General features: G+C 70.1%; 221 protein-coding genes, 1 tRNA gene and 1 pseudogene (2 of these 223 cut by a window edge). 93 read left to right on the top strand and 130 right to left on the bottom strand.

Annotated features, from left to right (window positions below):
• The 6 genes in view from JNB50_RS01360 to JNB50_RS01335 are tightly spaced (at most 60 nt apart) and all read left to right on the top strand, a layout consistent with a single transcriptional unit that may run on beyond the window.
• Positions 1–456, top strand: the 3' portion of a protein-coding gene (locus JNB50_RS01360) for a YgcG family protein (protein ID WP_208038307.1). The gene continues 153 nt to the left of window position 1, outside the view; the window shows 456 of its 609 coding nt (coding positions 154–609); its start codon lies off the left edge, out of view; the stop codon is at positions 454–456.
• A gap of 34 nt (positions 457–490) precedes the next feature.
• Positions 491–1,348, top strand: a complete 858-nt coding sequence (locus JNB50_RS01355) for an arginase family protein (RefSeq protein ID WP_208038306.1) — start codon at positions 491–493, stop codon at positions 1,346–1,348.
• A 19-nt stretch (positions 1,349–1,367) separates the two neighbouring features.
• Entirely contained in the window at positions 1,368–2,153 is a 786-nt protein-coding gene (locus JNB50_RS01350; RefSeq protein ID WP_208038305.1) for a crotonase/enoyl-CoA hydratase family protein, read from the top strand.
• A gap of 60 nt (positions 2,154–2,213) precedes the next feature.
• A complete protein-coding gene (locus tag JNB50_RS01345; protein WP_208038304.1) occupies positions 2,214–3,662 on the top strand; it encodes an NAD(P)/FAD-dependent oxidoreductase in 1,449 nt (482 codons plus the stop codon).
• The gene (locus JNB50_RS01340) at positions 3,659–4,048 is read left to right on the top strand and encodes a Fe-S oxidoreductase (RefSeq protein ID WP_208038303.1); all 390 of its coding nucleotides are present in this window, start codon (positions 3,659–3,661) and stop codon (positions 4,046–4,048) included. Before JNB50_RS01345 ends, JNB50_RS01340 begins: the two co-directional genes overlap by 4 nt.
• On the top strand, positions 4,045–4,887 hold the full coding sequence (locus JNB50_RS01335) for an SDR family NAD(P)-dependent oxidoreductase (protein WP_208038302.1): 843 nt from the start codon (positions 4,045–4,047) through the stop codon (positions 4,885–4,887). The genes JNB50_RS01340 and JNB50_RS01335 overlap by 4 nt, the downstream gene beginning before the upstream one ends.
• On the opposite strand, the gene JNB50_RS01330 is transcribed toward JNB50_RS01335, so the two are convergent.
• Complete coding sequence (locus JNB50_RS01330) at positions 4,862–5,311, bottom strand: SIP domain-containing protein (protein WP_208038301.1); 450 nt, start codon at positions 5,309–5,311, stop codon at positions 4,862–4,864. The genes JNB50_RS01335 and JNB50_RS01330 overlap by 26 nt on opposite strands.
• A 117-nt stretch (positions 5,312–5,428) precedes the next feature.
• On the opposite strand from JNB50_RS01330, the gene JNB50_RS01325 reads away from it, so the two are divergent.
• On the top strand, positions 5,429–6,499 hold the full coding sequence (locus JNB50_RS01325) for an ATP-dependent DNA ligase (protein ID WP_208038300.1): 1,071 nt from the start codon (positions 5,429–5,431) through the stop codon (positions 6,497–6,499).
• Positions 6,500–6,585: 86 nt separating this feature from the next.
• On the opposite strand, the gene ligD is transcribed toward JNB50_RS01325, so the two are convergent.
• Positions 6,586–7,608, bottom strand: a complete 1,023-nt coding sequence (gene ligD, locus JNB50_RS01320) for a non-homologous end-joining DNA ligase (RefSeq protein ID WP_208038299.1) — start codon at positions 7,606–7,608, stop codon at positions 6,586–6,588.
• 143 nt (positions 7,609–7,751) lie between these two features.
• On the opposite strand from ligD, the gene JNB50_RS01315 reads away from it, so the two are divergent.
• Together JNB50_RS01315 and JNB50_RS01310 are read left to right on the top strand one after the other, a co-directional pair.
• Positions 7,752–8,429, top strand: a complete 678-nt coding sequence (locus JNB50_RS01315; protein WP_208038298.1) for an endonuclease/exonuclease/phosphatase family protein — start codon at positions 7,752–7,754, stop codon at positions 8,427–8,429.
• Between the two features lie 76 nt (positions 8,430–8,505).
• Positions 8,506–9,945 (top strand): lipase maturation factor family protein, encoded by a 1,440-nt coding sequence (locus JNB50_RS01310; protein WP_208038297.1) that lies wholly within the window; start codon positions 8,506–8,508, stop codon positions 9,943–9,945.
• On the opposite strand, the gene JNB50_RS01305 is transcribed toward JNB50_RS01310, so the two are convergent.
• From JNB50_RS01305 to JNB50_RS01295, 3 genes are all read right to left on the bottom strand, one after another.
• A complete protein-coding gene (locus JNB50_RS01305; RefSeq protein ID WP_208038296.1) occupies positions 9,946–10,593 on the bottom strand; it encodes a hypothetical protein in 648 nt (215 codons plus the stop codon).
• Between the two features lie 13 nt (positions 10,594–10,606).
• Entirely contained in the window at positions 10,607–11,233 is a 627-nt protein-coding gene (locus JNB50_RS01300; RefSeq protein ID WP_208038295.1) for a hypothetical protein, read from the bottom strand.
• 69 nt (positions 11,234–11,302) lie between these two features.
• Positions 11,303–11,701 carry a hypothetical protein gene (locus tag JNB50_RS01295; protein WP_208038294.1) on the bottom strand — a complete coding sequence of 133 codons (399 nt, stop codon included), beginning with the start codon at positions 11,699–11,701 and terminating at the stop codon, positions 11,303–11,305.
• 106 nt (positions 11,702–11,807) lie between these two features.
• On the opposite strand from JNB50_RS01295, the gene JNB50_RS01290 reads away from it, so the two are divergent.
• Complete coding sequence (locus JNB50_RS01290; protein ID WP_208038293.1) at positions 11,808–12,110, top strand: DUF1905 domain-containing protein; 303 nt, start codon at positions 11,808–11,810, stop codon at positions 12,108–12,110.
• 23 nt (positions 12,111–12,133) lie between these two features.
• Here the strand turns inward: JNB50_RS01290 and JNB50_RS01285 are convergent, their stop codons facing one another.
• The 4 genes and pseudogenes from JNB50_RS01285 to JNB50_RS01275 all read right to left on the bottom strand — a co-directional run bounded on the left by JNB50_RS01285 (position 12,134) and on the right by JNB50_RS01275 (position 15,558).
• A complete protein-coding gene (locus tag JNB50_RS01285; protein ID WP_279553306.1) occupies positions 12,134–12,877 on the bottom strand; it encodes an MBL fold metallo-hydrolase in 744 nt (247 codons plus the stop codon).
• Positions 12,768–13,007: pseudogene (locus JNB50_RS25385) on the bottom strand (MBL fold metallo-hydrolase); the annotation flags it as partial. The gene JNB50_RS01285 and the pseudogene JNB50_RS25385, both read right to left, overlap by 110 nt.
• Before the next feature lie 135 nt (positions 13,008–13,142).
• The gene (gene gap, locus JNB50_RS01280) at positions 13,143–14,138 is read right to left on the bottom strand and encodes a type I glyceraldehyde-3-phosphate dehydrogenase (protein ID WP_208038292.1); all 996 of its coding nucleotides are present in this window, start codon (positions 14,136–14,138) and stop codon (positions 13,143–13,145) included.
• Positions 14,139–14,601: 463 nt separating this feature from the next.
• Positions 14,602–15,558, bottom strand: coding sequence for a helix-turn-helix domain-containing protein (locus tag JNB50_RS01275; protein ID WP_307794555.1), 957 nt, complete (start codon positions 15,556–15,558; stop codon positions 14,602–14,604).
• A gap of 366 nt (positions 15,559–15,924) precedes the next feature.
• Here JNB50_RS01275 and JNB50_RS01270 point away from each other — a divergent pair, with 366 nt between their 5' ends.
• Entirely contained in the window at positions 15,925–17,049 is a 1,125-nt protein-coding gene (locus JNB50_RS01270; RefSeq protein ID WP_208038291.1) for a hypothetical protein, read from the top strand.
• Between the two features lie 7 nt (positions 17,050–17,056).
• Here JNB50_RS01270 and JNB50_RS01265 read toward each other — a convergent pair whose 3' ends face one another.
• The gene (locus tag JNB50_RS01265) at positions 17,057–17,599 is read right to left on the bottom strand and encodes a cysteine hydrolase family protein (RefSeq protein ID WP_208038290.1); all 543 of its coding nucleotides are present in this window, start codon (positions 17,597–17,599) and stop codon (positions 17,057–17,059) included.
• A gap of 39 nt (positions 17,600–17,638) precedes the next feature.
• Between JNB50_RS01265 and JNB50_RS01260 the strand changes: the two genes are divergently transcribed.
• From JNB50_RS01260 to JNB50_RS01245, 4 genes are all read left to right on the top strand, one after another.
• Positions 17,639–18,106, top strand: a complete 468-nt coding sequence (locus JNB50_RS01260) for a (deoxy)nucleoside triphosphate pyrophosphohydrolase (RefSeq protein WP_208038289.1) — start codon at positions 17,639–17,641, stop codon at positions 18,104–18,106.
• Complete coding sequence (locus tag JNB50_RS01255) at positions 18,103–19,131, top strand: alcohol dehydrogenase catalytic domain-containing protein (protein WP_208038288.1); 1,029 nt, start codon at positions 18,103–18,105, stop codon at positions 19,129–19,131. Before JNB50_RS01260 ends, JNB50_RS01255 begins: the two co-directional genes overlap by 4 nt.
• 109 nt (positions 19,132–19,240) lie before the next feature.
• Positions 19,241–19,846: a cyanamide hydratase gene (locus JNB50_RS01250; RefSeq protein WP_208038287.1), complete on the top strand. Its 606-nt coding sequence runs from the start codon at positions 19,241–19,243 to the stop codon at positions 19,844–19,846.
• 68 nt (positions 19,847–19,914) lie between these two features.
• Positions 19,915–20,787 carry a 3-methyladenine DNA glycosylase gene (locus JNB50_RS01245; protein ID WP_374222232.1) on the top strand — a complete coding sequence of 291 codons (873 nt, stop codon included), beginning with the start codon at positions 19,915–19,917 and terminating at the stop codon, positions 20,785–20,787.
• Here the strand turns inward: JNB50_RS01245 and JNB50_RS01240 are convergent.
• Both JNB50_RS01240 and JNB50_RS01235 read right to left on the bottom strand, forming a co-directional pair.
• On the bottom strand, positions 20,784–23,342 hold the full coding sequence (locus tag JNB50_RS01240) for a transglycosylase domain-containing protein (RefSeq protein WP_208038286.1): 2,559 nt from the start codon (positions 23,340–23,342) through the stop codon (positions 20,784–20,786). The two genes, JNB50_RS01245 and JNB50_RS01240, sit on opposite strands and share 4 nt — an antisense overlap.
• A 156-nt stretch (positions 23,343–23,498) precedes the next feature.
• Entirely contained in the window at positions 23,499–26,051 is a 2,553-nt protein-coding gene (locus JNB50_RS01235) for an ATP-dependent Clp protease ATP-binding subunit (RefSeq protein ID WP_307794554.1), read from the bottom strand.
• A 115-nt stretch (positions 26,052–26,166) separates the two neighbouring features.
• On the opposite strand from JNB50_RS01235, the gene JNB50_RS01230 reads away from it, so the two are divergent.
• The 4 genes from JNB50_RS01230 to JNB50_RS01215 all read left to right on the top strand — a co-directional run bounded on the left by JNB50_RS01230 (position 26,167) and on the right by JNB50_RS01215 (position 30,781).
• A complete protein-coding gene (locus JNB50_RS01230) occupies positions 26,167–27,228 on the top strand; it encodes an FAD-binding oxidoreductase (RefSeq protein ID WP_208038285.1) in 1,062 nt (353 codons plus the stop codon).
• A 132-nt stretch (positions 27,229–27,360) separates the two neighbouring features.
• Positions 27,361–28,932 carry a glycosyltransferase family 39 protein gene (locus tag JNB50_RS01225; protein WP_208038284.1) on the top strand — a complete coding sequence of 524 codons (1,572 nt, stop codon included), beginning with the start codon at positions 27,361–27,363 and terminating at the stop codon, positions 28,930–28,932.
• A complete protein-coding gene (locus JNB50_RS01220) occupies positions 28,929–29,591 on the top strand; it encodes a DedA family protein (protein WP_208038283.1) in 663 nt (220 codons plus the stop codon). The genes JNB50_RS01225 and JNB50_RS01220 overlap by 4 nt, the downstream gene beginning before the upstream one ends.
• 98 nt (positions 29,592–29,689) lie before the next feature.
• Entirely contained in the window at positions 29,690–30,781 is a 1,092-nt protein-coding gene (locus tag JNB50_RS01215) for a DNA glycosylase AlkZ-like family protein (RefSeq protein ID WP_208038282.1), read from the top strand.
• A gap of 80 nt (positions 30,782–30,861) precedes the next feature.
• Here the strand turns inward: JNB50_RS01215 and JNB50_RS01210 are convergent, their stop codons facing one another.
• Complete coding sequence (locus tag JNB50_RS01210; RefSeq protein ID WP_208038281.1) at positions 30,862–31,638, bottom strand: SDR family oxidoreductase; 777 nt, start codon at positions 31,636–31,638, stop codon at positions 30,862–30,864.
• A 102-nt stretch (positions 31,639–31,740) separates the two neighbouring features.
• On the opposite strand from JNB50_RS01210, the gene JNB50_RS01205 reads away from it, so the two are divergent.
• Positions 31,741–32,577, top strand: a complete 837-nt coding sequence (locus JNB50_RS01205) for a helix-turn-helix transcriptional regulator (RefSeq protein WP_208038280.1) — start codon at positions 31,741–31,743, stop codon at positions 32,575–32,577.
• A gap of 28 nt (positions 32,578–32,605) precedes the next feature.
• A complete protein-coding gene (locus tag JNB50_RS01200) occupies positions 32,606–33,520 on the top strand; it encodes a hypothetical protein (RefSeq protein ID WP_307794553.1) in 915 nt (304 codons plus the stop codon).
• Here JNB50_RS01200 and JNB50_RS01195 read toward each other — a convergent pair.
• The 3 genes from JNB50_RS01195 to JNB50_RS01185 form a co-directional block, all read right to left on the bottom strand.
• Positions 33,517–34,095, bottom strand: a complete 579-nt coding sequence (locus JNB50_RS01195) for an NUDIX hydrolase (RefSeq protein WP_208038278.1) — start codon at positions 34,093–34,095, stop codon at positions 33,517–33,519. The two genes, JNB50_RS01200 and JNB50_RS01195, sit on opposite strands and share 4 nt — an antisense overlap.
• Before the next feature lie 72 nt (positions 34,096–34,167).
• Positions 34,168–34,524: a helix-turn-helix transcriptional regulator gene (locus JNB50_RS01190; RefSeq protein ID WP_208038277.1), complete on the bottom strand. Its 357-nt coding sequence runs from the start codon at positions 34,522–34,524 to the stop codon at positions 34,168–34,170.
• Entirely contained in the window at positions 34,521–34,994 is a 474-nt protein-coding gene (locus tag JNB50_RS01185) for an SRPBCC domain-containing protein (protein ID WP_208038276.1), read from the bottom strand. The genes JNB50_RS01190 and JNB50_RS01185 overlap by 4 nt, the downstream gene beginning before the upstream one ends.
• A 225-nt stretch (positions 34,995–35,219) precedes the next feature.
• On the opposite strand from JNB50_RS01185, the gene JNB50_RS01180 reads away from it, so the two are divergent.
• Positions 35,220–36,356, top strand: coding sequence for a hypothetical protein (locus tag JNB50_RS01180; protein WP_208038275.1), 1,137 nt, complete (start codon positions 35,220–35,222; stop codon positions 36,354–36,356).
• A 103-nt stretch (positions 36,357–36,459) separates the two neighbouring features.
• On the opposite strand, the gene JNB50_RS01175 is transcribed toward JNB50_RS01180, so the two are convergent.
• Genes JNB50_RS01175 through JNB50_RS01160 form a run of 4 tightly spaced genes read right to left on the bottom strand, consistent with a single transcriptional unit; the run spans position 36,460 to position 39,716 of the window.
• Positions 36,460–37,215 (bottom strand): sugar isomerase domain-containing protein, encoded by a 756-nt coding sequence (locus tag JNB50_RS01175; protein ID WP_208038274.1) that lies wholly within the window; start codon positions 37,213–37,215, stop codon positions 36,460–36,462.
• A complete protein-coding gene (locus JNB50_RS01170) occupies positions 37,212–37,958 on the bottom strand; it encodes a sugar isomerase domain-containing protein (protein ID WP_208038273.1) in 747 nt (248 codons plus the stop codon). The genes JNB50_RS01175 and JNB50_RS01170 overlap by 4 nt, the downstream gene beginning before the upstream one ends.
• Positions 37,955–38,683, bottom strand: coding sequence for an N-acetylmannosamine-6-phosphate 2-epimerase (locus JNB50_RS01165; RefSeq protein WP_208038272.1), 729 nt, complete (start codon positions 38,681–38,683; stop codon positions 37,955–37,957). Before JNB50_RS01165 ends, JNB50_RS01170 begins: the two co-directional genes overlap by 4 nt.
• Position 38,684: 1 nt before the next feature.
• Positions 38,685–39,716, bottom strand: a complete 1,032-nt coding sequence (locus JNB50_RS01160; RefSeq protein ID WP_208038271.1) for an N-acetylglucosamine kinase — start codon at positions 39,714–39,716, stop codon at positions 38,685–38,687.
• A 177-nt stretch (positions 39,717–39,893) separates the two neighbouring features.
• Here JNB50_RS01160 and JNB50_RS01155 point away from each other — a divergent pair, with 177 nt between their 5' ends.
• The 5 genes from JNB50_RS01155 to JNB50_RS01135 all read left to right on the top strand — a co-directional run bounded on the left by JNB50_RS01155 (position 39,894) and on the right by JNB50_RS01135 (position 44,951).
• The gene (locus JNB50_RS01155; protein WP_243767886.1) at positions 39,894–40,658 is read left to right on the top strand and encodes a GntR family transcriptional regulator; all 765 of its coding nucleotides are present in this window, start codon (positions 39,894–39,896) and stop codon (positions 40,656–40,658) included.
• A gap of 228 nt (positions 40,659–40,886) precedes the next feature.
• Positions 40,887–42,218 carry an ABC transporter substrate-binding protein gene (locus JNB50_RS01150; RefSeq protein WP_208038269.1) on the top strand — a complete coding sequence of 444 codons (1,332 nt, stop codon included), beginning with the start codon at positions 40,887–40,889 and terminating at the stop codon, positions 42,216–42,218.
• A complete protein-coding gene (locus JNB50_RS01145) occupies positions 42,215–43,180 on the top strand; it encodes a sugar ABC transporter permease (protein ID WP_307794552.1) in 966 nt (321 codons plus the stop codon). Before JNB50_RS01150 ends, JNB50_RS01145 begins: the two co-directional genes overlap by 4 nt.
• Positions 43,177–44,076, top strand: coding sequence for a carbohydrate ABC transporter permease (locus JNB50_RS01140; protein WP_307794551.1), 900 nt, complete (start codon positions 43,177–43,179; stop codon positions 44,074–44,076). The genes JNB50_RS01145 and JNB50_RS01140 overlap by 4 nt, the downstream gene beginning before the upstream one ends.
• Entirely contained in the window at positions 44,073–44,951 is an 879-nt protein-coding gene (locus JNB50_RS01135) for an acyltransferase domain-containing protein (RefSeq protein WP_208038268.1), read from the top strand. Before JNB50_RS01140 ends, JNB50_RS01135 begins: the two co-directional genes overlap by 4 nt.
• 10 nt (positions 44,952–44,961) lie before the next feature.
• Here the strand turns inward: JNB50_RS01135 and JNB50_RS01130 are convergent, their stop codons facing one another.
• Together JNB50_RS01130 and JNB50_RS01125 are read right to left on the bottom strand one after the other, a co-directional pair.
• Positions 44,962–46,563, bottom strand: coding sequence for a SulP family inorganic anion transporter (locus JNB50_RS01130; protein ID WP_208038267.1), 1,602 nt, complete (start codon positions 46,561–46,563; stop codon positions 44,962–44,964).
• Between the two features lie 4 nt (positions 46,564–46,567).
• Entirely contained in the window at positions 46,568–48,913 is a 2,346-nt protein-coding gene (locus JNB50_RS01125; RefSeq protein WP_208038266.1) for an arylsulfatase, read from the bottom strand.
• A 173-nt stretch (positions 48,914–49,086) separates the two neighbouring features.
• Here JNB50_RS01125 and JNB50_RS01120 point away from each other — a divergent pair, with 173 nt between their 5' ends.
• The 5 genes from JNB50_RS01120 to JNB50_RS01100 all read left to right on the top strand — a co-directional run bounded on the left by JNB50_RS01120 (position 49,087) and on the right by JNB50_RS01100 (position 55,780).
• Positions 49,087–49,560 (top strand): SHOCT domain-containing protein, encoded by a 474-nt coding sequence (locus JNB50_RS01120; RefSeq protein WP_208038265.1) that lies wholly within the window; start codon positions 49,087–49,089, stop codon positions 49,558–49,560.
• A gap of 13 nt (positions 49,561–49,573) precedes the next feature.
• Entirely contained in the window at positions 49,574–51,304 is a 1,731-nt protein-coding gene (locus JNB50_RS01115) for a SulP family inorganic anion transporter (RefSeq protein WP_307794550.1), read from the top strand.
• Positions 51,291–52,541 (top strand): AI-2E family transporter, encoded by a 1,251-nt coding sequence (locus tag JNB50_RS01110; protein WP_208038264.1) that lies wholly within the window; start codon positions 51,291–51,293, stop codon positions 52,539–52,541. Before JNB50_RS01115 ends, JNB50_RS01110 begins: the two co-directional genes overlap by 14 nt.
• Positions 52,542–52,551: 10 nt before the next feature.
• Positions 52,552–53,223, top strand: a complete 672-nt coding sequence (locus JNB50_RS01105) for a GAP family protein (protein WP_208038263.1) — start codon at positions 52,552–52,554, stop codon at positions 53,221–53,223.
• A 181-nt stretch (positions 53,224–53,404) separates the two neighbouring features.
• Positions 53,405–55,780 carry an arylsulfatase gene (locus tag JNB50_RS01100; protein ID WP_208038262.1) on the top strand — a complete coding sequence of 792 codons (2,376 nt, stop codon included), beginning with the start codon at positions 53,405–53,407 and terminating at the stop codon, positions 55,778–55,780.
• Positions 55,781–55,821: 41 nt separating this feature from the next.
• Here the strand turns inward: JNB50_RS01100 and JNB50_RS01095 are convergent, their stop codons facing one another.
• The 6 genes from JNB50_RS01095 to JNB50_RS01070 all read right to left on the bottom strand — a co-directional run bounded on the left by JNB50_RS01095 (position 55,822) and on the right by JNB50_RS01070 (position 62,356).
• Positions 55,822–56,382, bottom strand: a complete 561-nt coding sequence (locus JNB50_RS01095; protein WP_208038261.1) for a hypothetical protein — start codon at positions 56,380–56,382, stop codon at positions 55,822–55,824.
• Between the two features lie 32 nt (positions 56,383–56,414).
• Positions 56,415–57,287: an MIP/aquaporin family protein gene (locus JNB50_RS01090; RefSeq protein WP_243767856.1), complete on the bottom strand. Its 873-nt coding sequence runs from the start codon at positions 57,285–57,287 to the stop codon at positions 56,415–56,417.
• A gap of 15 nt (positions 57,288–57,302) precedes the next feature.
• Complete coding sequence (locus tag JNB50_RS01085; protein ID WP_208038260.1) at positions 57,303–58,403, bottom strand: ATP-binding protein; 1,101 nt, start codon at positions 58,401–58,403, stop codon at positions 57,303–57,305.
• Positions 58,400–60,232, bottom strand: coding sequence for a glycoside hydrolase family 15 protein (locus JNB50_RS01080; RefSeq protein ID WP_208038259.1), 1,833 nt, complete (start codon positions 60,230–60,232; stop codon positions 58,400–58,402). The genes JNB50_RS01085 and JNB50_RS01080 overlap by 4 nt, the downstream gene beginning before the upstream one ends.
• 94 nt (positions 60,233–60,326) lie before the next feature.
• Positions 60,327–61,931: an MFS transporter gene (locus JNB50_RS01075; protein ID WP_208038258.1), complete on the bottom strand. Its 1,605-nt coding sequence runs from the start codon at positions 61,929–61,931 to the stop codon at positions 60,327–60,329.
• A gap of 74 nt (positions 61,932–62,005) precedes the next feature.
• Positions 62,006–62,356, bottom strand: a complete 351-nt coding sequence (locus JNB50_RS01070; protein ID WP_208038257.1) for a hypothetical protein — start codon at positions 62,354–62,356, stop codon at positions 62,006–62,008.
• Positions 62,357–62,453: 97 nt separating this feature from the next.
• Between JNB50_RS01070 and JNB50_RS01065 the strand changes: the two genes are divergently transcribed.
• Positions 62,454–63,812, top strand: coding sequence for a DUF2252 domain-containing protein (locus tag JNB50_RS01065; RefSeq protein WP_208038256.1), 1,359 nt, complete (start codon positions 62,454–62,456; stop codon positions 63,810–63,812).
• A gap of 107 nt (positions 63,813–63,919) precedes the next feature.
• Here the strand turns inward: JNB50_RS01065 and JNB50_RS01060 are convergent, their stop codons facing one another.
• Positions 63,920–64,696, bottom strand: coding sequence for an alpha/beta fold hydrolase (locus tag JNB50_RS01060; protein ID WP_307794549.1), 777 nt, complete (start codon positions 64,694–64,696; stop codon positions 63,920–63,922).
• A gap of 42 nt (positions 64,697–64,738) precedes the next feature.
• Between JNB50_RS01060 and JNB50_RS01055 the strand changes: the two genes are divergently transcribed.
• A complete protein-coding gene (locus tag JNB50_RS01055) occupies positions 64,739–65,209 on the top strand; it encodes a GNAT family N-acetyltransferase (RefSeq protein ID WP_208038255.1) in 471 nt (156 codons plus the stop codon).
• 22 nt (positions 65,210–65,231) lie between these two features.
• Here the strand turns inward: JNB50_RS01055 and JNB50_RS01050 are convergent, their stop codons facing one another.
• A complete protein-coding gene (locus tag JNB50_RS01050; protein WP_208038254.1) occupies positions 65,232–66,032 on the bottom strand; it encodes an ABC transporter ATP-binding protein in 801 nt (266 codons plus the stop codon).
• 97 nt (positions 66,033–66,129) lie between these two features.
• On the opposite strand from JNB50_RS01050, the gene JNB50_RS01045 reads away from it, so the two are divergent.
• From JNB50_RS01045 to JNB50_RS01030, 4 genes are read left to right on the top strand one after another with little or no spacing between them, the layout of a single operon-like run.
• Positions 66,130–66,822 carry a hypothetical protein gene (locus tag JNB50_RS01045; RefSeq protein ID WP_208038253.1) on the top strand — a complete coding sequence of 231 codons (693 nt, stop codon included), beginning with the start codon at positions 66,130–66,132 and terminating at the stop codon, positions 66,820–66,822.
• Complete coding sequence (locus tag JNB50_RS01040) at positions 66,809–67,162, top strand: hypothetical protein (protein WP_208038252.1); 354 nt, start codon at positions 66,809–66,811, stop codon at positions 67,160–67,162. The genes JNB50_RS01045 and JNB50_RS01040 overlap by 14 nt, the downstream gene beginning before the upstream one ends.
• Before the next feature lie 10 nt (positions 67,163–67,172).
• Entirely contained in the window at positions 67,173–68,141 is a 969-nt protein-coding gene (locus JNB50_RS01035; protein WP_243767855.1) for a hypothetical protein, read from the top strand.
• Positions 68,142–68,176: 35 nt separating this feature from the next.
• Positions 68,177–69,364 carry an OmpA family protein gene (locus JNB50_RS01030; protein ID WP_307794548.1) on the top strand — a complete coding sequence of 396 codons (1,188 nt, stop codon included), beginning with the start codon at positions 68,177–68,179 and terminating at the stop codon, positions 69,362–69,364.
• A 69-nt stretch (positions 69,365–69,433) separates the two neighbouring features.
• On the opposite strand, the gene JNB50_RS01025 is transcribed toward JNB50_RS01030, so the two are convergent.
• The 6 genes from JNB50_RS01025 to JNB50_RS01000 all read right to left on the bottom strand — a co-directional run bounded on the left by JNB50_RS01025 (position 69,434) and on the right by JNB50_RS01000 (position 75,402).
• Positions 69,434–70,048, bottom strand: a complete 615-nt coding sequence (locus JNB50_RS01025; protein WP_208038251.1) for a DUF5666 domain-containing protein — start codon at positions 70,046–70,048, stop codon at positions 69,434–69,436.
• Between the two features lie 23 nt (positions 70,049–70,071).
• Complete coding sequence (locus JNB50_RS01020; protein ID WP_208038250.1) at positions 70,072–71,442, bottom strand: HAMP domain-containing sensor histidine kinase; 1,371 nt, start codon at positions 71,440–71,442, stop codon at positions 70,072–70,074.
• The gene (locus JNB50_RS01015; protein ID WP_307794547.1) at positions 71,439–72,125 is read right to left on the bottom strand and encodes a response regulator transcription factor; all 687 of its coding nucleotides are present in this window, start codon (positions 72,123–72,125) and stop codon (positions 71,439–71,441) included. Before JNB50_RS01015 ends, JNB50_RS01020 begins: the two co-directional genes overlap by 4 nt.
• A 106-nt stretch (positions 72,126–72,231) precedes the next feature.
• Complete coding sequence (locus JNB50_RS01010) at positions 72,232–74,103, bottom strand: alkyl/aryl-sulfatase (protein ID WP_208038249.1); 1,872 nt, start codon at positions 74,101–74,103, stop codon at positions 72,232–72,234.
• Positions 74,104–74,180: 77 nt separating this feature from the next.
• Positions 74,181–74,801: a GNAT family N-acetyltransferase gene (locus tag JNB50_RS01005; protein WP_208038248.1), complete on the bottom strand. Its 621-nt coding sequence runs from the start codon at positions 74,799–74,801 to the stop codon at positions 74,181–74,183.
• Between the two features lie 34 nt (positions 74,802–74,835).
• Positions 74,836–75,402: an isochorismatase family protein gene (locus JNB50_RS01000; protein WP_208038247.1), complete on the bottom strand. Its 567-nt coding sequence runs from the start codon at positions 75,400–75,402 to the stop codon at positions 74,836–74,838.
• Between the two features lie 93 nt (positions 75,403–75,495).
• On the opposite strand from JNB50_RS01000, the gene JNB50_RS00995 reads away from it, so the two are divergent.
• Positions 75,496–75,960, top strand: coding sequence for a MarR family winged helix-turn-helix transcriptional regulator (locus JNB50_RS00995; RefSeq protein ID WP_208038246.1), 465 nt, complete (start codon positions 75,496–75,498; stop codon positions 75,958–75,960).
• Here JNB50_RS00995 and JNB50_RS00990 read toward each other — a convergent pair.
• The gene (locus JNB50_RS00990) at positions 75,936–76,793 is read right to left on the bottom strand and encodes an SDR family NAD(P)-dependent oxidoreductase (protein ID WP_208038245.1); all 858 of its coding nucleotides are present in this window, start codon (positions 76,791–76,793) and stop codon (positions 75,936–75,938) included. The genes JNB50_RS00995 and JNB50_RS00990 overlap by 25 nt on opposite strands.
• A gap of 60 nt (positions 76,794–76,853) precedes the next feature.
• On the opposite strand from JNB50_RS00990, the gene JNB50_RS00985 reads away from it, so the two are divergent.
• The gene (locus JNB50_RS00985) at positions 76,854–77,552 is read left to right on the top strand and encodes a TetR/AcrR family transcriptional regulator (RefSeq protein ID WP_208038244.1); all 699 of its coding nucleotides are present in this window, start codon (positions 76,854–76,856) and stop codon (positions 77,550–77,552) included.
• A gap of 114 nt (positions 77,553–77,666) precedes the next feature.
• Here the strand turns inward: JNB50_RS00985 and JNB50_RS00980 are convergent, their stop codons facing one another.
• Both JNB50_RS00980 and JNB50_RS00975 read right to left on the bottom strand, forming a co-directional pair.
• Positions 77,667–78,248 carry a YdeI family protein gene (locus JNB50_RS00980; protein WP_208038243.1) on the bottom strand — a complete coding sequence of 194 codons (582 nt, stop codon included), beginning with the start codon at positions 78,246–78,248 and terminating at the stop codon, positions 77,667–77,669.
• A 43-nt stretch (positions 78,249–78,291) separates the two neighbouring features.
• Complete coding sequence (locus tag JNB50_RS00975; RefSeq protein ID WP_208038242.1) at positions 78,292–78,492, bottom strand: hypothetical protein; 201 nt, start codon at positions 78,490–78,492, stop codon at positions 78,292–78,294.
• Positions 78,493–78,621: 129 nt separating this feature from the next.
• Between JNB50_RS00975 and JNB50_RS00970 the strand changes: the two genes are divergently transcribed.
• From JNB50_RS00970 to JNB50_RS00960, 3 genes are all read left to right on the top strand, one after another.
• Positions 78,622–79,554, top strand: coding sequence for an NAD(P)-dependent oxidoreductase (locus JNB50_RS00970; RefSeq protein ID WP_208038241.1), 933 nt, complete (start codon positions 78,622–78,624; stop codon positions 79,552–79,554).
• On the top strand, positions 79,551–80,519 hold the full coding sequence (locus JNB50_RS00965) for an RNA polymerase sigma-70 factor (protein ID WP_208038240.1): 969 nt from the start codon (positions 79,551–79,553) through the stop codon (positions 80,517–80,519). Before JNB50_RS00970 ends, JNB50_RS00965 begins: the two co-directional genes overlap by 4 nt.
• 73 nt (positions 80,520–80,592) lie before the next feature.
• Positions 80,593–81,435 carry a hypothetical protein gene (locus JNB50_RS00960; protein ID WP_208038239.1) on the top strand — a complete coding sequence of 281 codons (843 nt, stop codon included), beginning with the start codon at positions 80,593–80,595 and terminating at the stop codon, positions 81,433–81,435.
• Positions 81,436–81,528: 93 nt separating this feature from the next.
• Here JNB50_RS00960 and JNB50_RS00955 read toward each other — a convergent pair whose 3' ends face one another.
• The 9 genes from JNB50_RS00955 to JNB50_RS00915 all read right to left on the bottom strand — a co-directional run bounded on the left by JNB50_RS00955 (position 81,529) and on the right by JNB50_RS00915 (position 94,461).
• The gene (locus JNB50_RS00955) at positions 81,529–82,488 is read right to left on the bottom strand and encodes a PrsW family intramembrane metalloprotease (RefSeq protein ID WP_208038238.1); all 960 of its coding nucleotides are present in this window, start codon (positions 82,486–82,488) and stop codon (positions 81,529–81,531) included.
• A 25-nt stretch (positions 82,489–82,513) separates the two neighbouring features.
• Positions 82,514–84,448 carry a triacylglycerol lipase gene (locus JNB50_RS00950; RefSeq protein ID WP_208038237.1) on the bottom strand — a complete coding sequence of 645 codons (1,935 nt, stop codon included), beginning with the start codon at positions 84,446–84,448 and terminating at the stop codon, positions 82,514–82,516.
• A 124-nt stretch (positions 84,449–84,572) separates the two neighbouring features.
• Positions 84,573–85,940 carry an NAD-dependent succinate-semialdehyde dehydrogenase gene (locus JNB50_RS00945; protein WP_208038236.1) on the bottom strand — a complete coding sequence of 456 codons (1,368 nt, stop codon included), beginning with the start codon at positions 85,938–85,940 and terminating at the stop codon, positions 84,573–84,575.
• A gap of 120 nt (positions 85,941–86,060) precedes the next feature.
• Positions 86,061–87,482, bottom strand: a complete 1,422-nt coding sequence (locus JNB50_RS00940; protein ID WP_208038235.1) for an FAD-binding oxidoreductase — start codon at positions 87,480–87,482, stop codon at positions 86,061–86,063.
• Between the two features lie 82 nt (positions 87,483–87,564).
• Positions 87,565–89,229, bottom strand: a complete 1,665-nt coding sequence (locus JNB50_RS00935) for an ABC transporter ATP-binding protein (protein WP_208038234.1) — start codon at positions 89,227–89,229, stop codon at positions 87,565–87,567.
• Positions 89,226–90,092 (bottom strand): ABC transporter permease, encoded by an 867-nt coding sequence (locus tag JNB50_RS00930; RefSeq protein WP_208038233.1) that lies wholly within the window; start codon positions 90,090–90,092, stop codon positions 89,226–89,228. The genes JNB50_RS00935 and JNB50_RS00930 overlap by 4 nt, the downstream gene beginning before the upstream one ends.
• On the bottom strand, positions 90,089–91,057 hold the full coding sequence (locus JNB50_RS00925) for an ABC transporter permease (protein ID WP_208038232.1): 969 nt from the start codon (positions 91,055–91,057) through the stop codon (positions 90,089–90,091). Before JNB50_RS00925 ends, JNB50_RS00930 begins: the two co-directional genes overlap by 4 nt.
• The gene (locus JNB50_RS00920) at positions 91,044–92,693 is read right to left on the bottom strand and encodes an ABC transporter substrate-binding protein (RefSeq protein WP_208038231.1); all 1,650 of its coding nucleotides are present in this window, start codon (positions 92,691–92,693) and stop codon (positions 91,044–91,046) included. Before JNB50_RS00920 ends, JNB50_RS00925 begins: the two co-directional genes overlap by 14 nt.
• Positions 92,694–92,760: 67 nt before the next feature.
• Positions 92,761–94,461, bottom strand: coding sequence for an amidohydrolase (locus JNB50_RS00915; protein WP_208038230.1), 1,701 nt, complete (start codon positions 94,459–94,461; stop codon positions 92,761–92,763).
• 107 nt (positions 94,462–94,568) lie between these two features.
• On the opposite strand from JNB50_RS00915, the gene JNB50_RS00910 reads away from it, so the two are divergent.
• On the top strand, positions 94,569–95,252 hold the full coding sequence (locus JNB50_RS00910; protein WP_307794546.1) for a TetR/AcrR family transcriptional regulator C-terminal domain-containing protein: 684 nt from the start codon (positions 94,569–94,571) through the stop codon (positions 95,250–95,252).
• Between the two features lie 151 nt (positions 95,253–95,403).
• Here the strand turns inward: JNB50_RS00910 and JNB50_RS00905 are convergent, their stop codons facing one another.
• On the bottom strand, positions 95,404–95,799 hold the full coding sequence (locus tag JNB50_RS00905; RefSeq protein ID WP_243767853.1) for an SHOCT domain-containing protein: 396 nt from the start codon (positions 95,797–95,799) through the stop codon (positions 95,404–95,406).
• A gap of 160 nt (positions 95,800–95,959) precedes the next feature.
• Between JNB50_RS00905 and JNB50_RS00900 the strand changes: the two genes are divergently transcribed.
• From JNB50_RS00900 to JNB50_RS00885, 4 genes are read left to right on the top strand one after another with little or no spacing between them, the layout of a single operon-like run.
• Positions 95,960–97,435, top strand: coding sequence for an anaerobic C4-dicarboxylate transporter family protein (locus tag JNB50_RS00900; protein ID WP_208038229.1), 1,476 nt, complete (start codon positions 95,960–95,962; stop codon positions 97,433–97,435).
• A gap of 31 nt (positions 97,436–97,466) precedes the next feature.
• Positions 97,467–98,840, top strand: coding sequence for a M20/M25/M40 family metallo-hydrolase (locus JNB50_RS00895; protein WP_208038228.1), 1,374 nt, complete (start codon positions 97,467–97,469; stop codon positions 98,838–98,840).
• A 15-nt stretch (positions 98,841–98,855) separates the two neighbouring features.
• Positions 98,856–99,068 (top strand): hypothetical protein, encoded by a 213-nt coding sequence (locus JNB50_RS00890; RefSeq protein WP_208038227.1) that lies wholly within the window; start codon positions 98,856–98,858, stop codon positions 99,066–99,068.
• 24 nt (positions 99,069–99,092) lie between these two features.
• Positions 99,093–99,386, top strand: coding sequence for a hypothetical protein (locus JNB50_RS00885; RefSeq protein ID WP_208038226.1), 294 nt, complete (start codon positions 99,093–99,095; stop codon positions 99,384–99,386).
• Between the two features lie 19 nt (positions 99,387–99,405).
• Here the strand turns inward: JNB50_RS00885 and JNB50_RS00880 are convergent, their stop codons facing one another.
• From JNB50_RS00880 to JNB50_RS00865, 4 genes are all read right to left on the bottom strand, one after another.
• The gene (locus JNB50_RS00880) at positions 99,406–99,696 is read right to left on the bottom strand and encodes a hypothetical protein (protein ID WP_243767852.1); all 291 of its coding nucleotides are present in this window, start codon (positions 99,694–99,696) and stop codon (positions 99,406–99,408) included.
• A gap of 198 nt (positions 99,697–99,894) precedes the next feature.
• A complete protein-coding gene (locus tag JNB50_RS00875) occupies positions 99,895–101,565 on the bottom strand; it encodes an MDR family MFS transporter (protein ID WP_243767851.1) in 1,671 nt (556 codons plus the stop codon).
• A 46-nt stretch (positions 101,566–101,611) separates the two neighbouring features.
• Positions 101,612–102,226 carry a TetR/AcrR family transcriptional regulator gene (locus JNB50_RS00870; RefSeq protein ID WP_208038225.1) on the bottom strand — a complete coding sequence of 205 codons (615 nt, stop codon included), beginning with the start codon at positions 102,224–102,226 and terminating at the stop codon, positions 101,612–101,614.
• Between the two features lie 132 nt (positions 102,227–102,358).
• The gene (locus JNB50_RS00865) at positions 102,359–104,719 is read right to left on the bottom strand and encodes a glycoside hydrolase family 5 protein (protein WP_208038224.1); all 2,361 of its coding nucleotides are present in this window, start codon (positions 104,717–104,719) and stop codon (positions 102,359–102,361) included.
• 107 nt (positions 104,720–104,826) lie between these two features.
• Between JNB50_RS00865 and JNB50_RS00860 the strand changes: the two genes are divergently transcribed.
• Positions 104,827–105,666, top strand: coding sequence for an SDR family oxidoreductase (locus tag JNB50_RS00860; RefSeq protein ID WP_208038223.1), 840 nt, complete (start codon positions 104,827–104,829; stop codon positions 105,664–105,666).
• A 10-nt stretch (positions 105,667–105,676) separates the two neighbouring features.
• Here the strand turns inward: JNB50_RS00860 and JNB50_RS00855 are convergent, their stop codons facing one another.
• Both JNB50_RS00855 and JNB50_RS00850 read right to left on the bottom strand, forming a co-directional pair.
• The gene (locus tag JNB50_RS00855; protein WP_208038222.1) at positions 105,677–107,398 is read right to left on the bottom strand and encodes an AarF/ABC1/UbiB kinase family protein; all 1,722 of its coding nucleotides are present in this window, start codon (positions 107,396–107,398) and stop codon (positions 105,677–105,679) included.
• Between the two features lie 4 nt (positions 107,399–107,402).
• Positions 107,403–107,984, bottom strand: a complete 582-nt coding sequence (locus JNB50_RS00850; protein ID WP_208038221.1) for a PadR family transcriptional regulator — start codon at positions 107,982–107,984, stop codon at positions 107,403–107,405.
• 202 nt (positions 107,985–108,186) lie between these two features.
• Between JNB50_RS00850 and JNB50_RS00845 the strand changes: the two genes are divergently transcribed.
• Positions 108,187–108,621: a DUF2510 domain-containing protein gene (locus JNB50_RS00845; RefSeq protein ID WP_208038220.1), complete on the top strand. Its 435-nt coding sequence runs from the start codon at positions 108,187–108,189 to the stop codon at positions 108,619–108,621.
• A gap of 12 nt (positions 108,622–108,633) precedes the next feature.
• Here the strand turns inward: JNB50_RS00845 and JNB50_RS00840 are convergent, their stop codons facing one another.
• Together JNB50_RS00840 and JNB50_RS00835 are read right to left on the bottom strand one after the other, a co-directional pair.
• On the bottom strand, positions 108,634–109,554 hold the full coding sequence (locus JNB50_RS00840; protein ID WP_208038219.1) for a hypothetical protein: 921 nt from the start codon (positions 109,552–109,554) through the stop codon (positions 108,634–108,636).
• A 106-nt stretch (positions 109,555–109,660) separates the two neighbouring features.
• Complete coding sequence (locus tag JNB50_RS00835) at positions 109,661–109,894, bottom strand: PLDc N-terminal domain-containing protein (protein ID WP_208038218.1); 234 nt, start codon at positions 109,892–109,894, stop codon at positions 109,661–109,663.
• An 80-nt stretch (positions 109,895–109,974) separates the two neighbouring features.
• On the opposite strand from JNB50_RS00835, the gene JNB50_RS00830 reads away from it, so the two are divergent.
• Positions 109,975–110,547 carry an NTP transferase domain-containing protein gene (locus tag JNB50_RS00830; RefSeq protein ID WP_208038217.1) on the top strand — a complete coding sequence of 191 codons (573 nt, stop codon included), beginning with the start codon at positions 109,975–109,977 and terminating at the stop codon, positions 110,545–110,547.
• On the top strand, positions 110,544–110,801 hold the full coding sequence (locus JNB50_RS00825; protein WP_208038216.1) for a DUF6457 domain-containing protein: 258 nt from the start codon (positions 110,544–110,546) through the stop codon (positions 110,799–110,801). The genes JNB50_RS00830 and JNB50_RS00825 overlap by 4 nt, the downstream gene beginning before the upstream one ends.
• Positions 110,802–110,852: 51 nt before the next feature.
• Here JNB50_RS00825 and JNB50_RS00820 read toward each other — a convergent pair whose 3' ends face one another.
• On the bottom strand, positions 110,853–111,371 hold the full coding sequence (locus tag JNB50_RS00820) for a hypothetical protein (RefSeq protein ID WP_208038215.1): 519 nt from the start codon (positions 111,369–111,371) through the stop codon (positions 110,853–110,855).
• Entirely contained in the window at positions 111,371–113,368 is a 1,998-nt protein-coding gene (locus JNB50_RS00815) for a primary-amine oxidase (RefSeq protein ID WP_208038214.1), read from the bottom strand. The genes JNB50_RS00820 and JNB50_RS00815 overlap by 1 nt, the downstream gene beginning before the upstream one ends.
• 96 nt (positions 113,369–113,464) lie before the next feature.
• On the opposite strand from JNB50_RS00815, the gene JNB50_RS00810 reads away from it, so the two are divergent.
• Complete coding sequence (locus JNB50_RS00810) at positions 113,465–114,097, top strand: TetR/AcrR family transcriptional regulator (protein WP_208038213.1); 633 nt, start codon at positions 113,465–113,467, stop codon at positions 114,095–114,097.
• 72 nt (positions 114,098–114,169) lie between these two features.
• Here JNB50_RS00810 and JNB50_RS00805 read toward each other — a convergent pair whose 3' ends face one another.
• From JNB50_RS00805 to JNB50_RS00790, 4 genes are read right to left on the bottom strand one after another with little or no spacing between them, the layout of a single operon-like run.
• Entirely contained in the window at positions 114,170–115,327 is a 1,158-nt protein-coding gene (locus JNB50_RS00805) for a M20 family metallopeptidase (RefSeq protein WP_208038212.1), read from the bottom strand.
• The gene (locus tag JNB50_RS00800) at positions 115,320–115,991 is read right to left on the bottom strand and encodes a DUF1028 domain-containing protein (RefSeq protein ID WP_208038211.1); all 672 of its coding nucleotides are present in this window, start codon (positions 115,989–115,991) and stop codon (positions 115,320–115,322) included. The genes JNB50_RS00805 and JNB50_RS00800 overlap by 8 nt, the downstream gene beginning before the upstream one ends.
• A complete protein-coding gene (locus tag JNB50_RS00795) occupies positions 115,988–116,419 on the bottom strand; it encodes a RidA family protein (protein WP_208038210.1) in 432 nt (143 codons plus the stop codon). Before JNB50_RS00795 ends, JNB50_RS00800 begins: the two co-directional genes overlap by 4 nt.
• The gene (locus JNB50_RS00790) at positions 116,419–117,699 is read right to left on the bottom strand and encodes an NAD(P)/FAD-dependent oxidoreductase (protein ID WP_208038209.1); all 1,281 of its coding nucleotides are present in this window, start codon (positions 117,697–117,699) and stop codon (positions 116,419–116,421) included. Before JNB50_RS00790 ends, JNB50_RS00795 begins: the two co-directional genes overlap by 1 nt.
• 240 nt (positions 117,700–117,939) lie before the next feature.
• Here JNB50_RS00790 and JNB50_RS00785 point away from each other — a divergent pair, with 240 nt between their 5' ends.
• The gene (locus JNB50_RS00785) at positions 117,940–119,403 is read left to right on the top strand and encodes an aldehyde dehydrogenase family protein (protein ID WP_208038208.1); all 1,464 of its coding nucleotides are present in this window, start codon (positions 117,940–117,942) and stop codon (positions 119,401–119,403) included.
• A gap of 103 nt (positions 119,404–119,506) precedes the next feature.
• A complete protein-coding gene (locus tag JNB50_RS00780; protein WP_208038207.1) occupies positions 119,507–121,030 on the top strand; it encodes an APC family permease in 1,524 nt (507 codons plus the stop codon).
• Between the two features lie 16 nt (positions 121,031–121,046).
• On the opposite strand, the gene JNB50_RS00775 is transcribed toward JNB50_RS00780, so the two are convergent.
• The 7 genes from JNB50_RS00775 to JNB50_RS00745 all read right to left on the bottom strand — a co-directional run bounded on the left by JNB50_RS00775 (position 121,047) and on the right by JNB50_RS00745 (position 127,859).
• Positions 121,047–122,132, bottom strand: coding sequence for a hypothetical protein (locus tag JNB50_RS00775; RefSeq protein ID WP_208038206.1), 1,086 nt, complete (start codon positions 122,130–122,132; stop codon positions 121,047–121,049).
• A complete protein-coding gene (locus JNB50_RS00770) occupies positions 122,129–122,755 on the bottom strand; it encodes an ATP-binding cassette domain-containing protein (protein WP_208038205.1) in 627 nt (208 codons plus the stop codon). Before JNB50_RS00770 ends, JNB50_RS00775 begins: the two co-directional genes overlap by 4 nt.
• A complete protein-coding gene (locus tag JNB50_RS00765; protein ID WP_208038204.1) occupies positions 122,743–123,741 on the bottom strand; it encodes a peptidoglycan-binding protein in 999 nt (332 codons plus the stop codon). Before JNB50_RS00765 ends, JNB50_RS00770 begins: the two co-directional genes overlap by 13 nt.
• Positions 123,742–123,830: 89 nt before the next feature.
• On the bottom strand, positions 123,831–124,187 hold the full coding sequence (locus JNB50_RS00760; RefSeq protein WP_208038203.1) for a hypothetical protein: 357 nt from the start codon (positions 124,185–124,187) through the stop codon (positions 123,831–123,833).
• Between the two features lie 259 nt (positions 124,188–124,446).
• Positions 124,447–124,740, bottom strand: a complete 294-nt coding sequence (locus JNB50_RS00755; RefSeq protein WP_208038202.1) for a hypothetical protein — start codon at positions 124,738–124,740, stop codon at positions 124,447–124,449.
• A gap of 108 nt (positions 124,741–124,848) precedes the next feature.
• Positions 124,849–126,417 (bottom strand): GMC family oxidoreductase, encoded by a 1,569-nt coding sequence (locus tag JNB50_RS00750; protein ID WP_208038201.1) that lies wholly within the window; start codon positions 126,415–126,417, stop codon positions 124,849–124,851.
• Positions 126,414–127,859, bottom strand: a complete 1,446-nt coding sequence (locus tag JNB50_RS00745; protein WP_208038200.1) for a cytosine permease — start codon at positions 127,857–127,859, stop codon at positions 126,414–126,416. The genes JNB50_RS00750 and JNB50_RS00745 overlap by 4 nt, the downstream gene beginning before the upstream one ends.
• 148 nt (positions 127,860–128,007) lie before the next feature.
• Between JNB50_RS00745 and JNB50_RS00740 the strand changes: the two genes are divergently transcribed.
• From JNB50_RS00740 to JNB50_RS00730, 3 genes are all read left to right on the top strand, one after another.
• Positions 128,008–128,943, top strand: coding sequence for a LysR family transcriptional regulator (locus JNB50_RS00740; protein WP_208038199.1), 936 nt, complete (start codon positions 128,008–128,010; stop codon positions 128,941–128,943).
• 96 nt (positions 128,944–129,039) lie between these two features.
• A complete protein-coding gene (locus tag JNB50_RS00735; protein ID WP_208038198.1) occupies positions 129,040–130,686 on the top strand; it encodes an amidohydrolase in 1,647 nt (548 codons plus the stop codon).
• A gap of 74 nt (positions 130,687–130,760) precedes the next feature.
• Positions 130,761–131,363, top strand: a complete 603-nt coding sequence (locus JNB50_RS00730) for a DUF1349 domain-containing protein (RefSeq protein ID WP_208038197.1) — start codon at positions 130,761–130,763, stop codon at positions 131,361–131,363.
• A 38-nt stretch (positions 131,364–131,401) separates the two neighbouring features.
• Here JNB50_RS00730 and JNB50_RS00725 read toward each other — a convergent pair whose 3' ends face one another.
• Positions 131,402–132,469, bottom strand: a complete 1,068-nt coding sequence (locus JNB50_RS00725) for a PrsW family glutamic-type intramembrane protease (protein ID WP_307794545.1) — start codon at positions 132,467–132,469, stop codon at positions 131,402–131,404.
• A gap of 210 nt (positions 132,470–132,679) precedes the next feature.
• Between JNB50_RS00725 and JNB50_RS00720 the strand changes: the two genes are divergently transcribed.
• Positions 132,680–132,874: a hypothetical protein gene (locus JNB50_RS00720; protein WP_208038196.1), complete on the top strand. Its 195-nt coding sequence runs from the start codon at positions 132,680–132,682 to the stop codon at positions 132,872–132,874.
• Between the two features lie 16 nt (positions 132,875–132,890).
• Here JNB50_RS00720 and JNB50_RS00715 read toward each other — a convergent pair whose 3' ends face one another.
• Together JNB50_RS00715 and JNB50_RS00710 are read right to left on the bottom strand one after the other, a co-directional pair.
• On the bottom strand, positions 132,891–133,643 hold the full coding sequence (locus JNB50_RS00715) for a DUF11 domain-containing protein (RefSeq protein ID WP_208038195.1): 753 nt from the start codon (positions 133,641–133,643) through the stop codon (positions 132,891–132,893).
• A 122-nt stretch (positions 133,644–133,765) separates the two neighbouring features.
• The gene (locus JNB50_RS00710; RefSeq protein WP_208038194.1) at positions 133,766–134,128 is read right to left on the bottom strand and encodes a PLD nuclease N-terminal domain-containing protein; all 363 of its coding nucleotides are present in this window, start codon (positions 134,126–134,128) and stop codon (positions 133,766–133,768) included.
• Positions 134,129–134,369: 241 nt separating this feature from the next.
• On the opposite strand from JNB50_RS00710, the gene JNB50_RS00705 reads away from it, so the two are divergent.
• The 4 genes from JNB50_RS00705 (at position 134,370) to JNB50_RS00690 (ending at position 138,007) form a co-directional block, all read left to right on the top strand.
• Positions 134,370–135,614, top strand: a complete 1,245-nt coding sequence (locus JNB50_RS00705) for an IS256 family transposase (protein ID WP_208038193.1) — start codon at positions 134,370–134,372, stop codon at positions 135,612–135,614.
• Between the two features lie 163 nt (positions 135,615–135,777).
• Positions 135,778–136,899 (top strand): sensor histidine kinase, encoded by a 1,122-nt coding sequence (locus JNB50_RS00700; protein WP_243767849.1) that lies wholly within the window; start codon positions 135,778–135,780, stop codon positions 136,897–136,899.
• Positions 136,896–137,507 (top strand): response regulator transcription factor, encoded by a 612-nt coding sequence (locus JNB50_RS25695; protein ID WP_307794544.1) that lies wholly within the window; start codon positions 136,896–136,898, stop codon positions 137,505–137,507. Before JNB50_RS00700 ends, JNB50_RS25695 begins: the two co-directional genes overlap by 4 nt.
• Positions 137,508–137,512: 5 nt before the next feature.
• Entirely contained in the window at positions 137,513–138,007 is a 495-nt protein-coding gene (locus JNB50_RS00690; RefSeq protein ID WP_208038192.1) for a hypothetical protein, read from the top strand.
• 5 nt (positions 138,008–138,012) lie between these two features.
• Here the strand turns inward: JNB50_RS00690 and JNB50_RS00685 are convergent, their stop codons facing one another.
• Complete coding sequence (locus tag JNB50_RS00685; protein WP_208038191.1) at positions 138,013–138,372, bottom strand: PRC-barrel domain-containing protein; 360 nt, start codon at positions 138,370–138,372, stop codon at positions 138,013–138,015.
• 66 nt (positions 138,373–138,438) lie between these two features.
• On the opposite strand from JNB50_RS00685, the gene JNB50_RS00680 reads away from it, so the two are divergent.
• Positions 138,439–138,888 (top strand): DUF1801 domain-containing protein, encoded by a 450-nt coding sequence (locus tag JNB50_RS00680; RefSeq protein ID WP_208038190.1) that lies wholly within the window; start codon positions 138,439–138,441, stop codon positions 138,886–138,888.
• Here the strand turns inward: JNB50_RS00680 and JNB50_RS00675 are convergent, their stop codons facing one another.
• Positions 138,889–140,547, bottom strand: a complete 1,659-nt coding sequence (locus JNB50_RS00675) for a DUF4091 domain-containing protein (RefSeq protein ID WP_208038189.1) — start codon at positions 140,545–140,547, stop codon at positions 138,889–138,891. It lies immediately after the preceding gene.
• Positions 140,547–141,587, bottom strand: coding sequence for a LacI family DNA-binding transcriptional regulator (locus tag JNB50_RS00670; RefSeq protein WP_208038188.1), 1,041 nt, complete (start codon positions 141,585–141,587; stop codon positions 140,547–140,549). Before JNB50_RS00670 ends, JNB50_RS00675 begins: the two co-directional genes overlap by 1 nt.
• A gap of 139 nt (positions 141,588–141,726) precedes the next feature.
• On the opposite strand from JNB50_RS00670, the gene JNB50_RS00665 reads away from it, so the two are divergent.
• The 4 genes from JNB50_RS00665 to JNB50_RS00650 are packed head-to-tail and all read left to right on the top strand — an operon-like array spanning position 141,727 to position 146,601.
• Complete coding sequence (locus JNB50_RS00665) at positions 141,727–143,028, top strand: ABC transporter substrate-binding protein (RefSeq protein ID WP_208038187.1); 1,302 nt, start codon at positions 141,727–141,729, stop codon at positions 143,026–143,028.
• Between the two features lie 59 nt (positions 143,029–143,087).
• Positions 143,088–144,059 (top strand): carbohydrate ABC transporter permease, encoded by a 972-nt coding sequence (locus tag JNB50_RS00660; protein ID WP_208038186.1) that lies wholly within the window; start codon positions 143,088–143,090, stop codon positions 144,057–144,059.
• Positions 144,059–144,895 carry a carbohydrate ABC transporter permease gene (locus JNB50_RS00655; RefSeq protein ID WP_243767848.1) on the top strand — a complete coding sequence of 279 codons (837 nt, stop codon included), beginning with the start codon at positions 144,059–144,061 and terminating at the stop codon, positions 144,893–144,895. Before JNB50_RS00660 ends, JNB50_RS00655 begins: the two co-directional genes overlap by 1 nt.
• Positions 144,896–144,903: 8 nt before the next feature.
• The gene (locus JNB50_RS00650) at positions 144,904–146,601 is read left to right on the top strand and encodes a beta-galactosidase (protein ID WP_208038185.1); all 1,698 of its coding nucleotides are present in this window, start codon (positions 144,904–144,906) and stop codon (positions 146,599–146,601) included.
• Between the two features lie 79 nt (positions 146,602–146,680).
• Here the strand turns inward: JNB50_RS00650 and JNB50_RS00645 are convergent, their stop codons facing one another.
• Complete coding sequence (locus JNB50_RS00645) at positions 146,681–146,947, bottom strand: hypothetical protein (protein WP_208038184.1); 267 nt, start codon at positions 146,945–146,947, stop codon at positions 146,681–146,683.
• 70 nt (positions 146,948–147,017) lie between these two features.
• Complete coding sequence (locus JNB50_RS00640) at positions 147,018–147,644, bottom strand: TetR/AcrR family transcriptional regulator (RefSeq protein WP_208038183.1); 627 nt, start codon at positions 147,642–147,644, stop codon at positions 147,018–147,020.
• A 108-nt stretch (positions 147,645–147,752) separates the two neighbouring features.
• Here JNB50_RS00640 and JNB50_RS00635 point away from each other — a divergent pair, with 108 nt between their 5' ends.
• Positions 147,753–148,772 carry an aldo/keto reductase gene (locus JNB50_RS00635; protein WP_208038182.1) on the top strand — a complete coding sequence of 340 codons (1,020 nt, stop codon included), beginning with the start codon at positions 147,753–147,755 and terminating at the stop codon, positions 148,770–148,772.
• Between the two features lie 337 nt (positions 148,773–149,109).
• Here the strand turns inward: JNB50_RS00635 and JNB50_RS00630 are convergent, their stop codons facing one another.
• The gene (locus JNB50_RS00630) at positions 149,110–149,802 is read right to left on the bottom strand and encodes a M23 family metallopeptidase (RefSeq protein WP_208038181.1); all 693 of its coding nucleotides are present in this window, start codon (positions 149,800–149,802) and stop codon (positions 149,110–149,112) included.
• 840 nt (positions 149,803–150,642) lie between these two features.
• Between JNB50_RS00630 and JNB50_RS00625 the strand changes: the two genes are divergently transcribed.
• The 4 genes from JNB50_RS00625 to JNB50_RS00610 are packed head-to-tail and all read left to right on the top strand — an operon-like array spanning position 150,643 to position 152,458.
• Positions 150,643–150,810 carry a hypothetical protein gene (locus JNB50_RS00625; RefSeq protein ID WP_208038180.1) on the top strand — a complete coding sequence of 56 codons (168 nt, stop codon included), beginning with the start codon at positions 150,643–150,645 and terminating at the stop codon, positions 150,808–150,810.
• Positions 150,811–150,831: 21 nt separating this feature from the next.
• The gene (locus JNB50_RS00620) at positions 150,832–151,473 is read left to right on the top strand and encodes a hypothetical protein (RefSeq protein WP_208038179.1); all 642 of its coding nucleotides are present in this window, start codon (positions 150,832–150,834) and stop codon (positions 151,471–151,473) included.
• Between the two features lie 11 nt (positions 151,474–151,484).
• On the top strand, positions 151,485–152,132 hold the full coding sequence (locus tag JNB50_RS00615) for a hypothetical protein (RefSeq protein ID WP_208038178.1): 648 nt from the start codon (positions 151,485–151,487) through the stop codon (positions 152,130–152,132).
• A 14-nt stretch (positions 152,133–152,146) separates the two neighbouring features.
• Positions 152,147–152,458 (top strand): hypothetical protein, encoded by a 312-nt coding sequence (locus JNB50_RS00610; RefSeq protein WP_208038177.1) that lies wholly within the window; start codon positions 152,147–152,149, stop codon positions 152,456–152,458.
• 744 nt (positions 152,459–153,202) lie between these two features.
• On the opposite strand, the gene JNB50_RS00605 is transcribed toward JNB50_RS00610, so the two are convergent.
• The 12 genes from JNB50_RS00605 to JNB50_RS00550 all read right to left on the bottom strand — a co-directional run bounded on the left by JNB50_RS00605 (position 153,203) and on the right by JNB50_RS00550 (position 166,997).
• Positions 153,203–154,837 (bottom strand): PQQ-binding-like beta-propeller repeat protein, encoded by a 1,635-nt coding sequence (locus JNB50_RS00605; protein ID WP_208038176.1) that lies wholly within the window; start codon positions 154,835–154,837, stop codon positions 153,203–153,205.
• Positions 154,834–155,439 (bottom strand): RNA polymerase sigma factor, encoded by a 606-nt coding sequence (locus tag JNB50_RS00600; protein WP_208038175.1) that lies wholly within the window; start codon positions 155,437–155,439, stop codon positions 154,834–154,836. The genes JNB50_RS00605 and JNB50_RS00600 overlap by 4 nt, the downstream gene beginning before the upstream one ends.
• A gap of 547 nt (positions 155,440–155,986) precedes the next feature.
• A tRNA-Pro gene (locus JNB50_RS00595) sits at positions 155,987–156,063 on the bottom strand.
• 236 nt (positions 156,064–156,299) lie between these two features.
• Positions 156,300–157,940: a chitinase gene (locus JNB50_RS00590; protein ID WP_208038174.1), complete on the bottom strand. Its 1,641-nt coding sequence runs from the start codon at positions 157,938–157,940 to the stop codon at positions 156,300–156,302.
• Positions 157,940–160,267 (bottom strand): glycosyltransferase family 2 protein, encoded by a 2,328-nt coding sequence (locus tag JNB50_RS00585; RefSeq protein ID WP_208038173.1) that lies wholly within the window; start codon positions 160,265–160,267, stop codon positions 157,940–157,942. Before JNB50_RS00585 ends, JNB50_RS00590 begins: the two co-directional genes overlap by 1 nt.
• 207 nt (positions 160,268–160,474) lie before the next feature.
• Positions 160,475–161,980: a ribosome biogenesis GTPase Der gene (gene der / locus JNB50_RS00580; RefSeq protein ID WP_208038172.1), complete on the bottom strand. Its 1,506-nt coding sequence runs from the start codon at positions 161,978–161,980 to the stop codon at positions 160,475–160,477.
• The gene (gene cmk / locus JNB50_RS00575) at positions 161,973–162,665 is read right to left on the bottom strand and encodes a (d)CMP kinase (RefSeq protein ID WP_208038171.1); all 693 of its coding nucleotides are present in this window, start codon (positions 162,663–162,665) and stop codon (positions 161,973–161,975) included. Before cmk ends, der begins: the two co-directional genes overlap by 8 nt.
• Positions 162,662–163,750 carry a prephenate dehydrogenase gene (locus JNB50_RS00570; protein WP_208038170.1) on the bottom strand — a complete coding sequence of 363 codons (1,089 nt, stop codon included), beginning with the start codon at positions 163,748–163,750 and terminating at the stop codon, positions 162,662–162,664. Before JNB50_RS00570 ends, cmk begins: the two co-directional genes overlap by 4 nt.
• A 121-nt stretch (positions 163,751–163,871) precedes the next feature.
• A complete protein-coding gene (locus JNB50_RS00565; RefSeq protein WP_208038169.1) occupies positions 163,872–164,633 on the bottom strand; it encodes a pseudouridine synthase in 762 nt (253 codons plus the stop codon).
• A complete protein-coding gene (scpB, locus tag JNB50_RS00560; RefSeq protein ID WP_208038168.1) occupies positions 164,623–165,237 on the bottom strand; it encodes an SMC-Scp complex subunit ScpB in 615 nt (204 codons plus the stop codon). Before scpB ends, JNB50_RS00565 begins: the two co-directional genes overlap by 11 nt.
• Positions 165,227–166,027 carry a ScpA family protein gene (locus JNB50_RS00555; protein ID WP_208038328.1) on the bottom strand — a complete coding sequence of 267 codons (801 nt, stop codon included), beginning with the start codon at positions 166,025–166,027 and terminating at the stop codon, positions 165,227–165,229. The genes scpB and JNB50_RS00555 overlap by 11 nt, the downstream gene beginning before the upstream one ends.
• A gap of 70 nt (positions 166,028–166,097) precedes the next feature.
• Positions 166,098–166,997, bottom strand: a complete 900-nt coding sequence (locus JNB50_RS00550; RefSeq protein ID WP_208038167.1) for a ParA family protein — start codon at positions 166,995–166,997, stop codon at positions 166,098–166,100.
• A 136-nt stretch (positions 166,998–167,133) separates the two neighbouring features.
• Between JNB50_RS00550 and JNB50_RS00545 the strand changes: the two genes are divergently transcribed.
• Positions 167,134–167,664, top strand: a complete 531-nt coding sequence (locus tag JNB50_RS00545; protein WP_243767870.1) for a GNAT family N-acetyltransferase — start codon at positions 167,134–167,136, stop codon at positions 167,662–167,664.
• Here the strand turns inward: JNB50_RS00545 and JNB50_RS00540 are convergent.
• The 9 genes from JNB50_RS00540 to JNB50_RS00500 all read right to left on the bottom strand — a co-directional run bounded on the left by JNB50_RS00540 (position 167,628) and on the right by JNB50_RS00500 (position 178,958).
• Positions 167,628–170,411, bottom strand: a complete 2,784-nt coding sequence (locus JNB50_RS00540) for an AAA domain-containing protein (protein ID WP_208038165.1) — start codon at positions 170,409–170,411, stop codon at positions 167,628–167,630. The genes JNB50_RS00545 and JNB50_RS00540 overlap by 37 nt on opposite strands.
• Positions 170,412–170,472: 61 nt before the next feature.
• Positions 170,473–171,378 (bottom strand): site-specific tyrosine recombinase XerD, encoded by a 906-nt coding sequence (gene xerD / locus JNB50_RS00535; RefSeq protein WP_208038164.1) that lies wholly within the window; start codon positions 171,376–171,378, stop codon positions 170,473–170,475.
• Between the two features lie 43 nt (positions 171,379–171,421).
• Positions 171,422–172,090 (bottom strand): NUDIX hydrolase, encoded by a 669-nt coding sequence (locus JNB50_RS00530; RefSeq protein WP_208038163.1) that lies wholly within the window; start codon positions 172,088–172,090, stop codon positions 171,422–171,424.
• Complete coding sequence (locus JNB50_RS00525) at positions 172,090–173,829, bottom strand: CTP synthase (RefSeq protein ID WP_208038162.1); 1,740 nt, start codon at positions 173,827–173,829, stop codon at positions 172,090–172,092. Before JNB50_RS00525 ends, JNB50_RS00530 begins: the two co-directional genes overlap by 1 nt.
• A 67-nt stretch (positions 173,830–173,896) precedes the next feature.
• Complete coding sequence (gene recN / locus JNB50_RS00520; RefSeq protein WP_208038161.1) at positions 173,897–175,621, bottom strand: DNA repair protein RecN; 1,725 nt, start codon at positions 175,619–175,621, stop codon at positions 173,897–173,899.
• Positions 175,614–176,540: an NAD kinase gene (locus JNB50_RS00515; protein ID WP_208038160.1), complete on the bottom strand. Its 927-nt coding sequence runs from the start codon at positions 176,538–176,540 to the stop codon at positions 175,614–175,616. The genes recN and JNB50_RS00515 overlap by 8 nt, the downstream gene beginning before the upstream one ends.
• 107 nt (positions 176,541–176,647) lie before the next feature.
• Positions 176,648–177,439, bottom strand: coding sequence for a TlyA family RNA methyltransferase (locus JNB50_RS00510; RefSeq protein WP_208038159.1), 792 nt, complete (start codon positions 177,437–177,439; stop codon positions 176,648–176,650).
• Positions 177,432–177,599, bottom strand: a complete 168-nt coding sequence (locus JNB50_RS00505; protein ID WP_208038158.1) for a hypothetical protein — start codon at positions 177,597–177,599, stop codon at positions 177,432–177,434. Before JNB50_RS00505 ends, JNB50_RS00510 begins: the two co-directional genes overlap by 8 nt.
• A 9-nt stretch (positions 177,600–177,608) precedes the next feature.
• The gene (locus JNB50_RS00500; protein ID WP_208038157.1) at positions 177,609–178,958 is read right to left on the bottom strand and encodes a polysaccharide biosynthesis C-terminal domain-containing protein; all 1,350 of its coding nucleotides are present in this window, start codon (positions 178,956–178,958) and stop codon (positions 177,609–177,611) included.
• 111 nt (positions 178,959–179,069) lie between these two features.
• Here JNB50_RS00500 and JNB50_RS00495 point away from each other — a divergent pair, with 111 nt between their 5' ends.
• Genes JNB50_RS00495 through JNB50_RS00480 form a run of 4 tightly spaced genes read left to right on the top strand, consistent with a single transcriptional unit; the run spans position 179,070 to position 182,975 of the window.
• Positions 179,070–180,119, top strand: coding sequence for a glycosyltransferase family 2 protein (locus JNB50_RS00495; RefSeq protein ID WP_208038156.1), 1,050 nt, complete (start codon positions 179,070–179,072; stop codon positions 180,117–180,119).
• Positions 180,116–181,180 (top strand): hypothetical protein, encoded by a 1,065-nt coding sequence (locus JNB50_RS00490; protein WP_208038155.1) that lies wholly within the window; start codon positions 180,116–180,118, stop codon positions 181,178–181,180. The genes JNB50_RS00495 and JNB50_RS00490 overlap by 4 nt, the downstream gene beginning before the upstream one ends.
• Entirely contained in the window at positions 181,177–182,064 is an 888-nt protein-coding gene (locus tag JNB50_RS00485; protein WP_208038154.1) for a glycosyltransferase family 2 protein, read from the top strand. Before JNB50_RS00490 ends, JNB50_RS00485 begins: the two co-directional genes overlap by 4 nt.
• A 35-nt stretch (positions 182,065–182,099) precedes the next feature.
• On the top strand, positions 182,100–182,975 hold the full coding sequence (locus JNB50_RS00480; protein ID WP_208038153.1) for a beta-1,6-N-acetylglucosaminyltransferase: 876 nt from the start codon (positions 182,100–182,102) through the stop codon (positions 182,973–182,975).
• Positions 182,976–183,000: 25 nt separating this feature from the next.
• On the opposite strand, the gene tyrS (JNB50_RS00475) is transcribed toward JNB50_RS00480, so the two are convergent.
• A complete protein-coding gene (tyrS, locus tag JNB50_RS00475; RefSeq protein WP_208038152.1) occupies positions 183,001–184,332 on the bottom strand; it encodes a tyrosine--tRNA ligase in 1,332 nt (443 codons plus the stop codon).
• Positions 184,333–184,462: 130 nt separating this feature from the next.
• Between tyrS (JNB50_RS00475) and JNB50_RS00470 the strand changes: the two genes are divergently transcribed.
• Both JNB50_RS00470 and JNB50_RS00465 read left to right on the top strand, forming a co-directional pair.
• Positions 184,463–185,077, top strand: a complete 615-nt coding sequence (locus tag JNB50_RS00470; RefSeq protein ID WP_208038151.1) for a DNA-binding protein — start codon at positions 184,463–184,465, stop codon at positions 185,075–185,077.
• A 55-nt stretch (positions 185,078–185,132) separates the two neighbouring features.
• Positions 185,133–185,732, top strand: a complete 600-nt coding sequence (locus JNB50_RS00465; RefSeq protein ID WP_208038150.1) for a hypothetical protein — start codon at positions 185,133–185,135, stop codon at positions 185,730–185,732.
• Between the two features lie 98 nt (positions 185,733–185,830).
• On the opposite strand, the gene JNB50_RS00460 is transcribed toward JNB50_RS00465, so the two are convergent.
• The 16 genes from JNB50_RS00460 to infC all read right to left on the bottom strand — a co-directional run bounded on the left by JNB50_RS00460 (position 185,831) and on the right by infC (position 202,079).
• On the bottom strand, positions 185,831–186,460 hold the full coding sequence (locus JNB50_RS00460) for a DNA-3-methyladenine glycosylase (protein ID WP_208038149.1): 630 nt from the start codon (positions 186,458–186,460) through the stop codon (positions 185,831–185,833).
• A gap of 13 nt (positions 186,461–186,473) precedes the next feature.
• Entirely contained in the window at positions 186,474–186,596 is a 123-nt protein-coding gene (locus JNB50_RS25370; RefSeq protein ID WP_279553243.1) for a hypothetical protein, read from the bottom strand.
• Positions 186,596–188,044, bottom strand: coding sequence for an argininosuccinate lyase (argH, locus tag JNB50_RS00455; protein WP_208038148.1), 1,449 nt, complete (start codon positions 188,042–188,044; stop codon positions 186,596–186,598). The genes JNB50_RS25370 and argH overlap by 1 nt, the downstream gene beginning before the upstream one ends.
• The gene (gene argF / locus JNB50_RS00450; RefSeq protein WP_208038147.1) at positions 188,041–188,976 is read right to left on the bottom strand and encodes an ornithine carbamoyltransferase; all 936 of its coding nucleotides are present in this window, start codon (positions 188,974–188,976) and stop codon (positions 188,041–188,043) included. Before argF ends, argH begins: the two co-directional genes overlap by 4 nt.
• 46 nt (positions 188,977–189,022) lie before the next feature.
• The gene (locus JNB50_RS00445; RefSeq protein ID WP_208038146.1) at positions 189,023–190,243 is read right to left on the bottom strand and encodes an acetylornithine transaminase; all 1,221 of its coding nucleotides are present in this window, start codon (positions 190,241–190,243) and stop codon (positions 189,023–189,025) included.
• Entirely contained in the window at positions 190,240–191,160 is a 921-nt protein-coding gene (gene argB, locus JNB50_RS00440; protein WP_208038145.1) for an acetylglutamate kinase, read from the bottom strand. Before argB ends, JNB50_RS00445 begins: the two co-directional genes overlap by 4 nt.
• 1 nt (position 191,161) lies before the next feature.
• Positions 191,162–192,316, bottom strand: coding sequence for a bifunctional glutamate N-acetyltransferase/amino-acid acetyltransferase ArgJ (gene argJ / locus JNB50_RS00435; RefSeq protein ID WP_208038144.1), 1,155 nt, complete (start codon positions 192,314–192,316; stop codon positions 191,162–191,164).
• Positions 192,313–193,362: an N-acetyl-gamma-glutamyl-phosphate reductase gene (argC, locus tag JNB50_RS00430; protein WP_208038143.1), complete on the bottom strand. Its 1,050-nt coding sequence runs from the start codon at positions 193,360–193,362 to the stop codon at positions 192,313–192,315. Before argC ends, argJ begins: the two co-directional genes overlap by 4 nt.
• A gap of 1,168 nt (positions 193,363–194,530) precedes the next feature.
• Positions 194,531–197,074, bottom strand: coding sequence for a phenylalanine--tRNA ligase subunit beta (pheT, locus tag JNB50_RS00425; RefSeq protein WP_208038142.1), 2,544 nt, complete (start codon positions 197,072–197,074; stop codon positions 194,531–194,533).
• Positions 197,074–198,114: a phenylalanine--tRNA ligase subunit alpha gene (pheS, locus tag JNB50_RS00420; RefSeq protein WP_208038141.1), complete on the bottom strand. Its 1,041-nt coding sequence runs from the start codon at positions 198,112–198,114 to the stop codon at positions 197,074–197,076. Before pheS ends, pheT begins: the two co-directional genes overlap by 1 nt.
• Positions 198,115–198,235: 121 nt before the next feature.
• Positions 198,236–199,276 carry an SRPBCC domain-containing protein gene (locus JNB50_RS00415; RefSeq protein ID WP_208038140.1) on the bottom strand — a complete coding sequence of 347 codons (1,041 nt, stop codon included), beginning with the start codon at positions 199,274–199,276 and terminating at the stop codon, positions 198,236–198,238.
• On the bottom strand, positions 199,273–199,728 hold the full coding sequence (locus JNB50_RS00410) for a helix-turn-helix transcriptional regulator (protein WP_208038139.1): 456 nt from the start codon (positions 199,726–199,728) through the stop codon (positions 199,273–199,275). Before JNB50_RS00410 ends, JNB50_RS00415 begins: the two co-directional genes overlap by 4 nt.
• A 47-nt stretch (positions 199,729–199,775) precedes the next feature.
• A complete protein-coding gene (locus tag JNB50_RS00405; protein ID WP_208038138.1) occupies positions 199,776–200,579 on the bottom strand; it encodes an RNA methyltransferase in 804 nt (267 codons plus the stop codon).
• A 219-nt stretch (positions 200,580–200,798) separates the two neighbouring features.
• Complete coding sequence (gene rplT / locus JNB50_RS00400) at positions 200,799–201,191, bottom strand: 50S ribosomal protein L20 (RefSeq protein WP_208038137.1); 393 nt, start codon at positions 201,189–201,191, stop codon at positions 200,799–200,801.
• A 37-nt stretch (positions 201,192–201,228) separates the two neighbouring features.
• Complete coding sequence (gene rpmI / locus JNB50_RS00395; protein WP_185278178.1) at positions 201,229–201,423, bottom strand: 50S ribosomal protein L35; 195 nt, start codon at positions 201,421–201,423, stop codon at positions 201,229–201,231.
• On the bottom strand, positions 201,423–202,079 hold the full coding sequence (gene infC, locus JNB50_RS00390; protein ID WP_208038327.1) for a translation initiation factor IF-3: 657 nt from the start codon (positions 202,077–202,079) through the stop codon (positions 201,423–201,425). Before infC ends, rpmI begins: the two co-directional genes overlap by 1 nt.
• A 283-nt stretch (positions 202,080–202,362) precedes the next feature.
• Between infC and JNB50_RS00385 the strand changes: the two genes are divergently transcribed.
• Positions 202,363–202,737 carry a DUF1844 domain-containing protein gene (locus tag JNB50_RS00385; RefSeq protein WP_208038136.1) on the top strand — a complete coding sequence of 125 codons (375 nt, stop codon included), beginning with the start codon at positions 202,363–202,365 and terminating at the stop codon, positions 202,735–202,737.
• A 4-nt stretch (positions 202,738–202,741) separates the two neighbouring features.
• Complete coding sequence (locus JNB50_RS00380; RefSeq protein WP_208038135.1) at positions 202,742–203,074, top strand: MmcQ/YjbR family DNA-binding protein; 333 nt, start codon at positions 202,742–202,744, stop codon at positions 203,072–203,074.
• Here JNB50_RS00380 and JNB50_RS00375 read toward each other — a convergent pair.
• A complete protein-coding gene (locus JNB50_RS00375; RefSeq protein ID WP_307794542.1) occupies positions 203,071–203,784 on the bottom strand; it encodes a YoaK family protein in 714 nt (237 codons plus the stop codon). The genes JNB50_RS00380 and JNB50_RS00375 overlap by 4 nt on opposite strands.
• Before the next feature lie 58 nt (positions 203,785–203,842).
• Here JNB50_RS00375 and JNB50_RS00370 point away from each other — a divergent pair, with 58 nt between their 5' ends.
• Positions 203,843–205,639 carry a gamma-glutamyltransferase family protein gene (locus JNB50_RS00370; protein WP_208038133.1) on the top strand — a complete coding sequence of 599 codons (1,797 nt, stop codon included), beginning with the start codon at positions 203,843–203,845 and terminating at the stop codon, positions 205,637–205,639.
• Positions 205,640–205,684: 45 nt separating this feature from the next.
• Here JNB50_RS00370 and tyrS (JNB50_RS00365) read toward each other — a convergent pair whose 3' ends face one another.
• Together tyrS (JNB50_RS00365) and JNB50_RS00360 are read right to left on the bottom strand one after the other, a co-directional pair.
• Positions 205,685–206,896 (bottom strand): tyrosine--tRNA ligase, encoded by a 1,212-nt coding sequence (gene tyrS / locus JNB50_RS00365; protein WP_208038132.1) that lies wholly within the window; start codon positions 206,894–206,896, stop codon positions 205,685–205,687.
• Between the two features lie 197 nt (positions 206,897–207,093).
• Positions 207,094–208,482: an aminotransferase class V-fold PLP-dependent enzyme gene (locus tag JNB50_RS00360; protein WP_208038131.1), complete on the bottom strand. Its 1,389-nt coding sequence runs from the start codon at positions 208,480–208,482 to the stop codon at positions 207,094–207,096.
• Between the two features lie 163 nt (positions 208,483–208,645).
• Here JNB50_RS00360 and JNB50_RS00355 point away from each other — a divergent pair, with 163 nt between their 5' ends.
• The gene (locus JNB50_RS00355; RefSeq protein WP_208038130.1) at positions 208,646–209,377 is read left to right on the top strand and encodes a hypothetical protein; all 732 of its coding nucleotides are present in this window, start codon (positions 208,646–208,648) and stop codon (positions 209,375–209,377) included.
• Positions 209,378–209,459: 82 nt separating this feature from the next.
• On the opposite strand, the gene JNB50_RS00350 is transcribed toward JNB50_RS00355, so the two are convergent.
• Positions 209,460–210,887: an amidase gene (locus JNB50_RS00350; RefSeq protein ID WP_208038129.1), complete on the bottom strand. Its 1,428-nt coding sequence runs from the start codon at positions 210,885–210,887 to the stop codon at positions 209,460–209,462.
• A 146-nt stretch (positions 210,888–211,033) separates the two neighbouring features.
• Between JNB50_RS00350 and JNB50_RS00345 the strand changes: the two genes are divergently transcribed.
• From JNB50_RS00345 to JNB50_RS00335, 3 genes are read left to right on the top strand one after another with little or no spacing between them, the layout of a single operon-like run.
• Complete coding sequence (locus tag JNB50_RS00345; RefSeq protein WP_208038128.1) at positions 211,034–211,396, top strand: GntR family transcriptional regulator; 363 nt, start codon at positions 211,034–211,036, stop codon at positions 211,394–211,396.
• Complete coding sequence (locus tag JNB50_RS00340; protein WP_208038127.1) at positions 211,393–212,310, top strand: ABC transporter ATP-binding protein; 918 nt, start codon at positions 211,393–211,395, stop codon at positions 212,308–212,310. The genes JNB50_RS00345 and JNB50_RS00340 overlap by 4 nt, the downstream gene beginning before the upstream one ends.
• A complete protein-coding gene (locus JNB50_RS00335) occupies positions 212,307–213,089 on the top strand; it encodes a hypothetical protein (protein ID WP_208038126.1) in 783 nt (260 codons plus the stop codon). Before JNB50_RS00340 ends, JNB50_RS00335 begins: the two co-directional genes overlap by 4 nt.
• A 175-nt stretch (positions 213,090–213,264) precedes the next feature.
• On the opposite strand, the gene JNB50_RS00330 is transcribed toward JNB50_RS00335, so the two are convergent.
• Together JNB50_RS00330 and JNB50_RS00325 are read right to left on the bottom strand one after the other, a co-directional pair.
• A complete protein-coding gene (locus JNB50_RS00330; protein ID WP_208038125.1) occupies positions 213,265–214,176 on the bottom strand; it encodes a hypothetical protein in 912 nt (303 codons plus the stop codon).
• 269 nt (positions 214,177–214,445) lie between these two features.
• Positions 214,446–214,862, bottom strand: coding sequence for a glyoxalase/bleomycin resistance/extradiol dioxygenase family protein (locus JNB50_RS00325; RefSeq protein ID WP_208038124.1), 417 nt, complete (start codon positions 214,860–214,862; stop codon positions 214,446–214,448).
• Between the two features lie 32 nt (positions 214,863–214,894).
• On the opposite strand from JNB50_RS00325, the gene JNB50_RS00320 reads away from it, so the two are divergent.
• A complete protein-coding gene (locus JNB50_RS00320; protein ID WP_208038123.1) occupies positions 214,895–215,233 on the top strand; it encodes a multidrug efflux SMR transporter in 339 nt (112 codons plus the stop codon).
• Positions 215,234–215,253: 20 nt separating this feature from the next.
• On the opposite strand, the gene JNB50_RS00315 is transcribed toward JNB50_RS00320, so the two are convergent.
• The 6 genes from JNB50_RS00315 to JNB50_RS00290 form a co-directional block, all read right to left on the bottom strand.
• Complete coding sequence (locus JNB50_RS00315; RefSeq protein WP_208038122.1) at positions 215,254–215,478, bottom strand: hypothetical protein; 225 nt, start codon at positions 215,476–215,478, stop codon at positions 215,254–215,256.
• Position 215,479: 1 nt separating this feature from the next.
• Positions 215,480–216,028 (bottom strand): DUF2781 domain-containing protein, encoded by a 549-nt coding sequence (locus tag JNB50_RS24865; RefSeq protein ID WP_208038121.1) that lies wholly within the window; start codon positions 216,026–216,028, stop codon positions 215,480–215,482.
• 406 nt (positions 216,029–216,434) lie between these two features.
• Positions 216,435–217,496, bottom strand: a complete 1,062-nt coding sequence (locus tag JNB50_RS00305; RefSeq protein ID WP_208038120.1) for a hypothetical protein — start codon at positions 217,494–217,496, stop codon at positions 216,435–216,437.
• Between the two features lie 89 nt (positions 217,497–217,585).
• Positions 217,586–218,164 (bottom strand): GNAT family N-acetyltransferase, encoded by a 579-nt coding sequence (locus tag JNB50_RS00300; RefSeq protein ID WP_208038119.1) that lies wholly within the window; start codon positions 218,162–218,164, stop codon positions 217,586–217,588.
• Between the two features lie 54 nt (positions 218,165–218,218).
• Entirely contained in the window at positions 218,219–218,911 is a 693-nt protein-coding gene (locus tag JNB50_RS00295; protein ID WP_208038118.1) for a uracil-DNA glycosylase, read from the bottom strand.
• Between the two features lie 39 nt (positions 218,912–218,950).
• The gene (locus tag JNB50_RS00290; RefSeq protein WP_208038117.1) at positions 218,951–219,472 is read right to left on the bottom strand and encodes a phosphoribosyltransferase; all 522 of its coding nucleotides are present in this window, start codon (positions 219,470–219,472) and stop codon (positions 218,951–218,953) included.
• A 42-nt stretch (positions 219,473–219,514) separates the two neighbouring features.
• Here JNB50_RS00290 and JNB50_RS00285 point away from each other — a divergent pair, with 42 nt between their 5' ends.
• A complete protein-coding gene (locus tag JNB50_RS00285) occupies positions 219,515–220,975 on the top strand; it encodes an MFS transporter (RefSeq protein WP_208038116.1) in 1,461 nt (486 codons plus the stop codon).
• 21 nt (positions 220,976–220,996) lie between these two features.
• Positions 220,997–221,788: an aminoglycoside adenylyltransferase domain-containing protein gene (locus JNB50_RS00280; RefSeq protein WP_208038115.1), complete on the top strand. Its 792-nt coding sequence runs from the start codon at positions 220,997–220,999 to the stop codon at positions 221,786–221,788.
• Positions 221,789–221,876: 88 nt separating this feature from the next.
• On the opposite strand, the gene JNB50_RS00275 is transcribed toward JNB50_RS00280, so the two are convergent.
• Positions 221,877–223,199, bottom strand: a complete 1,323-nt coding sequence (locus JNB50_RS00275) for a bifunctional o-acetylhomoserine/o-acetylserine sulfhydrylase (RefSeq protein WP_208038114.1) — start codon at positions 223,197–223,199, stop codon at positions 221,877–221,879.
• A gap of 132 nt (positions 223,200–223,331) precedes the next feature.
• Between JNB50_RS00275 and JNB50_RS00270 the strand changes: the two genes are divergently transcribed.
• The 3 genes in view from JNB50_RS00270 to JNB50_RS00260 are tightly spaced (at most 54 nt apart) and all read left to right on the top strand, a layout consistent with a single transcriptional unit that may run on beyond the window.
• Positions 223,332–224,108, top strand: coding sequence for an SDR family oxidoreductase (locus JNB50_RS00270; RefSeq protein WP_208038113.1), 777 nt, complete (start codon positions 223,332–223,334; stop codon positions 224,106–224,108).
• Positions 224,109–224,125: 17 nt separating this feature from the next.
• Positions 224,126–224,842, top strand: a complete 717-nt coding sequence (locus tag JNB50_RS00265) for a potassium channel family protein (RefSeq protein WP_208038112.1) — start codon at positions 224,126–224,128, stop codon at positions 224,840–224,842.
• Positions 224,843–224,896: 54 nt separating this feature from the next.
• Positions 224,897–225,362 carry the start of a homoserine O-acetyltransferase gene (locus tag JNB50_RS00260; RefSeq protein ID WP_208038111.1) on the top strand. Its footprint extends 740 nt past the window's final position, so the window shows 466 of its 1,206 coding nt (coding positions 1–466); its start codon is at positions 224,897–224,899; its stop codon lies off the right edge, out of view.

Raw genomic sequence — 225,362 nt, 5'->3', positions numbered from 1 at the left:
GATGTCGACACGATCGAAGCGGCGACGGCCACACTGAAGAAGAACCACCAGATCACGCTCTACGTGGTCTTCGTCGACCATTTCACCAACCCGACGGACGCGGAGGACTGGGCGAACGAGACGGCGGCGCGCAACGATCTGGGGCCCACGGACTACCTCCTGGCGGCCGAGACCGACGGCAGCGCCTATTACCTCTCCGGTGACGACAGCGGACCGGTCAGCGACCAGGAGCTCACCACCATCGAGCAAAGCCAGGTCGTGCCCGCGCTGCACGCCCAGGACTGGACGAAAGCCGCCGTCGCCGCAGCCAACGGACTCGGCGACGCCGTGGGCGGCGGACCAGCGCCGTGGCTCGTGTGGCTGCTGGTCGTCGTGCTGGTCGCGATCGCGGCGGTCGCGTTCCTGCTGATCCGCCGACGACGGACCTCACGGACCAGGAAGGCCCCGACACCATGACACCGACCCCCGCACCCGAACGGAAGGAGAGAGGATGAGCCCTGCTTCGTTCCTCGTCGTCCCCCAGTGGCAGGGCTCCGGCTCGTCACGCGCCATGCGGCTGATCGACGGCGCCGAGGCCATCCGCGGAGACCTCCCGACGACGGCCACCCACAGCGTGGCCGTTCCCGCGGCTGCCGGCGAGGCGCTCGGCACCGGTGTGCTGCGCTACTCGTCGCTCACGCTGGTCCGCGAGTTGGCGGAGGCCGAACTGGCAGTGCTGGAGGCGCCGATCGTCACGATCGGCGGCGACTGCGCCGCCGACCTGGCGAGCGTGCAGCACGCTGTCGCGTCGCATCCCGCCGGCTCGGTCGCCGTGGTCTGGTTCGACGCGCACGGCGACCTCAACAGCGTCTCGACCTCGCCGTCCGGAGCCTTCCACGGCATGGTGGTGCGCGCCCTGCTCGGCGATGGGCCGGACGGACTCGCGGCCACCGGACCCGCGCGCCTCCACCACGAGCAGCTGGTGCTCGCGGGAACCCGCGCACTCGACGACGGCGAGTCGGCCTTCGTCGACCGCATCGGGATCCGGGTGGTCGGCCCGGACGGCTTCGCCGACCCGCAGACGCTCGTCGCAGCGGTGGAGGCCACCGGCGCCTCGGGCGTCTACCTCCACATCGACCTCGACGTGCTCGATCCCGCGGCGGTCGACGGCATCGGCTTCCCCGAGCCGTTCGGGGTCAGCCCGGAGCAGCTGTCGGACGCCATCAGGGCGCTGCGTGCCAGGTTCGAGCTCGTCGGCGCCGCGATTACCGAGTTCGCGCCGGAGTCGCCGGAGGCCGCCGGTCGCGATCTGCCGGTGATCCTCCGCGTGCTCGGTGCGCTCACCGGCCCCCTCCGCGACGTCGGCTGAGCCCGGTAGCGTTGGCGACATGAGCGAACCCCGAATCCTGACCGAACGACGCGGGCACGTCCTCCTCATCGGTCTCAACCGGCCGGAGAAGCGCAACGCGGCGGACTTCGAGCTCCTGAGCGGCCTCGCCGAGGCGTACGGCGAACTCGAACGGGATCCCGAGATCCGCGCGGCGCTGGTGTACGCGGTCGGCGACCACTTCACCGGCGGCCTCGACCTGGCCGATGTCGGTCCACGGGTCGGCCCGGACGGCCTGTCGTTCGTCTCCGATACCGGTGTCGACCCCTGGGGCGTCTCCGGACGGCAGCGGACCAAGCCCGTGGTCGTCGCCGTGCAGGGCATCTGCCTCACGCTCGGCATCGAGCTCATGCTCGCCTCCGACGTGTCGGTCGCCGCCCGCTCGACGCGGTTCGGGCAGATCGAGGTCGCGCGCGGCATCCTGCCGTTCGGTGGGGCGACGATCCGGTTCCCGCGCACGGCGGGCTGGGGCAACGCCATGCGCTACATCCTCACCGGTGACATGTTCGACGCCGACGAGGCCTACCGCATGGGCCTGGTGCAGGAGGTCGTGGACGACGGCGAGCAGTTCGACACGGCACTGGCCATCGCCGAACGGATCGCCGCCCAGGCGCCGCTCGCCGTGCAGGCCACCCTCGCGAGCGCCTTCACGGCGGTGCGGGAGGGCGACGCCGCCGCCGAGGCGCAGCTGCAGCCGACGCTCGCGCGCCTCGCCGCGAGCGAGGACGCCCGGATCGGAATGCAGGCCTTCCTCACGCGCACCCCGGCCGAGTTCGTCGGCCGCTGATCGGCGTACGCTCCGCATCAGACTCGAACGCCCTCATCCCGCAAACGACAGGAGCGAAACATGTCCGCAGTCGAATACGACGTCATCGTGATCGGAGCGGGGGCGGTCGGTGAGAACGTCGCCGACCGGGCCGCGCAGGGCGGTCTGCGCACCGTGATCGTGGAGGCCGAGCTCGTCGGGGGCGAGTGCTCCTACTGGGCGTGCATCCCCTCCAAGACGCTGCTGCGCTCCTCGGCGGCACTGCGCGCGGCGCAGCGGGTCGGCGGTGCGCGGGAGGCCGTCACCGGCCCCCTCGACGTCGAAGCGGTGCTGCGGCGCCGCGACTACATGACCAGCGACTGGAAGGATGACGGCCAGGTCGAGTGGCTCCGCGGCGCCGGGATCGACCTGGTGCGCGGCTGGGCCACGATCACCGCGGCCAAGGAGGTCACCGTGACCGCCGACGACGGAACGGTCACCGTCCTCACAGCCAGGCACGCGGTGGCGGTGTGCACGGGGTCGGCGGCGCTGCTCCCCGACATCCCCGGCCTCCGCGAGAGCGAACCGTGGACGAGCCGCGACGCGACGAGCGTGCAGCGGGTGCCGGTGTCGCTGGCGATCCTCGGCGGCGGCACGGTCGGCACCGAGATGGCGACGGCGTACGCGGGGTTCGGCACCGACGTGCACCTGATCGCGCGTAGCGGCCTCCTCGGAACAGAGGAGCCGTTCGCGGGCGAACAGGTCGCCGCCTCCCTGAAGGAGCTCGGCGCGCACCTGCACTTGGACGTCACGACCGAGTCCGTCGAGAGGACGGTCGACGACGGCTTCCGCATCCACCTGGGCGACGGCAGCGTGGTGGAGGCGGACGAGCTGCTGGTGGCGGCCGGCCGGCTGCCGCGGACGTCGGGTCTCGGCCTCGACGCGTTCGGGCTGGAGGACGGCGCCTGGCTGACCGTCGACGACAGCATGCGCGTGCTCGACGCGCACGGCGAACCGGTCGACGGAGGCTGGCTGTACGGCGTCGGCGACGTGAACCACCGGGCGCTCCTCACGCACCAGGGCAAGTATCAGGCGCGCGCGGCCGGCGACGCCATCGCCGCCCGCGCGAAGGGCCGGGAGGTGTCGCTCGCTCCGTGGGGAGCCTTCGTCGCGACCGCTGACCATCAGGCCGTCCCGCAGGTCACGTTCACCGAGCCGGAGGTCGCCTCCGTCGGGCTCACCGCAGCGAAGGCGGAGAAAGCGGGGTACCGCATCCGGGTGGTCGACTACCCGATCGGTTCGGTCAGCGGAGCGTACGTGGTGGCCGACGACTACTCGGGCACGGCCCGGATGGTGGTCGACGAGGACAGGCAGGTCGTGCTCGGTGCGACGTTCGTCGGGCAGGACGTCGGCGAGCTGCTGCACTCGGCGACGATCGCCGTCGTCGGCGAGGTTCCGCTCGACCGGCTGTGGCACGCCGTGCCGTCGTACCCGACGATCAGCGAGGTCTGGCTGCGCCTCCTCGAAGCGTACGGGCGTCCCCAGAAGTGACGGCGACCCAGCCGCGCCCGGACGGCCCTCTCGCCTCCCTGTTCCTCGACTCGCCGATCAGCCGGCTCGGCTACCTCTACGCGACGACGGTCGGCTTCCTCTGGGGGTTCGTCTGGAGCACGGGACGCGTCGAACGACGTGCAGGGCTCTTCGTGTTCCGCGGCATGCCGAAGCGCACGTTCGGGCGCGGCGGGTCGTGCGTCGGCGGGTGCTATCTGACCGACCAGAACGTGACGGACGACGTGCTCGAGCACGAGGTCGTGCACAAGCGGCAGTGGCAGCGCTACGGGATGCTGTTCCCGTTCCTCTACCTGCTCGCGGGACGCGACCCGCTCCGCAATCGATTCGAGATCGAGGCCGGCCTCGAGAAGGGCGGGTACCGATGACCGACACGGCGCGCACGATCGTCGTGACCGGGGCGAGCTCCGGGATCGGCGCGGTCGCGGCGGAACGGCTGGCCGCGGGCGGCGACCGCGTCGCCGTGGTCGGCCGCGACGCCGAGCGCACCAGGGCGGTCGCCGACCGGATCGGCGCGACGCCGTTCGTCGCGGACTTCGAGCGGCTCGACGACGTGCGCACGCTCGCGGCGGACCTCCTGCGCCGGTTCGACGGCATCGATGTGCTCGCCAACAACGCGGGCGGCCTGTACCACGACCGTCGGCTGACGGTCGACGGCCACGAGAGGACCATCCAGCTCAACCATCTGGCGCCGTTCCTGCTCACGCGCCTGCTGCGGCCCCGGCTCGTGGAGACGGCGGCGACCGGGCGGGACGTGCGTGTGGTCTCGACCGCCAGCATGGCCAACCAGTTCGGACGGCTCCGCCTCGACGATCTGGACTGGGAGCGACGCCCCTGGCGCGGCGGCTGGCGGGCGTACGGCACGTCGAAGCTCGCGACCATCCTGTTCGCCGTCGAACTCGGGGAGCAGCTGACCGGCACAGGCGTCACGGCGTACTCGTTCCACCCCGGCACCGTGGCGACCCGGTTCGGCGCGAGCTCTCCGCTCGTCCGGTTCGGCAACGCCGTGACCGGCGGACGGTATGGGGTCACGGCGGAGGTCGGGGCGGCACCTCTTGAGCGACTCGCCGGCCCCGCAGCGGTGGGTGCTCCGACCGGCACCTACTTCGACCGGTTCACGGCCAACGGCCGCACGGCGCGACAGGCGAAGGACGCCCAGCTCGGCCGCGACCTGTGGACGATCAGCGAGAGCCTGACGGCCGACTGACGGCGTCGGGCGCCATCCCGACGACCTCGACCAGGTGCTCCCCCACCTCGGTGGTGAGCGCCCAGGAGCCGGTGACGACCGCACGGGTGTTGCCCGGACCCTCGCACAGCATCTCGGCGGCCCACGCCTGCACGGCACGCGTCGCCGCCTCACCGGGCGCGCAGCGCTCAGCCGTGCCGGGCCGGCCGGAGCGCACGGAGCGCACCAGCCAGGTGACCGTCATGCGGATCGGCGCGGCGAGCGCGACGATCTCGGACGGCTCGCCGACCTCCACGAAGACGCGCCCGCGCGCGCACAGGGGAAGGAGCGCAAGTTCGGCCTCCAGCTCGGTGAGCGAGGTCTCGTCGCCGACCACCAGGAACTGGACGCGGTCGTCGTTGTGCGCGGTCGAGGCGGTGTGGGCGGCGTGGTCGGGTCGGTACATCTCACTTCGAGTATAGGTCAGGCTTACCTAACCTTCGTCCTCACGCATGACGGTGCGCAGCCGATTCCCTACTCGGGCGCCCTTCCGATGCTCGAGCGCGCACGGCATGATCGAGACATGCTCCCCACCGCGGACTCCCCCGTCGCTCCCATGCTCGCCAAGGCCGTCCCCGCCGTCCCCGATCAGGACGCCGTGGCCGGCGGCCTGAGCTTCGAGCCGAAGTGGGACGGCTTCCGAGCCATCGTCTACGCTGCCGACGCCGGCGACGGCACGATCGGCGACGTGCAGATCGGGAGCAGGGGCTCGAAGATGCTCACGCGCTACTTCCCCGAACTGGTCGCCGCCTTCCGCGAGCTCCTGCCCTCGCCGTGCGTCCTCGACGGCGAGATCGTGGTGCCGTCAGGGGAGCCCGGCAGCCAGCGCCTGGACTGGGAGGCGCTGTCGCAGCGCATCCACCCCGCGGCCAGCCGGGTGAACCTGCTCTCCGAGCAGACCCCGGCCACCTTCGTGGCGTTCGACTTGATCGGCCTCGGCGACGAGTCGTACCTCGACCGGCCGTTCGCGGAGCGGCGCGCGGCACTGGAGGAATTCGCCGGCGACCTCCCCGCGCCGCTGCAGCTGACCCGCACGACAACCGACGTCGACCTGGCCAGGAGGTGGCTCGTCGAGTTCGAGGGCGCCGGCCTCGACGGCGTCGTCGCCAAGCCGCTCGCCGGCCCCTACACCCCGAACAAGCGCACTCTGCTCAAGATCAAGCACCACCGCACGGCCGACGTGGTCGTGCTCGGCTACCGCGTGCACACCAGCGGTCGCGGCGTCGGATCCCTGCTCGTCGGGCTTTACGGCGACGACGGCGTGCTGCGCAACGTCGGGGGCGTCTCCGCGTTCAGCGACAAGGTGCGGCTGGAGCTCGTGGACGAACTGGAGCCCCTGGTCGAGCGCGATGAGAGCGGCGCGGCCGTGACCGGCGCGACGGACCGCAGCAGGTTCTCCTCCAGCAAGGACGTGTCGTTCGTGCGGCTGCGCCCGGAGCGGGTGCTGGAGGTGCGCTACGACCAGATGGAGGGCATGCGCTTCCGCCACACCGCGCAGTTCGAGCGCTGGCGTCCCGACCGCGACGCGGCCTCCTGCACCTACGACCAGCTCGACCGCCCGATCGCCTACGACCTCGCCGACGTCCTGAGCTGACGGCACCGGCCCGACCGCAGCAATCCGTTCCTCACTTCCTCCCGCAACACGCCGGCGAAACGCGGGAGAAAGTGAGGAAGCGATGGCTATTCGGTCTTCTTGGCGCGGCTGGGCTGCACACGCGGGGGCTCGCCGGGCATCTTGGGGTAGTCGGGAGGGAACGGGAGCTCGCCGAGACCGTTCTCGAGGTCGCGCTGCCACCAGTCCAGCAGAGTGTCGATCTGGCCGGTGCGCTCGCCGAAGTCCTGCCACGGGTCGCCGACGGTGCGCAGGCGCTCCGGCACGGTGAGCACGGTGAAGTCGCGCGGGTCGACCTGCGTCAGCTCCTCCCACGTGACGGGCGTCGAGACCGGGGCGTGCGCCAGCGCGCGCGGGCTGTACGCGCCCGCCATCGTGCGGTCGCGGTTGGCCTGGTTGAAGTCGACGAACACCTTCTCGCCGCGCTCCTCCTTCCACCAGGCGGTCGTCACCGCATCCGGCATCCTGCGCTCCAGCTCACGCGCCGCGGCGATCACGGCGTGCCGCACGTCGAGGAACTCGCGCACCGGCTCGATCGGCGCGAACACGTGGAGGCCGCGGTTGCCTGACGTCTTGATGTACGCCTCCAGCCCGACCTCCGCGAGCACCGCGCGCAACTCGATCGCGGCCGGCACGGCGTCGGCGAACCCGGTGCCCGGCTGCGGGTCGAGGTCGATGCGCAGCTGGTCGGGGTTGTCGGAGTCCTCGGCCCGCGACGGCCACGGATGGAAGACGATCGTGTTCATCTGCACCGCCCACACCGCGGCCGCCGGCTCGTCGATTACGAGCTGCGGATGCGAGCGCGCGCTCGGATAGACCACCGGCACCGAGCGCACGTAGTCGGGGGTGCCGCGTGGCGGATTCTTGGAGAAGAACTCCTCGCCATCGATCCCCTCGGGGAAGCGCTGCAGCGACAGCGGGCGGTCGCCGTTGGCGCGCACGAACGCGTCGCCGACCGCCACGATGTAGTTCGCGAGGTCCAGCTTGGTGATGCCGAGCTCGGGGTACAGGACACGCCCGGGACTCGAGATGCGAACCTCCCTGTCGCCGTGCGGACCGGGGACGGTGAGTACGACTGCATCGCCTGCCATGCGACCACCGTACCGGCCCAACGGGTGATGACCAGGGTGTGAATTCCGTGTGGGATGCGGGAGGTCCGCGTTCGACCCTCTGAGAAGTGGGCCAGAATGAGCGGTGTCCGCCCGTGGACGACCCGAACAGTGCGAGGAGGTGGGTGGCCCTGAGGATCATCAGCTACAACCTGCGCAAGCACGCGGCCGGTCACGAGCTCGAAGACATCGCGAAGACGTACGACGTCGACGCGCTTTGCCTGCAGGAGTGCGACAGCGAGATGCTCGCACCCCGGCTGCACGACCTCCAGCTCGCTGATGCGACGCGTGCCAACCGTCTCGGTCTCGCCGTCTACGTGCGCGACGAGCGCTACGAGGTTCTCGACACGCAGGTGTTCGCCGTGCACAAGTCGATCCACGACCGCGTGCTCGCGCCCGCGAACGAGCGGCTGCTGGCTGCTCTGCTGCGCGACAGGGACTCCGGCGAGCGCGTGCTGGTCGGTTCGTTCCACGCCGCCCCGCTGACGGCCTCCAACTCGCTGCGGCGCAAGCAGATCGCCGCAGCACACGAGGGGATGCGTTCGCTCGCTCCCGAGACCCCGGCGATCATGGTGGGCGACTTCAACTACCCGTGGTTCATCCGGGGGCTGGAGCGCCATCTCACCACGGCCGGCTTCACCCTCAACCGCAGCGACGAACCGACGTACCTGCGCTACAAGTTCTTCACCGGGTACTTCGACTTCGTGACCTCCACCGGCTTCGACGTGGAGCGCGTCGACGTGCTGCCCGCCGGAGCCTCCGACCACCGCGCCATCCGGCTCGACGCCGAACTCGCGGCGTAGAACGGCCGCTGGTCCCACCACCCGGCTGCGGGCGTACGCTGTCGGGCATACCGCGACCGCGTCGAGGTGATGACCGATGGATGCGCTGGGCTGGCTGGCCGGCACCGACTACACGATCGCGCGCGAGATCCTGCAGCGCGGCGTCGCCGCACTCTACGTCGTCGCGTTCCTGTCGGCGGTTGCGCAGTTCCCCGCGCTGCTCGGCGAGCACGGCCTCCTGCCCGCGCCCCGGTTTCTGCGGAACGCCTATGCCCGGCGCCAGCCGACGCTGTTCCGGCTGAGGTACTCCGACCGCCTGCTGCGCGCCGTCGTCTGGTCCGGGGCGGCGCTCTCGGCGCTCGTCGTCGTCGGCGTGCTGCAGCTGACGCCGTCGTACGTGTTCGTCCCGGTGTTCCTGATCGTCTGGTTCCTGTACCTGTCGATCGTGAACATCGGGCAGACCTTCTACGGGTTCGGCTGGGAGAGCCTGATCTGCGAGGCCGGGTTCACAGTGGCCTTCCTCGGCTCGTGGGACACCGCTCCCCCGATCACGATCGTGATCCTGGTGCGCTGGCTGGTGTTCCGGCTGGAGTTCGGAGCCGGGATGATCAAGATGCGCGGCGACCGCTCCTGGCGCGACCTGACGGCCTTGTACTACCACCATGAGACGCAGCCGATGCCGAACCCGCTCAGCCGCACGGCGCACCTGCTGCCGAAGTGGTGGCATCGCCTGGAGGTGCTCGGCAACCACTTCGCGCAGCTGTTCGTGCCGTGGCTGCTGTTCCTGCCGCAACCGGTCGCGAGCATCGCGGCGGCGGTCGTCATCCTGACGCAGCTCTGGCTGGTGGCGACCGGCAACTTCGCCTGGCTCAACTGGATCACGATCGTGCTCGCGTTCGCCGGCGTGAGCGACGGCGCCTGGCGGTGGCTGACGGGAGGGGCGCTGACCGGCGGCATCGGCTCCCCGGAGGTGCCCGTCTGGTACGCCGTCGTCGCGCTGCTCGCGAGCGCGCTCCTGGTGGCACTCAGCTGGTGGCCGCTGCGCAACCTGTTCCGCCGCCGCCAGCTGATGAACGCGAGCTTCAACCGCTGGCACCTGGTCAACGCCTACGGCGCTTTCGGCAGCGTGACGAAGGAACGATTCGAGGTGATCGTGGAGGGCACGGAGGACGACCCTCAGGACCCGGCCGCACGCTGGCTGGAGTACGGCTTCAAAGGCAAACCGGGTGACCTGCGGAGGCTGCCGCGCCAGTTCGCGCCGTACCACCTCCGCCTCGACTGGCTGATGTGGTTCCTCGCCCTCGGCTCCCGGGACTCCCCGTGGTTCGAGGTGTTCCTGCTGCGGCTGCTGGAGGCCGACCGCCCCACCCTGCGCCTGCTGCGCCTCGACCCGTTCGCGGGCCGCCCTCCCCGCTCGGTGCGGGCGCGGATGTACCTGTACCGGTTCGCGACCCGCGAGGAGAAGCACCTGACCGGCGCGCGGTGGGTGCGGTCGGAGGTGGGAACGCTGGTGCCGCCGGTGGGGTTGCGGGGGTGATCAGAGGCCGTCGGGGCGAGGCGAGAGCCAGTCCGAGTGCGCCGCCGCGAGGGTGCCCCGACGTGAGAGGTCGGTGAACAGGATGTCTGCTCCGCCGTCGTAGGGCGCGTAGATCCACTCGAGGGACGGCGGTGCCACGAGGAGGTGCGCCCGATCGTCTGCCACGAGGCGGAGGAGGGGCACGAGGTCGGTCGGCGTGCCGACGTCGGCCGCCCAGAAGTAGGTGGTGGGCGATGGGAACTCGTCCCCGTCCGGCTCCGTGTGCGTGCGCCACGGCCACCATGCCACCGCTGTGGTGCGTGTCCACCCTCCTGCGAGATCGGCACGATCCCACTCCTGCGCGATGAGCAGAAGCCTAGGGCTCTCGTTCTCCGGGAGGAGATCGCGAAGGACAGCGAGGTGGCGGTCGAGGATCACGTCGGACTCAGCGGCGGTCTCTGCGTATCGCTTGCCGTCCGGCAAACTGTGGAAGCGCACCCAGCGTTCCGGGTATGTAGAGCGCAGGAGGTGACCTGCGGGCTCGCTCCCGGGCCAGATCTCGTTCCAGCGAGTGCTCAGCAGCCGTGCGCGGTCGCTCGACTCCGGTTCGTCGAATTCGCCGCCGAGTCCGCGCCGTCGTCGCCACATCCGCCCAATCGCTGCCCGCACAGGCGCCATCCTCTCAGTACCCCGTCCGCTCCTCCTGGAGTCGCGCGAGGTCGCGCCAGATCAGCAGCTTGAGGCGGGCGGGCTTCTCGCGCTCGTAGTCGGAGCGCAGCGCCTCCACGCCCGAGAACGCGTCGAGCCCGGCCTCGATGGCGCGGCCCACCTCGTCCCAGGCGTCGACGCGGCCGCGCTCCACCAGGGCGAGGAGTTCCTCCTCGGAGTCGGCCTTCGCACGCAGAGCGCTCGCGAGGGCGACCGCCGCGTCGCGGCGCAGTCTCAGGTTCGCGACGTCGATGTCACGGTAGTCGTGCGGATGCATCGCGTCGCCGCGCAGGCCCTGCGCGGCCTCCAGGTCCTCCTCGATGCGGCCGGCTGCTTCCCCCTGCTCCGACGCGAGCTCGCGCAGCATGTGCGCAGCCTCCCCGGTGTGCCGGGCGGGGTCGAAGTCGTTGCCGTACTGCAGTGTGTCCACGACGATGTGGTTCTTGACGGCCATCCGGGTGGCGTATTCCGCGAGCAGCATACCTTCCTCGACGGTCTGCTCGAGCGTGGGTGCGGCGGGTTCCGGGAGGGCGTCCTCGTCGAAGGGACGCGTGCGCACCGTCTTGACGGTGCGCTTCCTGAGCCAGTCGGGCCAGCGCATGGCCACAGCCTTTCGGTCGGTCGTGGGAGGCGCCGGCGTCGGCGCCTCCTCCATTCTCACCGATCGGGGCTAGCCGGACGTACGCGCAGCGAAGAACGCGTTCGCGCGTCGCGTGTAGAGCAGCGCCAGCATGACGATCGCCCACAGGATCTCGAGGATCCCGCTGAAGAACTGCAGGCTGAACAGCAGAATGACGCCGCTGATCGCGTTGAGGATCATGACGACGGTCACGAGCCCGCGCGCGAACCGGCTGCCGTTCAACAACCCGCGCGCGACGATCAGGATGACGATGCCGAGGATGATCGCCAGGATCGCCGAGGTCGTGATCCCGGCCACCGCCCCTGCGTCCGACGACGGCACCATCGAGGTGCGCGTGAACAACGTGACCACGCCGCCGATGATGTTCAGGATTCCGTTGAGGTAGGCGAGCACGGCCACGAAGGTGACGGAACCGGGACGGTTGGGCACAGGGTCCTCCTGACGTTGTGCTGCGAGGATAGCGCGCGTGGTCGCGGCCAGGACAGGGTCGCCGTTCGCGGCGGCCGATGTCGGTGGGCCGTGGGAGGCTGGAGCAATGGCTGGCGTGCGCTACGAGTTCGAGACGGAGTTGTTCCGCTGGGAGGCTCGGCGCGACGTCTGGGTGTTCGCCCGGCTCCCCGACGACGTGTCGGAGGAGATCCGGCTGCAGCCGCACCCGCCCGCAGGGTTCGGCTCGGTCAAGGTGATGGTCACGCTCGGCCGGTCGCGCTGGTCGACGTCGGTGTTCCCCGAGAGCGCCGACGGGGCGTATGTCGTCGCGATCAAGGGCGAGGTGCGCCGCCGCGAAGGTGTCGGGGCGGGCGACCGGGTGGCGCTGGGTGTGGAGACGATGCTGTAGGGCCTGGATCGCTTGCCTGCGGTTCAGAGCCCGCGCCGACGGCTCACGAGCTCGAGGTGCTGAGCGGTCTGACGCAAAGCCGACAGCAGGGTGAAGCCGGCGAGGGCGTCCCAACCGCCCGTCCAGGTCAGCCCCGAGGCGACCTCCCATACCGTCGCGCCGCTGCTCGCCGCGACGTCGTCGGTGCGGCGCCGGTGGTGGGCGGCGAGGGCGGCGCAGCGCTCGCGCACGCCCGTGAACGGGTTCTCGTGGCCGGGCAGCGCCAGAAGGGTGCCGCGGTCGAGCGCGGCTGTGCGGTCGAGCGAGGCGAGGTAGACCGCGATCGGATTGGTGTCGACGGGTCCGCCCAGTCCGAGACCGGAGTTGACGGACGGCAGGATGTGATCGCCCGTGAAGAGGAGGCCGGCTTCCTCGTCGTGCAGGCAGAGGTGGCCGTCGGTGTGGCCGGGCGTTCCGACCACGCGCAGCCGGCGGCCGGGGACGTCGAGCAGCTGTGCGTCCACCAGCACGCCGTCCAGCACCTCGTCGAGCGCGGCGGCCGGTACGGTCGGGACCGCTGCGGCGGCGAGGAGCTCGGGCCGGCGGTTCTCGGGCACACCCCAGGCGTCGAGGTCGGGGGCGGGGACGCCGGCGGCGATGCGGCCGAGCGCGGCCCGCTCGCGCTCGTGCAGCAGCACGCGGGCACCGGGTTCGGGCGCGCAGCGCGGCGGCGCCCCCGGCGTGGTCTGCGTGGAGGTGGGTGATGACGACGGAGCCCACCTCGGCATCGCCGATCGCAGCCTCCAATGCCGCAACCGCCTCCGCGGTCGGTGAGCCGGGGTCCACGACGTGGACGCGCCCGTCGACGTCGTCGATCAGGTAGGCGTTGCTGAACGGAAGGCCGGTGCCCGGCGGCATCGGGACGCGCACCCTCCGCACGCCGTGCGCCACCGGCTCGGGGACGGGAGACGTCATCCCCTCACGCTAGCGGACGACGCGCGCACGCGAACGGGCCGCGCACCCGAGGATGCGCGGCCCGTCGTGCAGTCGATCTCAGCCGGCCAGCAGGCCGAGGGTGTCGACCACGCGGTTCGAGAAGCCCCACTCGTTGTCGTACCAGGCGACCACCTTGACGTGGCGGCCGTCGACGCGGGTGAGCTCGGAATCGAAGATCGACGACGCCGGGTTGCCGGTGATGTCAGACGAGACCAGGGCGTCCTCCGAGTACTCGAGGACACCTGCCAGCTTGCCCTCCGCGGCTGCGCGGTAGGCCGCGAGGACCTCGTCGCGGGTGACGTCGCGCGACACCACGGTGTTCAGCTCGACGATCGAGCCGACCGGGACGGGCACGCGGATGGAGTCGCCGGAAAGCTTGCCGTCGAGGTTCGGCAGCACCAGGCCGATCGCCTTGGCGGCGCCGGTCGTGGTGGGGACGATGTTGACGGCGGCGGCGCGGGCGCGACGCGGGTCGCGGTGCGGACCGTCCTGCAGGTTCTGCTCCTGCGTGTACGCGTGCACGGTCGTCATGAAGCCGTGCTCGATGCCGGCCAGGTCGTCCAGAACCGCAGCGAGCGGGGCGAGGGCGTTCGTCGTGCAGGAGGCGTTCGAGACGATGGTGTGCACGGCGGGGTCGTAGGCGTCGGTGTTCACGCCGAAGGCGAGGGTCACGTCGGCACCGTCGGCGGGCGCGCTCACGAGCACCTTCTTGGCCCCAGCCTCCAGGTGGGCGCGGGCGGCGGTCGCGGAGGTGAAGCGGCCGGTGGACTCGAGCACGATGTCGACGCCCAGCTCGCCCCACGGAAGCTGCGCCGGCTCGCGCTCGGCGAGCACGCGGATGCGGCGGCCGTCGACCACGAGCACGTCGCCGTCGACAGAGACGGGACGGCCGAGACGGCCGGCGGTGGAGTCGAACGCGAGCAGCTTCGCGAGGGCGGCGGGCTCGGTGAGGTCGTTGACGGCGACGACCTCGAGGTCGCTGTCGCGCTCCAGGAGGGCGCGGAGCACGTTGCGGCCGATGCGGCCGAATCCGTTGATGGCGATGCGGGTCATGCGGGGGAATCCTTTCGATCGCACCCAGCCTCCGCCCTGGCGCCCTCCCCCACCAGCGGCGTGAACGCCACCGTTCGAAAGATTCCCGCCAGCGCCGAGATTCGTCACGAATCTCGTGATTCGTGGCACGAATGTTCGGATTCGTCACGAATGTCCCGACCTCTTCGCCAGCCGGCAGCGTCGGGGATTCGTCACGAATGTCGCGATTCGTGGCACGAATGTTCGGATTCGTCACGAATGTCCCGACCTCTTCGCCAGCCGGCAGCGTCGGGGATTCGTCACGAATGTCGCGATTCGTGGCACGAATGTTCGGATTCGTCACGAATGTCGGGATTCGTGGCACGAATGTTCGGATTCGTCACGAATGTCGCGACCCCTCCGGCGAACGGCAGCGTCGGGGATTCGTCACGAATGTCGGGATTCGTGCCACGAATGTTGGGATTCGTGACGAATGTCGCGGAGGTCAGTCGTCGGTGCCGGCGAAGGTGCGGCGGTACTCGCTGGGCGTCGTGCCGAGGATGCGCTGGAAGTGCAGCCGCAGGTTCGCCCCGGTGCCGAGCCCCACGTCGGCGGCGATCTGTTCGACGCTGCGCTCCGAGCGCTCCAGCAGTTCCCTGGCGACGTCGATCCTGGCGCGCATGACCCACTGCATCGGTGTGTACCCGGTGTCCTCCACGAAGCGGCGCGAGAACGTGCGCGGCGACACGGCGGCGCGCTGCGCGAGGAGGTCGAGCGAGAGCGGCTCCCCCAACCGGTGCAGCGCCCACTCGCGGACGGCGGCGAACCGCTCGCCGAGCGGCTCGGGGACGCTGCGCGGCACGTACTGCGCCTGGCCTCCGCTGCGGTAGGGCGCGGCCACCAGACGACGGGCGGCGTGGTTGGCTGCCGCGATGCCGAGGTCGCCGCGGAGCACGTGCAGACAGAGATCGATTCCGCTGGCCGCACCGGCGGACGTCAGCACCTCCCCCTCGTCCACGAAGAGCACGTTCTCGTCCACCCGGATCTGCGGGTACCGCTGGGCGAGCGCGCGCGTGTAGTGCCAGTGCGTCGTCGCGCGCTTGCCGTCGAGAAGGCCGGTGGCGGCCAGGGCGAACGCGCCGGTCGAGATCGCCGCCAGCCGGGCGCCGCGGGTGTGGGCGGCGAGCAGCGCGTCGACCACGGCCTGCGGTGGGTCCTCGCGGTCGGGGTGACGGTAGCCGGGCAGGAACACGATGTCGGCCCACTCCAGTGCTCTCAGTCCGTGCGCCACGTGGTACGACAGCCCGTCGCCGCCGGTGACGAGGCCGGGGGCCGCGCCGCACACGCGCACCTCGTATGGCATGCTCGCGCGCGTGGTGAAGACCTGCGCGGGAATGCCGACGTCGAGCGGCTTCGCGCCCTCGAGCACGAGGACGGCAACGCGATGCAGACGGTCGGACACAGGATCAGGCTAGCGTCGCTGCGGCGACCGAGGCGGCGACGCAGGCGGCTCGCCGCCGCGCCCCGACGCACAGGCGCGGACCCGCCGGCGCAGGACGAGGATGAGCGCGCCGACGGCGATGAGCAGCACCGCAGCGACGGGGCCGCCGATTCCCAGGACAGACCCGGTATCGGCGAGCGCGGTCGGGCCGTTCGCCGCGCGTCTGAGGCGTCGGGACGGAGGTCAGCCCGAGCTCAGCAGAGCGGGGTCTCCGGCCGAATCCGGGCAGCCCGCAGAGCCCGCGACACGCCTACTCTGGATCCTGTCTACGCCGACTCCCGACGCCGACGCCCGAACGAACGAACGAACGAACGAACGAACGAAACAATGGGATGGAGTTTCACCAACCTCACGACGGCGACCTCCGGGGCGCCGCTCGCCGTCTACCAGCCGACGGCGTGGCTGTTCGCGCAGTCCACGCGGCACGTCGTATTCCAGGGGTACACCCCAACAGCCGGGGGCGACGGCCAGCTCTACGAGCTGTACTGCAGCGGGGGCGACGACTGGAACGTGAAGAACCTGGTCGCCGAGGCGGACGGGTTCCCGGTCGGCACCAACGCCAAGGGTTACATCTGGGCGCACCAGGGCTCGCAGCATGTGGTCTACCAGGGGCTGCGGCTCGACGGCCGCGTGCACGAGCTCTGGTACACGGAGGACGACGGCTGGAACCACAACGACCTGACCGCCGCCGGCAACGCGCCCCTCACGCTGTCGCAACCGTTCGGGTACGAGACCTTCTACGACGGCTGCCAGCGGGTGGTCTACCACGCGCGGGCGATCGGCGGAGGCGGCGTCCACGAGCTGCGCAACACGGGCGACGGCTGGCACGACGCGGACCTGACGACATCGATCGGAGCTCCCCTGTGCGCCGGCGATGCGGCCCCCACCGGGTACGCGTTCGAAGACCAGAAGACCGCGCACGTGCTCTACCGCACCGAGCAGGGTCACATCGTGGAGCTCTGGGAGGACGGCTCGGGCTGGCACTGGGGCGACCTCACCGCGATCACTGGAGCGCCGGTATCCAGCGACGCAGAGACTGTGACCGGCTACGTGTTCCGCGACCAGGGCACGCAGCACATCGACTACGTCGGAGGCGACGGCCACCTCCACGAGCTCTGGTGGGCGGCCGACGGCTGGCACCACAACGACCTCACGGTCGCGGCGGGCGCCGCCGCACCGTTTCCGACCTCCAGCCCGGCGGGCTACGCGTTCGAGGCAGGACTCTTCCAGCCCGTGGCGACCCAGCACGTGATCTACACAGGGCACGACGAGATGGTCCACGAGCTGTGGTGGCGGGAGGACGCCTGGCACACCAACGACATCGGTGCCCTCGTCGGCGCTCCGCCGATCGTCGGCGGCCCTGTCGCGTTCGTGGAGGTCGACGAGGGCACGCAGAACGTGTTCTACCTCAGCGACGCGCACCAGCTCATCGAGTTGCGGTGGACGGTGTGAGGGCGGGTCACAACTCCACGTCGGCCGCCGTCGCGACCGCGAACTCCTGGCCCGGATAGCGCAGGCCGGAGAAGTACCGGTTCGTGTGCGCGACGATCTGCTCTCCGGTGATCGTCACGCCCTCCCACTCGGCATCGGTCGTCGTGTGCGCGTCGCCGACGAGCACGACGTCGTAGCCGCGGACGGCGGCGCTCTGCGTCGTGGTGCGGATGCAGAAATCGCTCTGGGCGCCGGCGACGACCAGGCGGGTCGCGTCGAACGACTCGAGCACCTCGTCGAGGTCGGTGCCGGCGAACGCGTCCCGGTACTCCTTGCGGAGCCGCGGCTCGCCCGGTGCGGGAACCAGGCCGTCCGCGAGCTGCCACGGTGCGCTCTCCCACCGGAGGTCCTCCGCCTCGTGCTGCACCCAGACGACCGGGGTGCCAGCGGAACGGGCGCGGTCGACGAGCATCGCCGTCCGTTCGACGACGCCGTCGGCGTCGGCGCACCCGGGGAGCACCCCCTTCTGCAGGTCGATCACGAGCAGGACGGTCGGGTTCGTGTCGGTCACCCGACCATCCTCGCACCCTCGGCAGGGCAGGATGGGACAGTGCCAACCTCCGCCCTCCCCGTCGTGGTCGTCGCCGCCGTGATCGTGCACGACGACTCGGTACTCGCCTGCCGCCGGGCGGCGCACAAGGATGCGGCGGGGCGCTGGGAGTTCCCCGGCGGCAAGGTGGAGGCCGGCGAGACGCCGCAGGAGGCCCTGGCCAGGGAACTGCGCGAGGAGCTCGGAGTCGCCGTGCGTGTGGGCGCGCTCCTCGATCGGACGGTCACCGGGTCCGTCGATCTCGCCTGCTACGCGGCGACGCTCGCCGGGCCGCCTCCGGTGTCCTCCACGGATCACGACGCGCTGGAATGGCGACGCCCTGGTGCACTCGCCGAGCTCGACTGGGCGCCGGCGGACCTGCCGGCGGTCGCGGTGCTCGGCGCGCTGCCGTGGGAGGAGCTTGCGGCGGCTGCGGGGAGGTCGACGGCGGGAGCGACCGAGGAGTCGACAGACGAGGAGCCGACATGAAAGCGCTGTACTACGAAGCATTCTCCGGGCCGATCACCGTCGCCGAACTGCCGGTGCCCGAGGTGCCGGACGGCGGAGCGCTCATCCGCGTCGCCGCGTCCGGGCTGTGCCGCAGCGACTGGCACGCGTGGGCCGGTCACGACGACACCGTGCACCTCCCGCACGTTCCGGGCCACGAGTTCGCCGGGGTCGTGGAGGCCGTCGGCGCCGGTGTCGGACGCTGGCGCGCAGGCGACCGCGTCACCGCGCCGTTCGTCAACGGCTGCGGGCACTGCGAATGGTGTCGGGCCGGCCAGGCGCAGGTCTGCCCCGACCAGACGCAGCCCGGATTCACGCACGCGGGATCGCACGCCGAGTTCGTCGTCGTGCGCGCCGCCGACCTCAACCTGGTCGCGCTGCCCGACGGACTCCCCGACGCGGCCGCGGCGGCACTCGGCTGCCGGTTCGCCACCGCGTACCGGGCGCTGACGGCGCGCGCCGGGCTCGGTCCCGGGGAATGGGTGGCGGTGTACGGCGCAGGCGGGGTGGGCCTCAGCGCCGTCGCGATCGCGCGCGCGCTCGGCGCGCGGCCGATCGTGATCGACCGCTCCCCCGCCGCGTTGGCGGCCGCGGCCCGCGTCGGCGCGGAGCACACCCTCCAGGCGGGTCCAGGCGTCGCAGAGGCCGTGGCCGAGCTGACCTCGGGCGGCGCCCACGTGGCGGTCGACGCCGTCGGCTCGGCGGAGACCGCGGTCGCGGGCGTGCTGTCGCTGCGCCGACGCGGCCGGCACGTGCAGATCGGCCTCCTCGCCGGCGGTCTGCCCGTGCTTCCGCTCGACCGTGTGATCGCGTGGGAGCTCGACGTGCTGGGCAGCCATGGGATGGCCGCGGCCGACTACCCGGCAATGCTCGCGCTCGTCGCCTCCGGCGCTCTGCGCCCCGACACCCTCGTCGGCCGCACCGTCGGGCTGGCGGAGGCCGCACGCCTCCTCCCCCTGACCGAGCCGGCGGCCGGCATCACGGTGCTCGACCCGACGCGCGCGTAGCGACTCCCCGACGTTTGCCGCAAATGTGGCACTACCGCGCCCGCGAAGTCGGCGGGAATTCGGCGGCGGCGGGCCGGATCTGTGCGGTGCGTCGCGGCAGGATGGTGGCATGCGCCTCGCCGACATCACCGTTCCCGACTCCGCCGCCTCCCGCGCCGCCCTCGAGCTGGCCAGCGAGTACCACACGCCCTCGCTCCTGAACCACGTGCTCCGGTCGTGGGTGTGGGCGGAGGCGTTCGCCACCGTGGAGGGCCTGCACGGCATCGACCGCGAGCTGTTGTATGTCTCGGCCGTGCTGCACGACATCGGGATCGTCCCGGCGTTCGACAATCACACCCTGGCCTACGAGGACGCCGGCGGTCACGTCGCGAGGGCACTGACGGCGGGCGCCGGGTGGGGGCCGGAGCGGCGCACCAGGGTGCACGAGGTGATCGTGCGGCACAACTGGCCGGACGTCGATCCCGCGCTCGACCCGGAGGGTCACCTGCTGGAGGTCGCGACGGCCCTCGACATCTCCGGCGTGCGTCCCGACGTCCTGCCGCGGGAGTTCCTGCGCGAGGTCGTCGCGGTCCACCCGCGGCTCGACCTGGCGGCCGAGTTCACCGCGTGCGTCACCGATCAGGCGGCGCGCAAGCCCACGACGGCCGCACACCGCATCGTGGAGCGCGGCGTCGCCGAGAAGCTGCGGCGCAACCCCCTGGAGTCGCTCGGCTGAGGGGCACGTATCCTCGACTGGTGACCTTCCCGCCTCCGACCGTCGAGCGCGCCGCGCAGCGGCAGACCGTGCAGCTGCCGCCCGGGCAGTGGCGCGCCCGCGCCGCAGCGCACGCCGAGCGCGCCGACGCGCTCACCGCCGGTCATCGCGCCCGCGCGTCGCGCGGAGAGAAGCACCCGGTCGAGGACTTCCTCTTCACGTACTACTCATACTCTCCTGCGATGCTCCGGCGCTGGCATCCCGGCCCCGGCGTCGAACTCCTGGACGCCGCCGACGATCCGCGCGCGTCGTGGCGCTGGTACACCGACGGGTCGACGCCCGGATCCCTCGTGGTCGATCGCGCGGCGATGGAGGCCGAGAAGGCGCCGCAGCTGGCGACCGTCGAGCGGATCCTGCGCTCCACCGCGGCGCGGCCCGGCCGGTTCGGGTGCTTCGGCCTCCACGAGTGGGCGATGGTCTACCGGCAGGGCGAGCACCGCCACGACGTGCCGCTCCGCCTCGGGCAGGCCGCGACCGATGCCGTCGTGGAGGCCGGCGAGCTGCGCTGCACCCACATCGACGCGTTCCGCTTCTTCACACCGGACGCCGTGCCGCTCAACCGGTTCGCGCCGACGCGCGAGACCCAGCCGGAACTGGAGCAGCCGGGCTGCCTCCACGCCGGGATGGACGTCTACAAGTGGGCGATGAAGCTGGGTCCGCTCGTCCCGGGCGAACTGCTGCTCGACACGTTCGAACTCGCCCGCGACATCCGGCTGCTCGACATGCAGGCCTCCCCCTACGACATGCGGCCGTGGGGCGCCGAGCCGGTACGGATCGAGACACCGGAGGGCAAGGCGGAGTACGTGCGCCGCCAGCGCGCGTTCGCCGAGCGGTCGAACGCGCTGCGCGCCCGCATGCTGGGCGCGTGGCTCGGCGGCGACGCCGAGCGCGACGCCTGCTAGCCGCCGTTGCCGCCGCCCGCGCCCGTCCCGGTGCCGCCTCCGCCGGTCAAGCCGCCCGTGCCCGTGCCGCCGCCTGCGCCGCCGCCGTTGCCGTTCCCACCGCCGTTGCCGTTCGTCGGCCGCTGCGTCGGGGTGCCGGTCGACGGCCCCTGGGCCGGCTGGCCCGAGCTGAGCTGGATGGTCACGCTCGATCCTCCGTCGACCGTCGAGCCGGCCGACGGGTCGGTCCCGGCGACAGTCCCCGCCGGCTGGTCGCTTGCAACCGGGGTCGGGTCGACCGTGACCGAGAGGCCGAGGGCCTGCAGCAGCTGGGTCGCCTGGTCCGTCGTCTTGCCCGCGACGTCCGGGATGGACACCTGGCTTCCGTAGAGCACCGAGCTGTCCGGCTTCGGGAAGGCATCACCCTTGTAGAGCGCGTCGAGAGCCTTCAGGATCGGCTTGGCGATCGAGAACTTGACGTTGCCGCCGTTGATCCCGTCGAAGGACAAGCTGCGCAGCGGGGTCTTGCCTGACACGTTGCCGACCCAGGTCGCCTGGGCCACCTTCGTGGTCGAGGTGATCATCCAGTTCTGCAGCGAGTTGTCGGTGGTTCCCGTCTTGCCCATGATCGGGGTGCCGTCGTATGGGTTGGCGCTGGCCGCCGTCCCGCCGCCGCGCATGACGCCCTGCAGCGCGTAGGCGATGCCGGACGCGATGTTCTTCGGCAGGCCCTGCGTGCACGTCGAGGGGCTGACTTTGTGCGGCGTCCCGTCCGCGTTGATCACCTTGTCGATCGCGATCGGCGTGCAGACCGTGCCGCCGTTCGCGATCCCCGCGTATGCCGTCGCCATCGTGAGCGGTGCGATGTTGTTCGTCCCGAGGATCATCGACGGGTACGAGTTGAGCTGGTCGCCGGTCTTGGCGGGGTGGACACCCAGGTTCTGCGCCGCCTTGAGGATCGAGCACAGGTCGGTCTTGGTCGCCATCATGGCGAACGCCGTGTTGACGGACTCGGCCGTCGCCGACATGACCGACAGCCGGCTCGCGGACCCCTCGTCGTTGGACACCGGCCACGGCGGCCCGGAGACGGTGCCGCAGCTGCTCGAGAAGTCGGACATCGGGAAGGTGTGCTGGGAGGCGTCGACGGTCTCGTAGAGGCTGTGGCCGCCCTCCAGCCAGCCGGCGAGGTCGAACGCCTTGAACGTGGACCCGGTCTGGAAGCCCTCCGACCCTCCGAAGGCCTCATCGGTGTTGTAGTTGACCGCCGTCGTGCCGTCCTGCGCCTGGTCGGTGTTGTTGAACGCGCGGTTCTCGACCATGGTGACGATGCGGCCGGTGCCGACCTCCACCGACACGTTGGACGCGCCGAGGTCGATGCCGGAACGGGAGGCCGGGATGTACTTCGACAGCGACTGCTGCGCGACGCCCTGCAGGTCGAGGTTGAGGGTCGTGTAGATCTTCAGGCCGCCGCGGTTCAGGGTGCCCCAACGATCGGCACTTGTCTTGCCGTACGCCGGGTCGTTCAGGATCACGTCGCGCACGTAGTCGCAGAAGAACGCCGCGTTGTAGCTCGCCGCGGTGGCGCACCCGGAGCTCGCGGGGGCGATCGTCGGCGTGATCGCGGTCTTCTTGGCCGCGTCCCGGTCGGCCGCCGTGATCTTGTGGTTGATGTACATGCGGTCGAGCACGTAGTCGCGGCGGTCCTTCGTCAGCGCGTAGCCGTTGGCCGCGCCGTTGTCCTTGTTCTTCGGCTGGTCGATGCGCAGGTTCGAGGGGTTGTTGACGATCGCCACCAGCGTCGCCGCCTGCGGGAGGGTGAGCTGGGCCGCCGTCGTGTTGAAGTAGTACTCGGCGGCGGCCTCGATGCCGTACACCTGGCCGCCGAAACCGACGACGTTCAGGTAGCCGAGCAGGATGGCCTGCTTGCTGTACTTCTTCTCCAGGCCGACCGCGTACCGCATCTCCTGCACCTTGCGCTGCAGGGTGACGCCGGCGGCGTCGGCGTAGCAGGCCTGCACCTTCTTCTGGTCGGTGAGCGCCTCGCACTTCTCGACCTCGACGTTCTTCACGTACTGCTGCGTGATCGACGACCCGCCCTGCACGCTTCCCCCGACGACGGTCGAGAGCGCACCGCGCACGGTGCCGAAGAGGTCGACGGCGCCCTCGCTGTAGAACCGCGGATCCTCGGCGGAGGTCGTCGCGTCCTTGACGACCTGCGCGACGCCGTCCCAGCCGACGTCCTTGCGGTCCTGCGCGTAGAACTGGGCGATCGGCACGGGCTTGCCGCCGGTGGTGGCGAACACCGTCGAGTTCTGGGCGAACTGCTGGATGTTCAGATCTGCGGGGAGCTTGTTGAAGTCGCTGATGCCCGCAGCAGCCGCTACGCCGGCTCCCAGGAAACCCGGAAGAAAGAACAGTGCGGAGAGCACGGCGGCGACGACCGCGAGCGCGACGAACTGGACGATCGCGCGGTTACGGGTGCGCGGAGTACGCAGCTCGAACCGCTTCAACGGCTCGAGACGCTCGTCGATCGCCTGAAGGCGCGGCGAATTCTGGAATCTGTCCGGGATGGGCACGGGTCCACGCTTCCAGGGTCGGCTGTGCGGGCGGTTGGGAGACGCACAGTACCCCTTTGCGGATTTTCAGGAAGGGTGGCACAAACGAAACGGCACGACATGCCGTCCTCCAGAGTGTGGAGGCGGCATGTCGTGCCGTTTCGGATGCGCTGGCCGCTATGCGGCCGCCGCGAACACCGCCTGCGGGCGCACCGTGAGCGTCTCGCCGCTCGCGTCGACGACGACCGTGCCGCCGTCGGCGACCTCGCCGGCCACCAGGAGTTCGGCGATGCGGTCGTCGACCTCGCGCTGGATGACGCGGCGGAGCGGGCGGGCGCCGTACTCCGGCTCGTAGCCGGCGTCGGCGATCCACTGCACGGCCGCGTCGGTGACATCGAAGCCGATGCTTCGGTGGGCGAGGCGGCCCGCGGTCGCCTGCAGCAGCAGGCGGACGATGTCGCGCAGCTGCTCGGCGTCCAGCTTGCGGAACAGCACGATCTCGTCGATGCGGTTCAGGAACTCGGGACGCATGGCCTCCCGCAGCTTGCCCATCACGCGGTCGCGGATGTCCTTGTCGGACGCGAACCCGTCGGAGCCCATCGGCACGAAGCCGAGCGCGCCGCTGCGGGATGCCAGGAACTCCGAGCCGATGTTGGAGGTCATGATCACCACCGCGTTGCGGAAGTCGACCGTGCGGCCCTGGCCGTCCGTCAGCCTGCCGTCGTCCAGCACCTGCAGCAGCAGGTTGAACACGTCGGGGTGCGCCTTCTCGATCTCGTCGAACAGCACCACCGAGTACGGGTTGCGGCGCACGCGCTCGGTCAGCTGACCGGCCTCGTCGTAGCCGACGTACCCGGGAGGGGCGCCGACCAGACGCGCGACCGTGTGGCGCTCGCCGAACTCGCTCATGTCGAACCGGATCATCGCCTTGTCGTCACCGAACAGCGACTCCGCCAGGGCCTTGGCCAGCTCGGTCTTGCCGACACCGGTCGGGCCGAGGAACAGGAACGATCCCACCGGTCGGCGCTCGTCGCCGAGGCCGGTGCGGTTGCGGCGCACCGCCTTCGCGACGGCCGCCACCGCGTCCTCCTGACCGATCACGCGCTCGTGCAGCTCCGACTCGAGCGCGGCGAGGCGCTCGCGGTCGGCGTCGCCGATGCGCGTCACAGGGATGCCGGTCGCTCGCGAGATGATCGCGGCGATCTCCGCCTCGTCGACGACCGCGTCGACAGCCGCGGCGTGCCGGGCCGTGCCGAGCTCGTCGATCGAACGCTGCACCGCCTCCATCTCGTCGCGGAGGCGCGAGGCCTCCTCGTAATGCTCGCTCGCCACGGCCGAGTTCTTCTCGGACTCCAGGTTCGCCAGCTTCTGCATCAGCTCGGACGCGTCGACGCGCTTGCCCAGCGACAGGCGCAGCCGCGCGCCCGCCTGGTCGATCAGGTCGATCGCCTTGTCGGGCAGGAAGCGGTCGGAGATGTAGCGGTTCGACAGTTCGACGGCAGCACGGATGGCGTCGGGTGTGTAGCTGACGCCGTGGTGCTCCTCGTAGGCGGCGCGCAGGCCGTCCAGGATGAGCACCGCGTCCTCCACGCTCGGCTCGCCGACCGTCACCGGCTGGAAGCGGCGCTCCAGCGCCGGGTCCTTCTCGATGCGGCGGTACTCCTTGAGCGTGGTCGCCCCCACCAGGTGGAGGTCGCCGCGCGCCAGCCGGGGCTTCAAGATGTTGCCCGCGTCCATCCCGCCGGACTCGCCGGACCCTCCGGCGCCGACCACGGTGTGCAGCTCGTCGATGAACACGATCAGCTCGTCCTTGCCCGCGCTGATCTCGTCCATGAGCTTGGTGAGCCGCTCCTCGAAGTCGCCACGGTACCGGGTACCGGCGACCATCCCCGCCAGGTCGAGCGCGACGACCTTCTTGTCGCGCAGCTGCTCCGGCACGTCGCCTGCGACGATCGCGCGGGCCAGGCCCTCGACGATCGCCGTCTTGCCGACGCCGGCCTCGCCGACCAGCACGAGGTTGTTCTTCGTCCGGCGGGACAGGATCTCGACGGTCTGCTCGATCTCGTCGAGCCGGCCGATGACCGGGTCCAGGCCGCCGTCGCGCGCGAGCGCGGTGAGGTCGGTGCCGAACTGGTCGAGCATCGGGGTGGTGGAGTCGCTCGCGGTGTCCGCAGCGGTGGGCTCGGCGCCGGCGCCGACCGTCGAGGCCTGGCGCATCGCGCTGGTGAGCGCGTCGGGGGTGACACCCGCGGCCTGCAGGACCTGCCCGGCAGGCGCGTCCTGACCGATCACGAGCGCGAAGAACAGGTGCTCGGGGTCGATGTAGGTCGAGCCGGAAGCGCGGGCGACCTGGTACGCGTGGAACAGCGCCCGCGAGGCGGACGCGGTGATCGAGGCGCCGTCGGCGTCGAGCGGATCGCCGGAGGCCGGGAGGCGCTGCTCGGCGGCGTCGGCCACCGCCTTCGGGTCGACACCGATGCGGCGCATGGCGTCGGCCGCCGGCTCCTCCCCCGCCATCACGCGGAGGATGTGCAGGGAGTCGAGCTCGCGGTGGCCGTGCTCGAGGGCGTAGCGGCCCGCCTCGGCGAGCAGTTCCTGCGTGCGCCGGCTGAGGAAGCGGCTGATGTCGATGGAGCGCGCGGCGCGGGCGCGCTCGCCCGCGAGGTAGCGCGAGAGGAACTCGTCGAACGAGTTCTCGCTGCCGCCGTCGGGGGTGAAGTTCTCGGGCACTTGATCTCCTGTTTCTCAAAGTTGAGCTATGTGCACTCAAGTTCAACACTGAGGCGGGAAGGTTATTCCCGCCCCACGGAAACAGCCCACGCGACCGCGGTGTACGGTCGGCGGCATGGAGAAACCCCGGGTCGTCATCGTCGGAGACGGGGTCGCCGGCGCGGCGACGGCGTTCGCGCTGGCACGTCGCGGCGCGGCGGTCACCGTCGTCGACGCCGGATTGGTCGGCCGTGCGACCGACGCCGGGGCGGGGATCGTGCAGCCGTGGAGCACCACCTCCGACGGCGGGTTCTACGAGCTCTACTCGGCGGGCGCGGACTTCTACCCCGAGCTGATCGAGCGGCTGGCGGAGGCCGGAGTGCACGACATCGGGTACCGGCGCTCCGGAGCGCTCGTCGTCAACCGCGACGCGTCGGTGATCGAGGAGGTCGAGCAGCGGGTGCGCGTGCGCGCGGCGGCCTCACGGACGGCCGGGGACGTGCGGCGGGTCGACCCCGGCACGGCGCGGGAACTGTTCCCGCCGCTGGCGGACGGCTACCACGGCCTCCACATCTCCGGCGGCGCCCGCGTCGACGGACGGGCATTGCGCACCGGACTGCTGGAGGCGGCGGAGGCGCACGGCGCGACACGCGTGGAGGCCGGAGCGGAGCTGACCGACGACGGGGCCGTCACGGTCGACGGCTCCGCCCTTACCGCCGACGCGATCGTGGTCGCCGCCGGAGCGTGGACCGACCGCGTCCTCCGCCCGCTCAGCGTGCGCGTGCGTGTGGAGCCGCAGCGCGGCCAGCTCATCCACCTGCGGGTCGACGCCGATACCCGCAACTGGCCCTCCGTGCACCCCGTGGCGCCGCACTACCTGGTCGCGTTCGACGCGGGACGCATCGTGGCGGGAGCGACCAGGGAGACCGGCTCCGGCTTCGACGCGCGGGTCACCGCCGAGGGCGAACGCCAGGTGCTGGAGGACGCGCTCGCCCTCGCACCGGGGCTCGCCGGGGCCAGCGTGATCGAGACCCGGGTGGGGCTGCGGCCGCTGCCGGAGGGCGACCTCCCGACCGTCGGGCCCGTGGACGGCCGACCCGGCATCTACGTGAACGCCGGCTTCGGGGCGGGCGGGCTGACGATGGGACCGCTGGTCGGAGACCTGCTCGCCGAGCGCGTCCTCGCCGAGTGCGGTTGAGCTGGCTCGGCCCGCGTGCCGGGCGCTCGACACCGAGACTCCATCAGACGTTCACCAGCGTCTTGGATCTTTCTGGGGACCGGTGGGTTTGACTTGCGGAACGACGCTGATTCGAGAGGACGGTGCCGACCCATGTCTGTCACGATGCTGCGGCCGGCCCCCACCGGCAGGGCCGTGCGCGCGACCAGCCCCGCAGTGCTCGCGGCACTTTTCGGCGTCCTCGCGACCGTACTCTCGGCCACCGGATCGTGGATCCCGTCGCTCTGGGGCGACGAGGCGACCAGCATCATGTCGGCCCAGCGTCCGCTGTCGTCGCTGTTCGTCATGCTGGGGCACGTGGACGCCGTCCACGGCGCGTACTATCTGGGCCTCCACCTGTGGGGGCACTTCTTCGGCTTCTCCCCTTTCTCGGTGCGACTGCCGAGCGCCATCGCCGTTGGACTGGCCACGGCGGCCGTCGTCGTGCTGGCGGCGCGGCTGCGCGACACCCGCACGGCGGTCGTCGCCGGTCTGGTCTGCGCGATCCTCCCCCGCGTCACCTACATGGGCGAGGAGGCGCGGTCGTTCGCCTTCTCCGCCGCGATCGTCGCCTGGCTGACCGTGCTGCTGATCACGGCACTCGGGCGGGAGCGGCCACGCGCGGGCTGGTGGGTCGGCTACGGAGCGCTGCTCGCGGTCGGGACGTACGTGTTCCTCTACACCCTGCTCTTCGTACTGGTCCACGGCGTCGTGATCGCGGCCTCCCGCGCCCCGCGCCGGGTGGTCGTCGGGTGGCTGTGGGCCGTGGGCTGTGCGGTCGTCGCCGTCGTCCCCCTGCTGATCGCCGCCGTCGGACAGCATCACCAGATCGCGTACCTCGGCGTCGTGCAGCAGCTGGCCCCGCTGACGCTGTTCAGCGGCCTCTGGTTCGGCGGCGGTTGGCCGTTGGCGATCGCCGGCTGGGCGCTCGTCGTGCTCGCCGTGGCCATGGAGGCCCGCCGGCGGGTGCTGGCGCGCAGGGCACTGCCGGCCGGTGGCCCGGGATCGAGGTTGTTCCTGCCCGTCCCGTCGTCGGGGCCGTCGCTGGTCCTGGTCGCCCTCACCTGGCTGCTGCTGCCGACGGTGGTCCTGATCGCGTTGCAGCCGATCGTGCCCGACTTCACAGCCAGGTACGTGTCGTTCTGCGCGCCGGCGGTCGCGCTGCTGGTCGCCTGCGGCATCGATGACCTGCTGCGCTGGCGGTGGTGGGCCGGCGTCGTCGCGGGCGGACTGGTGCTGGCGCTCAGCGTTCCGCTGTACGTCGGCCAGCGCACCCTCTACGCCAAGAACGGCAGCGACTGGGCGGAGGTGTCCGCCGCTGTCGGCGCGAACGCCCGCCCGGGAGACGCGGTCGTGTTCGACGAGGGCGCGCACCCGTCGAAGCTGCCGAGGCTTGCCCTCCACACCTACCCCGCCGGCTTCGCCGACACCGCCGACGTCACGCTCGCAGTACCGTTCGCGAAGAACACGACGTCGTGGCGCGACAGCGCCTACTCGGTGCGGCACGCCGCGGACCTCGGCCGGTTCGACGGCATCGACCGCGTCTGGCTCGTCGAGTACGCCGCGACCCCCTCCACACCGGACCACTACGGCGTTGCCGACCTCACCGCGCTCGGCTTCCACCAGACCGGCACGCGCATCACCACCCACCACGAGCTGGTGGCGCTCTACGAAAGGACCCGATGATCCTCCCGTCACTCCTCCACACCGGCCTCCTCGATCCGCAGGGCATCATCCAGGCCGCCGGGCCGTGGGCGCTGCTCGGAGTCTGCGCGATCGTGTTCGCCGAGACCGGCCTCCTGCTCGGCTTCTTCCTGCCGGGTGACACCCTGCTGTTCTTCGCCGGCGTCCTCACCCTCACCGGTCGGATCCCGCAGCCGCTGTGGCTGGTCATCGTCGCCGTCGCGATCGCAGCGATCGCAGGAGGCGAAGTGGGATACCTCATCGGGCGCAAGACGGGCCCCGCCGTGTTCGACCGCCGAGAGTCCGGGCTGTTCAGCCGGGCGAGCGTCGCGCGCACGCAGGGCTTCTTCGACCGGTGGGGATCCGGAGCCGTCGTCGTCGCCCGGTTCGTCCCCGTCGTGCGGACGTTCGCACCGGTGGCTGCCGGTGTCGGCCGGATGCGCTGGGGCGTCTTCAGCGCCTTCAACGTGATCGGCGCCGCCGTGTGGGCGGCCGCCGTCGTGCTGATCGGCTACGGCCTCGGCCACATCCCCGGCGTCGCCGACTTCGTTTCGAAGTACCTCGACCTGGTGCTCATCGCGATCGTGGTGCTCTCGGTCGGCCCCGTGATCGTCCGCGCCATCACCCTGCGCCGCCGCCGCCGGACCCGCACCGACACCTGACTCCCGCCATCGCTTCCTCACTTCCTCCCGTCCCGCCCCGGCGTGTCGCGGGAGGAAGTGAGGAAGCGATGGTTGCGTGCGGGGGTTAGCGTTGGGGTGTGACGGTTGTGCTCGACGTGGGGGAAGCGCGGAGGATCGCTGTGCGGGCTCAGCGGCTGTCGGCGGAGCGGCCGACGTCGCTGGTCGCGCTGGTCGAAGACCTCACGTTCCTGCAGCTCGATCCGACCGCGGCGATCGCGCCGAGCGCCGACCTGATCGTGTACTCCCGGCTCGGCTCCGGCTACCGGCCCGAGCACCTGGTCTCGGCCTTGGAGTCGGACCGGTCGCTCTATGAGGTCAAAGCGATGGACGACCCGGTGACCGCTCCGTTCGCGATGGTCCGGCCGGTCTCCGACCTCGGCCTGCACCTCGACCGGATGTCGCGCTGGCCGGAGGGGATGCCGCGCGCGGCCGCGTGGCTGGCGGCGAACGACGGCTTCCGCCGCGACGTGCTCGCCCTGCTGCGCGACAGGGGCCCGACCCTCTCCAAGGACATCCCGGACACCGCAGCGGTGCCGTGGACCTCGACCGGCTGGACGCACAACCAGAACGTCACGCGCCTGCTCGAACTGCTGCAGGGCCGCGGGGAGGTCGCGGTCTCCGGCCGCGCGGGGCGACAGCGCACCTGGGATCTCGGCGAGCGCGTCTACCCGTCCGGGATCGCGGTCGTCCCCGAGGCCGAGGCCGGGCCGCTGCGCGACGAGCGGAGGCTGCGCGCGCTCGGCATCGCCCGCCGGGCCTTCGTGGGCGACGCCGGCGAGCCGGCGCGCATCGACGGCAGCACGCGGGAGTGGCGCGTCGATCCCGGCGCCGTCGGCCTCCCGTTCGCCGGGCGCACCGCCCTGCTCTCGCCGTTCGACCGCCTCGTGCACGACCGCGTGCGCTTGCAGGAGGCGTTCGGGTTCGAGTACGTGCTCGAGATGTACAAGCCGGCGGCGCAGCGCCGTTGGGGCTACTTCGCGCTGCCGATCCTGCACGAGGACCGCCTGATCGGAAAGCTCGACGCCGCGGCCGACCGCACGTCCGGCGTACTGCGGGTGGCCGCCGTCCACGAGGACGAGCCGTTCACGCCGGACGTCCGCGACGCTGTGCGAGCCGAGATCGACGCGCTCGCCGCCTGGCTGTCGCTCACCCCCCAGCACGCCTCCTGATCCCGCCGAGGGGCACGTTGTTGTCCCTTTCGGCGCGCGAAAGGGACAACAACGTGCCCCTCGGCGAAGAGGGGGACTCGCTACGCGGCGGATTCGGCGCCGTGCGGGTCGGAGGCGTTGAGGACTTCGACGACGCGGTCGTAGTCGCCGCGGGCCTCCCCGTAGCGGAGGAACTTGACGCGCTCGACCTGCAGCTCGGTCGCGTCCGGCTGCGTCTCGATGAGCTGCACGACCTCGGCGACGAACTCGTCGAGCGGCATCGCGAACTCGCTCTCCTCCTGGCCGGGGAGCAGCGCGGTGCGCACCGCGGGCGGCACCAGCTCCAGTACCCCGACCGAGGTGTCCGCGAGCTGCAGCCGGATGCTCTCGCTGAGCATATGGATGGCCGCCTTGCTGGCGTTGTAGCTCGGGGTGACCTTCAACGGAGTGAACGCCAGCCCGGACGAGACCGTGACGATGGTCGCATCCGGTCGGGTCTGCAGGTGCTCGACGAACGCCGCGATCAGCCGGATCGGCCCGAGCACGTTGGTGGTGACGATCGACTCCGCCGAGGCGAGGAAGCCATCGGCGCGGTGCCAGTCCTCCACGCGCATGATGCCCGCCATGGCGATCAGCACGTTCAGGTCGGGGTGTGCGGCCAGCACGGCCGCCGACGCCTCGCGGATGCTGTCGGGGTCGGCGGTGTCGATGCGCACGGTGTCGATGCCGGGGTGCTCGGCGGCGATCCGCTCGAGCAGCTCGGCACGGCGGCCTCCCACGACGACGGTGTTGCCGCGGTCGTGCAGGGCGACGGCGAGGGCGAGACCGATGCCGCTGGTCGCGCCGGGGATGAAGATGGTGTTCCCTGTGATGTCCATGCCCTCCACTGTGCGGGCGGACCCCGGCGAGCGGGAGCGGAGCGTCCGTCGGGGGATCCGCGATCCCTGGTTCGCGCGAGGCCGACGGCGGATGATGGAGGGATGGACCGCACCGCGCTCGCCGACTTCCTCCGCCGACACCGGGAGGCGCTGCGCCCGGACGACGTGGGGCTGCCGTCCGGCCCTCGACGCAGGGCACCCGGCCTGCGTCGTGAGGAGGTCGCGCTGCTGGCGGCGATGTCCAACGACTACTACACGCGCCTGGAGCAGCGCCGCGGCCCGCAGCCGAGCGACCAGATGCTGGCCTCGCTGGCACGGGCGCTGCGACTGACCGCGGACGAACGCGACTATCTGTACCGCATCGCCGGCCACAACACCCCGGACCGGTTCGGCGGCGCACACGTGCCTCCCGCGCTGCAGCGGGTGCTCGACCGGCTCGACGACACCCCGGCGCTGGTGCTGTCCCATCTCGGCGAGACGCTCGTGCAGAACCGGCTGGCTGTCGCCCTGCTCGGCGACCGCTCGGGGTACACCGGGCTGGAGCGCAGCGAGTACTACCGCTGGTTCACCGACCCGCAGACGGCGCGCGCGATGTACCCGGAGGCCGACCGCGATCGGCAGAGCCGCGCGCAGGTGGCCTCCCTGCGCGACGCCTACGGTGCGCTCGGCCCGCAGTCGCGCGCCGGCGAGCTCGTACGCGCCCTGCTGGAGCGCAGCCCCGAGTTCGCCGCACTGTGGGAGCGACACGAGGTCGCGCGCCGGTTCGAGGACCACAAGACGCTCATCCATCCGGAACTCGGCGCCATCGAGCTGGACTGCCAGGCGCTGTTCACCGAGGACCAGTCGCAGTGCCTGCTGGTGCTCACCGCGGCGCCGCGCACCGAGGCGGCCGAGAAGCTGGCCCTGCTGGCCGTCCTGGGCACGCAGTCGTTCGCCTGATCCCGGCGCCGGGAGTATGGTGTGCGCCGTGGATGTCTTGGACTGGCTTCTGGACGGCGACCCGGCGATCCGCTGGCAGGTGCGGCGCGACCTGCTCCACGAGCCGGACGACGTGGTCGCGGCCGAGCGCGCGCAGGTCGAGACCGCCGGCTGGGGCGCCGAACTGCTCGACCTCCAGCGGGAGGACGGCACCTGGGGCGAGGGCGTGTGGACGCAGCAGGACTGGATGGGCGTCGACGACGCGATGCTGCTGCTCGCCGTGCTCGGAGCGCCGGCGGACGGCGAACGCACCCGCATCGCCGTCGACCGTGTGGTCCGGCAGGTCGACTGGGGCGAGGAGTGGTGGAACCATCCGTTCTTCGACGGCGAGGTGGAGCCGTGCATCAACGGGCGCGTGCTCGTCGCCGGCGCGCATTTCGGCCACCCGAGCGAGCTCATCGTCGGGCGCCTGCTGAACGAGCAGCAGACCGACGGCGGCTGGAACTGCTACGCCGAGACCCGCCAGGACCCCGGTTCGTTCCACAGCACGATCTGCGCGCTGGAAGGCCTGGTCGCCTACCGCGACGCCGGCGGCCCGACCGACGTGAGCGCCGCGATCGAGCGCGGCCACGAATACCTTCTGACGCGCGGCCTGATGCGCCGGCGCAGCGACGGCTCGATCATCGACGAGCGCTGGTCGAAGTTCAGCTTCCCCTACTACTGGTCGTTCGACCTGCTGCGCGGCCTCGACCACCTGCGAGCGGCCGGCGTGCCGGCGGACCCGCGCGTGACGGAGGCCGTCGACATCGTCGAGTCGCGCCGGCAGCCGGACGGACGCTGGCTGCTCGACCACGAGCACTCGGGGCGCGCACTGCTGCAGCTGGAGACGGTCGGCGAACCGAGCCGGTGGAACACGCTGCGGGCGCTGCGGGTGCTGGAGTGGGCGGGGCGGAACGAGGGTTAGGCGGTGTCCCCTCCCGTCAGCGGCGGCAGGAGGCCGCGAGCAGCGGCGCAGGCGCGCGCCACGATGAGTGCGGGGTCGACGATCTCTCCGCTCGCGATCGCGGCGTCCAGTTCACTGAGTCTCAGGCGGGCTTGGCTGACTTGTTCCGCCGGGTCGGAGGTGTCGATGGTCCCGGTCGTCGTGCCGGCATCGCACAGGAAGAGGTGGACTGGCCACGCGGCCCGCCCGGGATTCACGAAGTACGTGTGCAACGCGATCAGCGTGTTCGGGATGAGTCCGAGCTCCTCCTCCAGTTCCCGGCGCGCGGCGGCCTCCGGAGTCTCGTTCTCGCCCCCTGCGCCGCCGGGAAGATCGTAGATCCACCGGTCCAGTGGATAGCGATACTGACGCGTCAGGACGACGTGGTCGCCATCGACGACCAACGTCGCGACAGCGAACGGGATGCTCTCGTCGACCTCGTAGCGTGATCGCGTGCCATCTCCGAGTACGACGGTGTGATCGACCAGCCGCACGCGGCCCGAATAGACTTCCGCTCGCGCGATCGTCTGCCACCCTTGCTCTGTCGTACCGCCCATAGAGCCAACCGTACGGCGAGCCAACCGTACGGTGCACTGCTTCGACAGTGCGGCGAACGCGCAGGGCGATCCTTACTCCCCCGCGTCTTTCTCCCGTGCGCCCGCCTCCCCCTCCGGCCGCTCCGCGATCTCGCGGATGACGGCCAACCGGCGATCCCACGCGGCGCCGATGGCGTCGAGCCGGCTCGCGGTGTGCCGCAGGTGTGCGCCGAGCACGCGGTACTGCACCTCGCGTCCCGATCGGACCGGTTCCACGAGCCCGGCCTCGCGGAGCACGCCGAGATGCTTGGCGATGGCCTGGCGGGTGATCGGGAGGCGCCCGGCGAGGGCGGACGCCGATGCGTCCCCCTCGCCGAGCGCCGTCAGCACCCGCCAGCGGTTCTCGTCCCCGAGCGCGGCGAGCACCGGTACGAGGTCGGTCGTCGTCACGCGCCGGCCTCGACCAGGGCGACGAGCTTGTCCAGCTCGATCGTCCAGCCGGCGCGGTGGCTCGCCAGGTTGGCGGCCGGGTCTGAGGTCCGCTCGAAGCCGCTCTCGACGACCGTGAGCCGCGTTCCGCCCTGCACGGCTTCGAGGGTGAAGGTGAAGGAGGTGGCGGTGTCCTCGTCGAACCCGGCCGGCGGCTCCCCGAGCGCGTCGTCGTTGTTCCACAGGTAGGTGATGCTGCGGGGCTCGTCGATGGCCTGGACGCGCAGGGGCAGTCGCCGGCCCGGGAAGGTCATCGAGCCCTCTGCTCCCCATCCCGCGCCGTCGAGCTCGACGCGCCCGAACCACTCGGAGACGTGCGCGGGCTCGGTCACCGCCGCCCACACCCGCGGCACCGGCGCCGCGATCTGGATCGTCCGGCGGACCGCGAAGGCCTCGTCGTCGATGACAGCCGACTCGTTCACACTGCTCATGATCTCTCCCGTCTTCGGTTCATGTGCAATGCAATGGTTGCAGATTGCCACCGCTATTGCAACCCCTGGGTTGCATTATTTTCGAACTAAGTGCTACAGACCAATGCATCATCACGCTTCTTGTAATCACAAGCAGAGACGCCCATTGACACGTAATGGTTAAGACCACTACTAACTAGAGGAGTGCGCGGATGACCGCGCGCATCCACTCGTCAGGAGGTCTTCATGCGAATGCACACCCGCACCGAACGCAAGCGGAGGGCGCGCTGGGGCGCCGCCGCCGTCGCGATCGCCGCGACCGCAGCCGCCGTCATCCCCGCCACCTCGGCCCAGGCGGTCGTGCCGTCCAGCTGGATCACCGAGCAGGTGAACTTCATCACGTCGAAGCAACTGCCGAGCGGCGCGATCGTCGGAGCCAACAGCCTCGTCATGCCCTACTTCGCCAACGTGGCGGCGATCGGACTGATCGACGCCAACACCGCCACCTCCCGAGCAGCGGCGCTCAAGTGGATGAAGTGGTACCTGGCCCACCTCAACGCCGCGTCGACGAACGTCCCCGCCTACAGCGTGTTCGACTACGACTACAACGCGACGACGGGAGCGCTCACCCCGACCGGCGACTTCGACTCGGTCGACAGCTACGCGTCGACGACCCTCAACCTCGCACTCAAGGCGTACCAGAGCGGGGACGCGTCGCTGCGCTCGTACGTCTCGTCGAACATCCTCACCTACGAGGCGATCGCCAACCTGCTCACCTACAGCGGCACCATCGGCGTACGGATCGCGAGCGGACCCGACGCCGGGCTCACCCTCGCCAAGCCGAGCTATCCGGTCGCGTACACGATGGACAACGCGGAGGTCTACTCGGGGCTCGTCGACTTCGCCGCCCTGGAGCATACCCTCGGCCGCACGAGCCAGTCGACGTACTACCAGAGCTGGGCGACGACCACGAAGAACGCGATCGTGTCTAAGCTCTGGAACAGCACGAACAACAGCTGGGACTGGGCCTACGGCACACCGAGCAACACCACCACCTTCTATGCCGACGGCGTCGCTCAGCTCTGGCCGACGCTCTACGGCGTGGTGACGCCCACCAGCGCCAAGGCGACAGCGGGCTGGACGCAGTTCACGACATCGTTCCCGACCTGGTACAACTCGGTCCCCGACAACTACTCGTGGACGTCCGTCGCCCGGGTCGCCCAGCTCATGGGCGATTCGGCGCACGCCACGACGTACGTCACGAACCTGCGCACCCGGTTCCTCTCCGGCGGCTGGACCTACCCGACCACCTGCGGCGTCACACCGTGCGGTGAGTGGTACGACAACGAGGCCGGCTGGTTCATCGAGGTCGGCCTGCACTGATCGCGCACGACACAGGAACGGGGTGGGGGCCGATCGGCTCCCACCCCGTTCTCCGTTCGACCCGGCGTGGTCGCGCCTCGAGCACGCCGGGACCGCTCGACGGCTACAGATAGTCCAGGCGGTCCTGCCAGGCTGCGATCTGGGCCGCGTTCCACTCCGCAGAGCTGTCGAGGTTCGCGCTCGCGAACACCGGCGGCCGGATGCCCCTCCGCAGCAGCTCGCTGGCGATCTCGACCATGAGTCCGTGCAGCATCGCGGATCCGACGGCCGACGACACCGGTCCGACCCGCGGGAGGTCGTCGCCGAGCGAGATGATCGCGTCGCCGACGCTCGCCGGCAGGTCGATGACGTGGTCGGCGACCTCGAAGAGCCGCGGCACCTCCCTGCCGGTGACCGACGCCGAGTAGGCCAGTGCCGTCAAGGCCACGACCGTGGCGCCGCGGCGCTGCGCCTGCAGGCACATCTCCACGGGGACGGCGTTGCGCCCCGAGACGGAGACGACCAGCAGCAGATCCCCGTCGCCGAGCGTGGAGTCCTCGAGGAACGTGCTGGCGATCCCCGGGCTCCGCTCGATCACGGACGTGTCGGTGACCGGCTTGTGGTCGAGCATCAGGGCGCGCGGCAGGATGGGCTGGACGGGCACGAGCCCGCCCGCCCGGTAGAAGAGGTCCTGCACGAGCAGGCCGGCGTGGCTCGCCCCGAAGACGTAGAGAACGCGCCCGTCGGAGATCCGGTCGGCCGCCATGCGCGCGACGGCGGCGACCGCGGCCTCCGTGTGCTCGTCCATCGCCCGACCGATCAGCTCCTGGACGGTCGTCAAGTAGCCGCCGTAGGCGGGCGCCACACCCTCGTCGCTCACCGGCCCAGCTCTCGGTAGTCCGCCCGGGTGCGGGCGTAGGCCTCCGGGCCGCCCGGCAGGTTGACGCTCGTGTAGACGGTGGGCGGGAGTCCCGCCCGCACGCAGCCCTCGACGATCTCCGCGGTCACCGCCCACATCAGGGCGGCGGCGGAGATGCCCGACCAGGGGACGACGGCGCTCTCGAGCCCGTCGACGGTCAGGAACGCGTCACCGCGCGGTACCTCTTCGTCGAGCACGACATCGGCGTTCTCGAACAGCCGGGTGCCGGAGGAGTGCTGCGCGGCGAGCCCGGCGGAGAACTCCGCGCCGGTGAGTGCGATCACCGAGACACCACGGCGGCGGGCCTGCCGGGCGAGTTCGACGACGAGCACGTTCGTCCCGGAGACGGAGCTCAGGAACAGCACGTCCCCTGCGATGACGGTGCCCTGCAGGAAGAGCCAGTCCACCAGGGCACGTGCGCTGTCCTCCGCGGACCCTGCCGCACCTCGCGTGTCGGCAATCCACTCGTTCTCGCGCTCGACCGTCGCTCCGAAGGTGAGGGCGGTGAAGGCGGCGAGGCCACCGGTGCGCGCGATCAGCTCGTGGTTCACCAGGTGGCCGGTGTCGTGGATGTGCAGCGGCCGGCGCTCGACCAGCGCTCGCGCGCCGAGCTCTCCCGCAGCGCGGATGGCATCCCGCTGTCGCTCGGCGAGACCGGCGAAGCGCTCCTGGAGCTCGGCGAAGTAGCGGTCGGCGGCGCTCATCGGGCGAGCCCGGCCGTGCGCGACTCCAGAGCGGCGACGAAGCGCTGCGTGATGAACTGCGGAACGGTCACGGCGGAGCCGATGATCACGCTGGCGGCGCCGCTGTCCATCGCACGGACCGCGTGCTCACGCGTCCAGATCCTGCCTTCCACGAAGACCGGGACCGGGAGGTGGCGGATCGCGGCGAGGAGCTCCCAGGCCGGCTCGTCCTTGCTGAGCCACTCGGTCTCCGCCGTGTAGCCCGCGAGGGTCGTCGCCACGATGTCGGCGCCCGCGGCGGCCGCCGCCTCTGCGTCCTCCGGAGTCGCGATGTCCGCCATCACGGGAACGCCCCTGGCGTGCAGCGCCGCGACGATGTCGGCGAACGTCTCGCCGCCCGGCCGAGGCCGCACGGTTCCGTCCAGGGCGACCAGATCGGCGCCGGCCTCCACGATCGCGAGGGCATCCTCGAGCGTCGGGGTGATGAAGACGTCCGACGCGTCGCGGTACACCTTGTTGATCCCGAGGATCGGCTTGGCGGAGACCTCGCGAACGGCCCGGATGTTCTCCGGCGTGTCGACGCGGAAGCCGGATGCTCCCCCGAGCTCGGCGCTCGCCGCGAGGGCGGCGAGCATCCGCGGCTCGTTCAGCGGGCTCTCCGGCCCTGCCTGGCACGAGATGATGACGGTGCCGATCAGATCGTCGACGATCGCCTCCCGGCTGCGGGCGGTGGATGCTGTGTCCATGTCAGGACTCCTTCGTGACGGGATTGTCGTGATGGGGCGCGTTCTTGCCCGCCTGGATCGAGCGCGAGCGGAACTGGTCGCGGACCGAGGCGAGCATCGCGGCGTCGACGTCGACACCGCACGAACGCAGGGCGAGGAAGTAGGCGCCCGCCGCGGGCGGGAGGTCGGAGTGGATGACGGTGAAGTCGGGCAGAGAGTGCGCAAGGCGGGAGGCGAGCGCGTCGGCGACGGGACTCGCCGGGCTCAGCACGCCGCCGCCGAAGACGACGGAGCGCTCATCGTCGGCGAGCCACGGCGCGGCGGACACCGTGCCGAGGACGAGCCGCTCGAGCGCCTCTGCGGCCTCGGCGACGATGCGACCCGCGACCGGGTCGCCCGTACCCGCGAGGTCCAGCACCGGGCGCGCGAGCGCCGCGATCCGCGCTCGGTCGACCGCCCCGCCGGTGACCGCGTTGTACACCTCGCGCAGCGTGTCGAAGCCGAGGGCGGCGGGGAGCAGCTCGGAGAGCTCGGTGACCGGACCGACGCCGTCGAAGCCGAGGGCGGCAGAGCGGAGGGCCTGCGCGGCGATCCAGAACCCGCTCCCCTCGTCGCCCATGAACCAGCCCCACCCGCCGCGGTCGGTGGCGGAGCCGTCCGCCGAGGCGGCATAGGCGACGCTCCCGGTGCCGGCGATGACGACGACCCCGACCGCGCGACCTGTTCCCGCGGCGAGGGCGGCGACCGCGTCGCTGGCGAGCACGTCGATCCGCCCCGGGTGCACCCGCTCGGCGACGACGGCTTCGACGATGCCGGAGGAGCCGGTCATCGACAGACAGCAGGCCTCAGCGGCGGCGTCGAGGCCCGCCTCGCCGTAGGCGGCATCGAGAGCGGACGCGACGCTGTCCGCCGCGACCCGCTCTGCGTCGGGCTCGTCGTGGTGGCGGATGGGTCCGCCTGCGCCGACGCCGAGGATCCGTCCGGACGTCGTCCCGACGACGGCGAGCGTTCCCGATTGCCCGCCGTCGAGCGCGAGCACGATGCGCTCCGTCATGGATGCCTTCTCCCTTAATGGTCCATACCTATAAGTCACACTAGAGGCAGCGCCCGAGCGTGTCAAAGGGGAACACTGCAGCACGACCAGCACCAGAGGCGCGCACCCGGTTTGGTCTCGACCTTCCGGCGAAATCGACCCGCTCGCGGGACCCGGGATGGTAGCGTCGGCCCCGTGATGACACCAGCACCTCCCGCCTCCGGAGACGAGGCAGGCGACCGCGTCGTGCTCGACACCGACAGCGTCAAGCACCAGCAGGTCCGCCGGCATCTCCTCGACATGATCGCGACCATGCCGGTGGGCGAGCAGCTGCCGCCCGAGCGCGTGCTCGCTGCCAGGTTCGGCGTCAGCAGGGTGACCTTCCGGCAGGCGGTCTCGAGCCTCGTGGAGTCCGGTCACGTCGTGCGCCGCCAGGGCGCGGGAACGTTCGTCGCCGACCCGCGGATCTCGAAGCGCGCCGAGTTCCTCGGCTTCTCGGAGGAGATGGCGGCACGCGGGATGGTCGCGTCGTCGCGGGTCATCTCGGCGACCACACGCGCCGCGGGCAACAGCGTGGGCGCCGAACTGGGGCTCAGCCCCGCGGAGAAGGTCGTCCACATCGAGCGCGTGCGGATGGGCAACGGCATCCCGATCTGCCTCGAGGAGGTCGACCTGCCCGCCCGCCGGGTGCCAGGGATCGAGGACCTCGACCTCACGGGCTCGCTCTATGCCGTGCTCAGCGACACCTACGGGATCGTCCTCAGCGAGGCGGAGCAGGTCATCCGCACGATCGTGCTCGACGAACAGCAGGCGGAGGCCCTCGGCGTTCCGCCCTTCAGCGCGGCCCTGGTGATCGAGCGGCTCGGCTTCGACGCGCAGCGGCGCCCCATCGAGCGCGCGGTCTCCGTCTACCGCGGCGACCGCTACGACATCCGGCAGACGGTCAAGCGCTTCGTGCACTGAGAGGTCTGCTCCACCCGCTGTCGCGCACCCATTCCGAGCCTCCGGGAGGACCGCGCGCGACCCGGATCCCGGCATTCGGAGAGTCGATCTCTGCTTCGGCCTTGACACAGGGGTCTAGACCATTACAGAATGACAGCACTCTCCGCCCGAGAGATCACGGCTCCGGTCGCGCACCCTCGGGTGTCCCCCATAGGCCGAGCACAGCAGCTCGGAATCGAAGGAGATTCCATGATCCGGTCCCCGAGACGCACCGCCCGCTTCGTCGCGGTCGCCGTCGCCGCATCCCTCGCCGTGCTCACCGCCGGCTGCAGCTACCTGGGCGGAGGCGACACCGGCGGCGACAGCGGCGTGCTCAAGATCCTTGTGCACAGCAACGCCCCCACCGACGCCGAGTTCAAGAAGATCAACGCGCGCTTCGAGAAGGAGCACCCCGGTGTGAAGGTGCAGTTCAGCACCGCGATCGGCACGGACTTCGACACCGTGAAGAACACCAGGCTCACCGCCAAGGACGTCGACATCACCGAGGGGTCGTCGCAGGGCGGCACCTCGCTCCTGCCGAAGTGGGTGGTCGGGCAGAAGGAGAGCTCCTGGGTGCAGGGCCTCGCGGCCGGCGCCTGGGTCGACCTCACCGACGAGCCCTTCATGAAGAACTTCTCCGCGGGCGTGCTCGACCAGTTCGCGTACAAGGGCAAGCAGTACGCCGTGCCGACGGGCGTCAGCCACGAGACGGGCGTCTTCTACAACAAGGCCATGTTCGAGCAGTACGGGCTCTCGGTTCCCACCACCTGGGACGAGATGCTGCACACCATCGACATGCTCAAGCAGCACGGCGTGAGCCCCTTCATCATGGGCGGCAAAGACCTCTGGCCCGCCGTGCTCCCGACCTTCGGGATGGTCCAGTCGCTCTATCCCGACACGGTCCAGCTCGACAAGGATCTGTGGACGGGGAAGGCCGACCTCGCCGGCGAGACCTCGCTCACCCTCATGAAGCGGGTGCAGACCGTCTACGACAACACCCTGCCGAACTGGACGGGCATCGACTACGCGTCCGTCCCGTCCCGCTTCGTCAAGGGCGAGGCCGCGATGCTCCCCGACGGTTCGTGGGAGATCCCGGCGATCACCACCGCCGACCCGAAGTTCCAGTTCGGGTACTTCCCGATGCCGGGCTCCGACACGGCCTCCGACAACAAGTACCTGGCCTCCAAGCTGGAGTTCAGCCTCGCGATCCCGAAGTCGTCGAAGAACCAGAAGCTCGCCAAGGAGTGGCTGGCGCTCTACGCCTCGAAGGACGTCTACACCGACTTCATCGCGGGCTCCGGTTTCGGTCCGGCCCAGAGCGACCTGAAGCTGCCGGCCGATCTGACGGCTCTGAACCAGTACCTGCCGAAGTCCGGTTTCGTCCCGGCCTGGGACCAGGTCTTCCACACGAACGTCAGCGCCGGCCCGATCGTCGCGACCCCGTTCGCCTACGACTACATCGCCCCGCTCGGAACCGAGTCGGACATGGTGAGCCTCACCAAGCAGATGCAGGCGGCGTGGCAGGGCGGCCTCCCCAAGTGATCCTCGACAGTGCTGCGGTCTCCGGCCGCAGGAAGACAGGGGCGCGGCGACAGACCGCCGCGCCCCTGCGCAATCCGTTCGCCGCCTCCGGTCGGGGCAAGGCGGCTCCGTGGTTCGGGATGGCTCCCGGGCTGATCCTGTTCGGGCTGTTCTCGCTCGTGCCGGCCGTGACCGTCGTCCTCTTCTCGTTCACGGACGTCTCCGGCATCCCGGGGATCGGCTGGAACTGGGTCGGGTTCAAGAACTACGCGCGCTTCTTCGCCTCCGGCGAGGCGTCGGCCAACCTCGGCGTGCTGTGGCGCACCCTCGTCTTCGCCTTCTGCGTCACCGTCGTCCTCAACGCCCTGGCGCTGGGCACGGCGGTCCTGTTGAACAACAAGATCAAGGGCGCCGCCTTCTTCCGGGCGATCATCTTCATGCCGGTCGTGCTCGGCGTGACGGTGACCGGCTTGATCTGGTCGCTGTTCTTCAACCCGACGGGCGGCCCGGCCGCCAGCATCTGGGCGCTCTTCGGCCGGACCTCCGCGTTCCTCGGCGACCCGAACCTCGCCCTCGGCATCGTCATCTTCGTGCAGATCTGGATGTCGCTCGGCTACTCCATGATGATCTACCACGCCGGCCTCATGGCGATCCCGGCCGAGTTGTACGAGGCGGCGACCGTCGACGGCGCGAACGCCTTCCAGCGGTTCCGGCGGATCACCGTCCCGCTCATCGCCCCGGCGACGACCGTGAACGTGCTCATCTCGATCATCGGGTCGCTGCAGACCTACCAGATCATCTACGTCCTGACGGGCTCGCGCCCCTCCACCTCCGTGCTGGCGATGCAGATCTTCGCGCTGGGCTTCGGCGGCTCCTCCGAGCAGGGCTACGCCTCCGCGATCTCCATGGTGCAGTTCGTGCTCACCGCGGTCATCTCGCTCATCGCCCTCTGGTTCCTCCGCAGACAGGAGACGCAACTGTGACTTCCGAATCCTCGGCGCGGCGTGTCATCGCCCGGTCGGGCTCTCCCCGCCGCCGGACGGCGCCGCTGACCGCCACCCGGGCACGCCTGGCCGGCATGCGCGGGCTCACCTACCTGATCGTGCTCGGCGTCGTCCTCATCTACGTGTTCCCGCTGCTGTTCCTCGTCAATACGGCGTTCAAGCGCCCTGACGAGTTCGTGCGGGACCCCGGCGCGATCGCGCACGGCGTCGCACTCCAGAACTTCGTCGACGCCTGGTCGCGCGGCGGCTTCGGCAACCTCATCGTCAACAGCCTGGTCTACGCGGTGGTCTCCGCGGGGATCGCCGTCATCCTCTCCGTGCTGATCGCGTTCCCGGTGGCCCGCGGCTACGTGCGGTTCTCCCGCGTCGTCGGCGTGCTCTTCGCGCTCGCGCTCTTCCTGCCCAACTCGATCGTCTCGCAGTTCCAGCTCATGCTGCAGCTCGGCCTCTACAACACCCGCATCGGCTTCATCCTGATCTCGACGGCCGGCCTGGGCATCGGCCCGCTCCTCATCGTGGGCTACCTGCGGACGCTGCCCCGGGAGCTCGACGAAGCCGCCGCGATGGACGGCTGCGGCTACTTCCGCTACATCTGGTCGTTCGTCCTCCCGCTCTGCCGCCCGGTGCTCACGACCGTCTTCATCCTGCAGACGATCGGCGTCTGGAACGACATCATCGGGCCGACCATCTACCTGTCGTCGCCACAGCTCCAGACGGTCGCGCAGGGCCTGCTCTCGTTCTACGGTCAGAACGGCAACAACCAGTGGGCGTTGCTGGCCGCCGCGACGCTGATGATCGCGGCGCCGCTCATCGTGCTCTACATCGTGTTCCAGCGTTTCTTCGTGGCCGGCGCCACCAACGGGGCGCTGCGATGAGCACGAGCACCGCCTCCGCCGCCGACACGCTCGACCTGCTCGGGTTCGACGACGCCGATCGCCGTGACGTCGAGCGGCTCCTCGCCGATCCGGCCGTCGCGGAGGCCGCCCGGCTCGCCGAGAAGGCGATCCTCCCCTTCCTCGGCACGTTCGAGGAGGCGCGGCTCGACCACCTCGGCATCCCGCCGCTCGCGTGGCTGCGTGCCTACGTCGAGCTGACCCCGCGGCTGGTCGCGTATCACCAGCAGCTCGGTGTGCCGGCCGAGGTCACCGGAACGACCCTCGCGGATGTGGGCCGCAACACGCGCATCCACCGGCTCCGGCACGGCGCGTTCGGGCTGGAGACCTGGACCTGGCTCATCCCCCACTATGTCGGGATGCTCTACGGTCTCGGCAGGCTCACCTTCGCCCTCCAGCGCACGGAGCTCTCGGTGCCGGCGGGCAGCGTGGCCGCTCTGCCTGCCGGTATCGCCGCGGGCGACTGGGTCGTCGGCATGCACATCCCCGAGTCCGGGCCGCTCAGCCCGGACCTGGTGGACGAGAGCATCCGCCTGGCACGCGGATTTTTCGGAGCCGTCTTCCCCGACCGCAGGATCGTCGCCGGCGTCTGCGAGAGCTGGCTGCTCGACCCGTACCTGGTGCGGTCACTGCCCGCCGACACGAACCTCGTCCGGTTCGCCGAGCGCTACACGCTCGTGGGGGATCCCGTCGACGCTCCGACCGAGGCGCTCTACTTCCTGTTCCGCGAGCGCGACCGCTCCAAGCTGCCGCGGCTGGAGCACCCGACCTCGCTGCAACGCCTCGTGATCGACCGCTACGACCGGGGCGAAGCCTGGCAGGTCGGCACGGGCGTGCTCGAGTGGAGCGGCGACTGAGCGGACCCGGCTAGACGACCCGCCCGTCCGCCTCCAGCCCTTGGAACCACTTCGTGCGCGCGGCGACCGCGTGCGCGGCGGAGGGGAGGCCGCGCACGCGGAGTCGCACCCCGCGCCCGGCGAGCTCCTGGTCGAGGTTCTGGAGGGCGAGGATGACGGTGACCGAGATGTCCTGCAGCGTGGAGCAGTCCAGGGTCAGCTCGGTGACGTCACCCGTCGCGCGCGCCGCGTCCACCGCGTCGAGGATCGTCTGCTCGGTCGCGAGCACGTTGGCGGTGTAGAGCGGCCCCAGCAGGCTGACCGCCATGCGGCCTCCCGAAGACTCATCCACCCGGACCCGCGGCTTGTTGAGCGCGGCGAGCAGCAGCACCAGTGTGAACAGCACCCCGACCGCGACGGCGGCGAGCAGGCCGGCGGTCAGCCCGATGACGGTCGTCGCCAGGCAGACCGCGAAGTCTCGCCGGCTGATCCGCCAGAGCAGCACGAGGTCCTTCACGTCGATCAGGCCGAACACGGCCACGAACACGAGGGCGGCCAGCGTCGCCTGCGGCAGCAGGCTGATCACCGGGCCGAGGAACAGCCCGATCAGGAGCGCGAGCACCACCGTGACCAGCGCCGCGAGTTGCGAGCGCGCCCCGGCCGCCTTGTTCACGGCGCTCTGCGAGAAGCCGCCGGCGGCGGGCAGCGTCTGGAACCAGCCGCCCAGCAGGTTCGCCATCGCGGTCGCGAACAGCTCCCGGTTGCTGTCGATGCGCGGGTCGTCCAGCTCACGGATGCCGCGTGCGACGGCCGCCGACTCGAGGAACGCCATCACTGCGATCGCGAGCGCGCCGGGGATGAGCTGGAAGACGTGGTCGAAGCTGGGCAGCACCGGCACGGGGAACGCCTGCGTGACCGGCGTGATGAGCTCGACGCCGGCCGACCTCAGGCCGCCGAACGCGACGAGCAGGATGCCGGCGGCGACGACGATCAGCGGCCCGGGCACCCGGGGCAGGAAGCGCTTGAACAGGAACAGCGCGGCGATCGACACGGCCGACAGCACCGTGGTCACCGGGTTGGCGTGCGGGACCGCCGCGATGACCGCGTTGACGCTGTGGATGAATCCGTTGCCCGTCGGCGCGTCGGTCTCCCCCAGCAGCTTCGGCAGCTGCCCGACCGCCACTGTGGCGCCCACCCCGATCTGGATGCCCAGCAGCGTCGGTTTGTTGATGATCTCCACCAGCGTGCCGAGCCGCAGCAACCGTGCCAGCAGCAGCGCGACGCCGACGAGCAGGGTCAGGGTCACCAGGTCGCGCGGGATGGCGTGCGAGTTCGCGACCACCCCCGCCGAGACGAACGTGGTGGCGGTGAGCGTGGCGATGGTGGAGGTCGTCGACACGCTCATCGCGCGGGAGCCGCCGAGGAACGCGTACACGGCCATCGGCACCGTCGCGGTGTAGAGCCCGGCCTCCACCGGCAGGTTCGCGATGGTCGCGTAGGCCATCGCCTGCGGCACGACCACCGCGCCCGCCGAGACGCCGGCGAGGACGTCGCGGCCAAGCCACTCCCGGCGGTAGCCCGCCAGCGTGGGCAGCAGCCACGACCGCCGGGCGGTCGCGGGCGCGGTGGTCATCGCCCTAATCTCGTGCCATCGCGGCGGCCAGGTGCGCCTCCACATCGACGTACGCATCGTCGGCGATGTCGAAGACCACCTTGACGATCTCGCCGCCGGAGTACTCGAACCGCGAGCCCGCGTAGAGTTTCGACACCGCGTCGCCGGAGTCGTAGCCGATGCAGAGTCCCTCCCCGCACAGCGAGAAGTGGCCGAGGATCGTGTGGATCTCCTGCTCCGCCACCTTCTCGTCGTCGATGTAGAGAGCCAGCGGTCCCACCGCCTCCCGGTACTGGCCGGTCCCCTCCTTGGTGAACGAGACGCCGAGGACGTGCGCGCCGGGAGCCGGCATCGGGGCGGACACCACGTTCTCCGGCGGGATGCCGAGGAAATTGTAGACGTAGTACAGCTGCCCGTCCTTGACGAACAGGCTGTGACCGCCGAACCGTGAGCCGTGCGCGAAGATCACGCCCTCGGTGTCGGCGGTCGTCTCCACTTCGGCGAGGACCTTGTACGAGACGCCGTGCGTGTTCGCGGCCGACCGCTCGGGGATCTCGCTGGTGCCCGGGTAGTACGTGTACTGGCCGCTCGCCGGCACGGGGACCTTGAACTCCATGCTGATGAACGTCTCGAAGTCCTTGGGGTTCCCGATGATCTGCAGGTCGTTGAGCGGCAGAACGTCGTTCCGCTTCGCCTCGGACATCCACAGGGCCTTCAGCTCCTCCACCTTGTCGGGGTGCTCGGCGGCGACGTCGTGCGCCTCCGACCGGTCGACGTCGGTGTGGAACAGCTGCCAGGTGTCGCTCGGGAAGTCGCCGCGACCGCTCACCGGGCCGTGCTCGGTGACCGCCTTCCAGCCCTCGTGCCAGATGCCGCGGTTGCCGAACATCTCGAAGTACTGCGTCCGCTTTGTCGTGGCGCCGTCGGCGGGCGCGTCGAAGCTGTACGTCATCGGGATGCCGTCGAGCGGACGCTGCTCCACGCCGTTGTAGGTCGCGGGCAGTTCGACGCCGCAGACGTCGAGGATCGTCGCCACGATGTCGGTCGAGTGGTGGTACTGGTTGCGCACCTCGCCACGCGCTCTGATGCCCTTCGGCCACGAGATCACGAGCGGGTCGCACACGCCGCCCTGGTAGACGTACCGCTTGAACATCCGGTACGGCGTCGAGAACGCGGCCGCCCAGCCGGTCGGGTAGTGGTTGTACGTGTCGGGCGAACCCAGCTTGTCGACCAGGCGCAGGTTCTCCTGGAGGTCGTCGGGGTAGCCTCCGAAGATCTTGCCCTCGTTGACCGACCCGTTCGGGCTGCCCTCACCCGAGGCGCCGTTGTCGGCGCAGTAGATGATGAGGGTGTTGTCGAGCTGGCCCGACTCCTCCAGATAGTCGACGATGCGGCCGACCTGGGCGTCGGTGTACTCGGAGAACCCGGCGTAGACCTCCGCCATCCGGCTGAACATCGCGCGTTCCTCGGCGTTCAGTTCCCCCCACGGGCGCACTTCGTCGCTCTCGGAGAACGTCCCGGGCGGCATCGGGTTGAGCTCGGTCAACTCCGTGCCCTCAGGCAGGAGGCCCCTCTCGATCATCCGCGGCAGCACCCACTCGCGGTACGCCTCGTAGCCGTCGTCGAACACGCCCTTGTACTTGTCGATGTACTCCTGGGGCGCATGGTGCGGTGCGTGGTTGGCTCCGGGGCAGAACCACAGGTACCAGGGCTTCTCCGGCTCGGTCTGCTTGACGTCCCGCAGCATCTTCAGCGCCTGGTCGGCGAGGTCCCTCGACAGGTGGTAGCCCTGCTCCGGCAGGTAGGGCTGGTCGATGTAGTGGTTGTCCTCGGCGAGCGACGGATACCAGTTGTTGGTCTCGCCACCGATGAAGCCGTAGAAGCGGTCGAAGCCCTGCGCCAGCGGCCAGTTCTTCTTGCTGGCGCCCGCCGTCCACTCGTCGATCGGCACGTTGTGGTTCTTGCCCACCCAGAACGTGGCCCAGCCGGCGTCGCGCAGCAGACTTGCCATCGGCACGTTGCTGGCCGGAATGTGCGAGTTGTAGCCCGGGAACCCCGTCGACGACTCGGAGATCGTCGCGAAGCCGTTGGAGTGGTGGTTGCGTCCGGTCAGCAGCGTCGATCTGGTCGGCGAGCACAGCGCCGTCGTGTGCCACTGCGTGTAAGTCAGGCCGTTCGCCGCCAGCCGCTCCATCGTCGGCATCTGGATGCGCCCGCCGTACGTCGACCAGGCGGCCTGGCCGGTGTCGTCGTACAGCACCAGGAGCACGTTCGGCGAGCCCTCCGGCGCTGTCGGCGGGAGGAACGCGTCCCAATCGGACACCGAGTCCCGCACGTCGAGTTCGATCTTTCCCTGGAATTCTCTGGTCACAGTCGGAATACCCCCTCGGATTGAGCGACAGGGTAGTCACGGCGCGACCGACGCGTCTAGACGGGTCCGCGGCTCATGATCCGTGCCGGAAGACCTCTAGACGCGATTCCCCCCTCCGCGTTACTCTCAGCCCACATCCAGGCTCGATCGAGCCCGGCAGGAGGGGTAACGACATGGATTTCTGGAACAATTTCTGGAACATCATCTGGCTGTTCTTCTGGAGCTTCGCGTTCATCGCGTACCTGTTCGCGCTGTTCGCGATCATCAGCGACCTGTTCCGCGACCACAAGCTCAACGGCTGGTGGAAGGCGCTCTGGATCATCTTCCTGATCTTCGTCCCGTTCCTCACCGCGCTGGTCTACCTGATCGCGCGCGGCCCTGGGATGGCGGAGCGCAGCCAGAAGGAGGCCCGCCAGGTGCAGCAGAGCACCGACGCGTACATCCGCCAGGTCGCCGCCAGCAGCCCGGCCGACGAGATCGCCAAGGCCAAGGCCCTGCTGGACGCCGGCACCATCACGCCGGAGGAGTTCGCCCACCTGAAGAGCGTCGCCCTCGGCCACCAGGCCGCAGCCGGAGCGCACGCGGCGCCGGCAGCGCCCGCCGCGCCGTCGGCTCCGACTCCGCCGCCGGCAGCGCCCACGGCGTGACCACCCGGGCTCGGTGACCGACGTGACCGGCCCGACCGCAGCGGCGCCGGAGTCCTCGAGGGCTCCGGCGCCGCACCGCACCCGCCTGCGGCCGCTCGCCGGTCTGACAGGCAAGAACGCCGTCCGCGAAGTACTCGCCGGCGTCACTCTGCTGGCGATCGCCATCCCGCTCAACATCGGCTACGCGCAGATCGCGGGCCTGCCGGCGACGGCCGGCCTCTACTCGCTCGTCGTCCCTGCCGTGTTCTACGCCCTGACGGTGTCGTCACGGCAACTCGTCGCGTCGCCGGACGCCGCGGCAGCTGCACTGGTCGCGTCGTCCCTGGGCGGACTCGCGGTCGCCGGCCACCAGGACTACATCACGCTGGCCCTGGCCCAAGCGCTGATCTGCGGCGTGCTGTTCCTGCTGTGCTCGTTCTTCAAGCTGGGATTCCTGGCGAACTTCCTGTCCAAGCCGATCCTGGTGGGCTTCGTCGGCGGCCTCGCACTCGACATCCTGGTGTCGCAGGTGGCCAAGATGCTCGGTGTGAAGATCGACTCCGGAGGCGAGTTCGTCGAGAAGGTCGGCGGCCTGGTCACCGGCCTGCCGGGTCTCAACGTCTGGTCGCTGCTGATCTCGATCGGCTCTCTGATCGTGCTGCTGGTCGGCCGCCGCATCGCCGCCGCGGTGCCCTGGGCGCTCATCGTGCTCATCGTCGCCACCGTCGTGGTCGTGCTCACCGGCGCCGTGAAGGCGGGCGTGGACGTGCTCGGAAAGGTGCAGGCCGGACCGCCCACCCTCACCTGGCCGGTGATCGAGTGGACCCAGTGGCTCGCGCTCATCCCGTCCGCGATCGCCCTGACCGTCGTGACGATGGGCGAGGGCCTGCTGGTCTCCCGGTCGTACGGCGAGAAGCGCAACTACCCCACCCGTCCCGACCGCGATCTCTTCGCCTTCGGCGTCGCCAACCTCGGCGCGGGGATCAGCGGCGGCTTCACGGTCGGCTCGTCGACCTCCCGCACCGCGGCGATGGACCAGGCCGGCTCGCGCACCCAGCTGCCCTCCCTCGTCACCGCCCTCGGCACGCTCCTGCTGCTGCTGTTCGGCACGGCGCTGCTCGAGGACATCCCCTCCCCCGCCATCGGCACCATCGTCGCCGTCGCGGTGGTCCCGCTGCTCGGCATCCCCGACTTCGTGCGGCTGTGGCGTCTCGACAGGTTCGAGTTCGCCATCGGAGCGGCGTGCTTCCTCGGCGCGTTGTTCATCGGCCCGATCGCCGGCATCGTCATCGCCTTCGTGCTCGCGGTGATCAACGTCACGCGGCGCGCGGCGAACCCGCCGATCGACACGCTGGCCGCCGACGGCGACCCGGAGCACTCCCTCCTGGAGGCCGCTCCCGCCGGCGCGCCGACCGTGCCCGGCGTCGTGGTCGTGCGACTCGCCGCTCCGCTGTTCTTCGCCAACTCGACCTCCTTCGAGAAGGCCGTGGAGCGCGCGGTGCGCGACACCGGCGCCACCCACGTCGTCCTCGACATGGAGGCCGTCACCGACGTCGACGTGACCGGCGCCGAGTCCTGGGAGACGGTGCACGCCTTCCTCACCGCCCACGGGGCCGATCTCGCGCTCAGCCGCGTCCGTCCCGGCATCCGCGAGCGCCTCCAGCACCTCGAGCTCCTCGACGGGGTGCACTTCTTCGACACCAATCGGGAGGCCATCATGGCACTCCAGTCCCATCCGGAAGGCTCGGGCCATGGCCGCCCTTAGCGGTGTCTGGCCGTTCCGCCGCCGCACCCGTGCACCGGAGGCCGCACCGCCGAGCGGCCCCGACTCTGACCAGGAGGCGACCGCCGCCAACGGCCGCTCGGTGCGCATCCTGCTCGGTCTCGCCGGCGGCGTGGTCGTCCTCTTCGGAATGCACGCGATCGCGGGGATCCTCGCCCCCAGCCTGCTCGCCCTGGTCCTCGTCATCTGCGCCCAGCCCGTCCGCGTCTGGCTGGAACACCACGGCACGCCCTCCGGAGTCGCGACGGGCGCCGTCGCATTGACGACGTTCGCCCTGCTCGCCGGGTTCGTCGCCCTCCTCATCATCGCGATGGCCCAGTTCGTCGGGATGCTCCCGCAGTACAAGGAGCAGTTCCAGCAGATCGGGCAGCAGTTCGCCGACTGGCTCTCGAGCATCGGGATCAGCCCGGCCGATCTGAAGGCGGTGACGCAGGGCTTCGACCCGACCAAGCTGGTGAACGTCTTCACCGGAGTGCTCGGCGGCGCGTTCGGGCTGATCACCTTCGGCGTGATCGTACTGACGATGCTCATCCTGATGCCGGCCGACGCCGCGTACACGCCGACGCTGCTGCGTCAGCTCGAGCCGACCAAGCCGAACCTGGTCTACGCGATGACCGGGTTCGCGCACAGTGTGCGCCGCTACATGGTGGTGACCACCCTGCTCGGGATCGTGCAGGGCGTGATCAACGGCATCGCCCTGTGGATCCTCGGCGTGCCCGCGGCGCTGCTCTGGGCGATCCTGTCGTTCCTGTGCAGCTTCATCCCCAACGTCGGCTACTTCCTCGCGCTGGTCCCTCCCCTCGTCTTCGGCTACCTCATCGGCGGCTGGGGCACGGTGATCGCGATCATCGTCATCTACGGGATCGTGAACGCGGTCGTCCAGTCCGTCGTGCAGCCGAAGGTCGTCGGCAACGCGGTGGCGCTGAGCCAGACGCTCACCTTCTTCTCCGTGCTGCTCTGGGCGGTCGTCCTCGGCGCGATCGGCGCCATCCTCGCCATTCCGCTGACGCTGCTGTTCCGCGCGATCCTGGTCGACTCCGACCCGCGGGCGCGGATCTGGCGCGGCGCGATCGGCGACCTCCGCGAGACCAAGGATCTGATGAAAGTGGAGTCGGCTGCGGCCAAGGCGGAGCGGCGCGAGGCCAAGGCCACCGCGCACACCGGCGGGCGCGCCGACGGACCACCGCCGCCGGACCGCCCGGACGGCACGACCACCTGAGGAGGACGGAATGGGGAGTGCGATCGGGGACACCCTCCCTCTCGCGTTGGGCATCGCGATCAGCCCGATACCGATCATCGCGGCGATCCTGATGCTGCTGTCGCCGAAGGCGCGCGGCACGAGCGTCGGCTTCCTGATCGGCTGGGTGCTGGGCATCGTCGTCGCGGTGGTGGTGTTCACGCTGCTCTCCGGTCTCATCCCGGCGAACGACGCCTCCGCTGCGAAACCGATCGCCGGCACGATCAAGATCGTCCTCGGCGCCCTGCTCCTGCTGCTCGCCCTGCGGCAGTGGCGGTCGCGGCCGAAGAACGGGGAGGCGGCGGCGCTCCCGAAGTGGATGGGCGCCATCGACTCCATGACGGCCGGCCGCGGGTTCGTGCTCGCCTTCATCCTGGCGGCGGTCAACCCGAAGAACCTCCTGCTTGCGGCCGGCGCCGGTGTCGCCATCGGCACCGCCGGGCTGTCGGCGGGTTCGACGACCGTCGTCATCGCGGTGTTCGTGCTCGTCGCGTGCTGCTCGGTCGCGATCCCCGTGATCGGCTACCTGGTGGCCGCAAACGCACTCCGCGGCCCGCTCGACTCACTGCGCGGCTGGCTCGTGCAGAACAACGCGACGGTGATGGCGGTGCTCCTGCTGGTGATCGGCGTCGTGCTCATCGGCAAGGGGATCGCGAGCTTCTGATCGCGTCGGCGGAGCCCGCTCCTGCCCACGGTCAGCGCAGCCTCCCCACTCTCAATCGAGTACTTCGCTGCAGCTCCGGACAGAGAGCTGGGGACTAGATGGCGTTGTTGCTGTTGAGCCAGAGTGTGTGGTGACGGGCGGCGCAGGGATGGCGCTCGTGGGAGTGAGAGAAGGAGCCAGCATGGCCGTCGAGGGCGAAGCGTTCAGCCGGACGACTCTTCCGATTCCGGATCAGCCGTATTCGGGTCCGACGATCTATGACGCGAAGGATTCGGTGGGGAAGTTTCCTCCGTATAAGCCCGTCCGCCCGCCGGTGGACGCTCCGAATGTGCTCGTGATCCTGCTCGACGACGTGGGCTTCGGCGCGTCGAGCGCGTTCGGGGGGCCGATCGCGACTCCGACGGCTGAGCGGCTCGCCGCCGGGGGCCTGAAGTACACGCGGTTCCATACGACGGCTCTGTGCTCGCCTACCCGCGCTGCACTGCTGTCCGGCCGCAATCACCACGCTGTCGGTATGGGGGCGATCACCGAGGTCGCGACGGCCGCGCCGGGCTACAACTCGGTGCGTCCGAACACGGCCGCCCCGCTCGCGAAGGTCCTGCAGCTGAACGGCTATTCGACGGCGCAGTTCGGGAAGTGCCACGAGGTGCCGGTGTGGGAGACGTCGCCGATGGGGCCGTTCACGCACTGGCCGACGCCTGGCGGCGGATTCGAGTACTTCTACGGGTTCATCGGCGGCGAGACGAACCAGTGGTATCCGTCGCTCTACGAGAACACCGCGCCGGTTGAGCCGGACCGCACGCCGGAAGAGGGCTACCACTTCATGGAGGACCTGACCGATCGCGCGATCGGCTGGATCCGGTCGCAGCGCGCCCTCGCCCCGGACAAGCCGTTCTTCACGTACTTCGCACCAGGGGCAACGCACGCGCCGCATCACGTCCCGGCGGAGTGGGCGGACAAGTACAAGGGCCAGTTCGATCAGGGCTGGGACGCACTGCGCGAGCAGACCCTCGAGCGGCAGAAGAAGCTCGGGGTCGTCGCCGCCGACGCGGAGCTGACAGTCCGCCCCGACATCATCCCCGCGTGGGACGACATGCCCGATGACCTCAAGCCCGTGCTCGCGCGTCAGATGGAGGTGTACGCCGGGTTCCTCTCGTACGCCGACCACTACATCGGCAAGCTCATCGATGCGCTCGAGCAATTGGAGGTCCTCGACGACACGCTGGTGTACCTGATCATCGGCGACAACGGCGCATCCGCCGAGGGGACGCTGCAGGGCACGTTCAACGAGTACTTCAACATCAACGGCCGCCACGACCTCGAGACCACCGAGTTCCTTCTGGAGCGGAAGGACGAGCTGGGCGGCCCGACGTCGTACAACCACTACGCGGTGGGCTGGGCGCTCGCGATGGACACGCCGTATCAGTGGACGAAGCAGGTCGCCAGCCACTGGGGCGGCACCCGCAACGGCACGATCGTGCACTGGCCGAACGGCTTCAGCGCCCGCGGGGAGGTGCGCACCCAGTTCAGCCACGTCATCGACGTCGCCCCCACCGTGCTCGAGGCAGCAGGACTCCCGCATCCCATGTTCGTGGACGGCGTCCAGCAGGAGTCGATCCACGGCACGAGCATGGTGTACTCGTTCGACGACGCGGACGCGCCGGAGCAGCACACGACGCAGTACTTCGAGCTCGGCGGCGACCGGGGCATTTACCACGAGGGCTGGTCGGCGGTGACGCTGCACCGTCACCCCACCTTCCCGGGCGTGGACCAGAAGTTCCACTCGTTCGACGAGGACGTGTGGGAGCTGTACGACGGGTCCACCGACTGGTCGCAGGCCCGCGACCTGTCGAAGGAGCAGCCGGAGAAGCTCGCCGAGCTACAGCGGATGTTCCTGCTGGAGGCGGCCAAGTACCAGGTGTTCCCGCTCGACGACCGTGGCTTCGAGAGGTTCAACTCGCAGATCGCGGGGCGCCCCGAGCTTGTCCAGGGGACGTCGCAGCTGCTGTTCCCGAAGATGGTGCGCCTCAGCGAGAACAGCATCATCAACACGAAGAACAAGTCGTTCACGGTCACGGCCGAGATCGAGGTTTCCGAGGGCGGCGCGGACGGGACGATCGTCGCACAGGGCGGCGCATTCGGCGGCTGGAGCCTGTACACCACGGGTTCCACGTTGAAGTTCTGCTACAACATGCTCGGCGTCGACTGGTACATCACCGCATCCGACGCACCCCTCGCCCCGGGCAGCCATCAGGTGCGCGCAGAGCTGGCGTACGACGGCGGCGGGCTCGGCAAGGGCGGCGACGTCACGCTCTACGTCGATGGCGAGGCTGTAGGGACGGGTCGAGTCGAGCAGACAGAGCCGTTCACGTTCTCCATGGACGAGACAGCGGATGTGGGCGGGGAGACGGCAACCGTGGTGACGAACGAGTACACCATCAAGGACTCGACATTCACCGGCACAGTCGACTGGGTCCGCATCGACGTGGGCGACGACAACCACGACCACCTCATCGACCCGAAGCACCTCTACGACATCGCCATGCTCCGGCAGTAGACAGCAACACGTCTGGGCCGGACCAGCGTGACAGAGCCGCCTCAGTGCTGCAGCGTCGTCTTCAGCACGATGACGACCACCCCGAACAGCCCGGTGATAACGGCGCCCATCACGCAGAACAGCACCGGCCGCGCGCGCATGTGGAAGACCAGGTAGCCCAGCAGCGCCAGCAGCAGCACCGTCAGCCAGAGCGACAGCCACACGCCGAGGCCGGCCGGGAGGATGCCGATCGCCGCGAGCAGCAGCGGGATGCTCGGGACGATCGCGGCCTCCAGCATGCCTCCGGACTCGAAGAGTGCGTGGCCCAGCGCGTCGCGCACGCGCGCGCCCACCCGTTCGTCCGCGCCGTGGAATCCGAGCGCTGTCGAGTAGACGTGCGCCATCCAGAACACCACGATGCTCACGAGGCTGAACACGAGCACGTGCAGCGCGTCCGACTGGTCCTGTTCCCTCGCGCCGCCGGAGCTGGCCGCGACGACACTGGCGTAGACGATGGTCCCGTAGATGCCGGCCGGCGTCCCCCAGTGCCGCCAGAGGGCGCGCTGCACGCGGACGCCACCACCCGGCTCGGCGGAGGACTGGTTGAGATCCATCGAGTCCATGAGGACATCATGGTCCGCCCCGACGCCCTCCGTCAGTCCTGTTCCGGGAACCGCGCCTCCGTCATCAGGCCGCCCTGCGCCGCAGCCGACCCCGCGCGCCCGCCGCCGCGACCGCGCAGCAGGAAGGCCGCGCCGACGGCGATCACCGCGCCGGCGACCGGGCCGACGAGGTAGACCCAGTAGGCGTCCCAGTGGCCGCTCACCAGGTCGGGCCCGAAGGTGCGGGCCGGGTTCATGGACGCCCCGGAGATCGGGCTGCCCCACAGACCGGCGAGGGCGATGTAGGCGCCGACGCCGAAGGCGCCGATGATGCCGAGGTTCTGGGCTCCGGAGGCTGTGCCCAGGATGACGCTCACCAGGCCGAAGGTCAGCACCGTCTCCATCAGCAGCGCGTCCCACGAGCTGAACCCGGACGCCGGGTAGTTCGAGCCGTAGCGGGAGGACACGTGCGTGACCCCCTCCAGGAACCAGGCGGCGAGCGAGGCGCCGGCGAGCTGCACCAGGACGTAGCCGGGCACGCGCGACCAGGGGAAGTCGCCGCGCAGCGCGAACGCGACGCTGACTGCCGGGTTGAGGTGTGCGCCGGAGACCTTGCCCATGAAGAGGATGATCGCGAACACCATCAGCGCGGGCGCCGTCACCGCGGCCGTCCGCGAGATCGTGTTCGGGAACGCCTGGCCCATCATCCCGCCGCCCGCCGCGACGAGCACGAGGAAGAACGTGCCGAGCAGCTCGGAGAACAGCCGCCGCCACTCCTGCGAGGTGTCGTGGAAGTCCTCGATCGACTGCGCGACAGTCGTCGGCACGTGCATCAGCCGGCCGTGCACGACGTCCGACATGATTCCGCGGGCGGCCTGCGCGTCCGCCTCCGCCCGCTGCTGCGACGTCTCCGGCGCCTCGCTCATGGTGTCTCCTTCCGGTTATGCCACCTCGACCGTTCGCGGCTCGACGGACAGGTCGCTGCCGCCCTCGACCGTGAGCCGCCTGCCGATCCGCACCAGCTGCGGCTCGTCCGAGAACGCGCCGGCGAACAGCGCTTCGCCCTTGCGGAACGTCGGCGACTGCTCGAGGAGGTGCTGCGGCACGAACCCGAACACGTCGCCGATCTCGTCGAGGTCGCGCGGCGAGTTCATGCGCATCAGGCCGAGGTTGTCGCACTGCGAGAGCACGTTCGGGTGGATCTTGGTGGGCCGCTGCGTCGACAGAAACAGCCACAGCCCGAACTTGCGGCCCTCCGCGGCGATCTGGATGAGCTGCTCGGTGAGCTGGGCTTCCACGCTGTTCCGCGGCACGGGAGGGCAGAAGTTGTGGGCCTCGTCGAGGACGATCAGGAGCGGCTCGCGGTCCATCCTGCGTTCCCAGAGGTGCTCCAGCACGCAGAGCGCCGCGGCCTGCGGCTCGGCCTGGTGGGCGAACCCGCCGACATCGAGAACGGTGACCCTCGGTCGCTCGTCGATCGTGTCGACGGCGGACGACCCGCCGAACGACCAGAGCGGCCAGTCCAGGATCTCCAGGTTGTCGATGCGCATGCCCAGGCGCTGCTTGGCCGGGTCGCCGGAGGACGCCAGCCCGTCGAGGAAGCGCTGCTTGTCGAAGTGCTGGCTCGGCGACTTGTCCAGGTGCAGCAGGGCGTTGTACTCCTCTTCGTCGGCGATGGGGTCCAGCCGGCCGACCGCCGCCTGCGACCGCACGCTGAGGTCGATGTAGCGGGCGTGCAGCTGCGGCTCCTCGCGTGTGCTGGAGTGGAAGACGCGGATGTCGAGCTCGGCGAAGCGCTCGGCCTCCAGGGCCGTCGTGTCGTCGCGCGTGCGCGACACCCGCACGAAGTCGGCGTTCGGGTCGAGCACGGCGATCGGCAGCTCGGTCTCCAGCAGCAGCTGCTCCAGTACGACGCCCAACGCGTACGTCTTGCCCGACCCGCTCTGGCCGCACCAGAACGTGTGCCGGTTGAACCGCGAGCCGTCGATCACGGCAGAGCGGTTGGGGGCGTCGACGGTGGTGCCGATGGTGAGCGGGATCATCGAGGGTTCTTCCTGTTCGTGGCGGAGTGCGCGGTGAGCGCGCTGTCGAGGCTGATCGCCGCGCGGATCAGGGCCAGGTGCGTGAACGCCTGCGGGAAGTTGCCGAGCTGGAGGCCGGCCGGATCGATCTCCTCGGCGAAGAGTCCCAGGTGGTTGCCGTAGGTGAGCATCTTCTCGAAGGCGTATTGCGCCTCGTCCAGCCGGCCGGCGTCGGTCAGCGCGCAGACGTAGAAGAACGAGCACAGCGAGAAGGTGCCCTCCTCGCCGGGGAGGCCGTCCGGAGACGCGGCCGGGTTGTAGCGGTACACCAGGCTGTCGGTCACCAGCTCCTCCCCGATCACGTCGAGGGTCGACAGCCACATCGGGTCCTGAGGCGAGATCATCCCCACCAACGGCATGAGCAGGGTGATCGCGTCGACGACGTCCGTGCCGGGATACTGCGTGAACGCCTTGCGTTCTGGATTCCAGCAGCGCGTGAACACCTGCTCGTAGATCGCGTCGCGGGTGCGGATCCAGCGGTCGAGCGGAGCGGGCCTGCTGCGCTCGCGGGCGATCGTGATGGCGCGGTCGAAGGCGACCCAGCACATGATCCGCCCGTACGTGAAGTCCTTGCGGCCTCCCCTGGTCTCCCACACGCCTTCGTCGGGCTGGTCCCAGTTGTCGGACAGCCAGTCGAGGATGCCGACCAGCTTCATCCAGCCGGGATGCCCGATCGGACGATGGTCCTCGGCGATCGAGAGCGCGTCCAAGGCCTCGCCGTAGATGTCGAGCTGCAACTGGTCGGCGGCGCCGTTGCCGATGTGCACGGGCTGCGACCCGGCATAGCCCTCGAAGTGGTCGAGCGTGAGCTCCTCCAGGTCGGACGATCCGTCGATGCGGTACATGATCTTGAGCGGGCCGGAGCCCTCGCCCACCTGTTCGACCACGCGGTCGGCGGTCCACAGCGCGAAGGCGATCGCCTCCTCCTGGTAGCCGAGCGCCAGCAGCGAGTACACCGAGAACGACGCGTCGCGGATCCAGGTGTAGCGGTAGTCCCAGTTGCGCACTCCGCCCAGCTGTTCCGGGAGGGCCGCCGTCGGCGCGGCGACCAGAGCGCCTGTCGGCGCGTACTGCAGCAGTTTGAGGACCATCGCCGACCGCTCGACATCCTCGCGCCAGCGACCCGAGTAGGCGCTGCGGCCGATCCAGTCGCGCCAGTAGGCGACGGTGTCGCGGAACAGCCGGTTGCCGCGGGCCCGCCCGATGTCGCGGGGCTCACCGCGCGGCTCGGTCTCGAACGCGAAGATGCGGAGGTCGCCCGCTTCGACGGCGAACTCGGAGACCACGTCGCCGTCGACGACGGACTCCGGCTCGACCCCGTGCAGGGCTGCGCTCGTCGTGTCGGAGGCGAAGAGCACGCCGTGCTCGGAAGCCGCCGCCGTGTGCGCGCTGCGGCCGTAGTCGAACCGTGGACGGCACTCCAGCCGGAAGGTCAGCTTTCCGCGCACCACCCGGACCGCGCGCACGATGACCCTCCTCGCGGTCGCGATGTGCGGCTCGTCGGCCACGGGCATGAAGTCGATGACCTCGCCGACACCTTCCGACGACATGAACCGGGTGATCAGCACGGCGGTCTGCGGGAAGTACATCTGCCGGATCCGCACATCGTCGGCCAGCGCGTGGATGCGGAAGTACCCGCCCTTCTCACGGTCGAGCAGCGAGGCGAACATCGTCGGGGAGTCGAACCGGGGAGCGCAGAACCAGTCGATCGAGCCGGCGGTCGAGACCAGGGCGACCGTCTGCAGGTCGCCGATCATGCCGTGCTCCGCGATCTCGGGAAACGCCTCCATGTCGATCTCCTCCCTGTGGGATGGTCACGCCCGGCCGCATGCTAGCTCCGCGCGCGAGCGCGGCACCAGACCGGTCGGCGGAGGGCGCCGCCTGTCACGTCGAGGCCGCGTGCTCCTCCTCGCTCTCCCGCCCCAGCACCTGCGACGGGAGGTTCCGCGAGAAGAACAGGGCGCCGACAGAGACGAACGCGAGTGCCGCGAACGACAGCCGAAGCGACTCGAGCTGCGACGAGCTGTAGATGGAGGCCAGCTGGTCGCCCTGCTCGGTGGTCAGACCGGCGTCCTGGGCGATCTTCGGCACGTCGGCGGCGGCCACCACCGCGACACCGCCCTGCGTGCGCGACGAGATCTCCTGCTGCACGTCGGTCGGCAGCGTGCTGGCGGCCACAGCACCCGCGAAGATCGTGGTCAGGCTCGCGATCATCACCGAGCCGATGAGGGCGGTCCCGAGTGAGGAACCCAGGTTCTGGTACACCCCCTGCACTCCCCCGGCCTCGCTGAGCTCGTCGTCGCCGACCGCCGACATGGTCACGTTGCCGAGCTGGGAGGCCAGCAGGCCGAGCGCGGCGCCCGCCAGGAACATCCCGGCGGCGAAGATCCAGTTGTTCAGCTTCGGGTCGACCGAGCCGAGCAGCACGAGGCTCGCCAGCACCAGTCCGAGCTGGCCGATGCGGGCGATGATCTTGGGCGAGAGCCGCCGCGCGAGCGCCGTTCCCAGGATCGAGAACAGCACGAGGGCGACCGAGAGCGGGAAGATCCGCAGCCCCGTCGACAGCGCGTCGTAGCCGAGCGCCAGTTGCAGGTAGATGGGCACGATGAAGAACAGCCCCGCCGTGACCGTGTACTGGATCCCCAGGCTGCCGACCCCGGCCCGCAGCTGCCGCAGACGCAGGATCGCCGTGTTCAGCAACGGTGCCCGTCCTCTGCGGATCAGGGCGCGCTGGCGCACGAAGAACAGCCAGAGGAGCACGGAGCCGACCGCGATGATGAACGGCACGGGCGAGAGACCGAGAACGTTGATGTCCTGCTGCGTCGGCAGGACCCAGCCCCAGGCCTTCGTCTGGAGCAGGCCGTAGACGATCAGCACGAGGGCGGCGGCCGAGAGCAGAACGGAGAGCACGTCGATGCGAACGTGGGTGCGTGCTCCGCTGTCCGAGACGACGGTGCGGAACAGCAGCACGATCGCCATGATCACCACCTCGCCGGCGAAGACGTAGCGCCAGCTGGCGTAGGTGGTCAGGAATCCGCCGATGAGGGGTCCGACCGCCACGGCGACGCCTGACGCCGCGCCGATCACCGCGAACGCGGTCACGCGCGCGTGCCCCGAGTAGTTGTCGGCGATGAGCGCCGCGATCGCAGGGATGACGAGCACCGCGCCGAGACCCTCGATCACCGACCAGCCGAGGAACAGGACCACGATGTTGGGCGCGAGCGCCGTCGTGCCCGACCCCACCGCGTACACGATCGACCCGATGATCAGCGCACGCCGTCGCCCCCAGACATCGCCGAGCTTCGCGCCCAACAGCATGAACGCGGCCATCGTGAGCGTGTAGAAGGTGATGGTCGCCTGCATGGCCGAGATCGTGGTGTGCAGATCCTTGACGACGGTCGAGATCGACACGTTCATCACGGTGCTGTCCAGCGTCATGACGAACTGGGCGGACGCCAGCACGGTCACCGCACCCCAGCGTCCCGCCATGGCAGCTCCCTCCCGGATACTGCCCGGATGCTAGCCTGCGGCGCGCGCGTCGCAACAGCCCCGTGGGTGCGCGCTCAGCGCTGCAGCGGACGCAGTTCCTCCGGCGCCGGGAAGGGCAACGGGTAGTACAGCTGCGGCGCGCCGACCGCGCCGAAGTCGTCCTTCTTCGCCACGATCCGCTCGGGCGAGACCTCCGCCAGCCGCACCCGCAGCCAGGAGCCGTCAGGCTGGCGCAGCTCGTACAATTCGGCCAGGTAGCCGATGCCCGCGCGATCCAGCGTCTCCTCGGCCTCCAGCCAGTCGACGGGGCCGCTCAGCTCGCGCCCGAGCAGATCGACGGGGACGAACTGCTCCCCAACCATGCGGATCCAGCCGACCCGCTCGCCGTCGTGCCGGCGATGCTCGATCCAGTCGGTCTGTTCCACGCCTCCACCCTAGCCGAGTGAGCTTTTCCTCAGACACTGCCGTCTACCCACCCCCGCACGCACAGAGCTACCATGAGCGCCACTCAGGAGGTGCGTCATGACGACCATCGCGACCCCGCTCACCGAAGAAGAGCTCTACGAGGCCGGGCGGGCAGCCCGCTCCCGGGTGCCCCGCTCGAGTCAGGCGGACTACACGCCCCCGCCCGGGCGCGACCCCCTCGGGATCCTCCACCGGCAGCACGAGAACCGGTTGCAGAACCTCGTGCAGCTGCGGGTCGAGCGGATGAGCGCGTCGGCGTTCGCCTTCTACCGCGGGACGGCCGCCATCCAAGCCGCCGACCTCGCCGCTGGCCCGGTGGCCGGAGCTGAGGTCGTGATCTGCGGCGACGCCCACATCAGCAACTTCGGCATCTACCGCTCCCCCGAGCGCTCGATGGTGTTCGACATCAACGACTTCGACGAGGCCGCGGCCGGTCCGTTCGAGTGGGATGTCAAGCGGATGCTGACGAGTGTGGTCCTCGCCGGCCGCTCGCTCGGGCTCGGCGGGTCGGCCCTGCGCTCGATCGTGCAGTCGTCGGCGGCGATGTACCGCAACTCGCTGCGGAACGCGCTGCAATCGTCGCTGTACGGACGTTACTTCCGTGTCACCAGCCTGGTGGACCGCCAGATCCTCAGCCCGGACAGCGAGAAGATGATCAAGCGCACCCTCAAGGAGTCCGAGAAGCGCACCAGCGAGCGCGTCGCGAGCCGCACCCTGGAGGAGGGCGGCGAGGGCCTCCGATTCGTCGAGAACCCACCCGTCCTGACCCGGCTCGAACCCGAGATCCGCGTCCTGGTCGACGAGGTGTTCCAGGCCTACCGGGCGACGGTCCCGACGAACATCTCCCTCATGCTCTCGCAGTACCGCGTGCTCGACGTCGCCCGCCGCGTCGTCGGGGTCGGCAGCGTCGGGACACGGTGCTTCATCATCGCGCTCGGCGACCCCACAGGCGACATCCAGATCCTCCAGCTGAAGGAGGCGAACAACTCGGTCGTGCAGGAGTTCGGCGGCATCCCCCCGGCGGTCGGCTACCTCGACCCGGCCATCCTCGCCGAACACCAGGGCTACCGCGTCGTCGGCTGCCAGCGCATCCTGCAGGCGGTGTCCGACCCGTTCCTCGGCTACCTGACGCTGCAGGACCACAGCTTCTACATGCGCATCTTCCGCAACCGCAACGCCTCCTTCGAGATCGCGGACATGAACACGACGCAGTTCTCCGAGTACTCGCAGGCCTGCGCGATCGTGCTCGGGCGCGCGCACGCGCGCTCGCCGAAGGCGCAGTTCGTCTCCGGGTATATGGGCACCGGCGGCGGTTTCGTGCGCGCGGCCTCCGAGTGGGCGCACGCCTACGCGGCGCAGGCCGAGGCCGACTACGCGACCTTCCTCGACGCCGCCCGCCAGGGGCACTTCGAATAGCGCTCACCTCGCCCACCTCGCCCGCGCGAGCGCCGAGGGGCACGTTGTTGTCCCCTTCGGGCGCCGAAAGGGACAACAACGTGCCCTTCGGGAGCGGGGTCGCAGCGTTACGGCGCGGCGAGGAAGACGCGGACGGCCTCCAGCACCGTCGGGGTGTCGAGGTGCAGGCCGTGCCGGGCGTCGAGTTCGAGCAGCCGGGCGTGCGGGATCGCCTCGGCCAGCAACCGCGCGTGCGCCACCGGCGTCAGCGCATCTCTCGTCCCGTGGATCACGAGGGTCTCCGCGCGGACCCGGCCGAGCGCCTCCCTGGCGTCGTGGTCGCGACTCGCCGCGAAGTGGCCGCGGAGGGCGGGACGCGACGCCACCCGGTCGAAGAAACCGGCCACGGCCTCCGGGTTCGCCTCCGCCCAGGTCGCGTCGAAGAACAGCGGCAGCATGCGCTCGCGGTCCCCGCTGAGGAGGTCGGCGATCACGGCGGGATCGCGGCGCTCACCCGCGCCTCCCGCCCGGTCGCTCGCGGTCGTGCCGATCAGGACCAGCCTGCGCACCCGGGCGGGATGCTCGGCAGCCAGCCATTGCGCGACCCTGCCGCCCATCGAGTGCCCGACGACGTGTGCCGCGGACACCCCTGCCGAGTCGAGGACGGCGAGTGCATCGTCGGCGAACAGCCGCGTGCTGTACCGGGCGGGATCGCCGGAGCCGCTGTCGCCGATACCGCGGTGGTCGAACACGATCACGCGGTGGTCCTCGGCCAGCGCGCGGGCGAACGGCCCCCAGCCGCGCATCCCGGTGGCCTGGCCGGCGATCAGGAGGACCGGAATCCCGGTCCCGTACTCCTCGAACGCGAGGGGGACGCCGTCGTCTGCGGTCGCGAGAGGGGGCACGGCGTGCGAGTCTAGCGCGTGCGCGCACGCTAGCATCGCGGCATGCACGTGCGACTCCGCCCGGTCACGGACGCCGACGCCGACGACGCCTTCGCGATGATGCGCGACCCGGAGGCGGTGCGGATGGCCGCGTTCACCGTGGCGGATCCTGACGACCGGGCGGCCTTCGACACCCGGTGGAGCCGCCACCTCGCCGACCCGGCCATCCGGATGCGGGCCGTGGAGGCCGACGGCGGGTTCGCCGGCACGGTCGCGGCCTTCACGCTCGACGGCGACCGGGAGGTCACCTACTGGATCCGGCGACCGCTCTGGGGTCGCGGGATCGCGACCGCCGCCCTGATGCTGCTCGTCGCCGCCGAGCCGACGCGCCCGCTGCACGCGCGCGTCGCCGAGGCCAACCTCGGCTCGCTGCGGGTCCTGGAACGAGCCGGGTTCACCCGGACCGGCAGCGAGACCTCCTTCGCCGCCGGCGCAGGGAGGCCCGTCGTCGAGCTGCTGCTCGAACTCCGCTGAGCCGCTGGCGCCGCCGCGTCCGTCAGACGCTCACCGGGCGGGTCTTGACCGCACGGGCGCTCCACCGGCCGTCGGCACGCTCCACCCGGATCGGGTGCTCGAACGCCGCCGTCACCGTCTCGGTGGTCACCGCCTCCTCGATCGGGCCCGACGCGACGATCCGTCCGTGAGAGAGCAGCAGGGCGTGCGAGGTCGTCTCCGGCAGCTCCTCCAGGTGGTGTGTGACGAGCACGCTGGCCAGGTCGGGCACCGCAACGGAAAGCCCGTCGATCGTCTCCAGCAGCTGCTCGCGCGCCGCGACATCGAGACCGGTGGTGGGCTCGTCGAGCAGCAGCAGGCGCGGATCGGAGATCAGCGCGCGGGCGATGAGGGCCCGCCCCCGCTCCCCCTGCGACAGCGTCGGCCAGCGGGCGTCGCGGCGGTCGTCCAGGCCGATCGTGTCGATCAGCTCGCGCGCGCGGGCGAGCTCGGCCGCAGACGCCTCCCAGCGCATCGGCGGCTCGATCGAACCTGTGAGTCCGGTCAGGACCACCTCGGTGACCGTGAGCGGCGAGCGAACAGGGTGGCGCGGGTTCACATGGCCGATGTGGCGCCGCAGCTCCTGCAGTTCCACCCGGCCGAGCCTCCTGCCGAGGACGTCGACGGTCCCCGACGTCGGGAACGCGACCGCGCCGCAGAAGCCGAGCACAGTGCTCTTTCCTGCGCCGTTCGGCCCGAGAAGCGCCCAGTGCTCCCCCGCCCCGACCTCGAAGCGGATGTCTTCCAGGATGTGCCGCCCGTCACGCCGGAACGTCACATCGCGCAGCTCGAGCACCGTCTCCATCACTCCATCTTGGCGTAGGTCACGGTTGTGTCTCGCACGGCGTTCGGTCACCCGATCCCGAGGAACCGCTCAGGCTCGCTTCGTACGCTCCCCAGCTATGGGGACCCAGCCGTTGAGAATCGGGCCGTTCGCCCGTCGCCTGCTGGAACGTCGAGCCAGGCAGGACGCCGAGGCGACACGGCCGTCGCGCGACGCCGCGTCGGCGGACGGCGCACCGACGGTCGCCACTCCCACGATCACCGCCCTGCAGGCCCGCGCCAACGCCTACGCGCGCCGCGAGGAGCAGCGCTTCTTCTCCCGGTGCCGTCGCGACCTCGCCGAGCAGCGCGGCCTCGCCCAGGCGCTCGCCGCCGACCTGGACGCCTACGACGACCGCCTCGAGGCGCTCGCACCCGCCGAGCGTTCAGCCTCCCGCATCGCCGAGGGCGACGGCGTCGCCTTCGAGGAACTGCGCCGGCTGCGCCGCAGGATCGCCCAGCGCAACGCCCGCGCCGAACAGCTCGGGGCGGCCATCAACGCCCGGTTCACCGCAGCACGGCTGCGGGCGAGCAGGCACTTCGACCGCTCCGACGAGAAGATCGCCGTCTACTGGGGCGCGTATCTGCGCGCGCTGACCCCGCCGCCCGGCGTGGTGGGCGCGCCCGCCCTGAAACGGTCGGACTCGCTCGCCGGTCGTGAGACCTCCGTGGACATCTGGCGTCCCGTCGAGCCCGTCGGCACCGGCCGGGCCGGCAGCCCCGAAACCTCCGCACCATCCGTCGAACCAGGGAGTCCCGATGCGCGAACGTGACAGGATCACGGACTACAAGGTCCCCTCGACCCGCGGCCTGCGCCGTCGAGTGCTGTGGCGGCTGCGCCGCATGCGCGGAGCGGTCGACGTGGAGACGCTCGAGGTGTTCGAGCACGAGCTCGCCGCCTTCGAACGCGCCGGCGTCGCCGACCTGGAACGGCAGCGCACCCGCAACGTCGCCGCCTGCTCCGCCCGGCTCGCGGAGGCGCAGGCGCGGCTCGAGCTCATCAGCCGGTCGATCGAGCGCACCGAGGCCGACATCCGCCGCGCCGAGCAGGACGCCGCCCGCCTGGACGCCAAGCTCACCGGCGGCGACCCCGAACTGCACAGCTACGCCTAGGAGGACCCGTATGCCGAGGGACATCGTCACCAAGCCGCGCCGGGTCCGCCCGAGCGTCGGCCACCTCTCGCCGCTGGCGCACGTCTTCGTCTACGTGCTGCTGGCGGCGATGCTCGCCGTCGACTACATCCTGCTCGCGCAAGCACTCACGCTGCTGCTGCGCAACGACAGCCAGTACGGCTCCATCGGCCTGCAGATGTACGTCATCACGCTCGGGATCTCGCTCGCGGTGGTGTCGCTGCCGCACGTCTCCGCCATCCTGCTGCGACGGGTGCAGGCGCGCGTGATGCACCGCGGCTGGATCCCGGTCGCCGTCGCGCTGCTGGTGCTCTGGGCGGCGCTGCTCGCCGCGATCACGATCGCCCGGATCAAAGCCGGCATGGATGCCGCGGGAGCCGGCGGCCTCACCGGGCTGGTCGGCGGGTCGACCGCGACGACGCCGACGTTCTCGTGGACGGCGCCGGACACGATCATGGCGTTCCTGATGCTGGGCGTGCTCGCCACCTCCGGGACGATCAGCTTCGTCATCGCGTGGCTGACGACACGTCCGCTGCTCGTGGCCGCCGAGAAGGCGCACGCGCAGGTGGCGCGGCTGCGGACGCACCGCGACCGGCTGCTCGCCGAAGCCGTCAAGGCCGAGGAGGCCGCGCACCACGCGACGAAGCTCGACGCCCAGGACGCCGTGCGCTACGCGGGCGCCTACACGACGTTCCACGCGCGGCTCGACGTCATCCGCGCGCGCATCGCCACACGCCTGGCCCAACGGGCGCGCGATCCGGAGAGCACCAGCCAGATCATCCGCGAGCTGCGCGCCCGGCGGGTCGTGGAGGCTTCGGGGCCGGCGCCGGCCGTTCCGGGATTCCCGCCGGCCGCGGCGGTGGAGTCGACCCCCGCGCAATCGACGCCCGTAGAGTCGGCCGCGACCGCGGAGGCTCCCGCCGTCGACGGGCCGCCCACGACCTGGGGGTACGACCGTTGATCGGCGCCGCGAGACCACAGCGCGGCAGCGGACGCGTGCGCGCGGTCGGCCGGCGCACACTGACCGCTGCCGCCGCCGTCCTGGTCGCGGCGGCAGGATTGACGGCCTGTGCGTCGGCGACCGCCACCGGCCAGGCCTGCGACCAGTCGCACAAGCGCAACCTCGGCGTCGTCGCCGGCAGCACGGCCAACGCGCCGGCCGTCACCGTGCCGGCCAGCGCGACCGCGCAGCTGAAGGCGGCGGGCGAGAGCAACGGCAGCGTGACGGTGGTCATCCCGTCCGGCACGCCGCAGACCATGGGGACGACCTCGATCGGATCGAGCGCGCAGGACGCCATCGTCTGTCAGAACGACCAGCGCACCAAGCTCGCCCAGATCACCTCCTACCTGGCCGGCCTCAAGGCGGCGTCGCCGCAGGTCGACTTCCTCGGAGCGATCGACCAGGCCGCGCGCAACCTCGGCTCGAACCCGCTCGGCGTGCTCGTCTTCGGCAGCGGCCTCCAGACGGCCGACCCGCTCGACTTCGCCGGAAGCGGCCTGCTCTACGCCGATCCCGCCCAGGTCGTCTCCGACCTGCGGACGCGCGGGCTCCTGCCCACGGATCTGAAGGGCGTGACCGTGTACTGGTCGGGCATGGGCGACACCGCGGGTGCGCAGCAGCCGCTGACCGTGCCGGCGCGCAGCAACCTCACCGCGATCTGGACCGCCGTGATCGCGGCTGCCGGCGGGACGCTGTCACTGCTGCCGGAGCCCGCCTCGGGAGGAGCGGAGACCGGGCTCCCCGCCGTCACGCCGGTTCCGGTCGAGGCCGTGAGCACCAAGACCGACTGGTCGCACCCTGTCGTCATCCGCAACGCCGACCTGCGGTTCGTGAAGGACACGGCGACGTTCGCCGACACCGCGTCGGCCCAGCAGCTGCTCGCCTCGCTCGCCCCGTCGATCGAGCAGAACAGCGGCGTCATCACGATCACCGGCACGGCCTCCAAGGACCAGGCGACGAACAACACCGCGGACACCGCACTGTCGCTGCGCCGCGCGAACGCGGTGAAGACCGCGCTCGTGGCGCTCGGCGTACCGGACTCGAAGCTCGCGACCGCGGGCGTCGGCTACGAGTGGTGCGGGTGGAAGAGCGAGACCGACGCCTCCGGCGCCTACTCGGATGCGCTCGCCGAGCAGAACCGCTCGGTGGTGCTGACCTCGGCCGGCGTCGCGCTCTGCGGGTGAGGGCGCCGAGGGGCACGTCGTTGTCCCCTTCGGACGCCGAAAGGGACAACGACGTGCCCTTCGGCGTCCTCAGGTGGTGGGGGTGGGAGTTCCTGTGGGAGTCGGCCGGGCGCCCGTGTGCTTCGCGGCGGCGAGGTGGAGGATGCGGGTCGCCGTGACGGTGTCGCCGCTGCGGGCGCCGAGCACTCGGATGCGGTCGCCGACGGCGAACGAGGAGGCGTCCGCCGGCTTCCTCGCCGTGCCGTAGGTCGTCGACGAGCCGATCTCCACGGTGATCGTCGCACCGGCGCCCGTCCGCATCGTCCAGGTGGCGCCGGAGATCGCGGTCAGCGCGCCCACCACACCCTTGGCGTGCGTGCCCGTGCCGGCGGCGCCCTCCTTGGCGTGCATCGCCGAGTCCATGGCGGCGGGCGCCGCCGCGTTTCCGGTGGCGACCGCTGCCGCAACGCCCCATGCGGTCCCGCCCGCCACGACGACGACCGCGACAACCGCGGCGGCCACCCCGACAGCCAGCGTGTGACGACGAAGGAACGACGGACGCGACGCCGGCTCGCCGGCCTTCATGCTGTCCGTGACGGCCATGCCGGGCGCCGTCGCGCCCTGCTGTAGCCCCGCGAGCCACGGCAGCGGAGTCGTCGGATGGTCCTGCTCGTCGCCGTGTTCGCCCGGCTCGTTCGTGTCCATGCCTCCACGCTGTCAGCGACAGGTCAGGAGGTCGCTCGGGAATTGTCAGAGGAACGTAAAGTCACCCGGAACACCGCGCCTCCGCCGTCCGCCGGCGCGGCATCGATGGTCGCGCCGAGCCGGCCTGCGAGCGTGTGCGCGATGGAAAGCCCGAGCCCGGTGCCCACCGGCCGCGCGCCGCGGTAGCGTGCGTGCAGGGCGCCGCGGTCGAAGGCCACTGGGGCGTCGTCGGCGCTCAGTCCCGGCCCACGGTCGCGCACCGAGACCTCCACCAGGCCGGGGTGTGCGCGGCCGGTGACAACGATCTCCGACCCGGCGGGGGCGACACGCAACGCGTTCTCGACCAGCCCGTCGAGGATCTGGCGCAGCCGCATCTCGTCGGTCACGACCCCGAGCGGCTCGGGCGGCAACGACACGCGCAGCACCACTCCGGCCCCGCCGCTCGCTCCCGACCACGCCCGCAGCACCGCCGCGACGGTGTCGCGCGCGTCGAACTGCTGCGGCACGATCGTGAAGTCGTCTGCTTCCAGCCGCGCCAGCTCCAGGAGGTCGTCGACGAAGCGCCGGAGCCGCTCCGACTCGGCCGAAAGCGTCCGGCCGGCCTCGGCGACCCCCTCGGGAGGGATGACGCCGTCGGCCAGGGCCTCCGCGTAGCCGCGGATCGCCGTGAGCGGGGTGCGGATCTCGTGGGAGACCGAGAGCAGGAACTCCCGCTGCCGGTCCTCGCTCGTCGCCAGCGCCGTGTCGAGCGTGCGCAGCGCTTGCGCGATGTCCTCGATCTCGGCGACCGGCTGCGCCTCGATCGGCACCCGCCGCCTGCCGCCCGCGAGAGCCCGCGCGCCGTCGGCCAGGCGCCGCAGCGGGCGGCCGACGAGGCGCGCGAGCAGCACCCCGGCAGCCGTCGCGACGACCAGGCCGATCACGAGGGCGACGAGGATGCCGCGCAGCAGGTCGGAGTCGCCGGCGGCGATGTCGGCCACCTTGCGCACGCCCACGATGCCTCCACCGTCCCCGCCCGGGATGCCGACGAGCACGGCGTCCTTGCCGTTCACCGTCGTCGTGGTGGAGACGGTTCGCCCCGCTCTCAGCTCCCGCACCACCCTCGGACCGACGAAGGCGCGGGCGGCGCCGGTCACGGTGCCGTCGGGCGACACCACGGCGAACCGGTCGCCGACGACCGCGAGCCGCCCCGCGCCCACCCGACCGGAGGCGACGAGCGCGGTGGCCTGCGCTTTGAGTTGCTGCCGTGCCTGGTCCTCCTCGACGGTCTGCACCACCTGCACGGCGACGAGTGCGGTCACCAGCACCGCGATCAACGCCACCGCGAACGTGACCAGCACGAACCGGCCGCTCAGCGAGCCGAACAGCCGCCGGCGCGGCGCCTCGCCCGTCACGCCTCGTCCGCGACGCTGTAGCCCACTCCGCGCACTGTGCGGACGATCCCTGCGGCGTCACCGAGCTTGACCCGCAGCTGGGCGATGTGCACGTCGACCGTGCGGCTGCTGCTGTAGTCGGCGACGCCCCACACGGACGAGAGCAGTTGTTCGCGCGTGAACACCCGTCCCGGCTGGCTCATCAGCCGGTCGAGGAGGTCGAACTCGGTCGCGGTGAGGTCGACGCGGCCGGCGGCGGTCTCCACCCTGCGCCGCGCTCCGTCGAGGCGCACGCCGCCGACCGTGCGCGTCGGGGCCGCGACGGGTCCGGCCGCTCTGCGCACCATCCCCTTGATGCGGGCGACGAGCTCCCGCGGCGAGAACGGCTTGGTGAGGTAGTCGTCGGCGCCGAGCTCGAGCCCGAGGATGCGGTCGATCTCGTCGTCGCGCGCGGTCACGAAGATGACGGGCGTCCAGTCGTCCCTCGCCCGCAGCGTGCGGCACACCTCGATGCCGTCGAGCCCCGGGATGCCGACGTCGAGCACGATCGCGACCGGCCTCAGCCGGTCGACCGCGGCCAGCGCCTGGCGGCCGTCGGTCTCGACGTGCACGCCGAAGCCCGCACCGGAGAGGTACAACCGTTCGAGTTCCACGATCGCGGCCTCGTCCTCCACGACGAGCACCAGACCTCTCTCTTCGCCCACCCGTCCATCTTGACGGCTCGACGCCGCCCGCCGCACCGTTTCGCTGCGGCCTTACCGTTTCCTTACATTCGGCGTTCGGCCGCTCGCCCTCGCCCGGCCGCCGCCCTCACGGCGTCACGATGTCGAAGTCCGGGTCGCCTCCGTCGAGCACGTCGGTCAGCTTCGTGAGCACGCCGAGGTCGCCCTCGACCTGTAGGCCGTCGGAGCTCGTGTCGCCGCCGACGAGTGTCAGCAGCCGCGGCTTGCTGAGCGTGATGTGCAGGGGCGCGTCGCCGGACGGTTCGCGCTCGACGTAGATCAGCACGCCGTTGCGCAGTGTCAGGTGGAAACTGCGGCCGAGGTCCGTCAGCGTGATGTCGAGGGCGAGGTCCAGGTCCCACGCCTTCGGCCCGTCCACGGTGATCGCGACCGCGTCGAACAGCTGCTCCGGCGAGAGCTGGATGAGGATGGCCGGCGCGTTCGCGGTCGTCGGCGTCCCGAAGTTCCCCTCCCGCAGCTCGGTGGCCCCCGACAGGAAGAAGTTGCGCCAGGTGCCGTTCTCCGACCCGTACGCGAGCTGCTCCAGCGTGTCGGCGTAGAGCGCCTTCGCCGCCGCGTGCTCGGGATCGGTGAACACCGCGTGGTCCAGCAGCGTCGCGGCCCAGCGGAAGTCGCCGTCGTCGTAGGCCTGCCGGGCGAGCTCGACCACGCGCTCCACGCCGCCGATCGCGGCGACGTACCGCTCCGCCTGCGCCTGCGGCGGGTGCGGCCACAGCCGCGCGGGATTGCCGTCGAACCAGCCCATGTAGCGCTGGTAGATCGCCTTGACGTTGTGGGAGACCGAGCCGTAGTAGCCGTGCGTGCTCCACTCGGCGACGAGCGCGGGAGGCAGTTCGAAGATCTCCGCGATCTCCGCGCCGGTGTAGCCCTGATTGATGTACCGCAGGGTCTGGTCGTGCAGGTAGCCGTAGAGGTCGCGCTGCACGCTGAGGAAGTGCCGGATGCGCTCGGCGCCCCAGGTGGGCCAGTGGTGTGAGGCGAATAGCACGTCGGACGAGTCGCCGTAGCGCTCGATCGCCTCGGTGAGGTACTGCGACCAGACGTGCGGGTCGCGCACCAGCGCTCCGCGCAGCGTCAGCAGGTTGTGGAGGTTGTGGGTGGCGTTCTCGGCCATGCACAGCGCGCGATATCGCGGGATGTGGAAGTGCATCTCCGACGGCGCCTCCGTGCCCGGCGCGAGCTGGAACTCGATCTCGACCCCGTCGAACGTGTGCCGCTCCCCGGTCTCCTTGACGTCGATCGTCGGCACCAGGATGCCCGCCTCCCCGGTGGAGGTGGTCTGGCCGAGGCCCGCGCCGACCTGGCCCTGGGGGCCGCGCGTGAGTGCCGCGCCGTACATGTACCCGGCGCGGCGGGCCATCGCCGTTCCCGCGTAGACGTTCTCGGCGATCGCGTGCTCCAGGAAGCCGTGCGGTGCGACGATCTGCACCCGCCTGGCCTCCAGGTCGGCGCTCTCCACCACGCCGAGGACGCCGCCGAAGTGATCGATGTGGCTGTGGCTGAAGATGACGGCGACCACCGGACGGTCGCCGCGGTGCTCGCGGTACAGCGCGAGCCCCGCCGCCGCCGTCTCCCGCGAGATGAGCGGGTCGACGACGATGACGCCGTTGTCGGTCTCGATGAAGGACATGACCGACAGGTCGAGCCCGCGCACCTGGTAGATGCCCTCCACGACCTCGAAGAGCCCGTGCTTGGCGACCAGCCTCGACTGCCGCCACAGACTCGGGTTGACGGACGCCGGTGCATCGCCGTCGACGAAGTCGTACGCCGACGCGTCCCAGACCGCGTTGCCGTCGCCGTCGCGGATCACCGGGTCGGCGAGGGTGCCGAGGAACCCTCGATCCGCGTCGTCGAAATCCGAGGTGTCACCGAACGGCAACGTCCCCACGAGGGCGGCGTTGGCGTCGGCGACGGGCGCAGTCGGGTCGTTCTGCTTCATGACGTGCTCTCCTCCGGTCCCGCACGGCCGGTGGCCGCGCCGCTACCGCAGAGAGTCCCGCAGCGGGGAGGTCGCCGTCAAGACCCCTTCTGCACCGCCGGTTCCCGCCACATCGTCGTCACCTGAGCATCGTCGAGCACCGCGCGGAAGGCACCGATCGGCCGGAAGCCCGCGCGCTCGTAGCGGTGGTCGTTGGCCGGGTTGGTCGACTCCAGATACGCGGGAACGCCGGCGGCGTCGAAGCGCGCGAGGTTCTGGGCGAGCAGCTGCTGTCCGATGCCGCGGCCGCGGTGGTCGGGGTGGGTGGCGAGCAGGCTCAGGTACATGTGGGGCCGTTCGCGCGGGCGTGCCCCCTCGAACAGGGTCAGCAGCCGCTCGTAGGCGGCGAACCGTTCGGGGGACAGCACGTCCGCCATCAGCACGTCGAGCTGGTGTTCCTGCTCGGGCGTCAACTCGTCGGTCCCGGGCGGGACCCAGACCGCGACCGTCGCGGCCTCCCCCGCCGGACCGTCGCTCAGGAACAGGGTGCCGTGGGCGACGGCACCCTCCACATAGGGTCGCCAGAACGGCAGCAGATGCTCGGTGCCGCCGTCGGCTGCGATCAGGGCGGGGCCCCATACGGGGTCATCGCGGAACGCCAGGGCCAGCGTCGCGGTGACGGCCTCCACGTCGGCCGTCGTCGCCGTGCGCACATCCATATCGGAACTGTAGCGCGCCGCGACGGCACCCCGTTCAGCGAGCGGAGAGCAGCTCCAGCACCTCGGCCGTGGTGCCGAGCTCGCCCAGCTTGGGGAACTGGTAGGCGATCGACGCCTCGTGCGCCTCCGCGACGTCGCTCATCGCGTCCACGACGAAGGCCACGTGATACCCGAGCTCGAAGGCCGCGCGCGCCGTCGATTCGACTCCGGAGGTCGTGGAGACGCCGGTCAGCACGATCTGCGTGGCACCGACCTCCCTCAGCTTCGCGTCCAGGTCGGTCGACCCGAACGCGCCGAGCGTGCGCTTGGTGACGAGGATGTCGCTCGGCTGCCGGTCGAGCTCAGGCAGCAGCTCGGTCGCCTGCGGCGGCAGGCTCCGCGCTCCCACGTGCCCCGACGCCTTGCCGCGCTCGGTGCGGCCGGGCGCCGTGCCCTCGACGTTCACCAGCACGACGGGGAGGCCGGCAGCGCGGAACGCAGCGGCGAGCTGCGCCGAGTTCGCGACGATCTGCTCGATCGGGTGCGCGGTGGAGTGACCCAGGATGCCGGTCTGGAGGTCGATGACGACGAGGGCGGGGGTCTCTTCGAGCTCGATGCTCATGCGTGCTCCTTCGGGTGGGAATGCGTCCGATGCGAACGTTCGTAGCCATAATAATCAGCCCAGCTGATGATTTGCACACGCTATGATCGGGCCATGACCCGCTCCGCGCCTCCGACCGACGCGCCGCTCGGGCCCCTCGTCAAGAAGGTGCACCTGCGATTGCAGCGGTTGGCCGACGACGCCCTCGCCCCGACCGGGCTGGATCGCCGCGAATACGCGGTACTGCGCGTGCTCATCGCGAACGAGCCGCTGTCGCAGCAGGCGCTGGCCGCCCTGCTCGGCGTCGACCAGACCACGATGGTGGCCGTCATCGATTCCCTCGAGGCCAAGGCGGCCGTCACCCGCCGGCCCGACCCCGCGGACCGGCGGCGCAACGCCGTCCAGGTCACCCCGGAGGGGCACGCAGCCTTCCGCCGGGCACTGGCCGCCTACACGGCCGCCGAGGCCGACTTCCTCGCGCCCTTGGGCGCCGCCGACGCCGAGCGCTTCCGCGCGGCCCTCCACCTCCTGCTCGACGCGGCAGGCCCTAAGGATCAGGCGGGGAAGGCCACCGGGTAGGCCTCGGCGAAGTCGGCCGAGCGGCCGACAGCGGCCCAGCGCTCGTCGTCGGCGAGCAAGCGGCGGTCCTGCGCGAGCGACATCTCCACGGCGTTCACTCCGAGCGGCAGGTGCTCCGGCAGGTCGTCGCGGCCGGCCAGCCCCACGAGGATCTCCGCCGCCCGACGCGGGTCACCCGCCGGACCCTCCGGGTTCTGCCGGAGGCGCGTGTTCACGGCGCCGATGGTCTGCTCGTACCCCTCGGGGATGTCGTGCACCGTCATCGAGGAGCCGGCCCAGTCGGTGCGGAACCCGCTCGGCTCCACCACGAGGACCCGGATGCCGAACGGCGCCGTCTCGGCGCGCAGCACCCGGCTGAACCCGTCGATCGCGAACTTGGCAGCCTGATACGACGCGATCCCCGGCGAGCCGCCGACGCGTCCGCCCACCGATGAGAACTGCACGATGAGGCCCCCGCCCTGGGCGCGCAGCAGCGGGATGGCCGCCTTGGACACCGTGTAGACGCCCCAGAAGTTGGTCTCGAACTGGGCGCGGACATCGGCATCGTCGGCGGTCTCGATCGGCGCAACGTTGGCGTAGCCGGCGTTGTTCACGATCACGTCGAGCCGCCCGAACGTGGCGTGCGCCTCATCGAGGGTCGCGCGCACCCGCTCGGGATCAGTGACGTCGAGGGCGAGCGGGAGGATGCGGTCGCCGTACTGCGCGGCCAGGTCGTCGAGCTGCTCGGGGCGGCGGGCCGTGGCGGCGACGCGGTCGCCGGCCTCCAGCGCGGCGACGACGAGTTCGCGGCCGAAGCCGCGGGAGGAACCGGTGATGAACCATGTCTTCTGCATGTCGTTAATAAAACACCGTTTCATTATTTTGTGCAACCCTGTTGCGGTAAACTCTCAGCCATGACGACGAGCGACCCGCAGCGTGCCGACTTCCAGCGCGCGCGGTCCCCCGAGGCCAAGCACGCCCGCGAGACCGCGATCCTGCAGGCGGCGCGCACGCTCGGCGCGCGCGACGGCATCCGCCAGGTGACGCTCACCGACATCGCCGTCGAGACCGGGATGCACAAGTCGGCGATGCTCCGCTACTTCGAGACGCGGGAGGAGATCTTCCTGCGGCTCACCGCCGACGGCTGGCGCGAGTGGACGCCGGCCGTCTGCGACCGGATCGCCGCCGAGGAACCGGCGACGGCCTCCACGGTCGCCGCCGCGTTCGCGAGCACGCTCGCTGCGCGGGGCGCGTTCTGCGACCTTCTCGCGCAGGCGCCGCTCAACCTCGAGCGCAACGTCTCGCTGGACGCCGTGCGGACCTTCAAGCTCACCACCCGCGACTGCCTCGACCGCATCGTCGACGCGATGCGGTCCGCCCTGCCGAGGCTGAGCGAGCAGGACGGTGTCGACGTCGTCGCCACCGCGACCTCCCTCGCCGGGACGTTCTGGCAGATCGCGACCCCCTCGCCGGAGGTCGCGGCCCTCTACGCGTCCGACCCGCGGATGTCGCACGCGCTGATCGACATAGAGCCGCGCCTCGCGCGCATCCTCACGGCCCTCCTGCAGGGGCAGCTCCTGCAGGGCCGGCTCGCCGCCTCCCCCACCCCCTGACCACTGCCGAGGGGCACGTTGTTGTCCCTTTCGTGCACCCAAAGGGACAACAACGTGCCCCTCGGCGTTCGGACTGCGGGAGGTGCGGGAACGCGGGAGCGGGGCAGCTGCCCGCTACTGCGGGTGCGGGGTCTCGCCGCGCTCGAGCATGGCGACGAGCTTCGCGAGGCGGTTGCCGCGGCTCGTCGCGCTCGGTGCCGTCATGAGGCGGTGCAGCACGGAGTAGCGATTGGCCGCGTTCAGCGTCGCGAAGGTGGCCGCTGCGGCCTCCGACACCTCGAAGGCGGCGAGGAGGTCCTCCGGCATCTCCGCGTTGCGCGAACTGGCGTAGGCGCGCTCCCACCGTCCGTCGGCTTTGGCCCGCTCGATCTCGGCCTGTCCGCGCTCGCGCATCCTGCCCTCGGCGATCAGCCCCTCCACGAGGCCGATGTTGCGCTGCGACCACAGCGAGGCCGCCCGCCTCGGCGTGAACCTCTCGACGAACGTGGTCGCGTCGCGGCTGCGCTTCTGCCCATCGATCCACCCGCTGCACAGCGACTCGTCGACCGCCTGCGCGTAGGTCAGGGAGGTCGGATCGGTCGTGCCCTTCTTGGCGAGCACCAGCCAGACCCCGTCGGAGACGCCCTCGTTCACGTCCAGCCACGCGCGCCAGCCGGCGGCGTCGGGCACGATCAGCTCGTCCGCGTCCATCCCCATGCCGAAACCCTAGCGGCGGGCACCGACAACCCGAGCCGCCTCCTCACACGTGCAGCAGCACCAGCACGTGGTACACGACGAACGCCGGCCAGACGATCGCCTGCAGCAACCCCCACACGACACCCCAGAACGAGCCGTCGGAGATCGACACGAAGTACACCGCCGCCCCGATGTACGCGATGAAGAAGAAGAACCCCCACTGGGCCGACTGCACGTACACCCTGCCCCGACCGTTGTCGCCCATGACACCTCCGTTCCTCGCAAACCAGCCTAACGATGCCGACGCAGCGGGGCGATAGCGCAGGGCGCGGTGTCACACGGGCGTGAGCTGCGTCGTCTGAGGGGTGTACGCAGTGAGCGGAAGGTGGACGGGATGCGAGTGTTCGTAGCGGGCGGAAGCGGTGTGCTCGGGAGGCGGCTGGTGCCCCAGCTCGTCGAGCACGGCCACGCGGTGACGGCGTCGACGACGTCCGCCGCCAAGGTCGGGCTGATCGAGGCGATGGGCGCGCGGGCCGTGGTCATGGACGGGCTCGACGCCGCCTCCGTCGGTCGCGCCGTGGGGTCGGCCGAGCCCGAGGCGATCATCCACCAGATGACCGCCATCAACCCGGTGCACGCAGGCAAGCCCGACATCAAGCACCCGGACCAGTGGTTCGCCGGGACCAACCGGCTGCGCGTCGAGGGCACCGACCATCTGCTCGCCGCCGCGCAGGCGCAGGGCGTCACGCGCTTCCTGGCGCAGGGCTATGCGAGCTGGAACGGCCTGCGCGAGGGCGGCTGGATCAAGACGGAGGACGATCCGCTCGACACGTTCGAGGGCACCCCGACGGCGCCCGTGATGGCGGCGATGAGGCACGTGGAGGACGCGGTGACGGCCTTCGGAGGCACGGTGCTGAGGTACGGCGCCCTCTACGGCCCCGGCGCGACCGACGACCAGGTGGAGATGGTCCGCAAGCGGCAGTACCCGCTCGTGGGCCGCGCCCAGGGGTACAGCTCGTGGATCCACCTCGACGATGCGGCGTCGGCCACCGTCCTGGCGCTCGAGCAGGGGGCGACCGGCGTCTTCGACATCGTCGACGACGAGCCGGCGCCCGCCAGCGAGTGGCTGCCGTACCTGGCGAAGGTCGCGGGGGCCAAGCCCCCACGGCGTGTCCCGGTCTGGCTCGCCCGTATCGCGGCGGGCGACCAGGCCGTCATGATGATGACGGAGGGCCGCGGCTTCTCCAACGCGAAGGCGAAGCGGGAGCTGGGCTGGACGCTGCGGTACCCGTCGTGGCGACAAGGATTCGAGGAGGGCCTGACGTGACCGGTGAGGACGAGACCTTCGAAGAGTTGCGGCCGCTGCTGTTCTCGATCGCGTACCGCATCCTCGGCAGCGTCACGGAGGCCGAGGACGCCGTGCAGGAGACCTGGCTGCGGTTCGAGGCGGCACAGGTGCAGCCGACCTCCCTCAGGGCGTACCTCTCGACGGTCGTGACCCGCGTCTCGATCGACGTGCTCGGATCGGCCCGGGTGCGCAGGGAGGCCTATGTCGGGCCGTGGTTCCCCGAGCCGCTGCTCTCGGACCCGTACGAGGATCCCGAGCGGGCGGCCGAGCTCTCCGACTCCCTGTCGATGGCGGCGCTCCTGCCGCTCGAACGCCTCTCCCCGCTGGAGCGCGCCGTGTTCGTGCTGCGCGAGGTGTTCGCGTTCGACTTCCCCGAGATCGCCGCGGCCGTCGGCCGGTCGGAAGCCGCGTGCCGGCAGCTGGCCGTGCGCGCCCGGCGGCACATGGACGACGGGCGCCCGCGGTTCGACGCCGACCGCGCTGAGCGGGAGGCCTTGGCCAGTCGGTTCTTCGACGCCTTCCGCGCCGGAGACGTGGAGGCGCTGCGCGCGCTGCTGGTCGCCGACGTCGACATGGTGGGCGACGGCGGGGGCAAGGCCCCGCAGTGGGCGCAGCGGATCGTCGGCGTGGAGAACGTGGCGCACGTGCTGGTGGCGATGTCGGGACCGTTCCAGGCGATCGGCGGCATCGTCGAGCCCCGCGAGATCAACGGGCAACCCGGTGCGGTGTTCCGCGACCGCGACGGCGGTGTGGTCAACACGATGGTGCTGGAGATCGTGCCGGGCGGCATCCAGACGATCCGCAGCGTCATCAACCCGGACAAGCTCGGTCACGTCGGTCCAGTCGCTGACGCCTGGTCGGTGCTGCGGGAGGCCAACCGTGCTCGACTCGCGGCCGGCGGCGACCCGCTGCCCCCGCTGGCCAAACGCCGCTTTCCGGAGTGATCGGCGCACGACGAACGCCGACCGGGCGCGTCGGTCGTTCCGTCCCGGCCGTGCTCGCCGCTACTCTCGCCTCATGGTCTCCGTCCCGCTCTCCGACGCGCAGGTGCGCGAGCTGCGCGAGAAGTACGCGGCCGGCGCCCGCCAGGTGCAGCTCGCCGACGAGTACGGCGTGCGCCAGAACACGGTGTCGAGCCTGGTCACCGGTCGATCGCGGCTGGAGGCGGGCGGCCCGATCCTGCCGGGCAAGAGCCGCAAGGTGACCAGCGAGGAGGTCGTGGCCATCCGCGAGGCCATCGCCGCGGGAACCCCGCGCGCCGCCATCTCGGAGCGCTACGGGATCTCGCACCAGATGGTCTCGAACATCGCGTCCGGCCGCGCCTTCGCTGACGTCGGCGGTCCGCTCACCAATTCCGTCGCCGCCCGCGCCCGGCCGTTGACCGTCGAGCAGGTCGAACGCATCCGCGAGCGTCTGGCCGCGGGCGACGACCGCGCGGCCGTCGCGGAGGCCTTCGGCGTCTCGCACTGGACCATCGCTTCCGTCGTCCGCGGCGCCACGACCGGGGTCGCCGAGACGGCGGGTGAGGACGACGAGGTCGTGCAGATGCGGCGCCTGCACAGCGAGGGTGTCTCGCAGACCGAGATCGCGCGACGGTTCGGCACCAGCCAGCAGCGGGTCAGCCTCATCGTCCGCGGCAGCAGCCACGCGGCGCACGGCGGCCCGATCGCCGAGCCGCACCGCCACCGGCTCGGCGACGACGAGGTGCGCAGCATCCGCGAGGCCTACGCCGCCGGCGCGCCACTGGCCGAGCTGGCGGAGCGGTACGACGTGACAGCGGCGCTGCTGCGCCTGGTCGTGACCGGCCGCACCTACGCCGACCGTCCCGGCCCGATCACGCCGTCGGAGCGGCACGCGTGACGCGTCGGCGATCGAAGGGCACGTCGTTGTCCCTTTCGGCGCCCGAAAGGGACAACAACGTGCCCTTCGGCGTGCGGGTCGGTGACGTGCGGCTCAGGTGAGAGGCGGCGCGGCCTCCTCCGCGCGCGGCTCGACCGCCTCCGCACCCGCATCCCGCTCCACCCGGCGGTAGTGCCGCAGCACCAGCCCGAGCGTGACGATGCCGACAGCCGACACGAACGCCAGCCCGATGACGTAGAGCAGCATCGCCAGGGCCTCCACCTGATTCGCCGTGCTCTGCTGCAGGGCGCCGTTCTGCAACTGCTGCAGCGCGTCGCCGGTGAAGAGCACCGCGAAGAACGACGCGATGTCGGCGGCGGAGTCCCAGGCTGCGTGCAGCAGGGAGACGCACGCGTAGGCGAGCAGGATCCACCACGACCAGCGGAACCGTCGGCCTCCGCCCGCCGCACCGAAGATCACGGCGCCGAGGATGGCCGTCCACATCACGTGCCCGACCGGCGCCAGGATGGCGCGGACCAGCTCGGTCTCCAGCAGCGAGACGAGGTCGATGCCGCGGGAGGTGATGGCCGCGTTGAACGCGTACCCCGCCGACTCGAACGCCGCGAACCCCGCGCCGATCGTCGCACCGAGGAGCGCGCCCTGTTTCGCGGTCTTCGGCACGGTGCGCCAGCCGAAGATCACCAGCAGCACGACCTTGACGAACTCCTCGATCAGCCCGACCAGCCCGTACACCCAGAAGCTCTCGTGGAGGTCGGCCTCCAGCAGCGACGCCCCGAGCACGCCGAAGATCCCGCCGACGAAGAACGCCAGGATGAGCTGCAGGGTGCTGATCGACCCGGTCACCCGTTCGATCGCGAACAGGACGACGCAGAACGGCACGAGGAAGCTGCCCAGCAGGATGAGGGTCGGCACGAGGTTGTTGTTGCCGGTGACCGCGGTGACCACGATCGTGATGACCCACAGCCCCAGGCCCGCGAGCAGGGTCTTCCACCACCAGCCGTGGTGGTGGTGCGGGTGGTCACGGCTCTCGACGTTCGGCACGACGGCGGTCATGCGGCCGACGCTACTCCATCGAGGGCTACCGGTTCGCGTCCCGGTTCGTGATCGTGAAGGCCAGCTGTGCAGCCGGGCCGAACACGGGGAGCGCCCGCGCGGCATCCGGGAGCGGGAGGGCGGCGCGGATGACGTTCGGGTTCTGGGGGTCGGGGGTCAGCGTCAGCTCGTTCGCCATCTGGCCGAGCTGGTTGATCGCGCCGGGGACCGCGCTGTTCCAGCCGGTCCAGGCGCCGAAGCGCCCGTCGGCGGAGCGGCCGATGTCGACGATGAGCACGTCCTGCCAGTCGCCGACCTGCTCCAGGTTGCTGCTGAAGTCGAAGACGCCGTTGCGCGTGATGACCTGATACACGCGCAGGGTCAGCGCGTACCGGGAGAGGTCCTGGCTGAGCTGCGCATAGCTGCCGACGGGAGCCGCCGCCTGCGGCGCGAGGTCGTGCGCCACCGACGCCACCGCTGCAGCGGCCACGGCCGGGAGGGTCGGATCGAGCGGGTTGTCGAGGGCGACAGTGACCGGCTCCAGCGAGGGCGCCTCGCGCTCCTGCTCGTCCTCGCCCGCGCTGAACGAGTCGAGGAAGCGATGCCACCAGCCCTGGCGGGGAGGCTCGCTCTGCGCGGCCGCCGCCGGCGCGGTCGCTGTCGTCGAGGGCACTGCCGGCGCCGGGTCGTCCCCCACTCCCGGCGTCACGTTCGTCGGTGGGAGGTCGCTCGGCGGCTCCTTCGAGAACAGGAACGTGCCCACCAGCGGGATCGGCGCGTCCACCGAGTCGTCGCCAGGGGCTCCCGGCGCATGCTGCGCGATCTCGGCGTTCAGCTGCACCGGGTTGTAGTGCACCGCCTTCTGCTCGGTGATGAGCACGGACAGCCCGCGGATGGCGAGCTGGAGGTCGGCCTGCCAGGCGACGTCCGGGTGGGCGTCGACCGCCGCTGCGGGAGGCAGCGAGCTCAACTCCACCTGCACCGCCCAGTGCCCGAACAGGAAGCGCGACAGGTTCTGGTAGCCCTCCTCCGAGTTCACCTCGCCGTACGGGCCGGAGTGCGACTTGTAGACGAAGGCGCGGTGCGCGCCCTTCACGTACGCGTTCTCGATGAGCACGAGCCCGTCGCTGCGCGGCCCGACGCCCAGCTTGGCCAGGTTGTAGTCGGTGGAGTCGGTGCCGACGATGCAGAACACGTCGTCGACGTCGAAGATGTCGGCCGGGATGACGCGCGGATCCCACGCTTCGCCCAACGGCTTGTCGCCGAACTTCTTGCCCGGCGTCAGATACCCGTACATCTTGGGAGGAGAGAAGATGTCGGACCCGGCCGGTCCGAACGTCTCCATCAGCCAGTTCATCAGGCCGCCGGTGAAGACGATGCCGCCGTGCGGGGTCGCGTAGGTGCAGAACTTGGCGACGAGCTCCTTGGCGGGGATGCGGCCGTCCTCCTCGCAGATCTTCTGCATCATGCAGCGCGCTACCAGGCCGCCCATCGAGTGCGCGACGAGGAACACCTTCGGGGCGCCGGTCTTCTCGCGCACCAGGAGGACGAGATCGTAGAGTTCGCGCGCCGCCTGCTCGATGTCGAACCCTTGAGCCGTGGTGTGCTCGCGCACGAGGTCCTCTGTCCAGGTGATCGCCCGGTCGAACAGGTTGCCCGAGCGGGGCGTGGGCGCCGCGTAGGTGGTCGCGGCCTCGTCGTAGAAGCGGTGGATCCAGATCGACTTCTGCGGAAGCGTGCCGTCGACCGCCGTCGCGAGCAGCTCCTTCTGGCTCCCCCGCACGAGCACCTGGTAGTCGTGCTCGCCGAGCAGCCGCAGCAGCGGCCCCTCGAACTGGTAGAACTTCGGATCGCCGTCGCCGTTGACCCTGGTGTGGGTGGCGCCCTCGTTGAAGCCGTAGAAGGGATCGTTGACCGTGGCGTCGATCTGGCTGGTCGGGCCGGCGTACCCGCGGCAGTAGACGATCGGAAGCTCATTCACGCTGACACTGTCGCGCACGCCAGTCGCCCGCGGCAAGCCAACTCCCCCCGAGATTCGTCACGAATGTCGATATTCGTGGCACGAATGGTGACATTCGTGACGAATCTTCGGGTGGGGAGGGCGCTCAGCCGCCGATGCGGATGAGCTTCTTGTTGACGAACTCGTCGGCGCCGAAGCGGCCGAGCTCGCGGCCGGAGCCGGAGCGCTTCACGCCGCCGAAGGGCAGCTCCGCGCCGTCGGCCAGCACGACGTTGACGAAGACCATGCCGGCCTCGATCTGGTCGGCGACGCGGTCGGCCTGCGCGGGGTCGGTCGTGTAGAGGTACGAACCGAGGCCGAACGGGGTGTCGTTCGCGATGCGCACCGCTTCGGCCTCGTCCTTCGCGCGGAAGACCTGCGCGACCGGCCCGAAGAACTCCTCCTTGGAGGCAGGGTTGTCCGGCGTCACGTCGGTCAGCACCGTGGTCTCGAAGAACGCGCCGTTGCGGCCGCCGCCGCGCACCAGCGTCGCCCCGGCCGCGACCGCGCGCTGCACCTGGTCTTCGAGGCCCTCGGCGGCCCGAAGCGACGACAGCGGGCCCAGTGCCGCGCTCTCGCTCGTCGGGTCGCCGGCCTCCACCTCGGCGAGCTTGGCGGTGAACTTGGCCAGGAACGAGTCGTACAGTTCGTCGGCGACGACGAAGCGCTTGGCCGCGTTGCAGGACTGCCCGCTGTTGTCGAGGCGCGCGTCGACGGCGTTCTGCACGGTGGCGTCGAGGTCATCGGTCGACAGCAGGATGAACGGGTCGGACCCGCCGAGCTCCAGCACGACCTTCTTGAGGTTGCGGCCGGCGATCTCGGCGACCTTCGCGCCGGCGCGCTCGGAGCCGGTGAGCGAGACGCCCTGCACGCGCGGGTCGGCGATGACCGTCTCGATCTGGTCGTGCGACGCGTAGATGTTGACATAGGCGCCCTCGGGGAAGCCCGCGTCGAGGAAGATCTTCTCGATGGCCGCTGCCGACTCCGGGCACTGCTCGGCGTGCTTGAGCAGGATGGTGTTGCCGATGATCAGGTTCGGGCCGGCGAAGCGCGCGACCTGGTAGTACGGGAAGTTCCACGGCATGATGCCGAGCAGCACGCCGAGGCCCGACCGGCGCACGACGGCGGAGCCGGTGCCGTCGAGCAGCTGGATCGGCTCGTCCTTCAGGAACTCCGACGCGTGGTCGGCGTAGTACTCGTAGATCGCGCCGGCGAAGTCGACCTCGCCCAGCGCCTGCTCGACCGGCTTGCCCATCTCGCGCACGATGATGTCGGCCAGCTCCTGGCGACGTTCGACGTGCAGCTGACCGACCCGGCGCACCAGCGCCGCGCGCTCCTCGACCGTGGTCGTCTTCGACCAGGTGCGGTACGCGTTGTCGGCCGACGCGATCGCGGCCTCGAGGCCGGCGTCGGTGATCGTGTCGAAGGTCTTGACCGTCTCGCCCGTGGCGGGATTGGTCACGGCGTAGCTCATGTTGCTCCTTATTCCTACAGTGACGGGGTCGTGGCCCTGGGTGATCGTGGCGGAGGGCAGTCCGGAAGGGGCCCTCGGTAAGACCCTACGGGTCCGGTGCGGCTCGCGCTACGAGTCGCGCTACGAGTCGAAGCCGAGACCGACCGCATCGAGGGTCTTCTGGAGGACGTTCCTGCGCCCTTCGTTGTGGTCGGCGCGGTTCAGCGCCCATCTGCTGAGGTTGATGCCGGTGCTCGCCAGAGGCTCCGGCGGGAACGGCGTCGGCTTCGTGCGGACCATCTTCAGCTCGGTCAGCTCGGTCGGTGTGCCGCCCAGGAGGTCGAGCAGCACCCGCGCGGCGAACCGCGTGCTGCCGACGCCGAGCCCGGTGAACCCGCTCGCGTAGGCCACCCGCCCCTTGCGAGCGGTCCCGTAGAACGCGCAGAACCTGCTGCACGTGTCGATCGCGCCGGCCCAGCGGTGGGTCGCGCGGATGCCCTCCAGCTGCGGGAATGTCGTGAGCAGGTGCCCGGCGAGCCGTTCGAACGTCGCGCGCCGCTCCTCGTACGCGGGCTCGACCCTGCGGCCGTAGTGGTAGATCGCGTCGTAGCCGCCGAACAGCAGCCGGCCGTCGTGCGAGAGCCGGTAGTAGTGGAACTGGTTGCCCATGTCGGCCAGCCCCTGCCGGTTGCTCCATCCGATGTCGGCGAGCTGGCCGGCCGTGAGCGGCTCGGTCATCAGCACGTAGTCGTACACCGGCACGGTCATCAGCCGGTTGCGCTTGAGCAGCGCGGGGAACACGTTGGTCGCCAGCACCACCCGGTCGGCCGTGACGACCGTGCCGTTCACGCCCAGCCGCACCGGGCCGGACCCGTCGGTCTGCACGCCGTCGACCGACGATCCCTCGTAGAGCTTCACGCCGAGCGCCTCGCACGCCTCCGCGAGACATCTCGCCAGCTTCGCCGGGTGCACGAGGGCGGCGTCGCTGCGGTTCCAGACGCCGGCGAGGTAGGTGGGCGAGTCGACTTCGGCGCGCACCGCGTCCTCGTCGAGGAACTCGCCGTCGCCGTCGGCGGCGGCCTCTTCGGCCCAGGCGACCTGGTGGGGCTCGACCGCCACGTTCAGCACGCCGGTACGCTCGAAGTCGGCGTCCACGTTCAGCTCCGCGAGGGTGCGTTCGATCTCGTCGAGGTTCTCGCGGCCGAGCTGCTGGAGGCGGTCGAACTCCTTCGGGAACCGGGCGCGACCGTTGACCTCACCGTGCGTGAGGCTGGCCTCGCAGAAGCCGCCGTTGCGACCGGAGGCCGCCCAGCCGATCCGCTCGGCCTCCAGCAGCACCACGCGCGAGCCGGGGTCCCGCTGCTTGGCGAGCAGCGCGGTCCACAGGCCGAGGTAGCCCCCGCCCACGACGGCGAGGTCGGCGCGGAGCGGCTCCTCGACCGCCGGGCGCCGGGCGGCCGGTGCGTCGGCGATCCAGAACGAGCCGTGCTTGCTGCCCTCCAAGAGGTGCGCAATTGCGGAGGCGGAGGGGGCGTGCCGTTCGAAGACGGTCGTGTGGGGCATGGAGCTCCTCTGGCGGAACGGAATGGGTCGGAACGGGATGGGTCGGAAGGGGATGGACGGTGGCGCAGCGCGGCGGGCGCGGTCACGCCACCCGGTCGGGCTCGGCCCGCGGCACCGAGTCGAGCAGCAGACGGGTGTACTCGTGCTGCGGGTTCGACAGCAGGTCGACCGTGCGGCCGCTCTCGACGATCTCGCCGGAGCGCATCACGACCGTCCGCTCGCACACCGTGCGCACGACGCCGAGGTTGTGGCTGATGAACAGCACGGTCAGCCCGCGGTCGCGCCGGATGTCGGACACCACGTCCAGGACCTGCGCCTGCACAGACACGTCGAGCGCGCTCGTGGCCTCGTCCATGACGAGCACGGCCGGTTCGATGGCCAGGGCCCGCGCGATCGCCACCCGCTGCCGCTGGCCGCCGGAGAGCGTCCGCGGCAACGCCTGGGCGTGCGCTTCGACGAGCCCCACCTGGCCGAGCAGCGCGAGCACCTGGGCGCGCGCATCCGCCGTGGCGATACCGGGGTGGTGGAGGCGCAGGGCGTCCTCCACCGCTCGGCCGACGCTCATGCGCGGGTCGAGCGACAGATACGGATCTTGGAACACCATCTGGATGCGGCGCGCGTGCCGGAGCCGGTCGGCGCGGGTGCGCGGCCTCCCGGACTGCACAGCGCCGTCGATCGACACCGTGCCGGCGTCCGGCTGCTCGAGGCCGACGATCATGCGCGCGAGCGTGGACTTGCCCGACCCGGACTCCCCCACGACGCCGAGCGCTTCACCAGCCGGAATCGCGATCGTCGCACCGCTGACGGCCCGCAGGGGCCCGCGACCGCGGATCTGGTAGGTCTTCGCGAGATCGTGCACGACGAGCACGGGAGGCCGGAGCACGCCGTCCGCGTCGAGCTCCGTGCGCTCGCGCGGCTCGTCGCCGGTGACCTCGATCGTCGGCGTCGCCGCGACCAGCCGTTGCGTGTACGGGTTGGCCGGCCTGCGCAGCACCTGGGAGGCAGCACCCTGCTCGACCACCTTGCCCTCGCGCATCACGTAGACGCGGTCGCAGAACGCCGCGGCAAGCGTCAGGTCGTGGGTGATGAAGAGCATTCCCATCGCCCGCTGCTCGCGCTGCTCGGCGAGCACGTCGAGGATCTGCGCCTGGGTGGTCACGTCGAGGGCGGTCGTCGGCTCGTCGCAGACGAGAAGCTTCGGCGAGCCGGCCAGCGCGCCGGCGATCATCACGCGTTGCAGCATCCCCCCGGAGAACTCGTGCGGGTACTGGCGCAGGTGTTCCTCCGGATGCGGCAGGTGCACCGCCGCCAGCAGCTCGATCGCCCGCGCCCGCGCCTCCGCCGCCGGCCGGCCCTCGCCGAGTCGCAGCGCCTCGGTGAGATGGTCGCCGAGCGTGCGCATCGGGTTGATGCCCGCGCGCGGGTCCTGAAAGATCATGGCCGCGGTGGAGAGCCGCAGCCGCTTCAGCTCGGCCCGGTTCGCGGTGAGCACGTTCGTGCCGTCGAGCAGCACGGAACCGGAGGTCTGCGCCCGGTCGGGCAGCAGGCCGAGCACCGTGCGCGCAGTCAGCGATTTGCCGGAGCCGGACTCCCCCACGAGCCCCACGGTCTCGCCGTCGGCCACCGCGAGGTCGATGCCGTGCAGCAGCTGCCGGGCGGTGCCGTGCTTGGGAGCCGGGAGGTCGAGCCTCAGTCCGGAGATCTCGAGCAGGGGGCCGCCCGCGCGGCCCGGGCACGTGGAGGTCATGCCGGCGTCCTTCCACCAATGCGGTCCGAGAGCTCTTCGCCGATCACGTTCACGGCGACGACCACGATCACGACCGCGACGGCGGGGACGATCGCGGGCAGAAAGTACCCGCCGGCGACCCCGGCCTGGGCTTCGTTGATCATCGCGCCCCAGTCGGCCGTCGGCGCCTGGACGCCGAGGCCGAGGAACGACAGGCCTGCGAGCTCCGCGAGCACGTAGCCGAAGTTCAGCGTGGACTGCGCGCCGACGGTCGGCGCGACGTTCGGCAGGACGCGGCGCACGGCGATCCACGACCCCGCGAAGCCCTGGACGCGGTAGGCGGAGACGTACGGGCGCGAGCGCTCCGTCGCAACGAGCTGGCGCGTGAGGCGGGCCACGAACGGCGAGTACGCGATGCTCATGGCGATCACCGGCGCCACCAGCCCCTTGCCGAACAGGGCCACCGCCATGATCGCGATCAGCAACGACGGGAAGGCGAACAGCACGTCGAAGATGCGGGCGAGCGTGGCGTCCAGCCAGCCTCCCCGCCAGCCGGCGACGAGTCCGAGCACGATGCCCAGGAGCGTGGAGGCGATGACCACCAGCAGCGGGCCGAGCAGCGCCGTGCGCGCGCCGAAGATCATCCGGCTCAGGGTGTCGCGGCCGAGGGCGTCGGCGCCCAGCCAGTGCGCGGGGCTCGGGTTCGCGTACACGGCGGAGAAGTCGACGTGGTCCGGGTCGTACGGTGCGATGAACGGCGCGAACACGGCCGCAAGGGCGATCACGGCCAGCACGACGATGGCGACCGTGAAGCCGAGGCGGGCGGGCCGGCGGACCGTCGAGCGCATCACCTTCAGGGCGAGAGTCGGTGTGGGGGCGCTCATCGTCCGGCCTCCCCCGCCGCTGCGCGCGGATCGATGACCGGCTCCAGCAGGTCGACGATCGCGTTCACCACGATGAACGCCGTGACCACCAGCAGCACGATCGCCTGCACGACGGGGAAGTCGAGCCGGTCGACCGACTGAACGAGCAGTGAGCCGATCCCGGAGATGCCGAACGCCGACTCGACGATGGAGGTCGCCACGAGCAGGCCCGCGACGAGCATTCCGCTCACCGTCAGGATCGGGCCGATCGCGTTGCGGAACACGTGCCGTCGCACGACCGTCGCCCGGCCGAGACCACGGCTGGTCGCGACCTCCACGTGCTCCCGGCCGAGCTGCTCGACCATGGACATTCGCGTCACCTTTCCGATCAGGACCACGAAGACGATCGCCAGCGCGATCGACGGCAGCACCAGGTGGTAGGCCATGTCGAGGAACCCGCTGCCCGACCCGAAGGCCGGGAACCAGCCCAGTTGCACGGCGAAGAGCGAGATCAGGACGATCGAGCCGACGAACGAGGGGATCGCCCCCAGCACGGTCAGCAGGGTCAGGGTCGCGCGGTCGGCGATCCGGCCGTGATTGAGCGCCGCGACCGTTCCGGCGATCAGGCCGACCACGGTGATCATCACGCCGGCCATCACGACCAGCCCGAGGGTCACCGGGAGTCGGTCGCCGATCACCGTGGCCACAGCCTGGCGGTACTGCAGCGACCGGCCGAAGTCGCCGTGCAGCATCCCTCCGAGCCAGTTCAGGTACTGCTGCCACGGCGGAAGGTTGAGACCGAACTCCGCGGTGACCTGGGCCACCGCCTCCGGGGACGGCTTGCGTCCCCGGAGGAGGAAGCTCACCGGATTGCCGGGAACCAGGAAGCGGGAGAAGAAGACCAGGAGCGAGGCGAGGAACAGCGTCAGCAGGAGCGAGCCGAGTTTGCCCGCGACCCGCCGCGCGGCCGCCTTACCGTGCGCCAATCGTGGCCGCCCAGGGGTAGTAGAGGAACGCCACGGACGGCGCGACTCCGGTGATCTTCTTGCCGACGAACACCGTCATCGGCCCCTGGAAGAGCGGCAGCCACGGCAGCTGCTGGTTCGCGATCTTCTGCAGCTCGGCCGACTTCTCTGCGCGCGCCTTCGGGTCGGCGATCGCGACCGCCTGGTCGACGAGGGCGTCGAAGCTCGGATCGGACCAGTTGCCGTAGTTGCTGAACTGGCCGGTGCGCAGCACGCCGTACATCTCCAACGGGTCGGGCGTGGAGAGGTACCAGGAGGTGTAGAACAGGTCGACGCCCTGGCGTGCCGTCGGGTCGGAGAACAGAGTGGTGTACGAGTCCGGCGTCATCGTCTGGATCTTCGCCTTCAGCCCGATCGACTCCGCCGCGGCCGCCGTGGCCTGGGCGACGACGCTGAAGTCTGCCCCCATCGGCGCGGTGCGGATGGTGATCGTCTTGCCGGTCGCGCCGGCCTTCTCGACCAGCTTCTTCGCGGCGGCGACGTCGTACTTGTAGGGCTCCAGCCCGCTGAAGGCCTGCTTCCTGGTGGCGTCGGACGCCTGGCCCCAGACCGACTCGGTGGTGAGCGCGTTCGTGACCGAGCCGTAGCCCTTGACCGCAGCGTCGACCACGCCCTGGCGATCCATCGCCATCAGCAGCGCCTTGCGCACGTTCAGGTCGCCGAGGACGCCCTTGAGGTTGCCGACGATCAGACTGCCGACCGCGGTGTTGAGGCCGAAGTAGAGCTTCCCGGCGTCGGAGGTGTTGAGCTTGGTGATCGCCTCGGTCGGCACCATCCAGCCGCCGTCGACCTGACCGGAGGTGAGCGCGTTCACGCGCGCGTTCGGGTCGGTCATGAAGAGGATCTTCACCGTGCCGGCCTTGGCCTTCAGCTTCGGGTCCCAGTACTTGTCGTAGCGGGTCAGCGTCACCGACTCGCCCGACTTCCAGGAGGTCAGCTCGAACGGTCCCGTGCAGTTGACCAGCCCGGTCGAGTTGCCGTAGTTCTTGCCCTTCGCCGCGAGCGTGGCAGCGGACTCCACCACACCGGCAGCGCCGCTGATGCCGAGGTTGAACTGCGAGTCGGGCTTGGTCAGGGTGACCGTGACCTCCATCGGCCCGGTCTGGTCGATCGACGCGACGTTCTGGTAGACGGAGAACCACGACGAGCCGACGGCCGGGTCGAGGTGCCGGCGCATCGAGGCGACAGCGTCCGCGGCGGTCATCGGAGTGCCGTCGTGGAAGGTCACGCCCGGTCGCATCTCGTAGACCCACGTCGTCGGGGTGGGGTTGCTGTACGACTCGGCGAGGCCCGGCGTGATCGTGTAGTCCGGGTTGAGACGCAGCATCGACTCGCAGACGTTCGAGAGCACCTGGTTGTCGGAGTAGTCGAACGCGTAGGCGTAGTCGAGGGAGTACGGCTCCGAGTAGGAGACCCAGGTGAACGAGCCGATGTCCCCGGAGGGCGCCGGGGTCTGCGCCGTCAGCTGGAACGACGGATGCGCGCCCGTCGACGGGGAACCGGAGCCGGCGGGAGAGCAGGCGGCGAGCGCGAGGCCCGTGACGAGGACGGCCGCCGTCGCGAGGACGAGACGGCGTCGGGTGCGGTGTCGAGGCATTTCGTGAATCCTCCTGTGGTGGGGGCGCTGTGGGTGGGGTGCGGTGCGGTCGTGCGGTGCGGTCGGGTCAGGCGGTCGTCGGCACGGTCGCGGCGTCGCGCACGTACACGGGCACGCCGCCGACCCAGGTCGAGACGACGGTGCTCTCGTGGATGCGGTCGGCTGGCACCGAGAACGGGTCGGGCTCGATGACGACCAGGTCGGCGCGGTAGCCCGGCGCGATCGTCCCGGTGTCGTGGTCGCGGTGGTTCACGTACGCCGAGCCGGACGTGTAGGCGGCGAACGCGGTCGCCAGGCCGAGTCGCTGCTGCTCTCCGCCGAGCGGCGCATCGCCCGAACCCGGGGAGACCCGGTTGACGGCGATGTGGATGGCGGCGAGCGGGTCGGCGCTCGACACCGGCCAGTCGCTGCCAGCGGCCAGCCGGGCTCCCGCCCGGTCGAGGTCGCCGAACGGGTACTGCCTGGCCTCCAGTGCGGCGTCGAGGAACGGCAGCGTCAGCTCGTCGAGCTGGGTCTCGTGGCAGGCCCAGAGCGCCTGAAGGTTCGCGATCGCGTCGAGCGCGGGGAACCGGGCGGCGTCCTCCTCCGACACGACCTGCAGGTGCGCGAGGTGGTGCCGTCCGTCGCTCGCGCCGTTCGCTGCGCGCGCGGCTTCGACGGCGTCGAGGGCCTCCTGCACCGCGCGGTCGCCGAGGGCGTGGAAGTGCACCTGGAAGCCGAGCCGGTCGAGCTCGGTGACGTACGTGGCGAGGTGCGCAGGATCGATGAACGACAGCCCCGCGTTGTCTGTCTCGTGACCGTGTGCGTCGAGGTAGGGCGACTTCATCGCCGCCGTGAAGTTCTCGGCGACGCCGTCGACCATGATCTTGACGGTGCCGAGGTCGAACCGGTCGTCGCCGAGCCGGCGGAACTCGTCGCGGCGCTCGACCATCCCGGCGATCTGCTCGGCGTCGGCGTCGCGCACCCACCACTGGGCGCCGCGGACGTGTGCGACGAGGGTGTCCTCCTTCAGTGCACGACGGTAGGCCGGCAGGTTCGGGGGCATCGTGGCGACAGTGCCGATCATGGCGTCCTGCCATCCGGTGATGCCGAGCGCGAGCAGCTCGGACTGGGCGCGGAGCAGGCCGGCGTACGCGAGCTCGTCGTCGATCTCCGGCTTGACGGCGTCGAACAGGTCGCCTGCACCCTCGTGGAACGTGCCGGCGGGGAAGCCGTCGGCCTCGCGCTCGATGCGGCCGTCGACCGGGTCGGGGGTGTTCGCGTCGAGCCCGGCGAGGCGGATCGCCGCCGTGCTCGCCCAGACGCTGTGGTGGTCGCGGCTGGCGACCAGCACCGGGCGGTCGCCGACCACGGCGTCCAGGAGGCCGCGCGCCGGCGCACCGCCGGGGAAGTGATCCATCGACCAGCCGCCGCCGAGGATCCAGCCCTCGGGGTTGGCCGCGGCGTACGCCGCCACCCGCTGCACCGTCTCGGCCGCGTCGGCGGAATCGGCCAGCGAGCACTGCAGCAGCTCGACGCCGCCGCCCACCGGGTGGATGTGGGCGTCCTGGAAGCCCGGGCTGAGCAGCGCGCCGTTCAGGTCGATCACCTCGGTCGCGGTGTCGAGGTGGTCCTCCACCGACGCCTGCGGCACGATGCCGAGGATCCGCCCGTCTGCGATCAGCACGGCCTGGCCGTTCACCGGCTGCCCCGCTCCTGTGAAGATCCGACCGCCGGTCAGGATCACGTCCGCCCGGTCGCCTGCCCGGTTCACTGCTGCGTCGGCCATTGTGCCGATTCCCTTCGTCGTCGAGTGGATCGAGCCGATGCTAAGACGATCTCAACGCCAATGTCAACAGTGCTGACATGACTGTTGGCATCCGCTATCGTTGGATCGTGACAGAAGCGATGACGCACGACCACTCGAAGCGCCTGGACCGCGCGACGATCGTGAGGGCTGGGCTCGAGATCGCGGCGGGGCCACGCACCTCCGCCATCTCCATCCGTGCGCTCGGAAGCGCCCTCGGCGTCGACCCGACCGCCGTCTACCGCCATTTCCGCGGCAAGGACGACCTCATGCGCGCACTGCTCGACGAGGTGCAGGCCATCGCGCTCGCGGAGGTCTCAGCGCTGGACGGCGCGTGGAGCGACCGACTCCGCGCACTCTCCCGCGCGACGCTCGACACGTTCGTGCTCTACCCGGCGATCGCGCTGGAGGCCACGGTGCTCACCACCAACGGCCCGGCGGAGCTCGCGACGATCGAGTACATCCTCGCCGCGTTCTCGGAAGCCGGCCTCGACGGCTCCGACCTGGTGCGCCACTACGCGCTGTTCGCGTCCTACGTGCTGTCGGAGGCGGCCGGCATCGCCCGCGGCCGCACCACGGCGGGCGGCGGCGACGGCGAGACCCGCGCCAGCAACGCGTGGTTCGAGGGCCCGCTCCTGGTCGACCCGCTCATCCACTCCCACATCGCCTCGGTCGCCGCCGAGCTGCGCGACCTGCGCGACGAAGACATCTTCCGGATGGGCGTCGACGCCATCCTCGACTCCGCGGAGCGGGCGGCGGCGCCCACCCCCTGAAACAGGAGAAGTTCCCGCGATCCGCCTGCGATCTCCTTCGAGCGCGCTGGTGAAGGAGATCGCGGCACAGGCTTCCTTTTGACAGACCCTACGTCCGGGTGCCGCAGCGCAGGGGTTGGATGCTGCGACACCCGAGGTCGGTGTGCCGCCCTCAGCTGAGGGCGCGCGCCTTCAGGTGGTCGAACTCCTGCTGCGTGATGGTGCCGGAGACCAGCAGTTGCTGCGCCTTCGCGATCTCGTCGGCCGGGCTCGACGACGCGACCTCGCGGATATGCGCGTCGACCACGGCCTGCGTGTCCGCGGCCTCCTTCACGCTACGCTCCGCCATCCCGCGGCCACGTGCGATCAGATAGATCAGCGCCGTGAGGAACGGCACGAAGATCAGGAAGATGATCCACACCGCCTTCCACCAGCCGTTCAGCTTTCGATCGCGGAACAGGTCGCCGATGATCGCGAACAGCGCGAACAGGTACGCGATGAACGCGAAGCACCAGAAGAACCACCAGACGATGCTCCAGAAGTTGTTCATGATCGTCCTCCCCGTCATGACCGGTCCAGTGCCGGCGACGGGAATGTAACTCGCGGGGCGCCGCTGTGGCTACACCCGAATCCTTCGACATCCGGAAGCGTGCGGATCCGCCGCAATTGCCCTCTCCCCATCGCGCCGCGAGTGTTGCATCCTATGGCCGAATGGGGGGAGGTCGACCATGGAGATCGCTCTGGTCATCATCCAAGCGTGCGTCGTCATCGGCGCCATCGTGCTCGGCGTCAGGACCGGAGGGCTGGGCCTCGGGCTGTGGGGCGTCGTCGGCACCGCGATCCTCGTCTTCGTGTTCCGCCTGCCGCCGGGATCACCGCCGATCGACGCGTTCTTCATCATCATCGCGGTCATCACGGCGTCGAGCGCGATGCAGGCCGCGGGCGGCATCGACTACCTGGTGTCGATCGCGTCGAAGATCATCCAGGCCAACCCGCGGCGGCTCACCTATGTCGCTCCCCTCGTCGCGTTCGTGTTCACGGTCCTATCGGGCACCTCCAACATCTTCTTCGCCCTCATCCCGGTCATCTACGAGACCGCCTACCGCAACGGCCAGCGTCCAGAGCGGGCGCTGGCGGCGTCCACGGTCACGTCGGGACTCGGCATCACCGCGAGCCCGGTTTCCGCGGCGATGGCGGCCTACCTGGTGCTGATGGAGGCGAAGGGCTTCGGGCTCCCCCAGGTGCTCGCCATCACCGTCCCCTCCGCGATCGTCGCGTGCGTCGTGACGTCGTTCGTGCAGCAGCGCATCGGCAAGGAGCTGCTCCACGACCCGGTGTTCCTCAAGCGGGTGGAGGACGGGACCGTTCAGGTCCCCGCCGCTCTGCAGACGCGCTACGACCAGCAGGTGGGGCGCGCCGCCCCCGCCCTCGCGGCAGCAGGAGACGGGTCGGAGACCGGGATACCGGCCACCGCCGTCGCCACCAAGCCGCCGCGCGGGGCGGGGCGGCTCACCAAGGAGGAGTCGTCGGCCATCGAGCACCCCGTGCCTCCGGGAGGCGCGGTCTCCGCCTGGATCTTCGTCGCCGGCACCCTGCTCGTCGTACTGCTCGGCCTGTTCCCGTCGCTACGGCCGGCGTTCCCCGACGCGGAGGGCAAGCCGGAGCCGATCCCGATGGCGACCGTGATCGAGATGGTGATGTTCACCGTCGCGCTGGTCATCATCCTGGTACGCCGGGTGAAGCCGTCGCTGGTCGTCGAACAGCCGCTGCTGCGCGCGGGCTTCGTCGCCGCCGTCGCCCTCTTCGGCATCGCCTGGATGGCCGACACCTTCATCTCCGCCAACGAGGAGACCATCATCAAGCCGCTGGGCGAGCTCATCAAGGCGAACCCGCTGCTGCTGGCGGTCGCGCTGTTCATCGTGGCCGGCCTGACGACCAGCCAGTCGGCGACGACGAACACGCTGATCCCGATCGCGTTGAGCGCCGGGCTGGCTCCCGGGGTGATCACGGCGATGTGGCCGTCCCTGATCGGCGTCTGGCTGTTCCCGGCCAACGGCTCGCAGATCGCGTCGGTCGAGACCGACAGAACGGGGTCGACGAAACTGACGCAGGTGCCCGTGTGGCACTCATTCACCATCCCGATGCTGGTGTCCTGGGTCGCCGTGGTCGCGTCCGGCCTGCTCATCCAGCTGATCGTCCACTGATCGCGCACCGCACTCACGGAGGAACCGAACAATGACCGACACCGCATCCGACATCCCGGCCCGCGCGGCGGCGCTCATGCCCGACGTGCTCGAGCGACTCGAGGAGCTCGTGCGGATCCCGTCCGTGGCGTTCCCCGGCTTCGACCCCGAACCCGTGCACCGCATGGGCCAGGCCGTGGTCGACATGTACGCGGCGGCGGGCGCCGAAGGGGTGCGTCTGCTCGACGTGCCGGGCGGCTACCCGTGCGTCTACGCCGACCTGCCCGGCCCCGACGGCTCCCCCACCGTGCTCCTGTACGCCCACTACGACGTGCAGCCGGCGGCCGAGACCCAGGGCTGGTCGAGCGACCCGTGGGAGCCGACCCGCAAAGCGGACGGCCGCATCTACGGCCGCGGCGCCGCCGACGACATCTCCGGCCTCGTCGCCAACTACGCGACTCTGAAGCTGCTCGGCCCCGACCGGCCGTGCCGGGTGATCCTGCTCTCGGAGGGCGAGGAGGAGACGATCTCGCACCTCGAGGCGTTCGTCGAGGCCAATCACGCGTTGTTCGCCTGCGATGCGGCCGTGATCGCCGATATCGGCGGTCAGGAGGTCGGGCGGCCAGGGCTCACGGTCGCGCTGCGCGGCGACGTGGCGTGCACCGTCACGGTTCGCACCCTCGCGAACCCGGTGCACTCCGGCGAGTTCGGCGGAGCCGCTCCCGATGCGTTGACCGCGATGATCCGCATCCTCGACACCCTGCACGACGAGCACGGGGACACGGTCATCCCCGGCGTGGACTCGGGCAGCTGGGACGGGGCGGCGATGGACGAGCCGGTGTACCGGGAAGGGTCGGCCATCCTCCCCGGTGTCGACTACCTGGGCACCGGCTCTTTGGCCGACCGCATCTGGATGAAACCGTCGGTGACTGTGCTCGGGATGGACCTCCCGAACACGGTCGAGGCGTCGAACGTCCTGCTGCCGTCCGTCACGGCCAAGCTCTCGATGCGCATCATCCCCGGCTCGGACGGCGACGCGCAGCTGGAGGCGCTGATGGCGCACCTGCGGGCGCAGCGCCCGTGGAACTGCATCGTGGAGGTCGAGAAGGTGAAGGTCGGGCACGCCTTCCGGGTGGACGAGAGCCACCCGGCCATCCCGGCGGCCATGGACGCGATGCAGACGGCGTACGGACGCCCGGTCGAGTCGATCGGCAGCGGCGCCTCCATCCCGCTCGTGGCGTCGCTGAAGAAGGTGTCGCCCGGCGCGGCGATCCTGCTGTGGGGCGCGGAGGACACCAAGCAGTCGCGCATCCACGCCTCCGACGAATCCGTCGACCCTGACGAGATCGAACGGCTGATCGTGACCCAGGCCCTGTTCATCCGGGAGCTCGCCGCGGCCATGGAGACGCGGGCGTCTCGGGCCTAGGGTGATGGGCGGCTGATGCGGGAGCTCGCCAGATTCGCCGGCGCGGTCGCGGTGATCGCGCTCGCGGCGTCGGCGACCGCTCCCGGCCCTGCGCTCGGGCCGGACCGCGTGGTCGACGCCATCGTGGTCGTGCTCTCGGCCGCCGCCGCGACCGCCTGCGCCGTCATCGCGGACGTGCGGCGGGCGCGGGAACGGAAGGCGGAAGCGGCGGCGCACTCGCCCGTGTAGCTGGGCGCGCTGTAGTTTGGGACGATGGCCGACCTGCCCGATGCGCTGCCCGCCGACTACGAGCCCGCCCACGTGTTCCGCGTCGTCGCGATGCCCCTCGAGCGCGGCTGGGGCGTCTGGCTGCGCGCGGCGGACGACAGCATCATCCACAGCTTCGGCCTGGGGCTGTCGCCGGAGACGCCGTTCCGCCCGGAGGTGTTGGACGTGCTCGGGCCGATCCTGAACCTGCAGTTCCGGCTCGCCTACATGGACGATGCGGCGTGGGACGAGATCGACAACCACTGGTCGGCCGTGGTGTACGAGTACACGCCGCGGTAGTCGGTCGGTCCTCCGGGATTCAGTCGTCCGGCGTCGAGAGCTGCTGGACGTTGTCGTCACCATCGGCGAGGGTCCGCGGTTCGGTTCCGGAGTAGAGGTAGGCGGCAGCCTCCGGCCACGCGCTGGCGTCCACGAGCCGAAAGACGTCGACCGCAGCGGCGCCCTCGAACGCCGCAGCGGCACGGATCACCGCGGGAGGTCCGGCGCCGACGAGGGGCAGACGTCTGCTGAAGCTCTCGCGGGACTCCTCGGCGTAGAGGAACACCGCGACGAACGTGCCGTGGACTCCGTTCGGCTCCATCGCTGGCATGACCGACCCCCGCATGTCGTGGTGACACCCGAACGGGGGTGCCCTCGTGGCGCATGATGCACCAGGCTCCCCGCGCGCGGCAAGACGCCGCGTCGCCACAGCCGGGGGACAAAACCGCCGCCTCCGAGCGCCGAGGGGCACGTTGTTGTCGCTTTTCGCGGGCGAAAGCGACAACAACGTGCCCCTCGAGGTCGCGGGCTAGGGGTGTGGGGAGTCCTGGAGGTCGGCGTCGGGGAGGTTCGCGTCGGGAAGATTCGCGTCGGGGGTCCGCTTGCGTCCCCGCTGCTCGGCCTCCAGCCGTTCGGCCTCCTCACCGCCGATCGCCTCGCCGCGGGCGACGAGGCCCGACTGGTCGGACAGCGGGATCTGCTTGAGGAACAGCGCCAGCAGGAACGCGACCGCGATGAACGGCAGCAGGTACCAGAACACCGGGGCGAGGGCGTCGGCGTAGGCGTTGACGACGCCGGTGTGCACGGCCTCCGGGAGCTTGTTCAGGGCCTCGGGGCTCAGGGTGGAAGTGGCACCGGCCGCATCGGACGCCGAGGCGCCGGCTTTGGTGAACACCGCCGTGAGGTTGTCGGTGAGCCGCGTGGTGAACAGCGTGCCGAAGACCGCTGTGCCGAGCGCCGCGCCCACCTCGCGGAAGTAGTTGTTCGTGGAGGTCGCGGTGCCGAGCTGCGCGGCGGGCACCGCGTTCTGCACCACCAGCACGACGACCTGCATGATCAGGCCGAGGCCGGCGCCGAACACGAACAGGTACACGCAGATCAGCCAGATCGGCGTGGAGGCGGCGAGCGTCGTCATGCACACCATCGCGATGCCCGTGATGACGGTGCCCAGGATCGGGAACAGGCGGTACCGACCTGTGCGGGTGATCAGAGCACCCGACAGGATGGACGTGCCGATCAGGCCCACCATCATCGGGATCATCAGCAGGCCGGATGCCGCTGCCGACGTGCCGGACGACATCTGCAGGAAGGTCGGCACGAAGCCGATCGCCGCGAACATCCCGATGCCGAGGGCGAGGCCGATCGCCGTCGCGTTGATGAAGATCGGATTCTTGAACAGGCTCAGCGGGATGATCGGGTCCGTGGCCTTGGCCTCCGCGATCACGAACGCGACGGCCGCCGCCAGCATCCCGGCACCCCACGCCCAGGTCGCGAGCGAGCCCCAGCCGTAGGCCTTGTCGCCGCCGAAGTCGGTGAAGAAGATCAGGCAGGTCGTGGCGATCGAGAGGAACAGGATGCCGAGGATGTCGATCGGCTGCGTCGCCTTCTTGGTCGGCAGCGTGAGCGCGAAGATCGCGATCACGAGCGCGGCGATCCCGACCGGGATGTTGATGTAGAACGCCCACTGCCAGGTCAGGTGGTCGACGAAGAAGCCGCCGAGCAGCGGGCCGGCGACCGCCGAGAGGCCGAAGATCGCGCCGAGCGGCCCGAGGTACTTGCCGCGCTCGTTGGCCGGCACGATATCGGCGATGATCGCCTGCGACAGGATCATCAGACCGCCGCCGCCGAGACCCTGCAGGGCGCGGAAGACGACGAACGTCCAGAAGTCGCCCGCGAAGGCGCAGCCGACGGAGGCGGCGGTGAAGATCGCGATGGCCGCGATGAACAGCCACCGCCTGCCGAGCACGTCGCCGAGCTTGCCGTACACCGGCATGACGATCGTCGTGGCGAGGATGTACGCGGTCGTGATCCAGACCTGGTGCGAGACGCCGCCGAGGTCGCCGACGATGGTCGGCATGGCGGTCGAGACGATGGTCTGGTCGAGGCTGGAGAGCAGCATCCCGGCGATGAGGGCGCTGAAGATGATCCAGATGCGGCGCTTGGTGAGCAGCATCGGGGCCGGCGCGATGGCGGTTGTCATGGTGTCCGTTCGTTGGCGTTTCGTGTGTCTGCTGGTGCGGTGACGTCTAGAAGAGCTCGCGCACGACCTCGAGGCGGCGATGCACGAGCGTGGCCAGGTCGTCGGCGGGCTCTGACCCGCCGGGATCGGGCTTGAAGTACTGCTCGGCACTCGCGCGCATGATCGCGCCGACGAGCTGCACGGCTGCCGCCGCCCGCAGGTCGCCGGCGGGGAGGCCCTCCCTGCGCTCCACGAGCTCGATGTCGCCGCGCTCGCTCTCGCCGGCCAGCTGGAGCATGTGCCCGATGAGCCGCGGCTCGCGCTCGAACGCCTGGATGATCTGGGCGACCTCCGCGGCCGTGATGCCCCCGAACGACCAGCGCTCGAGGTGCAGCGCGATCAGGTCGTCGACGAGATGCGGGATGCCGCGGGCACCTGCGGCGGCGAATCTCTCGGCGGCACCGGACTCGTCGAGGTCGACGGGCACGCCGATGACGGCGTTCTCCTTGGAGGCGAAGTAGTTGAAGAACGTGCGGCGGGAGACGCCGACCTCCTCGCATAGCTCTTCGATCGTGAAGCCGGTGAGGCCGTTCGCGATGGTGAGCCTGCGGGCGGCGTCTTTGAGTCCCTGCGCGGTCTCGGCCTTGCGCCGCTCGCGGGTCGACATTGCACTCTCACTCACGAAGTGCAAGTTTGCACTGCGTACCTGAAAGTGCAATGTGAGGCCGACGACGACGAGCGCGAGGGGCACGTTGTTGTCCCCTTCGGCACTCGAAGGGGACAACGACGTGCCCTTCGGCGGCGCGCGCGCCGCTCAGGCGCTGGTGTTGAGCGTGTAGCGGCCGGCGGCGCAGCCGGTGATGAGCCACCCTCCCGGCGCCGCGACGGTCGCGAGCGCCGTCACCCCGGTGGAGTGCACGGTCGGCTCCGTCGCGCCGGGCACCCACACCTCCAGCCCGCAGCTGTCCTGCTGCGTCGCACCGACGAGGAGCAGGTCGGCGCCCTTCGCGCTCAGCACGCTGAGGGTGCCGGGCGCCGAGCGCGGGTACGCACGGCTCAGGACGGCGAGCAGGTCGGTGCGCGGCGGCGCGTCGCCTCCTGTCGTGCAGTTCTGCACCTGCAGCCCGTTGCCCGTCGGTCCGATGCCGTTCTGCGGATCGCCGCACGCCTGCTTCCACACCCAGTACGCGCTGCCCAACCGGTTCGCGTCCTCGGCTTTCGCGTAGCGCGCGAGTCGCGCGTCGACGTCGGCGGTGTCGCCCCAGTAGCCGTACTCCCCCGACCACAGCGGCGCGTCGTACTGGGCGGCGACCCGCTGGGCGAGCGTGAACTGCCGCTCCAGGCCGACGATCGGCGGCAGGCCGAGCGAGCGGTCCATCGTGATCGACTCGGCGTAGAGGTGCGGTGAGAAGACGATGTTCCCGTCCGTCGTGAAGCCGGGCGTCGGGCCGGTGTCGAAGCCGAGGCCCGACCAGAAGATGCTGGGCTCGACGACGACGATCTGCCGCGACCCGGCCGCGCGGATCGCGCCGATCGCACGGTCGTAGAACCGGCCGAGCAGGTACGACGTCGTCACGGGGGCGGTCTCCCCGAATCCCGGCTCGTTGAGGAGGTCGTACCCGGCGACCGTCGGCTCGTCGCGGAAGACCCGCGCGAGCTTTCCCCAGGTCGCCACGAGAGCCGACTGGACTCCGGAGGTATCGAAGTAGAAGTTCTGGAACGCCCGGTCGCCGGCCGGCGAGATGTCGCGCCCGGTGAACTGGCAGCGCGGGGCGCCGTCGGTGATCGTCGCCCAGGCCGGGGCGCCGTCGTAGCCCCACATCGGGTCGGTGCCGGGCCGGCACTCGGCGCCCGACGGCGTCGCGCCCTTCCACCAGCCGTCCTGGTGCATGTCGAGCACGATGTAGATGCCGTGCTGGCGCGCCCAGCCCACGGCTTGCTTCACCGCCGCGAGGTAGCTCGGCGAGAGCGCGCTCCTGGTCGGCTCCAGCGCCGACCAGGAGAGGTTGAGGCGCACCACGTCGAAGCCCTGCGCGGCGATGCCGGCGAAGTCCGCCTCCGTGAGGGGACGCGTCGCGGCGACCCCGGCCTTCGGCTGGTAGAAGTCGACGAGCTGGTTGACGTTGACGCCGCGCAGCAGCACCTGGTCGCCGCGGCCGTCGGTGATGGTCGTACCGGAGGCGCGGAGGAAGCCGGCCGGAGCGGCGTCGGCGGCAGCGCTGCCGGAGGCTGTGGCCGAGGAGTCCGCCGCCGAGGCGGGCGCGATCGCCGGCACTCCGAGCGCCACAACGACGGCGACCACCACGATCGCCGCCGCCGACAGCCGCGCGACGCGCTCACGGCCGGCGGCAGGGATCCGTTCGACCGCCAGTGCGCCGACGCCGACGATCCAGCCGACGCACGCGCCGAACGAGAGCCCGTCCGCGACCGCGACATAGGCCGCCATCGCCGGCCAGAGGTCACCGCTGAGCCCGCCGTCGACCGCGAACGCGACAACCGCCTGCACGAGGCCGACCAGGCCGCCCGCCACGAGTGCCGCGAGCCAGCCGCCCAGGACGCCCGGGACGCGTCGCCGCATCCAGCGCAGGCACACCACGGTGGCGAGCCCGAGCAGGAGCACGGCGACGATCACCGAGAGCGGCCCGCGGTCGGGCCGGGCGACGGGGACGCCCGGCGCGTACGCGGCGCTCGTCCACCACTCGCCGGCCAACAGCGGCGCGGCAGCCGCGAAGAGGGCGGCAGGGATCCACGGCGGGCCGCAGCGGTGCGACTCCCGGCGGGTCGGGCCGCCGAACCAGCGCGCGACGGCCGCCACGATCAGCGCGGCCGGGATGGCCTTGGCCGTCACATAGCCGGCGGCCCACGCGCTCACCGCCGGGTTCCACGTCATCACCAGGCAAGTGAGAGCCTGCGCCAGCACGACGGCCAGCACCACGCCCGTCACGAGCGTCCAGTACCGCTCACCCGCGCGCACCGTCACCCACCACACCATCCCGAGCAGCACGGGAACGCCGACCAGGTAGGGGGCGAACGACCAACCGCCTGCCGCGAGCGTCGGTACGGCGCCCGACCAACCGACCAGCGCGAGCAGTCCGGTCGGATCGGCGACCGCCTGGATGCCGACCAGGACCAGGACGGCGGACGCCGCGACGAGAGGGCGGCGGACCGACTTCATGACACTCCATCGTGACAACGGGCTGGGCGCTGCCGACGGTGGCAGCCAGCACAGAATGCGTGATTCGACACTGAGTGTCAAGCTGGAGTCGGTGGCAGGATGACATCGTGACCCAATCGATCCTCCTCATCACCGGCACCTCCTCCGGAATCGGCCTGGCCTCGGCCGTCGCCGCCGCCCGCGCCGGCTTCACCGTCGTCGCCACCATGCGCGACCTGAACCGCGCAGACGCCCTCCGCGCCGCGGCAGACTCTGCGGGTGTCTCGCTCGACTTCCAGCCGCTCGACGTCACCGATCCGGCCTCCGTCGCCGCGTGCTTCGCGCACGTGGAGTCGACCTACGGCCGCCTGGACGCCCTGCTCAACAACGCGGGCGCCGGCCACCTCGGCACGATCGAGCTGGAGTCGGTGGAGGACGTGCGCGGGGTGATGGAGGTCAACTTCTTCGGCGTGGTCGCCGTGACCAAGGCGGCTCTCCCGCTGTTGCGGGCGAGTGGTGGCCGCATCCTCACCGTCACGAGTGTGGGAGGCGTCGTCGGCCAGCCGTTCAACGAGGCCTACTGCGCGGCCAAGTTCGCGGTCGAGGGGTTCATGGAGTCGCTGACCCCGGTGGCGGCGACCGTCGGGGTGCACGTGAGCGTGATCGAGCCCGGCGCGGTGACCACCGAGTTCGTGGCGAACGTCGGCGGCCGGCGCTCGGTCGAGGGCACACCGTACGACGGCGCCCTCCGCGCATACCTGGAGCGCACCGCCGCCGCCTTCGACCCCGCGGCCGCCCAGACGCCGGATGGCGTCGCCGACGTGATCGTCGAGGTGCTGACCTCCGAGAACCCGCCGGCCCGCGTGCAGACGTCGGAGGCCGCGCAGCGGTTCGCCGGCGTGAAGCTCGCGGACCTCGACGGCGCACACGTGCAGGCGGTCACCCGCCACTGGGTGACGGGAGCCTGACGCCGCTCGCTCAGCGGCGGCGAGGGCCGATGAGCGCGTAGAGCAGCGGCAGCACGGACACGCTCATCAGCACGATCCCGAGCGGGAGCACGGTCGGCAGCAGCACCGCGCCGGCAACGAGGAGGCTGCCGAACAGCACCGCCCCGATGAGCCGGCGCGTGACCCGTTCCAGTCGGGCGATGCGGTGGTCGAGTGCCGGCGTCTTGACGGCGAAGTCACCCTCCTCGATGCGCGTGACGAGCGAGTCGAGGCGTTTCGGCAGCCGCACGGCGACGCCGGCGATCGAGACGGCCTCCTTCAGCACGTCCTGCACCACGTTGCCGCTCTCGTCGCGCAGCAGCTGCGACGCGTACGGCTCGATCGAGTCCCAGAGGTTGAATTCCGGGTCGAGCGCACTGCACACCCCTGAGGTCAGCGACATGGCCCGGATGATCAGAAGGAAGTGCTCGGGGAGCTGGAACGGCAGCGAACGGATGACATCGCCGAACTGCACGGCGAAGTCGCGGAACTCGCGCTGGTCGACCTCCCGCAGCTCGGCGAACCCCATGCCGCCGAACCGCGCGAACAGCTGTGTCATCGCGCGCTCGAGGTCGCTCGTGTCGGCGCTCGGCAGCAGCACCCCCACATCCCGCATCGCGTCGACGAGGCCCTTGCCGTTGCGGGAAGCCGCCGCGATCAGCAGCTTGCGGAGGCCGCTGCGCGTGCTGTCCGGCACCTCCCCCATCATCCCGAAGTCGATGAAGGTGAGCTTCCACGGGTGCGCGGTGGTCGCGTCCATCGCGTCCGCCGGGTCGGGGACGCGGGGCGTCACGAAGATGTTGCCCGGGTGCGGGTCGGCGTGGAAGAACCCGTTGGTGAAGAGCTGGTCGAACATCACCGAGGCGAACACCGGGGCCACGTGGGCGGGGTCGATCCCGGCGGCGCGCAGCGCGGCGGCGTCGGTGATCTTGATCGCCGTCACGTCCTCCAGCGTCAGCACGCGCCGGGTGGTGCGCTCCCACACCACCTCGGGGTTGGCCACCCGCGGGTCGTGTGCGAAGTCGTCGGCGAACCGCGCGCAGCTGCGGGCCTCGTGGAGGTAGTCGATCTCTTCGAGGCAGGTCACCGAGAACTCCTCGACCAGTGCGGGCATGTCGACCCGGTCGGCCACGACGCGCACGCGCTTGAGCCAGCCGCCGACGCGTCGCAGTGCGGCGAGGTCGACGTCGACGATCGCGTCGATTCCGGGCCGCTGCACCTTGACCACGACCGTGTCGAGCCCGGTGTCTTCCCGGTCGGCCTGCACCAGCCGCGCCCGATGCGCCTGGCCGAGGGAGGCCGCGGCGACGGGAACGGGGTCGATGCTCTCGAACACGCGGTCCAGCGGCATACCGAGCTCCTGCTCGGCCAGCGCCGCGATCGCCTCGAACGGCACCGCCGGGACTTCGTCCTGCAGCCCTTCGAGCTCCTTGGTGATCTCGGGCGGGAGGACGTCGAGCCGACTCGACATGAACTGCCCGACCTTGATCATGAGCCCGCCGAGCTCGACCGCGAGGTCGTGGAACCGCCGCGCGAACGCGGTCAGCCGCTTGGTGCGCCCACGCTCGCTGAACCGGGCGAGACCGATGCGCGGGAGAAACAGGTCATACCACCAGATGTGGATGAGGTTGCGCGCCGCGAAACGCAGGATGCGGCGGTAGCGGGCGCGGGTATCCCCCGCGCCCGCCGTGTTCGCTGTGGCCGGGGCCGCCACCCGGTCAGTCCTGCGCGAGGATCGAGTAGAGCTTGCGCCGCGCGTCCTCCAGGACGGTCACGGCCTCCTTGATCTGCTCGGGCGTCCCCGTGCGGCGCACCTGCGCGGCCGCCTGGGCGAGGGCGACGCCGGCCTTCGGCAGCTCCCCGTCCCACGGGTTGTGGCCGCCGAACGGACCGCGGTTGGCACCGGCACTGTCGCTCTCGCTGCCCGTGTCCCACGGCGCCGGCCCAGCCTCCTCCGCCGCTGCCCTGCCCTCCTCGGTGAGCGCGTAGGTCTTGCGCCCGTTGGACTCCTCCGCCGTGATCAGCCCCTCGTCGGCGAGCAACTGAAGGGTCGGATAGACCGACCCGGCGGACGGCTTCCAGCTGCCGCCGCTGCGCTCCTCGATCTCGCGGATGATCTGATACCCGTGCATCGGCTTCTCGGCGAGCAGGCTGAGGACGGCGGACCGCACGTCGCCGCGCCCCATCCGCGTGCCGACCTTCTTCTCGAACTGCGACCGCAGCTGATCGAACGCCTGCCACAGGTTGTCCGGGTTCATCCCGCCGCCCCAGGCGCCGCCGCCGGTGAATGTTCCGCTCATGATGTCCTCCTCGGGTGAGTCGGTAACGATAGTTCACGATATATCGTTCGGGGTGGGAGTGGGAGGGGGTTCGGGGAACTCGCAGGGAAGTCGAAACTCCACTCCTCCCCCAGTACAGGTGCACCCCCACCGAAAACCTCACGATTCGATAACGAAAGCGATAGCCTCGATCGACCCGACATTGTTCTCGACGAGGAGCCCGATGAGTCAGTTGCCGCCTCCCGGCTGGTATCCCGACGCCGACAGCCGTTACCAGAGATGGTGGGACGGTCAGCGCTGGACGGACTCCCTGCAGGCGGTGCCGCTGTCCGCGCCCGTCCTCGTGGCCCCGCGGAACGGCCTCGCGACGACGGCGCTGGCCGGCGGCGTCGTGGCCGCCGCGATCGCCGTGCTCGCCGTTCTGACCGCGACGGGGATCGACCCGCTCACGGTGCTGCTGATGGTGGCCGGTACCGTCGTGGCCCTCGCGACGGGCGTCCCGGCGCTCGTCCGCGCGAATCGTCTGGATCCGCACGTCGGGAGGGCGCGCGCCATCTGGGGCATCGCGCTCGGGGCCGGCGCCATCCTGATCGTCGCCGCCGCCGTCACGTTCGCCCTCGTCGTGATGAACGGAGGCTCCGGCGGGACGTCGGCGTGACGACCCGCGCGGCTAGTATCCGATGACCCCTGTGAAGTCCGGGGACCCGTCCGGCTTCGCCGGCAGCGGCGTGCCGTTGACGTAGCGCGGCCACTCCAGCCGGAATCCTCCCGCCGGCGTGAGCACGTTCGGGTACGCGGAGGCCGGGGCGGCGGGCGGCGCTGCCACGGTCGGCGCGGCCGCGGACGGCGCCGCCACGGTCGGCGCGACCACCGGCGGTGCGAACGCTGCGGGCGCAGGAGCAGCGGCGTGGGCCGGGCCGGCGGGTGCCGCATACGGCATCCCCTGCGACTTCACCCGCTTCGGCCCGAACAGCGAGTACGTCAACGGGATCAGGATCGTCCCCAGCGCGTCCAGGATCGCGATCGCGCCGACCAGCCGCCAGTACGCCTCGCCGAAATCGACGTGCTGGAACACCAGCGGCGCGGCGAGGCCGATGGTCAGCGCGCCGACCAGGATCAGGGTGACCAGCGTGACCTGCGACATGATCGGCCCGGTGAACCGGCGCTGCGTGTTCAGCACCAGGTGGATGTGCAGGAGGCCGAGCCGCGTGACCGCGACGAGCAGCATCCACGAGAAGAACCCCCACCACCAGTCGTCCGGCACGGAGCCGTCCAGCGCGGGCGCCCAGATCTTCCAGAGGCCGTCGAGTAGCAGGAACGCGGAAAGCGCGACCGACACCGCGCCGAACCAGGACGCACGGCGCGCCGACACGTCGGCGTCGTACCAGGAGACCAGCGAGAAGAAGACGAGCAGCGCGATGGTGCCGATCAGCCTCCAGCAGTTCTCGTCCCACCGGCCGATGATCACCGCATAGACGCCGACGAGTGCGGCGGCGATGAGCGCGCCGATGACGATGCGCGGCAGCAGCTTCCTCACCCAGCCGAAACGGTTGAACTCCGGTGCGGGCGTCGGCGCGATGGCCTCGGTCATGTCTCTCCGATCTGAACCGTGCGGCGGTCGCCGGCCGCCTCGGCGAGGCGGCACTTCGCACGCTACCGACGGAGCCGCGCGGGCGAATCAGTGGAGGTACGGATTCTCAGCCCGCCGATGCCGGAGGCGTGTCGCCGCGGAGCGAGCGCCGGCCGATCGCGAACCACAGGATCGCCCCGACGAGCGGGATCAGGGTGACGATGACGACCCAGGCGACCACCGGACCCGCCGCGGCCTTCGACTTCGCGAGCTGCACGAGGGCGATCACCCACAGTGTGAGCGGAACGATCCAGAACGACAGCAGGATCAGGAGGTGCCAGCCGGCCAGCCCGTAGAACATGCGTCACACCATACCGGTCGTTCGACCGGCCGACGGAACCGCTCCCACCGCGAGAGACGGAAGCGTGGGAGGCTGATGTCGTGCCAACCGCTCCCCCTCCGCCCGCCGCGATCGTCATCGCCGGCGGCCGTTCGACGAGGTTCGGCAGCGACAAGCTGAGCGCAGAGGTCGACGGGCGCAGCCTTCTCGATCGCACGATCGACTCCGTGGCCGGCTGTCGGCCGGTCGTCGTGGTCACGGGCTCAGAGGTCCGCGTAGCCGACCAGCTCGTCACGGTGTCCGAGTATCCGCGCTGGGGAGGCCCGTGCGCCGCTCTGGCGGCGGGCGTGGCGGCGATCGACGGCGGCCCGACGGACGTCCTGATCGTCGCCGCCGATCTGGCACATCCCGAGGCGGCGGTGTCCGGGCTGTTGGCGACCGAGTCCGGAGTGCTGGCCGGTTCCGACGGCCGCCCGCAGTGGTTGCTCGCGCGTGCTCCGCTCGCCGCACTGCGCGACCGCTGCGCCGAGCTGGAAGCCGACGGCGGCACCGCAGGCCGTGCGGCGCGCGCGATCGTCGGCGAGCTGGGCCTTCCGCTCGTCGACGCCGCCACGGACGCGATCGCCGACATCGACATACAGGAGGACCTCGACCGGATGAAGGAGAACCGATGACCCCCGAAGAGCTCGACGCCTGGGCGGGCGTCGCGGCGCGCCGCCTCGGCGTCGCCCTGGAACCCGGCGATGTGTCGGCCATCCTCGACCTCGCCAAGGACGCCGCGCACGGCGTCACCCGGCCGGCGGCACCGCTCACCGCGTACCTCGCCGGGATGGCCGTCGGCGCGGGACGAAGCCTGGCGGACGTCGCCGCCGACCTCCGCGCGACCATCGCCGAGTCCGCGCAGCCCGACTCCTCCGACGAGACGTGAGTCGTGGGGGGAACCCGAGGTCGAGTTCCCCCACGACTCACGTGTCGGCGGTCACATGGCGCACATGAGGAGCACGCCCGCGGCCATGCCGGTGACTTCGCCGATCTCCAGGAGACCCCGGGTGCGGCCGGCACGGGGCGCGACCCGGCGTGCGCGCACCATCCCGAGCAGCAGCCACCCGCTGTAGACGAGATACCCGGTAACGAACGCGAACGCGATGGCGACGAGCGGCACTCCATGCGAGTGCGCGGCTGCCGCGCCCGACCGGCCAGCACCGGCCATCCCCAGCGACAGCGACACGAGCGCCGCCATCGTCACGCCGCCGAGCGCACGGTGGAGGCTCATCGGAGCCACCCGTCCGCCGCGCCGCTGGAGCGCGAACCCGGCAGAGGCCAGCGAGAGCACGATCGAGACCAGCCCCAGCCCCGGCGCGGCGGAGGCCAGCACGCAGCCGAGCATCGCCAGCACCATCAGCGACGCCGAGATCCACACCCGCCGCGGGCGCGGCGATCCGAGCAGGCAGCACGCGGAGACCGTGGAGGCCCCGAGCGCGCCCACGTCGAGCATCATCAGTGCCCGCAGCTGCACTCGGGGCCGCAGGCCGACGCCGACGATACAGCCGCCGCCGAACCGGCCGCCGCGTGGCACGACGCCGCCGACCGCGGCAGGTCCAGCGTCGGGTTGCGGTCGAAGAAGCCGTACGGCTTGAGCGAGAAGCCCGCGTAGTCGACGGGCATGATCGGCCAATCCTCCAGCCGTGGGAAGTGGGTCAGGCCGAACGTGTGCCAGACGACGATGTCCTCGCCGTCGATCGGCCGGTTCTGGGCGACGTACGCCGGCAGGCCCGCGCCGCCCGGGTGGAGGTTGACCGCGTACCCGGCCGCCCACAGCTCCGACGGCTCGTACCGCGTCACCCACAGGTGGTGAGCCGCGAATCCGGCGCGACGGCGCTGGTGCGCCTCCTCTGCGCTGAACAGCGCGGGGCCCGACTCCGGGTGCAGCACGTACGAGGTCGGCCGCCCGACCCGGTTGGTGCGCTCGGCGCTGCTGATGCTCCACACCCGCCCGACGCTGCCGTCGGCATCCCGCACCGCGCCGGCCTCCGTCTCGAGCCGGGTGACTGTGCGGCCGATGGCGCTGCCCCACGGGTTGCCCTCCGACACCGGCACCCGCGCGACGTCGATCTCGTCGACCGCGTTCGCGACGCCGTCGACCGTCATGTCGAGGCGCGCGCAGAACATGTGCTGGTGCACGGGAGCTCCGAGCCCGGGCGCGAGCGGGGTGGAGTACGGGTCGTCGCCGCCGTCGTGCGCGCCGGTGAAGACGATGCCCGTGGCCTTGGCCTCCACCTCGAAGGTGCCGTCGAGGTAGAAGTAGAAGTAGAACCCGTAGTCGTAGTTGCCGACCGTCGTGAAGAACGACACGACCAGGCGGCGCTGACGGCGCGCCTCCGACGTGTGGGTGAACTCGTCGGTGTGCTTCCAGAGGATGCCGTAGTCCTCCTCGTGGATGCAGATCGCGTTCGTGATCGTGCGCGGACGGCCGAAGTCGTCGGCGACCACGGCGTCCAGGTAGAAGATCTCGCCGAGGCAGTCGCAGCCCAGCTCGAGCGAATTGGCGAGGCGGCCGAACTGGTACTCGCCGGCGTCGTAGTAGTTCTGCCAGCCGTGGATGGGAGTCGGGTCGGCGTAGTTGACGACCATCTCGGAGATGGAGGCCCGGTACAGGATCGGCCGGCGTTCCTGCTGGTGGGTGAAGGCGACGTCGTGCAGGGTCAGGCCTTCGCGGCCGTTGAAGCCGACGCGCAGGTCCCAGTTCTCCCAGCTGAGCACGCCGTCGTCGTAGCTGAAGCTGACACCCTCGGGCTGGCTGATCTCGATGGGCTTGAGGGAAGTGCGCAGCGGGCCGGTCACCTCGAGGTCGAGGTAGTCGCCCGACTCCATCGGCACGGTGTCGACCGGCGTCTCGACCAGGCGGATCACCGAGCGCGAGAGCGTGTCGACGTGGGCGACGATGCCGTCGATGGGGTGCGCCCACGGGAGGTCGGACGGGCTCCCCTGGTAGAAGGCCAGCACGCGGAACATGCGGCGGCCCTCCTCGTCGTCGTAGTCGAAGTGGCCGGCGGTGAGCGGGCAGGTGCGCACGTTCTCGATGTCGTGGATGCCGCGCCGGGCGAGCGCCGCAGCCCAGCCGGCGTCGGCCTTGACGATCTCGTCGACGAGCGCGAACTCCTCGTCGAGGACGGGAGCGGTGCCCTCGGTCGCCGGGTCGAGCTCGCGCGTGCCGACCACGACTCCGTCGGTCACGTCGACGACCGCCTGCGTGACGGCGCCGGTGGAGAAGTCCAGGAGGAGCGTCTCCACCTGGCGGTGCAGCGACGCCGCGCGCTCGGGATCGAGCACGTCGCGCTTGTGCGGCTCGTGCAGCAGCACATACGTGAACCGGGTGTGCTCGGTGACCAGACCGGCCTCGGTGAGGACCTCGCGTGCGCGGTCGATCTCGGCGGGCGTGAGCGCCGCGAGCGGGTGGATCGCGGTGGTCGTGGTGGTGGGTGCCGTCAGGGACATTGCAGAACTCCTTCGTCGTGCTCGGTTATTGACTCTAGCGTCAAAATCCCGCGCGGGGAAGAGACGCCGCGGAATTCGTCGGGCATCATGGAGGGCGTGCCGAAGATCGTCGACCATGACCAGCGCCGCCGCGACATCGTGGAGGCCTACCTCCGGGTCCTCGCGCGCTCGGGCGTCTCCGGCACCCACGGCCGCTCCGTCGCGGCCGAGCTGGGCGTGGTGCCCGGCACGCTCTGGCACTACTTCGACTCCGTCGAGCAGATCGCGGAGGCAGCGGCCCAGCGGGGAGTCGAGCGCACGCTGGCGCGCATCGACGAGCGCTCCGGCGAGCTCCGCGGGCTGGCCGCCCTGCTCGCCATCGCCGAGGAGATCCTGCCGACGACGCCCGTCACCCGCGAGGAAGCGCGTGTCGTCGTCGCCTTCTGGGGCCAGGTGCTGCCTGACGCGGACACGCGTTCGGCGTTCGGACGGCCGCGCGAGTTCACCGAGCGAACCCGGGCCGCCCTGAGCGACGCGGTGGCCGACGGCGACCTGGTCGCCGCGACCCCGATCGAGCCGCTGGTGCGCCTCCTCGACTCCGTCTACGCCGGCGAGCAGGTCATCTGGGCGGCGGAGTCCGTCGACGACGACCCCCGCCAGGCCCGCCGGTCGTTCGCGACCGCGGTCGCGCCGTGGCTCGGCGCCGCCACCTCCCCCGCCGCCGAAACCCTCCGCGGCTGGCTGCGGTAGCCGTCGCTTCCTCACTTTCTCCCGCCGGAAGCCGGCGTGTCGCGGGAGGAAGTGAGGAAGCGATGGCTGGGGTCAGGAAGTGGCCCGCGCGACGTCGATGACGGTCTGCGCGAGCGCGACCGCCGCATCGCGCAGGGCGCGCTCCGCGTCGGGGCCTACGCAGGCCGCCGCGAACTCCGGCTGGTGGTTGGTGGCCGGCAGGCTGTTCACGCCGATGTACGGGTGGATGGCCGGCACGACCTGCGACACGTTGCCCATGTCGGTCGAGGCGCGATTCATCTTCCCGGAGCCCGAGGTGTCGAAGACCCGGCCGAGCGCTGTCGCGTTGGCGCGATAGAACCCGAGCGCACGCTCGTCGTTGCGGAACTCCGAATACGGCTTGCTCTCCGGCGTGATCGTGAGGGTCGTCCCAGAGGCCAGCGCGCCCGCCTCGAAGCAGCGGTTCACCCTGGCCTCGACGCTCTCCAGCTCGGCAAGCGTCTCCGCCCGCACGTACCAGCGCCCCTCCGTGCGGTCGGGGATGGCATTGGGCGCCTGGCCGCCGACGGTCTGGATGCCGTGCACCCGCGCCGAATGCGGAAGCTGCTGGCGCAGCAGTCCGATCGCCACCTGGGCGACGACGAACGCGTCGTTGGCGTTCACGCCCTCCTCGGGATACGCGCCGGCGTGGGCGGCCTTGCCGTCGTAGCGCACGTGCGAGTGGGCGACGGCGAACGGCCGCGCCTCGGCCACATCTACCGGCCCGGGATGCGCCATGACGGCCAGGTCGAGCCCGGCGAACGCGCCGCGGTCGAGCAGCTCGATCTTGCCGCCGCCGCCCTCCTCGGCCGGAGTGCCGTAGACCTCCACGGTGATGCCGAGCTCGTCGGCCAGCGGCGCCAGCGAAGAGGCCACCCCGACGGCGATCGCAGCGATGAGGTTGTGCCCGCAGGCGTGGCCGAGCCCCGGCAGCGCGTCGTACTCGGCGCAGACGCCGATGCGCACCGGGCCGGAGCCGGCGGTCGCCAGGAACGCGGTCTCCAGCCCGAGGTAGCCGGGCGTCACCGCGAATCCGCGGGCGGAGAGCGCGTCGCGGAGCCGGGCAGAGGAGCGGTGCTCGTCCCACGCGGTCTCCGGGTCGGCGTGCAGGGCTTCGGACAGAGCGACGAGCGCAGGGAGGTCGGCGTCGACGAGGTCGCGCGCGCGCTCCTTCAGCGCGGCGGCGGCGGAGACCGCGACGGCGTCACTCATCCCCGGGCACCCCGTAGCTCGGCGCTCCCGCCGGCATCAGTCCGCGTGTGACGTACGCGTCGCGCTGCGGCAGCCAGGTCTCGACGAGGATCTCGTCGAGCAGTGCCACGGGGTCGTCGGCCCAGTCGACGCGGAGGTCGGTGACCCGCCAGCCGGCGTCGCGGACGACAGCGACGCCGGCCGAGTGCACGGGGCCCTCCTCGCCGCCGGCGGCGATCGCCGCCTTCAGCGCGGCCAGCAGCCGCACCTCCAGGTCACCCGCCGCCGCCTCGAAGGCGTCCACCATGAGCTGCGGGAGGTCGGCCCTGGCGAGCATGTTGCCCGCGGCGACCGCGTGCGGGGACTGCGCCTGGCCGTGGTGGCCGAGCACGTGCGAGCCCGAGTGGACGGCGGAGCGGCCGTCGCGGTCGATCACCAGCAGCTGCCGGTAGTCGATGTCGGGCGTCGAGTCGACGACCCACGCCAGTACCTCCTCTACCGGTCGCCCGTCGCGCAGCCCGTTGATGAGCTGCGGCCCGAGCCGCGGGTCGGTGATGTTCTGCGAGTGCGCACCGCCGATGCCGTCGGCGAGGTTGACGCAGCGCGCGGCGACGGCCGGCGACGAGGAGCAGATGGCCGAGCCGATGGCTCCGGTGTCGTCGACGGCGAGGATGGAGAACGTCACCGGACGACCTCGCCGGAATCGGAGACGACCGCGGTCGCGTCGATCTCCACCAGCCACTCCGGCCGCGCGAGCGCGGAGACCACGATGCCCGTGGAGACCGGGAAGACCCCCTTCAGCCAGCGGCCGACGACCCGGTAGACGGCCTCCCGGTAGCGCGGGTCGACGATGTAGATGACCACCTTGACGATGTCGTCGAGGCTCGATCCGGCCTCCTCCAGCAGCATGGCGATGTTCGCCATCGCCTTCTCGGCCTGAGCCTCCACGTCGCCGATGCCGACGGATTCGCGGGTCTCCAGGTCCTGGCCGATCTGGCCGCGCAGATAGACGACTCCGTTCGCGACCACCGCCTGGCAGAGGTCGTTGTCGAGGTTCTGCTCCGGGTAGGTGTCCTTGGTGTTGAACGGGCGGATCCGGGTGTGGGTCGGCATCAGAGAACTGCTCCTTCCGCCGCGAGCGCGGCCTGCTGGTCGTAGGCGAGGTAACCCCGCTGGATCTGGATCTGGTCGGCGATGTGGCGGGCGTCGTGCCAGACCCCCCAGATGAAGCTGGACCCGCGGCGCGACTGCCACGGCAGGCCCAGGAAGTAGACGCCGGCCTCGGCGGAGACGCCGCGCTGGTGGGCGGGCCGTCCGCTCTCGTCGAACGCGTCGACCTGCAGCCAGCTGTAGTCGGTGCGGAAGCCGGTCGCCCAGACGATCGTGGTGATCCCGGCCGCGGCCAGATCGAGCTCGAGCACGGGGTCGGTGAGGCACTCGGGGTCGGCGCCGAGCACGCGTGCCTCCGGCTCCTCCGGCAAGTCGAGGCCGTTGCGGGCGACATAGGCGTCGGCTTCGTCGAGCAGCGCGAACAGGTTGGCGTCGCCGGCGGCGACGTTGCGGGCGAGATCGGCTGCGAACCGCATCCGGCCGTCGACGAAGGCGTTCGTGCGGCCGACCAGCGTGATCCCGGTCGCGGCGAGCTCGCGGAAGTCGACGGTGTGACCGCCATCGGCCCCGCTCACCGCAATGGTGACGTGCTCTGCGCCCTGCGGAGGTGCGGAGAGATCCCACTTGCCGAGCACTCCCAGCCACCAGACGAAGTCGCGGCCACGGTAGCGGCGCGGGGGCCGGTCGTGCGGCCCGACGGACAGCCAGACCTCACGGCCCGACCGGCGCAGCTCGTCGGCGATCTGGACGCCGGACGACCCGGCGCCGACGACGAGCACTCCGCCGTCGGGCAGCTGCGCCGGGTTGCGGTAGTCGCTCGAGTGCAGCTGCGTGAAGCCGGCTCCGTCGGGGACGACCGCGGGGACGACCGGCACCTGGAACGGACCGGTCGCGGCCACGACGTAGCGCGCCTGGAACTCGCCATCCGAGGTCTCGACGGTGAAGCCGGGGCGATCGCTGTTGCGCACGACGCGGGTGACTTCTACGCCGGTGCGGATGGGCGCGTCGATGAGTTTCGTGTACGCGACGAAGTAGTCGGCCACGTCGTCCTTGGGCGCGAAGTCGTCGGCGCCGACCGTCTCGAACTCCAGCTTCGGGAAGCGGTCGTGCCAGGCGGGGCCGTTGGCGACCAGGGAGTCCCACCGCCCGGAGCGCCAGCGCTCGGCGATGCGGCCCTTCTCCAGTACGAGGTGCGGGATGCCGCGGTCGGTCAGATGATCGCTCATCGCCACACCGGCCTGGCCTCCGCCGACGACGAGGACCTCGATTTCCTGGCTCGACATGCTGCTCTCCTTCGCTGAACCGTGAGCTGACCGTGAGCGGTCCGTGTTGCCCCGCGGTCGGTCCCGTCATTGTCAGCAGCAGCGATGGAATCTGTAAAACAATGAGAATCGACGAATCGAATCAGTGGAAGTGATGGTCCGCGCGTGAATAGTCGCTGCAGCCGTTGATCAATTCGATCGATGCAGTTCAACGCTTTTCGCCGCTCGTTTCGATGCACCCATCGTGCGTACCCTTCCGGCATGACGATCGACACAACCGTCCGCCTCGACGGCAGGGCACTCATCGAAGGCGACCGGGTGGACGCGGTGTCGGGTGAGACCTTCATCACGGTCAACCCCGCGACCGGAGCGCCGCTCGCGGAGGTCGCCAGAGGCGGCCCCGCCGACGTCGACCGCGCCGTCGCGGCCGCCCGCTCCGCCTACGAGAGCCGGGTGTGGAGCGGCCTCGGCGCCGCCGAACGCGGCGCGGTGCTGCGCCGGCTCGCCGACCTCATCGAGCGCGACGCCGAGGAGCTCGCGCTGCTCGAGTCGCTCGACATGGGCAAGCCGCTCTCGCAGACGCGCACCGTCGACGTGCCGGGCACCGCGGCGACGTTCCGCTGGTACGGCGAGCTGGCCGACAAGCTGACCGACGAGGTCCCGGCCACTCCCCCGGGATCCACCGCCATCGTCAGCCGTGTCGCCCTCGGTGTCGTCGCCGCGATCGTGCCGTGGAACTACCCCCTCGACATCGCGGCCTGGAAGCTCGCGCCCGCGCTCGTCGCCGGCAACAGCGTCGTGCTGAAGCCGGCAGAGACCACCAGCCTCACCGCCCTCCGGCTCGGCGAGCTGGCCCTGGAGGCCGGCCTCCCCTCCGGTGTCCTCAACGTCGTCCCCGGGCCGGGCTCGGTCATCTGTCGTGCACTCGGCCTCCACCTCGACGTCGACGCGCTCACCTTCACCGGGTCGACCGCCGTCGCCAAGAAGCTGCTGACCTACGCGGGCGAATCGAACCTGAAGCGGCTCAGCCTCGAGGCCGGCGGCAAGAGCTCCAACCTGATCTTCGCCGACGTGGATGACCTCGCACTGGCCGCCGATAAGGCCGCGTTCGGCGCGTTCTACAACCAGGGCGAGGTGTGCTCGGCCAACTCGCGCATCTTCGTCGAGCGACCCGTCTACGACGAGTTCGTCGGCCTCCTCGCGACCGCGGCACAGGCCTACCGGTCGGGCGACCCGCTCGACCCGGCCAGCGGCAACGGCGCACTCGTCTCCGAATCGCACGCCGACGGCGTCGCGGAGGCGATCGCCGCGGCGGCGCGCGACGGCGAGCTGATCGGCGGCGAGCGCATCGAGCGCGACGGCTCGTCGGCGTTCATCGACCCGGCGATCGTGGTGGGCCTCCCGCTGTCGCACCCGCTGCACCGCGACGAGATCTTCGGCCCGCTCGTCGTGGTCCAGGCGTTCGACCACGAGGACGACGCCGTGGGCGCGGCGAACGCCACGGACTACGGTCTCGCCGCATCGGTCTGGACCTCCAGTCTGTCCCGCGCGCACCGCGTCTCCGAGCGCCTGGTCGCCGGAACGGTCTCCGTGAACACCGTGGACGCGCTCGGCTCCACCACCCCGTTCGGCGGGTTCAAGCAGTCCGGCTTCGGCCGCGACCTCTCCCGGCACGCCATCGACAACTACGTCGGCCTGAAGACCACGTGGTTCCAGCACGCCTAGCCCGGCCCGGCGGCGCTGAGCGCGTCCTGGACCTCGGCCGCGCGTTCGCCCTGCTCCGTCAGTCACCCCACCCCACGAGAATGTCAGGACGAAGGAGTCCCCGATGAGTTCATCCACCCGGAACGACGCGAAGCTCACGACGTCGAGCATCCGGGCCCAGCGCTTCCACAAGACGCTGGGCCGGCTCGACATCGTCTTCCTGTCGATCAGCGCCGTCATCTCCATCGACACGGTCGCGCAGATCGCCGCGGGAGGCGGCGCCGAGGCGTTCACCTGGACCGCCATCATCGGCGTCACCTTCCTCTTCCCGTATGCACTGGTGATCTCCGAGCTGGGCAGCACCTTCCACGACGAAGGCGGGCCTTTCGTCTGGGTGCGGCTCGCGTTCGGCAAGCTGACCGGTGCGATCGCGACGCTCTTCTACTGGATCACCAATCCGCTCTGGATGGGCGGCTCGCTGGTGTTCATCTCCGCGGCGACCTGGGGCGCGTACATCGCACCGCTTCCGGAGGGCAGCGCGGGTGACATCGTCTTCAAGCTGGTGTTCATCTGGCTGGCCATCGGAACGGCGATCATCGGCCTCCGCTACGGCAAGCACATCGTCGCCGCGGGAGCGGTCGTCAAGATCGCGCTGCTGCTGGTCTTCGTCGTCACCGTGGTCGTCTACGCCATGAAGAACGGCGTGCACGGCTACGCGGCCGGCGCCTTCTCCCCCACGCTCAGCGGCTTCCTCGCGGTGACGCCGGTCATCCTGTTCGCCGTCGTCGGCTTCGAGGCGCCCAACGGCGCGGCCGAAGAGATGCGCAACCCGCAGAAGGACGTCCCGAAGGCGATCGCCTCCTCCGGAATCATCTCGATCCTCTGCTACCTCGTCCCCATCTTCGCCATCCTGGCGGTGCTCCCGGCCGACAAGGTGCAGGGCGCGAGCGGCCTCCTCGACGCCTTCAAGGAGGTGTTCTCGGTCTACGGGATCGCCACCGGCCCCGTCATGTTCGTCGCGGCGCTGCTGTTCGTGTTCGTGGTGCTGACGCAGGCGAGCGCCTGGATGATCGCGTCCGACCGCGTGCAGGCGGCGGCGGGCGCCGACGGCGCGTTCTTCCGCTACTTCGGCGTCTTCTCGAAGCGGTTCGGCACCCCGGTGCGGATGAACATGCTCTCCGGGATCGTCGCCACCGTCTTCTGCATCGCCGCGACCCTGCTGCTGAAGGGCAGCACCGCCGCCGTCTTCACCGTGGTGCTGACCGTCGCCATCTCGACGCTGCTGCTGTCGTACCTGGTGATCTTCCCGTCGATCATCCGGCTCCGCCGGAAGTACCCGGACATCGAGCGCCCGTTCCGCGTCCCCGGAGGCCGCGCCGGCCTGTGGACCGCGGTCGTGGTCATCTACGCCTGGGTGCTCCTCGGCTCCTGGGTGGCGGTCTTCCCCGGAACGCTCGAGTCGCTGTTCGGCCTCACATACGACTTCGTCGACACCTGGGGCGTCGACCGGCCGACCTTCGAGGGCTTCACCGTGGGGACGCTGATCGTCATCACAGTGCTGGCGCTGGCCGGCTACTTCTGGCAGCGGGCGCGCGACCGCCGGGTCGCCCCGGGCCCGGAGCTGCTGCTCGAGCCGGTGCGCGACTGAGGCGCCCCCGTCGCGCTCATCGAGACTTGAAGTAGACGAACAGGTGCCGTTCTCGTACAGAGAGAACCCCGCTGATCGTTCCAATGAGGACAGCCGGCATCGAGGCCGCCACGGGCCACACCGCGACGCTCAACAACGACGACGGATCTCCCGCCTGCTGCACCACCACGAACGTCCCGAGCAGCGGCAGCGCGACGATCGACGCGGTAGCAGACCATACGAGCGATTCGACCATCAGCTGGAATGCCTGGCCGGCGGCACTTACTCCAGCGTGGCGGCTTGCTGCCAGTTCCAGCCTCCGACGAGTGACGGAGAGGTACCCCAGGATGATGCCGATGAAGACGACCACCTCTGGCGCAAATCGCGTGATCCTACTCTCGAAGGTGTGAGCGCCGTCGAATCGGGTGCCGAGAGATGCGTTCAGCTGTTTGAGCTGGGGCCCTTGGCCTGGAGCAACGTTCGAGGCAGCACCGGGCATCAGAACTGTCGGGACGACGGAGAGGAGTGCATCCGTCGCCGGCCATGCCTCGATCCAGCACTCGTCGTATGGTTGAGAAGCGTCGGTGGGACTCAGAATCGAATAGCCGTAGCCGGAGAGTCGCCCATCGGCGGGATAGCGGAACACAGCTCCGATACGGGAATCGCCCGCGGCCAGCGCGAGCGACCGGCCAGGCACGACGCCCAGCGTGGATGCCAGGTCTTCTGCGATGAAGACACCGTTCGCCGCTGATACCCCACCGAGTGCTCTGAAGCCTCCGAATCCGGCGGAGACATCGAAGGTCGGAATGACCTGGTCCGGCAATGCCGCCGCAACCTCTCCACTGCTCCGTTGTCGCACTGCTCCGGCCGCGGATACTCCCGGGATCGCCATGAGCCGATCGCAGACCGATGCGTCGATTCCGTTCTTCATCCGATACACGAGCGTCGAACCGCCCCGGTCGCGAAACTCTGCAGCGCGGTGCCCGATGTCCGCGACTTGTGCGACGTCTGCTCCTGCACACGCGACGACGACGCACGCGAGGGCAAGGCAGAAGACTGCCGCCCGCGTCGTCCCGCTGGCGACGTTCAGCGCGGCTTCGCGGACGAGCGAACGAAGCCTCATTGGCCGGCCAGATCGATGACACCGGTGCACGCGGCTCGCGTTCGTGGATCGTGGGTGGCAACGACCACGATGCATCCCTGTCCTGCGACCGATGCGATCGCTTCGTTGACCGCGGCGGCGGTACGGGGGTCGAGCTGCGCCGTCGGCTCATCTACCAAGAGGAGATCGGGTTCAGAGGCCAACCCTCGAGCAAGCATCAGCCTCTGCGCTTCGCCTCCCGACAACTCTCGGAAGGGCGATCCGGCGACCTGCGACAGTCCGACGTGCGCCAATCGGACCCGAGCCTCCGCGCGGGCGTCTTCGTGCGCTCGTCCCTGCGCCAAGAGCGGGAGGGCGACATGATCCTCGGCCGTTCGAGCGGCGACCCCGTGCGGGTTCTGGAAAATCCAGGAGATCTTGCCGATGTTCACCCGCGACAGGCTGCCCGAGGCCGGCTCGAGCCATCCGGCGAGCACACTGAGGAGCGTGCTCTTCCCCGACCCTGACGGACCGGTCAGGGCATAGACCTCATTCGGCACGAGGGTGAAGCTCAGCCCGCCGAAGAGGATGGGCGCCTCCCCGAATCGGTGCGAGAGCTCCGTCGCTACGACACGCCGATCGTGGCCGGAGCCTACTTTCGGCATGCCGACGCGTCTCTCGTGTCGAGGTCGACTTCGCGGACCCGTACGTCCTGCTCAGGAACGACGAAGGTTTGCCCCAGCTGCGAACCTACTATCGTCATCGCGATACCGCGGCCCCTCACAGCCACGCACGCCGCGGCTCCGTGCGTGTCGTACACGGACGCGGCGGGAACCGAGATGACGCTGACAGGCGTGGCGAGCCGATACGTGATCGATAGCTCTGCCCCCGCCGAACCACCGGTGAAGGGAGCGGCACCGGACTCATCGGTGCTCGCGCGATCGGCATGTTCCCGATATTCAGTGGATTGCGCCAGCCGGACGAGACTTTCGGCGGCCGCGATTGATCCGGACGCGTCGACGGGAAGTGTCAGGTCGCCGACGACCACCACCCTGTCGCCCGATAGAGCATTCGCCGGCAGCGGTGAGACCTTGGCGGCGGCCACTCCGCTGGGAAGCGTCGCAACCGCGTCGCCTTCGCTCACCCTGTCGCCTAGCCGACGATCGCAGGTCACCGTTTGAACAGCCCGTGCAGGAAGCCAGATCACGCGATCGTGGGGTAGCACCGACCATGTGGCCGCGTCGCTCGCTCCGGCCTTCTCGGCCACCTCGACGACTGCTCTGAGCGTCGCCGTTCCGAATCGCCCGTCGGGCCGGATCGCGTGACCCAGTGTCACCAACTCCTCCTGAAGGGAACGGACGTCCGCGCCCACGTCACCGACGGCGAGGTCGCGCCACAACGGCCGCGACGTGGCGAGGTAGACAATCATTTCGTCGTTGATGGACAACGCGGCGTTACCCGAAGTGGCTGAGCCACCGGCTATGCACAATGTGCTCGTCACTGTTCCCGCCATCGAAGATGTGAGGCCCTTCGCCGGCGAAGCCGTGACCGCGAGTGTCGCGGGCTGTTCGTCGAGGGTTTGCACTTCCTTAACCGGAGCCACGGCGAGCGAGGCGCTCGGCGCGATGGCCGCGGGTGCGGTAGGCCGCACAGCCAAGACTCCTACGAGTAGACCTACTCCGAGGGATACAACGACGCCGACCACAACAGCGGGCAACGACGGGCGCTGGAGGAAGCGCCTCACCGTCCGGACGCCAGACCGAGCGGGTCGTTGACGCACGCCGAGAAGCCCGGGTCATCGATGCTATATGGGAATTTCTGGGACTGGAGATCCGCTTCGTAATCCCGCTTGGCGTAGCCGGGCGGCGCCACTTTCTTGGCTACGAGACAGGCTGCGACGATCTCTTCCTCGTCGCGATGGTCCGGGTTGCGGAGGATGGCTCCTCTCAGCATTGCAATGACAGAGAGGTCGGCATTGCACTCAGCTTCGGCTTCAAAGCTCTCCTCGCCTGCGTCCACGGTTCCCTCACCCGCTGGCCCGGTAATTGTCGCCGTGAAACCCTTGTTCGCCATGCACCTGACATAGGCGCTGCTCACCTCGGCGTAATCCTGGTCAGTGATTGATCCCTTCTCAAGAATCGCGTGGACTACTTCACTTTTGGTAGAACGAAACGCCGCTGCGAACTCTGACGCCCACGGTCCCGAAAACGCTGGCACAGGGCCGGTGTAGACCCCGGCCGACGGACCCACTCCGTCTGGCGACGAGGAGGTCTCCGAACAACCCGACAACGCGGCAGTGACGGCAAATGCCACCACTGCCGCGCGGACGAGTGACGTGTAAGCCAACGAGTGGCCCTTACGGGGTTCCGTTGACGCCGTAGGACGTGATTCCGGCGTAGCTCAGACCCTGATCCGACCAAACACTCGGACGGGCCCAGTTTGCGTGGATGGTCCTGCCCTGCGCAACCACGTAGTGCCGGATCTGCCCGAACGAATCGGCGTAGTGATAGATCTTGCTGGTATAGAGCACTCCGACGCGTTGCGTGTGTGTGAGTGCCGCGCTCGCCGGAACCGACGTCGCCACCACCCCTCCCGCAACGGTGAGCAGCGCTGCCGCGCTCAGAATGGCGCGTGCACGAGTCTTCTTCAACTTCAGAGTGTCCCCGAACTGTGATGTTCTTCCGCTTCCTGCGCAACACTCGGTTGCACAGAAATGCAGCATTTCACAGATCGAGAAGGGGCGCCACCAACCCGGTTCCTACACTTGCATTTCCCGCGCCGCGATCAACTCCGCCGCCCGCTCCGCCACCATCATCACCGTGATGACCGGGTTCACCGAGGTCAGCGTCGGGAACACCGACGCGTCCGCGATCCGCAGCCCGTCGATCCCCCGCACCCGGAGCGACGGGTCCACCACCGCGAGCGCGTCGTCGGCGGCGCCGATCCGGCAGGTGCCGCTCACGTGGTAGACGGTCTGGTGGATGTCGCGCTGCACCGCCGAGAGCTCCTCGTCGGTCTGCACGTCGGGTCCGGGGAAGACCTCGCGCACCAGGTGGCTGCGCATCGGCTCGGCCTCGGCGATCCGCCGGGCCAGGCGCACGCCGGCGACGAGCATCCGCTCGTCGTGGCCCGCGGCGTCGGTGAAGTAGCGGTAGTCGATCACCGGCGGCTCGTCCGGGTCGGCGGAGGCGATGGTGACCCGGCCGCGGCTGTGCGGCTTCGCCACGTTCGGCGCGATCGCGACGATCGTCGACGGGAACGACACCCCGCGTGCCCGCGGGTGGTCGACGACCGGCTCGACCGGGAAGTGCATCAGCACGTCCGCCTTGGTCGGGTCGCCGTCGACGCCGACCATCGCGCCGGCATCCCAGCCGGAGGCCGAGATCGCGGGCGGGGCCGACAAAGCCTCCCACACCACGAGTCCTTCGGCGTGGTCCTGGAGGTTCTCCCCCACGCCCGGCAAGTCCAGCACGACCGCCACTCCGGCCGCCTCCAGCACAGAGGCCGGGCCGATTCCCGAGAGCAGCAGCAGCCGCGGTGTGTCGATCGCCCCGCAGGCGAGGACGATCTCGCGACGGGCACGCACGGTGTGCAGCTCGCCGTCCGCCGAGCGGTAGACCACGGCGACCGCACGGCCGCCTTCGACGACCACCCGCTCGGCGCGGGCGCCGGTGATCACGTCCAGCGATGCCCGGTCGTCCATGACGTCGTGGAGGTAGTGGATCGAGCTCGACCCGCGCACGTTGGTCTGCGGGTCGTAGCCGACCTCGAAGAAGCCGGCGCCGCGCGCGAGCGTATCGGTGCGACCGTCGTTCCAGCGCTCCTGCCGGGGGAGGTCGAGGGCAGCGACGGCGGACGCGACGACATCGGCGACGAACGGGTTCCGATCCGGTCGGCCCACGGGGTGGATGGGGATGCGCAACCGGTCGTAGTAGGGCTGGAAGCTCGCGGCATCCCACCCGGTGGCCCCGGCCGCGACCCATTCGTCGAGGTCGGAGGCGGGCGGCCGCCAGGCGATCATGGTGTTCGCCGTCGAGCAGCCGCCGAGGATCCGCATGCGCGACTGCCGGATGGTCGAGTTGCCCCGCTCCTGCGGCACGCTGCGATAGTCGAGGTCGTACTCGCTCTCGATCATCTCCTCCCAGCGCCGGATCGACCGGGCCCTGCCCTCGTCGCGGTCGCTCGGCCCCCACTCCAGGAGGCCGACGGTGACGGACGGATCCTCGGAGAGGCGCGCGGCGACGATGCCGCCCGCGGTGCCGCCGCCGACCACGACGTAGTCGTACTCGGCGGCGGCGGCGGTGGTGCTGGCGGTGCTGGCGGTCATTCTGCTCCTGCGGTTCCGATGGTCGGGGCGAGCGGGGTGGCGGCCGCGTCGGCGGCGGCGAGCACCGGCGGCTTCGACGGCGCCCACTTCATGAGCGCGTAGTAGAGCGGGCAGATCACGGCGAGACCGACGATCCACGAGATGTCGACACCGCCGAGGGCCGTCGCGATCGGGCCGGTGTAGAAGGCGGTGCTGAGGAACGGCAGCTGCACGAGGATGCCGAGCACGTAGCAGATCACCGCGTTGCGGTTGACCCGGCCGTAGATGCCGCCGTCCTGCCGGAACAGTGAGGCGATGTCGTACTTGCCGTGCTTGACGGCGTAGTAGTCGACCAGGTTGACGGCGGTCCACGGGATGAGCACGCACAGCAGCAGGATCATCAGGTTCGACAGGTTCACCAGGAAGTTGGCCGAGAACGCGAACCCGAGCACGAGCGCGACGACGAACAGGATGACCGCGATGGCGCCGCGGGTGACGGCCCGCGGGATCCACTTCGGGAACAGCGTCTGCCCGATCGTGATGATCGCGAGGCTGCCGCAGTAGAGGTTCATCCCGTTGCTGACGCTGATGCCGACGCCGAAGACGAGCATGGCCAGCCCGGCGATCCCGGGGATGAGAGCGCTCAGGCCCGTCGCGACGTCGTCTTTCGGAAAGGCGGCTCCGACGACCGAGCCGAGCACCATCGGGATGACCGACCCCAGGACGCAGCCGGCGAACGTCGCCCAGAACGCCGCACGCACCCCGGTGTCCTTCGGCATGTAGCGCGTGTAGTCCGACACGTAGGGTGCGTAGGCGATCTGCCAGAGCGCCGCGACCGAGATCGTGCCCATGATGCCGGTGGCGGTCACCGAGCCGTAGCCGAGGGCGCTCGCCGGAAGCGTGCCGGCGGCGAAGATGTAGATGAAGACGAGCGCGATGGTCAGGCCGGCGACGACGCTCATCACCGTGCCGAAGACGTGCAGGAGGCGGTAGCCGAACACGGCGCCGAAGACGCTGATGAGTCCGACGACCACCGTCGACCAGAAGGCGCCGAGGTGCGTCAGCGAGTCGAGCGCCTGGCCGCCGAGGATCACGTTGGAGGCGAAGAACGCCACGTACATCCCGACCACGATGATGACGACCAGGAGGCTGCCGTACGACCCGAACTGCGCCCGCGTCTGCAGCATCTGCGGCACGCCCATCTGCGGGCCCTGCGCCGCGTGCAGGGCCATCACGACACCGCCGATCAGGTTGCCGACGACCAGCGCGACGATCGCCGCCCAGATCGGCAGGCCGTAGACGGCGGTGGCCAGCAGGCCCGTCGCGATGGACAGCATCATGATGTTGCCGCCGAACCAGATGGTGAACAGGTTGCGGGCTTTGCCGTGACGCTCGTTCTCGGGGATGTAGTCGATGGTGCGGGTCTCGACGCCGAGGGCGTCGCTGCGGGCCTCAGTGCTCATGGGTGTGCTCCTCGTTGTCGCTTGGCATAGAAGCATCTGCTGCTTTTCCGCATCAATCAACTAAGGTTGCCTGAAGCACTGCATCACTTCGGGAGATACCGCGCCGGAGGAAACAGAGCCGAAACACCACCGTAACCGGAGGTCGCCGATGAGCAAGAAACCGGATGTCACGCTCGCGCAGTTGCGTTACTTCATCGAGGCGGCGACACACCTCTCGATGACCCGTGCCGCAGAGGAGCTGTTCGTCGCGCAGTCCGCCGTCTCGTCGGCCATCGCGCAGCTGGAGCAGCAGGTCGGTGCGCAGCTCTTCATCCGGCAGCGCTCCCGCGGTCTGACGTTGACCCCGGCCGGGCGGCAGTTCCTCGGCGACGCCCGAGCGCTCCTGCTCAACCTGGAGGAGGCGCTGGACACCGCGCGCGGCATCGACAACCAGGTGCGCGGCACCATCCGGATCGGCTGCTTCGTCACGCTCGCGCCCTTCGTCCTCCCCGCGATCGTCAGCCGCGTGCGCGCGGAGCACCCCTACCTCGACATCGAGGTCGACGAGCTCGACACCGACGGCGCCAGGGCGGCGCTGCGCAGCGGTCGCGTCGAGCTCCTGATCGGCTACGACTTCGGCTTCGGCAACGACATCCGCACAGCGGTGCTGTCGGACGCTCCCCCGCACGTCATCGTGCCGGCCGACCATCCGCTGGCGGCGTCGCAGCAGGTGTTCCTGCGCGAGCTCTCGCGCGAGCCGATGATCCTGCTCGATCTGCCGCACAGCCGCGAGTACTTCCTCGGCATCCTCGCCGGCGCCGGCCTGCAGCCGGAGATCCGGCACCGGTCGCTGAACTATGAGACGGTCCGCGCCTTCGTCGCGCACGGCCACGGCTTCTCGATCCTCAACCAGCGCCCGCAGCACGACCTCAGCTACGACGGCGAGCGGGTGGCGGCCCTCCCGATCGCCGACAGCGTGCCGGCGCTACCGGTCGTTCTCGCCGCGATGCGCTCGGTGCGGGCGACGGCGCGGGCGCGCGCGGTCGGCGACATCGCGGCGCAGGTGGTGGCGGAGTCGCTGAACCCTGCTCCGTCGCGGCCGTGAGCTGCATCAAACGTGCTGATGAGGTAGTCCAGTCGAAGCTATTTGCGTGATTCCGTTCCACCACCCGAGACTGGGCGGATACGCGAAGGGACGCCGATGACGAGTCTGCACATCACGAACGCCCGCCTCGCCCTCGGCGACGGGCGCTGGCAGGACGGCGGCGTGCTCGTCCGCGACGGCGTCATCGCGGCGGTCGGTCCCGACGCCGATGTCGCCGCCCTGCGGGAGCCCGGCGCCGAGGTGCGCGACGCCGCCGGCGCCTCGCTGCTCCCCGGCTTCCACGACACGCACGTGCACCCGCCGATGGCCGGGAGCTCGCTGCTCGGCATCGACCTCATGCCGGTCCATGACGCCGACGCGTACCTGAGGATCATCGCCGATCACGCCGACGCGCATCCCGAGCTCGGCACCGTCGTCGGGGTCGGCTGGTACGGCGACGTCTTCCCCGGCGGCCTTCCGACGCGCGCCCTCCTCGACGCCGTCGTTCCCGACCGGCCGGCGGTCCTCACCAGCCACGACGGCCACGGCGTCTGGGTGAACACGCGGGCGCTGGAGGCCGCCGGCATCGGAGCCGAGGTCGCCGATCCGCTGGGCGGGCATTTCGTGCGCGACGAGCGGGGCGGGCTCACCGGGGTGCTCCTCGACACGGCGATGCAGGCTCTGGAACCGATCCTCCCGGAGCCCGTGCCCGGATTCTTGGAGGATGCCATCCTCGCCGCGCAGCGCCGCCTGCACTCGGTGGGCGTCACGACCTGGCACGACGCCGCCGTCGGAACGAGCGAGCTCGGCCCCGACGCGTTCGACGCCTACCTGAGCCTGGAGGCCCGGGGCGCTCTCACCGCGCGGGTGGTGCTGTGCCAGTGGTGGGACCGTGATCGCGGACTCGAGCAGATCGCCGAGCTCGAAGCCAGGCGGACGCGTGTCGCCCGCGCCGAGCGGATCTCGGCCCACGTGGTCAAGATCATGCAGGACGGCATGATCGAGAACCACACCGCCGCCCTCCTCGACGACTACACCGACGCCCCCGGCGTGCGCGGCGACTCGTTCCTCCCACCGGACGAGCTCGCGACGATCGTCGCCGAGCTCGACGCCCGCGGTTTCGACGTGCACCTGCACGCCGTCGGCGACCGGGCCGTGCGGGAGTGCCTCGACGCGGTGGCCCGCGCTCGCGCCCGCAACGGCTCGACGGGAGGACGCCACCAGCTCGCGCACCTCGACGTGGTCGACACCGCCGACCTCGACCGGTTCGCGGCGCTCGACGTCACCGTGAACGCGCAACTGCTCTGGGCGCGCACCGACATCGAGATCGTCGAGCGCAAGCTGCCGATGATGGGCGACGACCGGGCGAAGCGGCACTTCCCGTTCGAGACGCTCCGCGCCAACGGCGCCCGTATCGTCGCCGGTAGCGACTGGCCGGTCTCCGACCCGAACCCGCTCTGGGCGATGCACACCGGCACCACCCGGCTCGCACCCTCCACCGATCCGCACGCGACCGGACGCGCGCTCACCGACCCGCTGCTGGCCACCGAGGCGCTGCCGTTCGCCACCGTGCTCGACGCGTACACGGGCACGGCCGCGTGGGTCGGGCGGTTGGAGAGCACGACCGGTCGGCTGGAGGCAGGGCTCGCCGCCGACCTGGTCCTCCTCGACCGCGACATCTCGAGCGGCGACGGCCTCGACACCGCCCGCGTCGCCGAGACCTGGGCCGCCGGCCGCTCCGTCTACCGCGCCACCGAGACGTGAGAAGTCGCGGGAAATCCGACAGGGATTCCCGCGTTCGCTCACGTCTCGGTGCTGCGAGCTGGCAGGGTGGTGGGGTGACCGATGCCTTCGACCTCGCACTCGAGCCCTCCGACCCGACCGTCTGGCGGATCGGCACCGACCGGGTGACCGCGATCGCGCCTGCGCGAACCGACCTCTTCATCGACCCGAGCGGGACCTCGGGAGTGGCGGCGGAGTCGATGCTCAACGCGGTCACGGCGCTCGGCGATCCCGGCGCGGGCGACGTCGTCCTGTCAGCCCGGGTGTCGGTCGGCTTCCGCGACACCTTCGATGCCGGCGTCCTGCTCGTCTGGGTCGACGAGCTGCACTGGGCGAAGCTGTGCTTCGAACGCTCGCCCGCCGGTGAGCGCATGGTGGTCTCCGTGGTCACCCGCGGTACCTCCGACGACGCCAACGGCGAGGTCGTCGACGGCGACAGCGTGTGGCTGCGCGTGTCCCGCGTCGGACGCATGTTCGCGTTCCACGCCTCGACCGACGGGCGCTCGTGGCGGTTCGCGCGGGCGTTCACGCTCGACACCGACGAGCCGGCCCGCCTCGGCTTCGAGGCGCAGAGCCCGGTGGGCGACGGCTGCGAGGTCGCCTTCGACCAGCTCCGCTTCGAACGCCGCACCCTCGGCGATCTGCGCGACGGGAGCTGACCGATCGGGCAGGGCGGCTGGGCGGCGGGCCGGGGCCGTCAGACCGGGTGCGCCGCCGGCTCGCCCTCGACCGGCGCCGCCCGCCCCGTCCGCCGGATGCGCCGGGCGATGAGCAGCCACGTGACACCGCTCGCGGCGACGAACACGAACTCGAACAGCAACAGGAGGCTGCCTCGCGCCACGGGGCTCACCGGCAGGCTCTGCATCAGCCCGATGAACCCGTCGAAGCCGCCGTGGGCCGCGACGACGCCGAGGTACGCCAGGACAGCACCGACCGACAGGCGGAAGCGCCCCTGGCGTGCCGCGGAGAATACCGCTGCGGCGAGCAGCGCCGAGAACACCGGGTGCAGGAACGGCCCCGTCAGCTGGCGACCGATCGTCACGCCGATGAAGAGGCCGAGGCCGTTGCCGTCGGCATCCTGGCCGCGGGCGAACGCGTCCAGCAGGTACCCGACGTTCTCGATCACGCTGAAGCCGAGACCGACGGCACCGCCGACGAAGAGACCGATCCTGGCGTCCTTCACCGGCAGCTTCCAGGCCAGGAGCAGCACGGCGCCGAGCTTGGCGGTCTCCTCGACCACTCCGGCCAGGATCAGCGAAAGCTCGCTGGGGTGGGTCGAGGTCCCGCCGCTGGCGATGTCGATCAGCGTGTTGGCCGGGGCCGCCACCAGCGTCGACGCGAGGCCGCCCAGTCCGGCGATGAGGAGGAGGCGGGGCACGGAGAGCTTGTCGTCGGGGCGCAGCTTGTACGCCATCGTGTAGATGATCGCGACGGCGACGGTCGCGGCGCCGGTCAGCAGGAGGAACGGCGAGACCACTCTCGGACCCGCGTCGTGCAGGTGCGGCGCGATCGCGGCGAACAGGAGGCTGAAGCCGAACACCCACAACCAGATCCCCAGGCTGGCCGCCCCGATGATCCACCCGCCGAACCGGCCGAGCCACTTGCGGGGCTCGCGCCGCTTCGGGGCGGGCACGGGAACAGGCACGGGCACGACCGGATAGGTGTAAGCCGTCCATTCGGCGCCGCTCCACCACCGCAGCATCCGCTGGTCGTAGGGGTCGGGATACCAGCCGCTCGGGGGCAGCAGTGGTGGAGCGTAGGTCACGCGGTCAGCCTACGTTTCCGCGGTGTCGCCCGTCCTCCACCAGAATGGGCGACACGCCGTGGCGCCCGCGAGCCGGTGACGGCGCCAGGGCGCGCGACGCCGGCGTCAGATGAGGATTCCGGTGTCTACGGCAACGCCGATCCCCGATCGATCTCACACGCCGCAGCGTGGCCCACATTCGGGGGTCAGAATCGGGCTTACCGTGGGCACATGGCGATCAGGATCGAATTGCGTTCGGCCAGTTGCCCGATCTGCGGAAAGCGCATGGACGGCACGGTCAAGATGCTCGGCACCCCCGGTCAGACCGGGTTCCGCACGGCGCCGCAGGACGTGCATTGCTCGTCCGGGTGCGAGCGAGCGCTCGGCGACAACCGGGAGCGGATGCTGGGGGTGTTCCAGGAGTAGCGGCCGGCCCGTGTCGTCACGCGAGCTTCGTCACGGAGTCCTCGGGCGCCGAGACGATCTGCTTGCCCGACGGTGGCATCCCCGTCGCGAAGGTGCGAGTGGAGACGGACTTCGCTGTCAGGTCCGCCGCGGCGACTGTGTACGTCGCGGAAGCGGTCGCGCTCTCGCCGCTCTTGAGGACTCCTGGCGACGCCGGCGTCGGCCAGACGAAGGTGATCGCGCTCGGGGATTGCAGTGAGTCGGTGAGCGAGACATCGGTGACCGTGTCGGCGCCGTTGTTCGTGATCTTGAAATGGTAGGTGATCGTGTCTCCGACGGCGGGAGGAGTCGACAGCCCGGGAGCAGCGATCTGGCTCAGCGACAGCGGAGGCTTCGCCCCCGTGTCGCCGTCGATCCCTGCCGCCTTCAGGACATTCGCGTTGGCCGCCTCGTTCGCCTTGGTCGCGAAGTAGAAGGCGACCGCGGTGCTCGCCGATGCGACGATGCCGCCGATCAGAACGTTGCGCAGATTGGAGTCCGTGCCACCGAGCGTGAGGCCCGCCAGGATGAGCAGCGCAGCGATCAGGGTCACGGAGATCCAGGCGCGGACGACGCTGTTGGCTGCGCGTTTCTCGTTCGTGTCGCTCGGCCACCCGTAGACGAGCAGACCGCCGAACGCCAGCACCATGATGACGAGCAGCGCAGCGATCGGCACCCACCACGGGATCCCGGGCGGCAGTGCCGAGTCCGCGGCTGACGGCGTCGCGGCCATTCCCATCCACAGAGGCATCCTCGCCCTCCCTCTGGATCGGCAGCGCCTCATCGCGCTGCGCCCGCGAGAAAGTGTGGCAGGCAGGATCGGCCACGGCAATACTGAATTTCAGCCGGCCGGCGCGGCTCCGAGCGGCACCGCTACGCCGTCTCCCCCTCCGACTGCCGGCGCATCTGCTCCTCCAGCTCCCGGATGCGCTTGTCCCGCTCGGCCAGCTCGATCTCGTGCTCGAGCGCGGCGAGCTGCGCCTCCGTGCTCGACGCGTACGGCGCGTGAGCGTTCGCCTGGCTGCTCGTCGTCCGCGCGGGGCGCCGAGGGCGCGGAGACGACTCGTACTCCCTCCCGATCGCGAACCACAGGATCGCGCCGATCAGCGGCAGCAGGATGACGATGAACACCCACGTGATCTTGGGCAGATGCTTGATCTGGTCGTCCCGGCGCAGGATGACATCCAGGAGGGCCACGACGAAGAACGCGAACGTGATCAGGTAGAAGACGAACATGGCGACGAGTCTATGAGGTTGCTGTGCGCGGTGTCGCCCACCAATTGTGGTCGCACACCGCTGGGCCGCGGGGATCCGGGGTGGCAGGGCCCCCGCGCACCTGCCACCCGAGCGTCGCGCTCCGGTTGCGTCCGGCAGGGTGGTGTATGGATCGGGTGACCGTGTCGCTGCGGACGTAGCGACGGTCACCGCGTGATTCTTCGAGAGAACTCTTCACATCCGTCTCGAAAGGACCCCGACGATGACCGTCGCACCCCACGATATCGACCCTGCCCGTTTCCTCGAAGACCACCTCGCGCAGGCGTCTCCCGACCTGCTGCGGGAGATGCTCGGCACGTTCATCAACCAGCTGCTGTCCGCGGACGCCGATCAGGTCTGCGGTGCCGCCTACGGCACGGTCAGCTCCGACCGAGTGAACCGCCGCAACGGTTACCGGCACCGTGACTTCGACACCCGCACCGGCACCATCGACGTGAAGATCCCGAAGCTGCGGCAAGGGACCTACTTCCCGGAATGGCTGCTCGAACGTCGCCGCCGGGCGGAGGCCGCGCTGACCACAGTGGTGGCCACCAGCTACCTCCTCGGGGTCTCGACCCGGCGGATGGATGATCTGGTGAAGACGCTCGGGATCACCGGGCTGTCGAAGTCGCAGGTATCGGAGATGGCACGAGACCTCGACGAGCACGTCGACCAGTTTCGGCACCGCCCACTGGATGCGGGCCCGTTCACGTTCGTCGCCGCCGACGCCCTGACCATGAAGGTCCGCGAGGGCGGCCGGGTGATCAACGCGGTCGTGCTGGTCGCGACCGGGGTGAACGCCGACGGCCGCCGCGAAGTCCTCGGCCTGCGGGTCGCGACGAGCGAGACGGGCGCCGCCTGGAGCAGCTTCTTCGCCGACCTCGTCGCCCGCGGCCTGAGCGGGGTGCGCCTGGTCACCTCCGACGCCCACCAGGGCCTGGTCGAGGCGATCGCGGCGAACCTGCCCGGCGCGGCCTGGCAACGCTGCCGCACCCACTACGCCGCCAACCTGATGTCGGTGACGCCGAAGAGCTCGTGGCCATGGGTGAAGACCCTGTTGGGCACGATCTTCGACCAGCCCGACAAGGAGTCCGTGCATGCCCAGTTCGACCGGGTCCTCGACGCCCTCGAACACAAGCTGCCCCGGTCGTTCGAGCACCTCGAGGCCGCGCGGGAGGAGATCCTCGCGTTCACCGTGTTCGACAAGTCGATCTGGCGGCAGATCTGGTCCAACAATCCCAACGAACGACTCAACCGCGAGATCCGCCGCCGCACCGACGTCGTCGGGATCTTCCCCAACCGCGACGCGATCATCCGCCTCGTCGGCGCCGTCCTCGCCGAGCAGCACGACGAATGGGCCGAGCAGCGCCGCTACCTCGGACTCGACGCCATCGCCGCAGCCCGCCGCGTCGGCGAACCCGTCACCGAGGAGGTGATCGAACCCGACCTCCGAGCCCTCACAGCCTGACCACGACACGAGGAATCACACGACGACCGATACACCACACCCCCGGACTTGACCCGCGCTCCCCCGACGCGACGCACACGAAGAGCCTACGAATGCCGCGCGCGAACAGGGAATGTAACGAAGGTCACATCCCTGTTCCCACCGATCGGCCGCGCGGGGAGCCATGATGGATGCTGTGGTTCCGAGTGCGCACCAGGGGGACGTCGACGACGCGTCGCCGGTCGTCGGCGCCCGCATCGCCGACGACCTGATCCGGGCGCTCCGCTCTCGCGGCTCCGCGTTGGCGACCGACCCCGTCGTCGCGGCCCAGCTCCGAGCGCAGGTGCGGGTCGTGCTTCGCGGCACGTACGACCGCCTCGGGGTCGCCGGTCTCGCCGGCACCGATGCCGGCCCAGACGCCGGCCCAGCTGCCGGCCCAGCTGCCGGCCCACACGGCACGCCCACCGGCGGCCGGACCACGCCGCACGGCTCGGGCGTCGGCGGTGCGCGAGCCAGGCAGAACATCCACCCCGCGGACAGCCTCACCGCGGCCACGCTGCTGTTCGACCTCGCGTTCACCGAGCTCGTGTCGTCGGGCCTCGACCCGGCGGAGGTCGCCAGAGCACTGAACGCCGCCATCATGGGCGAGGTCGTGCCGGCCTCCCTGAACTATGTCGACGTGCTCATCGAGCGTCTCGCCGTCGCCCACAGCGAGGAACGGCTGGGGATCTCGCGCGAGTTGCACGACCGCGTCGCCCACGGCATCGCCGCGGGCATTCAGCGCATCCACCTCAGCCGCCAGCGGGACGATGCGTCGCCCGAGCGCATCGATGAGGCGCTCCGGCTGCTGGAATCAGCGCTCGTCGAGACACGTTCCCTGGCACTGGATCTGCGGCACTCCGTCGGAGACAAACACCTCGACGAGGCGATCCGCGACTATGTGGCCGATCTGAGCCCCGAGCCTCCTCTCGTGGACGCACACAGCTACGGCACGGCCCGGTCGCTCCCCACCGGCGTGCAGGAGGAGGCGTTCATCATCGTCAGGGAGGTCGTCCACAACGCGCGCCGCCACTCCAGGGCCGACCGCATCCGATTGGACTCGCATTGGCTGGTCGACCGCCTGATCATCTCCGTCTCCGACGACGGGATCGGGTTCGAGCGCGACCGAATCCGGCCGGGCGCGCTCGGGCTCATCGCCGCGCAGGAACGCGCGGAGCTCATCGGCGCCGAACTGACGATCGACAGCACGCCGGGTTCCGGGTCCACCGTGACCCTGACGATCTCCCGACCGGGAGCGCGCCTGTGAAGAGCGCGACCGCGAAGCGCACGATCGTGCTCGCGGACGATCACGCCCTGTTCCGCACCGGCGTGCGCGGCCTCATCGAGCGCGACGTGACCGTCGTCGGGGAGGCCGGCGACGGCCCGGAGGCGATCGCGCTCGTCGAGAGCCTCCACCCGGACGTGCTGCTGCTCGACGTGGAGATGCCCGGCGGGTCGGCCGAGCGAACGATCAGCACGGTCCGCCGCCGCTCACCGGGGACAGCGGTGGTCGTCCTGACGATGCACACCGACGCGGTGCTCCAACGACAGTTGCTGCGTGCCGGTGCCTCGGCGTTCGTGTCGAAGAACATCGACGAGCGCGCGCTCATCGAGCTGATCGTCGCGGCGGAGCCGGCGCGGGCGTCCGCCTCCGCCGCGGCCCCCGCCCCTGCGGCCGGCATCCTCACCGACCGTGAACTCGAAGTGATCAGGATGATCGCGCAGGCGTACACCAACCGCGAGATCGGCGCACGCCTGAACATCACGGAGGGCACGGTCAAACGCCACACCACGAACATCTACGCCAAACTCGGCGCCGCCTCCCGGATCGACGCCGTGCGCAAGGTGATCCGCCTCGACCTGTTGGAAGGGTGAACCCGATGAGACGACCGCTCCATCTGAAAGTCACTGCGGCGCTCGGCGGGGCGCTGCTGTTCGGCGCGATTGTCGCCGGCTGCAGCGCGACCGGCTCGGCTGCGCCCACCCGGTCCGAATCCCCGCACGCCACGGCCGCACCGACCCCGCACAGCGACGCATCGATCGCCCTCACCTGCGCCGTGCTCGGATCGTTGGACACGTCGCTCGAGGACACGGCCATCGAACAGCACGACGGCCAGACGGACCCCTCCGGTTACGCGGCGGTGATCAACACGACGACGAACACGCTCATGGGGCTCCGCCGCAACTCGCAGGCCGGCATGCAGTCGGAGGTATGGAACCTCCAGGAGGCGGTCAAGACCTCACCACCGACGGTCCAGGGGGCGACGTTCGACCCGCACGGCGCGGATTTCGTGGCTGCGCTGGCCGAGGTGAAGAAGGCGTGCGAGGCGAACGGCACGCCGATGATGCTCTACGCGCCAGTCGGCCAGGGCTGACCGCCTCAGTCCTTGCGGCGCATCCAGTGCTCCCGCAGGAACATCCGCCCGAACCACGCACTGAGCCCGTTGCCGCCGTACTCGTCCGGATCGGCGTCGAGCACCTCGCTGCCCTGAGGTTCGGGCAGGGAGCGCGCTTCCTCGTCGGTGAGTGTGGTCTGCACGGCCGCCGCGGTGATACCCCCGACCCGGTCAGCATCCACGAACCGCAGCCCCGTGCCTGTCTTCACCGCGAGCCCGTCGAAGAGGTCGAGCGAAGGATCCTGCAGCACGTGCTCCACCCGGCCGATCTCGATGCCGTCGGAGGTGAAGACGGGGGTGCCCTTCTGCAGGACGGTGTAGGCGATGGGTGTCTCCTCGGTCACGAGGAACACTGTACGCCGGGGAGCAGGCGCCTCCCCGAACGGATACGTTGCCGGGAAGATGGGGGCATGACCGACACACCAGAACCCGGCGCCTTCTCCGCCCAGGAGCGAGCCGCCATCAAGCAACGCGCCGCCGAACTGAAGGCGGAGGCCAAGCGCGCGAAGGGAGCCGAGAAGGCCGCCGCAGAGGCGGCCGACGTGCTCACGAAGATCGCCGAGATGCCCGACGGCGACCGCGAACTGGCGGAACACCTCCACGCGCTCGTCGCGGAGGTCGCGCCAGAGCTCTCCCCCAAGCTCTACTACGGCCAGCCCGGCTACGCGCGCGGTGGCAAGGTGGTGGTGTTCTTCCGCAGCGGGCAACTCGACAAGACGCGGTACTCGACCTTCGGCGTGAGCGCAGAGGCGGCGCTGGACGACGCGAGCGGTCTCTGGCCGACGTCGTACGCGCTCATCGAGCCGACGGATGCGGCGTGGGAGCGGCTCGCGGAGGTGGTGCGGCGAGCGGCGGGGTAGCTACGCCGCCCGCAGGGCGTCGATCAGCGTTCGACGCACGCGCAGGATGGCCTCGGGGTCGCGGGGCCAATGGTCCATCGGCCAGCCGCCCTCGGCCTCGAGCACCCGGAGAACGGCCTCGCGCCCCAGCCGCCGTTCCGCGAGCGTGAGCGTGCGGTGGTCGTCCATCGCGTCCGCGATGGCGCGGAAACGGATCGACCGCCACGGCCGGCCGCCCTCGCCCGGGTAGAGCAGGAACGGGTCGCCGCCCGGATACGCGCCGCCCGCGCTGGTGTCCGCGAACGGGTCGATCAGACGCCGGCTGTGCTGGTCGTAGTAGAACGTGAGCCCCCAGTGCAGGAAGCCGGGGTGCCCTCCGGCGAACAGCTGCGCGCCGATGGCCCGGGTGCGCGCGGTCGGCTGAGCGATGAAGCGGTTGGACACCGCATCCTGCTGGGTCACGCAGTAGTAGACCCACGGCGGCGGGAAGCCCGCGTCGGCGAACGCGTGCACGGCGTCCGACGCGACGACGGGATCGTCGACGAGACCGGAGCGGACCAGCTCCACCTCGCTCAGCGCGTCGATGACGGTGCATCCCTCGAGCAGGTCGGCGACGACTTCCCGCGCCCGGCCGTACCCGGCACGATCGGCCGCGGTCGGCTCGTCGGAGACGTGGAAGAACACGCGGTCCAGACCCCAGGCATCGTCGAGGAAGCGCCGGAGCGCCGGCACCAGCTGCTCCAGGAACGCGCGATATTCCGGGGCATCGGCGGGGGTGTCCCAGCCGAATCGGCGGCGGACGTCGCCGCCCTCCGAGCGCACCAGGAAGGCCGGCGTGCTGGCTGCACCCCACTGCGTGAAGAAATGCGGCAGCTCCACATTGCGGATGCCGACGGTGCGGCACAGCTCCAGCCATCGCTCCAGGCGCTCGAAACCGAACACGAACCGTCCGTCCCGCTCCTCGATGTCGAGGAGCTGCACAGGGGTGCGGTAATGGCCGACAGCGGTGTCGATGGGCGGCGTCCACGCCGGGGTCAGCACCGTGTTCATGCCGATCCCGCGCGATTCGGCGAGGAACGCCTCGAGGATGCGCCAGTGCTCCGGGGAGAACACCTCGACGCGGTAGTGGTCGGCGAGCGCGTCTGCGTGCAGCCACTCGGTGTGGACGATGCCGAGCTCCGGGAGCGTCTCCGCCACGACCTCGACGCGTTGGGTGTGCTCGAACAGCGGCTCTCCCGTCGACTCGGAGCGGAGCACGACGGTCACCGCGGCATCTCGGTCGGCGTCCGTCAGCGGCGTCACCTCGATCCACACCGACGACCACCCGGCGAGGAGCGGAACGAACGCCTCGCCGGGTTCGATCGGCCGCAGCAGGTCGGGGTAGAGGCCTGGCGCGTCGCGTAGATAGCCGTCGTCGTGGACGGGGAATGCAGGGAGCGACACGGGCACCAGCTCGACGCGGAACGCGCGCGCGGTCGCCGGTCCGCTGACGCTGACCTCCGCGCAGACGCGGCCGATCGGGGTGAGCGACCGCGTCGCAGGAGGCCGCAGCGCCACCTGGAAGGCGACCGTCTCGCCCGCGAACGCGATCGGCCCGAGCCGAGCATCGAGCGGGCGCGGCTCCGCCTCGGGGAGCACCTTCTCCAGCGCGTCGGAGACGACGAACGACCAGCCGGCCATCACGCGGCCGCCTTCCCGGACGTGGAGGCGCGGACGATCAGCGACCACGGGAAGTCGTGCAGCGTCCCGCCGTCTGGTTCGGTCTCCAGCGCTTTCGCCACGATGATCTCGGCCACCCTCTCGTAGAACTTCGACGGTCCGACCGTGCTCAGGGTCGGGTCGCTGTGCTCGCCCGCGAGCGTGTTCCCGACGCCGATGATGGCGACGTCCTCGGGCACGCGCAGCCCCAGCCGGTGCGCCGCGTTCACGGCGGCGAGGGCCGCGAAGTCGGTCGTGGCGTAGATGGCGGTCGGCCGATCGGGACGGGAGAGCAGCTGCGACGCGGCCAGATAGGCGCTCTCATTGGAGTCGGTGAACTCCTCGACCCAGTCGTCCCGCACCTCGTGGCCTGCTGCCGTCAGCAGCTCCACGTACGGCGTGTACCGGCTCGGGCCGACGGCATGCCTGGCGCTGCTCGCGGTCAGACAGCCGATCTGCGTGTGGCCCTGCAGCAGGTGCTCCACCGCCAGGTAGCAGCCGGGGACGGCGGCCGAGCGGACCACGTCGAACCCTGCCGGCTCCAGCGTGTCACTGAACACGACCAGGCGCTGGCCGCGCTCCACCAGGCGCGCCAGCCGCTCCGGTGCGTCGGCCGCTCCTGGCACGATGTCGATGAAGGCGACGTCGGTGGGCTGGCGCTCCAGCGCATCCGACCAGTCCCCGTCGGCGAGGATCATGGTCGTCAGCCCGCGCGCCTTCGCCGCGGTGTTCACGCTGTCGGCGACGGCGAGCGCCCACGGGTCGCTCAGCATGTGCAGCGAGAGCTGGACCACGCCGGTGCGCCCGGTGCGGACGGCCTGCGCCGACGGGTTCGGCCGGTACCGGAGACGGTCGGCCGCGGCCTTCACCCGCGCTTCCGTCGCGATCGAGTACCGCCGCCCGCCGCCCGGACGCACCGGCCGATCGGCCAGCACGTACGACACGGTCGCGATGGAGACCCCCGCCTCCCTGGCGACCTCGTGCACGGTGGGACGCCGTGCCCCCTCGCCGTCGTCAGCCATCACTACCTCCCACATCGACCGCCGTTGGTCCACCGATGCGCGTTGACCGGCCGACACTCACGATGTATTGTTCCACACCAATGGCTAAACGTTTATCTTGCAAACGTGCGCCGCTCCCCTCTCAGTGAAGGAAACAGCGATGAAGCTCCCCAGACGATCCACCCTGCGCACGCTCGCCGCCCTGGCGACCGTGGCGGTCGCGGCCGCCGGACTCTCCGGCTGCGCCTCGGGCGGCCAGAGTTCCGACACCTCGTCTCCGATCGAGTTCTGGGGCTGGGCGCCCGGTTACAAGGAGGCCGCCGCCCTCTGGAACAAGACGCACGACCAGAAGGTGAAGTTCCAGACCATCGCCTCCGGCAGCGCCGGCGGCTACACGAAGATGCAGGCGGCGGTGAAGGCGGGCAACGGCCCGTGCCTCGCGCAGGTCGGCAACGAGTCCATCCCGAGCTTCGTGCTCGACGGGATGCTCGTCGACATCTCCAAGGAATCGGCGAAGTACGACTCCGACTACAGCGCTTCGGTGCGCTCGGCGATGAAGGTCGGCGGCGGCGTGTACGGCATCCCCGTCGACACCGCCCCGATGGGGATGTTCTATCGCACCGACGTGTACAAGAAGTTCGGGATCACGCCTGCGGCCACCTGGGATGAGTTCGTGAAGCAGGCGGCGCAGGTGCACGCGGCCGACCCGAACACCTACCTGAGCTCGTACGACCCCTCCTCCGCCAGCGGCTGGGGATCGTTCGCGCAGCAGGCAGGCGGCACGTTCTTCTCCACAGAGGGCGACGCCTGGAAGGTGACCGTGGACTCCCCGGCCACCCGCCAGGTCGCCGCAGTCTGGCAGCAGCAGCTCGACGCCAAGACCACGAAGGTCGAGCAGTCCGACACCCCTGACTGGTACCAGGAGGTTCAGAACGGCACAATCGCCACGGCCTTCGAGCCGGTCTGGTGGGCTGGGATCCTCGAAGGCTCGGCCGCCGACTCGGCGGGCAAGTGGGCCGTGGCGCCGCTGCCGAACCATTCGGCCGACCAGAAGAGCACCGGGACCTCCGGCGGTTCCGCGACCTCGGTCCTGAAGGGCTGCACGAACGTCCAGGGTGCCGTCGACTTCGCCAACTGGATGAGCACCGACACGGACGCGATGTCCATCCTGATCGACAAGGCAGCGCTCTTCCCGGCGTCCACCACGGGCCAGCAGAACCCGGCCCTGCAGAAGGGCGTCGACTTCTTCGGCGGACAGAAGATCTTCCAGGAGTTCACCGCGTACGCGAAGACCATCGACCCGCATTGGCAATACGGTCCCCTGAACACCGAGACCAACTCGGCGATCAAGGACGCCTTCACGGGCGCCGCCACCGGCACGGGCACTCTGACCGACGGTCTCGCGGCCGCGCAGAAGGCCGTCCTGGCCGCGGTCAAGGCGAAGGGCCTCAGCACCAAGTGAGCACCACCGCCGGCCGTCGCGCACGACGGCCGGCGGTCCGCTTTCCGAGAGGACGAAGCATGACGACCACCCTCGGCCGACCGGCCACCCCCGCCGCGCCTCCTGTCGCACGCCGCAGAAACGGGTTCACGGCGATGAAGCGCTCGAAATGGCGCGCCATCGTGCTGCTGCTCGCGCCGTTCCTGGCGCTCTACGTGCTGGCCTACGCGATTCCGCTCTGCTACGCGGTCTACGAGAGCTTCTTCACCGAGAAGCGCTCCGGTCTCGGTTTCGGCGCCCCCGAGCGCGTCTTCGCGGGCTTCGGCAACTACGTCAAGGCGCTCGGGATGCCCGAGTTCACCTCCGGCATCTGGCGCGTCCTCCTGCTCGGCGTCGTGCAGGTGCCGCTCATGCTCGTGATCGCACTGCTGCTCGCGCTCGCGATCGACGCGCTCGCCAACCGGTTCGCCGCCTTCATGCGGCTCGTGTCATTCCTGCCGTACGCGGTGCCGGGCGTGATCGCGGCGATCCTCTGGGCCTTCCTCTACCTGGGAGGCACCAGCCCGTTCGTCCGTGCGCTGCAACCGCTCGGGGTGAACCTCGACTTCCTGTCGGGCGGCACGATCCTGTGGTCGATGGCCAACATCATCACCTGGACCTGGACCGGCTACAACATGATCATCATCTACTCGGCGCTCAAGGCGGTCCCGCGGGAGCTGTACGAGGCGGCGTCCATGGACGGCGCCGGCCCCATCCGCACCGCGTGGAGCATCAAGATCCCGCTCGTCGCACCGGCCCTCACCCTCACCGGCGTCTTCTCGATCATCGGAACGGTCCAGCTCTACAACGAGCCGATGCTGCTCCGGCCGTTCTCCTCCGCGATCGACGCCAACTACACGCCGAACATGACCGTGCAGAACGTCGCGTTCTCACTCAACGACTACGGTCTCGCGGCGGCGATGGCCGTGCTCCTCGCCCTCGGGACGGCCGTGCTGTCGTTCGGCTTCATGCGTCTCTCCGGCGCGATGACCGCACGGAAGGCGGCCAACTGATGCGGGCATCCGTCAACAAGATCCTGCTGCGCGGCGTACTGCTGCTCGGCGCGGTGTACTTCCTGCTGCCGATCTGGTGGCTGATCGTTTCGGCGACGAAATCGAGCACGCAGCTGTTCGGCAGTCCGCCGTTGTGGTTCGCGAACGGGTTCGCGCTGTTCGACAACATCCGCGACATCCTGACCACCCAGGACGGGCTGTTCGGGCGCTGGCTGCTCAACACCTTCCTCTACGCCGGGGTCGGCGCAGCGGGGGCGACGCTGTTCAGCGCGGCGGCGGGCTATGTGCTCGCCAAATACGAGTTCCGCGGGCGGGAGGCGATCTTCGTCGCCATTCTCGCCTCCGTGCTCCTGCCGGCCGCGCTGTTGGTCATCCCGCTGTATCTGCTGTTCTCGCAGCTGGGCATCATCAACACCATCTGGGCCGTGCTCATCCCGAGCGTGGTCAGCCCGTTCGGCGTCTTCCTCTCGCGCATCTACGCCAAGGACTCCATCTCGGACGACCTCATCGCGGCGGCGCGCGTCGACGGCGCCGGCGACCTGCGGATCTTCTTCACGATCTCCCTGCGCATCATGTCGCCTGCGCTCATCACGGTCTTCCTGTTCTCGTTCGTCGGGATCTGGAACAACTTCTTCCTGCCGATGGTGACGCTCACCGACAACTCGCTGTGGCCCGTGACCCTCGGCCTGTACTTCCTGAACAGCCAGCCCAGCCAGATGAACTACAACCTGGTCATCACCGGCGCGCTGCTCTCGACCATCCCGCTGATCATCGCGTTCTTCGGGTTGCAGAAGTTCTGGCGTGCCGACCTCTCGGCCGGCGCGATGAAGATGTGAGGATACCCATGACCGAAACGACACCCGTCTACTCGGGCGCCGCCCACTACTTCCGCACGCTCCCCGAGCAGTGGTCGCACCGTCTGCGCTCGCTGCACGCGATGGGCCTCGACACCGTCGAGACCTACCTGGCCTGGAACGTGCACGAACCCGTCGAGGGCGACTGGCGGCGGCTCGACGACATCGAACGGTATCTCGACGCGGCGGCCGAGGAGGGCCTGCGTGTGATCGTGCGGCCGGGGCCGTACATCTGCGCCGAGTGGGACAACGGCGGACTGCCGTCGTGGCTGACGGCGCGCGCGGGTCGCTTCGTGCGCACGGCGCATCCGGTGTTCTTGGAGCCGGTGCGGCGCTACCTGGACGCGGTGGTCCCGCGGTTCGCCGGGCATCCCGCCCTCTCGATGGTGCAGGTGGAGAACGAGTACGGCTCGTTCGGCACCGACGCCGAATACCTGGCCGCCCTGGCTGACGGGCTGCGTGAGCGCGGCGTGACCGTCCCGCTGGTGACCAGCGACGGCCCGACGGACATCATGCTGACCGGCGGGACGGTGCCCGGCATCCGCGCCACCGTGAACTTCGGCTCGAATCCCGCCTCGGCATTCGCCGCGCTCGCCATGCACCGCCCGGACGACGAGCCGTTCTGCATGGAGTTCTGGAACGGCTGGTTCGACCACTGGGGCGCCCCGCGCGTGACACGCGACGTGGGCTCGGCGACGGCCGCGCTGTCCGGGATCCTCGACGCCGGCGCATCCGTCAACCTGTACATGGCGCACGGCGGCACCAACTTCGGCACGGGGGCGGGCGCGAACCACCACCTGCTCGACGGCGTCGACGCATTCCTCCCGACCGTCACCAGCTACGACTACGACGCGCCCCTCGACGAGCGCGGGGCTCCGACCGAGAAGTTCGTCGCCTTCCGCGAACTCTTCGCTCGGGCACGGCCCGCAGCCGAGCTGCCGCCCCTCCCCACGCTGCCTCCGCTGATGCCGGAGCAGCGGGTCGCGCTCACCCGGACCGCCGAGGTCGTCTTCGAGGACCTCGGCTCGTCCCCCGTGCCGGCCAGCTTCGAGGAACTCGGCGTCGACCACGGTCTGGTCGCCTATCGCCTTTCCATCCCCGGTCCACGCGCGCCCGAGCCGTTGGAGGTGCGCGACGTGCGCGATCGCGCACACGTCTACGTGGACGGCGAGCTGCACGGCATCGTGGACCGCGGCGGCGATGGGATGCTCCCTCCGGTCGGAGCTCCCGCCGAGGTCACCGTGATCGTGGAGTCGATGGGCCGCGCGAACTACGGCCCGCGCCTCGGGCAGCACAAGGGGCTCGGCGGCGTGTTCCACGGCATCCAGCAGCTGAACCGCATTCACCACTCCGCCCACCGCCTCCCGGGCGATCCCCCGGCGCTCGACTCGGCTGCCTGGTCAGCCACGGCGGGCAGCCAAGCGCTGCCGCGGTACTACGCAGGAACCGCCGAGCTCGCCGAACAGTCGGACGGCTACCTCGAGGTGCCCGGCGGTAAGGGCTACGTCTGGGTCAACGGCTTCTGCCTCGGGCGCTACTGGAATCGCGGCCCGCAACGACGGCTGTACGTGCCGTGGCCGATCACGCGCCCCGGAACGAACGAGATCGTGGTGCTGGAACTGGACGGCCTCGACGAGCACGCGGTGACGCTCCACTCCGCTCCCGATCTGGGGCCGAGCGGGGCGTGACAGTCCACGGCATTCCGCCCGGACGGAGGTGCTTCACGGAGAGCGGTGCTCGGCTCGCGGAAGTGCTGCGGCGGGGCGGCTACCGCGCGTTGTCCTCGATGACGTTGCGCACGGCGGCCACCGCGAGGTGCAGCATCCCACCGAGGACGCCCAGCGCACCGATCGCGTTCCCGAAGAGGAAGTAGCCGGCCGCACCTCGCGGATCCGCGCCCATGGTCGCGATGGCGAGGAAGTAGAGGACGGCGGCGGCGATCAGCGCGACGACGTAGATCGCGACGAGCACCGTGAGCGGGAGGTTGGGGCCGCGTCGTGAGCGGGCGGAGGGCCGAGAAGCGCGATCGGACATGGCTGGATGCTACAACGCGGAGTCATCGCGTGGTCATCGCGAGCGGCCTCGACGGGTCCGGTTCCAGCGCCTATACGCTCTTCGTGGTCAGCCCGTCGAGCAGGATGCCGACCATCGGGTTCTCGGTCCCATCGTCCCTGTCGCCCTCATCGCCCCTGTCACTCTCATCGCCCCTGGCGCCCTCGGGGCCGCTGTCGGCGAGCCGGCTGAGAGCGTAGATCACGTCCTCGGCACGGATGCCCGGCCGGATGGTGCCCGCAGCGGCGCCGTCGTCGAGGATGCGCTGGACTTTCGGGGCGAGCACGCCGATGAACTGCCCGGGCAGCGGGGCGTACGCCGGGTCGCCGGAGTGCAGCGCGCTGGCGAAGCCGTGCTTCGTCGCGACGAAACGCGCCAGGCTGTCCGCCCAGCGACGGAGCGCCTCGGCGGGCGGGAACTCGGCGCGCAGCCGGTCCGCTTCTGCGGCGGTCGCATCGAGTTCGTGGCGGAAGACCGCGATGATCAGGTCCGACCGCTGCGGGTAGTTGCGGTAGATCGTGCCGACCCCGACCCCCGCGCGGGCGCTGATGTCGCGCATCGGCGCATCCACGCCGAGTTCGGCGAATGCCGCCTTCGCCGCGGCGAGCACCGCCTCGGTGTTGCGGACAGCGTCGGCACGCTTGCGCCGGGGCGCGACGTCGTTCTCCGCAGCGGTCATCACATCCTCCAGTAGACAAACGGAACATCGTTCCGTATAGTTGCGGACGAGTGTTCCGCTTATCTGAGCCTATCGCGTCCGGAGGCGGGAGCACAGTCTGGAGGAACCATGAAGTACCGCCCGCTCGGCCGCACCGGCATCCAGGTCTCGCCTTTCGCCCTCGGGGCGATGATGTTCAGCTCGTTCGGCAACAGCGACCAGGCCGACGTCGACCGGATGGTGGCACGCGCCCTCGACGCCGGCATCAACCTCGTCGACACCGCCGACGCCTACGGCGACTCCGAGGAGATGGTCGGACACGCCATCAAGGGGCGCCGTGACGACGTCGTCCTCGCGTCGAAGTTCGCGCGGCCGATCGGCGACGACCCCAACCACCGGGGCGGCTCGCGGCGCTGGATCATGACGGCCGTCGAGAACTCGCTGCGCCGGCTCGGGACCGACCACCTCGACCTCTACCAGATGCACCGGCCCGACCCGGCGACCGACATCGAGGAGACGCTCTCGGCGCTCACCGACCTGGTCCGCAGCGGCAAGGTCTGCGCGATCGGCTCCTCGGACATGCCCGCGTCCGAGATCGTGGAGGCGCAGTGGACCGCCGAACGGCGCGGCCTGGAGCGATTCCGCGTCGAGCAGCCGCACTACTCCCTCCTGGATCGCGCCATCGAGCGCGAGGTGCTGCCGACGGCGCAGAAGTACGGCATGGGCACGGTCATCTGGAGCCCGCTCGCGAGCGGCATGCTCACCGGCCGCGTCCGCCGCGGCCAGGAGAGCGACCTCCGCCGCACACAGATGTTCGCGGCCCTGCGCGACGAACGCCGCATCGACGCCGTTGAGCGATTCATCCCACTCGCGGAGGAGGCGGGCTTGTCGCTGACCCACCTCGCACTCGCGTTCGTCATCGCGCACCCCGGCGTGACCGCCGCCCTCATCGGACCACGCACGATGGACCAGCTCGACGACCTCCTCGGGGCCGCCAACGTGCAGCTCACGGACGACCTCCTCGACCGGATCGACGCGATCGTCCCGCCGGGAACTGGTGTGGGGCGGATGGACCAGGAGTACAACACGCCTGCGATCGTGGCCGCCGCGCTGCGCCGGCGACCGGCGGAGGAGCGGGCGGCGGCGTAGGTCCGGGGGCGCGCGGAGGGCTCAAGGCATCTCCACGGTCGTCACCAGGCTGCGCCCACCCGCTCCCCCGAACGCCGGCCCTCGCTGCGCTCGGGTCGGCGCCCGGGGCCCCTCCAGCGACGACGACTGGGTGGTTCGCGCCTACCGTGAGGCAGGGATGGGGCCACCGTGGCTGCTCGAGTACAAGGACGGTAAGGTCGTCGGCCCGAAAGAGCCGAAGGTTCCGCCAGTGCCTTGCCATGAGGCGTGAGAGCAGCGCCTCACTGCTGGCAACGACGAAATGGCCCCCAGACCACCAGGTGGCGGGCCGGGGCCATTTCGAATGTCGAGCTGCCTGCTAGGGAGCCGATGGCGCCGTGATGAGTCGGAAGCTCCCGAGCGTACTTGTCCAGGCAGGTTCCCCGAATACCGAAACCTGGGTCAGCCCTGCGGCGACGAGGTTATCGACGACCATAGCTTCGTACTGGTTGAGGTACCGATACTCCATCCGAACGTTGTCAACTGCTGCGAGCATTCCATTGCCCTGATACTTCCAGTACTGCACGTCTTGTTCTCCCTTATGGTTAGGTGTTGCGGGAACGCCAATGTACTTTTCGAAGTCGACGTTCGATCCGTTCAGTTTCAGTGATATGTGCAGGTGCGCGCCGGTTGATGCTGAGCCAGTGTTACCGGACTTGGCGATTACCTGGCCCTGAGCGACCTGGTCACCCGCGCTCACGAGCAGCGCCGAGTTGTGGAGGTATTCCGTGACCACGCCGCCGCCGTGGTCCACGCGCACGGTGTTTCCGGCTTCGCCCCAGAAGGCGGACATCGTTACGGTTCCGGCTTTGACAGCAAGGACGTCTGTGCCGACCGGACAGTCGTAGTCGGTGCCCGGGTTGACGGATCCGCGAAGGACGTGAGCATTGAAGTTGTCAGTTACGTGACGCCACTTCAGAAGCGGATAGATGATTCCGAGCGCGTTCGCTGATGCGGACAATGCGCCAACTCCCGAGAGCTGGCCGACCGCGATTGCTGTGGTCGCAGCCACACCTCCCACGAAGACGCGCCGGCTTAGTTCATGTGGCTTCTCGATTGTGTGCCCCCCTTCCGAGATGGGCAGGTATCCCCGCCTCCCCGTGAGCTATCGGCACACGCGCTGCGTCCGTAAGTGCGATGCCCAACACGCGGAGGAGCCTCGCTGCCCCTCTGATGAACGCCCGCCCACAATCCAGTTCCGAACAGCAGAGGACGCATCGTGGACACGCTCGACTGCGTGTGCTCTGTAGGCCGGCGCATTGCTGAGAGGGCTGCACTACGGGCTTTCTATCGGAACTGGCGGTAGCGACCTCAGTCATCGTCATCAACAACGACCCACCGCTATGGGAGACCCTGCTCCAACTCGTCGCCGCTGCCGTTGCAGTGGGCATCGCAGTGTGAGGATTCCGCGTTGAGCTCCGCCGCCGCGAGGCGCGAGCTGAGGACGACGGCAGAGCGCTGCGACGCGCCGAGCGCCTCAGATGGTGCTCTAGCAGCACACTTGGGATTGGGCGGCAACGACGTCGTCTCACAGACGCGGATCGAGTTGGTCAACACGGACTCTCAACCCGGTGTACGACGTGGCTGTTGATCCGGTGACTCTGAATCGTGGCCCCGAGAACGCGACATGACGCTCGTGCCCATAGTGGCGACGCGCCAGCAGCTGGCACTGATGTCCTGCCGCGGTTGGACCGCTCATTCCCGCATGACGCGGTATCTGGTCGACGGCAGAGCCTCGACTTCCTAGGCTTGCGCGGACAGCACGCACCCTGATCTGGGGGTGCGACCACACGGGCGGCTGGGCCGCTGGTACGGATACCGTGGACTGGCTGTTCTATCGGAAAGCGAGGGGGTGGTAGACGCTCGGCGAGACTGGCGACTGATCTCGAGTGCCATCATCATCGCCCTGCTCATCCTCGTCGGACTCGTCGTGATCGACACGCTCCGCAGCGAACAGCGCAGCGCCCCGACCAGCCACACCCACTCGACCGCAACTGCCACCAGCGACACCGACCATTGACCGGAAGGCCACACGACCGCAATGCGCCGCCGCACCAAAGTTCTGATCGCCACCACCGCGGCCGTGCTCGTCCTCGCTAGCCTGGCCGGCGGCAGCTTGGTGTTCATGCAGTCGGTCTCCGACGGGATCCACCTCGCCACGGCGGCCGCCCCGACGGAGGTTCCGACCGCGGTAGCCACGCCGCTCGACGAGGAAGCCGCCGCGAAGCTCGCCTCAGACAAAGCCGCCAAGGGGCTCACTGCCGGCGCGGTCCTCACGACCGACCAGGCGAAAGCGATCGGCCACTACTGGCAGGGCAACCTGCTCCCCTACAAGATGGCCGACGGCACCCAGGTGCTCGTCGCCCGAGATCAGCCGTTGCCCGAGAGCGTGAAGGCGGACGCGGGCAAGCAGGTGTTGGCTGCCGCGCAGAAGGATGCCGCAGCGAATGACTATGGCAACGGGGACGTCGAACAAGCGGTCAAGACCCTGTCCAGCGCAACAGGCCGGCCCGTCGTCGTCGTAGCTCATGTCCAGCTGGCTCTCGCGCCAGCGATGGACACAATCGGCTGGGCTTGGGTGTCCACCGCGCTCGGCGGCGGCAAGCAGTTCCCCGACTCCGCATCAGCTGTCGCCGCGACACAGGCTGCCAAGCCCGGCGCCACCATCATCGTCAGCCCGTGAAGGAACATCGCATGCCCCGCCGCCGCACCCTCATCGTGACCTCGGTCGCCGTCGTCGCTGTCGCCGCTATCGGCGTCGGCGTGTGGGCGTTCACCGACACGCTCAACGCGTCGCTCCACATCGCGGGGGGTCCCACCGCGGCAGCGGAGAAGACGCCGACCGCAGCCCCTACTCCGGTCGACGAGGAAGCCGCCGCGAAGCTGGCCGCCGAGACGGCAGCCCGAGGTCTCACCGTTGGCACCGTCCTCACCCCTGACCAGGCCAAGGTGATCGGCCACTACTGGCAGGGAAACCTGATCCCCTACAAGATGGCCGACGGTAGCCAGGTGCTGATCTCCCGCGACCAGCCGCTGCCCGAGAACGTGAAGGCGGACGCTGGCCGAAAGGTGACCGCCGCGGCCAACGAGTCCGCCAACTCGGGTGACACGCTGAACGGCGCCGTCGAGCAGGAGTCCAAGAAGATCTCATACGCGACGGGCCACCAGGTTATCGTCGTGGCGCATGTCTTCACGGCGCTGGCTCCGGCGTTCGAGACCACGGGGTGGACCTGGATGACCACGCTGGGCGACGGCGCCCAGTTCGGTGATGCAGCTACGGCCGCTGCGGCAGTCCAGTCCGTTGCCCCGGCCAAGGGCGCCGAGATCATCGTCAGCCAGTGAACGGGGAGCCCCGTATGCACCGCCGCACCAAAGCCCTCATCGCCACCGGCGTCACCGTCGCTGTTCTCGCCGCCCTCGGAGCAGGTGCCCACGTGCTCATCGACTCAACGAACGCGTCGTTCCATATCGCCGCTAGTCCACCCGCGGCGGAGGGAAGACGATTCGCCGCGGCCGTCACCGGCACGGAGCGCGAGGCGGCCCTCGAGCAATGGCTACGCAGCGACGTGGCCGCGGCTGCGGGTGCGCTCGACGCTGACCCAGAGTCCGGGATCTCCGCCGTCGACGTCCGCGCCCAGATGGCGGCAAAACGGTCGACCGGCCGATGATCGTCCGCTTCCGCAACAATGACGCGAACCCTGAGGGTCCTGTTTCAGAGTGGGGTTTCGAGGGAGTCCTCGCCGCCCTAGAGAGGGGCGACATTGAGGACTGGTCGCGGCTGGCTGCGGCCGTGAGGCAGGACCCGCGGGGCGACGTGGCGGAGACGCTGGAACAGGCCCTCTGCGTGGCTGCCGATGAGGCGCCGGGCGCGGTGGCTCTCGTTGGGAAGGTCCTGCGCGACGCGCGATACCCGGACCAAGTTGAGCGCGCGCCCCGGGTCTGTCCCGCGTGTGGGGTTGAAGTTCCGTTTGCGTGACAGCCCGTCCCGCAGGCGCCGCGCCGGACGGGCCGGCAACGCACCGTTCGACGCCTGCGGGACGCGGCACCGCGTAGGGCGAGCCGGGGCGTCGGCGAGGAGCGCCAGCGACGAGCCGATGAAGGTCACAGGTTGAGGAAGCGGCCCGTCGATCGTTCCAGGGCCCGACTGGTCTCGAGATACCCCATCGTCGTTGACGCCTGAGTATGCCGGGCCTGCAACATGAGGTCCTCGAGGCTTGCTCCGTGGTCAGCCGCTTCGGACAGGTGCCCGCGGCGGGCTCCGTGCACGGAGAGCTGGACGGCTGAGACGCCCGCCGCGGCGCAGCGGTACTGGAAGATCCGATTGACGGATTCGCCCGTCAGTGGTCGCGAACCCTGGCGGCCCGCCCCGTGTCAGGACCTTCGCGCGTAGAGAACTCTCCGTGCGGTCTCTGTCAGCCGATCGGCTCGATGTGGTTGCCGAGCTGCCGGACAAGTACTCCGCCCGCGAAGTACCACCGTTCGTCTCGGTCCACGGTGATGTTCCACAGTTCCCGCCCGTCTCGACGGTCAAACGCGCTACCGGTTCCGCCGGGATCAGCAGCTCCATTCACATAGGTGGCTTCAGTGCCGAACAGGGGCCATCCGCCTTCGTGATCCTGGAGGGGCGTCGGCGCGCCCGTTTCACGGTCGACCGAGCACGTCTGCCACGGCCCCAGCACCAGCACGATCGAGTTGCGACTGTCGTCCGCCTCGATGTCGGGCCCTCCGTTCGCCCAATACCAACCCGCGAGACCGCAGTGGGTCACGTCCGCGGTCATCTTGGGGCTGCCTGTCACGGCGTCGAAGTGAGTCAAGGTATGTGGCGTCACGAGGGCGAATTCGCCGGAGGACATTCCTTGGTCGGATACGAACGACCCCGGCTGACGCGCGATGGTCCGCACGACAGAGATGGAGGAGCCCTGCTCGAACGGCTTGGTCCAAAGCGTTTCGCCGGTTCGTCTGTCGATGCCCGCCACGGTCCCCGGGATGCCCGAGATGAAATCGCGGTATTGCACGACCACTGTGTCGCTCATCCGCGCGTCGGCGTACGCAGCGTCGCTCGGGACGTCGTTGCTGAGTTCCCCGGTGCTGAGGTCGAGCAGTGCAGAGCGCCAGCCGAGGGTGGGGCTCCGGTAGGAGTACGACACCAGTCCGTCGGACACGAACCCGACGTCGGCCCGACCGGTTTCGACGGCCGGAATCGTGGTCTTCCATTTTGCCGAGGCGAAGTCACGTGGATCGATACGCTGCACATCGATTGCGGTCATGGTCCCGGCGGCGTCGAGCACGGGCTGTGACCAGATGACGTCCCCGGACGGCCCCCAGACCGGGCTGATCCGCCAGTTCGGATACTTGCCGAGGTCGTTCGGCAGGGTCGCGATCGTGGAGCCGGTGGCGAGATCGATGATGTCGCGGGGCCCCGTGGTTCCGCTCTCGTCCATGAGGACTGCTCTATTGGAGGTCCCGAGGATCGAAAGGAAGGTGCCGTACCCCTTGTCGCTCTCCCACTGCCAGCTGCGGGACCAGACCACTCGCCCGCTGGTGGTATCCATCATGCTCAGCGAGGCGACACCCTTCCCGATGGGGCAGCCGTCGTGAGCGGGTCCGAGATTCGATCCAACGCTGAATAGGGCCAAACCGTCAGCGATGTCGTAGGTCTGGATTTGCTGACATGCGTATTGGTAGCCCGGGAGATCCGCCACCCAGCTTGGGCTTTTCGGGATGGATGTCACATCATGCAGAGTGATCGGCGAGGCCTGCACCGCAATCGACCGTTGCGTGGGCGTCGGTGTCGGTGTGGGCGTCGGCGTGACCGTCTGCGTCGGTGTGGGGACGGGGGCGGGAGGGGTGTCGCCTCCGCCGAGATGGATCACGCCGGTGAGGGCGAGCGCGGCGGTTCCGCCGGCGAGGAGGATCGCGACTGCGGAGAGGAGGCTGGTGAGCAGGATCTGGAGGCGCTTGCGGCGGCGCGGCTCGTCGGCGACGGTATCGAGCAGCAACTGCCGGATGGCGGCGCTGCGCTCGGGGGAGAAGTCTGTGGTGCTCATCGTGCACCTCCTTCGAGGATCGTTGAGTCGGTGATCGGCGTCTGCGCGAGTGGCGAGGCCAGTTCTGCGAGGCGCTTGCGAGCGCGGGAGAGGCGCGACTTGACGGTGCCTTCCGGCACGCCGAGCGCGTCGGCGGCCTGGGTCGTAGTGAGTTCCTCAAGCAGACAGAGCGTGATGACGTCCTGGTCCTTCTTGCTCAGCTGCGCGAACACCTCCCGGACCTGGCGGTCGCGGCCTGCGCCGTCGAGCGTCTCGTCGACGGTCGGGGCGTGGTCGGCCTGGTGGTCCGGGGCGGGCAGCTTGGAAAGGGCGCTCCGGTACCTGCGGAGCCCTCGAGTGTGATTGCGCACCACATAGTTGGTGGTGACGAGCAGCCAGCCGATGATGGACCCGTCGACAAGCCGGACCGATTCGCGCTTGCGCCACGCCTCCATAAAGACGATGGCGGTGACGTCCTCGGCGTCGTGCGGCTCGCGCACCAGTCTCAGCGCGTGGCCGAAGACGCGGTCGCGGTGGCGGTCGAACAGCGACGCGAACGCGGGGCCGCCCCCGCCGCGCGCCGCCGACCAGGCCGCGGCCTCGTCGAATTCATCCGTGCTCATACCCTCTACTGTCCAGACCGGCCCGGATGGTTCCATATCGGATGCACCGGCAGTAGCAGGCAGGACTCCCCGGATCCGATGTCGCTGTCGGGTGCGGTATGGCCGCCCATCAGCCAACGACCCGCCGGCGCTACGCTTCGGACCCAGTTTGGTCCCGTGAGTGGATCGGCGAGCGTGCCCTCCGCGAACGCGCCGCCATCGTCGAGGCCGGGGGTCATCTTCCAAGACTTTCTGAGTCGCCCTGCTTCCGCCATCCCCCATTCGCGGCGACGAGGCGCCCAACGACCAGAAACCTTGCTGGACACTTCGAACCCTGCAGCTGGTGAAGGGTTCGCAATAGCTAGACATGGCGGTGGCCGCCCACGCACAGTAGAACGAGAAAGGCCCAACTGGCTTGAGAAGTGACAGTCGGTCAGAAGTTCGAGGTCCGTTAGCAGGCACTAGTCACAGCCGCTGAGTGTGGCCAGGGCATAGCAAGAGCAGGCCCGCAAATCGGGCCCGCACGGACACAAGAAAACCCCGGAAACCGTTGAGTTTCCGGGGTTTTTGGTCGGGCTGACAGGATTTGAACCTGCGACCCCTTGACCCCCAGTCAAGTGCGCTACCAAACTGCGCCACAGCCCGTTGCTGTCCCACCCAGGCCGGGGGGCGCCAAATGAGACAACTCGACTATCTTAGCGTGCTGGCGGGGCCGGTCGTGACCAACCCGAAAGCCACAGTGGGCCCCGCCAGCACCGGCGCCGCGCACACCCCTCCCGACGAGCGGTGAGGCGCGGGCACCACGGACGTCCCGCCCCGCAGCGGTTGGTCCGAGTGGGTCGGTGACGGGATGCGCGGGGAGGCAGCATCCCGCCACCGAGTCACTTCTGGGCGGTACCACCGCCCAGAATCGTGTCGATCTCGTCCTGGGTGAGCGGGGCCCAGGGGGACGAGTCGGGGTTCGCGCTGGCCGCCTCCGGGCTGTCGCCCTGCGTCCACCACTTGGCCTCGAACGGCACGCCGTCGAAGAGCACGCGGGCGCCCTTGTCGTACGGCGTCTCGCCCGACCAGTTCGGGTAGGTGCCGGCCGGGAGGGTCGGTTGCGGGATCGGGGTCTCGCCGGGCAGCACAGGGCCGACCAGCTCCCACGGAGTCTCCCATGCGTTGAGGACGGGGTTGTCCGGCACATCGCCCTTGGTCCACCACTTGGCCTCGTAGACGTTGTGGTGCCAGGTGACCTTGGTGCCCTTGAGGTACGAGTTGGTGGGGGTCCAGATCCCATACGGCGAGTGGGCGGGGTCGTCGGCGGTGGCGGCGGAGGTCGGCTCCGCGGTGGTCACGGCGCCCTCGCCCAGCGCGATGCGGCCGTCGAAGCCCTTCGACAGCAGGCCGGCGAAGGTCTGCTTGCCCTGGTTCACGCCGCTGCAGGCATCGGAGACGACGGTGAGGTCGACGTAGTTCGAACCGCAGGTCTTGTCGCGGTTCGCCGACCACATCGACATCCGGCCGATGCCCGTGGACACCGCCCAGGCGTTGAGGGCCTTGGCGTCGGCGAGGCTGAAGATCTGCCCCTGGTCGTCGTTCTGGCCGATCATCGGGGTGGCGCCGATCTTCGCCCACAGGCTCGGGTCGGACTGGTGGATGCCTGCGCGGTTGTAGAGCACGCCCAGCTGCCGCTGCGCGGCCGTGAGTGCGGCTTCCGAGGCCTCCGCCATCGAGTCTTTGGCGTCCTTGGAGTTGCCGTAGTCCATGGTCATCACGTTGACACCGGCGAGGTCCACCTTGGCCTTCAGCATGGCCGCGATGGCGTTGGTGCCATCGGTGGTCATGCCGGTCGGCGACACCGGGAGGGTCAGCCAGACGGCGAGGCTCTTGCCCGCTGCCCGGCGCTCCTGCTGCAGTTGCGCGATGACGGTGGCCCTGCGGGAAGAGGCGTCCGCGTTCACCAGGCCGTCGCCCTCCAGGTCGAGGTCGATGGTCCCCACCTTGTAGCGTTCGACGACCGAAGCGTATGCCGCCTTCAAGGCCGAGGCGTCGGTGCAGCCGACGGCGAGCTCGTCGTTCGCCAGTCCGCCGAACGACACCGCGACGTCTCCGCCCTGCTGCTGCAGGCGGGCGATCCGGCGGTCCAGGTCGAGCGAGCCGCGCGCCTGGTCCATCGTGTACGCGCCGCCCCAGGAGGGTGTGCACGCGTTCGACGGGCTGGAGACGACGAACGACAGCACAGCGTCCTTGGTGGAGGTCGAGCCCAGGTTCTCGAAGGCGTACTTCGGGGTCGCGGTCACATCCACGAAGGAGGCGAACCACGGCTTCACGTCGACGGAGGCGCGGGCGCTCCACCACTGGAATCCGACGACACCGCCGGAGATCACGACGACCGCGACCAGAGCCGCGCCGATCACACGCCACGGCGAGAGGCGCCGGCCGGAGTCCGACTCGGGAGCCTGCAGCCGGTCCGTCTGAGCCGCGGCAGCGTCCGCGGCGGCAGCCGTCCTGGCGGCCTTCTTGTCGGAGCGAGCCATCAGGCGGCCTGCTTCTGGTCGTCGGAGACGGGCGCGGCCGAGGCTGCGACGGCGTCATCCCGCAGCGCGGTGCGCTCCAGGTGCGGCACCTCGCCGCCGGCGTGGCCGTGGTAGAGCACCGAACGCCAGTCGATCGACTCCGTCACGGGGGCGGAGGCCGGGGCCGACGCCTTGCGCTTCTTCTCCACGTAAAGCGGCTTGGTCAGGCCGAGCCAGATGTCGACGATCGAGTTCCCGATGCCGATGTAGGCGACCAGCGACCAGATCGCGAGGGTGGCGTTGAACGCGGCGAACGCGGCGTTGCCCCAGTTGTGCGCGTTCCAGTCGCGCCACAGGGTGAACAGCGAGAACGCAATGATCGCCATCGGCGCGATCACGTACAGCAACGGCGAAGCTGTGCGGTTCTTGACCTTCGGCGTGCGGGCGAACGGGATCTTCTTGCCGGTCAGCGACTGCTGGATCGACTTGAGCACGCCGGCGAGGTTCACCGGCAGCAGGATCAGGTTGAAGCCGTAGATCCGGAAGATGTCGGTCGCCTTGTAGCCCGAGTAGCGGAGGTCGCTGGCCTGGCTGATGAAGTACGGCAGCGCGGCCAGGAGCACCATCGGGCTCAGCAGACGGCCGTCGTACGGGTACGCCAGCAGGAACACCAGCCCGAAGCTGGCCCAGCAGATGGAGGCCATGTAGTTCACGCGCAGCAGAAGCTCGATGCGCGACACGTTCTCGCCGCGACGCTTGCGCTCGCGGACCTGCTTCCACAGCTTCGGGAGGATCAGCAGGCCGCCGTTCGCCCAGCGGCGACGCTGCACGATCAGCGAGCCGAAGTCGGGCGGGGTGGCGGAGTAGCTGAGGCGCTCCGGGTAGTTGACGAGCGTCCAGCCGTGGGTGCCGAGGTCGATGCTCGACTCGGTGTCCTCGATGACGGTGCGGTCCTGGATGTACCGGCGCACCTCGAAGCCGCCGACCCACTCGGTCTCGACGATGTCCTCCAGCGCGCGCTTGCGGATCACCGCGTTGGCTCCCACCCAGAAGGTCGCGCCGTAGTAGCTCTTGCCCTGGTGCAGGATGTGCTGGATGTCGGTCGTCGCGCCGGCGAGGCGCTCGATGCGCGTTCCGGCGCCGCGGAACGAGGAGTACGGCGTCTGCGTGACCGCGACGCGGGCGTTGTCCGGCTGCTGCAGGAGGTACGTCAGCCGCAGGCAGTACTCGCGCAGCAGGATGGAGTCGGCGTCCAGGGTCAGCAGGAAGTCGCTGTCCGGGATCTCGATGTCACCTGGCTTGCGGGAGCCGGCGGGAACAGGGCTCAGGATCGGGCCGTCCGGCGTCTGCTCGACGCGGTAGGTCCCGCCCATCAGACCGATGAAGGCGTTCAGGTTCATCGCCTTGTTGGCCTCGTGCGACAGGGAGGCCCACTTCTTGCGCTCGAACACCATGAGCTCGGCATCGAACGTCCACGCCAGGCGGCGGTAGAGCTGGGCGACCCGCTCCGACGAGAGCTCTGCGCCCTCCGCGACGGCGGCCTTCACGGCCTCCGCCGTCAGCGCCAGCTCGTCGCCGAGGGCGCGGAGCACCTGGTCGGCGAAGAAGACGTCGACGTGGTCGTCGATTCCGTGCGCGTCCGCCTGGGCGTACAGCCACTCGGCGGCCCAGCGGTAGTGCTCCGCCAGCTCGAGGGCGGCCTCGTCCGTGACGAAGGCGCGCTCGTCGCCGAGCTCGTGCCGCATCAGGGCGTCGGTGAAGCGGAACCGCGGCTCGGCGAGCTGACCGGTGATGCTGTCGGCGAGGTCGCGGGTGGCGTTCAGCTTCGCGGCGACGGCCGGGTCGGTCGGGTTCGGGTTGTCGTCGACCAGCAGCACGACACGCATGGAGGGGAACTCCTGCAGCGCGGCGGAGAGCAGCGTCATCCGCACGACCTCCGGCTCCTCCGCGTAGGAGGGCACGAGCACCGTGATGGACGGCTGGTTCTGCGCGAAGTGCCGGTCGAGCTCGGCGCGCGGAACACGCACGTGCTTCTGGAAGCGCTGCAGCGCACCCTGGCGAGCCACCAGGTACATCAGCGCGGAGAAGGTGAGGAAAGTGACGACGACGGTGTAGCCGATGGCTTCCATCGTGAACCGGAAGTCCTGCGTGCCGAGCACCAGGAACTGACGGATGATCGTCGTCACGACGTAGATGGCCCAGAAGACGATGGTCGCGACGATGGCGACACGGCTCCAGGTGATCTTGCGATCGGAGGGCTTCGGGTGGACGGTCGGAAGCGGTTCGGTGCGGCGCTCGGAGCCCCACTGCCGTTTCCGGGCAGGCGAATATGTACTTGTAGAACTCATGGTCGGGTATGCGTCCTCAATGGACAGAGCCCGCGTCTTCGGGTAACGCGGTCGGGTAGCTCCGTCGGTTGTCCACAATAGTGAGGACTTTCCGGGGTACAAATACCCCCAATGAGGTCGCCCCTTCATTGGGGGTGACGCGTCACCGAACGTTCACCTCGGAGGCCGGCGCGTCCGCTTGACGAGCCGGCCCGAGCAGAGGTCTGGTTAACGCTTGCGCTTCTCGCGAACCCGCATGTTCAGCACGATCGGAGAGCCCTCGAAGCCGTACACCTCGCGCAGGCGGCGGATGATGTACCGGCGGTAGCCGGGGTCGAGGAAACCCGTGGTGAACGTCACGAATGTCGGCGGCCGGCTCGACGCCTGCGTACCGAACAGGATGCGCGGCTGCTTGCCGCCGCGGACCGGGTGCGGGTGCGCCGCGGTGAGCTCCGCGAGGAATGCGTTGAACTTGCCCGTCGGGATGCGGGTGTCCCACGACTCGAGCGCGAGCTCCAGCGCCGGTACCAGCTTCTCGAGGTGGCGCCCGGTGCGGGCGGAGATGTTGACGCGCGGCGCCCACGACACGTGGGCCAGGTCCTGCTCGATCTCGCGCTCGAGGTACCGGCGGCGTTCGTCGTCGAGGAGGTCCCACTTGTTGAACGCCAGCACGAGTGCGCGGCCCGACTCCAGCACCAGGTCGATGATGCGCACGTCCTGCTCGCTGATCGGCTGGGAGACATCGAGCACGACGACCGCGACCTCCGCTTTCTCGAGCGCGGTGGAGGTGCGCAGCGACGCGTAGAAGTCGGCGCCCTGCTGCAGGTGGACGCGGCGGCGGATGCCGGCGGTGTCGACGAAGCGCCACACCTTGCCGCCCAGCTCGACCTGCTCGTCGACGGGATCGCGCGTGGTGCCGGCGAGCTCGTTGACGACGACGCGCTCCTCCCCCGCCGCCTTGTTGAGCAGCGACGACTTGCCCACGTTCGGACGGCCGACGATCGCGACGCGGCGCGGGCCGCCGACTTCGTGCTTGGCGACGGCCGAGACCTCCGGCAGCGCCTTCAGGATCTGGTCGAGGAGGTCGGCGACGCCACGGCCGTGCAGCGCCGAGACCGGCCACGGCTCGCCGAGGCCCAGCGACCACAGTTCGGTCGCGTAGGGCTCCTGACGCGCGTCGTCCACCTTGTTGGCGGCGAGGAAGACCGGCTTCTTCGTCTTGCGCAGCAGGCGGACGACGTGCTCGTCGGTGGAGGTCGCCCCCACCGTCGCGTCGACGACGAACATCACGGCGTCGGCCAGGTCGATCGCGACCTCGGCCTGCGCGGCGACGGAGGCGTCGATGCCGCGGGCATCGGGCTCCCAGCCGCCGGTGTCGACGACCGTGAACCGGCGCCCGTTCCACTCGGCCTGGTACGAGACGCGGTCGCGCGTGACACCGGGGGTGTCCTCCACCACGGCCTCGCGGCGGCCCAGGATGCGGTTGACGAGCGCCGACTTGCCCACGTTGGGGCGACCGACGATGGCCAGCACCGGCAGGGCGGGCAGGTAGGTGATCTCGTCCGGGTTCTCGGTGGCGGTGCCGAGGAGGTCGAGGTCGGTGTCGTCGAGCTCGTACTCCTCCAGACCACTGCGGAGGGCGGCGGCGCGCTGTACGGCCAGGTTGTCGTCCAGCCCCGCCAGGCGCTCGACGAGGTCGTCGGCGCCCGTGGGCTCGTTCTCGATGTCAGACATGGGTCTCTTTCTGTACGACCGCGATGACCGCGTCGACGGTCTGGTCGAAGTCGAGGTCGGTGGAGTCGACGGTGGTCACGCCGTCTGCGGCGTTCATGAAGTCCACGACCCGGGAGTCGGCCGCGTCACGCCTGCGCAGCGCCTCCCCCACGTGAGCGGCGGAATGGCCGGTCAGCTCGGCGGAACGCCTGGCCATTCTAACCTGCTCGTCGGCGGTCAGCAGGATGCGCACGGGCGCATCGGGGCAGACGACGGTGGTGATGTCACGACCCTCGACCACGATCCCCGGCTCGCGGGTGCGCGCGACGATCGACCGGAACAGGCCGGTCAGGAACGAGCGCACCTCCGGAACCCGTGCGATCGCGCTGACGACGGCGGTGACCTCCGGCTCGCGGATGGCTTCGGTCACGTCGTGGTCGCCGACGAACACGTGATAGGTGTCCGGGTCGGTGCCGATGCGGTAGTCGAAGTCGGGCAGCGCGTCGATGACGGTCTCCGCGTCGGTCGGATCGAGCCTGCGCTGCACCACATACCAGCTGAGAGCGCGGTAGGCGGCCCCGGTGTCGAGGTACGCCCAGCCGAGCCGGCTGGCCGTCGCCTTGGACACCGACGACTTGCCGCTGCCGGCGGGGCCGTCGACGGCGACGACGACGGGAGCGTCTGCTGTGTACTGCGGGTCGGTCATCCTGCGAGCCTCCAGCCGCGGTCGGTCAGGTCGGTCACGGTGCGCTGCCACACCTCGGGGAGCACGGCGATCTCGGCCAGGCCGAACGCGGCGCCCGGGGAGTGCTCCAGGCGGAGGTCCTCCAGGTTCACGTCGAGCTCGCCGAGCTCGGCGAGCAGTCTCGCCAGCTCCCCAGGCCGGTCGTCGACCATGACGATCAGGCTCCGGAAGCGCTTGTCCTGGCCGTGCTTGCCGGGGAGGCGCGCGACGCCCACATTGCCGCCGGCGATCTCCTCGGCGATGGCGCGGCGCGAACCGGCGGCGTCGACGTCCTCGAGAGCGGAGAGCACCTGGTCGAGGTCGTCGCGGTAGGCGCGGAGGATCTGCACGATCGCCGGTGCGTTGGCGCCGAGGATCTGCACCCACAGCTCCGGCTCGCTCGCCGCGATACGGGTCACATCGCGGACCCCCTGGCCCGCGAGACCGAGCGCGGCGTCGGTGGAGTCGGCGAGCCGCTTGGCCATCAGCGACGACACGATCTGCGGGGTGTGCGAGACGAGGGCGACGGCGGCGTCGTGGTCGGCCGCGGCCATCTCGATGGGCGTGGCGCCGAGGTCGAGGATGAGCGCCTCCACGAGGTTGACCGCCGAGCGCGGGTTCTCCGGCCGGGCGGACACCACCCACGGGCGCCCGATGAACAGGTCGGCGCGCGCGGCGCTCGGGCCGCCGCGCTCCCGGCCGGCGAGCGGGTGCGATCCCACGTACCGGGAGAGGTCGAGGCCGGCCTCCTGGAGTTCGGCGAGGGGCGCGCCCTTCACGCTGGCGACGTCGGTGACGACCGCCGCGGGATGGGCGGCGAGCTCGTCCGCGACGACGCGCGACACCAGGTCCGGCGGCACGGCGACCACGATCAGCGCCGGCTCCGCTCCCCCGTCGTCCGGTCGCCCCGCGCCGTAGTCGGCGGCCAGCCGCAGGTGGGCGGGCGAGGCGTCGGCGAGCAGGACGTCGACACCGCGGGCGCGCAGCCCGAGCCCGACGGACGCCCCGAGCAGCCCGGCCCCGACGACGCGGACCGGTCCGGCCAGGCGGGAGGCGGATTCATTCACGAATCCACCTTAGTCAGTGCCCGCACCGCGCCCCCGCCCCGCACAGGAGATCCGGCCTGGCACGCGCCGAGATCTCCTGTCGCAGCGCTGAGACAGGAGAAACCGGCAGCCAACTCCTGCCCTATTGCCGCGAGATCGTCAGCAGAGCCCCGAGCTCGTCCTTCGTCAGGTCGCGCATGGCGCCGACCTTCAGCGTGCCGAGGTGCAGTGGGCCGAACTGCCGCCGGACGAGCTCGATCACCGGGTGGCCGACCTCCGCCATCATCCGGCGGACGATCCGGTTGCGCCCCGAGTGCAGGGTGAGCTCCACGAGGCTGTCGCCGCCTCCCGAACGCGACTGCAGCAGGCGCGCCTTGTCGGCCGCGATCGGCCCGTCCTCCAGTTCGACGCCCTTCGTCAGTCGTCCGATGGTCTGCGGCGTGACCGTGCCGCGCACCCGCGCGATGTAGGTCTTCGTGACCCCGAAGCTGGGATGGGCGAGCACGTGGGCGAGCTCGCCGTCATTGGTGAGGATGAGCAGCCCGGACGTCTCGGCGTCCAGTCGGCCGACGTTGAACAGCCGCTCGGGGTAGTCGGCCGTGAACCGGGTGAGGTCGGGACGGCCCTGCTCGTCGCGCATCGAGCTCACCACGCCCACCGGCTTGTTGAGCATGACGTAGCGACGGGAGGTGTCGAGCTGCACGGCGGTGCCGTCGACGGCGACACGGTCGGTCGACGGGTCGACGCGCCGGCCCAGCTCGGTCACCACCTGGCCGTTCACGGTGACCCTGCCGGCCACGATCATGTCCTCGGACACCCGCCGGGAGGCGACCCCGGCCGCCGCCATCACCTTCTGCAGGCGCTCGCCCTGCGCCGCCTCTCCTGCTCCCGCGTTACCGGACATCGTCGAACCCGTCTGCGCCGTCCGCCAGCAGCGGGGAGATCTTCGGCAGCTCCTCGATCGAGTTGATGCCCAGCTGCGTGAGCAGCAAGTCGGTCGTCCCGTAGTTGATCGCGCCGGTCTCGCTGTCGGTGAAGAGCTCGGTGATCAGGCCGCGTCCGAGCAGCGTGCGCACCACGGAGTCGACGTTGACGGCGCGGATGGAGGCGATCGCCCCGCGGCTGATCGGCTGCTTGTAGGCGATCACGGCGAGCGTCTCGAGCGCCGCCTGCGACAGCCGGGTCGGGTTCTGCTGCAGGACGTAGCCGGAGACGACCGCGTCGAACTCGGGCCGCACGTAGACGCGCCAGCCGCCGCCCACCTCCCGCAGCTCGAAGCCGCGACGCAGGCCCGGCCTCCCCTCGGCGTCCGCTTCGCCGTCGTAGTCGGCGACGAGCGCGTCGATCGCCGCCCGCACGCGCGTCACCGGCGCGCCGACCGCCGTCGCCAGCGTGACGACGCTCATCGGCTCGTCGGCCACCATCAGGATGGCCTCCAGGGCGCGCTCGACGTGCGCGTCCTCCACGACTGCCGGCTCGGTCTCCAGCTCGGTTCCGTCAACCGTCATAGTCCGCTCCCAGGTTCGACAGGTTCTCCTCCGACCAGTGCTCGGCCGTCCAGCGCAACGTCAGCTCGCCCAGCGGCTCGAGCTGCTCGAATGCGATGGCCGCGTGCCGGTACAGCTCCAGCACGGCGAGGAACCGCGCGATCACGACGCCCTTCTGCTCGGCTCCGGCGACGAGCTGCCGGAACGACAGCTGGTCGCCGCTGCGCAGCATCCCGACCACCACGGCAGCCTGCTCGCGGATGCTCACGAGCGGCGCGTGCAGGTGGTCGAGTCCCACGACGGGGATCTCGCGCGGCGTCATCGCCAGTGTCGCGAGGGCGGCGAAGTCGTCGGCGGTGAGCGTCCAGACCAGTTCGGGCGTGCGCTGGCGGTACTTGTCCTCCAGGCGCACGGTGCGCGCATGCCGTGACGACTCGGTGTCCAGCTGCGCAGAGAACCACGCGGACGCCTCCTTGAACGCACGGTACTGCAGCAGGCGCGCGAACAGCAGGTCGCGCGCCTCCAGCAGGGCGACGTCTTCCGCGTCGACGAGCTCGCCCTGCGGCAGCAGCCCGGCGATCTTGAGGTCGAGGAGGGTCGCGGCGACGAGCAGGAACTCACTCGCCTCGTCGAGGCTCTGGTCGGCGTCGAGCTGGCGCAGGTACGCGATGAACTCGTCGGTGACCCGGCTCAGCGAGATCTCGGTGATGTCGAGCTCGTGCTTGCTGATCAGCGACAGCAGCAGGTCGAAGGGCCCCTCGAAATCGCCCACCGCCACGCGAAACCCGCTGTCGGCCTCCGCGAGGGGCACCTTGTTGTCGCTCTCGGCCTCCGAAAGCGACGACGACGTGCCCTTCGGGGTCACCGCACTCGTGGAGTCTTCAGGCGACGGCGCCACGGAAGATCAGTTCCCTCGCCAGCTGGCGGTAGGCCTCCGCCGCCTGGTGCTCCGGCGCGAACTGCGTGATCGGGGTGGCCGCGACCGACGCGTCCGGGAACTTCACCGTGCGCGAGATCACCGTCTCCAGCACCCGGTCGCCGAAGGCGTCGACGACGCGCTCCAGCACCTCGCGCGAGTGCAGCGTGCGGGAGTCGTACATCGTGGCGAGGATGCCGTCGAGCTCGATGGCCGGGTTGAGCCGCTCGCGCACCTTGTCGATGGTCTCGATGAGGAGGGCGACGCCGCGCAGCGCGAAGTACTCGCACTCGAGCGGGATGAGCACGCCGTGGCTGGCGGTCAGCGCGTTGACGGTGAGGATGCCGAGCGACGGCTGGCAGTCGATCAGGATGACGTCGTAGTCGCCTGACACCTTGCGCAGCACGCCGGCGAGGATCTGCTCGCGCGCCACCTCGTTGACCAGGTGCACCTCGGCGGCCGACAGGTCGATGTTGGCCGGGATGATGTCGAGCCCCGCGACGCCCGTGGACTGGATGGCCTCCTGCACGTCGGCGTGCCTGTTCAGCAGCAGGTCGTAGATGGTCGTGACATCGTGGGTCTGCGCTCCGAGCCCGGCGGACAGCGCGCCCTGCGGGTCGAAGTCGATCGCTAGCACGCGACGGCCGTACTCCGCCAGCGCCGCACCGAGGTTGATGGAGGTCGTGGTCTTGCCGACCCCGCCCTTCTGGTTGCACAGCGCGACGATCTTGGCGGGCCCGTGCTGGGTGAGCTCGGCCGGCGCCGGGAACGCCCGCAGCGGCCGTCCGGTCGGTCCGAGCGGTGCGCCGAGGGCTGCGGTGTCCATGCCCGGAAGCTCCGTCCTGACCTCGTCGTTGCGCGTCACCTGGCTGTTCCTCGTCCTCTGTCGCTCGGCGGCCGTTTCCGACCCGTTCACTGGCATCCATCCTATCCGCGTGCCCGCGCCCGCGTCGGCGTGACGGCGGCGGGTCCCCAGGGCGTACGCTGTGCCCGTGCCGACGATGCCGCCCGAACTCGCCACAGAGCGCCTGCGCCTGCGCCTCCGCGACGGCGGGGACGCCGAGTGGAACCTGCGGTTGATCGCCGAGGACCCGTCCCGCGTACCCCTCCCGCTCGCCGACGAGCGGGACCGACTGGACGCGCGACGCGCTGCGGCCGAGGACGCCGGTTTCGGCCTCTACGCGATCGAGATCGCCGACACGGGAGTCCCCGTCGGTTACTGCGGGCTGATCGTCGGCCGGGCGAGCGCGGAGCAGCCCGAGCTCGCGTACGAGCTGCTGCGCGAGCACGTCGGCTCAGGCTACGCGACCGAGGCGGCCGCCGCCGTGACCGATGCAGCCTTCTCGGCGGGCTTCCCCACGCTCTGGGCGACCGTCGAGAGCTGGAACGCGCCGTCGTTCCGGGTGCTCGACAAGCTCGGCTTCGCGCCGGTCCGTGTCACGGGCGAAAACGGCAAGGTGCTGGTCTGGATGCGTCGACGTGCTCCGCGCGGGCGTCACCGCGCCCGCGGGACGAGCATCGCGTCGAGCTGATCGCGAATTCGCCGTTCCTCACCGCTTTCCGTCGTCGCAAGCCGGAGAAGCGGAATCCCGAAAGCCGCGAAGATCGCGTTCTTCACCTCGTCCCTTTCGCGTTGGTGCGGGTTGTTCTCGTGGAAGGCGAATCCATCGACTTCGATCGCGAATCCCAGCCGTCTCGTCACCCGGTTGTACACGGCGAAATCCACGGAAGCACGATGGCGCATGTACGACTGTTGCCGATCGGTCAGAGTCGTCACGTCGGGGAACATGTTGGCGAGGAGAACCTGCGGTACGACGGAGAATCCCTCATAGCGCTCCTCCCTCAGAATGTCGTGAAGCACGGTCCAGATGATGTCTTCGGACTTGTAGTCCCGTTCTTCCCTCAGGCGTTTCGAGAGCGGCCGAAGCCGCTCGGAATATCGCCTATACAGGAGATCGAACACGGAGACGGTCTCGCTCTCGATGCGCGGCTCGTCAGGATTGTGGTACTCGATGTATCCGATGAGGTCTCGAAGGTTCCGGCTCGTCGGGAGCAGCTCGTTGTTCGTCACGAGCACGAATCTCTTCATCGCTCTCGACACCGCGACATTGACCAACTTCGGATCATCGACGAAGAAGACGCCGTTTCGTCCGTTCCAGCTGTCGTCGATGACCGTCGACAGGACGACCGCGGCCTTCTCGCGACCCTGGAACTTGTGGACGGTGTCTGCCGCGATCTCGCCCATGATCTGAGCGCTCGCCTTGTCGGCTTGCCGACGGTACGGCGTCGTCACCCCGATCGATTCCGGATCGAACTCCGCGCAGACTCTCGGGATGACCTCGTTGATGATGATGTCGATCTCTCGCTGGTTCGACCGGGCCTTGTCTCGATGGACCCGCATGTGGTTGCCTTCCGGCGCACGCACGAGCACGAGCGGGTTCTCCTCGACGCCCGAGCTGGTGTACGGCACGAGACCACCGTCGTAGAACTTCTGATTGCTGAATCCGATGATCGCCGGGTGGCACCTGTAGTGCTCTCTGAGCAGTGTGCGCGGCAGTTCGGCCCCGTACTGTTCGATCACTGACGAGAGAAGGCTGTGCTCGTGGTAGTCGAACGCCCCGAGGCGCTCGTCGCGCGGTGACTCCTGGAGGTGCTTCGCGACGATGTGCGGCAGCTGCTTGAGATCGCCGACGACGATGAGGTTCTTCGCGCACGCCAGCGCGGGAGCAGCGGCGAGCAGATCGACCTGTGACGCTTCGTCCACGATCAGGTAGTCGAGGAGGGCTTCACTGCCGATGCTGGCCCGGAGCGAATGACAGGTACTGAGGATGACAGGGTAGTCCCGCAGAAATCCGCCGATCTGTTGACGATAGTGAGCTGCACTGTATGCATGGACATCGAGGCTCCGGTAGCGCCGTCGAAGGTCCTCGCGAAGAACCTGCCACGACAGCGCTCGGTGCTCGGAAAGGCGATCTGCGAAGCGTTCGCCCTCGAGCTGGCGCTCGCAATCCTCGATCGTCTTGTTCAGCTCCTCGGACCTCCGCTGGTAGAAGGCGCGCTGCAGGGCGAGGATGGTCTCTGTCACAGTGGGGTCGAGGCCGGCGGTTTTGCCGAACCTGAAATAGTCGGTTACGCGCGTGACGAGCCGGCCGAGCCCGCGCGGCGGGCTCTCGCCTCGAATCCCGGTCGTAGCAAGATAATCGAGGATCGTATCCGCCGACTTTCGCAGCAACGGCAGATCGTCCAGATCCGGCAGCCCGACGCGGCCGAGCGACTTTTCGAAGTGCTTGGACTCGAGTCCTAGGGCGTCGAGCTCGTGCCGGGCGAGAGACATCGTGAGCTCACGCTCTTGACTCCGCTCGATCATCGAATCCAACCGAGAGACCACCTCGCGTTCGACAGGTTCCGCATCGGGACCGTCGACGAACGCACGTACCTGATCAGCGCGATCCGACTGTGCTGCGAAGAACTCCGTGCGCTTGTCCGATCTCCCCAACTCGGCCGCGATGAAGCCCACGCCCTCGCGCGCAAGCTTCTCTGCCACATTGTCCACAGCAGAGTTGTTGGACGAGACGATCGCAACGGTCGAACCGCGAAGAACGAGGTTGGCGACGATGTTGAGTATCGTCTGGGTCTTGCCGGTTCCTGGTGGCCCGTCGATCACCGAGATGTGGCTGCGAAGCGCCTTCTTCACTGCTGAGCGCTGGCTGAGATTCGAGCCGAACGGGAGAACGAGCATCGTCTCCGCCGGTGACGCCATCTGCGCATCCCCGCGGCGCAGCAGCCGTGACAGTGCGCTCTCGGGATGGATGAACTCGAGCGAGCTGAACGGCTTCTGAATCGGATCGTCTCCCGGAAGCTGCGAGACGAGGCGCCGCCACCCGGCCAGCACCTCGGCGGGATACCCGACGACGCCATCGGACACGACGAGCCTCACCGAGTGTTCCGGGCGAACAGAGAATCTCTGTCCCTCGTCGGACGACCGGAACAAATGCACCCACGAGCCCACATCGCTCCGGAATACACAGGTCTCTTCGACCGAACTCCAGACCGCGCCGTCGATCTCCGCCCGTTCGGCTTCCGTCAGTCGGTGACGAACGGACACCCCGACGACGCGGACATTCTCAGTTCGATACGTATAGAGCTTCGACGAGCGCGTGAACTCGACGATGCCGCTGGCGCCCTCGAACTCGACACGCTTCACCTTCGCGGTCTCGTTCTGCCACACCCCCGTTCCTTTGTCGCGAATCAGAACCGCGTATTGACGGGCGTCGATCATCAATCCTCCGATGCATAGCGTCTAGCGCCTTACATCTTAGTGAAGAAACAGAACGACTTGTCTACCGCGCCCGCGGGTGAGCCGTGACGTACACGTCGCGCAGCGCGTCCGCCGTCACCAGGGTGTAGATCTGCGTCGTCGCCACCGACGAGTGGCCCAGCAGTTCCTGCACCACGCGCACGTCCGCCCCGCCGGCGAGGAGGTGGGTCGCGAACGAGTGCCGGAGGGTGTGCGGCGAGATCTCGATGCCGAGTTTCGAGCGTTCGGCGGCCGCCCGGATGATCAGCCAGACGTTCTGCCGCGACAGCCGCGCGCCGCGCATGCCGAGGAACAACGCCGGTGTCGCCCGGCCGCGCGTCGAGAGCACGGGACGTGCCCGGACGAGGTAGGCGGCGACGGCTTCCTGGGCGAAGCTGCCGAGAGGCACGATGCGTTGTTTCGCGCCCTTGCCGGTGAGCCGCACGACGTCGGCGTCGATGACGTCGTCCACGTTCAGCCCGACGGCCTCGCTGACGCGCGCGCCGGTCGCGTACATCAGCTCCAGCAGCGCCTTGTCGCGGAGGGCGTCGAGCCCGTCGCCGTCGGTCGCCGCCAGCAGCGCGGCGACCTGGTCGACGCTGATCGCCTTCGGCAGCGTGCTCGGCAGCTTGGGAGGGCGGACGTCGCGCGCCGCATCGACCTCCACACGGCCCTCCTCGAGCAGGAACCGGTGGAATCCGCGGACGGTCGACAGCATCCGGGCGAGGGAGGTCGCGGTCAGCGGCGACTCCTCGCGCGACCCGAGGTGCGCGAGGTACCCGGACACGGTCGCGCCGGACACGGCGCGCACGTCGTCGACGCCCTCGTCGGCGAGCCAGGAGGTGTAGACCGCGAGGTCGCGACGATACGCGGCGACCGTGTTCGCCGAGAGGCCGCGCTCGATGGCGACATGCCTCAGGTAGGCGTCGACGTCCGCCGCGAGCGTCATCCCTCGGCGCTCGCTCGGCGTTCAGAGCGTCTGGCCGCGAGAGTCATCCCTCGGCGCCGGATTCGGAGGAGAAACCCGGCCTGCCCAGCTTCGGGTGGCTCGGCCACGGCGCGTCTGCGGCGCCGAGACTCGTCCAGCCTTTATCCCGCGCGACGCGGGCCGCGAGCACGGCGACCACCAGGGGGGCGTTGTGGAAACGACGCTCGAGAGCGGCGTCCACAGCGTCCTCCAGCGGCACCCAAGCGACCTCGATGTCGGCCTCCTCGTCCTCGCGGGGGAACGCCTCGGCCGTCGGCCGCACGTCCCTGGCGAGGTAGATGCGGATGGCCTCGTCGTTGCCGCCAGGGCTCGAGAAGATCTCCGACAGCACGTTCCAGGTGTCGGCCTGGAGGTCGGCCTCCTCTGCCAGCTCCCGCTGGGCAGCGCTGAGCGGGTCCTCACCGTGAACGTCGAGCAGACCGGCCGGGATCTCCCAATCGTAGTGACGCACGGGATGCCGGTACTGCCGGATGAGCATCACCCGCCCCTCGTCGTCGAGCGCAAGCACGGCGACGGCGCCCGTGTGGTCCACGTAGTCCCGCGTGATCTCCTCACCGTTGTAGCGGAAGGTGTCGCGGCGCACATCCCAGACCCTGCCCGCGAAGACGCGGTCGGACGAGACGATCTCCGGGCGGAACGGCTCGTCGCCGATCGTGTCGACCTCGGTGGCCATCAGGGCTCCGTCACCAGTTCTTCGGCGTCCTCCGCCGCCACCTCGAACAGGAGGCTGGCCTTCTGGCGCTCGAGCGCGGCCCCGACGAGTCCGGCGAACAGCGGGTGCGCGTGGTTCGGACGCGACCGCAGCTCGGGGTGCGCCTGGGTCCCGACGTAGAACGGGTGCACGTCGCGCGGGAGCTCCACGTACTCGACCAGGTGGCCGTCCGGCGAGGTTCCGGAGAACCACAGGCCGGCGTCGGCGATCTGCTCGCGGTAGTTGTTGTTCACCTCGTAGCGGTGGCGGTGACGCTCGCTGGCCTCCGGGGCACCGTACAGCTCGGCGACGAGGGAGCCCTCGGCCAGCGCGGCCGGGTAGAGTCCGAGGCGCATGGTGCCGCCCAGGTCGCCGCCCGCGATGATCTCGACCTGCTCCGCCATCGTGGCGATCACGGGGAACTCGGTCTCCGGGTCGAACTCCGACGACGACGCGCCGGCCAGGCCGGCCTCGTGACGTGCATACTCGATGACCATGCACTGCAGGCCGAGGCAGAGTCCGAGGGCGGGGATGCCGTTCTCGCGCGCGAACCGCAGCGCGCCGACCTTGCCCTCGATGCCGCGCACCCCGAATCCGCCGGGGACGCAGATCGCGTCCACGTCGCTCAGCTGCAGGGCGGCGCCCTCCGGCGTCTGGCAGTCGTCGGACGGGATCCACTTGAGGGTGACCTTCGTGCGGTGGGCGAACCCGCCCGCCCTCAGCGCCTCGGTGACCGAGAGGTAGGCGTCGGGGAGGTCGATGTACTTGCCGACCAGACCGATGGTGACCTCGTGCTTGGGGTCGTGCACCGCCTCCAGGAGGCGGGCCCAGCCGCGCCAGTCGACGTCGGCCGCCTTGTCGAGGCCGAGCTGGTCGATGATGTACGCGTCGAGGCCCTGCTCGTGGAGCATCGTCGGGATGTCGTAGATGCTCGGCACGTCGACCGCGTTCACCACGGCCTGCTCGTCCACGTCGCACATCAGCGCGATCTTGCGCTTGTTCGACTCCGAGACCGGGCGGTCGCTGCGGAGCACGAGGGCATCCGGCTGGATTCCGATGGAGCGCAGCGCGGCAACGGAGTGCTGCGTCGGCTTCGTCTTCTGCTCGCCGGAGGCGTTCATGAACGGCACGAGCGAGACGTGCACGAAGAAGCAGTTCTTGCGCCCGAGCTCGTGGCGCACCTGACGGGCCGACTCGATGAACGGCTGCGACTCGATGTCGCCGACCGTTCCGCCGATCTCGGTGATGATCACGTCCGGGGCGGGCTCGCCGTCCGGACCGGGCTGCGCCTGGAGGCGCATCCGGCGCTTGATCTCGTCGGTGATGTGCGGGATGACCTGGACCGTGTCGCCCAGGTACTCGCCGCGGCGCTCCTTGGCGATGACGTTCGAGTAGATCTGGCCGGTGGTGACGTTCGCGGACTGGCCGAGGTTGATGTCGAGGAAGCGCTCGTAGTGCCCGATGTCGAGGTCGGTCTCGGCGCCGTCGTCGGTCACGAACACCTCGCCGTGCTGGAACGGGTTCATCGTCCCAGGGTCGACATTGAGGTAGGGGTCGAGCTTCTGCATGACGACGCGGAGGCCGCGGGCCGTCAGAAGATTGCCCAGGGAAGCGGCCGTGAGCCCCTTCCCCAACGAAGAAACGACACCACCTGTCACGAAGATGTGCTTGGTAGTGCCGTTGGTTTTGCTGTTGATCTGGCCCGCATCTGAATAATCCACCACGGGCTTGTAGCTTATCACCTGCTGACGGGCCGACCGCGCGCCGCCCCGCGGACGGATGTCGGACTCAGCGCGCGGCGGCGGCCATCTCGACGAGCTCGCGCGCGTGGGCGAGCCCGCTCTCGGAGTCGGGGAGGCCGGAGAGCAGCCTGGCCATCTCGGCGATGCGCTCGTCGCCGTCGAGACGGCGCACGCTGGACTCGGTGACCGCGCCGTCGCTGCCCTTGACCACGGTGAGGTGGTTGGTGGCAAAGGCCGCCACCTGGGCGAGGTGCGTCACGACGATCACCTGCGAGTTCTCGGCCAGGCGCGCGAGCCGGCGGCCGATCTCGATGGCGGAGGCGCCGCCGACACCGGAGTCGATCTCGTCGAAGATGAACGTGGGCACGGGGTCGGTGCCGGCGATGACCACCTCGATGGCCAGCATCACGCGCGAGAGCTCGCCCCCGGAGGCGCCCTTGCCGAGCGGACGCGGCTCGGCGCCGGGGTGCGGCTGCAGCAGGATGGCGACCTGGTCGCGCCCGCTGGCCGTGTACTCCTCGCGCTCGGTGACCTCCACGACGATCCGCGCGTCGGGCATCGCCAACGCCGCGAGCTCGTCGGAGACGGCATCGGCGAGGCGCTGCGCGGCCTCCCTGCGGCGTGCCCCGAGGTCGGCGGCGAGCTCGGCGACGAGCGCGGCGTCGGCCTCGACCTCGCCCGCGAGCTCCTGGATGCGGTCGGCGTCGCCGTCGAGCTCCAGGAGACGCAGGCTACCGGTCTCGAGGGTCGCGATGACGTCGTCGAGGGCGGGGCCGTACTTGCGGACGAGCCCGGCGAGCTCCGCGCGGCGCTCCTGGACGACCTCCAGCTCGCGGGCGCCGTCGGTGTCGAGGGCGGCGAGATAGGTGGAGAGCTGCGCGGCGATGTCGGAGACGAGGTAGTTGGCGTTGGCGACGGCCTCGGCCAGGGGCCGCAGCTCGGCGTCGTGCGGTGCGACGCGTTCCAGCTGCCTGCGGGCGTTGTCGAGCAGGCCCAGCGCGTCGGCGCCCTCCGACTCCTCCGCCGAGAGCAGTTCGCGGGCGCCGGCGGCGGCGAGACGCAGCTCTTCGAGGTTGGTCAGCCGTTCGGCGCGTTCGGCGAGCTCGTCGTCCTCCCCCGGCTGCGGGGCGACGGCCTCGATCTCGGACATGGCGGCGCGCAGGTCGTCGGCTTCACGGGCCCGGCGCTCCTGGTCGGCGACCAGTTCGTCGAGCTCGGAACGGTTGTCCCGCCAGCGGTGGAAAACCTGGGCGTAGGTGTCGACCCGCTCGGCGAAGTCGGGACCGGCGAACCGGTCGAGAGCCTCGCGCTGGGCGACGGCCGAACGCAGCCGGATCTGGTCGGACTGGCCGTGCACGACCACGAGCTGGCCGCCCAGCTCGGTCAGCACACTGACGGGCGCACCCCGCCCGCCGACGACCGCACGCGAACGCCCCTCGGCCGAGACCGAGCGGCTGAGCACGAGCTCGGCCTCGCCGCCGCCGAGTTCGTCGACGTCTCCCCCGGCGTCGCGCACGCGCTCCACGACGTCGCCGGCACCGGCGACCCGCCAACGGCCCTCCACCCAGGCCTGCGGGCTGCCGACGCGCACGGCGCCGGTGTCGGCGCGCTCGCCCAGCAGCAGGCCGAGAGCCGAGACCACCATCGTCTTGCCCGCTCCGGTCTCACCCGTGATCGCCGTGAACCCCGCTCCCAGCGGGAGGGATGCGTCGGCGATGACGCCCAGATCGCGGATCGAGATCTCTTCGATGCCTCCACGCACGTCACTCACGGCCGGCCGGCCCCCGCCACCCGGTCACGGGAAGATCGAACTTGTGCACGAGCCGGTCGGTGAACGGCCCCTGGTGCAGTCGCGCGAGCCGCACAGGGATCGGCGAACGACGCACCACGACCCTCGCGCCGCGCGGCAGGTCGAACGCACGTCGGCCGTCGCACCAGAGGATGCCCTCCCCGCCCGCGCGATCGAGCAGCTCGACGGCGAGCGACGAGTCGCCGTCGACCACGAGCGGCCGAGAGAACAGCGCGTGCGCGCTGAGCGGAACCAGCAGGAGCGCGGCGACGCCCGGCCAGACGACCGGGCCGCCGGCCGAGAAGGAGTACGCGGTGGAGCCGGTCGGCGTCGACATCACGACGCCGTCGCACCCGAAGCTCGACATGGGTCGGCCGTCGACCTCGATGACGACCTCGAGCATCCGCTCGCGGCTGGCCTTCTCGACCGTCGCCTCGTTGAGCGCCCAGCTCTCGTAGACGACCTCTTTGCCGACCTTGACCCGTGCTGAGAGCGTCATGCGCTCCTCGACCTCGTAGTCTTTGGCGAGCCCGCGGGCGACGGCGATCTCGAGATCATCGCGCTCGCTCTCGGCGAGGAAGCCGACGTGCCCGAGGTTGACGCCCAGCAGCGGCGCGGTGCAGCCGCGGACCAGCTCGGCCGCCCTCAGGATCGTGCCGTCGCCGCCGAGCACGATCACCAGCTCGAGGTCGCTGGAGCTCACCTCGTCTCCCAGGACCGCGACGGAGTCGAGGTCGGGAGCGGCGAGCAGCAGGTCGCGCCGCTCGTCTTCGCTGAGCACAGGGATGACACCGGCGGAGACGAGCTGCCGGCACACCTGCACGCCCGCCTCGAGCGAGTCTCGACGACCGGTGTGCGCGACGACGAGGATGTATCGCTGCGCGTCACCCGATGCCGTCACGTCGCCTCCTCACGAGCTCGTCGATTCCTACTGGCTGCGTCCCTCCATTCTGTCGGTTTTCGAGCGGCGAATGTGCGGGAGGCGCCGGAATTGTGGAGAACGTTCACTCAGAGCGCCAAGTGGAGGAGTTGCTCGCGAGACGACGACGGATCCGGAGCCCCGACGCGGAACCAGGCGAGGAACTCGTGATTGCCGTGCGTCCCGGCGATCGGCGACGCCATCACTCCTGCGGTCCCCAGTCCCACATCATGGGCCGCCCAGAGCACGCGTTCGACCGCGTCGAGACGCAGCCCCTGATCGGTCACGATCCCTTCCCTGACGCCCTGCCTGCCCACTTCGAACTGCGGCTTGATCAGAAGGATGAAGTCAGCGTCGTCCGTCGCGACGGACCGCAGCGCGGGGAGCACGTGCGTCAACGAGATGAACGAGAGATCGGCCACGACGAGTTGCGGGACGGTGTCGTCACCGGTCAGCTCCGCCAAGCCGGCGGCGTCGAGTGACCGTACGTTCACCCCTTCGAACGAGCGCAGCCTGTCCGCACCGGCCAGCCGCTGGTCGAGCTGGCCGTGCCCGACATCGACCGCGAGGACGAGCCGGGCGCCCCGCTCCAGCAGGACCTGGCTGAACCCACCGGTGGAGGCCCCGGCGTCGAGCGCGACCCGGCCCGCGACGGGCACCGAGAATCCGTCGAGGGCGGCGAGGAGTTTGTGCGCCCCTCGACTGACGTAGTGGTCTGCACCGGCCACCAGCAGCGCCTGCTCCTCACCGACCTTCGTCGAGGCGCGGACGACCGGCCGGCCGTCGACGGTCACGAGACCGTCGGCGATGAGCGACGCCGCTCGCGTCCGCGAGGAGGCGAGTCCTCGGGAGACCAGGGCGACGTCGAGTCGTTCAGTCATCCCGGAGCCGGTCGCTGCCTTCCAGCCGGGCCTGAAGGACTTCGTGGAGCTGCGCGTACGCGTCGGCGCGCTCGGCGAGCGGCTGCGCCTCGATCACGTCGAGGCGCGCGACGAGGGCGTCGCCGTCGTCGGACGCGGCGTCCGCGCGCTCACCTGTCATGCGATCACGCTACACCGTGCCGGACCCGCCGCCCGGATGCCGGTCCGCCGACGACACGGTCGGAGGTCCCTGCACGAGGGAGGTCTGCCAGCGACCGGATTCTCGATTCTCGCGCAGGCGCCGACGCACAGCGACGACCTGGACGACCAGCACCGACGCTTCCGCCAGCAACTGGCCGGCGAGTGCGCCGGTGCCCCCCAAGAACATCGCGCCGAAGAAGATCCCGGGGAGCCCGATCACAGCCCCGGTCGCGGCGGATCTGGCGACGGCGCCCACGCGACCCAACGCGACCAGGAGCACGGCACCCGTCGACATCGTCGTGCAGATGATGGCGATGCTCAGACCGGAGATCGCCGCGGCGAGCGGAGGGACGGTGACAGTGCCCGAGAAGATGACGTCCGCCGCCCACGGGCTGCACACGGCGAAGAGGATGCCGCTGACCACGCCGATCAGCGTGCTCACCATCGTGGCGCGCACCGCCCTCTGGATTCGCACGCTCGGATCCACTTCCCGGCCGACCCACCCCTTGAAGACGAAGTTCTGGGACCGGAGCACCTGCTGGAGCATCCGCTGCAGGCGATCCACGGAGGCGAAAAGCAGGGTGGCATTCGCCGAGCCGAGCGTCGCGACCGTCGTACCGAGCGAGATGTACACGCTCGAGAACACGTTCGTGCTCAGCGCCGCCCCCTGGTATCCGATCACCCTCAGTAGTCGACGCGGACCGAGGGCGGTCAGATCGCACCATCGCAGCCCGAGGACGACGGCTCCCGCGACCGGGGCGCCCACCGCCGCCAGCAGGAGCGCGCCAGAGTACGCCCACAGTGCAGCACCGAAGTGGATGGCGACGGCGGCTCCGGAGATGAGGAGCGCCCGCGGCAGGACTTCCGTGAAGAGGAACAGCCGAGGCTTCAGGATGCCGATGAAGATCCAGCCGGCGGAGAACATGGCGATCCCGGCCGCCGCCGCGACGGTCGCCGACTCGAGGCCGTACCCCTCCGGTGCCATGACGAAGGCGACGACCGAGGCCAGGCCGATCACCGGGACGCCGACGATCCCCTTCGTCAGGAGCGAGATGCCGAACGTGCGCGCACGACTCCGTCCGGACATCCGCGCCACCCGTTGGCTCCCCGACAATCCCCAGCCGAGCTCGACGATCACTCCCGCTGTTCCTCCGAGCGACTGCCCGACGGCGATCGCCTCCCAGGCCGGCCCGCCGTACGACGCGGTGATCGACGGAAGCGCCAGCAACGGAGAGACCGCGTTCAGGATCGGCACAGCGAGGTAGCCCAGTACCGCTCCCGCGAAGAACCGGAATCGCGAAAGGGCGGCCGCTCGTGACCGTGGGCTGGAGGATGTCATGGCATTCCCGGAGGGTGTCGGCGCGATACTGACCATAAGAACGTTCGCGGCCAGATTGATCATCTAGTATACCGTGACGTGGATCCGCTACCCACGACTTGGATGTGACCGATGACCCCCAGCTCGACCCGCACCGCGACGGTGATCGTCGCTGTGCGCAACGCCGGCGAGCACGTGACGGCCCTGGCCGAACGGCTGCGGGATGTGACGGGCCTTGCGGATGTCGGAGCCGTCGTCATCGACGACGGCTCCGACGATGCGACCGGGTCGGCTCTCGAAGAGCTGATCGGCGGCTCGCCACGCATCAGGCTCGTCCGGCACTCGGAGTCGGCCGGGGTCGCGGCGCGGAGGAACGAAGCGATCTCGCTCGCCGACGGCGAGTTCGTCTGGTTCGTCGACCACGACGACGAGTGGTCGAGCGCCGGCCTGAGCGCCCTCCTCGCGCACGCGGACGGCGCGGACGTCGTCTGTGCGCGCGCCGACTTCCGCTGGGGCCCCGGCGCCGCAGACCGGCGTCGCATCGACGGTGTCGCCGCGGTGACGTCGGCGCGCTCGATCGAGGCCGACGCCGCCGGCGCACTGCTGATCGGCGGCGAGCTTCACGGATTCCTCTGGTCGAAGCTCTTTCGGCGCACGGTGCTGGGCGACACCCCGTTCCCTCGGTACGTGTCGCAGAGCGACGTCGTGGGAGTGGCCCGCGCCTTCTCCAACGCCCGCGTCGTGCGCCTCATCCCGGAGACCGTCTACGTCTACCGCCGCGAACCCGGGTCGATCACCCGCGTGCGGACCCCCGACATCGGCGCACTCGAGTCCGCCCACGACGATGTCCTGCGACTCGTCGGAGGCCGCGTGTCCCGAGCCGCTCGTGACACGTTCACCGCACGCTTCTTCTGCCTCGCCGCCGTGAAGACCGCCGTCCGCTGGGGAGTCGACGGCCGGCAGATGCGGGTGACGACAGCAGCGGCGGTCCGCAGGGCACGCGGTCTGGCACTCGTCGGCGTCGCGAGGAACAGCGTTCCGCTCGCCGCGGCGATGCTCCTCCTGCGCATCGCGCCGCCCCTCCTCCCCGCGGCCATCCGATCGGCGCTCTTCTGTCTGGACACCCTGCGCTCACTGCGCTCTCGCTCGATCCGAACGGAGCAGGGGGCGGTCGGCGCATGAGCCGGATCGTGTATCTGCGCGTCGAGGACAGGAACTACCCGCGCAACGAACGCATCCGCGCGAGCCTCGGCCAGGCCGGGCATGACGTCGTGGTCGTCGACCGCGTCACCTCCGGGCCGAAGCCGATCCGCTTGCTGCGCGACTTCGCGCGCGGACTGCGTGCATCGCTCGGGAGCAGCCACGTCGTCGTGCCGGAGTTCTCCCTCCCGTTCGTCCCGGCGGCCTGGCTGATCGCGCGGGTCGCTGGGGCACGGCTCGTCGTGGACGCGTTCGTCGGCAAATACGAGACGGTCGTCGAAGACTGGGGACGCGCGCGCCCGGGCTCACTTCGCGCGCGCTGGTGTTCCCTCGTCGACCGAACCGCGGCGCGCCTGGCGGACCTCCTGCTCATCGACACCGACGCTCGCGCGGAGACACTCCGGTCGCGGGCGGGGAAGAACACCTCGGTGTTCACCCTTCCCGTGGGCTCTCCCGCCTGGATCAGACCGCAGCCACGCCCGCAGAACACCGAGTTGCGGGTGCTCTACTCGGGAGGGGCGCTCCCGCTCCACGGAATCCCGTTCTTCCTCCGTGGGCTTGCGGAGACGCGACGGACGGCCACGCGACTGACCCTGGTCCTCGCCGCACCGGCCGTGCGGCTCGAGTCGTTCCGCGCTCTCGCCGACGACCTCGGGATCCTCGATCGATGCGAATTCGTCGAGCCGGTCTCGCACGGCGAACTCATCCGAGTGGTCGGCGAGCACGATGTGGTGCTCGGCGTCTTCGGCGACTCTCCCAAGGCTCGGACCGTGCTGGCGAACAAGGTGTGGCAAGGACTCGCGGTCAGCCGCACCGTCGTGACTCGAAGCGGTCCGGCCCTGGCCGAGATCGCCGACATCGCCGGACCGCTCTTGATCGGCGTTCCCGACGAGTGCGCACTGGCCGAGGCTCTCGATCGGCTTGCGGCGCAACACGATCACCTCCCGGACGACAGCGGCATCGCCGACCGGCTCGAAGCGTACGTGCAGCGTCGGTTCGACGATTTCCTGACCGCCCTCGGCACGGATGGAGCCCACCCGTGAGCCAGCCGATCACCGTGATCATCCCCGCGAGGAACGCGGCGGCGAGCGTTCGGACCGCCATCTCGTCGACGCTTCGCGGCCTGCCGGCCGGATCCCGGGTGCTTCTCCGATCGGACGGGAGCACGGACGCGACGGCGGAAGCCGCGCGTTCTCTCGGCGACTCGCGAGTCGAGGTCATCGAGTCATCGGAGTCGATCGGGGTCGCGGCCTCCCTCAATCAGCTCCTCGAGCGTGTCGAGACCCCGCTCGTGGCACGGATGGACGCCGACGACATCGTGCTCCCCGGCCGTTGGCAGGCTCAGGCCGCTGCCCTGCGGGCCGGCGCCGACATCGCCTTCACCCCGGTCGTCAACTGGTTCTCGGGGACCCCCGTGGTCAAACCCCAGCGCCTCGAACCGATCGCGCACCCGCTCACGCCGCTGGTACTGCTGGTCGACAACCCGTTCATGCACCCGACCATGCTCGCGAGGACAGCCGTCCTACGCGACCTGGAGGGCTATCGCCCGGTGCCCAGCGAGGACTACGAGTTGTGGCTCCGTGCCGCCGCCCAGGGCGTCCGACTCGTCCGCTCGACGGTTCCACGGGTGATCTACCGGCGCCATCCCGGACAGGTGACGGCGCAGGTCGCCTGGCGCGCGTCCCGGTCGAAGAGCTCGCTCGTCGAGGAGTCGTTCCTTCTGCTGGGCGAGCTGATGCTCGGCTTCGCCCCGTCCTGGTTCGCCTGGCGTCGGGACGGCTTCCCCATCGACTCCATCCCCCCGGGCCTCGGCGCCGAACTCGACGAACTCGAGAGGCGGGCGGCGCTCGCTCCGGTTCGCGGCAGACGACCGCTGCTGCGTCGGATCGCGCAAATGAGAGCCCACGCCTCGAAAGGGAATCGTTGACCACCTTCGCCGTCCTCGCCCATGACGATCCCCGAATGCTCGCACGGCTCGGCCGCAGACTCGCCCCGTATCCCGTCGTCGTCCACATCGACGGGCGTCGCGATCGAAGACCATTCGCGGACGCACTCGCGGGGATCGAGAACGTCCGGATCAGCGAGTCGCGGGTGACGACGAACTGGGGAGGGTGGAGCCTGGTCGAGGCCATTCTGGCGCTCTATCGTGACTCCCTCACCGGATTGTCGGACGAGGAGCAGATCGTGCTGCTGTCCGGTCATTGCTATCCGTTGAGGCCGGTTGCAGAGATCGTCGCCGAGTTGGACGCTCCGCCGAAGCGGCTCTATCTCTCGGGAGCGCCGTACCACGACTTCGCAGACCAGAGCAGAACTCGGTTCCGCCAGTTCTACGACACCTTCCCGGTGCGTCAGACGGGGTACCGGCGGATCCTCTACGGAATCCCGCGCAAGCTGGTGCAGCGGGTATCGAGGCTGTTCCCGAGGACGATTCCCGGCGAAGACCAGTTCATCCTCGGCAGTCAATGGTGCGTGCTCACAGCCGCCGCGATCCGTGAGGCCGTCCTCCCGGCCGCCGACCACTACCGCCGCTTGCTCCGGACGACCCAATCCCCCGAGGAGACGTTCTTTCCGACCGCCGTTCTGCGCAGTCCGTACGCATCGCAGACCCAGGAGGGGGGCGTCGGCCCCTTCCGCGGCGAGAAGGTCGCCGACTACGCGAACATCCACCTTCTCGATCGATCGATGACGAAGACCTTCACCCTGGACGAGCTCGACGAGATCGTCCGCAGTTCGATGCCCTTCGTCCGCAAGGTGGACTCCGTGCGCTCCGCGAGCCTGCTCGACGAACTCGACCGCCGAGCAGGAGTACTGCCGCCGGGCGCCGCCCGATCACTCTGACCCGGCGCAGGGCTCCCGGGAGTGGTCACTCCACGAAGACGCCGCTGAGGGTCTTCTTGCCGCGCCGCAGCACGACCATCCCACCGGGGAGCAGGTGCTCCCCCACCTCGACGTCGGCGTCCTCGACCTTGGCGTTGTTGACGTAGACGCCGCCCTGGCCCACCGCGCGGCGCGCCTCGCCGAGGCTCTTGGTGAGGCCGGTGTCCACGAGCGCCTGCGCGATCGTGGTGGAGGCCGCCGTCATCGTATTGGGCAGCTCGCGCAGCGCGGCCTCGAGTGTCCCCGTGTCCTGCCCGGCCAGATCGCCCTGCCCGAAGAGCGCCTCCGACGCGGCGATGACGGCTTCCGTCGCTTCCACGCCGTGGATGAGCGCGGTCACCTCGTAGGCGAGGCGGCGCTGCGCCTCCCGGCGGAACGGCTCCTCGGCGACGGCGCGCTCGAGCCGCTCGATCTCGTCGCGGTGCAGGAACGTGAAGACTTTGAGGCGGTCGATGACGTCGGCATCGTCGGCGTTGAGCCAGAACTGGTAGATGCGGTACGGGCTGGTGAGGTTCGCGTCGAGCCAGATCGCGTTGCCCTCGCTCTTGCCGAACTTGGTCCCGTCGCTGTTGGTGATGAGCGGCGTGCCGATGGCGTGGCCGTGCGCGCCCTCCACCTTGCGGATGAGGTCGGTGCCGCTCGTGAGGTTGCCCCACTGGTCGCTGCCACCGGTCTGCAACACGCAGCCGTACTGACGGTAGAGCTCCAGGAAGTCCATGCCTTGCAGGATCTGGTAGCTGAACTCGGTGTACGAGATGCCCTCGTCGGAGTTGAGGCGCGCCGCGACGGCGTCCTTCTTGAGCATCGTGCCGACGCGGAAGTGCTTGCCGATCTCACGCAGGAAGTCGATCGCCGACAGCGGCGCCGTCCAGTCGAGGTTGTTGACCAGGCGCACGGCGTTGTCGCCCTCGGAGGACAGGAAGCGGGTGACCTGCTGCTGCAGGTAGCCGACCCACTCCGAGACGGTCTCCTTCGTGTTCAGCGTGCGCTCGGCGGTCGGGCGCGGGTCGCCGATGAGGCCGGTGGAGCCGCCGACGAGCCCGAGGGGCTTGTGCCCGGCGAGCTGGAGGCGGCGCATCAGCAGGAGCTGCACCAGGTTGCCGAGGTGGAGGCTGGGCGCCGTCGGGTCGAAACCGCAGTAATACGTGATCGGGTCGCCGGCGAGGAGCTCTTTGAGGGCGGATTCGTCGGTCGAGACGTGGACGAGTCCGCGCCACGTGAGCTCGTCCCAGACGTCGGCGAACGTCGGGTCGTTGGTCTGCGCGCTGAGCCTCTGCTCTGCGCTGCTCCGTTCTGCGGCTGCGGCGGTTTCTGGCACGGTCCCAGGCTAGCAGCGGCGGTCACCGGGCTCGGCGTTGCAGTCAGGTCAGAGATCCTGATGATCATTGAATCAGGCCATGAACCCTGATATGCTCACGATCAGGCCAAAACCCCTGATCGGAGGGATCATGTTCGTCATCACGGCCGACCAGGTCGACAGCCGGGGCCGACCCGACATCGTCACGCCGGTGCTCGCGGCGCTCGACGAGCGATTCGGCGACCGGCTCCTGCTCCCCGTCGACCGCAACGCGGGCGACGAGCTGCAGGCGCTCACCGCGGATGCCGCCGCCGCCCTCGACATCGTGACGACACTCGCCCGCGGCGACGCGTGGAGCGTCGGTCTCGGCATCGGGGAGGTGCGCACTCCTCTTCCGCCGCACACCAGGGAGGCGGGAGGCGACGCGTTCGTCGCCGCCAGGGCCGCGGTCACGCGCGCCAAGCGGGCACCGCTCCGCTTCGCCGCCGAAGCGCTCGTCGCCCCGCAGCCGGCCGCCGACGCGGAGGCGCTTGTGGGCCTGCTGCTCAGCCTGCGCGCGGGTCGCAGCGCAGCGGGATGGGAGCTGTACGACCTCGTGTCGACCGGGATGACCCAGGCCGAGGCCGGTGCACGGCTCGGCATCACGCCCCAATCGGTCAGCGACCGCGCCCGCGCGGCCGGGCTGCGCGCCGACCTCGCCGCACAGCCTGCCCTGGTTAGGCTGTTGGAGAGCGCCGACGCCGCCCAGGGAACGACTTCCGGTTGAGCACGGCCGCCCGCCGCTTCTCCGACAGAACGTCCGCCGACCGAACGTGAGCCGCATGACCGCCCTGCCTCTGCCCCAGTTCCTCCAGGCCGCGCTGCCGATCGCCCTGTGGGCGCTGGCGCTCGTGGTCGCCATCGCCTCCGTGTGCTGCATGGTCGCCACCCTGCGCACTCCGCGGCGCCCGCTCGTCTATACCGCGGCGGGGCTGCTCGCCCTGGCGTTCCTCCTGGTCGCGATCCCTCAACAGAGCGCGCCCCTGACCTTCCGGGTGCTGATCGGCGTCGTCGCCCTCGTCCTGAGCGTGATCGGCGGCGGCCCCGCAGCCCAGCTCGCGCTCGCCCTCGCCACCCGGAGCACCGCGGTGCCCGGCGTCCACGGCGGCATCGTCGTCCACGACCGCGTGAGCGGGCTGGAGGAGACCAGGGAGGTGCTGCGGGGCGGCACGACCATCGGGTTCCTCGAGCGGTTCGCGACCACGGGCGCGATCATGGCGGGCTTCCCCGAGGCCCTCGGCGTGCTGATCGCGATCAAGGGCGTCGGCCGCTTCACCGAGCTGGAGGCGCCGGAGGCCCGCGAGCGGTTCATCATCGGCACCCTGGTCAGCCTCATCTGGGCCTGCGTCTGCGCCGGCCTCTTCCGCTTCGCCGCAGCCTGACCCGTCCGCTGCCGCCGAGGGGCACGTCGTTGTCCCTTTCGAGGTGCGAAGGGGACAACAGAGTGCCCCTCGGCGCCCGGGCAGATCGCTCTGAGTGCTCAGTCGTGCGATTTGGGGTGGCGCTTGTACGGGGAGACGGTCGGGTCGCCGGGAATCCAGAACCGCCACGGGAACGTCACGCTGCCGCCTGCACCCGAGACGCCGGTGCGTGGGCCGGTCTCGTAGGCGGGCTGCACGGCCGGCAGCAGGAGGTCGAACGGCGGCGCGAACAGGTCGGAGCCGTTCTCCGACAGCAGGATGCCGGTCGCCACCACCAGCCGCGCGGGGCCCCTGGCCAGATCGCGCGCGGGAATCGCGCGCCCCGATGGCCCGGACCGCCTCCGCTCCGCCAGCTCCTCGCCCTCCACGACCTCCCCTGCCCGGAGCAGCAGGGCGGAGGAGACGCCCTCCGGCGAGCAGACCACGTTGGCGCAGACGTGCATCCCGTACGTGAAGTAGGTGTAGAGGTGTCCAGGGCCGCCGTACATCACGGCGTTGCGCTTCGTGCGGCCGCGGAAGGAGTGCGAACCGGGGTCGACGCCGTCGCCGATGTAGGCCTCCACCTCGGTGATGCGCACCGTGACGGCGCCCTCCTCCGTCTCGTGACGGAGGACCGCGCCGAGCAGTTTCGGCGCGACATCGAGCGCCGACGCGAGGAAGACGTCGCGCCCCGGGCGGTAGAGGGTCACGACGGCCGCCCGCTCAGAAGATCCGGCCGCCGGCCACGACGGTGACGATCAGACCGACCACGATCACCGCGACCGCGACGACGACGATCAGCGGGATGACCCATCCCGGCCGCCGCTGCTCCGGACGGCCGGCCATCAGCCGAGGTCCCTGCGCGTCGCGGCCAACGTCTGCGTGAGCGTGCGGACCCGCTCGGTCAGCGCCGCGAGCTGATCGGCGACGCGATCCGGGGCGGTGCCGCCGGCGCCGGCCCGGCTGGCCACGGAGCCCTCGACCGTCAGCACCGAACGCACCTCCGGAGTGAGCAGCGGCGACACCGCCGCCAGCTGCTCGTCGGACACGTCGCTCAGCTCCAGCCCGTTGTCCTCCGCGAACTTCACGAGGCTGCCGGTGATCTCGTGCGCGTTGCGGAACGGCACGTGCTGCTTGACCAGCCACTCGGCCACGTCGGTCGCCAGCGAGAAGCCCTGCGGCGCGAGCTCCGCCATCCGGTCGGTGTGGAAGCGGAGCGTCGCGACCATCCCGGCGAACGCGGGAAGGACGACCTCCAGCGTCTGCACCGAATCGAAGACCGGTTCCTTGTCCTCCTGGAGGTCGCGGTTGTACGCGAGCGGGAGGCCTTTGAGCGTGGTGAGGAGGCCGGTCAGGTTGCCGATCAGCCGCCCGGCCTTGCCGCGCGCGAGCTCGGCGATGTCGGGGTTCTTCTTCTGCGGCATGATCGACGACCCCGTCGAATATGCGTCGTCGAGGGTCACGAAGCCGAACTCGCGCGTGTTCCAGAGGATGATCTCCTCGGCGAAACGCGACAGGTCGACGCCGATCTGCGCCGCGACGAAGGCGAACTCGGCCACCACGTCGCGCGCGGCGGTGCCGTCGATCGAGTTCTCCGAGCTGGCGGCGAACCCGAGCTCGCGGGCCACGAGCTGCGGGTCGAGCCCGAGCGTCGACCCGGCCAGCGCCCCGGACCCGTACGGCGACACGTTCGCGCGGCGGTCCCAGTCGGCCAGGCGCTCCAGGTCGCGCACGAGCGGCCAGCAGTGCGCGAGCAGGTGGTGGGCGAGCAGCACCGGCTGCGCGTGCTGCAGGTGCGTGCGTCCCGGCATGATGGCGGTGGGATGCGCGTCGGCCTGCGCCGCGATCGCGTCGATCAGGGCGATCAGTCGCTCCGCGATGACGCCCGCGTGGTCACGCAGGTAGAGGCGCACCAGTGTGGCGATCTGGTCGTTGCGGCTGCGCCCTGCACGCAGCTTGCCGCCCAGGTCGGCCCCCGCGCGCTCGATCAGGCCGCGCTCCAGAGCGCCGTGCACGTCCTCGTCGCTCTCCGCGGCGACGAACGCACCGGAGGCGACGTCGGCGTCGAGCGCGTCGAGCGCCGCGGTCATCCCGTCCAGCTCGTCGTCGGTGAGGTAGCCGGCCGCGGCCAGTGCGCGCGCGTGCGCGCGGGAGCCGGCGATGTCGTAGGCCGCCAGCGCCCAGTCGAAGTGCGTGGACTTGCTGAGTGCGGCGAGCTCGGCCGACGGCCCCCCGGCGAACCGTGCCCCCCAGAGCTTGCCCTCGTCGGTCTTGCCGATACCGTCCGCGGTCATGCGGCCTCCTCGTTCTCGTTCAGCAGCCAGGTCAGCAGCGCTTTCTGGGCGTGGAGCCGATTCTCGGCCTCGTCCCAGACCACCGACTGCGGCCCGTCGATCACCTCGGCGGTGACCTCCAGACCACGGTAGGCGGGCAGGCAGTGCAGGAAGACCGCGTCCTCCGCCGCCAGGCTCATCAGCGCGGAGTCGACCGTGTAGTCGCCGAAGACGGCGACGCGCTCGGCCTTCTCGTCCTCCTTGCCCATCGACACCCAGGTGTCGGTGATGACCACGTCGGCGCCGGCGGCGGCCTCCCGCGCGTCGGTGGTGACCGTCACCGAGCCGCCGGTGCGCTCGGCGATCGCGCGCGCGTCGGCGACCACGTCCTCGGCGGGCGCGTAGGCAGCGGGGGCGGCGATGCGCACGTGCATCCCGGCGGTCGCGCCGCCCAGCAGGTAGGAGTGCGACATGTTGCTGGCGCCGTCGCCGAAGAACGCGAGCGTGAGCCCGGCAGTGCCGCCCTTGTGCTCACGGACGGTCTGGAGGTCGGCGAGGATCTGGCACGGGTGGAAGTCGTCCGAGAGGGCGTTGACCACCGGCACGCGCGTGCCCTCGGCCATCTCCTCCAGACCGGACTGGGCGTAGGTGCGCCAGACGATCGCGGAGACCATGCGCTCGAGCACGCGGGCGGTGTCGGCCAGCGACTCCTTGCCGCCGAGCTGGCTCTCCCCGCTCTGGATGACGAGCGGGCTGCCGCCGAGGTCGGCGATGCCGACGGCGAACGACACGCGCGTGCGCGTGGAGGTCTTGTCGAAGATGACGGCGACGGTCTGCGGGCCGGCGAGCGGCTTCGCGGAGAAACGGTCCGCTTTCAGGCGGGCGGCCAGCTCGAGCACCTCGAGCTGCTCGGCGGGGCTGAGATCGTCGTCGCGGAGGAAGTGACGGGTCATCGTGGTCCTTGGTCTGCGCCGGTGCGGCGCGTGCGTGGTGTGCAGGTCAGAGGGCGTCGAGGGCGCGGCCGAACTTCTCGCGGAACTCCGCGAGCTCGGCGTCGCCCACGATCAGCGGCGGCGCGAGGCGGATGCTCGACTCGTTGGGGGCGTTGATGATCAACCCCTCGGCGAGGGCGGCGTCCGAGAGCCGGTGCGCCTCCCCGTCAGTGAGTCCGACGCCGATCAGCAGGCCTGCGCCGCGCACGTCGCCGATCAGCGGAGAGTCGTAGGAGCGCAGGATGGCGCGCAGCTCCTCGCCGCGTCGTGCCGCGTTGCCGATCAGGTCGGCGCGCTCGATCTCGCCGATCACGGCGTTGCCGGCCGCGGTCGCGAGCGGGTTGCCGCCGAACGTGGACCCGTGCTGACCCTGGCTGAACAGCTCGGAAGCACGGCCGAACGTGATCAGGGCCCCGATCGGCACGCCGCCGGCGATGCCCTTCGCGACGGTGATGGCGTCGGGGAGGATGTCGGCGTGCTGGTAGGCGAACCACCGGCCGGTGCGGCCGATGCCGGTCTGGATCTCGTCGATGATCAGGAGCGCACCGTGCTGCTCCGTGAGCTCGCGTGCCCGCTGCAGGAAGCCCTCGGGGAGGTCGAGCACGCCGGCCTCGCCCTTGATCGGCTCCACGAACAGCGCGGCGACCCGGTCGTCGATCGCGGCCTCCAGCGCGGCGAGGGTGGAGTCGATGTGCTCGACACCGCCCGGAAGCGGCTCGAACGCCTCGCGCATCGGCGGCTTGCCGGTGAGCGCGAGCGACCCCATGGTCCGGCCGTGGAACGCGTTGTGCAGGGCGAGCACCCTGGTGCGCTTGCCGTGCGGCCCTCTGTTGAGGCGGGCCAGCTTGAAGGCTGCTTCGTTCGCCTCGGCACCGGAGTTGCCGAACAGGACACGGCCGTGCTCGCCCGCGCCGGTGATCGTGCGGAGACGCTCGGCGAGCTCCAGCTGCGGAGCGGTGGAGAAGTAGTTGGAGACGTGCGCGAGTGTGGCCACCTGGCTGCTCACGGCCTCCACCAGCACCGGGTGGGCGTGCCCGAGGGAGTTGACGGCGATGCCGGCGAGGAAGTCGAGGTACTCGTTGCCGTCGACGTCCCACACCCGGCAGCCCTCGCCGCGCGCGAGCATCAGCTTGGGCGTGGCGAGCGTGCGCATAATCGCGTCGCCGAAGCGCGGCTTCCAGCGCCCCTCGGTGACCGTTCCCGTGTCGCCTGCGAGCTGTGCGCTCATGCGGGCACCACCTCCGTTCCGATTCCGGACTGCGTGAAGACCTCGAGCAGGATCGAGTGTGCCACCCGTCCGTCGATGATCGCCGCCTTGGGCACGCCGCCGTCGACGGCATCGAGGCAGGCCGACATCTTGGGGATCATCCCCGACTCGAGCGTCGGCAGCAGCTCCCGCAGCTCGGGCGCCGCGATCTTCGACAGCAGGGAGTCGCGGTTGGGCCAGTCGCTGTAGAGTCCGGCGACGTCGGTCAGGATGACCAGCTTCGCGGCTCCGAGCGCCACGGCGAGCGCCGCCGCTGCGGCGTCGGCGTTGACGTTGAGCGACTGACCGGGGTCGTCGATGTCGGGCGCGATCGAGGAGACCACCGGGATGCGCCCGGCGTCGAGCTGAGCGAGCACCGCCTCCGGGTTCACACCGATCACGTCGCCGACGAGACCGAGGTCGACCTCTTCGCCGTCGACGACGGCCCCGCGCTTGCGGCCCTGGAAGAGCCCGGCGTCCTCTCCGGAAAGGCCGGCGGCCAGTGGGCCGTGCTTGTTGATGTTGCTCACGATGTCGCGGTTGATCTGGCCGGTCAGCACCATCCGCACCACGTCCATCGCCTCGGGCGTCGTGACCCGGTAGCCGCCCCGGAACTCGCTGTCGATGCCCAGCCGGTCGAGCATGGCCGAGATCTGCGGGCCCCCACCGTGCACCACGACGGGACGCAGGCCCGCGTAGCGCAGGTAGACGATGTCTTCCGCGAACGTACGCTGCAGCTCTTCGCTCACCATGGCGTTGCCGCCGAACTTCACGACGATGACGCGGTCGTGGAAGGTCTTCAGCCACGGCAGCGACTCGATGAGGGTCGCGGCCTTGGCCGCGGCTGCTTCGTGCTCGGCCGCTTCGGCGGCCTCGGTCGTCTCGTCTGTCGTCGTCATCTCAGCTGGAGTAGGCACTGTTCTCGTGCACGTAGTCGTGGGTCAGGTCGTTGGTGAGGATCGCGGCCGTCTCGTCTCCGGCGTGGAGGTCGATGAGCACGTGCACGGCGCGCGGGGTCAGGTCGACCAGGTCGCGCGGCTGGTCGGGCTCCCCGGCCGTGCACACCTGCACGCCGTTGATCGCCACGTCGATGCCGTACGGGTCGAACTCCGCGTCGGTCGTGCCCACGGCGGCGAGCACCCGACCCCAGTTGGGGTCGTTGCCGAAGATCGCCGCCTTGAACAGGTTGGAGCGCGAGACGGCGCGGCCGACGGTCACGGCGTCGTCCTCCGTGCGGGCGTTGACGACCTCGATCGTGACGTCGTGCGACGCTCCCTCGGCGTCCTCCTGCAGCTGCTTCGCGAGGCTGCGGCACACGTCGGTGAGGGCGAGTGTGAACTCGTCGAGGTCGGGAGTCACCCCGCTCGCCCCGGAGCCGAGGAGGGCGACGGTGTCGTTCGTCGACATGCACCCGTCGGAGTCCACCCGGTCGAACGTGACCCGGGTGGCCGCGCGCAGGGCACGGTCGAGCTGGTCGGAGTCGAGCACCGCGTCGGTGGTGATGACGACCAGCATGGTCGCGAGCCCCGGCGCCAGCATGCCGGCACCCTTGGCCATCCCGCCGACCGCCCAACCCGCGTCGGAGCGGTGCTCCGCCTGCTTGGGCCGGGTGTCGGTCGTCATGATCGCCTCGGCGGCGCCGAGTCCCGAGTCGCCGGCGAGCGCCGTCGCCGCCTGAGCGACGCCGGCCGTCAGCTTCGCGACGTCGAGCTGCTCGCCGATGAGGCCGGTCGAGCACACCAGCACATCGCCCGCCGAGATGCCCAGGGCCTCCCCCACCGCCTCGGCCGTCGCGTGCGTGGTCTGGAAGCCGCGCGACCCGGTGTAACAGTTCGCGCCTCCGGAGTTGAGGACGATCGCGGAGACCACGCCGTCGGCGATGACCTGCTTGCTCCAGATCACCGGATTGGCCTGGCAGCGGTTGGTGGTGAACACGGCGGCGGCCGCGGTGAGCGGCCCCCGGTTCTGCACGAGCGCGAGGTCGCGCTTGCCGCTCGACTTGAGCCCCGCGACGACGCCGGCCGCGGCGAATCCTTTGGCTGTGGTGACGCTCATGGCGCGACTCCGTTCACGCTCAGGCCGGCGGTCTCGGCGAGGCCGAGAGCGATGTTCGCGGACTGGATCGCCGCCCCGGCTGTTCCTTTGTAGAGATTGTCGATCGCGAGTACCGTGACGACCCGCCCCGCGGCCGCGTCGAGCGCGACGCCGATCAGAACCGTGTTGGCGCCGAGCACGTCGGCGGTACGCGGAACGGTTCCGGCGGGCAGCACCTGCACGAACGGCTCGTCCACGTAGGCGGCCTCCCAGACCTCCTGCACCTGCTGCGCGGTCACTCCCGGCTTCACCCGCGCAGTGGAGGTGGCGAGGATGCCGCGCGACATCGGAACGAGCACCGGTGTGAACGACAGCGTCGGCGCCGTCGCGCCCGCCTTGCGGAGGTTCTGCTGGATCTCCGGGATGTGCCGGTGCGTGCCGCCCACCGCGTACGGGTTGGCCGACCCGAGGATCTCGCTGGCCAGATACATCGTCTTGAGCGACTTGCCCGCGCCGGAGGGGCCGACGGCGAGGACGCTGACGATGTCCTGCTCCTCGACGATCCCGGCGTGGATGCCCGGCGCGAGCGCGAGGGAGACGGCGCTCGCGTTGCAGCCGGGTGCGGCGATCCTTGTCGTGCCGACGATCCGCGACCGCTGCTTCGTCCCGTCGGCGGACACGATCAGCTCGGGCACCCCGTAGGCCCACGCCCCGTGGTGCTCGCCGCCGTAGAACGCGGCCCAGTCGGCCGGATCCTCCAGCCGGTGGTCCGCTCCCGCGTCGACAACGAGGGTGTCGGCGGGCAGCTGCGCGGCGATCGCGCCGGACGTGCCGTGCGGCAGGGCCAGGAAGACCACGTCGTGACCGGAGAGTTTCTCCGCCGTGCTCTCGGTGAGTGTGAGGTGGGCGAGCGAACGCAGGTGCGGCTGGTGCGCGATCAGCGGGTGACCGGCGTTCTGGTGGGCGGTGACGGTGCGGATCTCGAAATCGGGATGATCGGCGAGGATGCGCAGCAGCTCGCCGCCCGCGTACCCGGAGGCACCGGCGACGGCAACCGAGAAAGTCATGCTTGTTCCTTGATGAGTGGACGACAGGGGGCCGAGACTCCGGCGGCGCCCACGTCCGACCCGCGAGGGGTCGCCCGAACGCCGCCTAGATTCGGCGGTCGCGCAGGCGTCGGCGCAAGGAGGGGGCACCGACGATAAGCATGCTGCAACCCTACCGCCCCCTCCCCGCCGCTCGCCAAATCGGCTGCGCGCCCCGGCCGCCGCCACGAATCGCCGCGTTCGCGGCGCGAATGTCGCCGCTCGTCACGAATCGCCGCCCCACACGCGCGAACGCACGCATTCGCCGCTTTCCGCCGCGTGCGCGCACGATCCCGCGCGCCCACGCTCGTCACGATCCCCGCGCACATTTGCCGCAAATGCGGCGACCCACGCCCCGCAACGCGACATTCGGGGCACATCCCACCCACCCACATTCGTCACGAATCCCGACATTCGTACGCGAATCCCCGCGCCACACTTGCGCAAATGCGGCGACTCACACCCCGCAACGCGACATTCGGTGCAATCCCACCCACCCACATTCGTCACGAATCCCGACATTCGTGCCACGAAAGTCGACATTCGTCACGAATCCCCGCACCATACCTGCCTCAAATGCGGCGACTCGGGCCCCCAAACGCCACATTCGGCCCAAATCGCACCCACCTACATTCGTCACGAATCCCGACATTCGTGGCACGAAAGTCGACATTCGTCACGAATCCGCACCATACCTGCCGCAAGTGCGGCGACCTGCGCCCCCAAACGCCACATTCGACGCAAATGTCGCGCGCCCACATTCGTCACGAATCCCCGCCACATTTGCCGCAAGTGCGGTGACCCGCGCCCCCCAAGGCCACATTCGACGCAAATGTCGCGCGCCCACATTCGTCACGAATCGCGGGATTCGTGGCACGAAAGTCGACATTCGTCACGAATCCCCGCCACATTTGCCGCAAGTGCGGCGACTCGTGCCCCGCAACGTCACGTTTGGCGCAAATCGCAGCGGCCCGCATTCGCACTAGGCCGGGCGATCGTGGCTCGCAGCATGACATTCGTCACCGAGCGGCGGTGCTGGCGCGTGGCGGGTCGCCGCGAGCGGCTCGGGGCGCGCCCGGGATTCGGCACGAATGTCGCGGTTCGGAGCGAAGCGCGACATTCGTGTCGAATCGGCGGCGGCGCGGTGGAGCTAGTCGCGGATGTGCGCCCCGTAGAGCTGCTCGGCGCGGGCGGCGCCGGCGAGCTTCGCCTCGCTGGCCTCGGCCGCGGTGAGCGTGCGGTCGTCGGCGCGGAAGCGCAGCGCGAACGTCAGGCTCTTGTGCGCGACGGGGAGGCCGGTGCCGCGGTAGTCGTCGACCAGGCGGATGTCCTCCAGCAGGTCGCCCGCCCCGTCGCGAACGGCGGCCAGCACCTGTCCCGCAGGCACCTCGTCGCGCACGACGAGCGACAGGTCCTGGGTCGCCGCGGGGAAGCCGGCGATCGTGCCCGCGACGATGTCGGCGGGGGCGACCGCGATCAGCGCGTCGAGGTCGAGCTCGTAGACCGCGACCACACGGGGCAGGTCGAGCTCGTCCGCGAGCGCGGGCAAAAGTTCGCCCGCGTAGCCGACGACGATCCGCGACCCGTCCGCCGCGTGCGCGACCAGCTGCGCCGTGCGTCCGGGGTGCAGCGCCTTGTGCCGGCTCTGCACGGGCTCGATCGCCACGCCGACGGCGGCGGCGGTCTGCTGTACAGCGGTCAGCGCGTCCGCGATGCCCGCCGTCATCGGCGTCTGTCCCGGCTGCTTCTCCACCGGGTTGCCGACGATGAGGCCGGCGAGGTGCCGGGGCTGCGCCGGGATGCCGGCGTTGAGACCCGCGAGCACGTCGGCGTCGGGGAGGGCGGCGCCGGGCGGCAGCTCCGCGCTCCCGAGCTGCACGCCGGTCGGCAGGAACACCGTGCCGAGCTCGTACACGCGCAGGTCGACGAGGCCGCGCGCGAGGTTGCGCTTGGCGATGTCCAGAAGGCCGGGGAGCAGCGAAGCCCGCAGGTACGGCGCGGTCGCGTCGAGCGGGTTCGCCAGCCGCACTGCAGGCACGGGGCCGCTCTCGGGCGATCCGAACAGATCGTTCTGCGCCTCCGAGACGAACGGGAACGCGAGCACCTCCGTCGCGCCGTTGTCGGCGAGCATCTGCGCAACGCCCCGACGCAGCTTCTGCTCACGCGACAGGCCGCGCCCGGGCGGTGCGACCGGAAGCACGGACGGGATGCGGTCGAAGCCGACGATCCGGGCGACCTCCTCCGCCAGGTCGGACTTGTCGCGCAGGTCGGGTCGCCAGCTCGGCGGGACGACGAGCAGCGCGTCCCCGTCGCCGGTCACCGCTCCGCCGATCTCGGCGAGCGCACCGCGCACCTCGTCGTCGGTGAACGCGACCCCGATCAGGTTCGGGATGTAGTCGTTCGGGAGCCGGATGGGCTCGGCGTCCTCCGCCGTGTCGAGCAGCGAACCGAGCTCGTCGGCGTGCCCGCCCGCGAGCTGCTCGAGCAGCTGAACCACGCGCGCCGCCGCGGCCACGGCGACCCGGGGGTCGACACCGCGCTCGAAACGCTTGGACGCCTCGCTCGGCAGCTTGTGCCTGCGTGCGGTGCGCGCGATCGACACGGGGTCGAAGTTCGCGGCCTCCACGAGCACGTTGCTGGTGCCGTCGCCGATCTCGGTGGACGCCCCGCCCATCACGCCGGCGAGACCGATCGCGCCGGACTCGTCGGTGATGAGGAGGTCTTCCACGTCGAGCGCGCGGGTCTGGTCATCGAGGGTCACGAGCGTCTCGCCCGCGTGGGCGCGCCGCACGACGATGCCGCCGGTGAGCTTGTCGAGGTCGTAGCCGTGGATCGGCTGGCCCAGTTCGAGCATCACGTAGTTGGTGATGTCGACGATCAGCGAGATCGAACGGATGCCCGCTAGCTTGAGGCGCGCGACCATCCATGGCGGGGTCGGCCGCGACCCGTCGACGTCGCGGACGACGCGGGTCACGAACACGGTCGCGCCGACGCGGCCGCGGATCGGCGCGCGATCGTCGATGGTCACGCTGAACCCGTGCGCGTGCGCGCCGGCCGAGTGCACGTGGACGGCCTCGGCCGGGTCGCGGAAGGCCGCACCGGTGGCGTGCGAGTACTCGCGCGCGATGCCGCGGATCGAGAACGCGTAGCCGCGGTCGGGGGTGACGTTGACCTCCACCGCGGTGTCGTCGAGGCCGAGCAGCGAGATCGCGTCGGAGCCGACCTCCGGGTCGAGTCCGAGCGTCGACAGCCGCAGGATGCCCTCGTGGTCGTCGCCGAGCCCGAGCTCGCGCGCGGAGGCGATCATCCCGTCGGACACGTGCCCGTAGGTCTTGCGCGCGGCGATCGGGAACGGGCCGGGGAGCACGGAGCCGGGCAGGGTGACGACGACCTTGTCGCCGACGAAGAAGTTGCGGGCGCCGCACACGATTCCGTGCACCGCGTCGCCGCCGTCGGCCGCCTGCTGCCCGTCGGGCGCGACGCGCACCTGGCACCAGCGGATGGTCTTGCCGTTGCTCTGCGGCTCCTCCACGAACTCCAGCACCTGACCGACGACGACGGGGCCGCTGATCTCGAAGGTGTGGACGTCCTCCTCTTCGAGACCGACGGAGACGAGGGCGGCGTGGACCTCCTCCGCCGTGGTTCCCGGCTCGAGGTCGACGTACTCGCCGAGCCAACTCAGGGGGACGCGCATCAGACCACCATTCCGAACTGCTGGGAGAACCGGACATCGCCCTCGGCCATGTCACGCATGTCTTTGACGTCGTTGCGGAACATCAGCGCCCGCTCGACGCCCATCCCGAACGCGAACCCGGAGTACACCTCCGGGTCGATGCCCGCGGAGCGCAGGACGTTCGGGTTCACCATCCCGCAGCCGCCCCACTCGATCCAGCGCGCGCCGCCCTTGAAGGTCGGGTGCCAGAGGTCGAGCTCGGCGCTCGGCTCGGTGAACGGGAAGTAGTTGGGGCGCAGGCGCACACGCGCGCCCTCGCCGAAGAGCGTCCGGGCGAAGTGGTCGAGCGTGCCGCGCAGGTGCGCCATCGTCAGCCCCTTGTCGACGGCGATGCCCTCCACCTGGGTGAAGACCGGGAGGTGGGTCGCGTCGAATTCGTCGGTGCGGAACACTCGCCCGGGCGCGATGCGGTACACCGGCAGGTCGTTGCCGAGCAGCGAGCGCAGCTGCACGGGCGAGGTGTGCGTGCGCAGCACGAGGTGCGAGTCGGTCGGCTCGACGAAGAAGGTGTCCTGCATGGCGCGCGCCGGGTGGTCGGCGTCGAAGTTGAGGGCGTCGAAGTTGTACCACTCGCTCTCGAGCTCCGGGCCTTCTGCGACCTCCCAGCCCATGCCGACGAAGATGTCGGCGATGCGCTCCTGCAGGAGGCTCAGCGGATGCCGGGCTCCGGGGGTCCACCGGCTGGGCAGCGCGGTCACGTCCACGGCTTCCGCGGCCAGCCGGGCGGCGTCCTCCGCGGCCGCGATGTCGGCCTCCTTGGCGGCGAACGCCTGGGTGACGCGACCGCGGGCGCCGCCGACGAGCTTGCCCGCAGCGGCCTTCTGATCGCCGGGCAGCGAGCGGATGGCGGCGTTCAGCCGTGCAAGCGGGGAACCCTCTGCGGTGTGGTCGTGGCGGACGGCCTTCAGCGCGTCCGAGGTGTCCGCGGCGTCGATCGCGGCGAGCGCCGCAGCGACGGCCGTCTCGACGGACTCCTCGGTGATTTCGGTGGATTCAGACACGGTTCCCCAGTCTAGTCGGCGGAGATGGAAGCCTCGTCGGCGGAGATGGAGGTCTCGTCGACGGAAATGGAGGTCTCATCGACGTCCGACGCGGCGGACGGCCGCCCGGCGGCGGAGGCGCTCACTCCCCCGCGTAGACCAGGTACGCGGCCTCCCAGAGCCGGTCGGGAGCCGGGACGGTGAGTCCGGAGAGCAACAGGGTCAGCTGGTCGATCAGCGTGTGCCAACCCGCCGCGAAGTCGGGCGCCGAGCGCAGCCGCCCGGCGCCGAGGGTGTCCTTCACTCCGTCTTGCACGAGCGACAGCAGCGTGCCGTCGCGGGTCTCCTCCAGGCGGATGCTCACCGCGGCGTCACCCCAGGTGAACCTCAGGTGCGCGCGCTCCTGGAGGTCGAGGACCTCCAGTTCCTGGACGGCACCTTCCACGTTCTCGTCGCCGAGGCGCATCACATCGCCGGTGCGCAGCCGGCGCTCACGGGCGGGATCGTCCGGCCACTGCACCACCGGCCAGAGCCACCGGCCCACCCTGTCGGGCAGCGTGAGGGCGTCCCAGACTTCATCGACCGACGCGTCCAGCAGCCGCTCCAGCGCGACCGCCGATCGGTCCCCCGTGCGCTCGATCGTCGCGCGCACGAGGGCGGCCTCGTCGCGGCGGTACTCGTCGAGTGCGGCGTCGAACGCGGCGGGATCGGCCGCCTCGCCGACGTAGCCGTCGAGCTCCTGCGGTGTCGCCTCCCCACCGAGCTCGCGGGCGAGATGGGTGAGGACGTCCTGCCAGCCCGCCCCGTAGACGGAGGCCGTCACGGCCTGCACGCGGCGGTGGGTCAGCGTAAGCAGAACGCGGTCGGCCCCCGCTTCCGTGATAGTCGCCTCCAGTTCGGTGCGCGACTCGGTCTCGCCGTCGCCGCTGAACCGCCAGCTCACGAGGAGGCGTCGCCCGGGGTCGCAGGCGAGCACGCGGCCGTCGACCACAGCGTCGGTGTCGGGGCCGCCCATCTCGAGGCGGAAGCCGTCGACGGTCTGCTGATAGCGCCCGATCCAGCGGGCCAGCCGTTCCGGTTCGGTGAGCGCGGCCCAGAGCTCCGCGGGCGTTGCCGGGTACTCGCGCTGGACCGTTACCGATCGGCGGGCGCCGTCGAGCGCGATCTCTCCCCATAGGGTCATGACGCCTCCTGAGTGGCCTGCGCCGTGGTCTGCGCCGTGGCCTGCACTGTGGCGCGGCGCTGCGCCGCACGCCCGCGGGCGAGCTCGGTGCCGAGGGCGTCGAGGCGCTGCTGGAGTACCTCGGTGGCAGGCTCCCTCGGCCCTGGGGTCGCGGCATCGCTGCGCGCTGCTCTGGGCTCCACCGCGCGGAAGGCGGCGAGCCCCTCGAACCAGGCCGCGGCCTCCTGGAGGCCGGCCGGATCGAGGGCGTAGACCCGGCGTTGCCCGTCGACGCGGGAGGCGACGACGCCCGTCTCGCGCAGTACGCGCAGGTGCCGGGAGGCGGCGGGCTGCGTGATGCCGAACTCGTCGGCAGCGTGCACGGCCAGCTCCCCCGCCGTGCGCTCACCGCGTGCGAGCAGCTCCACGAAGCGCCGCCGAACGGGATCGCCCACTGCCTCGAGACCGTCCATGCGGACAATCTATCAAGGCAGCATTATATAACGCAATCTTTATCGAATCACACCGAGCGCTGAGCGAACGCCGACTCGTACAGGCACACCGACGCAGCGGTGGCCAGGTTCATCGACTCGGCGCGACCGTAGATCGGAACGGTCACCACGCGATCGACCAGACCGAGCAGCTCGTCGTCCAGCCCGTGCGCCTCGTTGCCGAACACCCACGCGGTCGGCCGGGCGAGCTGCCCCTCCTGACGCGCGGCGAGGAGGTCCTCTCCCTTGATGTCGGCGGCCAGCACCTGCAGGCCGGCCGAGTGCGCACGGCCGATGACGTCGGCGAGGTCGGCGCCGACGGCGACCGGCACGTGGAACAGCGAGCCCGTCGTCGACCGCACGACCTTGGGGTTGTAGAGGTCGACCGTGCGCCCGGTGAGCACCACCGCGTCCGCCCCCGCCGAGTCGGCTGCGCGGATGATCGTGCCGGCATTGCCCGGGTCGCGGACTTCCTCCAGCACTGCGACCAGCCGCGGCTCGTCGGCGAAGATGTCGCGGATCGACGTGGGGAACTGCCGGCAGACGGCGACGAAGCCCTGCGGCGTGACGGTGTCGGCCATGGTGTCGAGGACGTGCTCGGTGACGAACTCGACGTCGACGCCGGCCTCCACGGCCGTCTGCGCGATGTCTTGATAGCGCTCCAGGGCCGACGGTGTGGCGTACAGCTCCACGACGAGCTCGGGTCGGAAGGTGAGCGCTTCGGAGACCGCCTGCGGCCCCTCCAGCAGGAAGAGACCGGTCTCTGCCCTGGCGGGACGCTTCGCCAGCTTCGCGACGGCGCGGACGCGCGGGGAGCGCGGGTTGTCAAGCATGCGCTCAGCATATCGGCGCGCCCGCGGAGCAGCCGCACTTGCGACGCCGTCGGCAATTCCGGAGGTTCGGCTCCACACGCCGCGCGGATGTCCGTGACTCCGGAGATCGGTGGCGGCACAGGGATGGCTCTCCGGACGAACGGAGGCCGGGGCCCAGCCGGGAACGACGAACGGCCCGGTCGACGCGACGTCGACCGGGCCGTTCGGAGGGTGCGCAGCTTACGCGGCGGCGTCGGCCTTCGGGGCCGAGGTGTCGGCCGGGAGGGCCTTCTTCGCCGTCTCGACGAGGGCCGCGAAGGTCGCGGGCTCGTTCACGGCCAGCTCGGCGAGGATGCGACGGTCGACCTCGACGCCCGCCAGGCCCAGGCCCTGGATGAAGCGGTTGTAGGTGAGGCCGTTGGCGCGGCTCGCGGCGTTGATCCGCTGGATCCAGAGACGGCGGAAGTCGCCCTTCTTCTGGCGGCGGTCACGGTACGCGTAGACGAGCGAGTGGGTGACCTGCTCCTTCGCCTTGCGGTAGAGGCGCGACCGCTGACCGCGGTAGCCCTCGGCGCGCTCGAGGATGACCCGACGCTTCTTGTGGGCGTTGACAGCCCTCTTCACTCTTGCCATTAGTCGTTATTCCTTACGTGCGTGTCGGGGAGGAGCTCTACTTGCCGATCATCCGGCGGATGACCTTGGCGTCCACCTCGGGGACGACCTGGTCCTGGTTCAGTCGACGGGTGCGACGGCTGGACTTGAGCTCCAGGTTGTGGCGCATGCCGGCCTGCTGCTTCATGACCTTGCCGCTGCCGGTGATCTTGAAGCGCTTCTTGGCGCCGGAGTGGGACTTCTGCTTGGGCATTACTTCTCCTCGTTCGTCGCCTGGGCGGGCGAACTCTCTTCGGACTGAGCAGCGTCGGCTGTCTCAGCAACCGCGTCCTGGTCGCGCCCCTGGGCGCGCGCCTTGGAAGCGGCACGTTGTGCGTTGGCCTCGGCCTTGGCCTCGGACTTGTTCTTGAGCGGGCTGATGATCATCACCATGTTGCGGCCGTCGATGGTGGGGTTGGACTCCACCTGGCCGAACTCGGCGACGTCCTCCGCGAAACGCTGCAGGAGGCGCACACCCTGCTCCGGGCGCGACTGCTCGCGGCCTCGGAAGAGGATCATGGCCTTCACCTTGTCGCCGGCCTTCAGGAAGCCTTCGGCGCGCTTGCGCTTGGTCTCGTAGTCGTGCTTGTCGATCTTGAGGCGGAACCTGACCTCTTTGAGGATGGTGTTCGCCTGGTTGCGCCTGGCCTCCTTGGCCTTCTGCGCAGCCTCGTACTTGAACTTGCCGTAGTCCATGATCTTCGCGACCGGCGGCTTGGAATTGGGCGCGACTTCGACCAGGTCGAGGTCCGCCTCCTGCGCGAGTCGGATGGCGACCTCGATCTTGACGACGCCGACCTGCTCTCCGCTGGGGCCGACGAGTCGAACTTCGGGGACGCGGATACGGTCATTCGTACGGGGTTCGCTGATGTCAGTCTCCTCTGATGAGCGATTCTTCGTGTGCTCGGGCCGTCCGGGGACGGTTCGGAGAAAGTGTGGATTCCACGCACCAGCGCAGCCCCGCGCCCGATTTTCCCGAAGGATTCGGTTCGCACGGCTGGTGCAACACCCTGGCTACCGCCGTGCTGACGCACGTCGGCGGAGTGCAACGACCCGGTAACCTGTAAAGCGGTCAAGCGCGGGTGGGAGGAATCTCCACTTTCGTCCCGAGGCAGATGCCCCGGAGCCCGAACGATTCTAGCAGAGGAATGCAGTGAGCGACACATCCCCCACCCCCGACAGCTTCTCGTACGAGGAGGAGGCGATCGCCGAGGTCACGCGCGACATCGCCGAGGTCCCCGCGGTGGAGGTCATCACCACCACCGCAGTGCACCTGATGAGCGCCGCCGCCGTCAAGGTGGGGCTCGCCGACGACCCGCAGCAGCAGACCGACCTCGACGAGGCCCGCAAGCTCATCGACGCCCTCGCCGGGCTGGTCACGGCGAGCGCGCAGCACCTCGGCGACCAGCACGCCCGCAGCCTGCGCGACGGCCTCCGCTCGCTGCAGCTGGCCTTCCGGGAGGCGTCGCCGTTCCCCGACGAGATCGGCAAGGGACCGGGCGAGAAGTACACCGGCCCGGTGAGCTGAGCCGTTGGACGCCGCGGCGGTGCGTGCCCTCGCCCTCGGCCTCCCCGAGGTCGAGGAGTACGACCACGGCGGCCTCCCTGCGTTCCGGGTGCGCGGCAGCCGGTTCGCGACCCTGCTCGACCCGGAGTCGTCGACGGTCAACCTGATGCTCGGCGAGGCGGGCATCCGGGAGGCCACCGCCGCCTGGCCGGAGCACTGCTCGGAGCGCTGGTTCGCCGGCCGGCTGATGGCCGCGCGGGTCGACTTCGCCGACATCGATGCGGGACTGATGCGCGAGCTGGTCACCGACGCCTGGCGCAACCGTGCGCCTGCGACGCTGCGGCGTCTGCTCGACTAGTCCGCCGCGGGCTCCTGACCGGCCGACCGGGCACGGTGCCCCGTGTGTCCGAGCGATGCGACCACGATCGTGACCGCCGCCGACACCAGGACGCCGAGCGCCACGTTCACCAGGAGGGCGAGCGCACCTGCGGCCGCTCCCGCCGAGATCAGGACGACCGCCAGCGCGCGCCGCAGCCACAGCGCCCCGGTGCCGCCCGCGAGCCTGCTGTCGGCGGCGAGGCCGGTTAGCGTGGAGGTCACGACGACCGTGGTCACCTCGGCGACCTTCACCCGGCGGGCGAGCGCCGCCTGCATCCCCATCGCGAAGCCGAGCGCCGACGTCGCGATGGTGCCGACCGTCTCCGGGGCGAGGTGGAGTGCGAAGGCGAGCAGGGCGGCGATCGCGGTCAGGAGTGTGGCGATGATCCACAGCGTCACGGTCACCCGGCCCGACCAGCCGTCCTGTCGGCGCACCAACCGGGAGCCGACCACCGCCCCCGCCAGGAAGAACCCGAGCGCGAGCAACGGCCGCAGGATCGGGAGGCTGGTCGTGCCGGTGAGCGCCATCCCGAGCAGCACGACGTTCCCCGTCATGTTGCCGGTGAAGACACGGTCGAGGCCGAGATAGCCGACCGCGTCGACGACCCCGGTGGAGAAGGTGAGGGCGAGCATGAGGGCGAGGTGAAGCCGATCGGCATCGACACCGGCCAGGCGATCAGAGACGGACACGGTCTCCAACCTAGGCGGTGCGGACCTGCGGTGCGGACCGGCGGTGCAGACTGGCCGCATGACCTTCACGCCCCCTCCAGCGGTGACCACCCGACCGACGCTGACCGGGACGTTCGGAATGTCCGCCTCGACGCACTGGCTCGCGACGGCGACCGCACAGGCCGTGCTGGAGCGCGGCGGAAACGCGTTCGACGCCGCCGTCGCCGCGGCCTTCGTGCTGCACGTGGTCGAGCCGCACCTGAACGGCCCGGGCGGCGACCTCGTCGCGCTGTTCGCCACGGCGGACGACCCGACGCCCGTCGTGCTCGCCGGGCAGGGCCCCGCACCGGCCGCGGCGACCCGAGAGCACTACCTCGCCGAGGGACTGGAGCTGGTGCCGGGCGCCGGGGCGCTCGCGGCAGCCGTGCCCGGCGCGGTGGACGCGTGGCTGCTGCTGCTGAAGGACCACGGCACCTGGGAGCTCGCCGAGGTGCTCGCGTTCGCCATCGGTTACGCGGAGGACGGCCACCCCGCGCTGGAGCGCGTGTGCGCGACGATCCGCACGGTCGCCGGCCTCTTCGCCGAGCACTGGCCGACGTCGGCGGAGCAATGGATGCCGGGCGGGCGCATCCCCGAGCCGGGCGAGCTGATCACGAACCCGGCGTACGCGCGCGTGCTGCGCGGCCTGGTCGCCGCCGGCGACGAGGCGTCGACCAGAGAGGAACGGGTCGAGGCCGCGCGAACCGAGTGGGCGACGGGCCACGTCGCCCGCGAGGCGGCGGCCTTCGCCCGCATCCCGCACCGGCACTCCCCCGGAACCGACCACGCCGGGGTCATCGCCGAAGCCGACTTCGCGGCGTTCCGGGCCGGGTACGAACCGGCGACGACTCTGGAGTTCCGTGGCTTCACGATCGCGAAGACGGGAGCCTGGGGACAGGGACCGGCGCTGCTGGAGACCCTGGCCATCCTCGACGGCTTCGACGAGGAGCACCTCGACCCGTCGACCGAGCTGGGCGCCCACACGATCCTGGAGGCGCAGAAGCTCGCCTACGCGGACCGCGACGCGTACTTCGGCGAGGCGGCGGTTCCGGTTGAGGAACTGCTCGCCCCCGGCTACATCGCCGAGCGCCGCGCCCTGATCGGCGATCGCGCCTCCGCCGAGTTCCGGCCGGGCGTCGTGCCGGGGGGCACTCCGTTCCTGCCGCCGCTGCGTACCGCCTACCGGCCTCCCCTGTCCACCGCCGTCGCCGGGGCCGGAGAGCCGACCGTCTCGCCCACCGGCGAGACCCGCGGAGACACGTGCCATCTCGATGTGGTCGACCGCTGGGGGAACATCGTCTCCGCGACGCCTTCCGGCGGCTGGCTGCAATCGTCGCCGACGATCCCCGCGCTCGGCTTCTGCCTCGGCACGCGCCTGCAGATGACCTCACTGGAGGAGGGCTCCGCGTCGACGCTCACGCCGGGGCACCGGCCGCGCACGACGCTCACGCCCACCCTGGTCCTGCGGGACGGGCTGCCCGTTCTCGCGCTGGGTTCGCCGGGCGGCGACCAGCAGGACCAGTGGCAGCTGCTCTACCTGCTCCGGACCATCGTGGGCGGCTACACGCCGCAGCAGGCGATCGACGCCCCTGCGTTTCACACCACGTCGCTGGCGGAGTCGTTCTGGCCGCGCACGTGGGTGCCCGCCGGAGCCGTCGTGGAGGAGCGGCTCCCCGACGAGGTGATCGCGGGGCTGGAGGCGCGCGGTCACGTGGTGACGCGAGCGGGCGCCTGGACGCTGGGTCGGCTCTCGTCGGTGGGCAGTGACCCCGCGACGGGCGTGCTGTCGGCCGCGGCCAATCCGCGCGGGATGCAGGGGTACGCGGCAGGGCGGTGAGACCGGGTCGTCGAGAGACTGCTCGGCACCGCCGCTCCTTTCTCCCTACACGTTCCTGCCCACGCGGATCCGCGCCCACGACCGTCGCCCGGTGCGCACGGTGGTCCCGTCACGGAGAGTGAGCGACAGCCCCGGGTCGCTGACCGGCTCCCCGTCGATGCGGACGGCGTTCTGAGCGAGGAGGCGCCGCCTGGCCGATTGGGAGAGGTCCGGTCTGACGAGTTCGAGCAACGCCAGCACAGTGACGGTCTCCGCAGCGACGTCCACCTCGAGAATGTCGACAGGGGCGGCACCGTCGGAGAAGACGCTCAGGAAGGCCTCGCGCTCGTGACTCGCGGCCGCCGCGCCGTGGTAGCGCGCGACGACGGCCTCGGCGAGCGTCAGCTTCGCGTCCCTGGCCGCCGGGCCGCCGGCGGCGACGGCGCGCTCCAGCTCTGCGAGCCGGGAATCGTCGAGAGTCGTGTACGCGCCGGCCCAGACACCGACGAGCTCGTCGGACAGGCTCATGATCTTGCCGAACTTGTCTGCGGGGGCGTCGGTCAGAGCCACGTAGTTGCCGAGCGACTTCGACTGCTTGGGGCCGCCGTCCAGTCCCGGTGTGATGACCGTGGTGATGATCGCCTGCTGTCGCGCTCCGAGGCGCTGCTGGAGCTGGCGACCCATCATCTCGTTGAAGAGCTGGTCCGATCCGACGATGGTCAGGTCGCTGTCGATCGCGACGCTGTCGTAGCCCTGGAGCACCGGGTAGGTCAGCTCGTGCAGCGCGATCTCCCGGCCGTTCGCGACGCGCTCCCGGAACATGTCGCGTGCCATGAGCTGCGCGTTGGTCGTCAGGCTGAACAGCCCGAGCAGCTGCGGGATGGGCATCCGCTCGAACCACTCCGAGTTGCGGCGCACCTCGAACACGGCCGGGTCGGTGTCGAGCACTATCGACACCTGGTCCAGGAAGGCGGCAGCGTTCTGCTCGATCGCCTCCCGGGACAGCACCGGCCTCGTCTCCGACTTGCCGGTCGGGTCACCGACCTGGGTGGTGAGATCACCGAGCAGGAAGACGACCGTGTGCCCGCGGCTCTGGAGGTGGCGCATCAACCAGAGATTCACGGCGTGCCCGAGGTGCAGATCCGGAGCCGTCAGATCCACGCCGTACTTGATACGGAGCTTCTCGCCGGCGTCCAGGCGCCGTCGAAGACCCTCCTCGTCGACGATCGAGTCGATCGTCCGCCACATCGGCTCCAGGACATCGTCTGCGTGAGACATGCGTCTCCCTCTCCATCGGGCGAGAGGGATGGACGGGCCAGAGCCTCCCGCGGATACACGAAAGGCAAGGACGGATGTCCTTGCCTTCAGGGCTCTGACCAGATACGAAACAGCGCGCTACACGACGCCGGCTCTGACCAGAGCCGGGAGATATGCGTAGGAAAGCGCCTGCATGCAGAGAACCGTAGCATGCCAGTTCACCGGAGTCGGTCGACCTTCTCCACCGCGGCCCGCACCGCTTCGACCGTGCGCTCCGCTTCACGGCGGTCGGTGAGCCAGTTGCTGACGGAGAGCCGGAGGACCGCGCGACCGCGCCACTGCGACGGCGACGCCAGGGCGATTCCGCCGGCGCGCAACGCGTCACCGACCCGGCGGGTGCGTTCGTCGTCGCCGAAGGCGGCGCAGACCTGGGTGTAGACCACGTCGTTGAGCACCTCCGCCCCGGCGAGGCCGCGCAGTCCGTCCGCGATCACCGTCGCGGCGTCGGCGAGGCCCTGCACGAGGTCGGCGACACCGTCGCGTCCCAGCTGGGCCAGCGCGGCGTAGACCGGGACGCCGCGGGCGCGGCGGCTCAGCTCCGGCACCCGGTCGCTGGGGTCGGCGATGCCGGCGGACGACTGCAGGTAGGCGGCATGCTGGGCCATCGAAGCGTGCATCGCCTCCGGACGCGCCACCACCGCGACGCCGCAGTCGTACGGCACGTTCAGCGTCTTGTGCGCGTCGGTCGCCCAGGAGTCCGCCCCGCCCATCCCCGCGGTGAGCGCACGCAGCCGCGGTGCGGCGGCTGCCCACAGCCCGAAGGCGCCGTCGATGTGCACCCAGGCACCCGCTGCATGGGAGATCTCGACCGCCTCGGCGAAGGGGTCGAACGATCCGGAGTGCACGTTCCCCGCCTGCAGGCAGACGATCGCGGGCCCATCGCCGTCGGCGAGCGCGGCACGGAGGGCGTCGAGGCGGATCCGGCCCTGGTCGTCTGCGGCGACCTCCCGTCCCCCTCCGAGCCCGGCCAGCCGTGCCGCGCCGTCGATCGAACCGTGCCGCTCCGCGCCGACGAGCAGCCGCACGCGCGGGCCGCCGGCCAGGCCGTCGACGGCGGTGTTCCAGCCGGACCGGCGCAGCGTCGCGTCACGCGCGCAGACCAGCCCGACCAGGTTCGCGGCCGTCGCTCCGGTGACGAAGCCCACTTCCGCACCGTCCGGAAGCCCCAGCAGCCGGAGCAGCCAGGACGCCGCGATCTCCTCCGCCGCCACGACACCCGGCGACAGCGACCGCAGGCCCGCGTTCTGATCCCATGCCGACACCAGCCAGTCGGCTCCGAGCGAGACGGGCTGCGCTCCCCCGATCACCCAACCGTGGAAACGTGGCGAATGCATCCGCATCAGGCCGGGCTCGACGGCTGCGGCCAGGTGGGCGATGACCGCCTCGGGCGACGGCCCGCGGGCGGGGAGGTCGCGGCCGAGGGCGTCCGCGACCGCGTCGATGTCGGCGCGGGGAGGAATCGCTCCCTCGCGTACGCCGTCGAGCCAGTCACCGGCGAATGACGCCGCCTCGCCGAGGACCGGGCGGAACCCCTCCCGATCGTCCACGCGGGCATCGTAGCGCTCCGCACCACGGTCTGGCGACGGCCGTCTCCCTCGCGCCGATCGACGTGAATATCCATGTCTGTTGTCAATGTGTAAGATTTTAACTTGCTAGACATCGAGTGTGTCGACTCTCGGTCGACGCATCACACCGAATATTGGAGACCCATTGCGCACTTCCCCCGTCAAAGCGCTCGCCGGCATCGCCGTCGCCGCAACCCTGGCCCTCGCCCCGATCACCGCGGCGAACGCGACCACGCCCGCGCGCTCGCTGACCTCGATCGCCTCGCACGAGGTGACCTACGCGCCAGGCCTTTACCAGATCGACGCCACCGTCTCCGCCGTTACCGGTGGAACCGTCCGCGCCTCCGTGTCCGACGCGAACGGCGTGCCGGTCAAGGACTACGGCGTCGTCGCCTCGGCCGCCGTCGCCGGCACGGTCGCGTTCACGGTCCCGAAGGCCGACTTCGTCGGCGCCGGGCTGACGAACCAGCTGTATGTGGAGGTCTTCAACGCCGCCGGTGTCAAGATCGACGGCCAGGGCGCACCGATCGCCGGCTTCCTGGGCGCTCCCGTCACTCTCGCGACCACCCCGGGGCTCGCGACGCCGACCCTGGTGAAGAAGTCCGCAACGACTCTCACTGCGACGCTCGCGGTCACCAAGGGTCAGCCTGGCACCACGGTCAAGGTCACGATGTGGAGTCCCAAGAAGGGCGAGTTCGCGGAGTACCTGAAGACATCGACGGCGGCGCCGCAGAAGGCGACGTTCTCGATTCCCACCGCCGACTTCGGCGGCTCGAACGGCAACCACCTCATGGTGACCGTCTACAACAGTGCCGGCCAGGTCATCGACGGCTTCTCGTACACGGCGCACATCCTCGCACCGAGTCTGAAGCTCTGACGACACAACCCTGACACCACCACCACGACACGGGGCCTCCGAACACCATTCGGGGGCCCCGCTCGCGTCGCGCAGAGCGACCTCACCAGACCGGCGGCCGGCGCCTCTCCCAGTGAATGCGACGCTCCAGCTGTGCTGCCAGCGACAACAGTGCGCGCTCGCCTCCCGGGCGACCGATGAGCTGAACGCCCATCGGCAGCCCGCCCTCCGTCTGCGTCACCGGTAGCACGATGCCCGGGAGTCCAGTGACATTCAGCATCGACGTGAACGGCGTGTAGAGCACCTGCTGTTCGAAGTTGCGCTCGCCGTCCTCCGAGTCGTACCAGCCGACCGGCCGTGGCGTGAGGGCGAGTGCGGGTGTGAGCACGGCGTCGAACGACGCGAGCTGCCGGATGAACGACCGCTCGTACGCGGTGAGCGCGCTCAGCGCCTCGCTCAGCTCGCGCGCACTGATCGCACGTCCGCGCTGGACGAGCCACGCTGTGAGCGGCTCGAGCAGAGCGAGAGCTTCTCCCTCTGCCGGGATGCGCGCCGCACCGGCCTGCCAGATGGTCCGGAACGCTGGCGCGTACGTCGGATCGGGGTCGAGCGCCGTCTCCTCCATCCCGTGCCCCATCCCCGTCAGGGCCTCGACGGCGACGTCCAGCGCGGCCCGCGCCTCCGGGGCGATCGTGATGTCGTAGGCGTCGTCCCAGGCGGAGGTCGTCATGACGCCGAGCTGGAAGCGCCCCTCGCCGCGCACGGCCGTGCCGAGGAAGGGCCCGTCATCGTCATAGGGCGCACGCAGCGTGTAGTGATGGTCGATGCGGCCGCCCACCCGCGCGATCATCCCGTCGAGCAGCAGGGCGGCGTCGGTCGTCGTGCGCGCGAGCGGGCCGTCCACCACCAACCCGGCGAGCGAGTCGATGCCGCTCCCAGCCGGAACGAGCCCGCGCGACGGCTTGATGCCGACCAGCCCGCAAGCCGCCGCGGGGATGCGCACGGAGCCGCCGCCGTCGGAGCCGGGCGCGAACGGCAGCATCCCGCTCGCGACCGCGACGGCGGCGCCACCGCTGGATCCGCCGGCGCCGAGCGCGGGATCCCACGGGTTGCGCGCGGGCGGGGCCGCGAGCGACTCGGTGTACGCGGGGAGGCCGAACTCCGGCGCGTTGGTCTTGCCGAGGCTGACCGCCCCGGCCGCGTCGAGCGTCTCGACGATCTCGTCGGACACGTCGGGCACGAATCCCGCCATCACCCGCGAGCCGAACCCGGTGGGTACGTCGGCGCGCATCCAGAGGTCCTTGTCGCCGGACGGCAGCCCCCACAGCGGTGACGTCTTCTGGACCCGTTCGGCGACTTCGTCCGCCCGGGCGAGGGCACGCTCCCGCGTCACTGTGACGAACGCGCCGAGCTGCGGGTTGAGCCGCTCGATGCGATCCAGGTAGTGCGAGGCCAGCTCCCGAGGCGAGACGCGTCCCGTCTGCAGTTCCTGCCACAACTCCAATGCCGTCAGCTCATGCAGTTCCGCCATGCCTCAACGCTAGGCCGCGAACGGCGGATTTGCGCCGAATGTGCTCTCTGGCGGCCTCGATCGGGACATTTGCGGCAGATCTCTTGACACGCACCCGGGGTTGGTTGCATGGTTAGTTACATGACTAATGAACCCATGAGGTTCGCGTGATCGAAGAAGGCAAGCCGATCTTCGTCCAGATCGCCGAGCAGATCGAGAACGACATCATCGAAGGCGTCTACCCGCCCGAGACGCAGGTGCCGTCCACGAACGAGTTCGCGGCCTTCTACCGGATCAACCCGGCCACGGCCGGCAAAGGCGTCAACCTTCTCGTCGACGACGGGATCCTCTACAAGAAGCGAGGAATCGGCATGTTCGTCTCCGATGGCGCGCGCGAACGGCTCGTCGCCAAGCGGCGCGAGGCGTTCCGCGACGAATACCTCCGACCCCTGCTCGCCGAGGCGGCGAAGCTCGGGATCGACCCCGACCAGATCAGCCAGATGATCCAGAAGGAAGGAATCAGCGCATGAGCGCGACCCCGGCACCGACCTCCATCGCTCCAGCGGTGCAGGTCTCGAACGTGACCAAGCGCTTCGGATCGTTCACCGCGATCGACGACGTCTCCGTCACGATCAAGCCGAACCGCATCCACGGCCTCCTCGGCCGCAACGGCGCGGGCAAGACCACCCTGATGCAGCTCATCACCGGGCAGGACTTCGTCACCGCCGGAGACATCCGGGTGTTCGGAGAGAAGCCCACCGAGAACGCACGCGTGCTGCAGAACATCTGCTTCATCAAGGAGAGCCAGCGCTACCCGGAAGACTTCCAGCCGCGGCACGTCTTCCGCAGCGCACCGTGGTTCTTCGAGAACTGGGACGCCGACCTGGCCGACCAGCTCATCGAGGAGTTCCGGGTCCCGTTGACCCGTCGCATCAAGAAGCTCTCCCGTGGCCAGCTGTCGGCGGTCGGCGTGATCGTCGGCCTCGCGTCGCGGGCTCCGCTGACGTTCTTCGATGAGCCCTACCTCGGACTCGACGCGGTCGCGCGCCAGCTCTTCTACGATCGGCTGCTGGAAGACTTCGCAGAGCACCCGCGCACGGTCGTGCTCTCCACGCACCTGATCGACGAGGTGGCCAACCTCCTCGAGCACGTCATCGTCATCGACCAGGGCCGCATCCTGATGGACGACGATGCGGAGACGCTCCGCTCGTCCGCCACGACCGTCGTCGGGCCGCGCACCGCGGTAGACGCGTTCGTCGGAGGCCGCGAGGTGCTGCACCGCGACGGCATCGGCGGCCTGGCCTCCGTGACGGTCTCCGGTCTCGGCCCGGCCGAGCGCACCGAGGCGGCCGCAGCCGGTCTCGAGCTCGCCCCGGTCTCCCTCCAGCAACTCATCGTCCGCAAGACCAACGTCCGTGAGACAGAATTCGAGCAGAGCGCATGACCGCCATCACGCACAACCCCGGCGCCCCGGCGCAGAACGCCGGCCCGGGTGTCGGCGCGCGCATCTGGCGCGTCGTCCGCCTCAACCTGGTGAACAAGTGGACCACGATCTGGGTGCCGGTGATGATCATGTTCTTCATCTGGCTGGTCAACTGGCTGATCTGGTGGATCATCTGGGGCGCCACCGCGCCGGCCGACCGGGCCAAGGCGCTGGAGGGGACGCAGTGGAGCGGCGGAGCGTTCTACATCTTCGTCTACATGCTCGTGGTGGGCATCCAGGTGATCTCGGCGACGTTCCCGTTCGCGCTCGGCTACAGCGTGACCCGCCGCGACTTCACCCTGGGCTCCGGCCTCACCTTCCTGCTGCTCTCCGCGGGATACTCGATCGGCTTCACGCTCCTCTCGACCATCGAGGAGTGGACGAACGGCTGGGGCCTCGGCGGCCACCTGTTCACGTCGGTGTACTTCGCCGACGAGAACTTCGCAGGCCGGCTGTTCTCCGTGTTCGGCCTGATGCTGTTCTTCTTCGCGGTCGGCGCGCTCTCGGCCTCGCTGTTCATGCGGTGGCGCATGTACGGCGTCCTCGGCTTCTTCGCCGGCCTGACGCTGGTGCTCGTGGGCGGGGCGGCGCTGATCACCTTCACCGGCAGCTGGCCGGCGGTCGGCGACTGGCTGGTCGCTAACGGCCCGGTCGGCGTGACGGCCTGGCTGCTCGTTCCGACCGCACTCGCGGCCGCGGCCGGCTACGCGGTGCTCGCGAGGGCGACCCCGCGCAGCTGACCCGCTCAGGGACCGCCGGACATGGACGTGGCCGGGAGCACTGCTCCCGGCCACGATTTGTGCCATCGGCCTCACTCGGCCGACCCGCCACGCGGGCCGTCCGACGATGTCGTCGACGTCAGCCTAGGTGGCCGCCGACCGACATGACCGGATGCGCAGCAGACTCATAGGAGACTCAAGACAGGTTCGCGATGACCTCGCGTGCGAGCTGTTCGAGCACGGCGGGCGAGGCATCGCTCACCTGGACCCAGCTGTTCTTCACCTTGACGTCGAAGTACTGGATCGGGTCTCCGGGGGCACCGGACACGGTGGGACGGAATGTCGAGAGGTACGCGTCGTCACCGACCCCGGTGACGGCGTGAACATCAGTGGTCCCCGTAAGCGGCCTCCGCTTGGCCTCGTCGTAGAACGACGCGCCGCCGGGGAGAACGGCGATCGAGACGATCGCCTGGCGGTTGTCATCCGCGTAGGTCGCCCAGTATGTCCCACTCAACGCGGTCGAGAGCAACCGGCTGATCGCGTATTCGCCGCCCTCTCCCCTGATGACGCGGACGGACGGAACACCGAGAGCGGCGGCGACGCTCTCCTCGGTGGCGAGCTCCTGTGCGGTCCACGCCCCACGGAGGCTGCCGCCGGCCGGTTCCCAGAGGGGGGCCGGCTCCGCGAGCGAGCGGACGACGGACTCCGCGGTGTCGAAGACGCGTCTCGCCTGGGCGGCGTCGATGACGCTGCGGTCGGCGACCTGAACCGTGCCGGTGAGCTGATACCCACCGATGATCGCGCCGAAGAAGCACCCGTTCGGGTACGACGCGGGACAGCTGAAGTACTCGTCGCCGGTCACGGCGATCCCCACTTCGCCCACACTGTCCCCGAAGCCCTCATTGTGGCCGAGGGTCGGGAGCACGCCCACGAACACGTCGGGCTCGATCCGCGGCGAGGCCGGCGAACCGTTGCCTTGGTACTCGCAGATCAGCGCGCCCGCCCGTGAATCGGAGTACTCGACCGGGCTCGGCGAGGTGGGGGACCACTCCAGCAGGCGTACATCCGCGGCGGCGGCGGCGCTTGCCAGCGCGGCCGGGGCTAGCACATCGCAAGTGGTCGGCACCCGGAGGCTCGGGGCAGAGGCGGCGGTCGCCGTCGGTTCCGGTATCGCCGGCTGTGGCGTCCGTGTCGGCGAGCCGGTGGTCGGAGCGGTGCATGCCGTGAGGAGTATGAGCAGGATCAGCCCGACTGCCGGCCCCGAACGCCGTGCTCCCATCCGTCCCCCTGGTCGCGTCGATGTCGCGGTTCCCTTCGAACCGATCAGGCTGATCCTACGAGAATCACCGCCCTCGGGTCGTTCGAATGCCCGGATCGTTATGGTTCGGTTGAATCGAGCTCCTGGAACACCGTCACCTGAAGCTCTGCCGGCGTCGCCAGCCGCGAGTTCAGCGAGTTCCACGGAGTGATCGTCGGCGGCGCGATCAGCTCGGCACCGGCCTCCACCAGCCGTGCGGTGACAGAGCGCCCGTCGCCCACCTCGAAGGCCAGCCGGATGTGCGGTGCGACCGGGCGGCCGACTTCCACGTCGTCGATCATCGCCTTCTGGGCCGGGTTCGCGAGTTCGAGCGTCGCCCTTCCCGCGTCGAGGATCGCCACCCGCGCACCGCCGTCCCCCGCGTAGCTCTCCTGCTCGGGGAGGCCGAGCACGTCGCGGAAGAATGCGAGCGCCGCGTCGTAGTCTTCGGCCTCCACCACGATGCGCAGCTGTCGCACCCGTGTCGTGTCGTCCATCCGTGATTCCTTCCGATCGCTAGCGTGGGGGTGTGCTGGGTTACATCTTCCTCGCCGTCGCCATCGCGACGGAGGTCGTCGCGACCACGTTCCTCAAGTTCACGTCGGGCGAGAACCCCAAATGGTGGGCGTTCGCGATCGTGGTGGTCGGCTACGTTGCGTCGTTCTTCGCCCTGTCGCAGTCGCTCTCCCGCGGAGTGCCGCTCGGCGTCGCCTACGCGATCTGGTCGGCCGTCGGAGTGGCCGTGATCGCCGTGATCTCGTGGATCTTCTTCAAGGAGTCGCTTACCTGGGTGCAGATCCTCGGCCTGCTTCTGCTGATCGGCGGCGTCGGCCTCCTGGAGCTCGGCGGTCGCCACCCGGCCTCCTGAACTGAGGCCCACGCGCAGGCTCAGCCGACGAACGCCGCCAGCGCGTCGTCGAGCGTCCGTGCCGGCTGCACCCACGGGAAGATCGCGCCCACTCCGTCCGGCACGTAGTCGCCCCCGGCCGTGCGCGCGATCGTCCCGAGCGGGCGGCCGCGGTCGGGCACGGCGTCCTCGTCTTCGTACGAGTGGTCGTAGACCGAGAACACGTCGCCGTCCTCGTAGACGGACAGATCTTCCAGCAGCGGCATGTCAGAACCTCCTGGTGAACGGCATGGGCTTGCGCATCCGGATGAGCAGCAGCAGCGGCACCAGCACGTAGGGGCCGTTGTAGAGCAGGAAGACCACGGGGTTCGGCGTGCGCTCCCCCACCGGCCCGAAGAACTCGACGCCGAAGATCGGGATGGCCGTCAGGCTGATGATCATCGTCGCGTAGATCACGCAGAACAGTTGGATCCAGTTGAAGCCCTTCACCAGGCAGACGATGAGCAGGATGTAGAACGGCAGGTAGACGAACGCGCTCGTGCCGGTGATGAACCTCAGCCACAGCGCTTCGTGCATGTAGAGCGGGTCGTACTGCGACGAGTACGTGTAGTTCCACTGGGCGAGGATGTTCGTCGTCGTCGCCGTCTGCGGGATGCCGAGGGTCGGGATGGCATCGCTGATGATGCAGGTCAGGCTGAACAGCGAGAACATCACGACGAAGAAGATGTCGAACGGGCGCTTGCGCAGCGGGAGGTTCGCGGGCGTCGCTGGCGCGGCGGAGGCGACCTGGCCGGTGTCGGAGGTGGCGGTGGTCACGGGGCGAGCCTAGCGGCCCGCGGGCCCCCGACGGGAGGAGTTCGGTGAGTGTCAGGCCATCCGGAGCCGGCGCAGCCCGCGCCCCACGCGGTGACGCGCCTTCAGCAGCACCTCGAGGGCTCGGTAGCCGCCACCGCTGGCTCTGCGCCTGCCACGATCCGCAGCGGTGCTCCCCGTAGAAGAGGTCGTCGATCGCCACGCCGGACGCGCGGGCGATCGGCTCCGTCGCCGAACCAGCGCTCGACGGCCTGAACGACGAACGGGAGCTCGGACCAGCCCGTGTACATCCCTCTCGGAACTCGTCGCCCGTGAAGGTGTATTCGACAGCGCGTGCTCCGGCAGCGTTGGCCTGCACGGTGATGTGCGCGCCGTCGAACACGAACAGCACAAACCGTCAAGGCGTCCCTCAGCCAGAGACGTTCGCGAGCACCTGCTTCGCCAGTGCGATCAGTGCAGCACCGTCGGCAGAACCGGGGGACGCGCTCACCTGCACCCATCCTGAGTCGGCGATGACGTCGATTTCGTCGCTGGTCCGATATGCCGACGTGCCGAGTCCGGCGACATCGACCGCGTCGGCCGGTCGTGTGGCGAGCGCATACGACGCACCGCCCGGGAGCACAGAGGCGCGGACCCCCTGATCGGTTCCGACACTGAACGCGCAATAGTAGGAGCCGACGAGCCCGTTCGCCTCCAGCGTCGAGAGCGCGTTCTCACCACCGTCTGCCTTGACCTCGTACGCGTCCTCCCGGCCGGTCGCCGCGCTGATCTGGTCGGGGGTCAGCAGTCCGTCGCAGTCGGAGGCTCCACGCAGTGTGGCGGATGTGGGCTGCCAGAGCGCGACGGGCGACGGGAGGCCGGCAACGGACGGGATGCTCGACGATACGAGTGCGTGGAGGGCGGCGGACTGGGATTCGTAGGTCGCATCCCCGTAGTCCCAGACACCGCCGGAGATGCCGTAGCCTCCGACTCGCGCGACGAAACCACACAGCTGGAACTGTTCGCGCGCGCAGAACTGGAAACCCTCGGTTGCATTGTCGAGCGGCGTCCCCGGACCCCATCCGCCGGTCTTCTCGTGCTCGACAGCCGCGCTCGTCGCTCCGGGCACGACGGTAAGCCACGCGTTGATCGCCGCCTGCGTCGTGCCAGGCCAGCGCTCGGGCGACTCCCAGCGGCATGACAGGGCTCCTACCCTCTCGTCGGCGTAAGCGGCGGGACTCCGCGGCGGTGTGACCTTCTGCGCGACGACCTTTGTACGGAATCCGTCGGCGAGCACGCTCGCCGACGCCAACTGGTCACAGGTCGCCGGAACACGCAGGGTCGGTGCCGCCGCCGCGCTCGACGTCGGCGTCGGCGTCGGTGGGGGCGTCGCTGCGGAGGGAGTGGCTTCGTGCGCGGGCGCGGCACACCCCGCGAGAATCAGGGCGACCACTGCCGCGAGCGCGGCAGCGGAGACAGACGTGCGACGCATATTCCCCCGGGTTCATACGACCGAGTCGCCTCGGCACCTTTGCAGGCTATCGCACGACGAAGGCCGCCGCGGCACGCGTGTCCGAAGCGTTACTTGAGCGACTTCTGCATCAGCACCGTCCCGAGCCAGCGCTCGAACTTGTAGCCGACCCGTCCCATCCGGCCGATCTCGGTGAAGCCGAAGTTCTCGTGCATCTTGATCGAGGCCTCCGCGCCCTTGTCGGCGATGACGGCGATCATCTCCTTGAGGCCCGCAGCCTTCGACCGGTCGATCAGCTCCTGCATGAGCACGGGCCCGAGGCCCTTGCCCGTGGAGGCCGCGCCCAGGTAGATCGAGTTCTCGACCGTGAATCGGTACGCGCGCTTCTGCTTCCACGGCGTCACCAGGGCGTAGCCGAGGATCTGCCCGCTGGACGACTCGGCGACGATGAACGGCATGCCGAGCTTGTGGAGGTAGGCGAACTTGTCCTTCCACTCCTTGAGCGTCATCGCATCCTCGTCGAAGGTGACGGTGCTGTTGGCGACGTAGTGGTTGTAGATCTCGCGCACGTGCGGAAGGTCTTCCGGCCGTGCCTCGCGGAGGGTGTAGTCGAACGGCGCCTCCTGCGGCTCCGGCTTGCGCAGGTGACGCGGGAGCACCCGACGCGACTCGTATTCCTCTTCCAGCACTGCGACCTCCGTAGTGTGCACGACAAGAGTACGTCGTGCGGCGTTTCGGCCGCGTTACGGCTCCAGCGACCAGTCCACCGGCTGTTCGCCGAGCCGCTCCAGGAGGGCGTTGCTGCGCGAGAAGGGCCGCGATCCGAAGAAGCCGCGGGAAGCCGACAGCGGGCTCGGGTGCGGCGACTCGATCACCGGGTTCCCGTCGAGCAAGGGCTTCAGCGTGGAGGCGTCCCTCCCCCACAGGATGCTCACGAACGGTGTGCCACGCGACACCAGCGCGCGGATGGCGTGTTCGGTGATCGGCTCCCAGCCGGCGCCCCGATGGGAGGCGGGAGCGCCCGGCCGCACGGTCAGCACCCTGTTGAGCAGCATCACACCGCTGTTCGACCAGGCGCTCAGGTCGCCGTGCTGCGGGGGAACGACGCCGAGGTCGTCGCGTAGTTCGCGGTAGATGTTCTGGAGGCTGCGCGGGATCGGGCGCACGTGCCGTTCCACCGCGAACGAGAGGCCGATCGGGTGGCCGGGCGTCGGATACGGGTCCTGCCCCACGATGAGCACGCGCACATCGGAGAACGGCGCTCGGAACGCGCGCAGCACATTCTCGCCGGCCGGCAGATACGGCCTCCCCGCGGCGACCTCGGCGCGCAGGAAGTCGCCCATCGCGGCGATCCGGTCGGCGACGGGAGCGAGTGCTCCGGCCCAGCCGGGATCCATCGAGCCGCCGGCGGCGAGCTCGGTGAGGGACTTCGGCATCAGAGTTTCCGTGCCATCAGAGCTTCGGGGCCACGACGCTCAGTGCGTGGCGGAGGTGACGGGCGGGAGCGCCGACCAGGGGAAGGTGATCCAGCGGTCGGTGCGACGCCAGACGAAATCGGGCTCGAGCACGGTGTGCGGCTTCGAGTAGAGGCACACGGTGCGCACGTCGGCACCGGAGGCCGCGATCAGGTCGACCACCAGGGCGAGGGTTCGGCCGGAATCGGACACGTCGTCGACCAGCAGCACCCGCTTGGCCTCGAGGGCGGAGGAGTCGAGCATCGGAGGCAGCACCACCGGCTCGGGAAGGCGCGAGTCGACGCCCGTGTAGAACTCCACGTTGAGCGCGCCGCACGCCTTGATGCCGAGGGCGTACGAGATGGCACCGGCGAGCAGCAGGCCGCCGCGCGCGATGGCCACGACCATGTCGGGTTCGAAGCCGGATTCGACGACCTCCCCGGCGAGATGACGCGACGCCTCGCCGAACTCGAGCCAGCCCAGGACCTCCCGTTCGGTCTCCGCGAGAACGCCTGTACCTGAATCGTCGAGTTCGCTGGCCACGTCTCTACCGTACAAGGGCGAGGCAGGTGTTAGCATCCGCGCATGACATCGGAGAAGACCGTCGGCCAGCGTCGGGCGACCACCGCGATCGGCGCGACGGCGGCCCTCATCGGCTGGCTCGCCCTGGTCGAGCTCACCAGCGGCATCCTGCAGGGCTATTACGTGCCGCTGATCTCCGACATCGTCAAGCACCTCGGCATCCACGACGCCGACTACAACTGGTTCGAGGCGGCCCAGCTGCTGCTCTCCGCGCTGGTCGTCCCTGTGCTCGCCAAGCTGGGCGACATGTTCGGTCACAAGCGCATCCTGCTGATCGCCACAGTCCTCACAGCGCTCGCCAGCTGGGCTCTCGCCTTCTCGCACGACTTCCCGACCTACCTCCTCGCGTTCGCGCTGCAGGGCTTCTACGTGGTCTGGCTGCCGTTGGAGATCGCGCTGATCTTCGACCGCGGCCGCCGGACGGGCACGGCCGCGTCGCGCACCCGCCGCGCCGCCGGCCTGCTGGTGGTGGCTCTGGAGGTCGGTGCGATCGTCGGCGCGATCGGCGCCGGCCTGCTCTTCGAGGCGCTCGGTCAGAACGTCGCCCTGACGCTCATGGTGCCGGCCGTGGCGGTCACGCTGGTGTTCTTCGCCATCCTGTTCGGGGTGCCGGAGTCGGAGCCGGTCCGCGGCCGCACGCTCGACGGCGTCGGCTTCCTGCTCCTGACGCTGGCTCTGCTGCTGATCACCTCCGGGCTGACCTTCCTCCGGATCAACGGGGTGGGCACCTGGTGGGTCTGGGCTCTCATCCTGCTCGGTGTCGTCGCGTTCCTGCCGTTTGGGCGCTGGGAGCTGAAGCAGAAGGATCCGGCCATCGACCTCCGCGTGATGCGCCGGCCGAACATGTGGCCGGTCCAGCTGACGGCCGGCCTCATCGGGATCAGCCTCCTCGGCGCCCAGGCACCGCTCAGCACGTTCGCGGGAACGGATCCCGTCAACGGCTACGGTCTGGGCCTCAGTGCCGGCCAGCGCAGCATTCTGATCGGCGCGTACCTGATCTCGATGATCGTGGGCGCCGTGCTCTTCCCGCTGGTGTCGTCGTGGCTGAACCCGCGCGTCACCCTCATCGCGGCGTCATTCCTGGTGGCGATCGGCTACCTCCTGTTCCTGCCGTTCCACGCGGAGACGTGGCAGGTGTTCACCAACATGGCGATCGCGGGAATCGGCTCCGGTGCGCTGGTCGGTGCGCTCCCCGCCGCCGCGGCGGCCGCAGCTCCACGCGGGCAGACGGGCGTCGCCACCGCGATGACCAACACGACCAAGACGATCGGAGGCTCGTTCGCCTCGGCCGTGTTCGGTGTCGTGCTGCTGACGGGCGCGGCCACGGTCACGGCCACCGCCGCGAGCCTGTTCGGCTACATGCTGGTCTGGACGATCTGCGGCCTCGGCGCGCTCGTGGCCGCGATCCTCCTCTTCTTCGTACCGCGCCTGGCATTCGCCGACGCGGAGGCTGCGATCGTCTGACCGGACGAGACAGTGGGAACGATGGACACTCCACTACCGCCGCAGGTCGGTGAGGCTCTCACCCGTTTCCTCCTCGAACAGCGGCGCATCGCCCCCGGTCTGGTCAGCCGCGCCGTCGTCACCGGCTCGGCGGCGACCGACGACTGGCACGACGGGGTCAGCGACATCGACGTGGTGTTCGTGGTCACGCGCGACCCCGTGGACGACCTCCCCGCGCTCGCCACCCTGCACGCGGAGTCGACGCCGCACATCGACGGCGTCTACCTGACCGAGTCGGAGATCGCCCGCGGTCCGGAGTCGGTGCAGACGGCGCCGCAGGTGGTCGAGGGCGTGTTGGTCTCCGCGCTCGCGGGCGGCCAGCTGAGCTGGGTTACCTGGCGGGAGCTGGAGGACGGCGTTCAGGGAATCGCCGACGGCGGCGACGTGATCTGGACACCGGCTGCCGACCGCCATCCCGGCACCGCTACGGGAATCGTCGCGCACTCGCGCGCCAACCTCGTCGACTACTGGGACCGCATCGGCGACAGTGCGGAGGCCGAGCTCGCCGACCGCGCGGAGGGCGATACCGTGCGCTCGGAGACCGTGCGCTGGCTGGTGCTCGGGCCGATCCGGCTGGTGGAGACGATGGAGACCGGGCGGATCGTGTCGAAGACCGCCGCCGCCCGCGCGGCCGCCGAACGCTGGCCCGAGCACGCCGACCTCCTCGACCGCGCCGTGCGCGACCGCGCAGGCGACCGCCAGACGTTCACGACCGCGGACGCGCGCGAGTCCATCGCCCTCCTCCGGGCCTGCGTCGCGCTCGCGCGCGCCTGACGCGTCATCCACACGCACCGAGGGGCACGTCGTCGTCACTTTCCGGGCGGAAGAGTGACAACGACGTGCCCCTCGGCAGTGGTTTGCGTCAGACGCGGGAGGCTTCGACCACCGCGCGGGCGGCGGCGAGGCCGGCGGTGAGGTCGGCCTTCAGGTCGTCGATGTTCTCGAGGCCGACCGAGAGGCGCACCAGGCCCGGCGTGACGCCCGCGGTGAGCTGCTGCTCCGGGGTCAGCTGCGAGTGCGTGGTCGACGCCGGGTGGATGACCAGGCTGCGCACGTCGCCGATGTTCGCCAGGTGGCTGAACAGCGACAGGTTGTCGACCAGCGCCGCACCGGCATCCACACCGCCCTTGAGCTCGAACGAGAGCACCGCGCCGACGCCCTTCGGGGCGTACTTGTTGGCGGCGGCGTACCAGGGGCTGGTCGGCAGGCCGGAGTAGTTGACCGACGCGACGTCGGGGTGCGCCTCCAGGAACTCCGCGATCTCCTGCGCGTTCTGCGTGTGGCGCTCCACCCGCAGCGACAGGGTCTCGATGCCCTGGATGAGCTGCCAGGCGCTGGCCGGCGCGATCGCCGATCCGAGGTCGCGCAGCAGCTGCACGCGGGCCTTGATGATGTAGGCGAGGCCGTCACCGACGGCCGCGGTGTAGACCGCTCCGTGGTACGACGGGTCCGGCTGGGTCAGGCCGGGGAACTTCTCGGCGTTCTTCGACCACTCGAACGTCCCGCCGTCGACGACCACGCCGCCGATGACCGTGCCGTGGCCGCCGAGGAACTTGGTGGCGGAGTGCACGATGATGTCGGCGCCGTGCTCGAACGGGCGGATCAGGTACGGCGTCGCGATGGTGTTGTCGACGATCAGCGGCACACCGGACTCGTGCGCCACTCCGGCGACGAGTTCGATGTCGAGGATGTTGATCTTCGGGTTGCCGATGGTCTCGGCGAAGAACAGCTTGGTGTTCGGGCGGACCGCGCGGCGCCACTCCTCGGCGTCGTCCTGGTTCTCGACGAACGTGGTCTCGATGCCCAGCTTGGCGAGCGTGTACTTGAACAGGTTGTACGTGCCGCCGTAGATGGAGCTCGACGACACGATGTGGTCGCCGGCCTGCGCGATGTTCAGCACGGCGAAGGTCTCCGCCGCCTGGCCCGACGCGACGAGGAGGGCTCCGGTGCCCCCTTCGAGCGCGGCGACGCGCTCCTCGACGACCGCCTGGGTCGGGTTCTGGATGCGCGTGTAGATGTTGCCGAACTCGGCGAGCGCGAACAGGTTCTTGGCGTGCTCCGCGTTGTTGAACACGTAGGAGGTGGTCTGGTAGATCGGGGTGGCGCGCGCGTTGGTCACCGGGTCGGGTGCAGCACCGCTGTGGATCTGCTTGGTCTCGAACTGCCAGGTGGCGGCATCGGTCATGGCGTGAGCTCCTCGTTCGGGTGATGGCCTTGCTCGGGTGGGGCACCGTTCGGTGGTCGGTAACACGCTAGACTCGCGGCCCCGCGCGGGCAACGCTGCCGAAACATGCCGTAACCCGTGAGAATATGCAGCATGAGCAGCAGGCGTGTGGTCGTGACGGGAGCGAGTTCGGGGATCGGTGCGGCGACGGTCCGCCTCTTCCGCGAACGGGGCTGGGAGGTCGTGGGCGTCGCCCGCCGCCGGGACCGCCTCGACGACCTGGCCGCCGAGACCGGCGCAGACGTCTTCGCCGCCGACCTGACCCGCCAGGAGGACGTCGACGCGCTGCGCGACCACCTCGCGGCGACCGGCCCGATCCACGCGCTCGTCAACAACGCGGGCGGGGCCAAGGGCCTCGACTCGGTCGAGGCCTCCAGCACCGACGACTGGGTGTGGATGTTCGAGATCAACGTGCTCGGCACCAAGCGCGTGATCAGTGCTCTGCTGCCGCTGTTGCGCGAGGGGGCCAGGGAGTCCGGCCACGCCGACATCCTGAACCTCACGTCGATCGCGGGCCACACCGCCTATGCGGGCGGCGGAGGCTACAACGCCGCCAAGTTCGCCCAGCACGCGCTCACCGAGGTGCTGCGCCTGGAGCTGAACGGCGAGCCCATCCGGGTCGTCGAGGTGGCGCCGGGGATGGTCGCCACCGAGGAGTTCTCGCTCGTTCGGTTCGGCGGCGACCGGGCGCGTCGGGACGCGGTCTACGAGGACGTGCCGGAGCCGCTCACCGCCGAGGACATCGCGGAGACCATCGTGCACGCGCTCGAGCTGCCCCGGCACGTCGACCTCGACCTGATCGTGGTGAAGCCGGTGGCGCAGGCGGCTCCTCACCGCTTCGCCAAGGGCCGCCTGGCGGTCAAGGACTGAGGAGCTCCGGGACGGACATGTCGGACGACGCGAGACGCAAGCGGTGGGAGGCGGCCACGGTGTGGCCGGGCATCCTCGCGAGCGTCGCGTTCCTGATCGCCTACTCGTGGACGGTGCTCGATCCGAGCATGTCGGAGGGCCTCTACCGGCTGCTGATCGGGCTGCTCGCCTTGATCTGGGTGGCGTTCCTGGTGGACTACATCGTGCGTCTGCGCCTCGCCGCTGACAAGGGCGACTTCGTGCGCCACAACGTCGTCGACCTGCTCTCGGTGCTCATCCCGGTCGCGCGGCCGTTCCGGCTGATCGTCGACCTGTTCCGGCTGCCGAGCCTGCGCGGCAACTCCGGCAGCCACCTGCGCAGGCGCGTCCTCGTGATCGCCGGCACGTTCGTGCTGATGTTCATCTACGTCATCTCGCTCGCGGTCTACCAGGTGGAGCGCTACGCCCCCGGCTCGAACATCCACTCGTTCGGCGACTCGCTGTGGTGGGCGTGCGTCACGATGGCGACCGTCGGCTACGGCGACTACTACCCGGTGACGCTGACCGGCAGGCTGCTGGCGGTCGTCCTGATGATCGGCGGGATCGCGATCGTCGGAACCGCGAGCGCCACGATCGTGAGCTACCTCAGCGAGCAGACGCAGCAGGCGAGGGAGCGGCGGCGCGAGCACGAACACGAGCACCACCGGGCGGACGCCGACGGCGACGACCCGGGGCCGGACCGCACCTCCCGCTGACGCGCCCGCCGTAACAGTGCGCCGTCCGCCCCCGCGCTCCGCGAGAATGAACGCATGGAGTGGCAGACCTCGGCGGACACGGCACCCTCGAGCTTCATCACGGAGGCTCAGGCGCGATCGCTGCTGGGCAAGCCCCCGGCGAGCGGAGCGTGGAAGGAGTCCGACCCGGAGGGGTCGCGGCGGTTCGCGGGCATCGGCGCGTTCGCGTTCGAGAGCGGAGAGACCCTGCCCTTCGTGCGCGTCGCCTACGAGACCTGGGGCGAGCTCTCGCCGGAGGCCGACAACGCCGTCCTGGTGCTGCACGCCCTCACCGGCGACAGCCACGCCGTCGGCGCCTCCGGCCCCGGGCACCCGACCGCAGGCTGGTGGCAGGGCGTCATCGGTCCGGGCAAGGCGATCGACACCGACCGCTGGTTCGTCGTGGTCCCCAACATGCTCGGCGGCTGCCAGGGCACCACCGGCCCCGCCTCCATCGCGCCGGACGGCGCCGAGTGGGGCCCGCGGTTCCCGTTCACCACCA

Origin of the sequence: Leifsonia sp. TF02-11 (assembly GCF_017565305.1) — a bacterium.
Taxonomy (GTDB): domain Bacteria; phylum Actinomycetota; class Actinomycetes; order Actinomycetales; family Microbacteriaceae; genus Leifsonia.
This window is presented reverse-complemented; position numbering and strand designations above follow the sequence as displayed.

Bases quoted from the DNA above. Each gene is read 5' to 3' on its own strand.
- JNB50_RS00845 (WP_208038220.1), top strand. From the start codon at position 108,187: ATGAGTCAGTTGCCGCCTCCCGGCTGGTATCCCGACGCCGACAGCCGT.
- JNB50_RS00500 (WP_208038157.1), bottom strand. From the start codon at position 178,958: ATGACATCCTCCAGCCCACGGTCACGAGCGGCCGCCCTTTCGCGATTC.
- ligD (WP_208038299.1), bottom strand. From the start codon at position 7,608: ATGGCAGGCGATGCAGTCGTACTCACCGTCCCCGGTCCGCACGGCGAC.
- JNB50_RS01330 (WP_208038301.1), bottom strand. From the start codon at position 5,311: ATGTACCGACCCGACCACGCCGCCCACACCGCCTCGACCGCGCACAAC.
- JNB50_RS00490 (WP_208038155.1), top strand. From the start codon at position 180,116: ATGAGCCGGATCGTGTATCTGCGCGTCGAGGACAGGAACTACCCGCGC.
- JNB50_RS00780 (WP_208038207.1), top strand. From the start codon at position 119,507: ATGAGTTCATCCACCCGGAACGACGCGAAGCTCACGACGTCGAGCATC.
- JNB50_RS01150 (WP_208038269.1), top strand. From the start codon at position 40,887: ATGATCCGGTCCCCGAGACGCACCGCCCGCTTCGTCGCGGTCGCCGTC.
- JNB50_RS00705 (WP_208038193.1), top strand. From the start codon at position 134,370: ATGACCGTCGCACCCCACGATATCGACCCTGCCCGTTTCCTCGAAGAC.
- JNB50_RS00315 (WP_208038122.1), bottom strand. From the start codon at position 215,478: ATGCCGCTGCTGGAAGATCTGTCCGTCTACGAGGACGGCGACGTGTTC.
- JNB50_RS01035 (WP_243767855.1), top strand. From the start codon at position 67,173: ATGCCGAGGGACATCGTCACCAAGCCGCGCCGGGTCCGCCCGAGCGTC.
- JNB50_RS00975 (WP_208038242.1), bottom strand. From the start codon at position 78,492: ATGGGCGACAACGGTCGGGGCAGGGTGTACGTGCAGTCGGCCCAGTGG.
- JNB50_RS00735 (WP_208038198.1), top strand. From the start codon at position 129,040: ATGACGAGTCTGCACATCACGAACGCCCGCCTCGCCCTCGGCGACGGG.
- JNB50_RS00990 (WP_208038245.1), bottom strand. From the start codon at position 76,793: ATGCAGAAGACATGGTTCATCACCGGTTCCTCCCGCGGCTTCGGCCGC.
- JNB50_RS25370 (WP_279553243.1), bottom strand. From the start codon at position 186,596: ATGGCCGGCCGTCCGGAGCAGCGGCGGCCGGGATGGGTCATCCCGCTG.
- JNB50_RS00655 (WP_243767848.1), top strand. From the start codon at position 144,059: ATGCGGGCATCCGTCAACAAGATCCTGCTGCGCGGCGTACTGCTGCTC.
- JNB50_RS00700 (WP_243767849.1), top strand. From the start codon at position 135,778: ATGATGGATGCTGTGGTTCCGAGTGCGCACCAGGGGGACGTCGACGAC.
- JNB50_RS00410 (WP_208038139.1), bottom strand. From the start codon at position 199,728: ATGGACGGTCTCGAGGCAGTGGGCGATCCCGTTCGGCGGCGCTTCGTG.
- JNB50_RS00960 (WP_208038239.1), top strand. From the start codon at position 80,593: ATGGTCTCCGTCCCGCTCTCCGACGCGCAGGTGCGCGAGCTGCGCGAG.
- rplT (WP_208038137.1), bottom strand. From the start codon at position 201,191: ATGGCAAGAGTGAAGAGGGCTGTCAACGCCCACAAGAAGCGTCGGGTC.
- JNB50_RS01065 (WP_208038256.1), top strand. From the start codon at position 62,454: ATGACGACCATCGCGACCCCGCTCACCGAAGAAGAGCTCTACGAGGCC.
- argC (WP_208038143.1), bottom strand. From the start codon at position 193,362: ATGACTTTCTCGGTTGCCGTCGCCGGTGCCTCCGGGTACGCGGGCGGC.
- JNB50_RS00795 (WP_208038210.1), bottom strand. From the start codon at position 116,419: ATGCCGACCCACACCCGGATCCGCCCGTTCAACACCAAGGACACCTAC.
- JNB50_RS01130 (WP_208038267.1), bottom strand. From the start codon at position 46,563: ATGACCACCGCGCCCGCGACCGCCCGGCGGTCGTGGCTGCTGCCCACG.
- JNB50_RS01195 (WP_208038278.1), bottom strand. From the start codon at position 34,095: ATGGGCGGTACGACAGAGCAAGGGTGGCAGACGATCGCGCGAGCGGAA.
- tyrS (WP_208038132.1), bottom strand. From the start codon at position 206,896: ATGTCTCACGCAGACGATGTCCTGGAGCCGATGTGGCGGACGATCGAC.
- JNB50_RS01095 (WP_208038261.1), bottom strand. From the start codon at position 56,382: ATGGACTCGATGGATCTCAACCAGTCCTCCGCCGAGCCGGGTGGTGGC.
- JNB50_RS00585 (WP_208038173.1), bottom strand. From the start codon at position 160,267: ATGAGTTCTACAAGTACATATTCGCCTGCCCGGAAACGGCAGTGGGGC.
- gap (WP_208038292.1), bottom strand. From the start codon at position 14,138: ATGACCCGCATCGCCATCAACGGATTCGGCCGCATCGGCCGCAACGTG.
- JNB50_RS01290 (WP_208038293.1), top strand. From the start codon at position 11,808: ATGGCTGGCGTGCGCTACGAGTTCGAGACGGAGTTGTTCCGCTGGGAG.
- JNB50_RS00850 (WP_208038221.1), bottom strand. From the start codon at position 107,984: ATGAGCGGAACATTCACCGGCGGCGGCGCCTGGGGCGGCGGGATGAAC.
- JNB50_RS00945 (WP_208038236.1), bottom strand. From the start codon at position 85,940: ATGAGCTACGCCGTGACCAATCCCGCCACGGGCGAGACGGTCAAGACC.
- JNB50_RS00955 (WP_208038238.1), bottom strand. From the start codon at position 82,488: ATGACCGCCGTCGTGCCGAACGTCGAGAGCCGTGACCACCCGCACCAC.
- JNB50_RS00565 (WP_208038169.1), bottom strand. From the start codon at position 164,633: ATGTCCGGTAACGCGGGAGCAGGAGAGGCGGCGCAGGGCGAGCGCCTG.
- JNB50_RS00820 (WP_208038215.1), bottom strand. From the start codon at position 111,371: ATGATGCTCGACGTGGGCGCGCTCGGGGCCTCCACGGTCTCCGCGTGC.
- JNB50_RS00530 (WP_208038163.1), bottom strand. From the start codon at position 172,090: ATGGCCACCGAGGTCGACACGATCGGCGACGAGCCGTTCCGCCCGGAG.
- JNB50_RS01005 (WP_208038248.1), bottom strand. From the start codon at position 74,801: ATGGATGTGCGCACGGCGACGACGGCCGACGTGGAGGCCGTCACCGCG.
- JNB50_RS00505 (WP_208038158.1), bottom strand. From the start codon at position 177,599: ATGACAGGTGAGCGCGCGGACGCCGCGTCCGACGACGGCGACGCCCTC.
- JNB50_RS01000 (WP_208038247.1), bottom strand. From the start codon at position 75,402: ATGAGCATCGAGCTCGAAGAGACCCCCGCCCTCGTCGTCATCGACCTC.
- JNB50_RS00305 (WP_208038120.1), bottom strand. From the start codon at position 217,496: ATGCGTCGCACGTCTGTCTCCGCTGCCGCGCTCGCGGCAGTGGTCGCC.
- JNB50_RS01310 (WP_208038297.1), top strand. From the start codon at position 8,506: ATGGATGCGCTGGGCTGGCTGGCCGGCACCGACTACACGATCGCGCGC.
- argJ (WP_208038144.1), bottom strand. From the start codon at position 192,316: ATGAGCGTCACCACAGCCAAAGGATTCGCCGCGGCCGGCGTCGTCGCG.
- JNB50_RS00350 (WP_208038129.1), bottom strand. From the start codon at position 210,887: ATGGCGGAACTGCATGAGCTGACGGCATTGGAGTTGTGGCAGGAACTG.
- argB (WP_208038145.1), bottom strand. From the start codon at position 191,160: ATGACGACGACAGACGAGACGACCGAGGCCGCCGAAGCGGCCGAGCAC.
- JNB50_RS00825 (WP_208038216.1), top strand. From the start codon at position 110,544: ATGACCCCCGAAGAGCTCGACGCCTGGGCGGGCGTCGCGGCGCGCCGC.
- JNB50_RS00465 (WP_208038150.1), top strand. From the start codon at position 185,133: ATGACCGCCCTGCCTCTGCCCCAGTTCCTCCAGGCCGCGCTGCCGATC.
- JNB50_RS01180 (WP_208038275.1), top strand. From the start codon at position 35,220: ATGCGAATGCACACCCGCACCGAACGCAAGCGGAGGGCGCGCTGGGGC.
- argH (WP_208038148.1), bottom strand. From the start codon at position 188,044: ATGACCGCGGACGGTATCGGCAAGACCGACGAGGGCAAGCTCTGGGGG.
- JNB50_RS00295 (WP_208038118.1), bottom strand. From the start codon at position 218,911: ATGCCGAAGTCCCTCACCGAGCTCGCCGCCGGCGGCTCGATGGATCCC.
- JNB50_RS00590 (WP_208038174.1), bottom strand. From the start codon at position 157,940: ATGGCTCGCTCCGACAAGAAGGCCGCCAGGACGGCTGCCGCCGCGGAC.
- JNB50_RS00610 (WP_208038177.1), top strand. From the start codon at position 152,147: ATGCACCGCCGCACCAAAGCCCTCATCGCCACCGGCGTCACCGTCGCT.
- JNB50_RS01325 (WP_208038300.1), top strand. From the start codon at position 5,429: ATGCTCCCCACCGCGGACTCCCCCGTCGCTCCCATGCTCGCCAAGGCC.
- JNB50_RS00275 (WP_208038114.1), bottom strand. From the start codon at position 223,199: ATGACCGATGCCGCCACCTGGCAGTTCGAGACCAAGCAGATCCACAGC.
- JNB50_RS01160 (WP_208038271.1), bottom strand. From the start codon at position 39,716: ATGACGGAGCGCATCGTGCTCGCGCTCGACGGCGGGCAATCGGGAACG.
- JNB50_RS00790 (WP_208038209.1), bottom strand. From the start codon at position 117,699: ATGTCGAGCCAGGAAATCGAGGTCCTCGTCGTCGGCGGAGGCCAGGCC.
- JNB50_RS01050 (WP_208038254.1), bottom strand. From the start codon at position 66,032: ATGGAGACGGTGCTCGAGCTGCGCGATGTGACGTTCCGGCGTGACGGG.
- JNB50_RS00715 (WP_208038195.1), bottom strand. From the start codon at position 133,643: ATGCCTCTGTGGATGGGAATGGCCGCGACGCCGTCAGCCGCGGACTCG.
- JNB50_RS00920 (WP_208038231.1), bottom strand. From the start codon at position 92,693: ATGCCTCGACACCGCACCCGACGCCGTCTCGTCCTCGCGACGGCGGCC.
- JNB50_RS00785 (WP_208038208.1), top strand. From the start codon at position 117,940: ATGACGATCGACACAACCGTCCGCCTCGACGGCAGGGCACTCATCGAA.
- der (WP_208038172.1), bottom strand. From the start codon at position 161,980: ATGTCTGACATCGAGAACGAGCCCACGGGCGCCGACGACCTCGTCGAG.
- JNB50_RS01025 (WP_208038251.1), bottom strand. From the start codon at position 70,048: ATGGACACGAACGAGCCGGGCGAACACGGCGACGAGCAGGACCATCCG.
- JNB50_RS00840 (WP_208038219.1), bottom strand. From the start codon at position 109,554: ATGACCGAGGCCATCGCGCCGACGCCCGCACCGGAGTTCAACCGTTTC.
- JNB50_RS00880 (WP_243767852.1), bottom strand. From the start codon at position 99,696: ATGCCAGCGATGGAGCCGAACGGAGTCCACGGCACGTTCGTCGCGGTG.
- JNB50_RS01040 (WP_208038252.1), top strand. From the start codon at position 66,809: ATGCGCGAACGTGACAGGATCACGGACTACAAGGTCCCCTCGACCCGC.
- JNB50_RS01010 (WP_208038249.1), bottom strand. From the start codon at position 74,103: ATGAAGCAGAACGACCCGACTGCGCCCGTCGCCGACGCCAACGCCGCC.
- JNB50_RS01120 (WP_208038265.1), top strand. From the start codon at position 49,087: ATGGATTTCTGGAACAATTTCTGGAACATCATCTGGCTGTTCTTCTGG.
- JNB50_RS00325 (WP_208038124.1), bottom strand. From the start codon at position 214,862: ATGGACGACACGACACGGGTGCGACAGCTGCGCATCGTGGTGGAGGCC.
- JNB50_RS00900 (WP_208038229.1), top strand. From the start codon at position 95,960: ATGGAGATCGCTCTGGTCATCATCCAAGCGTGCGTCGTCATCGGCGCC.
- JNB50_RS01250 (WP_208038287.1), top strand. From the start codon at position 19,241: ATGCGCCTCGCCGACATCACCGTTCCCGACTCCGCCGCCTCCCGCGCC.
- JNB50_RS00885 (WP_208038226.1), top strand. From the start codon at position 99,093: ATGGCCGACCTGCCCGATGCGCTGCCCGCCGACTACGAGCCCGCCCAC.
- JNB50_RS00600 (WP_208038175.1), bottom strand. From the start codon at position 155,439: ATGAGCACGGATGAATTCGACGAGGCCGCGGCCTGGTCGGCGGCGCGC.
- JNB50_RS00265 (WP_208038112.1), top strand. From the start codon at position 224,126: ATGTCGGACGACGCGAGACGCAAGCGGTGGGAGGCGGCCACGGTGTGG.
- JNB50_RS01210 (WP_208038281.1), bottom strand. From the start codon at position 31,638: ATGGACATCACAGGGAACACCATCTTCATCCCCGGCGCGACCAGCGGC.
- JNB50_RS00875 (WP_243767851.1), bottom strand. From the start codon at position 101,565: ATGACAACCGCCATCGCGCCGGCCCCGATGCTGCTCACCAAGCGCCGC.
- rpmI (WP_185278178.1), bottom strand. From the start codon at position 201,423: ATGCCCAAGCAGAAGTCCCACTCCGGCGCCAAGAAGCGCTTCAAGATC.
- JNB50_RS01225 (WP_208038284.1), top strand. From the start codon at position 27,361: ATGTCTGTCACGATGCTGCGGCCGGCCCCCACCGGCAGGGCCGTGCGC.
- JNB50_RS01080 (WP_208038259.1), bottom strand. From the start codon at position 60,232: ATGGAGGCGTTTCCCGAGATCGCGGAGCACGGCATGATCGGCGACCTG.
- JNB50_RS01090 (WP_243767856.1), bottom strand. From the start codon at position 57,287: ATGAGCGAGGCGCCGGAGACGTCGCAGCAGCGGGCGGAGGCGGACGCG.
- scpB (WP_208038168.1), bottom strand. From the start codon at position 165,237: ATGACGGTTGACGGAACCGAGCTGGAGACCGAGCCGGCAGTCGTGGAG.
- JNB50_RS00470 (WP_208038151.1), top strand. From the start codon at position 184,463: ATGTTCGTCATCACGGCCGACCAGGTCGACAGCCGGGGCCGACCCGAC.
- JNB50_RS01170 (WP_208038273.1), bottom strand. From the start codon at position 37,958: ATGAGCGCCGCCGACCGCTACTTCGCCGAGCTCCAGGAGCGCTTCGCC.
- JNB50_RS00660 (WP_208038186.1), top strand. From the start codon at position 143,088: ATGACGACCACCCTCGGCCGACCGGCCACCCCCGCCGCGCCTCCTGTC.
- JNB50_RS01135 (WP_208038268.1), top strand. From the start codon at position 44,073: ATGAGCACGAGCACCGCCTCCGCCGCCGACACGCTCGACCTGCTCGGG.
- JNB50_RS01350 (WP_208038305.1), top strand. From the start codon at position 1,368: ATGAGCGAACCCCGAATCCTGACCGAACGACGCGGGCACGTCCTCCTC.
- JNB50_RS01205 (WP_208038280.1), top strand. From the start codon at position 31,741: ATGGACCGCACCGCGCTCGCCGACTTCCTCCGCCGACACCGGGAGGCG.
- JNB50_RS00940 (WP_208038235.1), bottom strand. From the start codon at position 87,482: ATGCCCCACACGACCGTCTTCGAACGGCACGCCCCCTCCGCCTCCGCA.
- JNB50_RS01270 (WP_208038291.1), top strand. From the start codon at position 15,925: ATGGGATGGAGTTTCACCAACCTCACGACGGCGACCTCCGGGGCGCCG.
- JNB50_RS00745 (WP_208038200.1), bottom strand. From the start codon at position 127,859: ATGAGCACTGAGGCCCGCAGCGACGCCCTCGGCGTCGAGACCCGCACC.
- JNB50_RS00815 (WP_208038214.1), bottom strand. From the start codon at position 113,368: ATGTCCCTGACGGCACCCACCACCACGACCACCGCGATCCACCCGCTC.
- JNB50_RS00740 (WP_208038199.1), top strand. From the start codon at position 128,008: ATGAGCAAGAAACCGGATGTCACGCTCGCGCAGTTGCGTTACTTCATC.
- JNB50_RS00545 (WP_243767870.1), top strand. From the start codon at position 167,134: ATGCCGCCCGAACTCGCCACAGAGCGCCTGCGCCTGCGCCTCCGCGAC.
- JNB50_RS01185 (WP_208038276.1), bottom strand. From the start codon at position 34,994: ATGAGCAGTGTGAACGAGTCGGCTGTCATCGACGACGAGGCCTTCGCG.
- JNB50_RS00935 (WP_208038234.1), bottom strand. From the start codon at position 89,229: ATGACCTCCACGTGCCCGGGCCGCGCGGGCGGCCCCCTGCTCGAGATC.
- JNB50_RS00650 (WP_208038185.1), top strand. From the start codon at position 144,904: ATGACCGAAACGACACCCGTCTACTCGGGCGCCGCCCACTACTTCCGC.
- JNB50_RS00890 (WP_208038227.1), top strand. From the start codon at position 98,856: ATGCGGGAGCTCGCCAGATTCGCCGGCGCGGTCGCGGTGATCGCGCTC.
- JNB50_RS00915 (WP_208038230.1), bottom strand. From the start codon at position 94,461: ATGGCCGACGCAGCAGTGAACCGGGCAGGCGACCGGGCGGACGTGATC.
- JNB50_RS00620 (WP_208038179.1), top strand. From the start codon at position 150,832: ATGCGCCGCCGCACCAAAGTTCTGATCGCCACCACCGCGGCCGTGCTC.
- JNB50_RS00445 (WP_208038146.1), bottom strand. From the start codon at position 190,243: ATGAGCGCACAGCTCGCAGGCGACACGGGAACGGTCACCGAGGGGCGC.
- JNB50_RS00985 (WP_208038244.1), top strand. From the start codon at position 76,854: ATGACGACGAGCGACCCGCAGCGTGCCGACTTCCAGCGCGCGCGGTCC.
- JNB50_RS00280 (WP_208038115.1), top strand. From the start codon at position 220,997: ATGGACACTCCACTACCGCCGCAGGTCGGTGAGGCTCTCACCCGTTTC.
- JNB50_RS00640 (WP_208038183.1), bottom strand. From the start codon at position 147,644: ATGACCGCTGCGGAGAACGACGTCGCGCCCCGGCGCAAGCGTGCCGAC.
- JNB50_RS00905 (WP_243767853.1), bottom strand. From the start codon at position 95,799: ATGACGGGGAGGACGATCATGAACAACTTCTGGAGCATCGTCTGGTGG.
- JNB50_RS00690 (WP_208038192.1), top strand. From the start codon at position 137,513: ATGAGACGACCGCTCCATCTGAAAGTCACTGCGGCGCTCGGCGGGGCG.
- JNB50_RS01230 (WP_208038285.1), top strand. From the start codon at position 26,167: ATGGAGAAACCCCGGGTCGTCATCGTCGGAGACGGGGTCGCCGGCGCG.
- JNB50_RS00495 (WP_208038156.1), top strand. From the start codon at position 179,070: ATGACCCCCAGCTCGACCCGCACCGCGACGGTGATCGTCGCTGTGCGC.
- JNB50_RS01155 (WP_243767886.1), top strand. From the start codon at position 39,894: ATGACACCAGCACCTCCCGCCTCCGGAGACGAGGCAGGCGACCGCGTC.
- JNB50_RS01075 (WP_208038258.1), bottom strand. From the start codon at position 61,931: ATGGCGGGACGCTGGGGTGCGGTGACCGTGCTGGCGTCCGCCCAGTTC.
- argF (WP_208038147.1), bottom strand. From the start codon at position 188,976: ATGACCCGTCACTTCCTCCGCGACGACGATCTCAGCCCCGCCGAGCAG.
- JNB50_RS00670 (WP_208038188.1), bottom strand. From the start codon at position 141,587: ATGGCTGACGACGGCGAGGGGGCACGGCGTCCCACCGTGCACGAGGTC.
- JNB50_RS00835 (WP_208038218.1), bottom strand. From the start codon at position 109,894: ATGTTCTACGGGCTGGCCGGCTGGCACCTCCTGATCCTGCTGTCGTTC.
- JNB50_RS01055 (WP_208038255.1), top strand. From the start codon at position 64,739: ATGCACGTGCGACTCCGCCCGGTCACGGACGCCGACGCCGACGACGCC.
- JNB50_RS00805 (WP_208038212.1), bottom strand. From the start codon at position 115,327: ATGAGTGACGCCGTCGCGGTCTCCGCCGCCGCCGCGCTGAAGGAGCGC.
- JNB50_RS00645 (WP_208038184.1), bottom strand. From the start codon at position 146,947: ATGTCCGATCGCGCTTCTCGGCCCTCCGCCCGCTCACGACGCGGCCCC.
- JNB50_RS00895 (WP_208038228.1), top strand. From the start codon at position 97,467: ATGACCGACACCGCATCCGACATCCCGGCCCGCGCGGCGGCGCTCATG.
- JNB50_RS00405 (WP_208038138.1), bottom strand. From the start codon at position 200,579: ATGCTTGACAACCCGCGCTCCCCGCGCGTCCGCGCCGTCGCGAAGCTG.
- JNB50_RS00680 (WP_208038190.1), top strand. From the start codon at position 138,439: ATGACCGACACACCAGAACCCGGCGCCTTCTCCGCCCAGGAGCGAGCC.
- JNB50_RS01110 (WP_208038264.1), top strand. From the start codon at position 51,291: ATGGCCGCCCTTAGCGGTGTCTGGCCGTTCCGCCGCCGCACCCGTGCA.
- JNB50_RS00335 (WP_208038126.1), top strand. From the start codon at position 212,307: ATGACCGCCATCACGCACAACCCCGGCGCCCCGGCGCAGAACGCCGGC.
- JNB50_RS00605 (WP_208038176.1), bottom strand. From the start codon at position 154,837: ATGAGCACCACAGACTTCTCCCCCGAGCGCAGCGCCGCCATCCGGCAG.
- JNB50_RS00340 (WP_208038127.1), top strand. From the start codon at position 211,393: ATGAGCGCGACCCCGGCACCGACCTCCATCGCTCCAGCGGTGCAGGTC.
- JNB50_RS00930 (WP_208038233.1), bottom strand. From the start codon at position 90,092: ATGAGCGCCCCCACACCGACTCTCGCCCTGAAGGTGATGCGCTCGACG.
- JNB50_RS00970 (WP_208038241.1), top strand. From the start codon at position 78,622: ATGCGAGTGTTCGTAGCGGGCGGAAGCGGTGTGCTCGGGAGGCGGCTG.
- JNB50_RS00635 (WP_208038182.1), top strand. From the start codon at position 147,753: ATGAAGTACCGCCCGCTCGGCCGCACCGGCATCCAGGTCTCGCCTTTC.
- JNB50_RS01355 (WP_208038306.1), top strand. From the start codon at position 491: ATGAGCCCTGCTTCGTTCCTCGTCGTCCCCCAGTGGCAGGGCTCCGGC.
- JNB50_RS01220 (WP_208038283.1), top strand. From the start codon at position 28,929: ATGATCCTCCCGTCACTCCTCCACACCGGCCTCCTCGATCCGCAGGGC.
- JNB50_RS01100 (WP_208038262.1), top strand. From the start codon at position 53,405: ATGGCCGTCGAGGGCGAAGCGTTCAGCCGGACGACTCTTCCGATTCCG.
- JNB50_RS00510 (WP_208038159.1), bottom strand. From the start codon at position 177,439: ATGACTGAACGACTCGACGTCGCCCTGGTCTCCCGAGGACTCGCCTCC.
- JNB50_RS00480 (WP_208038153.1), top strand. From the start codon at position 182,100: ATGCTCGCACGGCTCGGCCGCAGACTCGCCCCGTATCCCGTCGTCGTC.
- JNB50_RS00980 (WP_208038243.1), bottom strand. From the start codon at position 78,248: ATGGGGATGGACGCGGACGAGCTGATCGTGCCCGACGCCGCCGGCTGG.
- JNB50_RS00775 (WP_208038206.1), bottom strand. From the start codon at position 122,132: ATGAGGCTTCGTTCGCTCGTCCGCGAAGCCGCGCTGAACGTCGCCAGC.
- cmk (WP_208038171.1), bottom strand. From the start codon at position 162,665: ATGACCGACCCGCAGTACACAGCAGACGCTCCCGTCGTCGTCGCCGTC.
- JNB50_RS00285 (WP_208038116.1), top strand. From the start codon at position 219,515: ATGACATCGGAGAAGACCGTCGGCCAGCGTCGGGCGACCACCGCGATC.
- JNB50_RS00370 (WP_208038133.1), top strand. From the start codon at position 203,843: ATGACCTTCACGCCCCCTCCAGCGGTGACCACCCGACCGACGCTGACC.
- JNB50_RS00995 (WP_208038246.1), top strand. From the start codon at position 75,496: ATGACCCGCTCCGCGCCTCCGACCGACGCGCCGCTCGGGCCCCTCGTC.
- JNB50_RS00770 (WP_208038205.1), bottom strand. From the start codon at position 122,755: ATGCCGAAAGTAGGCTCCGGCCACGATCGGCGTGTCGTAGCGACGGAG.
- JNB50_RS00750 (WP_208038201.1), bottom strand. From the start codon at position 126,417: ATGACCGCCAGCACCGCCAGCACCACCGCCGCCGCCGCCGAGTACGAC.
- JNB50_RS00615 (WP_208038178.1), top strand. From the start codon at position 151,485: ATGCCCCGCCGCCGCACCCTCATCGTGACCTCGGTCGCCGTCGTCGCT.
- JNB50_RS00720 (WP_208038196.1), top strand. From the start codon at position 132,680: ATGGCGATCAGGATCGAATTGCGTTCGGCCAGTTGCCCGATCTGCGGA.
- JNB50_RS01345 (WP_208038304.1), top strand. From the start codon at position 2,214: ATGTCCGCAGTCGAATACGACGTCATCGTGATCGGAGCGGGGGCGGTC.
- JNB50_RS01255 (WP_208038288.1), top strand. From the start codon at position 18,103: ATGAAAGCGCTGTACTACGAAGCATTCTCCGGGCCGATCACCGTCGCC.
- JNB50_RS00675 (WP_208038189.1), bottom strand. From the start codon at position 140,547: ATGGCCGGCTGGTCGTTCGTCGTCTCCGACGCGCTGGAGAAGGTGCTC.
- JNB50_RS01045 (WP_208038253.1), top strand. From the start codon at position 66,130: ATGGGGACCCAGCCGTTGAGAATCGGGCCGTTCGCCCGTCGCCTGCTG.
- JNB50_RS01300 (WP_208038295.1), bottom strand. From the start codon at position 11,233: ATGCGCTGGCCCGACTGGCTCAGGAAGCGCACCGTCAAGACGGTGCGC.
- pheT (WP_208038142.1), bottom strand. From the start codon at position 197,074: ATGCGCGTCCCCCTGAGTTGGCTCGGCGAGTACGTCGACCTCGAGCCG.
- JNB50_RS00865 (WP_208038224.1), bottom strand. From the start codon at position 104,719: ATGAAGTCGGTCCGCCGCCCTCTCGTCGCGGCGTCCGCCGTCCTGGTC.
- JNB50_RS01335 (WP_208038302.1), top strand. From the start codon at position 4,045: ATGACCGACACGGCGCGCACGATCGTCGTGACCGGGGCGAGCTCCGGG.
- JNB50_RS00540 (WP_208038165.1), bottom strand. From the start codon at position 170,411: ATGATCGACGCCCGTCAATACGCGGTTCTGATTCGCGACAAAGGAACG.
- xerD (WP_208038164.1), bottom strand. From the start codon at position 171,378: ATGACGCTCGCGGCGGACGTCGACGCCTACCTGAGGCATGTCGCCATC.
- JNB50_RS00710 (WP_208038194.1), bottom strand. From the start codon at position 134,128: ATGTTCGTCTTCTACCTGATCACGTTCGCGTTCTTCGTCGTGGCCCTC.
- JNB50_RS01165 (WP_208038272.1), bottom strand. From the start codon at position 38,683: ATGGACACAGCATCCACCGCCCGCAGCCGGGAGGCGATCGTCGACGAT.
- JNB50_RS01285 (WP_279553306.1), bottom strand. From the start codon at position 12,877: ATGCCGAGGTGGGCTCCGTCGTCATCACCCACCTCCACGCAGACCACG.
- JNB50_RS01085 (WP_208038260.1), bottom strand. From the start codon at position 58,403: ATGATCCCGCTCACCATCGGCACCACCGTCGACGCCCCCAACCGCTCT.
- JNB50_RS01105 (WP_208038263.1), top strand. From the start codon at position 52,552: ATGGGGAGTGCGATCGGGGACACCCTCCCTCTCGCGTTGGGCATCGCG.
- JNB50_RS00665 (WP_208038187.1), top strand. From the start codon at position 141,727: ATGAAGCTCCCCAGACGATCCACCCTGCGCACGCTCGCCGCCCTGGCG.
- JNB50_RS00415 (WP_208038140.1), bottom strand. From the start codon at position 199,276: ATGACCCTATGGGGAGAGATCGCGCTCGACGGCGCCCGCCGATCGGTA.
- JNB50_RS00270 (WP_208038113.1), top strand. From the start codon at position 223,332: ATGAGCAGCAGGCGTGTGGTCGTGACGGGAGCGAGTTCGGGGATCGGT.